At 66.7% G+C, this 226784-nt stretch carries 209 protein-coding genes, 1 tRNA gene and 3 pseudogenes (2 of these 213 running past the window's edge); 113 read left to right on the forward strand and 100 right to left on the reverse strand.

Annotated features, from left to right (window positions below):
* From AC6I6S_RS05210 to AC6I6S_RS05225, 4 genes are all read left to right on the forward strand, one after another.
* Positions 1–908, forward strand: the 3' portion of a protein-coding gene (locus AC6I6S_RS05210; RefSeq protein ID WP_497948673.1) for a pyridoxal-phosphate-dependent aminotransferase family protein. The gene continues 163 nt to the left of window position 1, outside the view; 908 of the gene's 1071 nt are visible here — the last part of the coding sequence; its start codon lies beyond the left edge, outside the window; it ends in the stop codon at positions 906–908.
* Between the two features lie 104 nt (positions 909–1012).
* The gene (locus tag AC6I6S_RS05215) at positions 1013–1300 is read left to right on the forward strand and encodes a hypothetical protein (RefSeq protein ID WP_497948674.1); all 288 of its coding nucleotides are present in this window, start codon (positions 1013–1015) and stop codon (positions 1298–1300) included.
* Between the two features lie 55 nt (positions 1301–1355).
* The gene (locus AC6I6S_RS05220) at positions 1356–2567 is read left to right on the forward strand and encodes a serine hydrolase domain-containing protein (protein WP_497948675.1); all 1212 of its coding nucleotides are present in this window, start codon (positions 1356–1358) and stop codon (positions 2565–2567) included.
* Between the two features lie 107 nt (positions 2568–2674).
* Positions 2675–3868 (forward strand): redox-regulated ATPase YchF, encoded by a 1194-nt coding sequence (locus AC6I6S_RS05225; protein ID WP_497948676.1) that lies wholly within the window; start codon positions 2675–2677, stop codon positions 3866–3868.
* On the opposite strand, the gene AC6I6S_RS05230 is transcribed toward AC6I6S_RS05225, so the two are convergent.
* Entirely contained in the window at positions 3869–5269 is a 1401-nt protein-coding gene (locus AC6I6S_RS05230) for a metallophosphoesterase (RefSeq protein WP_497948677.1), read from the reverse strand.
* An 83-nt stretch (positions 5270–5352) separates the two neighbouring features.
* On the reverse strand, positions 5353–5967 hold the full coding sequence (locus AC6I6S_RS05235) for a TMEM175 family protein (RefSeq protein ID WP_497948678.1): 615 nt from the start codon (positions 5965–5967) through the stop codon (positions 5353–5355).
* A 167-nt stretch (positions 5968–6134) separates the two neighbouring features.
* On the opposite strand from AC6I6S_RS05235, the gene AC6I6S_RS05240 reads away from it, so the two are divergent.
* The 3 genes from AC6I6S_RS05240 to AC6I6S_RS05250 all read left to right on the forward strand — a co-directional run bounded on the left by AC6I6S_RS05240 (position 6135) and on the right by AC6I6S_RS05250 (position 9045).
* Positions 6135–6938, forward strand: coding sequence for a DUF4097 family beta strand repeat-containing protein (locus AC6I6S_RS05240; protein WP_497948679.1), 804 nt, complete (start codon positions 6135–6137; stop codon positions 6936–6938).
* 107 nt (positions 6939–7045) lie between these two features.
* Positions 7046–8668, forward strand: coding sequence for a spermidine synthase (locus tag AC6I6S_RS05245; RefSeq protein ID WP_497948680.1), 1623 nt, complete (start codon positions 7046–7048; stop codon positions 8666–8668).
* A gap of 158 nt (positions 8669–8826) precedes the next feature.
* Positions 8827–9045 (forward strand): hypothetical protein, encoded by a 219-nt coding sequence (locus AC6I6S_RS05250; protein WP_497948681.1) that lies wholly within the window; start codon positions 8827–8829, stop codon positions 9043–9045.
* Positions 9046–9133: 88 nt separating this feature from the next.
* On the opposite strand, the gene AC6I6S_RS05255 is transcribed toward AC6I6S_RS05250, so the two are convergent.
* Positions 9134–9760 (reverse strand): VOC family protein, encoded by a 627-nt coding sequence (locus tag AC6I6S_RS05255; RefSeq protein ID WP_497948682.1) that lies wholly within the window; start codon positions 9758–9760, stop codon positions 9134–9136.
* 203 nt (positions 9761–9963) lie between these two features.
* Here AC6I6S_RS05255 and AC6I6S_RS05260 point away from each other — a divergent pair, with 203 nt between their 5' ends.
* From AC6I6S_RS05260 to AC6I6S_RS05290, 7 genes are all read left to right on the forward strand, one after another.
* On the forward strand, positions 9964–10449 hold the full coding sequence (locus AC6I6S_RS05260) for a hypothetical protein (protein ID WP_497948683.1): 486 nt from the start codon (positions 9964–9966) through the stop codon (positions 10447–10449).
* A gap of 60 nt (positions 10450–10509) precedes the next feature.
* Positions 10510–10794, forward strand: coding sequence for a translation initiation factor eIF-1A (gene eif1A / locus AC6I6S_RS05265; RefSeq protein WP_497948684.1), 285 nt, complete (start codon positions 10510–10512; stop codon positions 10792–10794).
* 181 nt (positions 10795–10975) lie between these two features.
* Positions 10976–12178 carry a M24 family metallopeptidase gene (locus tag AC6I6S_RS05270; RefSeq protein ID WP_497948685.1) on the forward strand — a complete coding sequence of 401 codons (1203 nt, stop codon included), beginning with the start codon at positions 10976–10978 and terminating at the stop codon, positions 12176–12178.
* Between the two features lie 250 nt (positions 12179–12428).
* Positions 12429–13535, forward strand: coding sequence for a branched-chain amino acid ABC transporter permease (locus AC6I6S_RS05275; protein ID WP_497948686.1), 1107 nt, complete (start codon positions 12429–12431; stop codon positions 13533–13535).
* Positions 13532–14914 carry a branched-chain amino acid ABC transporter permease gene (locus AC6I6S_RS05280; RefSeq protein ID WP_497948687.1) on the forward strand — a complete coding sequence of 461 codons (1383 nt, stop codon included), beginning with the start codon at positions 13532–13534 and terminating at the stop codon, positions 14912–14914. Before AC6I6S_RS05275 ends, AC6I6S_RS05280 begins: the two co-directional genes overlap by 4 nt.
* Positions 14907–15713 carry an ABC transporter ATP-binding protein gene (locus tag AC6I6S_RS05285; RefSeq protein ID WP_497948688.1) on the forward strand — a complete coding sequence of 269 codons (807 nt, stop codon included), beginning with the start codon at positions 14907–14909 and terminating at the stop codon, positions 15711–15713. The genes AC6I6S_RS05280 and AC6I6S_RS05285 overlap by 8 nt, the downstream gene beginning before the upstream one ends.
* Positions 15713–16411, forward strand: coding sequence for an ABC transporter ATP-binding protein (locus AC6I6S_RS05290; protein ID WP_497948689.1), 699 nt, complete (start codon positions 15713–15715; stop codon positions 16409–16411). The genes AC6I6S_RS05285 and AC6I6S_RS05290 overlap by 1 nt, the downstream gene beginning before the upstream one ends.
* 55 nt (positions 16412–16466) lie before the next feature.
* Here the strand turns inward: AC6I6S_RS05290 and AC6I6S_RS05295 are convergent, their stop codons facing one another.
* Together AC6I6S_RS05295 and AC6I6S_RS05300 are read right to left on the reverse strand one after the other, a co-directional pair.
* Positions 16467–17693 carry an ABC transporter substrate-binding protein gene (locus tag AC6I6S_RS05295; RefSeq protein WP_497948690.1) on the reverse strand — a complete coding sequence of 409 codons (1227 nt, stop codon included), beginning with the start codon at positions 17691–17693 and terminating at the stop codon, positions 16467–16469.
* A gap of 340 nt (positions 17694–18033) precedes the next feature.
* Positions 18034–18576 (reverse strand): annotated as a pseudogene (locus tag AC6I6S_RS05300) (DUF7974 family protein).
* 118 nt (positions 18577–18694) lie between these two features.
* On the opposite strand from AC6I6S_RS05300, the gene AC6I6S_RS05305 reads away from it, so the two are divergent.
* The gene (locus tag AC6I6S_RS05305) at positions 18695–19174 is read left to right on the forward strand and encodes a DUF8054 domain-containing protein (protein WP_497948691.1); all 480 of its coding nucleotides are present in this window, start codon (positions 18695–18697) and stop codon (positions 19172–19174) included.
* 308 nt (positions 19175–19482) lie between these two features.
* On the opposite strand, the gene AC6I6S_RS05310 is transcribed toward AC6I6S_RS05305, so the two are convergent.
* Entirely contained in the window at positions 19483–20562 is a 1080-nt protein-coding gene (locus AC6I6S_RS05310) for a Vms1/Ankzf1 family peptidyl-tRNA hydrolase (RefSeq protein ID WP_497948692.1), read from the reverse strand.
* Positions 20563–20697: 135 nt separating this feature from the next.
* On the opposite strand from AC6I6S_RS05310, the gene AC6I6S_RS05315 reads away from it, so the two are divergent.
* The 3 genes from AC6I6S_RS05315 to AC6I6S_RS05325 are packed head-to-tail and all read left to right on the forward strand — an operon-like array spanning position 20698 to position 22639.
* The gene (locus AC6I6S_RS05315; protein ID WP_497948693.1) at positions 20698–21375 is read left to right on the forward strand and encodes a glycosyltransferase; all 678 of its coding nucleotides are present in this window, start codon (positions 20698–20700) and stop codon (positions 21373–21375) included.
* 48 nt (positions 21376–21423) lie between these two features.
* Positions 21424–22203, forward strand: a complete 780-nt coding sequence (locus AC6I6S_RS05320) for an aldo/keto reductase (protein WP_497948694.1) — start codon at positions 21424–21426, stop codon at positions 22201–22203.
* 43 nt (positions 22204–22246) lie between these two features.
* The gene (locus AC6I6S_RS05325; protein ID WP_497948695.1) at positions 22247–22639 is read left to right on the forward strand and encodes a pyridoxamine 5'-phosphate oxidase family protein; all 393 of its coding nucleotides are present in this window, start codon (positions 22247–22249) and stop codon (positions 22637–22639) included.
* A gap of 25 nt (positions 22640–22664) precedes the next feature.
* Here AC6I6S_RS05325 and AC6I6S_RS05330 read toward each other — a convergent pair whose 3' ends face one another.
* From AC6I6S_RS05330 to AC6I6S_RS05340, 3 genes are all read right to left on the reverse strand, one after another.
* Entirely contained in the window at positions 22665–23711 is a 1047-nt protein-coding gene (locus tag AC6I6S_RS05330; protein ID WP_497948696.1) for a deoxyhypusine synthase, read from the reverse strand.
* Positions 23712–23859: 148 nt separating this feature from the next.
* Positions 23860–25029: a hypothetical protein gene (locus AC6I6S_RS05335; protein ID WP_497948697.1), complete on the reverse strand. Its 1170-nt coding sequence runs from the start codon at positions 25027–25029 to the stop codon at positions 23860–23862.
* A gap of 279 nt (positions 25030–25308) precedes the next feature.
* Positions 25309–26076: a Nif3-like dinuclear metal center hexameric protein gene (locus tag AC6I6S_RS05340; protein ID WP_497948698.1), complete on the reverse strand. Its 768-nt coding sequence runs from the start codon at positions 26074–26076 to the stop codon at positions 25309–25311.
* A 121-nt stretch (positions 26077–26197) separates the two neighbouring features.
* On the opposite strand from AC6I6S_RS05340, the gene thiE reads away from it, so the two are divergent.
* On the forward strand, positions 26198–26833 hold the full coding sequence (gene thiE / locus AC6I6S_RS05345) for a thiamine phosphate synthase (RefSeq protein WP_497948699.1): 636 nt from the start codon (positions 26198–26200) through the stop codon (positions 26831–26833).
* A 10-nt stretch (positions 26834–26843) separates the two neighbouring features.
* On the opposite strand, the gene speB is transcribed toward thiE, so the two are convergent.
* Together speB and AC6I6S_RS05355 are read right to left on the reverse strand one after the other, a co-directional pair.
* The gene (gene speB / locus AC6I6S_RS05350; RefSeq protein ID WP_497948700.1) at positions 26844–27659 is read right to left on the reverse strand and encodes an agmatinase; all 816 of its coding nucleotides are present in this window, start codon (positions 27657–27659) and stop codon (positions 26844–26846) included.
* Positions 27659–28033 carry a translation initiation factor IF-5A gene (locus AC6I6S_RS05355; protein WP_497948701.1) on the reverse strand — a complete coding sequence of 125 codons (375 nt, stop codon included), beginning with the start codon at positions 28031–28033 and terminating at the stop codon, positions 27659–27661. Before AC6I6S_RS05355 ends, speB begins: the two co-directional genes overlap by 1 nt.
* A 164-nt stretch (positions 28034–28197) precedes the next feature.
* On the opposite strand from AC6I6S_RS05355, the gene AC6I6S_RS05360 reads away from it, so the two are divergent.
* The gene (locus AC6I6S_RS05360; RefSeq protein ID WP_497948702.1) at positions 28198–28779 is read left to right on the forward strand and encodes a hypothetical protein; all 582 of its coding nucleotides are present in this window, start codon (positions 28198–28200) and stop codon (positions 28777–28779) included.
* A gap of 78 nt (positions 28780–28857) precedes the next feature.
* Here AC6I6S_RS05360 and AC6I6S_RS05365 read toward each other — a convergent pair whose 3' ends face one another.
* The 7 genes from AC6I6S_RS05365 to AC6I6S_RS05395 form a co-directional block, all read right to left on the reverse strand.
* On the reverse strand, positions 28858–29916 hold the full coding sequence (locus AC6I6S_RS05365) for an FxLYD domain-containing protein (protein WP_497948703.1): 1059 nt from the start codon (positions 29914–29916) through the stop codon (positions 28858–28860).
* A 101-nt stretch (positions 29917–30017) separates the two neighbouring features.
* Positions 30018–31091 (reverse strand): aminotransferase class I/II-fold pyridoxal phosphate-dependent enzyme, encoded by a 1074-nt coding sequence (locus tag AC6I6S_RS05370; RefSeq protein ID WP_497948704.1) that lies wholly within the window; start codon positions 31089–31091, stop codon positions 30018–30020.
* 90 nt (positions 31092–31181) lie between these two features.
* Positions 31182–32243 carry an enolase-like domain-containing protein gene (locus AC6I6S_RS05375; RefSeq protein ID WP_497948705.1) on the reverse strand — a complete coding sequence of 354 codons (1062 nt, stop codon included), beginning with the start codon at positions 32241–32243 and terminating at the stop codon, positions 31182–31184.
* 47 nt (positions 32244–32290) lie between these two features.
* A complete protein-coding gene (locus tag AC6I6S_RS05380; protein ID WP_497948706.1) occupies positions 32291–32854 on the reverse strand; it encodes a type 1 glutamine amidotransferase domain-containing protein in 564 nt (187 codons plus the stop codon).
* A 94-nt stretch (positions 32855–32948) separates the two neighbouring features.
* Entirely contained in the window at positions 32949–34616 is a 1668-nt protein-coding gene (locus AC6I6S_RS05385) for an ABC1 kinase family protein (RefSeq protein ID WP_497948707.1), read from the reverse strand.
* Positions 34617–34692: 76 nt separating this feature from the next.
* On the reverse strand, positions 34693–35166 hold the full coding sequence (locus AC6I6S_RS05390) for an Hsp20/alpha crystallin family protein (RefSeq protein ID WP_497948708.1): 474 nt from the start codon (positions 35164–35166) through the stop codon (positions 34693–34695).
* Between the two features lie 60 nt (positions 35167–35226).
* Positions 35227–36048, reverse strand: coding sequence for a GIDE domain-containing protein (locus AC6I6S_RS05395; protein WP_497948709.1), 822 nt, complete (start codon positions 36046–36048; stop codon positions 35227–35229).
* Positions 36049–36162: 114 nt separating this feature from the next.
* Here AC6I6S_RS05395 and AC6I6S_RS05400 point away from each other — a divergent pair, with 114 nt between their 5' ends.
* The 3 genes from AC6I6S_RS05400 to AC6I6S_RS05410 all read left to right on the forward strand — a co-directional run bounded on the left by AC6I6S_RS05400 (position 36163) and on the right by AC6I6S_RS05410 (position 40056).
* Positions 36163–37422: a molybdopterin molybdotransferase MoeA gene (locus AC6I6S_RS05400; protein ID WP_497948710.1), complete on the forward strand. Its 1260-nt coding sequence runs from the start codon at positions 36163–36165 to the stop codon at positions 37420–37422.
* A 48-nt stretch (positions 37423–37470) separates the two neighbouring features.
* Positions 37471–39357, forward strand: a complete 1887-nt coding sequence (locus AC6I6S_RS05405; RefSeq protein WP_497948711.1) for a molybdopterin biosynthesis protein — start codon at positions 37471–37473, stop codon at positions 39355–39357.
* Positions 39358–39420: 63 nt separating this feature from the next.
* Positions 39421–40056, forward strand: a complete 636-nt coding sequence (locus AC6I6S_RS05410) for a helix-turn-helix domain-containing protein (RefSeq protein WP_497948712.1) — start codon at positions 39421–39423, stop codon at positions 40054–40056.
* Here the strand turns inward: AC6I6S_RS05410 and AC6I6S_RS05415 are convergent.
* The 6 genes from AC6I6S_RS05415 to ahbB all read right to left on the reverse strand — a co-directional run bounded on the left by AC6I6S_RS05415 (position 40053) and on the right by ahbB (position 45282).
* Positions 40053–40715, reverse strand: a complete 663-nt coding sequence (locus tag AC6I6S_RS05415; RefSeq protein ID WP_497948713.1) for an HAD family hydrolase — start codon at positions 40713–40715, stop codon at positions 40053–40055. The genes AC6I6S_RS05410 and AC6I6S_RS05415 overlap by 4 nt on opposite strands.
* Positions 40716–41102: 387 nt before the next feature.
* Complete coding sequence (gene lwrS, locus AC6I6S_RS05420) at positions 41103–41489, reverse strand: LWR-salt protein (RefSeq protein WP_497948714.1); 387 nt, start codon at positions 41487–41489, stop codon at positions 41103–41105.
* A gap of 1 nt (position 41490) precedes the next feature.
* The gene (locus AC6I6S_RS05425; protein WP_497948715.1) at positions 41491–41772 is read right to left on the reverse strand and encodes a 4a-hydroxytetrahydrobiopterin dehydratase; all 282 of its coding nucleotides are present in this window, start codon (positions 41770–41772) and stop codon (positions 41491–41493) included.
* A 457-nt stretch (positions 41773–42229) separates the two neighbouring features.
* Positions 42230–43534 (reverse strand): glutamyl-tRNA reductase, encoded by a 1305-nt coding sequence (gene hemA / locus AC6I6S_RS05430; RefSeq protein WP_497948716.1) that lies wholly within the window; start codon positions 43532–43534, stop codon positions 42230–42232.
* Entirely contained in the window at positions 43534–44196 is a 663-nt protein-coding gene (locus AC6I6S_RS05435; protein ID WP_497948717.1) for a precorrin-2 dehydrogenase/sirohydrochlorin ferrochelatase family protein, read from the reverse strand. Before AC6I6S_RS05435 ends, hemA begins: the two co-directional genes overlap by 1 nt.
* 24 nt (positions 44197–44220) lie before the next feature.
* Positions 44221–45282, reverse strand: a complete 1062-nt coding sequence (gene ahbB / locus AC6I6S_RS05440; protein ID WP_497948718.1) for a siroheme decarboxylase subunit beta — start codon at positions 45280–45282, stop codon at positions 44221–44223.
* Positions 45283–45436: 154 nt separating this feature from the next.
* Between ahbB and AC6I6S_RS05445 the strand changes: the two genes are divergently transcribed.
* Together AC6I6S_RS05445 and AC6I6S_RS05450 are read left to right on the forward strand one after the other, a co-directional pair.
* Positions 45437–46111, forward strand: a complete 675-nt coding sequence (locus AC6I6S_RS05445) for a hypothetical protein (protein WP_497948719.1) — start codon at positions 45437–45439, stop codon at positions 46109–46111.
* The gene (locus tag AC6I6S_RS05450) at positions 46101–46415 is read left to right on the forward strand and encodes a DUF7347 domain-containing protein (protein ID WP_497948720.1); all 315 of its coding nucleotides are present in this window, start codon (positions 46101–46103) and stop codon (positions 46413–46415) included. Before AC6I6S_RS05445 ends, AC6I6S_RS05450 begins: the two co-directional genes overlap by 11 nt.
* Positions 46416–46425: 10 nt before the next feature.
* On the opposite strand, the gene AC6I6S_RS05455 is transcribed toward AC6I6S_RS05450, so the two are convergent.
* Positions 46426–46827 carry a DUF5778 family protein gene (locus tag AC6I6S_RS05455; RefSeq protein WP_497948721.1) on the reverse strand — a complete coding sequence of 134 codons (402 nt, stop codon included), beginning with the start codon at positions 46825–46827 and terminating at the stop codon, positions 46426–46428.
* A 113-nt stretch (positions 46828–46940) separates the two neighbouring features.
* Between AC6I6S_RS05455 and uppS the strand changes: the two genes are divergently transcribed.
* Entirely contained in the window at positions 46941–47864 is a 924-nt protein-coding gene (gene uppS / locus AC6I6S_RS05460) for a polyprenyl diphosphate synthase (protein WP_497948722.1), read from the forward strand.
* Between the two features lie 31 nt (positions 47865–47895).
* Here uppS and AC6I6S_RS05465 read toward each other — a convergent pair whose 3' ends face one another.
* Complete coding sequence (locus AC6I6S_RS05465; protein ID WP_497949301.1) at positions 47896–48501, reverse strand: undecaprenyl diphosphate synthase family protein; 606 nt, start codon at positions 48499–48501, stop codon at positions 47896–47898.
* A gap of 161 nt (positions 48502–48662) precedes the next feature.
* On the opposite strand from AC6I6S_RS05465, the gene AC6I6S_RS05470 reads away from it, so the two are divergent.
* Positions 48663–49982 (forward strand): DUF92 domain-containing protein, encoded by a 1320-nt coding sequence (locus AC6I6S_RS05470; protein WP_497948723.1) that lies wholly within the window; start codon positions 48663–48665, stop codon positions 49980–49982.
* Here AC6I6S_RS05470 and dnaG read toward each other — a convergent pair.
* On the reverse strand, positions 49979–51277 hold the full coding sequence (gene dnaG, locus AC6I6S_RS05475; protein WP_497948724.1) for a DNA primase DnaG: 1299 nt from the start codon (positions 51275–51277) through the stop codon (positions 49979–49981). The genes AC6I6S_RS05470 and dnaG overlap by 4 nt on opposite strands.
* Positions 51278–51455: 178 nt before the next feature.
* The gene (locus AC6I6S_RS05480) at positions 51456–52385 is read right to left on the reverse strand and encodes an ArsR/SmtB family transcription factor (RefSeq protein WP_497948725.1); all 930 of its coding nucleotides are present in this window, start codon (positions 52383–52385) and stop codon (positions 51456–51458) included.
* Between the two features lie 177 nt (positions 52386–52562).
* Here AC6I6S_RS05480 and AC6I6S_RS05485 point away from each other — a divergent pair, with 177 nt between their 5' ends.
* The 5 genes from AC6I6S_RS05485 to AC6I6S_RS05505 all read left to right on the forward strand — a co-directional run bounded on the left by AC6I6S_RS05485 (position 52563) and on the right by AC6I6S_RS05505 (position 58085).
* Entirely contained in the window at positions 52563–52808 is a 246-nt protein-coding gene (locus AC6I6S_RS05485) for a DUF3311 domain-containing protein (RefSeq protein WP_497948726.1), read from the forward strand.
* Positions 52805–54277, forward strand: a complete 1473-nt coding sequence (locus AC6I6S_RS05490) for a sodium:solute symporter family protein (protein WP_497948727.1) — start codon at positions 52805–52807, stop codon at positions 54275–54277. Before AC6I6S_RS05485 ends, AC6I6S_RS05490 begins: the two co-directional genes overlap by 4 nt.
* 130 nt (positions 54278–54407) lie before the next feature.
* The gene (locus AC6I6S_RS05495) at positions 54408–56321 is read left to right on the forward strand and encodes an ABC transporter ATP-binding protein (RefSeq protein ID WP_497948728.1); all 1914 of its coding nucleotides are present in this window, start codon (positions 54408–54410) and stop codon (positions 56319–56321) included.
* Positions 56322–56448: 127 nt separating this feature from the next.
* On the forward strand, positions 56449–57102 hold the full coding sequence (locus tag AC6I6S_RS05500; protein ID WP_497948729.1) for a DUF6517 family protein: 654 nt from the start codon (positions 56449–56451) through the stop codon (positions 57100–57102).
* 56 nt (positions 57103–57158) lie between these two features.
* A complete protein-coding gene (locus tag AC6I6S_RS05505) occupies positions 57159–58085 on the forward strand; it encodes an HFX_2341 family transcriptional regulator (protein WP_497948730.1) in 927 nt (308 codons plus the stop codon).
* Positions 58086–58103: 18 nt separating this feature from the next.
* Here the strand turns inward: AC6I6S_RS05505 and AC6I6S_RS05510 are convergent, their stop codons facing one another.
* Together AC6I6S_RS05510 and AC6I6S_RS05515 are read right to left on the reverse strand one after the other, a co-directional pair.
* A complete protein-coding gene (locus AC6I6S_RS05510; RefSeq protein ID WP_497948731.1) occupies positions 58104–59792 on the reverse strand; it encodes an acetate--CoA ligase in 1689 nt (562 codons plus the stop codon).
* A gap of 47 nt (positions 59793–59839) precedes the next feature.
* Positions 59840–62431 carry an efflux RND transporter permease subunit gene (locus AC6I6S_RS05515; RefSeq protein WP_497948732.1) on the reverse strand — a complete coding sequence of 864 codons (2592 nt, stop codon included), beginning with the start codon at positions 62429–62431 and terminating at the stop codon, positions 59840–59842.
* A 129-nt stretch (positions 62432–62560) separates the two neighbouring features.
* On the opposite strand from AC6I6S_RS05515, the gene AC6I6S_RS05520 reads away from it, so the two are divergent.
* The gene (locus AC6I6S_RS05520; protein WP_497948733.1) at positions 62561–63202 is read left to right on the forward strand and encodes a DUF8102 family protein; all 642 of its coding nucleotides are present in this window, start codon (positions 62561–62563) and stop codon (positions 63200–63202) included.
* A 190-nt stretch (positions 63203–63392) separates the two neighbouring features.
* Positions 63393–66115: pseudogene (locus tag AC6I6S_RS05525) on the forward strand (valine--tRNA ligase).
* Positions 66116–66180: 65 nt separating this feature from the next.
* On the opposite strand, the gene AC6I6S_RS05530 reads toward AC6I6S_RS05525, so the two are convergent.
* From AC6I6S_RS05530 to AC6I6S_RS05550, 5 genes are all read right to left on the reverse strand, one after another.
* Positions 66181–67185 carry a hypothetical protein gene (locus AC6I6S_RS05530; RefSeq protein WP_497948734.1) on the reverse strand — a complete coding sequence of 335 codons (1005 nt, stop codon included), beginning with the start codon at positions 67183–67185 and terminating at the stop codon, positions 66181–66183.
* Positions 67186–67286: 101 nt separating this feature from the next.
* Entirely contained in the window at positions 67287–68069 is a 783-nt protein-coding gene (locus AC6I6S_RS05535; RefSeq protein ID WP_497948735.1) for an ABC transporter permease subunit, read from the reverse strand.
* The gene (locus AC6I6S_RS05540; protein WP_497948736.1) at positions 68066–68200 is read right to left on the reverse strand and encodes a hypothetical protein; all 135 of its coding nucleotides are present in this window, start codon (positions 68198–68200) and stop codon (positions 68066–68068) included. Before AC6I6S_RS05540 ends, AC6I6S_RS05535 begins: the two co-directional genes overlap by 4 nt.
* 1 nt (position 68201) lies before the next feature.
* Positions 68202–68984 carry an ABC transporter permease gene (locus AC6I6S_RS05545; protein ID WP_497948737.1) on the reverse strand — a complete coding sequence of 261 codons (783 nt, stop codon included), beginning with the start codon at positions 68982–68984 and terminating at the stop codon, positions 68202–68204.
* Positions 68981–69922, reverse strand: coding sequence for an ABC transporter ATP-binding protein (locus tag AC6I6S_RS05550; RefSeq protein ID WP_497948738.1), 942 nt, complete (start codon positions 69920–69922; stop codon positions 68981–68983). The genes AC6I6S_RS05545 and AC6I6S_RS05550 overlap by 4 nt, the downstream gene beginning before the upstream one ends.
* A 386-nt stretch (positions 69923–70308) precedes the next feature.
* On the opposite strand from AC6I6S_RS05550, the gene AC6I6S_RS05555 reads away from it, so the two are divergent.
* Together AC6I6S_RS05555 and AC6I6S_RS05560 are read left to right on the forward strand one after the other, a co-directional pair.
* Entirely contained in the window at positions 70309–70869 is a 561-nt protein-coding gene (locus tag AC6I6S_RS05555; protein WP_497948739.1) for a hypothetical protein, read from the forward strand.
* An 84-nt stretch (positions 70870–70953) separates the two neighbouring features.
* Positions 70954–71973 carry an immunoglobulin-like domain-containing protein gene (locus AC6I6S_RS05560; protein WP_497948740.1) on the forward strand — a complete coding sequence of 340 codons (1020 nt, stop codon included), beginning with the start codon at positions 70954–70956 and terminating at the stop codon, positions 71971–71973.
* Between the two features lie 3 nt (positions 71974–71976).
* Here AC6I6S_RS05560 and AC6I6S_RS05565 read toward each other — a convergent pair whose 3' ends face one another.
* Positions 71977–72678, reverse strand: coding sequence for a DUF1405 domain-containing protein (locus AC6I6S_RS05565; protein WP_497948741.1), 702 nt, complete (start codon positions 72676–72678; stop codon positions 71977–71979).
* Positions 72679–72989: 311 nt separating this feature from the next.
* Between AC6I6S_RS05565 and pdxS the strand changes: the two genes are divergently transcribed.
* On the forward strand, positions 72990–73898 hold the full coding sequence (gene pdxS / locus AC6I6S_RS05570; protein ID WP_497948742.1) for a pyridoxal 5'-phosphate synthase lyase subunit PdxS: 909 nt from the start codon (positions 72990–72992) through the stop codon (positions 73896–73898).
* 226 nt (positions 73899–74124) lie between these two features.
* On the opposite strand, the gene AC6I6S_RS05575 is transcribed toward pdxS, so the two are convergent.
* The 6 genes from AC6I6S_RS05575 to AC6I6S_RS05600 all read right to left on the reverse strand — a co-directional run bounded on the left by AC6I6S_RS05575 (position 74125) and on the right by AC6I6S_RS05600 (position 79313).
* Positions 74125–74466: a hypothetical protein gene (locus tag AC6I6S_RS05575; RefSeq protein ID WP_497948743.1), complete on the reverse strand. Its 342-nt coding sequence runs from the start codon at positions 74464–74466 to the stop codon at positions 74125–74127.
* Between the two features lie 18 nt (positions 74467–74484).
* On the reverse strand, positions 74485–75366 hold the full coding sequence (locus AC6I6S_RS05580; protein WP_497948744.1) for a homoserine kinase: 882 nt from the start codon (positions 75364–75366) through the stop codon (positions 74485–74487).
* Positions 75367–75462: 96 nt separating this feature from the next.
* Positions 75463–75810 (reverse strand): hypothetical protein, encoded by a 348-nt coding sequence (locus tag AC6I6S_RS05585; RefSeq protein WP_497948745.1) that lies wholly within the window; start codon positions 75808–75810, stop codon positions 75463–75465.
* Between the two features lie 56 nt (positions 75811–75866).
* Positions 75867–77156: a polysaccharide deacetylase family protein gene (locus AC6I6S_RS05590; protein WP_497948746.1), complete on the reverse strand. Its 1290-nt coding sequence runs from the start codon at positions 77154–77156 to the stop codon at positions 75867–75869.
* A 96-nt stretch (positions 77157–77252) separates the two neighbouring features.
* Entirely contained in the window at positions 77253–78545 is a 1293-nt protein-coding gene (locus tag AC6I6S_RS05595; protein WP_497948747.1) for an MFS transporter, read from the reverse strand.
* Between the two features lie 174 nt (positions 78546–78719).
* The gene (locus tag AC6I6S_RS05600) at positions 78720–79313 is read right to left on the reverse strand and encodes a DUF6149 family protein (protein WP_497948748.1); all 594 of its coding nucleotides are present in this window, start codon (positions 79311–79313) and stop codon (positions 78720–78722) included.
* 116 nt (positions 79314–79429) lie between these two features.
* Here AC6I6S_RS05600 and AC6I6S_RS05605 point away from each other — a divergent pair, with 116 nt between their 5' ends.
* The 9 genes from AC6I6S_RS05605 to AC6I6S_RS05645 all read left to right on the forward strand — a co-directional run bounded on the left by AC6I6S_RS05605 (position 79430) and on the right by AC6I6S_RS05645 (position 89831).
* Positions 79430–80668, forward strand: coding sequence for an NAD(P)/FAD-dependent oxidoreductase (locus AC6I6S_RS05605; protein ID WP_497948749.1), 1239 nt, complete (start codon positions 79430–79432; stop codon positions 80666–80668).
* A gap of 126 nt (positions 80669–80794) precedes the next feature.
* Positions 80795–81016, forward strand: coding sequence for a DUF7979 domain-containing protein (locus tag AC6I6S_RS05610; RefSeq protein WP_497948750.1), 222 nt, complete (start codon positions 80795–80797; stop codon positions 81014–81016).
* Between the two features lie 84 nt (positions 81017–81100).
* Entirely contained in the window at positions 81101–81511 is a 411-nt protein-coding gene (locus AC6I6S_RS05615; RefSeq protein ID WP_497948751.1) for a DUF7124 domain-containing protein, read from the forward strand.
* A 56-nt stretch (positions 81512–81567) separates the two neighbouring features.
* A complete protein-coding gene (locus AC6I6S_RS05620) occupies positions 81568–82467 on the forward strand; it encodes an ArsR/SmtB family transcription factor (RefSeq protein WP_497948752.1) in 900 nt (299 codons plus the stop codon).
* A gap of 166 nt (positions 82468–82633) precedes the next feature.
* On the forward strand, positions 82634–83551 hold the full coding sequence (locus AC6I6S_RS05625) for an ABC transporter ATP-binding protein (protein ID WP_497948753.1): 918 nt from the start codon (positions 82634–82636) through the stop codon (positions 83549–83551).
* On the forward strand, positions 83548–84420 hold the full coding sequence (locus AC6I6S_RS05630; protein WP_497948754.1) for an ABC transporter permease: 873 nt from the start codon (positions 83548–83550) through the stop codon (positions 84418–84420). The genes AC6I6S_RS05625 and AC6I6S_RS05630 overlap by 4 nt, the downstream gene beginning before the upstream one ends.
* 44 nt (positions 84421–84464) lie before the next feature.
* Positions 84465–84998, forward strand: coding sequence for a DUF5815 family protein (locus AC6I6S_RS05635; RefSeq protein WP_497948755.1), 534 nt, complete (start codon positions 84465–84467; stop codon positions 84996–84998).
* A gap of 148 nt (positions 84999–85146) precedes the next feature.
* Positions 85147–88335 (forward strand): carbamoyl-phosphate synthase large subunit, encoded by a 3189-nt coding sequence (gene carB, locus AC6I6S_RS05640; RefSeq protein WP_497948756.1) that lies wholly within the window; start codon positions 85147–85149, stop codon positions 88333–88335.
* Between the two features lie 104 nt (positions 88336–88439).
* Positions 88440–89831, forward strand: coding sequence for a M28 family peptidase (locus tag AC6I6S_RS05645; protein ID WP_497948757.1), 1392 nt, complete (start codon positions 88440–88442; stop codon positions 89829–89831).
* A gap of 111 nt (positions 89832–89942) precedes the next feature.
* Here the strand turns inward: AC6I6S_RS05645 and AC6I6S_RS05650 are convergent, their stop codons facing one another.
* Positions 89943–90203, reverse strand: a complete 261-nt coding sequence (locus AC6I6S_RS05650; RefSeq protein ID WP_497948758.1) for a hypothetical protein — start codon at positions 90201–90203, stop codon at positions 89943–89945.
* A gap of 216 nt (positions 90204–90419) precedes the next feature.
* Here AC6I6S_RS05650 and folP point away from each other — a divergent pair, with 216 nt between their 5' ends.
* Complete coding sequence (gene folP / locus AC6I6S_RS05655) at positions 90420–92858, forward strand: dihydropteroate synthase (protein ID WP_497948759.1); 2439 nt, start codon at positions 90420–90422, stop codon at positions 92856–92858.
* Positions 92859–92943: 85 nt separating this feature from the next.
* Complete coding sequence (locus AC6I6S_RS05660) at positions 92944–93111, forward strand: hypothetical protein (RefSeq protein WP_497948760.1); 168 nt, start codon at positions 92944–92946, stop codon at positions 93109–93111.
* Between the two features lie 13 nt (positions 93112–93124).
* Here AC6I6S_RS05660 and AC6I6S_RS05665 read toward each other — a convergent pair whose 3' ends face one another.
* Positions 93125–94186, reverse strand: a complete 1062-nt coding sequence (locus AC6I6S_RS05665; protein ID WP_497948761.1) for a glycosyltransferase — start codon at positions 94184–94186, stop codon at positions 93125–93127.
* 280 nt (positions 94187–94466) lie between these two features.
* Positions 94467–95495, reverse strand: coding sequence for a hypothetical protein (locus tag AC6I6S_RS05670; protein WP_497948762.1), 1029 nt, complete (start codon positions 95493–95495; stop codon positions 94467–94469).
* Positions 95496–95832: 337 nt separating this feature from the next.
* On the opposite strand from AC6I6S_RS05670, the gene AC6I6S_RS05675 reads away from it, so the two are divergent.
* From AC6I6S_RS05675 to AC6I6S_RS05695, 5 genes are all read left to right on the forward strand, one after another.
* Complete coding sequence (locus tag AC6I6S_RS05675; protein WP_497948763.1) at positions 95833–97668, forward strand: S9 family peptidase; 1836 nt, start codon at positions 95833–95835, stop codon at positions 97666–97668.
* A 77-nt stretch (positions 97669–97745) separates the two neighbouring features.
* Positions 97746–98762: a lysylphosphatidylglycerol synthase transmembrane domain-containing protein gene (locus AC6I6S_RS05680; RefSeq protein ID WP_497948764.1), complete on the forward strand. Its 1017-nt coding sequence runs from the start codon at positions 97746–97748 to the stop codon at positions 98760–98762.
* A 53-nt stretch (positions 98763–98815) separates the two neighbouring features.
* Positions 98816–99763, forward strand: a complete 948-nt coding sequence (locus AC6I6S_RS05685) for an ABC transporter ATP-binding protein (RefSeq protein WP_497948765.1) — start codon at positions 98816–98818, stop codon at positions 99761–99763.
* Positions 99760–100299 (forward strand): ABC transporter permease, encoded by a 540-nt coding sequence (locus AC6I6S_RS05690; protein WP_497948766.1) that lies wholly within the window; start codon positions 99760–99762, stop codon positions 100297–100299. Before AC6I6S_RS05685 ends, AC6I6S_RS05690 begins: the two co-directional genes overlap by 4 nt.
* Before the next feature lie 11 nt (positions 100300–100310).
* On the forward strand, positions 100311–100571 hold the full coding sequence (locus AC6I6S_RS05695) for a hypothetical protein (RefSeq protein WP_497948767.1): 261 nt from the start codon (positions 100311–100313) through the stop codon (positions 100569–100571).
* Positions 100572–100577: 6 nt separating this feature from the next.
* Here AC6I6S_RS05695 and AC6I6S_RS05700 read toward each other — a convergent pair whose 3' ends face one another.
* Positions 100578–101639 carry an NAD(P)-dependent glycerol-1-phosphate dehydrogenase gene (locus tag AC6I6S_RS05700; RefSeq protein WP_497948768.1) on the reverse strand — a complete coding sequence of 354 codons (1062 nt, stop codon included), beginning with the start codon at positions 101637–101639 and terminating at the stop codon, positions 100578–100580.
* Between the two features lie 102 nt (positions 101640–101741).
* Positions 101742–102635, reverse strand: coding sequence for a universal stress protein (locus AC6I6S_RS05705; RefSeq protein WP_497948769.1), 894 nt, complete (start codon positions 102633–102635; stop codon positions 101742–101744).
* Positions 102636–102785: 150 nt separating this feature from the next.
* Between AC6I6S_RS05705 and AC6I6S_RS05710 the strand changes: the two genes are divergently transcribed.
* The 3 genes from AC6I6S_RS05710 to AC6I6S_RS05720 all read left to right on the forward strand — a co-directional run bounded on the left by AC6I6S_RS05710 (position 102786) and on the right by AC6I6S_RS05720 (position 107198).
* Positions 102786–104837, forward strand: coding sequence for a hydantoinase/oxoprolinase family protein (locus AC6I6S_RS05710; protein WP_497948770.1), 2052 nt, complete (start codon positions 102786–102788; stop codon positions 104835–104837).
* Positions 104834–106618 carry a hydantoinase B/oxoprolinase family protein gene (locus AC6I6S_RS05715; RefSeq protein WP_497948771.1) on the forward strand — a complete coding sequence of 595 codons (1785 nt, stop codon included), beginning with the start codon at positions 104834–104836 and terminating at the stop codon, positions 106616–106618. Before AC6I6S_RS05710 ends, AC6I6S_RS05715 begins: the two co-directional genes overlap by 4 nt.
* Before the next feature lie 160 nt (positions 106619–106778).
* Complete coding sequence (locus tag AC6I6S_RS05720) at positions 106779–107198, forward strand: hypothetical protein (protein ID WP_497948772.1); 420 nt, start codon at positions 106779–106781, stop codon at positions 107196–107198.
* 82 nt (positions 107199–107280) lie between these two features.
* On the opposite strand, the gene AC6I6S_RS05725 is transcribed toward AC6I6S_RS05720, so the two are convergent.
* Positions 107281–108273, reverse strand: coding sequence for an NAD-dependent epimerase/dehydratase family protein (locus tag AC6I6S_RS05725; RefSeq protein ID WP_497948773.1), 993 nt, complete (start codon positions 108271–108273; stop codon positions 107281–107283).
* Positions 108274–108311: 38 nt separating this feature from the next.
* On the opposite strand from AC6I6S_RS05725, the gene AC6I6S_RS05730 reads away from it, so the two are divergent.
* Both AC6I6S_RS05730 and AC6I6S_RS05735 read left to right on the forward strand, forming a co-directional pair.
* Positions 108312–108614 carry a hypothetical protein gene (locus tag AC6I6S_RS05730; protein WP_497948774.1) on the forward strand — a complete coding sequence of 101 codons (303 nt, stop codon included), beginning with the start codon at positions 108312–108314 and terminating at the stop codon, positions 108612–108614.
* A 48-nt stretch (positions 108615–108662) separates the two neighbouring features.
* Positions 108663–109073, forward strand: a complete 411-nt coding sequence (locus AC6I6S_RS05735) for a GIY-YIG nuclease family protein (protein ID WP_497948775.1) — start codon at positions 108663–108665, stop codon at positions 109071–109073.
* A gap of 6 nt (positions 109074–109079) precedes the next feature.
* On the opposite strand, the gene AC6I6S_RS05740 is transcribed toward AC6I6S_RS05735, so the two are convergent.
* Positions 109080–109259: a hypothetical protein gene (locus tag AC6I6S_RS05740; RefSeq protein ID WP_497948776.1), complete on the reverse strand. Its 180-nt coding sequence runs from the start codon at positions 109257–109259 to the stop codon at positions 109080–109082.
* Positions 109260–109614: 355 nt separating this feature from the next.
* Between AC6I6S_RS05740 and AC6I6S_RS05745 the strand changes: the two genes are divergently transcribed.
* Positions 109615–110073, forward strand: a complete 459-nt coding sequence (locus tag AC6I6S_RS05745) for a hypothetical protein (RefSeq protein ID WP_497948777.1) — start codon at positions 109615–109617, stop codon at positions 110071–110073.
* A 28-nt stretch (positions 110074–110101) separates the two neighbouring features.
* On the opposite strand, the gene gltB is transcribed toward AC6I6S_RS05745, so the two are convergent.
* The 11 genes from gltB to AC6I6S_RS05800 all read right to left on the reverse strand — a co-directional run bounded on the left by gltB (position 110102) and on the right by AC6I6S_RS05800 (position 127369).
* Positions 110102–114670, reverse strand: a complete 4569-nt coding sequence (gltB, locus tag AC6I6S_RS05750; protein WP_497948778.1) for a glutamate synthase large subunit — start codon at positions 114668–114670, stop codon at positions 110102–110104.
* Between the two features lie 355 nt (positions 114671–115025).
* Positions 115026–116510 carry a proline--tRNA ligase gene (gene proS / locus AC6I6S_RS05755; RefSeq protein ID WP_497948779.1) on the reverse strand — a complete coding sequence of 495 codons (1485 nt, stop codon included), beginning with the start codon at positions 116508–116510 and terminating at the stop codon, positions 115026–115028.
* 255 nt (positions 116511–116765) lie between these two features.
* Complete coding sequence (locus AC6I6S_RS05760) at positions 116766–117332, reverse strand: polymer-forming cytoskeletal protein (RefSeq protein WP_497948780.1); 567 nt, start codon at positions 117330–117332, stop codon at positions 116766–116768.
* 51 nt (positions 117333–117383) lie between these two features.
* Complete coding sequence (locus tag AC6I6S_RS05765) at positions 117384–117878, reverse strand: 8-oxo-dGTP diphosphatase (RefSeq protein ID WP_497948781.1); 495 nt, start codon at positions 117876–117878, stop codon at positions 117384–117386.
* A 192-nt stretch (positions 117879–118070) separates the two neighbouring features.
* On the reverse strand, positions 118071–121736 hold the full coding sequence (locus AC6I6S_RS05770; RefSeq protein WP_497948782.1) for a UvrD-helicase domain-containing protein: 3666 nt from the start codon (positions 121734–121736) through the stop codon (positions 118071–118073).
* Complete coding sequence (locus AC6I6S_RS05775) at positions 121729–122745, reverse strand: PD-(D/E)XK nuclease family protein (protein ID WP_497948783.1); 1017 nt, start codon at positions 122743–122745, stop codon at positions 121729–121731. The genes AC6I6S_RS05770 and AC6I6S_RS05775 overlap by 8 nt, the downstream gene beginning before the upstream one ends.
* Positions 122738–124885: a PD-(D/E)XK nuclease family protein gene (locus tag AC6I6S_RS05780; RefSeq protein WP_497949302.1), complete on the reverse strand. Its 2148-nt coding sequence runs from the start codon at positions 124883–124885 to the stop codon at positions 122738–122740. Before AC6I6S_RS05780 ends, AC6I6S_RS05775 begins: the two co-directional genes overlap by 8 nt.
* 439 nt (positions 124886–125324) lie before the next feature.
* Positions 125325–125615: a twin-arginine translocation signal domain-containing protein gene (locus AC6I6S_RS05785; protein WP_497948784.1), complete on the reverse strand. Its 291-nt coding sequence runs from the start codon at positions 125613–125615 to the stop codon at positions 125325–125327.
* Between the two features lie 253 nt (positions 125616–125868).
* Positions 125869–126348: a hypothetical protein gene (locus AC6I6S_RS05790; protein WP_497948785.1), complete on the reverse strand. Its 480-nt coding sequence runs from the start codon at positions 126346–126348 to the stop codon at positions 125869–125871.
* 125 nt (positions 126349–126473) lie between these two features.
* Positions 126474–126794, reverse strand: coding sequence for a hypothetical protein (locus AC6I6S_RS05795; RefSeq protein WP_497948786.1), 321 nt, complete (start codon positions 126792–126794; stop codon positions 126474–126476).
* A gap of 2 nt (positions 126795–126796) precedes the next feature.
* Positions 126797–127369: a calcium-binding protein gene (locus tag AC6I6S_RS05800; RefSeq protein WP_497948787.1), complete on the reverse strand. Its 573-nt coding sequence runs from the start codon at positions 127367–127369 to the stop codon at positions 126797–126799.
* Between the two features lie 768 nt (positions 127370–128137).
* Between AC6I6S_RS05800 and AC6I6S_RS05805 the strand changes: the two genes are divergently transcribed.
* Positions 128138–129955 carry a hypothetical protein gene (locus AC6I6S_RS05805; RefSeq protein WP_497948788.1) on the forward strand — a complete coding sequence of 606 codons (1818 nt, stop codon included), beginning with the start codon at positions 128138–128140 and terminating at the stop codon, positions 129953–129955.
* Between the two features lie 744 nt (positions 129956–130699).
* On the opposite strand, the gene AC6I6S_RS05810 is transcribed toward AC6I6S_RS05805, so the two are convergent.
* From AC6I6S_RS05810 to AC6I6S_RS05855, 10 genes are all read right to left on the reverse strand, one after another.
* Positions 130700–130771, reverse strand: a tRNA-Ala gene (locus AC6I6S_RS05810).
* Positions 130772–130858: 87 nt separating this feature from the next.
* Positions 130859–131497 carry a rhomboid family intramembrane serine protease gene (locus AC6I6S_RS05815; protein WP_497948789.1) on the reverse strand — a complete coding sequence of 213 codons (639 nt, stop codon included), beginning with the start codon at positions 131495–131497 and terminating at the stop codon, positions 130859–130861.
* A gap of 85 nt (positions 131498–131582) precedes the next feature.
* Positions 131583–131891 (reverse strand): 30S ribosomal protein S10, encoded by a 309-nt coding sequence (gene rpsJ, locus AC6I6S_RS05820; RefSeq protein ID WP_497948790.1) that lies wholly within the window; start codon positions 131889–131891, stop codon positions 131583–131585.
* A complete protein-coding gene (tuf, locus tag AC6I6S_RS05825) occupies positions 131892–133160 on the reverse strand; it encodes a translation elongation factor EF-1 subunit alpha (protein WP_497948791.1) in 1269 nt (422 codons plus the stop codon).
* Positions 133161–133316: 156 nt separating this feature from the next.
* Positions 133317–134267: a homoserine dehydrogenase gene (locus AC6I6S_RS05830; protein WP_497948792.1), complete on the reverse strand. Its 951-nt coding sequence runs from the start codon at positions 134265–134267 to the stop codon at positions 133317–133319.
* Positions 134267–134857 carry an amino acid-binding protein gene (locus AC6I6S_RS05835; protein ID WP_497948793.1) on the reverse strand — a complete coding sequence of 197 codons (591 nt, stop codon included), beginning with the start codon at positions 134855–134857 and terminating at the stop codon, positions 134267–134269. The genes AC6I6S_RS05830 and AC6I6S_RS05835 overlap by 1 nt, the downstream gene beginning before the upstream one ends.
* 121 nt (positions 134858–134978) lie before the next feature.
* Positions 134979–135344 carry a NifU family protein gene (locus AC6I6S_RS05840; protein ID WP_497948794.1) on the reverse strand — a complete coding sequence of 122 codons (366 nt, stop codon included), beginning with the start codon at positions 135342–135344 and terminating at the stop codon, positions 134979–134981.
* A 73-nt stretch (positions 135345–135417) separates the two neighbouring features.
* A complete protein-coding gene (locus AC6I6S_RS05845) occupies positions 135418–136935 on the reverse strand; it encodes an LVIVD repeat-containing protein (protein ID WP_497948795.1) in 1518 nt (505 codons plus the stop codon).
* Positions 136936–136988: 53 nt separating this feature from the next.
* A complete protein-coding gene (locus AC6I6S_RS05850; RefSeq protein ID WP_497948796.1) occupies positions 136989–137966 on the reverse strand; it encodes an ROK family protein in 978 nt (325 codons plus the stop codon).
* A gap of 163 nt (positions 137967–138129) precedes the next feature.
* The gene (locus AC6I6S_RS05855; RefSeq protein WP_497948797.1) at positions 138130–138585 is read right to left on the reverse strand and encodes a universal stress protein; all 456 of its coding nucleotides are present in this window, start codon (positions 138583–138585) and stop codon (positions 138130–138132) included.
* 149 nt (positions 138586–138734) lie between these two features.
* On the opposite strand from AC6I6S_RS05855, the gene AC6I6S_RS05860 reads away from it, so the two are divergent.
* Together AC6I6S_RS05860 and AC6I6S_RS05865 are read left to right on the forward strand one after the other, a co-directional pair.
* Positions 138735–139475: an SDR family NAD(P)-dependent oxidoreductase gene (locus AC6I6S_RS05860; RefSeq protein WP_497948798.1), complete on the forward strand. Its 741-nt coding sequence runs from the start codon at positions 138735–138737 to the stop codon at positions 139473–139475.
* A 135-nt stretch (positions 139476–139610) separates the two neighbouring features.
* Complete coding sequence (locus AC6I6S_RS05865) at positions 139611–140051, forward strand: pyridoxamine 5'-phosphate oxidase family protein (RefSeq protein ID WP_497948799.1); 441 nt, start codon at positions 139611–139613, stop codon at positions 140049–140051.
* A gap of 49 nt (positions 140052–140100) precedes the next feature.
* On the opposite strand, the gene AC6I6S_RS05870 is transcribed toward AC6I6S_RS05865, so the two are convergent.
* A complete protein-coding gene (locus tag AC6I6S_RS05870; RefSeq protein WP_497948800.1) occupies positions 140101–140979 on the reverse strand; it encodes a universal stress protein in 879 nt (292 codons plus the stop codon).
* Between the two features lie 152 nt (positions 140980–141131).
* On the opposite strand from AC6I6S_RS05870, the gene AC6I6S_RS05875 reads away from it, so the two are divergent.
* The 6 genes from AC6I6S_RS05875 to yqeC all read left to right on the forward strand — a co-directional run bounded on the left by AC6I6S_RS05875 (position 141132) and on the right by yqeC (position 145971).
* Positions 141132–141554 carry a CBS domain-containing protein gene (locus tag AC6I6S_RS05875; protein WP_497949303.1) on the forward strand — a complete coding sequence of 141 codons (423 nt, stop codon included), beginning with the start codon at positions 141132–141134 and terminating at the stop codon, positions 141552–141554.
* A 72-nt stretch (positions 141555–141626) separates the two neighbouring features.
* Positions 141627–142052, forward strand: coding sequence for a universal stress protein (locus tag AC6I6S_RS05880; RefSeq protein WP_497948801.1), 426 nt, complete (start codon positions 141627–141629; stop codon positions 142050–142052).
* Positions 142053–142164: 112 nt separating this feature from the next.
* A complete protein-coding gene (locus tag AC6I6S_RS05885; protein ID WP_497948802.1) occupies positions 142165–143532 on the forward strand; it encodes a sulfatase family protein in 1368 nt (455 codons plus the stop codon).
* A gap of 85 nt (positions 143533–143617) precedes the next feature.
* Positions 143618–144283, forward strand: a complete 666-nt coding sequence (locus AC6I6S_RS05890) for a helix-turn-helix domain-containing protein (protein ID WP_497948803.1) — start codon at positions 143618–143620, stop codon at positions 144281–144283.
* Positions 144284–144508: 225 nt separating this feature from the next.
* On the forward strand, positions 144509–145198 hold the full coding sequence (locus AC6I6S_RS05895) for a DUF4336 domain-containing protein (RefSeq protein ID WP_497948804.1): 690 nt from the start codon (positions 144509–144511) through the stop codon (positions 145196–145198).
* Positions 145195–145971, forward strand: coding sequence for a selenium cofactor biosynthesis protein YqeC (yqeC, locus tag AC6I6S_RS05900; RefSeq protein WP_497948805.1), 777 nt, complete (start codon positions 145195–145197; stop codon positions 145969–145971). Before AC6I6S_RS05895 ends, yqeC begins: the two co-directional genes overlap by 4 nt.
* A 35-nt stretch (positions 145972–146006) precedes the next feature.
* Here the strand turns inward: yqeC and AC6I6S_RS05905 are convergent, their stop codons facing one another.
* A complete protein-coding gene (locus AC6I6S_RS05905) occupies positions 146007–146456 on the reverse strand; it encodes a universal stress protein (RefSeq protein WP_497948806.1) in 450 nt (149 codons plus the stop codon).
* Positions 146457–146605: 149 nt separating this feature from the next.
* Between AC6I6S_RS05905 and AC6I6S_RS05910 the strand changes: the two genes are divergently transcribed.
* From AC6I6S_RS05910 to uvrA, 3 genes are all read left to right on the forward strand, one after another.
* Positions 146606–147061, forward strand: a complete 456-nt coding sequence (locus AC6I6S_RS05910; RefSeq protein WP_497948807.1) for a universal stress protein — start codon at positions 146606–146608, stop codon at positions 147059–147061.
* Between the two features lie 61 nt (positions 147062–147122).
* On the forward strand, positions 147123–147362 hold the full coding sequence (locus tag AC6I6S_RS05915) for a DUF8593 domain-containing protein (RefSeq protein ID WP_497948808.1): 240 nt from the start codon (positions 147123–147125) through the stop codon (positions 147360–147362).
* A gap of 243 nt (positions 147363–147605) precedes the next feature.
* Positions 147606–150566, forward strand: coding sequence for an excinuclease ABC subunit UvrA (gene uvrA, locus AC6I6S_RS05920; RefSeq protein ID WP_497948809.1), 2961 nt, complete (start codon positions 147606–147608; stop codon positions 150564–150566).
* Between the two features lie 30 nt (positions 150567–150596).
* Here uvrA and AC6I6S_RS05925 read toward each other — a convergent pair whose 3' ends face one another.
* Complete coding sequence (locus AC6I6S_RS05925) at positions 150597–151832, reverse strand: digeranylgeranylglycerophospholipid reductase (RefSeq protein ID WP_497948810.1); 1236 nt, start codon at positions 151830–151832, stop codon at positions 150597–150599.
* A gap of 164 nt (positions 151833–151996) precedes the next feature.
* Between AC6I6S_RS05925 and AC6I6S_RS05930 the strand changes: the two genes are divergently transcribed.
* The 8 genes from AC6I6S_RS05930 to AC6I6S_RS05965 all read left to right on the forward strand — a co-directional run bounded on the left by AC6I6S_RS05930 (position 151997) and on the right by AC6I6S_RS05965 (position 158410).
* Positions 151997–152200 carry a hypothetical protein gene (locus AC6I6S_RS05930; protein ID WP_497948811.1) on the forward strand — a complete coding sequence of 68 codons (204 nt, stop codon included), beginning with the start codon at positions 151997–151999 and terminating at the stop codon, positions 152198–152200.
* A 241-nt stretch (positions 152201–152441) separates the two neighbouring features.
* Positions 152442–153455: a WD40/YVTN/BNR-like repeat-containing protein gene (locus AC6I6S_RS05935; protein WP_497948812.1), complete on the forward strand. Its 1014-nt coding sequence runs from the start codon at positions 152442–152444 to the stop codon at positions 153453–153455.
* A 121-nt stretch (positions 153456–153576) separates the two neighbouring features.
* Positions 153577–153888: a 30S ribosomal protein S24e gene (locus tag AC6I6S_RS05940; RefSeq protein WP_497948813.1), complete on the forward strand. Its 312-nt coding sequence runs from the start codon at positions 153577–153579 to the stop codon at positions 153886–153888.
* 1 nt (position 153889) lies between these two features.
* The gene (locus AC6I6S_RS05945) at positions 153890–154024 is read left to right on the forward strand and encodes a 30S ribosomal protein S27ae (RefSeq protein WP_497948814.1); all 135 of its coding nucleotides are present in this window, start codon (positions 153890–153892) and stop codon (positions 154022–154024) included.
* A gap of 144 nt (positions 154025–154168) precedes the next feature.
* Entirely contained in the window at positions 154169–155845 is a 1677-nt protein-coding gene (locus tag AC6I6S_RS05950) for a bifunctional N(6)-L-threonylcarbamoyladenine synthase/serine/threonine protein kinase (RefSeq protein ID WP_497948815.1), read from the forward strand.
* A 63-nt stretch (positions 155846–155908) separates the two neighbouring features.
* On the forward strand, positions 155909–156526 hold the full coding sequence (gene pcp / locus AC6I6S_RS05955; protein ID WP_497948816.1) for a pyroglutamyl-peptidase I: 618 nt from the start codon (positions 155909–155911) through the stop codon (positions 156524–156526).
* Positions 156527–156874: 348 nt separating this feature from the next.
* The gene (gene thrC / locus AC6I6S_RS05960; protein ID WP_497948817.1) at positions 156875–158050 is read left to right on the forward strand and encodes a threonine synthase; all 1176 of its coding nucleotides are present in this window, start codon (positions 156875–156877) and stop codon (positions 158048–158050) included.
* Positions 158051–158122: 72 nt separating this feature from the next.
* A complete protein-coding gene (locus AC6I6S_RS05965) occupies positions 158123–158410 on the forward strand; it encodes a DUF5808 domain-containing protein (RefSeq protein ID WP_497948818.1) in 288 nt (95 codons plus the stop codon).
* Between the two features lie 30 nt (positions 158411–158440).
* Here the strand turns inward: AC6I6S_RS05965 and AC6I6S_RS05970 are convergent, their stop codons facing one another.
* Positions 158441–159529, reverse strand: coding sequence for a Gfo/Idh/MocA family protein (locus AC6I6S_RS05970; RefSeq protein ID WP_497948819.1), 1089 nt, complete (start codon positions 159527–159529; stop codon positions 158441–158443).
* A gap of 118 nt (positions 159530–159647) precedes the next feature.
* On the opposite strand from AC6I6S_RS05970, the gene AC6I6S_RS05975 reads away from it, so the two are divergent.
* Both AC6I6S_RS05975 and AC6I6S_RS05980 read left to right on the forward strand, forming a co-directional pair.
* Positions 159648–160196: an XTP/dITP diphosphatase gene (locus tag AC6I6S_RS05975; protein WP_497948820.1), complete on the forward strand. Its 549-nt coding sequence runs from the start codon at positions 159648–159650 to the stop codon at positions 160194–160196.
* Positions 160197–160263: 67 nt separating this feature from the next.
* Positions 160264–161061 carry an SDR family NAD(P)-dependent oxidoreductase gene (locus tag AC6I6S_RS05980; protein ID WP_497948821.1) on the forward strand — a complete coding sequence of 266 codons (798 nt, stop codon included), beginning with the start codon at positions 160264–160266 and terminating at the stop codon, positions 161059–161061.
* A 19-nt stretch (positions 161062–161080) separates the two neighbouring features.
* On the opposite strand, the gene AC6I6S_RS05985 is transcribed toward AC6I6S_RS05980, so the two are convergent.
* The 5 genes from AC6I6S_RS05985 to AC6I6S_RS06005 form a co-directional block, all read right to left on the reverse strand.
* The gene (locus AC6I6S_RS05985) at positions 161081–161566 is read right to left on the reverse strand and encodes a DUF7384 family protein (protein WP_497948822.1); all 486 of its coding nucleotides are present in this window, start codon (positions 161564–161566) and stop codon (positions 161081–161083) included.
* Positions 161559–161681 carry a hypothetical protein gene (locus AC6I6S_RS05990; protein ID WP_497948823.1) on the reverse strand — a complete coding sequence of 41 codons (123 nt, stop codon included), beginning with the start codon at positions 161679–161681 and terminating at the stop codon, positions 161559–161561. Before AC6I6S_RS05990 ends, AC6I6S_RS05985 begins: the two co-directional genes overlap by 8 nt.
* 57 nt (positions 161682–161738) lie before the next feature.
* On the reverse strand, positions 161739–162620 hold the full coding sequence (locus tag AC6I6S_RS05995; RefSeq protein ID WP_497948824.1) for an N-acetylmuramoyl-L-alanine amidase: 882 nt from the start codon (positions 162618–162620) through the stop codon (positions 161739–161741).
* Between the two features lie 151 nt (positions 162621–162771).
* Entirely contained in the window at positions 162772–163872 is a 1101-nt protein-coding gene (locus tag AC6I6S_RS06000; RefSeq protein ID WP_497948825.1) for a putative sulfate/molybdate transporter, read from the reverse strand.
* A gap of 95 nt (positions 163873–163967) precedes the next feature.
* The gene (locus AC6I6S_RS06005) at positions 163968–164837 is read right to left on the reverse strand and encodes a dihydrodipicolinate synthase family protein (protein ID WP_497948826.1); all 870 of its coding nucleotides are present in this window, start codon (positions 164835–164837) and stop codon (positions 163968–163970) included.
* 105 nt (positions 164838–164942) lie between these two features.
* Between AC6I6S_RS06005 and AC6I6S_RS06010 the strand changes: the two genes are divergently transcribed.
* The 5 genes and pseudogenes from AC6I6S_RS06010 (at position 164943) to AC6I6S_RS06030 (ending at position 169168) form a co-directional block, all read left to right on the forward strand.
* Complete coding sequence (locus AC6I6S_RS06010) at positions 164943–165953, forward strand: AIR synthase family protein (protein ID WP_497948827.1); 1011 nt, start codon at positions 164943–164945, stop codon at positions 165951–165953.
* Positions 165954–166048: 95 nt separating this feature from the next.
* Entirely contained in the window at positions 166049–166642 is a 594-nt protein-coding gene (locus AC6I6S_RS06015) for a GNAT family N-acetyltransferase (protein WP_497948828.1), read from the forward strand.
* Between the two features lie 72 nt (positions 166643–166714).
* Complete coding sequence (locus AC6I6S_RS06020) at positions 166715–167872, forward strand: AI-2E family transporter (RefSeq protein ID WP_497948829.1); 1158 nt, start codon at positions 166715–166717, stop codon at positions 167870–167872.
* Between the two features lie 68 nt (positions 167873–167940).
* Positions 167941–168741 (forward strand): annotated as a pseudogene (gene thiD, locus AC6I6S_RS06025) (bifunctional hydroxymethylpyrimidine kinase/phosphomethylpyrimidine kinase); the annotation flags it as partial.
* Between the two features lie 103 nt (positions 168742–168844).
* On the forward strand, positions 168845–169168 hold the full coding sequence (locus AC6I6S_RS06030; RefSeq protein ID WP_497948830.1) for a tRNA-binding protein: 324 nt from the start codon (positions 168845–168847) through the stop codon (positions 169166–169168).
* Between the two features lie 133 nt (positions 169169–169301).
* Here the strand turns inward: AC6I6S_RS06030 and AC6I6S_RS06035 are convergent, their stop codons facing one another.
* A complete protein-coding gene (locus AC6I6S_RS06035; protein WP_497948831.1) occupies positions 169302–171014 on the reverse strand; it encodes a hypothetical protein in 1713 nt (570 codons plus the stop codon).
* 399 nt (positions 171015–171413) lie between these two features.
* On the opposite strand from AC6I6S_RS06035, the gene mutS reads away from it, so the two are divergent.
* The gene (gene mutS, locus AC6I6S_RS06040) at positions 171414–174083 is read left to right on the forward strand and encodes a DNA mismatch repair protein MutS (protein WP_497948832.1); all 2670 of its coding nucleotides are present in this window, start codon (positions 171414–171416) and stop codon (positions 174081–174083) included.
* A 2-nt stretch (positions 174084–174085) separates the two neighbouring features.
* On the opposite strand, the gene AC6I6S_RS06045 is transcribed toward mutS, so the two are convergent.
* The gene (locus AC6I6S_RS06045; protein WP_497948833.1) at positions 174086–174847 is read right to left on the reverse strand and encodes a hypothetical protein; all 762 of its coding nucleotides are present in this window, start codon (positions 174845–174847) and stop codon (positions 174086–174088) included.
* A 358-nt stretch (positions 174848–175205) separates the two neighbouring features.
* Between AC6I6S_RS06045 and mutL the strand changes: the two genes are divergently transcribed.
* The 3 genes from mutL (at position 175206) to AC6I6S_RS06060 (ending at position 180554) form a co-directional block, all read left to right on the forward strand.
* The gene (gene mutL, locus AC6I6S_RS06050; protein ID WP_497948834.1) at positions 175206–177401 is read left to right on the forward strand and encodes a DNA mismatch repair endonuclease MutL; all 2196 of its coding nucleotides are present in this window, start codon (positions 175206–175208) and stop codon (positions 177399–177401) included.
* A gap of 168 nt (positions 177402–177569) precedes the next feature.
* Positions 177570–179552 carry a bifunctional metallophosphatase/5'-nucleotidase gene (locus AC6I6S_RS06055; protein WP_497948835.1) on the forward strand — a complete coding sequence of 661 codons (1983 nt, stop codon included), beginning with the start codon at positions 177570–177572 and terminating at the stop codon, positions 179550–179552.
* A gap of 225 nt (positions 179553–179777) precedes the next feature.
* Entirely contained in the window at positions 179778–180554 is a 777-nt protein-coding gene (locus tag AC6I6S_RS06060) for a cohesin domain-containing protein (protein WP_497948836.1), read from the forward strand.
* Positions 180555–180584: 30 nt separating this feature from the next.
* Here AC6I6S_RS06060 and AC6I6S_RS06065 read toward each other — a convergent pair whose 3' ends face one another.
* On the reverse strand, positions 180585–181853 hold the full coding sequence (locus AC6I6S_RS06065; RefSeq protein ID WP_497949304.1) for an MFS transporter: 1269 nt from the start codon (positions 181851–181853) through the stop codon (positions 180585–180587).
* A gap of 127 nt (positions 181854–181980) precedes the next feature.
* Between AC6I6S_RS06065 and rtcA the strand changes: the two genes are divergently transcribed.
* The 3 genes from rtcA to AC6I6S_RS06080 all read left to right on the forward strand — a co-directional run bounded on the left by rtcA (position 181981) and on the right by AC6I6S_RS06080 (position 185283).
* Positions 181981–183012, forward strand: coding sequence for an RNA 3'-terminal phosphate cyclase (gene rtcA / locus AC6I6S_RS06070; RefSeq protein ID WP_497948837.1), 1032 nt, complete (start codon positions 181981–181983; stop codon positions 183010–183012).
* A gap of 82 nt (positions 183013–183094) precedes the next feature.
* Entirely contained in the window at positions 183095–184048 is a 954-nt protein-coding gene (gene kdgK1, locus AC6I6S_RS06075) for a bifunctional 2-dehydro-3-deoxygluconokinase/2-dehydro-3-deoxygalactonokinase (protein ID WP_497948838.1), read from the forward strand.
* 89 nt (positions 184049–184137) lie between these two features.
* Positions 184138–185283: a hypothetical protein gene (locus AC6I6S_RS06080; protein WP_497948839.1), complete on the forward strand. Its 1146-nt coding sequence runs from the start codon at positions 184138–184140 to the stop codon at positions 185281–185283.
* 47 nt (positions 185284–185330) lie between these two features.
* Here AC6I6S_RS06080 and AC6I6S_RS06085 read toward each other — a convergent pair whose 3' ends face one another.
* Positions 185331–187331 (reverse strand): S9 family peptidase, encoded by a 2001-nt coding sequence (locus AC6I6S_RS06085; protein ID WP_497948840.1) that lies wholly within the window; start codon positions 187329–187331, stop codon positions 185331–185333.
* A 196-nt stretch (positions 187332–187527) separates the two neighbouring features.
* Here AC6I6S_RS06085 and AC6I6S_RS06090 point away from each other — a divergent pair, with 196 nt between their 5' ends.
* From AC6I6S_RS06090 to AC6I6S_RS06105, 4 genes are all read left to right on the forward strand, one after another.
* On the forward strand, positions 187528–188427 hold the full coding sequence (locus AC6I6S_RS06090; RefSeq protein WP_497948841.1) for a polysaccharide deacetylase family protein: 900 nt from the start codon (positions 187528–187530) through the stop codon (positions 188425–188427).
* Between the two features lie 109 nt (positions 188428–188536).
* On the forward strand, positions 188537–190129 hold the full coding sequence (locus AC6I6S_RS06095) for an N-acyl-D-amino-acid deacylase family protein (RefSeq protein ID WP_497948842.1): 1593 nt from the start codon (positions 188537–188539) through the stop codon (positions 190127–190129).
* Positions 190130–190228: 99 nt separating this feature from the next.
* Entirely contained in the window at positions 190229–191680 is a 1452-nt protein-coding gene (locus AC6I6S_RS06100; RefSeq protein ID WP_497948843.1) for a dihydrolipoyl dehydrogenase family protein, read from the forward strand.
* 63 nt (positions 191681–191743) lie between these two features.
* Entirely contained in the window at positions 191744–192250 is a 507-nt protein-coding gene (locus AC6I6S_RS06105) for an Hsp20/alpha crystallin family protein (protein WP_497948844.1), read from the forward strand.
* Positions 192251–192384: 134 nt separating this feature from the next.
* Here the strand turns inward: AC6I6S_RS06105 and AC6I6S_RS06110 are convergent, their stop codons facing one another.
* Both AC6I6S_RS06110 and AC6I6S_RS06115 read right to left on the reverse strand, forming a co-directional pair.
* The gene (locus tag AC6I6S_RS06110; RefSeq protein ID WP_497948845.1) at positions 192385–192933 is read right to left on the reverse strand and encodes a GNAT family N-acetyltransferase; all 549 of its coding nucleotides are present in this window, start codon (positions 192931–192933) and stop codon (positions 192385–192387) included.
* 82 nt (positions 192934–193015) lie between these two features.
* Positions 193016–194095: a M42 family metallopeptidase gene (locus tag AC6I6S_RS06115; protein WP_497948846.1), complete on the reverse strand. Its 1080-nt coding sequence runs from the start codon at positions 194093–194095 to the stop codon at positions 193016–193018.
* A gap of 95 nt (positions 194096–194190) precedes the next feature.
* Here AC6I6S_RS06115 and AC6I6S_RS06120 point away from each other — a divergent pair, with 95 nt between their 5' ends.
* From AC6I6S_RS06120 to AC6I6S_RS06155, 8 genes are all read left to right on the forward strand, one after another.
* Positions 194191–194700 carry a DUF7974 family protein gene (locus AC6I6S_RS06120; protein WP_497948847.1) on the forward strand — a complete coding sequence of 170 codons (510 nt, stop codon included), beginning with the start codon at positions 194191–194193 and terminating at the stop codon, positions 194698–194700.
* A gap of 65 nt (positions 194701–194765) precedes the next feature.
* Complete coding sequence (locus AC6I6S_RS06125; protein WP_497948848.1) at positions 194766–196478, forward strand: ABC transporter substrate-binding protein; 1713 nt, start codon at positions 194766–194768, stop codon at positions 196476–196478.
* Between the two features lie 72 nt (positions 196479–196550).
* Positions 196551–197501 carry an ABC transporter permease gene (locus tag AC6I6S_RS06130; RefSeq protein WP_497948849.1) on the forward strand — a complete coding sequence of 317 codons (951 nt, stop codon included), beginning with the start codon at positions 196551–196553 and terminating at the stop codon, positions 197499–197501.
* 78 nt (positions 197502–197579) lie between these two features.
* Positions 197580–198638 carry an ABC transporter permease gene (locus tag AC6I6S_RS06135; RefSeq protein WP_497948850.1) on the forward strand — a complete coding sequence of 353 codons (1059 nt, stop codon included), beginning with the start codon at positions 197580–197582 and terminating at the stop codon, positions 198636–198638.
* Positions 198635–199660 (forward strand): ABC transporter ATP-binding protein, encoded by a 1026-nt coding sequence (locus AC6I6S_RS06140; RefSeq protein WP_497948851.1) that lies wholly within the window; start codon positions 198635–198637, stop codon positions 199658–199660. Before AC6I6S_RS06135 ends, AC6I6S_RS06140 begins: the two co-directional genes overlap by 4 nt.
* A 40-nt stretch (positions 199661–199700) precedes the next feature.
* A complete protein-coding gene (locus tag AC6I6S_RS06145; RefSeq protein ID WP_497948852.1) occupies positions 199701–201002 on the forward strand; it encodes an ABC transporter ATP-binding protein in 1302 nt (433 codons plus the stop codon).
* Positions 200992–202341 (forward strand): D-alanyl-D-alanine carboxypeptidase/D-alanyl-D-alanine endopeptidase, encoded by a 1350-nt coding sequence (gene dacB, locus AC6I6S_RS06150; RefSeq protein ID WP_497948853.1) that lies wholly within the window; start codon positions 200992–200994, stop codon positions 202339–202341. The genes AC6I6S_RS06145 and dacB overlap by 11 nt, the downstream gene beginning before the upstream one ends.
* A gap of 118 nt (positions 202342–202459) precedes the next feature.
* Positions 202460–202633, forward strand: a complete 174-nt coding sequence (locus AC6I6S_RS06155; RefSeq protein WP_497948854.1) for a hypothetical protein — start codon at positions 202460–202462, stop codon at positions 202631–202633.
* Between the two features lie 14 nt (positions 202634–202647).
* Here the strand turns inward: AC6I6S_RS06155 and AC6I6S_RS06160 are convergent, their stop codons facing one another.
* A complete protein-coding gene (locus AC6I6S_RS06160) occupies positions 202648–203349 on the reverse strand; it encodes a helix-turn-helix domain-containing protein (protein WP_497948855.1) in 702 nt (233 codons plus the stop codon).
* A gap of 403 nt (positions 203350–203752) precedes the next feature.
* On the opposite strand from AC6I6S_RS06160, the gene lysA reads away from it, so the two are divergent.
* Both lysA and AC6I6S_RS06170 read left to right on the forward strand, forming a co-directional pair.
* On the forward strand, positions 203753–205072 hold the full coding sequence (lysA, locus tag AC6I6S_RS06165; RefSeq protein WP_497948856.1) for a diaminopimelate decarboxylase: 1320 nt from the start codon (positions 203753–203755) through the stop codon (positions 205070–205072).
* Complete coding sequence (locus AC6I6S_RS06170) at positions 205072–206100, forward strand: C40 family peptidase (RefSeq protein ID WP_497948857.1); 1029 nt, start codon at positions 205072–205074, stop codon at positions 206098–206100. Before lysA ends, AC6I6S_RS06170 begins: the two co-directional genes overlap by 1 nt.
* Positions 206101–206131: 31 nt before the next feature.
* Here the strand turns inward: AC6I6S_RS06170 and AC6I6S_RS06175 are convergent, their stop codons facing one another.
* Positions 206132–208267 carry a DUF6259 domain-containing protein gene (locus tag AC6I6S_RS06175; protein WP_497948858.1) on the reverse strand — a complete coding sequence of 712 codons (2136 nt, stop codon included), beginning with the start codon at positions 208265–208267 and terminating at the stop codon, positions 206132–206134.
* Between the two features lie 170 nt (positions 208268–208437).
* Here AC6I6S_RS06175 and AC6I6S_RS06180 point away from each other — a divergent pair, with 170 nt between their 5' ends.
* The 3 genes from AC6I6S_RS06180 (at position 208438) to AC6I6S_RS06190 (ending at position 211336) form a co-directional block, all read left to right on the forward strand.
* Positions 208438–209523 carry a dipeptide epimerase gene (locus tag AC6I6S_RS06180; protein WP_497948859.1) on the forward strand — a complete coding sequence of 362 codons (1086 nt, stop codon included), beginning with the start codon at positions 208438–208440 and terminating at the stop codon, positions 209521–209523.
* Positions 209520–210608: a serine hydrolase domain-containing protein gene (locus AC6I6S_RS06185; protein ID WP_497948860.1), complete on the forward strand. Its 1089-nt coding sequence runs from the start codon at positions 209520–209522 to the stop codon at positions 210606–210608. Before AC6I6S_RS06180 ends, AC6I6S_RS06185 begins: the two co-directional genes overlap by 4 nt.
* A 212-nt stretch (positions 210609–210820) precedes the next feature.
* The gene (locus tag AC6I6S_RS06190) at positions 210821–211336 is read left to right on the forward strand and encodes a GNAT family N-acetyltransferase (protein ID WP_497948861.1); all 516 of its coding nucleotides are present in this window, start codon (positions 210821–210823) and stop codon (positions 211334–211336) included.
* A 27-nt stretch (positions 211337–211363) separates the two neighbouring features.
* Here the strand turns inward: AC6I6S_RS06190 and AC6I6S_RS06195 are convergent, their stop codons facing one another.
* From AC6I6S_RS06195 to AC6I6S_RS06205, 3 genes are all read right to left on the reverse strand, one after another.
* Complete coding sequence (locus AC6I6S_RS06195) at positions 211364–211510, reverse strand: hypothetical protein (protein WP_497948862.1); 147 nt, start codon at positions 211508–211510, stop codon at positions 211364–211366.
* 124 nt (positions 211511–211634) lie between these two features.
* Positions 211635–212948, reverse strand: coding sequence for an RNB domain-containing ribonuclease (locus tag AC6I6S_RS06200; protein ID WP_497948863.1), 1314 nt, complete (start codon positions 212946–212948; stop codon positions 211635–211637).
* 65 nt (positions 212949–213013) lie between these two features.
* On the reverse strand, positions 213014–213304 hold the full coding sequence (locus tag AC6I6S_RS06205; RefSeq protein WP_497948864.1) for a DUF7562 family protein: 291 nt from the start codon (positions 213302–213304) through the stop codon (positions 213014–213016).
* Between the two features lie 96 nt (positions 213305–213400).
* On the opposite strand from AC6I6S_RS06205, the gene AC6I6S_RS06210 reads away from it, so the two are divergent.
* The gene (locus tag AC6I6S_RS06210) at positions 213401–213880 is read left to right on the forward strand and encodes an RNA-binding protein (protein WP_497948865.1); all 480 of its coding nucleotides are present in this window, start codon (positions 213401–213403) and stop codon (positions 213878–213880) included.
* Positions 213881–213940: 60 nt separating this feature from the next.
* On the opposite strand, the gene AC6I6S_RS06215 is transcribed toward AC6I6S_RS06210, so the two are convergent.
* The 3 genes from AC6I6S_RS06215 to AC6I6S_RS06225 all read right to left on the reverse strand — a co-directional run bounded on the left by AC6I6S_RS06215 (position 213941) and on the right by AC6I6S_RS06225 (position 216523).
* On the reverse strand, positions 213941–214105 hold the full coding sequence (locus AC6I6S_RS06215) for a hypothetical protein (protein ID WP_497948866.1): 165 nt from the start codon (positions 214103–214105) through the stop codon (positions 213941–213943).
* Positions 214106–214202: 97 nt separating this feature from the next.
* Entirely contained in the window at positions 214203–214913 is a 711-nt protein-coding gene (locus AC6I6S_RS06220) for a DUF1028 domain-containing protein (RefSeq protein WP_497948867.1), read from the reverse strand.
* A gap of 134 nt (positions 214914–215047) precedes the next feature.
* Positions 215048–216523, reverse strand: a complete 1476-nt coding sequence (locus tag AC6I6S_RS06225; protein WP_497948868.1) for a S8 family peptidase — start codon at positions 216521–216523, stop codon at positions 215048–215050.
* 261 nt (positions 216524–216784) lie between these two features.
* Between AC6I6S_RS06225 and AC6I6S_RS06230 the strand changes: the two genes are divergently transcribed.
* On the forward strand, positions 216785–217141 hold the full coding sequence (locus tag AC6I6S_RS06230) for a cell division protein SepF (RefSeq protein ID WP_497948869.1): 357 nt from the start codon (positions 216785–216787) through the stop codon (positions 217139–217141).
* Positions 217142–217341: 200 nt separating this feature from the next.
* On the opposite strand, the gene AC6I6S_RS06235 is transcribed toward AC6I6S_RS06230, so the two are convergent.
* On the reverse strand, positions 217342–219528 hold the full coding sequence (locus AC6I6S_RS06235; protein ID WP_497948870.1) for an elongation factor EF-2: 2187 nt from the start codon (positions 219526–219528) through the stop codon (positions 217342–217344).
* Between the two features lie 274 nt (positions 219529–219802).
* Between AC6I6S_RS06235 and AC6I6S_RS06240 the strand changes: the two genes are divergently transcribed.
* Positions 219803–220558, forward strand: a complete 756-nt coding sequence (locus AC6I6S_RS06240) for a DUF5781 family protein (protein ID WP_497948871.1) — start codon at positions 219803–219805, stop codon at positions 220556–220558.
* Between the two features lie 93 nt (positions 220559–220651).
* Here the strand turns inward: AC6I6S_RS06240 and AC6I6S_RS06245 are convergent, their stop codons facing one another.
* The 6 genes from AC6I6S_RS06245 to rpoB form a co-directional block, all read right to left on the reverse strand.
* Positions 220652–221260 carry a 30S ribosomal protein S7 gene (locus AC6I6S_RS06245; RefSeq protein ID WP_497948872.1) on the reverse strand — a complete coding sequence of 203 codons (609 nt, stop codon included), beginning with the start codon at positions 221258–221260 and terminating at the stop codon, positions 220652–220654.
* Between the two features lie 2 nt (positions 221261–221262).
* Positions 221263–221691, reverse strand: coding sequence for a 30S ribosomal protein S12 (locus AC6I6S_RS06250; RefSeq protein ID WP_497948873.1), 429 nt, complete (start codon positions 221689–221691; stop codon positions 221263–221265).
* 214 nt (positions 221692–221905) lie between these two features.
* Positions 221906–222325 carry a NusA-like transcription termination signal-binding factor gene (locus tag AC6I6S_RS06255; RefSeq protein WP_497948874.1) on the reverse strand — a complete coding sequence of 140 codons (420 nt, stop codon included), beginning with the start codon at positions 222323–222325 and terminating at the stop codon, positions 221906–221908.
* Positions 222326–223513, reverse strand: coding sequence for a DNA-directed RNA polymerase subunit A'' (rpoA2, locus tag AC6I6S_RS06260; protein WP_497948875.1), 1188 nt, complete (start codon positions 223511–223513; stop codon positions 222326–222328).
* The gene (locus AC6I6S_RS06265) at positions 223506–226469 is read right to left on the reverse strand and encodes a DNA-directed RNA polymerase subunit A' (protein WP_497948876.1); all 2964 of its coding nucleotides are present in this window, start codon (positions 226467–226469) and stop codon (positions 223506–223508) included. The genes rpoA2 and AC6I6S_RS06265 overlap by 8 nt, the downstream gene beginning before the upstream one ends.
* Positions 226470–226784 carry the final stretch of a DNA-directed RNA polymerase subunit B gene (gene rpoB, locus AC6I6S_RS06270; RefSeq protein WP_497948877.1) on the reverse strand. 1515 nt of this gene lie beyond the right edge of the window, so 315 of the gene's 1830 nt are visible here — the last part of the coding sequence; its start codon lies off the right edge, out of view — the gene reads right to left on this strand; it ends in the stop codon at positions 226470–226472.

Here is a 226784-nt window from a genome sequence, read left to right on the forward strand (position 1 = left end):
ACGTCGTGATCCTCGGCGGCGAGGGGATCCTGGGGCTCGAGGCGGCGGCCGCCTCGCTGCTCGAGGCGGGGGATCGCGCGCTCTGTATCTCCAATGGCCTCTACGGCGACGGCTTCGCCGACTTCGTCGAACTGTACGGCGGCGAGGCGGTCACCGTCGGCGGCGAGTGGGACGAGTCGCTGGATCTCGAGGCGATCGAGGCCGAACTCGAGGAGGGGGAGTTCGATATCGCCACGATGGTTCACTGCGAGACGCCCACGGGAGTGCTGAACGACCTCGAGCCTGTCCTCGAGTTGCTGGCAGCGCACGACGTTGTGAGCGTGGTCGACGCGGTCTCCTCGCTCGGCGGGGCGTCGGTCCCAACCGATACGATCGACGTTTGTCTCGGCGCGACCCAGAAGTGTTTCAGCGCGCCGCCGGGGTTGAGCGTGCTCTCGGTGAGCGATCGGGCCTGGGAGCGGATCGAGGCGACCGAGACGCGGTCGTTCTACGCGGACCTCGAGCCCTGGCGGGGTGCAGTCGAAGAGCGATGGTTCCCCTACACTCACTCCGTCGCGAACCTGTACGGTCTCGACGCCGCCGTCGACCTGCTGTGCGAGGAGGGTCTCGAGACCGTCTTCGAGCGCCACGAGCGGGCGGCGGGTCGGTGCCGGGAGCGCGCCGCCGAATTAGGGCTCGAGGTCTACCCGAGCGAGGAGTCGCTGTGTTCGCCGACGGTGACCGCTCTCGCGGTCGATGGCCGGGCGGTCGAACTCCAGGAGGCGGTGCTCGAGGAACACGACATCGTGCTCGCGACGGGGCTCGGCGACCTCGAGGACGAGATCCTCCGGATCGGTCATATGGGCCACAACGCCCGTCTCGAGCGCGTCGAGGAGACGATGGACGCCCTGGAGTCGGTTCTCGAGTGAGGGCACCCGGAGGCCGAATCTGGGACCGGTCGCTGGGGGACTTGAAACCTGGCTCCTGCAGGGAGGAGCGTTTCCCGGCGTGGCGTGGTAGCACCGATAGAACCATGTCGAAACCAGAGGAGGAGCCGACCGAAAAACCCACCACCAGTCGGGAAGAAGCTGCTCAGGAAGGCGGATGGATGCTTCGAAACTGGGTCGGCGTCGCCGTTGTGTCAGTGCTCGTTATGGTACTCCTCGCCCTCGGGCTCATGCAGTGGACGGGGCTCGTAGACCTGCTAGCACCGTTTGCCGACACCGAGGCGGGGCAATGGGGTGTTTTCGCCGTCCTCGCCGTGATCGTCCTCGCACTCGCTGCGTGGGGCTGGCGTGCGGTGCTCGCCGCCGATCGGTAGGGCGGTGGCCGGTCGTCGAATCGCTTTTCGAACGCCCCTTTCTGACCCAGTACGCATGATACCACCGGACCGCATCGATCGACGGGACCTGCTCCGAGCGGTCGGTGCGGCCGGCGTCGCTGTGGTCGCTGGCTGTGCGGACGACGACGCGGACTCCAGATCCGAGCGGTCGAACGCGACGCCGGCAGAGGAGACGACCACACCGCCGTCCGGCGGCAGCGACTCCTGGCAGTGGCCGGTTACGGGCGATCCGGTTCCAGCGGTTCGGCCGCTCGAGAAGGCGACCCTCGAGTACATGCGCGACCGGGACATCACGGCCGGTGCGCTCGCTGTCTCCCGATACGGGTCGGTCGTCTACGAGCGCGGGTTCGGCTGGAGCGACCGCGAGCGGTCGGAACCGGTGTCGCCCGACGCGCTCTTTCGGATCGGGAGCGTGAGCAAGCCGGTTACCGATGCTGCGATCCGGCGACTCGTCCACACCGGTCGGCTCGCCACTCGCGATCACATCTACTCTCACCTCGAGATCGAACCCCCGTCGGGAACGCCCGCGGACGCGCGGTTTCACGAGATAACGGTCGGCCACCTGCTCGCCCACCAGGGTGGCTGGAACCGGCGTGAGGTCACCGATCCGCTGTTCGATCCGCTCGGCGTCGCCGAGGAGCTTGGCCTGTCGGAGCCGCCGGGGCGAGCGGATATCGTCCGATACGTCCTCGAGCAGCCGCTGCAGTTCGATCCCGGAACGAGTGCGGTGTACTCGAACGTCGGCTACAGCCTGCTCGCGTCGATCATCGAGGGCGTTACCGGCCAGGACTATCACGAGTACCTCGAGACGGAGATCCTCGAGCCAGCGGGCGCCGTCGATATCCATCCCGGACGGAGTGCACTCGACAACCGCCACTCCCGGGAGGTCGCGTACGACGACAGCGAGCAGTGTCCGAACGGGCTGGCACTCGACCCCGACGAACGCGTTCCCTGTGCTGACGGCGGGATCGTCCTCGAGGCGCTCGAGGGGGCGTGCGGCCACGTCGCCTCGGCCGGCTCGCTGCTCGCGTTCATGGACGACTACTGGCTGAACGGCGACCCGCGAGAGTCGACGGATCGGGAGTGGGTGTACTTCGGATCGCTCCCGGGATCGTTCGCGATGATCACTCAGCGAACCGACGGCGTCGACGTCGCCGCCCTGTTCAACCGGCGGACGGGCGACGCCGAGACTATCCATCCGATGCTCTCGCGGGCGATCGACGAGGTCGACGACTGGCCCTACTGAGCGCCCTGGAGGCGTCGAGTGTATGCGATCGACGAGTGGTACGTCATCGCGTGTCGCAACGCCCGAAGAGGGAAACCCGTTTAGGCGCCGGCCGACCACCACTGTCAATGAGTTACCGGATCGGACTGGTGGGGAAACCATCGGTCGGCAAATCGAGTTTCTTCAACGCGGCCACCATGAACGACGTCCCCGAGGGCGCCTACCCGTTTACGACCATCGACCCCAGCGTCGGCGAGGCCTACGTCCGCGTCGACTGTGCCGCCCCCGAGTTCGACGAGGAGTGTACCCCGAACGTCGGCTACTGCGACTGCGGAACGCGGTTCGTCCCGACGAAACTCGTCGACGTCGCCGGCCTGATTCCGGGCGCCCACGAGGGGAACGGCCTGGGCAACCAGTTCCTCACCGACCTGAACGAAACCGACGTCCTCGTCCACGTCGTCGACTTCTCCGGCGAGACGGACCTCGAGGGCGAACCCACCGAGGGCCACGATCCCCGCGACGACATCGCGTTCTTAGAGGAGGAACTCGACCAGTGGTACCTCGGCATCCTGGAGAAGGGGATCGAGCGCTACTCCTCGGGCTACGTCACCGAAGAGGACGCCATCGAGGAGGACCTCGCCGAGCAGATGAGCGCCTTCAAGACGAACGAGGACGAGCTCAAACTGTTGATCCGCCGGGTCGGGATCGGCTTCGATCCCCTGGAGTGGGAGCCGGAGGATCGACTCGAGTTAGCCCGCGAGATCCGCAAGGCGACGAAGCCGATGGTGATCGCGGCGAACAAGATGGACACCCCCGAGGCGCAGGCGAACTACGACGAGATCACGAGCGATCCCGACTACGAGCACCTGACGATCGTCCCCTGCAGCGCCCACGCCGAGAAGGCGCTGAAGTCCGCGGACAAGGCCGGCGTCGTCGACTACCGCCCGGGGGACGACGACTTCGAAATCGTAGGCGACGTCTCGCCCGAACAGGAGGAGGGCCTAGAACAGATCCGCGGCTTCCTCGAGAGCTACGGCGCGACGGGTGTCCAGGCGGCCCTCGAGACGGCGCTGTTCGACGTGCTCGGTGTCGTGCCGGTGTTCCCCGGCGGCGCGAACGGGCTGGGGAACGAGCGCGGGGAGGTGCTGCCGGACTGCTACCTGATTCCGCCCGAATCGACGGCTGAGGACTTCGCCTACAGCCTCCACTCCGACATCGGCGACGGCTTCCTGCACGCGATCGACTGCCGGTCGAACCGCCAGCTCGGGAAGGCCTACAAGGTCGAGCCCCGGGACGTGATCGAGGTCATCACGACGAACTGATCAGTCGTCGTCCGCGTCGGGCTCGCTCGGTGGGTGCGACTCGCGAACCGGGGCGGAGTCGGCTGGCTGCTCGTCTGTCGAGTCCGAAGCGGCGGGGGTTGGAAGCTCGAGTTCCCCGCTGGGATCGATCACCGTGCGCTCGGGAATCGCCGGCGGCGCCGGCGGCCGGTGTGCGACGAGCCACTGGAACCAGGTGAGATCCCGCGGCTGGTCCGTCTCGATCTCCTCGTACTCGACGACGATCCGATCGCCCTCGGCGAAGATCCGAAAGTAGTTGAGCCGGAACGACGGGTAGTAGATCCCCGGCAGTCGGGGGAGGCGCGCCTCGACGTGCTGGAGTTTTTTCAGCCAGGTACCGGTGTTGACGACCGCGCGGTCCCCCCACCGCGTGAGCGACGCCCGGTGGGTGTGACCGTAGACGAACACCGCGACGCCGGGGTTGGACTCGAACGTCTCCCTGGCCGCGTTCAGAAACGGTTGGTCGCCCTGGCCCACGCGAACCCCCGAAAGCATGACGCCGAATCGCTCGAGGGTGCGCCTGAAATCGCGCCTGAACAGCCAGAACGGAACCGCGAGCAGGAGCAACACGAACATGGCGACGAGATTGATCGCAATGAGCAGTTCGAGGACATACTCGCCGACCCCGAGCGAGCGCACCAGCGGATTGGCGGTGAAATAGCGCGGCGGAAGGAGGCCGATCGCCTCGAGAACGGACCCGAACAGGTAGAGCAGCGTGATGTTGAAAAACAGCAGGAGGGGGACGACGACCGCCCGCAGGAACGGACTCATCTCGCGGTAGAAGTAGTTCGAGAGCAACCATCGGGGAATTTCCTCCATCGGCGCGACCGACTGGATGTCCCGGAGCCAGTCGCCTCTGGCCCGCCCGGAGTAGCGCCCCGCGGCGGCGACGATCCGCTGGACGACGAAGTACCCCACGGGGAGGGCGTCGGGATTCCCCCAGTCGGGCATCCGGTTGTTCGCGTCGTGTTGCTGGCCGTGTTCGATCCAGACCGTGCCGTCGGCCACCTCGCGGGTGATGACGATCTCGGGCTCTAAGGTGATATTGTACGCCGCGAGCCGATCCACGTAGGAGGGGTAACACGCGAGATCGTAGTCGTGATTGCCCGGAATGAGGGTGATGTCGATCTCCTCGCCGGTCGCCCGGAGCTGTTCGAACACCCGCGGGTGATCCTCGATCACCCGCTCGAGTTTGTCCGTGCCGGATGCCTCGGCGTACTCCCAGAGGCCGAAGGCGTCGCCGTTAACGATCAACTCGACGTCGCCGCCGCGTTCCGGGAGTTCCTCGAGAAAGGCGAGAAGTTCGGTTTCGAAGTCGAGAGCCGTGAGCTGCTCGTCGCCGCCGATGTGGAGGTCGCTGATGAACACGTACTCGGTTGCCATTCGGGTGAAGTCTGACGTTCTACCAGCCCTGTTGGGATAGTGGTTTCCCCGCCTTTTCCGCCCGATACACGGTTCGGTCGGTATCAGTCGGTTTCGCCGTAGCGGCGCTCGTAGTATCTGGCCCACGCCATCTGCAGGGGAACGATCAGCAACGGGACGTAGAACGCGAGCGAGAGCTCGATCGCCGCGACGCCGATCGAGAGGGCGAAAACCGCTGGCGAGATGAGGCCGCGAATCGTGATCAGCCGGGCGGCCCGGTCGTCGATCGCATCGATGACGTGACCCGCTCGAGCGGCGTACGTCCAGACGGCGGTCATGAGACCGCCGACCAGCATGAAGTTGACCGCGTACAGCGTCCAGGCGAACGCCGTTCCGTAGAGGCCGAGCAGCTCCGTCGGGTACGGGAGAAAGGAGATAGAGAGCAGGAACAGGAGGTTCAGCCAGAGCAGTACCCGGTCATGGCCGGCGAGCAGACGGAAGATGTTGTGGTGGACGACCCAGTAGAGGCCGACGACGAAGAAGCTCAGGAGGTAGCTGATCAGTAGCGTCTCCTGGTCGGCCAGCGCCGCCGGCAGATCGTCGGCGGGGACATCCGGCACGTCGAACTGGAGGACCAGCAGCGTGAGCACGATCGCGAACAGGCCGTCGCTCAACGCCTCCAGCCGCTCCGTCCCCTCACCACCGACCGTCCTGATCATACGGATCGATCGACCGCCACCGTCGAATACCCTGCTTCCATTCGCTGAGCATGAGAGCGGCCACCCACGGCGAGGCTCGCCGACTCAGATCGGCGGAGTTAATTCACATTTGCTGACAGAAGATCGTTTCTGCGGACGCTTATGCGGCCCGCCGTCGACGGTCGAGCATGGGAAAACTCGGCTCACTCATCTCGACGGTCGTCGACGAAACAATCACGGCGACGACTACGAACGGACACGGCGAGGGCGTCTCAGCGACCGACACGCTGCGATATCCCGAGCCGTCAGCCCTCGAGGTCCACACCCGAAACGGCCGCGCCGAGGTTCGCGGCGAGGACCGCGACGACGTGGCAGTGACGATCACGAAGCGCGCCAAAACCGAGGACGCCCTCGAGGCCGTCGACGTCCGAGCGATCGGCGGCGAGGCAGACGGCCGACCGCTCCGGCTCGAGGCGGTGCTCCCGGACCCGGTCGACGGGGCGGCGGTCGAGTTCGACGTCAGGGTGCCCACGCGGCTTCCGGTCGACCGGATCGAGACGCTAAACGGCCGGATCGAGGTGCGTGACGTCGGCGGCGAGCCACGTCTCCGGACGAAAAACGGGCGCGTCGAGGCGCGGAACGTCGCCGGTTACGTGGATCTGCGGAGCACCAACGGGCGGCTGACCGCACGGGACGTCGCGGGGATCGACGGCGCGAAAACCGTCAACGGTAGGATCGACCTCGAGATCGACGCGATCCGCGACGAGACCATCATCACCACGACCAACGGCAGCATCGACCTGCTCGCGGGGCCGGAACTCGACGCGGCGGTCTCCCTCGAGACGACCGTCGGGCGGATCGAGGCGTCGGCGTTCGGCGAGTCGGCCTCGAGAATCGGCGGATCGACGGTAGCCGGGACGCTCGGCGAGGGCAGCCATCGGCTCGCGGTGTCGTCCGTGGCCGGCTCGCTCGAGTTCGATCTGCGGGCGTGATTCGGACTGCTTCGCCGTCCGACGGGCGGCCCTCGCTCGCGACCGCGACGCGGGCGGCCGGCGCCATTGCGGAAGGTACTCACCGACGGAACGAGTGACCTCCTCCAATGGACGTTGGTCTCCGATCGTACCGCTTTTCGAAGGTCGAACTCGCGGTGTTCGTCTCCGGGATCGTGAGCATGGGCCTCGAGATCCTCGCGGTCCGCGTCGTCGCCCCGCAGTTCGGCAGCCACATCTACACGATCGGCGGCATCCTGACGGTGTTTCTCGCGGCGCTGAGCCTGGGCTACTGGCGGGGCGGCAAGCGGGCAGCGAGCCACGCCTCGACCGACCGCCTGCTCTGGCTGTTCCTGCTGACGGCCGTCTACGTCGCCGTCCTCATCTTCGCGCGGGATCTGCTGCTCGTCGCGACGGCGACGATCCCGCTTCCGGCGCGGTACGCCTCGCTGCCGGCGGTGATCCTGCTGTTCGGTCCGCCGACGTACTTCCTCGGCTTCGTCAGCCCGTACGCCGCCCAGCTCTCGCGGAAGACGGGCGTCGGCGAGGCCTCCGGTCACGTCTACGCGCTCGGGACGATCGGCAGCATCGTGGGCTCCGCGGCCACGACGTTCGTCTTCATCCCGACGATGAGCGTCGACGGCGTGAGCCTGCTGTTCGGGCTGTTGCTGGTCGGCACCGCGCTCGCGATGGCGCTTCCCTCGCTGCCGCGTGCGCCTACCGCCTCGATCGTGGTCGTCACCCTGTTGCTGTTCGCCGCCGTCGGCAGCGGGTCGATGGGGTACAGCGTCCACGGCGAGGTCGTCCACCAGAGCCAGACCCCCTACCAAGAGCTCGAGGTGATCGACCGCGGCTCCGAGAGGACGATGTTCTTAGACGGCACCCGCCACAGCGCGACGGATCTCGAGGATCCCGACCGACACGTCTTCGCCTACACCGCGTACTTCCACCTGCCCTACCTCACCGTGGACGACCCCGACGAGATAGACCGGGCGCTGTTCGTCGGTGGCGGCGGCTACACCGGCCCGCAGAGCTTCGTCGAGCGCGACGAGAGCGTCGCGGTCGACGTCGTCGAGATCGATCCAGAGGTGACCGACGCCGCGAAGGCGTACTTCGGCTTAGAGGAGGGGCCGCGTCTGGAGGCCCACACCGGCGACGGTCGGCAGTTCCTCGAGGAAACCGACGAGACGTACGACGTGATCGTCCTCGACGCCTACAAGCAGGACAACGTGCCGTTTCACCTGACCACGAGGGAGTTCATGGAACTCGCCGAGGAGCGCCTGAGCGACGACGGCGTGCTCGTCGCGAACGTCATCTCCGCGCCAAGCGGCCCGGCCTCGGAGTTCTACCGCGCGGAGTACAAGACGATGGAGGCGGTGTTCCCGCAGGTGTACAGCTTCCGCACCAGCGACACCGGCGCGGTCCAGAACATCCAGCTCGTCGCGACGAAGGACGACGAGCGAGTGAGCCAGGAGACGCTCCTCGAGCGAAACGCCGAGCGAGACGTCGGCATCGATCTCGAGACGGCGGTCGGCTACTACGAGGGCGACGTCGACACGTCGGGTGCGCCGGTGCTCGAGGACGACAACGCGCCCGTCGACAGCCTGCTCGATCCGATGGTGGGCCAGCGGTACGTGATCGAGGAGACGGAGGCGGAGAACGAGAGCGAACTCGACCGAACCGAGCCCCGATTGACCGATCCGATCGGTCAATCGTCCGCCCGAGCCGGATAGCGGCTACATTTCGCTGGCGCGATCGGAACCCCATTGCGGGTGCGACAGGATTCGCAAAACGGCAGAAAAATCGACGACGGTAGCGAATAGTAAACAAAAGAGACAGTATTCCTGGCGTCCGAACGCAGGTTCACAACCGAACGCGTCCGACAGAGATTATGCCCGAAGACTCACCGCAGGAGGAACGCGATTCGGTGGCGGTCAAGATCGAGGAGCTAGAGGCCGAACTGGAGAGCCAGTCGATGGAGATCAGTCGTCTCTGGTCGGTGTTACTGGGTGGACTTCTGACACTCGTATTGCTCGTCCTCTCTCCGGAGATCGGACTGCTCGTCGGATTTTTCGTATTCATCGGCGTCGTTTTGCAGTGGTCGTCTTGACGCCCCCATGACCTCGCGGTTCCGAGCCCTCGTTCCGGTCGAGAGCCGTCCGTACGAACCCGTTATGCTGCACTGCTCGAGTCCCAACCTACACGCCCGCGCCAGTCGGCGCGTCCGGCAGGTCGAACTTCTCGGCGTCGATGTCCATCTCCTCGAGGGCCGCCGCTAAATGCCGTTCCTCGGCGAAATCCACGCCGTCTTCCTCGCGGAGGCGCTGGGCGGTCGCGAGTACCTCGCCGCGCCGGTCGTCCGGGATGGCGAACTTGTCCGCCGAGAGCTCGATGACGAGGCCGTTGTGATCGCGGGTGTACAGCGAGTGGAAGATGCCCCGGTCGAACTCGTTGTAGCCGCGGCCGGCGTCCTCGAGGGCCGCTTTCACGTCGGCGAAGCGTTCGGGTTCGATCCGGAAGGAGAGGTGGTGAACCGAGCCGATCTGGTTCTGCAGCGGCCGCGGGTTCGACGGCCGGTCGTCGTTCACGAAGAAGGTGAGGATGCGGCCGTCGCCGGTGTCGAAGAAGAGGTGCGTCGACTCCGGATCGTCGAGGTTCGGCTGCTTGAGCACGAGCGGCATGCCGAGCAGGTCCCGGTAGAAGGCGACGGTGTCCTCGGTGTTGCTGCCGATGAGCGTGATGTGGTCGGTGCCGGCCATGTGAATCGGGCTGTCGGGGCGGTCGGCGGTGATCTCGAGTTCGTCGGCGGTCGAATCGTCGGCCATGGCGGCGACTACACTCCGGCGGCGTAAACGTCTATCTCAGCGGCGTGGCCCGGCCGGGTCGAGTCCCCTCGGCACCGACCGACTGGTTGTGCTGAAAGTCATGTTATCTTACTTATAAGATGGTCGAAATTGTATATAAAGCGTGGATCTGGACAGGCCAAGCATTATGTGGTGACTGTGGCCAGCGGCGGACGACAGTCTCTATGGAACTCGAGCAACGGACATCGTCTCACTCGAACTGGTCAGGAACCGTCCCGGGCGGCGTCGACGCGAAGGTTCTCGGCGTCGTCGTCGTCGCCGGGGCGCTCGCCGCATCGCTGAACCTCCCCTACGGCGGCCCGCTCGCGGCGCTCACCGCCTTCGCCGTTCTCGTCTGTGGTGGGGTCGCGGTCCACCTCCTCGGCGAGCGTCGCCTGCGTCGCGTGACCGATCGGCTCGTCGGCCAGTGGATCGACGCGGGCGCCCGCATCGAGGACGTCACCCGCGAGTCGGGACTTCGAACCGAGTGGACGATCCACACCGCGGCCGGGACGGTCACCGTCGGCGGCTTCGCGATGGCGCCGATCTCGCGGCTGGCGATCACTCACGAAGGGATCGGCGAGGCGATGGCCGTCTCGGACGCCGAGGAGCACGTCGAACAGCTCGCGAACGAGTGGCATCGGGAACTGTTCGACGGTCGAACGCGATAGGGTGTGGTACGCTACCGCGCTTCACCAATAACTTAACCGTCGCTATCCCGTAGCGAACGTGTGAGTGAAGAATCCCAACGCCGGAATCTTCGGATGCCCTCGAGCGACGAGCTCTTCGCGGTCGTAACCGAACACAACGGCGGCAACCACGTCAGAGTCCGCTGTGAGGACGGAAAGAACCGAATGGGCCGAATCCCCGGCCGAATGAAGTACAGAACCTGGATCAACGAGGACGACGTCGTCCTCGTCGAACCCTGGGACTGGCAGGACGAGAAGGCCAACATCGAGTGGCGCTACACCGAGCAGGACGCCGCACAGCTCCGACGCGAAGGCCACATCGACTGAGCGGATTCTTCGGACGTGATCGGCGGGCGTCGCCCGCAGTGCGACGATCCGAGCCGGAACATCCCTACACGACCAGAGGCGTCGCGGCGCGCACATAGCCGAGACGCCCGCGCGATCGATCGAAGCGGAACGCGTTACCGCTACTGTACCCTTGATTCTTCTGGACCGGCCCACTGCAGGCATGACCGAAGAACAGCCATCGACGCGGCTGCGACGGGAGGGGGATGCGGCGTTCGAGCGACTGGCCGATGCGCTCGAGGCGACCGGAACTGACGCGTTCGTTCACGTCGGCGATCGATTCGACGACGACCAGCGGTATCTGACCCGGTTTGCCGGCCCCGACCGGAACTACGCGTTCGTCTACGCCGACGGCCGGGCGACCCTCTGTGCGCCGGGACTGTTCGCCGAACAGGCGGAGCGGGAGTTTCCCGGCGAGGTCGTCCCCGCCGGCGAATCCGCGGCGACGAGCGCTCCCGACCGCGCACTCGAGGTGCTCGAGGACCGGGTATCGCTCGTCGACGCACAGATTCTCGCCCTGCCGTCGATTCCCGCTGCGGCGTTTCGAACCCTTGCGGACGCCGTCGACGAGGCCCGTCTCGAGGACGTCGACCTCGGACGAGCCCGGAAGACCACAGCCGAGCGAGAACGTCACGCGTTCGTCCAGCGCGCGGCCCAGCGGGGGATGGCCAGGGCGGAAACCGTCCTCGCGGAGGCGACGGTCGACTCGAGCGGCGGGGGCGACCTCCGCTGGCGGGGCGAGGCGCTGACGACCGAGCGGCTGCGACGCGAGGTGAACGCGGCGCTCTCGAGTGCGGGCGTTTCGGACGTCGGAAACACGGTGATCGGTGCCGGACCGACCTGCGCCGACCTCCACTTCACCGGTCGAGACGACATCGAAGCGGGCGAGACGGTGCTGCTCGACCTCTCCCCGCGCGGGCCGGAGGGCTACTACGCCGACCTCACGCGAACGTTCGTCGTCGGCGAGTCCGGCGAGTGGGCGTCCCGCGCCTACGAGGCGGTCGCGGCCGCCCAGGACGCCGCCCTCGAAGTACTTCGCGGCGGCGCCGGCACCCGGGCGTCCCGCGTCCACGAGGCGGCGACCGAAACGCTCGCCGAGTACGGGTTCGACTCCGGAAACGTCGACGTCGGCATGTACCACGGCACCGGTCACGGCGTCGGCGTCAGCCTCCACGAGGCGCCGTCGCTCTCGAGCCCGGAGCCGCTCGAGACCGGCCACGTGGTCACCGTCGAACCGGGAGCGTACGATCCCGACATCGGCGGCGTGCGACTCGAGGACCTGGTGGTCGTCACCGACGACGGCTACGAGAATCTGACGGATTATCCGCGAGAGATTCGGCCTGTGGCGGCTCGAGACGACCGATAGATCCTCAGGACGGCTGCGAACGCGCGGGACCTCGCTGCGACCGGCACTCGCGGCGGCCGGAGTATAGTAGCCACTGAAAGTCAATGCACACCTAATCGCACAGCTCTCGTGCGATCAGTGTGTGAATCGTTTCAGTTGTTACTATAGCTATCAGCACCGACGAACTCCGACCGAGACGCACTGTCAGGGAGAGCTGTCACTCAGTAAGTGCTAGGCGAGTTATATTTTACCTCGGATGCTAGCCATGGCCATGGGGACTGTAGACGGTCGCGGTCGGCTTTCGACGCTAACTATAGAACAGTGGTTCGGGGTGGCGCTTCTGGCAGTGCTCGGTCTACTACTGATCGATCTCGTTCGGCGGCTGGTGTTCGGCGAGCTTCGGTTTAGTACGTTCTCGACGTTTCTCTGGCGGGGGCTGGTCGACGGCCTCATTATCGCGCTGGCGGCCGTCGGGCTGTCGATGACGTACGCCATCCTCAAGTTCGCGAATTTCTCACATGGCGATCTCGTCACCACCGGCGCGTTCACGGGCTGGACGGCCGCCTACGTCGTCGGCGGACTCGGGGTGGCAGAGCTGGGGTCGACGATCCTCCTGAACGCGGATCGTGGAACCTCCGCCCGCGAACTCGATATGCACCTGCTCGGGGCCCCGCTCGCGATCGTCATCGGGCTGGTTGTCGCAGCCGTCGGGACGATTCTCATCGCGCTCGCGATCGATCGGCTCGTCTACCGGCGCATGCGAAACGCCGGCGGAATCCCGCTGTTGATCGCGAGCGTCGGCATCGCGCTGACGCTCCGGTACGTCATCGTGTTCTTCTACGGGGAGCACACCCGGGGCGTGACCAGGAGCGCACCGATGCTCGAGCACGACCTCGTCTTCTGGACCGACTCGCTGAACGTCCACCAGTCGACGCTCGTCGTGGTCGGACTGAGCCTGGTGGTCCTCCTGCACCTCCTGTTGCAGTACACCACGCTCGGGAAGGCCATGCGGGCGATGGCCGACAACCGCGATCTCGCGTTGATAACCGGGATCCCCACCGAGCGCGTGATCCTGCTCACCTGGATCATCGGCGCGGGGCTGACCGGAATGGCGGGCTACCTGATCGTCCTGGAGCAGGAAACGCTCAGCTTCAACACCGGCTGGTTCCTGCTGCTCCTGATCTTCTCGGCGGTGATCCTCGGCGGCATCGGCTCGATCTACGGGGCGATCGCCGGCGGGCTGATCATCGGGGTGGCGACGAACGTCTCGCTGGTCTGGATCCCGGGCGATCTGACCGAGGTCGCCGCGTTCACGCTCATGATACTGATCCTGATTCTCAGACCCTCGGGGATCTTCGGGGGGGTGGAAACGGCATGAGCCACGACTCGACTCCCCCGCCGGACGAGACCGAGCCGGTCGAGCCCGAGACCGCGAACGGAACCGACCCAGACGGTCGTCCCCGGTGGCTCGAGGATATCCTCATCATCGTCAAGGCGACGGTCGTCGTCTACGGACTGTTCATCGTCTTCGGGCTCGCGGCGGGACTGAACTTCAACGGGATCGTCAGCACGCTCCAGTCGGTGACGCTGCTGGCGGCGTCGTTCGCGCTGGTCGTCCTGGCGCTTAACCTCCACTGGGGGTACACCGGACTGTTCAACATCGGGGTCGCCGGCTTCATGGCCGTCGGCGCCTACACGATGGCGCTGGTGACCGCCGCGCCGGACGCGACGTTCCCCGGCCTCGGACTGCCGCTGTGGGTCGGTGTGCTTGCGGGTCTGGTCGCTGCCGCGATCGTCGGCTTCGTCGTCGCGCTGCCGGCACTGCGCCTCCGGGCGGACTACTTCGCCATCGTCACCCTCGCCGCCGCCGAGGTGATCCGGCTGGTGTACAACTCGAGTGCGCTCCGGGAGTTCACCATCCTCGGCGTCGAGTTCGGCACCGGCGGCGGGCAAGGAATGTCCTTCCCGAACCTGCGGAACACGGTTTCGCGGGGGATCATGTACGTCGACGGTGATCCGGCGGGAGAGCCCACCCTTATCGGGCAGGCGTTTCTGACCGTCGGGGAGACGCTCGAACTGAGCGCGTCGGTCGTCGAGGGCTGGGTGTACACGGCCGTCCTGGTGGTGCTCGTCGCGTTCGTGTTCGTCGTCCTCACGCGGATCGGTAACTCGCCGTTCGGCCGGGTGTTGAAGGCGATCAGGGAGGACGAACTCGCGGCACAGTCGCTGGGCAAGAACACCGATCGCGTGAAGATCAAGGCGTTCATGCTCGGCTGTGCGTTCATGGGGCTCGCCGGCATGGTCTGGCAGGGTCGTCGGGGCTACATCGATCCGAATCTGTTCCTGCCGATCATCACGTTCTACATCTTCATCGCCCTGATCATCGGCGGTTCGGGTTCGAACACCGGGAGCGTCGTCGGCGCGCTGCTGTTCGCGGGGCTGCTGTTCGAGGGACCGCCGTTCGTCCAGCGCATCGTCGACGCCACCTTCGACCTGCCACAGCCCCCGACAGTGTACGACGGAGTCGTCGCCCTCGGCGACCTCGACCCGATGCCGCTGTTCGGATACGCCGTCGGAGAGCTGCCGAACCTCCGGTTCGTCCTCTTCGGGGTGGTGCTGGTCGTCCTGATGATCTACCGACCGGACGGGATGCTCGGTCACCGCAACGAGCCGGCGTCGCCGATCGATCTGACGAAAGAGCGCCCGCCGAGCGCGCGCGAGTCGGCGGTGGCCGACGGGGGTGACGCCGATGAGTGAAGCCGAACTCACCGAGGCCGAGCGCGAAGAGACGGCCATGCTCCGCGTCTCGAACCTCGAGAAGCGCTTCGGCGGTATCGTCGCCGTCGACGGGGCCAGCTTCGAGATCGAACGAGGAACGATCACGGGACTCATCGGCCCGAACGGGGCCGGCAAGTCGACGACGTTCAACCTGATCACCGGCGTCTACAAACCCGATGCCGGGAGCGTGTACTTCCAGGGCGAGGAGATCACCGGGCTGCGTCCCCACCAACTCGTCGACCGGGGGCTCGTCCGCACCTTCCAGATCAGCCGGGAGCTCAGCGGGATGACCGTCCTCGAGAACATGCTGCTTGCGTTCGGCGACCAGCGCGGCGAGGCGCTCTGGCGCACCGTCACCCCCGGCGTTCGCCGGTCGATCCTCGACCAGGAGCGAGAACTCCTCGAGCGGGTCTGGGAGGCCCTCGAACTGTTCGAGATCGATCACCTGGCCCACGAGGACGCGGCGAACCTCTCGGGCGGCCAGCGCAAACTGCTCGAACTCGCCCGGGCGCTGCTTACCGAACCCGAGATGCTCCTGCTCGACGAGCCGATGGCCGGCGTCAACCCGACCCTCGAAAAGAAGCTTCTCGATCGCATCCACGAACTGCGAGAGCGGGGGTACACCTTCCTCCTCGTCGAGCACGACATGGACGTCATCATGAACAACTGCGAGACGGTGATCGTGATGCACCAGGGCAAGGTGCTCTCGCGCGGGCCGCCCGAGGTGATCCGGGAGGACGAGCGCGTCATCGACGCCTATCTCGGAGGTGGGGTCTGATGCTCGTCGTCGACGATCTCGACGCCGGCTACGGGGACCTCCAGATCCTCACGGGGATCGACCTCGCGGTCGCGGACGGGGAGTACGTCGTGATCGTCGGTCCGAACGGCGCGGGGAAATCCACCGTGATGAAGTCGATTTTCGGACTCACCACTCACTTCGGCGGCCGGATCGAGTTCCAGGGCGAGCGGATCGACGGCCGGCCGCCCGAGGAGATCATCACCTACGGCATCGGCTACGTGCCACAGACGGACAACGTGTTTTCGTCGCTCACCGTCCTCGAGAACCTCGAGATGGGGGCGTACATCCTGGACGAGGTGCCCCAGGACGCGATGGAGCGGGTGTTCGACCGGTTCCCGGTTCTCGAGGAGCGCCGGAGTCAGAAGGTCGGCTCCATGAGCGGTGGCCAACAGCAGATGGTCGCGATGGGACGGGCGCTGATGCTCGACCCCGATTTGCTGATGCTCGACGAGCCGTCGGCCGGGCTGGCCCCCGACCTCGTCGAGGATATGTTCGACCGGGTCGACGCGATCAACGACGCCGGAACGGCGGTGTTGATCGTCGAACAGAACGCGACGGAGGCGCTTCGCCGGTGCGACCGCGGCTACGTCCTCGTCCAGGGCGAGAACCGCTACGAGGACACCGGGGAGGCGCTGCTCGGCGACGAACAGGTCCGACAGGACTTCCTGGGCGGGTAGATCGGTCGAAAAAAACGAACCCCGGGTGACCGGCCGCGGTTCCCGCACCCTCGAGTTACTCCTGTTCGAACTCGATCTGATCGACGACTTCGAACTCGAAGTCGCCGAACTCGAAGATGTCGTAGGTGACCGCCTGCATGTCACCGTTGTCGTCGAACTCGACGGTGCTCGAGGCACCCTGGTAGGTGATCTCCTCGCCGGCGGCGGCGAGTTCGACCGCCTCGGTGAAGTTCGAGGGGCCGACCGTCTCGCCGTTGGGGTTCGCGACCGCGCGCATCTCGTCGCGGATGGCCGGTCCCTCGTTCGCGCCCGCCCGGGCGTTCGCCAGGATCATGACGGCGCTGGCGTCGTAGGCGTGGCTGTTGAAGACGCCCGGACTCCGGCCGAACTCGTCGTTATACAGCTCGTTGAACGTATCGACGTCCGGCCCGTCTGCCGCTGGAGCGGTTCCCAGCACGTTGTCCATCGGATTGTCGACGGACACCGGGAGATCCTCGTCGATCAGCCCGTCGGTGACGATGATCGGCAGGTCCGGATCGAACTCCGCGTAGAAGTCCCGGAAGATCTGGACGCCGCTGACCGGGAACGCGATCAGGAGCAGGAACTCGGGGTCGTCCGCGAGCACGCTCTGGAGTACCGACGTGTACGACGGCTGCTCCGGCTCGAACGCCTCGACGCCCGTGATCGTCCCGCCGAGTTCCTCGAAGGAGTTCTCGAACACGGCCGAGAGCGCCTGCCCGTAGGCGTCGTTCAGCGCCATGGAGGCGCCGTTCTCCCAGCCCCGTTCCTCGAAGGCGAGCTCCGCGATAACCTCGCCCTGCAACGCATCGCTCGGCGCGGTCCGGAAGACGAAATCGTCGTCCTGGATGTCCGTGATGTCCGGACTCGTGCTCGCGGGCGAACACTGGACGACCTGGTTCGGGACCGAAACCTCCTGGGCGACCGGAATCGTCACGTCGGAGGCTGCCGCGCCGGTAAACATCGGATAGCCGGCGTCGACGATCGACTGTGCGGCGCTGATCCCCGCCTCCGAAAGGGTTTGCGTGTCCTCTCGCTGTATCTGTATGTCGAACGCGCTACCTTCGGCTGCAAGCTGTCTGGCCGGGAGTTCGGCCCCGTCGGCGATCGGACCGCCGAGCTCGCCCAGGTCGCCCGACTCCGGCTGGAGGATCCCCAGCAGGATCTCTCGTCCTTCCTGTCCCGCGCCGAGCCCGCTCGTGAGAGAGAGCGCTCCCGCGCCACCGATTCCCGCCAGTACGCTCCGTCTACTGATGTGTGACATCGACGGTCGTACGACCTCATACACAAAAGAGCTTACATGCTGTAACGTTCACAGCGCCACGTTGGCCGATTCGTCGCTGATGGAAATGTGATATTACTACCAGGCAGAGACTCGCAGTGAGTAGATGCGGAACCGGCACCGACCGCGACAGTCGCCGAGTTCTGATCGACCCCTGGGCTGGCGATGGCGGCATTGTGGTTCACCGGTACGACGGGATCGCGAGACGCGCAATCCCGCATTACGGTACCGACATCTGAGGAGTTTCGGATATCGCCTTCACGTCCGTCACGGGTCGGAAAGGAGACCGCGCGTTGCACCGAGTACGGCCGTCTCGAGCCGGTCAGTCCGCGGAGGGAACGACGCGAACGGTCGTCTCGGTCGCCAGCCCGCGCTCGGCCGCGTCCGCGACGTTCAGTTCGACGCCCAGCGTGTACTCGCCGGGAGCGGCCGGCTCCCACTCAGCGTCGGAGACGCGAATCATGCCGTTCCATCGCCGCGTGAACCGTTTTCGCTCGCCGCGGCCGAACTCGAGACGCCCCGGTTCGTCGGGCGGATCGCGAAGGGGAACCCGCGACGCCTCCGTCAGTCCGCCGACCGACCACGTCCACGTCACCGGTGATCGGGTCGGGATCGACACCGGGAGCGGCAACGCGTTTCGTATCGTGACCCGAAACGGGACGGGCGTACCGGCGACGAAATCGGACTGCGGGGTCGACACGGGGACCGAGATCGCCCGGTCCCGGAGTCAGCCGGTGAGCAGGAGTCGACTGAGCGTCGCCGTGGGGATCGAGCGGAACGTCTGGGGCGTTTCCTCCCGCGTCCCCGGGGTGAACGGATCGTCGTCGTCCCGGTGCAGCGAACCGGACTCGTAGATCCGGCGCATTGGATACAGCAGTCGTCGGACCGACTAAAGCGTTCGGTCGAGATTCGCCGCGAAACGAGCTGTTAACCACTATCTCGGCTGATGAGTGGGGAAACGCTGATTCGTGCGTTCCGCGTACGTGGAACGACAAATATCCGACATCTCGGTCAGAGATCGCATCCGGTACCGGCGCCAGAACGCCGTCGATCCCGAGACGTTTCTCCGCGAGGTCGGGGCGATACGCCCCTCGGAGGGAACCGAGCAGCTCCGGTTAACCGACGAGTTCGCGTCCCGAACTGCCAGTCGCCTCGAGACGGTCCGCGAGGAGGGCGTCGACACCGCGACGATCGCGAGGATCTTCGGAGCCGACGACGCCGACGTTTCGGTGGCCGATCGGCCGTACGTTGCCTACGAGATCGATCTCCTCGTCTTCGTCGGCGTCTTCCTGTGCGCTGGCGCCGACAGGGCCGGCCGCGCTGACGATACTGGTCGCCGCAAGCCCCTGGAGGAGCCGTCGGCGATCGATATTCACTGGGTCGTCCGCCTGATCTGTTGTGCTCATATCTCTTCCGCACTGGGGTGCTCCGCGAACGCCATGATGTGGCATGGGGAGCCATGACAAAAGGATTTACTTAGCGACAGTAGTAGATCAAACATCTCTCAAACTATGCTGTAAAAATCAGGAAGGGAATGGTATTCGCTCTATAAACATACACGTTCGAAGGAGAGGAGTTCGTGTCGTTTCGGGCGGAACACAACGTGGTGGCTCGAGCAGCGATAGGTCGCGGTGTGGCCTCGGCACTCATAGGGCTCGTCACGACCGGGTGCCGAGTCCGGTTCGGAGCGAGTGAATCGTCATCGGCCGCTCGAGGCTACATCCTCGAGCCCAAAATCGGTTTCTGACCGCCTTCGCACTCGAGACGGGCGTTACTCGATCGAAAACCGAAGCACTGCGCCGATCCCGTCGAACGTCTCGGCGAACCGCTCACCCTCCGGGAAGTCGTCGGGGACGATCACACACTCACCGCCCTGGTCGGTCGCCCGGTCGCCGAACTCCTGAAGCGTCACTCCCGATACGGCCGTCGAGAGCGCCAGCGTGTCGACGGCGTCGTACTCGAGGGCGTCGTCGACCGCCTCCCGATCGTAGGTGACCGGCGGCTCGCCGTCGCCGAGTCCCTCGAAGAAGGTGTCGAGGAACTCGCGAGCGTCCGCCCGTTCGCGTTCCTCGAGGGTCGCCTCGCCCTTTGTCGCGAGCTGGCGTACACCCTGTTCGGTGGCGTACTCGACGGTGAACGTCTCCTCGAGCAGGCGCTCCTCGAGGCGGTGGTCCAGCTCAGCTTCCTCGCGGAACGCCTCGACGGTGCCGGTCGTGCCGCCGAGGAGAACGGCGTCGATTTCGTCCTCGAGTAACTCTCGGGCGGCCCGCTCGGCAACGGTGTCGAAGAACTCGCGTTTCTGTCGCTCGCGGTCGCGCTCGAAGCGGTCGGCCGACTGGCCGCCGGCGCTCGACTTCCCGGGGACGTCGCTGTCGAACGTCTGGAGGACTTCGACGCCCTCGCCGTCGAGCCGGCCCAGCGCGGCGCCGCCGCGTTCGACGACCAGCAGGCCGTGGGTCGACGGCGGGTCGGTCACGGACTCGAGGGGCTCGAGGTCGAACTCGTTTGCGTGTTCGTAGACCGCGGTCTCGACCGGGATCGGCAGGTCGTCGAAGACGGCGGTGACGAGGTCGCCGTCGACGACCCCCGCGTAGGCGGCGAGACCGTTCGCGGGGAGTTCGTCGTACCCTTTCAGCCGCTTCCGGAGCTCGTCGAGCGCCTCGATGAGGCGACGGGGGGCCGCCTGCTCGTCGAGCGCGGTCGCCTCGGCGTAGTCGGTCTCGATCGGCCGGCGAACCTCGCCGATGGGCTCTTCGGGGGGCGCGGTGACCGTGATGAGGACGTCGCGATCCGCGGACGCTGAGGCGAGCCTGTCGAGTCGGGCGTGGAGTTCGTACTCGGAGCGCGTCATAGAAATCGGATTCTTCCGACGATAGACGGAGCAGCGTTTTGAGGCGTCTGCCGGCGCGGGCAAGCCCGCTCACTGTCGGCAACGGAGTCAGTCGGAGTGACAGTTAAGCCCGGGGGGCGAGACGGACACCATACGATGTCATCGACTGGTGGCGACGGGCCGGACGTGAGTTTCGTCGTGCCGGCGGCCGACGAGGCCGACTACCTCCGGGGTACCCTCGCGAGCATCGCGGCTCTCGACACGGCTTACGAGTACGAGGTGATCGTCGTCGACGGCGACTCGAGCGACGCCACGCCCGAGATCGCCCGCGAGTACGGGGCGGCGGTGTACCACCAGCGCGAGGGCGGGATCGGCGCCGGCCGACATCTCGGCGCCCGTCACGCGCGGGGCGAGTGGCTCGCCTTCATCGATGCCGACACGGTCCTCCGGGCGGAGTACCTGACGGCCATACTCGGCTACGTCGAGTCGGCGGGGGTAGCGGCCGCGTCCTCACGCTGTCGGCTGACCGGTCCCCTGCGGGCGAAGGTGATGGAGGGGACGATCAATCACGTCTTTCCGCGCCTCGAGCGCCCGATTCTGCCGGGCTTTAACTGCTTCGTCCACCGGAACGCCTACGAGAGCGTTGGCGGCTTTCCGGACGTGCCCAACGAGGACACCGCGTTCAGTCGCGAACTCGCCCGCCACGTGCCGACGGGCTACTGCCCCGCCGTCCTCGTCGAGAACTCCGGACGGCGGATCGCCACCAGCGGCCTGACCGGCACCGCCTGGCACTACCTCACCCTCGACGCAGGACGGCTCCGGGCGGGCTACTGAGTCGCCGCCACCCCCGCTTCTTTGCCGTTCCGTCGCGTACCGCGAGGCGTGCACCCGCTCGAGTCACCCACAATCGGACTCGGTACGATGGGGATCGACGACCCCGACGTCATCGCGACCGCCCTCGATATCGGCTACCGCCACCTCGACACCGCCCAGATCTACGGGAACGAGGCCGTCGTCGGTGACGGGCTCGAGCGCGCCGACGTCCCACGCGAAGAGATCGTCGTCGCGACGAAGGTGTGGGCCGACAGCCTCGCCCCCGCCGACGTCCGTCGGACGACCGAAGAGAGCCTCGAGCGGCTGGGCCTCGAGTCAGTCGATCTGTTGTACGTTCACCGGCCGATCGAGACCTACGAGCCCGCCCAGACGCTGCCCGCGTTCGACGACCTCGTTGCGGAGGGGCTCACCGACCACGTCGGCCTGAGCAATTTTACGCCCGCGGAACTCGAGACCGCCCGCGAGATCCTCGAGTCCCCGATCGCGGCCCACCAGGTCGAGTACCATCCGCTGTTCCAGCCCGACGACCTGCTCGCAGACGCCCGCGAACACGGCTACCCGCTGGTCGCCTACTCGCCGCTTTCCGGCGGCCGCGCCGGGCAGATCGACGAACTCGTCGACATCGCGGACAACCACGAGACGACCCCCGAGGCGGTGAGCCTCGCCTGGCTCTGTGCGAAAGAGGGCGTGGTGCCGATCCCGAAGGCGAGCAGCCGGGAGCACCTCGAGGCGAACCTCGCGGCTATCGATCTGGCAGACGACCTCGAGTCGACGGAAATCGAGCGGATCGACGGCATCGAACGCACCGAGGAGCTGTTCCCCGAGTAGCCGCCGGGCCAACGGTTTTGGCCGTCGTCGGCCTACGATTCGTATGAGCCAGGTGCCGCCGGAAGCCGAGCGACTGCTCGAGAGCGAACCCCTGATGGCCCACCTCGCGACCTGCGTCGACGGCCGCCCGCACGCCGCTCCCGTCTGGTACCGCTACGAGGACGGCGTCGTCGAACTCTCGACGGGCGGCCGAAAGCTCGAGAACGTCCGCGAGAATCCCCGCGTGGCGCTCTCGATCCAGAAAGACGAGAGCGGCGACGCCCGCTGGATGGTGTCGCTGCTCGGCACCGCGACGGTCATCGGAGACGACGAGGAGGCGAGGACGGCGATCGCCCGGATCAACGAGAAGTACGGCGCGAGCGCGGACGCCTACGCCGAGAACGTGCTGGTCCGCGTTGACGTGGGGTCGGTGACCTACCGGACCTATCCGGAGTGAGCGGACCGGTATCGACTCGAGGCGATCACTCCCCGAGGCGCTCCCGCGCCGCCGCGACGACGAGGGGAAGGGTGATCGTCGCGTCCGCGTAGACGGAGACGTTTTCGGCGTCTTTCTCGAGTTTGCCCCACGAGCGGGCCTCGTCCAAGGTTGCGCCCGAGAGGCCGCCGGTCTGGGGCGGGTCCATCGTCAACTGGACGGCGTAGTCGTAGGCACCGGGTGTGACGAGCATCGTCTGGAGCGTGAAGTTCTTCGGCACCCCACCGCCGACGACGAACGCGCCCGATTTCTCGGCCTCGAACGCGAGATCCGTCAGCGGCGTCATGTCCGCGAGCGCGTCGAGCGAGAACGGGCCCGTCTGGGAGTACATCCAGGCCTGCAGGCCCAGCACCGAGTCCTGGATCGCCGGACAGTAGATCGGCACGTCGTTCTCGTAAGCCGCCGCCGCGATTCCGGCGTCCTCCTCGACCTCGTCGCGGTCGTTCACCTCGGCATTAGCTTGCCCGAGTTCGCGGGTGAGTCGTTCGATAGAGACCGGTCCGTTTTCTTCGGCTTCGGACTCGAGCACCGGAAACACCTCCTCGCGCAAGTGAGACTCGAACTCCGCGAAGTGCTCCTGTGGGAGGTAGACGTTGTAGATCCGGTCGACCCCCTCGTCGCGGAGGCTCTCGTCGTGTTCGCGTTCGGTCTTCCCTTCGGAGTGCGCACAGCCATGGTGATGTTTGCCGCCGATGGCTTCGATTGAATCGTGGGTGAGGTTCGCCCCCGTTGTGATGAGCGCGTCGATGTGACCGTCGCGAATTAGGTCCGAAACGATCCGGCGCATTCCGGTGGGCACCATCGCCCCCGCGAGGCCGAAGAAGACGGTGACGTCGTCGGCGAACATCGCCTCGGTGACGTCGACCGCCTCGTGGATGGAGGCTGCGCCGACGCCGGCCTTCCCGTACTCCTCGGCGAGTTCGCCGACGGTCATCCCCGCGCGGGCTTCGGCGTGGCCCACCGGGTCGTGGGAAAACGTCTCCCGCTCGGGTTCGTGGTGGTGATCGTGATCGTTCTCGGAGTCGTCGGTCATGCCCTCGAGTGGGAACGCCGGGCGTTTGAACGCCGCGGTTCGAAGCCGTCAGCGCCGGTCGCCGGCGTCGCCACTCGTCGGTTGAGTACTGAAAAACTGGGACGTAGTGCAGTCGGAATTCGATCGATCGGAAGCGAGCCGAAAGCGGTTAGCAGTCCGCTTCGTCCTCACCCTCGTCGTCGCCGAGGTCGAGGTCGACCTGCGTGTTGCTGGCCGTCGTCTCGAGTTCGTCGTCGCCGTTGAACATCTGCAGGGTCACTTCGCCGTCTTCGGCGTCGACGGTGAAGTAGGTCGTGGAGTTACCCTCGATGGTGATCTCCTTGGTGGCGTCGTCGCCGTAGGGGCTGACCTCGACGGTCATCTCCTGGGCGTTGTGGTTGTCGATGCGGAACTGCGCGAGGTCGACGTCCTCGTCGACGCCGGTTGCGACGAGGTCCAGGTGAGCGTAGTCGCGCTCGGTGTTGCTCGCCTTCTGGTCGATCTGCTCGCCGTCGTACTCGAGGAGGGCCGTCGCGCTGCCGTTGTCGGCCTCGAGGGTGACGGAGGCGCTACTCTCTGCGTCGACGGTGACGTCTTCCGCGACGTCGGTGCCGTAGACGGAGACGGTCGTGGTCGCCTCGCCGTCGTTCATGTTGTCCACGCGGAAGGTGGCCTCGTCGGCGTCGGAGTCGGTGTCGATCGCGACGAGTCGGAGGTCGTCGACCGCGCGGTCGTCGACGGTGTTGCTGTGTTTGACGTCGATCTGTTCGCCCTGGAAGTGGATCGCGGTCGTGATGTCGGCGCCGTCAGCCGTGAACGTTGCCGTGCCGTTGGCGGGCGCGACGACGTCTTCGACGGTCGTCACGCCGTAGATCTCGAAGTCGAGGTAGACGTCCTGGTCGTTCGCGTTACGGATCTCGAAGTGCGACCAGTCCTCGACGGAGTTCGAGTGCATCGGGACGAGCGTGATCTCGTCAGTGTCGATCTGGTCCGCGCGGTCGTCCGCCGTGTGACTGGCCTTGACCTCGAGCTGCTCGCCCTCGTAGAAGAGCTGAACGGTCGCCTCGCCGTCCTCGGCGTCGACGGTGAAGTACGTGCTATCGTTTGCGGCCGCGGTGACGGTGCCGTTGTTCCCGTCGTCACCGTAAACGTTCCACGCCACCTCGACGTCTGCCTCGTTGGCGTTGTCGATGCGGAACGTCGCCTCGTCCGCGTTCGAGTTGACGTCGATCGCAACGAGACTGATCTTGTCGGCGTCGATGTCGACGTCGTCCTCGCAGTGGCAGTCCGCGCCCGCGGCGCCGACCGCAACGACGGAGAGGACCATCAGTACGGCCATGAAAGCGGTCGTGAATCGATTCGTGCTGAGTCGTGTTGGGTTCGTCATTTGAGTTTCTCTATCTCCCCTCCACCGGAGACGTCCCCCACCGGTACCGGAGAGCTACTCGAGTCTATCAGGATATCCATAATGACTACTCTCCTGATAAGTTGGCCGTGGTAATCCTTACGGAATGGACAATTTGAACATTATGTCTCGAGAAATAGTCGGTTGGTGTGTGCCAAAACCGCCGCACGAACGCCTCACACTGCCGATCCTCACTTCCCTCACGAGAAGGCGCTACAACCCCGTCGGCACGTCGTGGTAGGTCGTCTCGAGGCCCCACCCCTCGACCAGGTCCGCGAGCGCGCGGACGCCGAACGTCTCCGTCGCGTAGTGACCGGCCAGCACGACGTGAATCCCCGCCTCCTTCGCCTCGTGGTAGACCTGCTGTTTCCCCTCGCCGGTGACCAGCGCGTCCGCGCCGACCGCCTCGGCCTCCCCGAGCCAGTCGGTGCCGCTGCCGGTGACGACAGCGATCTCCTCGATTTCTTCGGGTCCGAACTCGAGGGTTCGCACCGGCCGTCCACCGGTATCGAGTTCGCCCTCGAGTCGCTCGCGAAGCGAGTCGACCGTGTACGACGCCGCGGCAGTCCCCCGCTGCCCGATGTGCGCCGGGCCGAGTTCGCCGAACGGGCTCCGGTCCTCGAGCCCCAGCAGGTCGGCGACCCCGGCCGCGTTGCCGAGTTCCTGGTGGCCGTCGAGCGGGAGGTGCGAGACGTACAGCGCGAGGTCGTTCGCGAAGAGGGGCTCGAGGCGGTCGTAGGTTCGCCCAGTCACGCGGTCGAATCCGCCCCAGGAAATCCCGTGGTGAGTGACGAGGACGTTCGCATTGGCGTCAGCCGCTGCCCGAACGGTCTGTTCGACGCCGTCGACCGCAAACGCGACGCGCTCAACCGACCCCTCGTCGGGGCCGACCTGCAGTCCGTTCGCGCTCGCGTCGAGGTCGGCGTAGGCGTCGGTCTCGAGTCTCTCGTCGAGTCGGTCGACGAACTCCGTGAGTTGCATACGCGGCGGTTCGGCGGCCGCGTTCTTGTATCCGGCTGGTTCGAGTCCATCCGGAGGCGACTGCGTTCTGACCCCCTGGATGAATCGACGACGCTTAGTGAACCACCGAGTGATATCCGCTATGAATCAGCCGGACTGGCGAACCTATCTCGTCACCCAGGCGTCGCTCTCTGCAGGCCGCGAGACCACCGAGATCGTTCGCGCGGCGGTCGCCGGCGGCGTCGACGCGGTTCAGCTCCGCGAAAAGGAGACGAGCGCCCGTTCCCGGTACGAACTCGGCCGCGAGTTGCGGGAACTTACTGTCGACACGGGTGTCGACCTCATCGTCAACGACCGCGTGGATCTCGCTCGAGCGATCGACGCCGACGGCGTCCACCTGGGACAGTCGGATCTCCCGGTCGCCGTCGCGAGAGAGTTACTCGAGTCCGAGACGATCGTCGGCTGTTCGGCCTCGACGGTCGCCGAGGCGCGACGGGCGGACGCCGACGGCGCGGACTACCTCGGCGTGGGCGCGGTGTACGGCACGTCCTCGAAGACGGTAGCGGAGCGAAAGGACGGGATCGGCACGGAGCGCATCGCCGCAATCGCGGACGTCGTCTCGATTCCCGTGATAGGAATCGGCGGGATCACCGTCGAGAACGCCGGTCCGGTGGTCGAGGCGGGTGCCCAGGGCGTGGCGGTCATCAGCGAGATCACCGCCGCCGAGGACCCGAAAGCGGCGACTGCGGCGCTCCGAGACGCGGTTTCCGACCGGTGAAAAGGCGGGATTACGCCGACCCGTCGGCGCTCGAGTAGACGAACTCTCGCACCAGTTTCCCGGCGAGGGCGGCCGCCTGGCCGTCGTCGCGGTCGTTCACCTCGACCACGTCGAAGCCGGTCGCGTGCGGGGCGACCTCGCGAACAACGTCGCGCATCTCGCGGGGCTCGAGGCCGAACGGTTCCATCGTTCCCGTACCTGGAGCGTAGGCGGGGTCCGCACCGTCGATATCGACGCTCAGGTAGACCTCGCGGTCCTCGAGTCGGTCACCGAACGCGAAGTCGGCGACGTCCTCGGGGGCGACGACGGTCACGTCGTTTTCGGCCGCTCGCTCCCACTCCTCCTCGCTGCCGGTGCGTGCGCCCAGGATGATCGCCTCCTCGACGTCGCCCTCGAGGATACGGCGGGTGACGCAAGCGTGGCTGAGCGGGTTGCCGTCGTACGCCTCGCGCAGGTCGAGGTGGGCGTCGAGACAGACGAACACGTCGGGATCAACGGCCCGAGTCCCGGCGGCCGAGATCGTGTGTTCGCCCCCGAGCGTGAGCGGGATCGCGTCCTCCCAGACGACGTCGCGGAGGGTCCCCTCGAAGTACTCGAGGTAGGCGGAAACGTCGTCCCAGGCCCGGACGTCGCCGTCGTCGCGGACGCCGAGGTCGGTGAAGAACTGGTCCGTTCGGTGGTCGTAGTCGTCGTAGGTTTCCGCAAAAGTCCGGATGCGCCGGGGGCCGAATCGAGTGCCCGGCTGAAAGGTCGTCGAGGCGTCCAGGGGCGCACCGACGACCACGAAGTTCGCGTCTCCGCCTTCGGCGGTCGCCCCGGGGAACATCAGACGATCTTTCGCTGATCTTCCATCTCGAGGTACTCGATGTTGTCGTCGGGGGAGGCGTCGACGTCCTCCGGCATCCGCATCGTGATGGTCTCGTAGGTTTCGAGGTCCATCACCTGCATGTCGTTGCCGTCGACCGAGACGACCTGGCCCTGTTTGCGCTCGATGATCGGGACCCAGATCTTCGCGTCGACAGGCTGGGAGAGCGAGCGTTTCTTGCCGTCGAAGACGCCGCTGGCCTCGACGCGGGCCTTGGCGCTGCCGTGTTTGCCGGGTTTGGCCGTCGAGTAGGAGTTGATCTTGCACGCGGCGTCGTCGATAATGACGTAGCTTCCTTCCTGGAGGTCGCGAACTTCTTGCTGCTGTTTCGCCATACCTCGGGATACTCAATCGAGCGCCATAAACCGTTTGAAACCGCTCGACCTCGGGTTCCGGGGAGAGCCCGCTCGAGAGACGGGTTCACGGCATCTGGACGATCCGGGAACCCGACTCGATACTCGACCGACAGTATATGTCGTCGTCGGCCGACTACCGTACCATGGAGCGAGCCGCGATCCTCGCGGGGGTTCTCGGTGTCGTCCTCGTAGGTGCACTCGTGCTCGGCTGGTATCGCCGCGGGCGGTCCCGTCCAGCAACCGCCGGCGAGCGGACCGCCGACCTCGAGCGACGGGCGAGCGCGCGGCTCGCGGCGACACTCCCGCCGGGCGTCGAAACACATCTCGAGCAGCCGCCCGTCCTCGAGGAGGTCGCCATCGTCACCGATACGGAGGAACGGGCGTCGTCCGTTCCGGTCGTCCGGGTCGACCTGGGAACCAGTGAGGCACCCGGGATGGCGATGATATTCGAATTCGTCGCCTCAATTCTCGAGGCGATCGCTCCGGTGTTCGCGGACGAACGCGTCCACCACTACGAGGTTCGGTTTCGGTTCGGCCCCGACGGACTCCTCGTCACCAGGTCGTGCCGTCGCGTCGCGGTCACCCCCTCGCTGGTCGAGCGACTCGAGAATCCCGACTATCGGGCGTTCGATCTCCGCCGGGACGTCGAGCGGCGAGACGACGGGGACGAGAGCCCGCCCGTGCTGTGGGGCGAGTGCGTCGCTCACGAGCGGGCGACGACCTGACGGCGCGACGCGAACTGGCCGAATCGGAACCGTGTGATGCGGTCGCCCCGCCCACCCGTCCGCGTCGATGCCGGACGATCAGGCGAACAGTCCGCTCAGTGCACCCAGAAACGAGGAGCCGGTGGACCTCTCGTCGACCCCCGCCAGCCGGCGGTGGCCCACGTACGAGAAGACGCCGACCTCGTAGTTGTTCGCATCGATCTCCTCGAACGCCGAATGGTAGTCGTACATCGCAACGAACTCGAACTCCTGCTCGCTTTCCCCGGCCACCTCGAACGGTGCGGAGTAGCGTTCGTGGACACGCGTTCCCTCCGTGTCGTACAGGACCACTTCGACCACGGCTTCCTCGGAGGGAACCTTCCCGCTGTTGGCGATCGTTCCGCGGAGCACGTACGCCTCGTCGCCGTCGACGTTCTCCCGTGAGAGGTCGGTCTCGAGCAGTTCCAGTTCGGCCTCGGCGGGAACGAGCCCTATCGTAACCGACTCCTCGCCCTCGAGGGCGACCGTGACGACCGAATCCTGATACACCTCCGAGGTGGCCGTCACCTGATACTCGCCGGCCGGCAGATCGTAGGTTACCTCCCCATCGGAGCCGGTTTCGCGCGTGTCACCGGCGATATCGACAGTCGCCTCGAGCGGCACCTCCGCGGTGGAGTCGACGACAGTGACGGTGAGCGTGTGCGTCTCCTCGTCTCCGTCGTCTTCGTCGCTATCGTCGTCTCCGTTCCCTTCGTCGTCGTCCGGTTGCTCCCCGTCGTCATCGTCGTCGGTATCCTCGTCATCGTCGTCCAGTGGTTCTCCGTCGTCACCGTCGCTGGTATCGTCGTCGCTGTCGTCCGTGTCGTTCTCCTCGCCAGCGTCGTCCGACTGCCCCCCGTCGTTGCCGTCAGATTCCTCGTCGCCAGCGTCATCGGTCTCGTTCGTCGTCTCGTCGTCTCCGGTATCGTCGTCCACCGGGTCGTCTGCACCGTCGTCCGCGACACCGACGTCGTCGACCGCATCCGAGGAGTTCTCGTCGTCCGCACTTCCGTCGTCAGATGTGTCACCCGTCCCAGAGGTCGGACCACCCTCGAGACAGCCAGCCAGACCGAGCGCAATACCGCTTCCCGCGACAGACAGAACACGCCTTCGTTCCATATACCCAGCATACGAACCACCTGCTTATGGTAATTATTGGTACTTTAACATACTGTAAAAAACTACTGTGTTTCGGTCTGTCCTTTTTACGCCACCAGTCGTTACCCGAGCAGACGCCCGACACGTTCGAGGCCCTCCTCGAGTTCCTCGGTGGGGAGGCCGAACCCGATGCGGAAGTAGTCGGGGTAGCCAAAGAGGTCCCCGGGCGCGAGAACGACGCTCTCTTCCTCGACGACGGTCCGACAGAATTCGGTGGCGTTCTCGAACCCCTCCGGAACCGTCACGAATCCGTTGACGCCGACCGGATCGTGCCACTCGAGGCCGTGGTCGTCGAGAAACGCCCGCACTCGATTGCTGTGGTCGGCTGCAAGCACGCGGTTTTCCTCGAGGATCGGCTCCTCCTGGTCACCCAGCGCCTGCTTGGCGACGTGCTGGCCCATCAGCGACGGCGAGATCGTCGTGTAGTCCTTCCAGTTCCAGGCGGCGTCGACCACCTCTCGATCGCCGACGAGCCAGCCGAAGCGCAGGCCGGCGAGTCCGTAGGCTTTCGTCAGACTGGTCGTCGAGAGCCCGCGGGGGCCGAGGCTCGCCACCGGCGGTAAAGGTTCGTCGGCTAGCAGGCGGTACACCTCGTCACAGAGCAGATAGGTGTCGCTGTCGGCCGCGAGGTCGTACAGCGCCTCGACGGTCTCCTGGGGGTGGTACCGCCCCGTCGGGTTGTTCGGGTTGTTGAGCACGATGACGTCGGTTTCCGGTCGGATCGCGTCGGCAACGGCGTCGGTGTCGAGTTCCCAGGTGGGCGGCTCGAGCGACACCCGCGTCACCTCGCCGAACGCTTCCGGTACCGAGTGCAGCGCCTGATAGGTGGGAGTGATCACGACCGCGTGGCCGCCGCCCGTTCCGTTCCCGCCGAGCAGCGAGAGAAACGCCAGGAAGTTCGCCTCCTGGGTGCCACAGGTGAAGAGGACCTCGTCGGCGTCCCGGTCGTAGCGCTCGCCCACCGCAGCTCGAAAGTCGGGGTCGCCGTTGGTCGGAATCACGTAGCCGAAGTCGCCGGGATCAGTGTCGAACCGACTCGCCGGCAGACTCCTGATGCCGCTCTCCGCGAGCATGATATCCGCCTCGTGTTCGTACTCCGCGAACCAGCGCTCGAGGCCGAAGGGTTCGATCTGCATACGCTCAGTAGGCGGCCAGACAAGGAAATACCCGCCGACACCGGCAGTCGAGCGCCAGCGGGGACTCGCGACGACAGCTGCTGGCGTGGGTTACCACCGAAATCCGACCGGCTCAGCCGGCGGCCCGAGCGGGCTCGCCGGTAGTCCCTCCCCCACGTCGGGATCGTTGTACCGCCGCGGGGCGACGTCGTTCGGCCCCGACGGATAGAACAGCGACGCCAGCGCCTGGAGCTGTCCCCGGCCGACGCCGAGTTCGAACTGGCCGCCGCCGTATAACCGGATGTCTCGTTGCTGGCAGTACTCGATCGTCTCGAGGACGGACTCGAGCGAACCGAACCGGGAGGGCTTGATGTTGAGCCAGCGGGGCTCCCACGGCAGGTCCTCGACGTCCGCGAGGCCGTGGATCGGGGCGTCCCACGACACACGCGACCGCGCGTCCGGATCGTCGAACACCGGCTCCGTCTCGTCCTCGAGCGCCGGATCCTCCAAAACGGCGTCGGGGAGCCGCGCGACGAGCAGCCGGTAGAGGTCGGGGTCGGCCTCCACGTCGACTTCGGTGCCGTGGTACTGGCCCTTCAGATCGAGGATACGAACCGCGTCAGTTTCGGCGAGTTCGTCGACCAGGTCGCGGTCCCAGTCGGGAGTCGGATCGAGTTTGAACTCGAGGTCGGGCACCTGTTCCCGCAGCGCCTCGAGTCGATCGGTCGTCGGCGGCTCGCCCAGGCGGGTGCTAGCGACGAATCGGACGGGTTCGTAGTCGGTCTCGAGGGCGCTCGCCAGATCCGTCCCCGCCTGCCGGAGCGCCAGGTCGAGGGCGGCGCTCTCTACCCCCCAGCGCCGGTAGTTCCGGAACACCTCGCGGTCGGGTGCGCCGCCCGGAAAACAGTCGAGCGAGCCGACGTGTTCGGAGAAGGAAGCGAGCGTGTACTCCCCCGTGAGATCCGGCAGTCCCGTCTCGGCCAGCGCGTCGTGATCCTCGGTGTCGTAGGTGACGTCCTCGCCGATTCCGGTGACCGTCCCACTGTCCTCTCCGGCGGGGCCGGAAAGCGAAATCTCGGTCGTCGCGCGGGTGAACCCGCTCGAGGTCTCGCGCTCGAGGCAGTCGGTCGAAACGGCGTCGATCGTGACGGGCAACTCCAGAAGCCGGTCCATACGTCCCACTCGCGGGCGACCCGAAAAAGCGTTCGTCTCCGTGAGCCCTACCGCGCGGTCGTCGAAAACTCCTCGAGCAGCGCCTCACAGAACGCGGAGAGGTCGTCCGGGGTACGGCTGGTGATGATCTCGCCGTCGACGATCACCTCGTCGTCGTGCCAGTCGCCGCCGGCGTTCTCGATGTCGGTCCGCAAACTCGGATACGAGGTCAGGCGGCGGCCGGCGATCACGTCCGCCTCGACGAGCAGCCACGGCCCATGACAGATCGCGCCGGCCGGCATCCCGTCGACGACGTGTTCGCGCAGGAGTTCGACCGCGTCCTCGTCGGTCCGGAGCGTGTCCGCGCCGACCGTGCCGCCCGGAATCACCAGCGCGTCGTACTCGCCGGCCGAAACCTCCGAGAAGGTTTTCTCGATCTCGTACCCGTCGCTCCACTCGAGATCGTTGTTGACAGTCCGTGCCTCGCCCGTCTCGCTGCCGAGCACCTCGACGGTGGCGCCGGCGTCGGTCAGGGCGTCCCGCGGTTCGGTGAACTCGACCTCTTCGGTGCCCTCCGGGGCGAGAAAGAGGCCGACCGTTACGCCCTCGAGATCGGTGTCGAGCTGTGACATCGAACGGAGCCACCACGGACGCGCGCAGAAAAGTTCCACTTGCCTGTGCACACCGGAGCCACAGCGCCTCGAGAGCGCGCTGCGTCGACCGGGGTCACTTCTGCTCGCGTCGCTGCCGGAGGTTCTGTCTGGTGAACTGGGGCTTCGTTCGGATCGAGCGGGGCTTGCGGAACGACCGGTAGAGTTGGACGGTGACCACCGCCGAGAACACCGCGGCGACGACCGACGCCTCGGGTGCCTGGAGCGCGTACAGCACGCCCATCGAGAACAACGACATCGTCAGCAACATCCCGTACACCAGCCGTTTGGCGAGTTTGGCGAACACGTCTTCGGAGTCCTCGACGCCGATGCGGACGAACATGTCGTCGCGGTCGAGTCGATCCAGCGAGCGCTCGGCCTTCGCGGGAAGCCGAACCGCCGACTCCGCGGAGTGGCGGACCTGCTGGCCGGTCTCCTCTATGTAGCGCTGGATCGACTCCTCGCGGTAGCCCTGCTCGGTGAGGTAGTCCGTCGCGGTCGCGATGAAGTCGAAGTCGGGATCGAGGGTGACACAGACCCCCTCGACGACGGTCGCGACCCGCAGGACGAGCGCGAGGTTCGCGGGCAGTCGGAACGGGAACTCGTAGATCGAGTCCTCGATCTGACCGACGATCTGCTGGACCCGGTACTGTTCGATATCCTCGCCGCGGGCGTCCTGGATCGCGAGTTCCATCACGTCGGACATCACCGCCCGGTCGGCCTCGGGGCTCAGGGTGCCGATCTCGATCAGGGCGTCGAGGATCGCGTCGATATCCTGGTTCGCGACCGCCACGTAGAACTCGACGATCTTGTCCTGGACGAACGAATCGACCCGCCCGGACATCCCGAAGTCGTAGAAGATGATCGTCCCGTCGTCGGCCACCGCCAGGTTTCCGGGGTGGGGATCGGCGTGGAAGACGCCGTCATCAATGATCATCTGGAGGTACGACCGCTGGAGGTTCTCGGCGACTCGCTCGCGGTCGATATCCTTCCGGTCGAGTTCGTCGACCTGGTTGATCTTCGTCCCGCCGAGGTACTCCATCGTGAGCACTCGCTCGCTCGAGTGGGTGTCGATCACCGCCGGAATCGCAAAGCGGTCGTCGCCCGCGAAGTTCGCCCGGATCTCCGTGAGCATCGTCGCCTCGCGCTCGTAATCCATTTCCTCGCGGATCGTCTTCGCGAACTCGTCGGCGAGGTTCTCGAGCGAAAACGACCGGGATTCGTCGACGAACCACATCAGGATCGGCATCGACCACCGGATCACCCGGAGATCGGCCTCGACGAGCGTCTCGATGCCCGGCCGGCGGATCTTGACGGCGACCTCGGTGGTGCTGCCGTTGGCCAGCGGATCCCCCGCTTCGGACGCTGTCGGGGCCGTCTCCGCCGCCCCAGCGGCGACCGTCGCCCGGTAGACCTGGCCCAGGCTCGCGCCGCTGATCGCCGTCTCGTCGAACCGCTCGAAGCGCTCCTCGAGCGGGCCCAGCTCTTCCTCGAGAACCTCCCTCGCGTCCGCCCAGTCCGCAGGCGGCACCTCGTCCTGAAGCGCCGAGAGCACCTCGACGTACTGCGGGGGGAGGATGTCCGGCCGCGTCGAGAGCAGTTGGCCGAGTTTGATGAACGTCGGCCCGAGCGTCAGCAGCGACTCGAGTAACACCTCCGCGCGGTGGCGGTGAGTTTCGGGGTCGACGCGACGGGACCGGCCGAACAGCAGGAACCGCCGCCGGTCACGCGCGTACGCCCACAACAGCGGCAGGAACTGCCACGCGACGACGAGAAACCGCCGGTACGCGCGGAGAAGTGCCAGACGTAGTCACCCCGAGTTAGGCGGCCTCGTCGGTGTCTTCTGTGCGCCCCTCGTTCGCTCGCTCGGGGCTCGTGTCCTCTGCCACGGGGGAGACGTCCTCGGGGTCGATCGCGCTCCCCCGGTCGCCGTCGGTTTCCTCGTCGACGATCTCGATCGGCGTCTCCTCGGCCGCCGTCCGCTTCGGAAGCCGGAGTTCGAGGACACCCCGGTCGACCGACGCCTCGGCGTCTGATTCGGTTGCGTCCGACGGCAGCGGAAGCTCCGCGTCGAGAAACAGCGAGCGGTTCTCCTCGAGATAGCGGTACTCGCGGGAGAGGTCCTTCTCCCGTCGCGCCTCGATGGAGATCTGGCCGCCCTCGACGGTGACGTCGAGCGTCTCCGCGGAAACGCCCGGTACGTCGAGAACGAGGAGATACGCCTCGTCGCTCTCGAGGTAATCGAAGAACACGGAGTCGGAAAGGTCCCGCAACGCGTGACGGAGCGCAGACATAGGTATACGTTCGAACGCCGATACGAAAAAGGCCGCGGTAGCGGTCGGTCGCTCCTCGAGTCAGACCACCACCAGCGCGGCGAGCGCTGCGAACACCGCCCCGCCAATGATCGCGCCGATACCGAGCGCCGCGGCCCGCAGACCGAGGCCGCGTTCGTCCCGATCAGAGATCACGAACGGGTAGCCGAAGAGACGGTGGCGAAGCCGAACCAGCCGATCCGGCGCGAACGCCGCCTCGCCGACGCCGACGGTGGCGTTCACCTGCCCCGTCTCCGTCGAGACGGTCGTGTCGTGTCGGGCCGTGCCGAGCACGTGGACCGGCTCTTCGACGTCGAGCCGTCGCTCGAGAAACCGTCGATCCTTCCCGGTGCGAAGCTCGAACAGCCGGAGGTCGATCGAGGAGTCCTGACAGTCGACGTCCTCGTTGTGGTCGATAAAGCGCCGGATCGTCGCCGGCGGCGTCGTTCCGCCGTTGACTTTGATTCGATCCTCCGAGGTGAGTCGAAAGTCAGCCCCCGGGGGTTCGACCAGCACGCTTCCGCTGTCGTCTGCGAGCCGGAACGGAGCGGACTGTTCGCCCGACGCAATGGTCGTCCAGGAGGTGCCGTGTTTGGAGTTTCGCTCCTCCTCGACGGCGTACTCGTAGGCGACACACGGCGTCTCGGTGAACGGCGACCGGAGCACGCCGCCGGCCGGGGAGACGGTGCCGCGAAGTTCGATCGAGCCGCCGTTTGGCGCGTCGAGGACGGCGTCGGGTCGCGACCGGAGGACGTGGTTCGCCAGTTGGAGTTCGCGAACCCCGTAGGCGAACGCGAGCAGACAGACCAGCGTGGCGAGAACAAGCCCGCCGAGGACGAACGGGTTCGGAAAGGCGAGGGCCATACGGGCGGTTGCTCGCTCGAGAGATATATACGCACCGACAGCTTCGGCCGGGAGACGAACAAGCGACCGGCACGGACCCGACCGCTTTTAGGCGCCGCCGACCGGATTCGATGTATGGACGGAGCCGATCGGGACCGCAAGCACGCCGGGTTCAAAGCTCGAACGCGGGTCGACGACGCACGCGAAACGCTCCGCGAGGCGGTCGCCGCCCTCGAGTCGGACCGACCGACGAAACGAGTTCCCGTCGCCGAGGCCGACGGGCGGGTGCTCGCCGAGGACGTGACCGCGACGCGGAACGTCCCCCACTACGAGCGCGCGGCGATGGACGGCTACGCCGTTCGGGCACGGGACACGTTCGGCGCGACCGGACGCTCGCCGGCCGTGTTGCGAGAAGCCGACGGCGAGGAGGTGGTCCCCGAAACCGCAGTGCGGGTCCACACCGGGAGCGATCTTCCACCGGGTGCCGACGCCGTCGTCATGATCGAACACGTCGAGACGTTCGGGGGCGACCTCGAGGTCGAAGACGCTGTCGCCGAAGGGGAGAACGTCGCACCGGTGGGCGAGGACGTCGAGGCCGGCCAGGAACTGTACGAAGCGGGCCACCGCCTGCGCCCCTCCGATCTCGGCCTGTTGCGGTCGGTCGGCCTCGAGGACGTCGCCGTCGCCGCCCGCCCCGACGTCGCCGTGATCCCCACCGGCGAGGAGCTGGTTCACGCCGAGCCCGAGCCGGGCCAGGTGATCGAAACCAACGGCCTCACCGTCTCGCGGCTGGTCGAGCGATGGGGCGCCGACGCGGTTCACCGAGAGATCGTTACCGACGACCCCGACGCGCTCCGGACGGCCCTCGAGCGCGACCTCGAAAAGGACGTGATCGTGACGACCGGCGGCTCCTCGGTCGGCCAGCGGGACCTTCTGCCGGAGGTGATCGACGACCTCGGAGACGTGCTCGTCCACGGCGTCGCGCTCAAACCCGGCCACCCCGTCGCGCTCGGGATCGTCGAGGATACGCCGGTGATCGCCCTGCCGGGCTACCCCGTCGCCTGCATCATCAACGCGGTGCAGTTCCTCCGGCCCGTCCTCGCGTGGCTCCAGGGGACCGAGCCGACCGACCACCCCGCAGTCGACGCCCGCCTCGAGCGCAAAATCCCGAGCGAGCCCGGCACCCGGACGTTCGCGCGGGTGCGCCTCGAGGAACGCGAGGGCGGCCTCGAAGACGGCGAGCCCGCCTACCGGGCGACTCCGACCCGGGCCAGCGGGTCGGGCGTGCTCTCGAGCGTCGCCCTCGCCGACGGCTGGGTCGTCGTCGACGAGCCCCGCGAGGGGATGCCGGCGGGAGAGACGGTTGCAGTGGAAGACTGGGAATCCTGGCCGTAAGTCGAGCGGATCGGTGGACGTTTTGCGATCCCTATCCGAAGGAACCGTATGGACCGCAAGGAGTTTCGCGACCTCGCCACCCCCGAGGAGGCACGGGAGGCGATCCGGTCGCTGTCGCTCGAGGGCGGTATCGACCGCGTCTCGCTTTCGGAGGCCCGCGGCAGGGTACTCGTTACGCGAATCGACGCCGAGCGCGACGTTCCCGGCTTCGACCGGGCCAGCCTCGACGGCTACGCGCTGCGGGCGCGGGACACGTTCGGCGCCGACGAGGCGGATCCCGCGACCCTCGAGTTGACCGGAGAGGTGCACGCGGGCGAAGAGCCCGCAGTCGAGGTCGGCGAGGGCGAGGCCGTCGAGATCTCGACCGGCGCGGTGATGCCGCCGGGCGCGGACGCGATGGTTCCCGTCGAACGAACCGACGCGAGCGGGGACGAGGTGTTGATCAGAACCGCCGTCGCCCCCGGCGACAACGTCATGTTCGCCGGTGCGGACGTGGCCGCGGGCGAGCGCGCCCTCGGCCCCGGTACCCGTATCACTCCCCGCGAGATCGGCCTGCTTTCGGCGCTCGGAGTCGAGGAGGTACCCGTTCGAGCGCGCCCTCGAGTCGGCATCGTCTCGACGGGCGACGAACTGGTTCGACCCGGAAACGAAATCGACGACGCCCGCGGCGAAATCTACGACGTCAACAGCTATACGATCGCAGCGGGCGTCGAGGACGCCGGCGGCGAAGCGGTGCTCTACCCCCACGCCGGCGACGACCAGGCCGAGATGGAACGCGTGCTCAGGGAGGCCGCCGACGAGTGCGACCTCGTGCTCTCCTCGGGGTCGACCAGCGCCAGCGCCGTCGACGTCATCTACCGGGTGATCGAGGAGCGCGGCGAACTGCTGCTCCACGGAGTGAGCGTCAAACCCGGCAAGCCGATGCTCGTGGGCCGGCTCGAGGGGGGCGACTCGAGTTCCCCGAACTCGGCGTACGTTGGCCTCCCCGGCTACCCCGTCTCGGCGATGATGGTGTTTCGAACCTTCGTCGCGCCGGCGATCCGAGAGGCCGCCGGGGTTCCGGAACCCGCGTCGGCGACCGTCGAGGGCGCGATGGCGGTCCAGAGCCGCTCCGAGCAGGGCCGCCTCCGACTCATGCCGGTCGGGATCACGATCGATGGCGCGGGCAAGACGCTCGTCTACCCAGTCGACAAGGGCAGTGGCGCGACGACCAGCCTCGCCCGCGCCGACGGCGTCGTCGAGGTTCACCCCGACACAGACTACCTCGAGGCCGGCGAGTCGGTGACGGTGACGCTGTTCTCCCCGGATGTCCGGCCGCCGACGCTTCTCGGCGTCGGCGAGGACGATCCGACCCTCTCGCGGCTGCTCGATCGCCTCGAGCACCCGCGCTACCTTTCGGTCGGCTCCCGGCCCGCGCTCCGACGACTTCGCGAGGGCGTTCCCGACGTGGCCGTCGTCGCAGGGCCACTGGAGGCGGAGGTGGAGGCGACGACTCTGGGCGAGTGGTCCCGGGAGTGGGGGCTGGTCGTTCCCGCCGGCAACCCGGCCGAAATCGAGGGACTCGAGGACCTGGTCGATCGCGAGCTTCGGTTCTGCAACCGGACGACCGACTCGGGACTGCGCTCGAGTCTCGGCGGCGTCGTCGCCGATCTCGCCGACAGCCGGGGGGTCGACCGCCACGAGATCGTCGAGTCGATCGACGGCTTCGGACTGGCGCGGCGCGCCCACGAGAGTCCCGCCCGTGCGGTAATCGACGGCACCGTCGACGCGGGGCTCGGGCTGCGCGCGACGGCCGACGCGCTCGATCTCGGCTTCGTCCCGCTGGGAACCGAATCGGTGCGCGTGCTCGCGAACACCGACCGGAGCGGAAAGGAGAGCGTCCGCGAACTGGCGGCGGCACTCGAGGAGGTTCCGTCGCTCTCAGATGACGTATAGCCGTCGGAGACAGTCCGAAACCCCGAAGTAGCGATTTTACGTCTCCGCGGTGTACGTCCGGTAATGTCGACATTGGCCGAGTTCCGGCTTCCGGCGGCGGACACTGTTCTGGCACGTACGTTCGAGCGCCTCCCGGAAGCGGCGTTCGAACTCGAGTCGTCCGTCTCGAAAACGCTTCCCTGTCTGTGGGTTTCGGGCGTCGACGCCGACGCGGCCGAAACCGCCTTCGACGCCGATCCGTCGGTGGACGGCTACGAGTTACTGGTCGACGCCGACGACCGGCTCCTGTACGACCTCGAGTTCGTCGACTGCGAGTCACTCTCCGAGGAACTGCTCGCCGACGGCGGAGCATTGCTCGACGTACACGGCGCGGAGAACCACTGGCAGATCAGGATGCGGTTTCGAAACCGCGACCAGCTCTGTCGGACCCACGACCGCCTCGTCGATCGGGGGATTAACGCGGACCTGCGGCGGGTCACCGACGTGACGGCCACCACAACTACGAACTCCCGGCTCACGCCCGAACAGCAGGAGGCGCTCGCAGCCGCGCTCGAGCAGGGGTACTTCGAAATTCCGAGACGGATCTCGATGGAGGAGTTGGCGCACGACCTGGGGATCTCCCACCAGGCGCTCTCAGAGCGGCTGCGACGTGCCTACGAGACCCTCGTCGACGCGGAACTACAGCCTGCAGACGGTTAGTGGGCGTCGACAGGCGGTGACGACTCGAGGGCGGCGAGTTCGTCGAACGACGTGATACGGTAGTCACCGAGCACGCAGCGGCCGCGGCGTTCGGGGCCGACCCGTTCGATGTGGATGGCGTCGAGGCCGGCGTTCCAGGCCGCACCCACGTCGTTCGAGCCGTCGCCGGCGAGGACGCCCCGGTGACCGTTTCCGGCGACCCCGAGTCCAGACATCACCTGCTCGACGGGCGTCGGGTCGGGTTTCCAGCCGGTTTCGTCGGTACAACAGAGAATCACGTCGAACCAGTCGCGGATGTCGACGGTGTCGAGCACCGGATCGGCGAGGAACTGCTGGCAGTGGGTGACGAGGCCCACGGGAGCGTCGAGGTCGGCGACGAAGGCGGCGTCCTCGTGCAGGTACGTCTGCTCGGCGCGAACGAGCGGCTCCTCCTCGGCGTGAAACGCATCCCAGAACGGCTCCGGCTCGAGGCCCCACTCGCGGAGCTGGTGGTTTCGGGAGCCGGTGAGTCCGTTCCAGAGAACGTCCGCCTGCTGGTCGGTAAAGCGGTAGCCGAGCCGGTCGCCCACCCGGTCGAACACCTCGCGGGTGTACGACCACTCGACGTCGACCAGCGTCCCGTCGAGGTCGAACAGCCAGAAATCGTACTCGGAGACCATTGGGGACCCTCGAGTAGGACGTTCTCGAGTAAGTGTCTGTCGACTACAGAACGGTACGCTCGGGCGGGAGCCGTCGACGTCGAATCGGGATCAGTAGCGCACCAGATCAAAAGTCGGGTGTGAGGAGACTGTCACGCGCCGTACTCGCTACCGCGCTCAGGTGGTGTGGGGGAGGGCGGTAGCGTTCCGGCGGCTACGAGTGACCTCCGATACGTATTGAACCGTGCAGACCCTTCCGGCCGAATTACACAGAATTTACCAGAATTAAACAGAATGTATTCAAATAAATACTGAATCGGGGTAGTGTTCGTCGTAGTCGCTCGACACAGCTACCCGGTTTTCGGACGACCGAAGCGTCGGCTACCGCCTCGGGATCGGTCGGACGGATCACGCTTCGTCGAGATCGACCTCGAGTCTCGAGGCGAGGTACTTCGAGAGCACCTGTGAGACGTTGTCGGCCTTGAACGCGCCCAGATCGGCCGCGATCTCGGTTTTCAGCGCCTCGAGGTACTCCTCGTCCGTGTGAAGTCCGCGGAACTCGACGGTTTCGACCGCGAACCCGGGGCCGAGTTTCTCCGAGATGAGCCGTCGAACGTGGGCCTCGTCACCGATCTCGCCCCGCCAGAGGGCGTCCCGGAAGAAGCGCCACCCCTCCGAGCCGGGCTCGGCCGCCTCGAGCAGACAGCGTCGCTCGACGGTGGAGGGCTCGAGGGAGACGCCGGGCTCGCGGGCCTCGAGGCCGAGTTCGACCCAGAAAGCGTATCGAGCGCGCACGTCAGGCGTTCTGCTCGGCCTCGATCAGTTCGGCCATCTCGATATCCTTGTCCGTGATCCCGCCCTCTTCGTGGCTGGTGAGCCGGATCTCGACTTCCTCGTAGCGGATGACGATCTCGGGATGGTGGTACTGCGCCTCGGCGATCTCGCCGACCATCTGGGCGAAGTTCACGCCGTGGAGGTAGTCGTCGAACTCGTAGACTCGGACGATCTCCTCCCCGTCTCGGTCCCACTCCTCGGGCAATTGTGTCTCGATCTCGTCGTTGGAAAGTAGATCCGCCATGTGGCCTCGAACGCAAGCCAGTGAAATAACGATTGTGTCCGACGGAGTCGTCGCCGGTCCCCCGAACGCCGAACCGGCCGGAATCGGGATCGAACCGGAGCGGCCGCATCCACGACGCCACTACTTTCACTTTCACTCCGAGGACGGCTCGCCCCTTTATGCGTGCGACGAGAAGGGGGAGAATGCGGCCCCAGGGTTGCGACGCGCACCCGTTCGAGTACCGACGGTATCTGCTGGCTGTCGCCTCGAATTCCCTGTCACCACCGTTTCGATGCCACGCGAGGCGTCGAAACTATAGTAGCCACTGAAAGTCAGTGCGCACCTGATCGCACGACGGCTGTGCGATCAGGTGTGAATCGTTTCAGTTGTTATACTATACCACCACCATCGGGGTGCCGTCTCGACGCGTTGCTGTTCTACTCGAGAGTGCAACCGACCGACACTGACTCGAGAACCGTTAATCGTCGTCGGTGGCGCTGATCGGAACGTCGTCGACGCCCGTCTCCGAGAGCGAGACCAGCGACTCCGGTCCGAACTCGGGATCGAACAGCTGTAACGCCGTGTTGATCGTCTCCCAGTCGTCCTCGGCGGCGGCCTCGCGCAGGCTCTTGGTCGGCGGCGCGAGCAGCTGTCCCACGAGGGCGTCGGCCATCGACCGGACGATCTCTCGCTGTTCAGCCGAGAACTCGGCGCCCTCGAGACGGGAGAAGGCGGTTTCGAGTTCGCGGCCCTTCACCCGCTCTGCGGACTCGTACATCGCCGCGATCACCTCGTCGGCGCGGGCGCGTTTGTACTGGTCGCGGAGCAGGTCGAACTCGCGGTCGACCATCGCCTCGACCTCTCGGGCGGCGTCGGCGCGCTGCTCGCGGGTTTCGGCGGTGATCGTCTCGAGGTCGTCGAGATCGTAAACGGTGACGTCGGACAGTGAGGCGGCCGTCGGACAGACGTCCCGTGGCTGGCCGAGGTCGACGACGACCTGTTCGCGCTCGCCGAGGTGGGAGGCGTCGACGACCGGTTCGTCGCTGCCGGTGGCCGCGACCACGACGTCCGCACGGGGGGTAACGGTCCGCAGCCCACCGAGGGGGACTGCGTCGCCGTCGACTGCGAACTCGGAGACGAGGTGGTCGGCGTGGGGGATCGTTCGGTTAGCGACGACCAGTTCGGTGACGCCGGCGTCGACGAGGCTGCGAGCCGCGAGCCGCCCCATCTCGCCGGCGCCGACGACGAGTGCGGTGGCACCCTCGAGATCGATCTCCCGCTCGACCATCCTGGTCGCCGCGGAGCCGAGCGAGACGACGCCGTCGTTGATCCCCGTTTCGGTGCGGGCGCGTTCGCCCACGTGGATCGCCTTGGTGACGGCGGCCTCGAGCAGGTGGCCGATGGCGCCGACGCCGCGGGCGTCTTCGTAGGCGGTGCGGACCTGGCCGATGATCTGGTCCTCGCCGAGAACGACCGATTCGAGGCCGGTCGCCACGCGAAGCAGGTGCTTGAGGCTCTCATCGTGGCCCGTCTCGACGAGTGCGTCGTCGTCGACGCCGGCGAAGAACTCCTCGAGTATCGCCCGGCCGACGGCCGGGTCTGCGGTGACGACGTACGCTTCGACGCGGTTGCACGTCGAGAGGACGAACGCCTCCTCGACGGGTCCCCGTCCCAGCAGCGCCGACACGCCGGTGCGCTGGCTGTCGGGGCTCGCAGCGGCGAGATCGTCGACGCCGCCGCTCTCGTGGGTCACTCGTGCGCCGGTGACGATGCCGGCGTGCATCACGACATACCACCGCCGGTCGAGCCTTCTTCGGCGAGCACGTCCTCGATCACTTGTCGGGCATTGGCCGTACCCGTACGTAAACCTGTCCAAATGTCGGGGGCGTTGACCACCTCGGTGACGATCTCGCGGCGACGCGCCGGCGGCACCGCCTGCGATTTGAGTTCGGCCCGCAGCGCCGCCAGCAGGCCGGCCATCTCGCCGGCCCCCTCGAGGTCGGTCTCGAGTTCCTGGCGGAGATGCTTGCTGAGAACGGGCGCCTGCCCGCCGGTCGAAACCGAGACGACGACGGGCTCCTCGCGAACCGTCGCCGGGACGACGACGCTCCCCGGCTCGCGGTCGCCGGCCCGATCCGCCCGGTTGACCAGCACGCTGCGGTCGCGCGCCGCGGTGACGACCGCGTCGTTGACCGCCTCGTCGTCCGTCGCTGCGACGACCAGCGTGGGGGCGAGGCGCTCGAGCCACTCGCCGACTGCGACGGGGTCGGCCTCGAGGGCGGCCCTGACGAGGTCGGCGTCGCCGAACTCGTCGTCCGCGAACTCGGGACTCACGACGACGACCTCGGCCTCTCGGGCGAACCGCCGAGCCTTCCGAGCGCCGACGGGGCCGCCGCCGACGACGAGCACCGTCGCGTTCGTGAAGTCGTGAAGCAGGGGTATCATGGAGGTGAGGGATGTGGGATCGCGTCAGCGCGCTTCGGTGTTGGCGTCGGCGCGTTCGGCCAGTCGGATTCCGGTCTTCTTCAGGATCTGGCTCGAGAACAGCGTGTCCCAGTCGTCGTCGCCGACGTCCCAGTGTTCGGCCATCGTCTCGCGGACCTGCTCGACCCGGCGGTCGCTCTCGGCCTCGCTGCGGCCGTGGGTCATCGCGAAGACGTTGTACGGCCAGACCCCCTCGTGGCGTGGCCGCTCGTAGCAGTGGGTGACGAACGGGAGCGAGGCGACCTCCGGGCCGACCTCGCTCACGAGGTCGTCGGGGACGTTCCAGACCGTCATTCCGTTCTCGGTGTAGCCCAGCGCGTAGTGGTTGGGGATCACGCCCACCCGGCGGATCTTCCCCTCGAGATCGAACCGCTCGATCGTCTCGAGCACCCACTCGCGGTCCTGGCCGATCGCGTCAGCGATGTCCGCGTACGGCGTCGCCGTGAGCGGAAAGCCGTCCTGGATCTCGAGCACCAGATCCCGTTCGGCGGGAGTGAGCGTCGACTCACCGTCGGGGGAAACGTCGGGCCCGAGATGGGAAAGGTCGAGACCGCCCTCGAGCGGGCCGTCGACGTAGAACTTGGCCTCGACGCGGAACTCCCGCCGTTTGGGCAGGTTGTACGTCTCCTGGCCGGTTTCGGCTTCGATCTCGGCGAGCACCTCCTCGACCCGCTCGTCGTCTGCAACGCTCACGACGAACCAGACGTTCAGGTAGGGGTGTTCGCGCTCGTAGTTGTGGGCCACCTCGCGGTGGGCGTTAACCGCCTCGACGACCGCCTCGAACCGGTCTTCGGGGGCGTGCATCGCGACGAGCGTCGCCGCGCCGCCGATCTCCTGGGCGTTGACCAGCGCGCCGAAGCGGGAGAGGACGCCCCGCTCGTCCAGGTCGCGGATCGTCTCGAGCAGTTCCTCGCTCCCGATCTCGACACCCGCATCGCGCATAGCCGCGGCGGCTGGCTCGAACGGCTCGTCGACGACGGGGAATCCACCCTGAAAGGCGTTGACGACGGCTCGCTCACGTTCGGTGAGCGCGGCGTCAGTGTGCATACTCGAGGCTCGGGACCGACGCGACATAAGGGACGCGGGACGGCGTCCCGGCGCCGCCGCACCGGCCGCCGGGGCCGACCGGGCCGGTCGAATGTGAGTTCAATGTGAGTTTTGGACAAAAATTATAAGTACTAGTTTAGCTAGGTACTCACATATGGCTCGAGAGATCCGGATCTCCATCGACGACGACGAGGTGTTCGAGCGGATGAAAGCCCGCAAGCGCGAACTCGACCTGTCCTGGGAGGAAGTGCTCCACCGCGGGCTTCGCCGCGAGGGCGACGGGAGAGGGGGAGGCTACGACGAGCAGCCCCGCCGCGGACGGACACCACCGGACCCGATCAACTCCCCCGGTGCGTTCGCGGAGGACCTGAAACGGCAGATCCAGGGTCAGGTCCGCGATTCGCTGCACGCCTCCCTCGAGCCGACCTGGGAGGAACCCTACAGCCCGGACCCGCTCGGCCGCGACGTTGACACGCTCGAGAGCGCCGAGGACGCCGTGCTGGTCTTCGACTTTCTGGGCGACGACGCAGCCGAGACGGCCACACAGATCCCGCTCCGCGTCACCCTCGAGGCCGGCGCGGACGGGCTCGCGGCCGAGGTGATCGCCGTCCGCCAGGGGAAAGGCGTCGCCGCGATGAACACGTTCGATCCGGCCGCCCGCCGACGGATCGTCGAGGGACTGGCGACCGGCGAGGTCTCGACCCTCGAGTTCGACGCCGGCGCCGAAACCTACCCGGTCGTCCCGACGCTCGCCTGGAGTCGCGACGGCGACGGGCGGCCGACGGTCGTCGACGTGACGATCGACGAGGTCCGGTTCGATGCCGACTGAACCCGCGGCCGCGGCGGCGCTGTTCGACCTGCTGAGCGACGAGACGCGCCTGCGGATCCTTCGGGAGCTCTACCGCCAGGACCAGGAGCGTGCAGACGAGCCGGGACTATCGTTCTCCGCGCTCGGCGCTCGCGTCGGCGTCGACGACACCGGCCGGTTCAACTACCACCTCGGCCGCCTGCGGGGATCGCTCGTCGAAAAACGGGAGAGCCGCTACGTACTGACCCCGCTGGGCGCTCGTCTCGGCGCGTTCGTCCTCGAGTCGGACGCCGCGAGCGAGCGGCTCGAGCCAACCTCGTCGTGACCGCGCGGACTCAGCCTTCGACGCCCGTCACGTCGAAGCCGAGGTCGCGGATCTCCTCGAGGATCGCCTCGTGATCGGCGTTCGCCTCGTAGTAGATCACGATGTCGAAGCTCCCCTCTCGGAGCAGTTGCTGGCACTCCCAGACGAACTCCTCGTCCTCGAGCGTGAGTCCCTGGTGCTGATTCGAGGAGAAGTCGGTGTCGTCGTTGCCGGAGTAGACGTAGCAGTCCTGCGGGTCGTGACCCGCGTGCTCGGCGATGATGTCGCCGACGTCGATCGTCGCCTGCATCATCCGGACGTCCTCGTTGCCCCCGTACTCGGTGTGGACGACCGCCCCGTTGAGTTCGATCTCGCCCGGCTCGAGCAGCGCCTTCGTCCGCCGGTAGAGGTCGTCGTCGATCGTGTCTGCCATCGCTCGAACCGAGGCCGCCCGGACGGATAGCCGTCACGATTCGTTGGCTCTCTCGATTCTCTGACAGTCCGAACACACAAGACACATAGTGTTCGGTACAGTCTGCTGTGATGATGACCGGGTGGTTCCGCCGGCGCGTCGGAGACGCTTACGAGCAGTTGCTCTCCCGAGAGGTCGCCGGTGCACCGACCCACGTCGCCGTGATCCAGGACGGAAACAGGCGCTACGCCCGGAAGAACGGTGCCGAGGCCACCGATGGCCACCACGCCGGCGCCGAGACGACCGAGCAGGTCCTCGAGTGGTGCCAGGAGATCGGCGTCGAGGAGCTCACCCTCTATGCGTTCTCGACGGAGAACTTCAACCGCCCGCCCGAGGAGCGCGAGGCGCTGTTCGACCTGCTCTGTCGAAAGCTTCGGGAGTTCGCCGACGCCGAAAAGGTTCACGACAACGAGGTCTGTATTCGGGTGATCGGCGACATCGACCGGCTCCCGGAGCGAGTCCAGGACGTCATCGAGTACGCCGAGGACCGCACCCGCGACTACGATCGGTTCGTTCTCAACGTCGCCCTCGCCTACGGCGGCCGGTCGGAATTGCTCTGTGCCGCCCGCAGCGTTGCTCGCGACGTCGAGGCGGGCGAACTCGAACCCGAGGAGGTCGACGTCGAAACCGTCGAAGAGCGGCTGTACGACCAGCCGGTGCGGGACGTCGACCTGATCATCCGGACCGGGGGCGACGAGCGGACCTCGAACTTCCTGCCCTGGCACGCAAACGGCAACGAGGCCGCCGTCTTCTTCTGTACGCCCTACTGGCCGGAGTTCTCGAAGGCCGACTTCCTGCGGGGAATCCGGACCTACGAGTCACGGGAGGCGTCGTGGCGCCGGACCCGGGCCCGCCGGGCGATCGCGCTGCTTGGTGCCGTACGCGACCGCGAACTCACCGAGGCGCGGGCCATCGTCGACCGGTTCCGCGACTCGCTGCCGACCGGCGAGCGCCCGGACGACGACGAACTCGAGTCAGGAAGTCAGGCGGCTGACTGACCGAGAACGGTCAGATTGTGGCGGCCGGTCCTCACTCGCCGAAACGCCGCGATCGGTTACAGAACTCGAGGACCGCCCGGAGAAAGTCCCGTTCGCGGAAGTCCCGCCAGTTGACGTCGGTGAAGTAGAGTTCCGAGTACACCGACTGCCAGATCATGAAATCCGAGAGCCGCTCGGCGCCGGTCTTGATCACCAGATCCGGTTCGGCGGGAAAGACGAGGTGGCGCTCGACGCGGTCGTCGTCGATCTCGGACGGCGCGAGTTCGCCGGCCTCGACGCGCTCTGCGAGGGTTCGGATGGCGCTGGTGAACTCGTGTTTCCCGCCGAGGCCGATACCGATCTGGATCGGCCCCTCAGCCTGCGTCACGTCCTCCGGACTGCGGACGACCACCGCACGGGGTGCGTCGAGCTCCTCGAGCTCTCGTCGCAGGGTCGGCACTGCCGCCGTGTCCAGTACGCTGACGTAGACGGTGACCCGAGAGGCGTGCTCGAACGCCCAGTCGAAAAAGTCGGTGAGCGTCTCGTATGCACCCTGCTCCAGGAGGTCGCGCTCGGTGATGACGAGTGCGACGTGATCCGGCGGCGTCCCGTCGTGGCGGCGAATTCGGAGGGCGAGATAGCGTTCGTACAGACCCACGGAGGAGAGTTCCGGAGCCGGCGTCATACCCGTTACGAGTTTCGGTGGCGGTCCCGTCGTGACTGTCCTCGCCCCGGAAGCGAGCCGTCGAACCGCCAGTCGGCGGCAGGGATGCGGGTTCAAGAACGTTAAAGTGATCACCACAGAAAGGAGACGATATCGTGACCACACCCGTTCGGCGAGCAGGTGCGTTTGCCGCGCTCTGTCTCCTCTCGCTCGCCGTTCCGCTGATCGGCCCGGTCGCAGCGGTGCCGATCGCCGCCGTCCTGCTGGCGGGAGCGTTCGTCATCACCGACGGCCCGGTGTTCGATCTCTTCGCCTACCCCGGCGACTACAAGGATCAGCGCCTCTACGGGCTGTTGACGTTCGTCCTGGCCGGGATCGCGCTCGGACTCGTCGCCGTCAACTCCACGATGTCGCTCTCGCTGTTCGTCGGCGCCGTCTTGCTGGTCGGCTACGGCAACCTCACCGAGCAACTCGCTCGCGCCCGGGTCGACGGACCAGCCATCCAGGCGGCGGCGTTCGCCACCGGCGGTGCGCTCGCCGCCGTCGCCGGACAGCTACTCGCGGACGCGATCGCGGGGACTACCACTGCGTTTCCGGCGGTCGTCTTCCTCGCCGTGAGCGGCGCCCTGCTGGCCGCGCTGTTGCGGGATATGCTGATCAGCTACGACGACCCGATCATCATGCTGTTCGTCGGGCTCCTGTTGTGGCTGCTCGCCGAACTCGAGCCGGCGCTCACCGTCTCCGGAATCGCCGTCGCACTCGCGATCACGCTCGCGATCGGCTACGCCTCCTACGCGCTGGCGGCCGCCTCCGTCGCCGGGATGCTCACCGGCGTCTTGCTCGCCCTGCTGACGATCGTTCTCGGCGGCTACAGCTGGTTCGTCGTCCTGATCGCCTTCTTCGCCATCGGCAGCCTCTCGACGAAGTTCCGCTACGACGAGAAGGCCGAGCGCGGAATCGCCGAGGACAACGACGGCGCCCGCGGAACCGGCAACGTCCTCGGCAACGCCGCCGTCGCGCTCATCGCCGTCCTCGGCTACGCCGCCAGCTCGAGCCAGCTGCTCGCCGTCGATCCGGACCTCTTTCTGTTCGCTTTCGCGGGCTCGCTCGCGACCGCACTCTCGGATACCCTCTCGAGCGAGATCGGCGGCGTCTTCGATCAGCCGCGGCTCATCACGACCTTCGAGCCCGTCGAACCCGGCACCGACGGCGGCGTCACCTGGCAGGGCGAGGTCGCCGGCGCCGCCGGCGCGCTCGTCGTCGCCGCCCTCTCGGTCGCCCTCTTCGATTCAGTGGGGATCGGCGGCGGTGCGGTGATCGTCACCGCCGGCATCGTCGGTATGACCGTCGACAGTCTGCTGGGCGCGACGCTCGAGGGATCGATGCTCGGCAATCAGGGAGTGAACTTCCTCGCGACGCTGTCGGGGGCGATCTTCGGCGCCCTCGTCGTGCTCTCGATGGCGGTACTGGGCTAACGGGGGGCGCTCTCTGCGATGTCGTCGATCCCGTACACGCGCACCCCGGTCGGTCGCTTGGTGAACTGGCCGAGCGACCGCGCGACGATCCGCTCGACGCCCCGATCGGCCGCCAGATCCAGCAGGCGCTGGCTCAGAATGCCGTCGAGGAGCACCGTCGTCGGGGCGGGCTCGAGTGCCTCGAGCGTATCGTAGGCCGCGCCGACGCTCTCCTCGGCCAGAACCTCCCCCTCCGCGAGAAATCGAACGCGGTCGGTTCCCGCGCGGATAACGTCGTTCGCGTGATCGTACACCGTCACCGGCTCGGTGTCGTCCTCGTCTGCGGGGTCGTCGGGAGTGACCGCCGGCGTCTCGGTTGCCGCCGGTGACGGCTCGGGGCTGGCGGATTCCGTCCCGGTAGCGGCGTTCGGGGGCGTCGCGTCGGCGCCCGAAGCGTCCGTCGTCACCGTACTCCCGTCGGTGATCGCGACGGCGTCGCGCGGCGTTCCCGATCCGGAAACCGTCTCGTAGGGCGTCTTGTTGCGAAGCGCGGCGAACACCTGGTGGTGATCGAGATCCTCCACCGACGAGCCGCCGGGCGCGAACGCGACGTAGTCGATGTCGCCGACCTGGGAGAGCTCCTCTAAGATGAGGTCACCGCCACGGTCGCCGTCGAGAAACGCCGTCACGGTTCGGTGGTTCGTGAGTTCGGCGACGGCGTCGGGCACGTTCGTCCCCTCGACGGCGATAGCGTTCTTGATGCCGTACTTGAGCAGTGTGAGCACGTCCGAACGCCCCTCGACGACGATGATGGCGTCGCTATCGGTGACCCGGGGTCCCGCGGGGAGCCCCTCGTACTCGGTGATATCCTCGACGCGGACGTGTTCGCGGACCTCCGCTAAGATCTCCTCGGAGGACATCACGCTGTCGTCGAACCCCGTTCGAAGGAGTTCCTTCGCCCGGTCGACGACCTCCTTGCGCTTTGCGGCGCGGACGTCCTCGATCTCGGTCACCTCGAGGTCCGCCCGGCAGGGGCCGACGCGGGTGATGGTCTCGAGGGAGGCGGCGAGCGTGGCGGTTTCGACCTTGTCGAGGCTGGTCGCGATGGTCAGGTGGCCGCTGGAGCTCCCGTTCGTGCTCGTGATTTCGACGTCGATGCGGCCGACCTTCTGTGACTGACGGAGATCGCGAAGATCGAGGTCGTCACCGAGGAGTCCCTCGGTTTGCCCGAAGATCGCGCCGACGACGTCGCTACGCTCGACCACCCCGTTGGCCGTAACGGTCGCGTGAATGAGATATTTCGATGTGTCTTCCATGGGAGATCCGTCCCGGGAGGGGACGAGATGGATGGTACCTGTATACCGTATCGTTGGCCCGTGGAGGGCAAATATCTGTTGACACGCGCGAGGATTCGGGACGGACGTATCAGTAACCCAGATAGCCGGTCGCTCGCCCGACTCGATTCGTGTCACCTGCTCGGAGATCGGGATGCCGTCAGTAGCTGGTTGCCCAGTACCAGTAGACGGTGACGGCGACGAGGACGACCAATCCGCCGAGGAAGAAGAGCGCTCCTGGAGGGATCGTCGCGAAGATCGCCTCCGTCACCTCCGGACCACCGTCGGTGGTCGCCTCGGGCGTCGCGGTATCGTTGACGGTCGTGGGCTCATCCATGTGGTACTCCGAGTCAGACGGCGCCGCGGCGTCCGTTCCGTCCGCGTCTTCGACGTCGTCTGCTTCCCCGGCGTCGTCCGCGGCCATATCCCCTTCCGTGGAATCTTCCTCCGCAGTCTCGTCCTGCGTGGTAAAGCCGGCGTCCTCATCGGCCGCATCGCCGTCTGCCTCGTCCTGTGTCTCCGCCGGCTCCGCCGCGGCGTCCTCGTCGTCCCGGTCGGCGGTGTCGACGCCCGTCGTCTCGTTCGTGGCGGCGGCACCGTTTGCCTCGTCGCCCGGCGCCCTCTCGGTTTCAACCGACTCGCCCGCCGGCGCGAAGAACTGCTCGAGACCGTACTGGACGAGCAGACTGCCGCCGGCGAGCGCGCCGAGGCCGCCGATAAACCGGGAGAGTGCGGTTTTGAGCTGGGCCGCCTTCGACTCGTCGCTGGTGACGATCAGCGGGCCGTCGGCGGTGGCGTAGACGCTCATCTCGTTGCCCCGCGAGGAGTACCAGGTGTCGACGACCTCGACCAGACCGGCGTCCTCGAGTTTCTCTAAGTGATAGCGGACGTTCTGGATGGAGGAGTCGATCGAGTCGGCGATGTCGCTGGGGGTACCGGGTTCGTCGTCGAGCGTCGCGTAGATCCGGCGGGCCGTCGTCGAGGAGAGCGCGCCGAACACGGCGTCGGCGTCCTCGTCTGCGAGATCGACGACCCGCGGCTGTCCCTCCTGGGCAGGCGTCTCCGATCGGAGGGGAAACAGACGGGCCATGAGAGTCTCGGTTCACGTTTCTCAGACGACACATATACTCCTTTCCCAACGTGAAAGAGCGATTTTAGCTTGGAAAATCAGCCGAGGGCTCGCAGCTACCGAGAGTGATGACTAAATGTCTTCGATACTGGCGTTCGAATAGAAACAATTACCCATATCGGTCAACGAAGACCGCGTATGCGTCGAATCGAACTCGCCGGGTGGAGTTCCGTTGCGGTCGTGTTGATCGCGCTGTCGATCCCGTGGTTCCTCTGGGGTAACGAGACCGTTTTCGCGGGGCTCCCGCTCTGGCTCTGGTGGCACATCGGCTGGATGTGTCTCGCCTCGGTGGTGTTCTGGCTGTTCGCCGACAGGGCCTGGGGGCTAGGTATCGAGCCGAAACCAACTCCGACGGTAGCCGATCACGGGGGCGATGACTCGTGAGCCTCGAGCTCCAGCTCGGCATCATCGTCGGCTACCTCCTGCTCGCGCTGGCGATCGGGCTGGTCGCCTACCGGGTCACCGAGCGCACCGCCGAGGACTTCTACCTCGCGAGCCGGACCGTCGGAACCGTCGTTCTGCTGTTCACCACCTTCGCAACCCTGCTCTCGGCGTTCACGTTCTTCGCCGGTCCGAACGTCGCCTACCGAAACGGACCCGAGTACGTCCTCGTGATGGGGCTGATGGACGGCATCATCTTCGCGATCCTCTGGTACGTGATCGGCTACAAGCAGTGGCTGCTCGGTCAGCGGTACGACTACGTTACCCTCGGCGAGATGCTCGGCGACCGCTTCGGGTCCCGCCGACTGCGGGGGCTCGTCGCCGGTGTCAGCCTGCTGTGGCTGTTTCCGTACGTGATGCTCCAGCAGGTCGGCGCGGGGACCGCCCTCGAGGCGCTCACCGACGGCGCCGTCTCCTACGGGCTCGGGGCGGGGCTGATCACACTGTTCATGATCCTCTACGTCGTCGTCGCGGGTTTTCGGGGGATCGCCTGGACCGACACCCTCCAGGGGGCCTTTATGCTCGCAACGACGTGGGTCGCCGCCCTCTGGGTGCTCGTCGCCGCCGGCGGGATCGGAGAGGTGACCGCCGCGCTCCAGAGCTCGCCCGCGGGCGACGAGTTCCTCGCCCTCGGCAGCGGGTTCTATACCCCGCAGTGGATGCTCTCGACGGCGATCGTGATCGGCTTCGGCGTCGCCATGTTCCCGCAGGTGAACCAGCGCTTCTTCGTCGCGGGCTCGAAGACGGTGCTCAAGCGATCGTTCGCCCTCTGGCCCGTGCTCTGCGTCGCGCTGTTCCTCCCGGCGTTCATGCTCGGCGTCTGGGCGCGGGGGCTGGGCCTCGAGATGGGAGAGACCGGCAACATCCTGCCCGTCGTTCTCGGCGAGTACACGCCGCTCTGGTTCGCCGCCCTCGTCATCGCCGGCGCGATGGCCGCGATGATGTCCTCCTCGGACTCCATGCTGCTCTCGGGATCGTCGTACTTCACGCGGGACCTGTACCGGCCGTTCGTCGACCGCGACCTCTCGGCTCGCCGTGAAGATCTGCTCGCCCGCGTCGGCGTCGTAGTCTTCGCCGTCGCTACGTTCGTCGCGAGCCTCTACAACCCCGCGACGCTGTTCGAAATCGGTGAGGCCGCGTTTTCGGGATTCGCCCAGCTCGCCCTCCCCGTGATGGTCGCGCTCTACTGGCGGCGGACCACCCGTGCGGGGATCACCGCCGGGATCGTCGGCAGCCAAGTGTTCTACCTCTCGAGTCTGTTCACCCCCGTTCCGGGAACCTACGCCGGCTGGTCGGCGGGCCTCATCGGCATGCTCCTGGGGCTCGCCCTCACTGTCGGCGCCTCCTGGTTGACGACTCCCGCAGCCGACGAGCGGCGCGCGATCTACTTCGACGGACTGCGCGCCGACTGAAGGCCGGCGGCGCTCGCATCGACTGGCAGCATCCACCCCTCCCCGCATCAAGGTTTTGGACGGCGAACCAGCTACCGCCGGGGTGGATTTTTTCAGGCAGCCGACGGTAACTGGTCCGAGTCGACTAGCAATGGCGAGCTCCGAGACGACCGGCGGCTTCGAGGACGTCCGCGACGAGGCCGACGGCCACCCGATGATGAACCTGTTCGCGTACGCCCGCCCCTACTGGAAGCGCCTCTCCGTCGGCGTCGTCGCGGCCGTAATCAACCGGGCCGCTAAACTGCTGCCGGCGCTCGTGATCGCCGCCGTCCTCGACCGCGTGATCCAGGCGCCGGGCGACCCCCAGGAGCTCGCGCAGTTCGGCCTCGTCACGAGTCAGGTGATTCCAGCCGACGCGACCGGTCAGCGACTGAGCCTGCTGTACACCCTCGCGCTGGTCGCCGTCGGCGCGTACGTCACGCAGGCGATCTTTCACTTCCTCTCGCGGTACTGCTTCCAGACGACCGCTCAGAAGATCCAACACGACCTGCGCCACGACACCTACGACCACATGCAACGGCTCTCGCTCGGCTTCTTCAACGACCACGAAACCGGCGGGATGATGTCGATCCTGAACAACGACGTCAACCGGCTCGAGGAGTTCTTCAACACGGAGATCCGCCAAATCGTCCGCGCGGTCGTCATCTTCACGCTCGTCGGCGGCTACATGCTGCTCAAGGCGCCGATGCTCGCGCCGTTCGTCCTCGTCCCGGTGCTCATCATCGCCCTCTCGACGGGGAAGTTCATCACCTGGATCGAGCCGAAGTACAAGCGCATCCGCGAACTGGTCGCCTCGCTCAACACCCGGCTGTCGAACAATCTGGGCGGGCCGACCATCGTCAAATCCTTCGACCGCTACGACGTCGAACTGGACCGCGTCGACGGCCACAGCACGGAGTACCGGGACGAGAAGATCGACGCAATCCGCATCCGGAAGGCCTTCTTCGCCTCGCTGCGGCTGCTCGTCGGCGCGATGTTCGTCTCGATCCTCGTCTTCGGCGGCCAACAGGTCGTCGCAGGCACGCTCACCGCCGGCACGCTCGTCGTCTTCTTCATGTATCTCCGCTACATCGACGGTCCGATGACTCGCATCGGCAAGACCGCCAACAAGTACCAGAAGACGAAGTCGAGCGCCGAGCGGGTGTTCGGCGTTCTGGGACACGAACCCACGATCACGTCCCCCGAAGACGCGGTCGTCCCCGACGACGACCTCGCCGGCGAGGTCGAGTTCGAGGACGTCACGTTCAGCTACTCCGAGGACGGGGAACGCATCCTCGAGGGCGTCTCGCTCGACGTCCCCGCCGGCACTACCGTCGGACTCGCGGGCACCAGCGGCTCCGGTAAGTCGACGCTGCTCAAACTCGTTTCGCGGTTCTACGACGTGAACGGCGGCCGGGTCACCGTCGACGGTGTCGACGTCCGCGAGTACGACGTTCAGGCGCTGCGCGAGGAGGTCGGCATCGTCGAGCAGGACCCGTACATGTTCTCGGGGACGATCCGCGAGAACGTCGCCTACGGCGACCGGGAGCTGTTCGATCGGCTGCGGGCGGGCGAGACCACTCGCGAGGACGAGCGGCGAATCGAGGAGGCGACCCGCGCTGCCGGCGCCCACGAGTTCATCGAAGACCTCCCCGACGGCTACGCCACGGCGGTGGGCGAGCGCGGCGTGAAGCTCTCGGGCGGCCAGCGACAGCGGATCTCGATCGCCAGGACGATCCTGAACGATCCCGCCGTCGTGATCCTGGACGAAGCGACCAGCGACGTCGACACCGAGACCGAGCGGCTGATCCAGCGCAATCTGGATCGACTGATCGCCGACCGAACCGCCTTCGTCATCGCTCATCGGCTGTCGACCATCCGGAACGCCGATCGGATCGTCGTCATGGAGGACGGCGAAATCATCGAGCGCGGCACCCACGACGACCTCGTCGGCGACCGCGGCACCTACGCCGAGCTGTGGAACACCCAGGCGGACGTTGCCACCGGCGCGACGAGCATGGACTGATACGGACTGCTGTAACTGTTTACTGGTGCAGTCACAGACGGGTCGTGGGTGCACCGGTAATGACTTACAGAAGACCGTATGGGCGGAACCGTCACGCCGAAAAGTCCCCTCGACGTACTTCGAACCGATGACGACGGAGTTGCCGCCCCCGTTCGACGACGACTGGCGCGTCGTCGGCACCCGAACCGACAGCAGCCGGATCGCCCTCGCCTCGGTAACCGCGGAGACGACTCTCTACGAGCACGTTCCAAGCGCCGACGACCTCGAGGCGGTTCAGCCCGGAGAGATCGACGTACCGCTTCGATCCCTCTTTGCAATCGAGCTCACGTTCTCGCCGTCGCTCTCTGCGGTCGGAATCACCCCCTCATCGGGGATCGACCTGGCTGCCCCGAAGGCGAAGTCACAGTTCGTCGACACCCTCGAGGAGGAAGGGCTCGCGGTCGGCGACCAGAAACGGGTCGGAAAACTCAGCCGCGAGGACGGAACCGAGGGGCGGTGGTACGTCCTCGAAACGGCGTACCCCGTTGCGTCGGAGTGCGGTGAGGACGAAGCTGACGATCCACCGACCGTGGCCGCCGAAACCCACGTCGCGGTGTGGCCCACCGCGGAGAGCTTCGCAGTCGCCGGCGGGGTGGTGCCACTCGAGGGAGTTGCCGGGCTCGAGACCGACATCGAGCGAGATCAACAGCGGCTGCTGGACGTCGTTCGAAGGCTCGAAATCGGCGGGAACGACGGCGACGAGGCAACCGCCGATGAGGCCGCCGACGAAGACGGCGACTGAGACCACGATCGGTTCGTGTCGAACGACCTTTAGCCCTGACCTGAGAACGCAGAGACATGCAAACGCACATCGTCCCGGTCGGCTTCGACTACGACCGGCTGATCGCCCCCCTCGTGCGCGATCAGTGCGACGTCGACCGCGTCATTCTGCTGGAGGGCGCGGTCGGCAGCGAGGCCAACGTCGAGTACTCTCGGCACCTCTCGCGCAAACTCGAGCAGGACTTCGAGAACCTGCTGGGAGCGGCGACCGAGCGGTTCGTTCTCGAGGACGTCTACGACTACGACGAGGCGTTCGAACAGGCCTACGAGCTGATCAACGACGAACTCGACCGCGGGAACGAGGTGTGGGTAAACGTCGCCGCGATGCCCAGAACCGTGAGCTTCGCCTTTGCCACCGCTGCCCACTCCCTGATGGTCGAACGACAGGAGGACCGCGAGCAGATCCACACCTACTACACGGCGCCCGAGAAGTACCTCGAGACCGAACTCGCCGAGGAGCTTCGGGAGGGCGCGACGCTGCTCGAGGAACTGCTCGCGGACGGTGCGGGAATCGACGGGGACGGCGATCAGCGCGAACGGGTGCGCGACCGCCTCGAGAGCGCTCGCGACCTGCTCGCGGAGTTCGACGAGCGCGGGACAACCATCGGTGCGAAGGAGATCGACGGCGGCCACATCGTCGAACTCCCCGTCGCATCGTTCTCGAACGTAAAGCCGTTCGAGGAGCTGATCCTGTACAAACTCGGCGAGGACGGCGAGTTCGACTCCGTCTCCGAACTCGCGGAAGCCCTCTCGCGGGAGCTCAACGAGGAGTACACCGACAGCTTCCGCTCGAAGGTCATCTACAACGTCGACCGGCTGGGGCCGGGCGGCAAGGGCTACATCGAGCGCGAGGAACACGGGAAGTCCTACCGGACGCGCCTCTCGCGGATCGGGGAGCTGTGGGTTCGCGCTCACTCGGATACGGTTCCGGATCCGCGAGCGTAGCTCGCCCGCGGCGACGGCTCAGTCGGCGAGTTCGCCGCGCTTGAGCTGTCCCGTCGCCGTCCGCGGGAGCACCTCGCGGAACTCGATCGCCGCCGGCACGGCGAGCGTCGGGAGCGTCGCTTCAGCGTGCTCTCGAATGGACGCCGCGAGTTCGTCCTCGGTCTCCGCCCCGTCGGCGCGGACGACGACGGCCTTGACGGCCTGCTCGAGGTCGACGTCGCGGTCGTCCTCGACCGGATTGCCGTCGGCGTCGACCGTCGTGGGCACGGCCGCGGCCTCGGCGACTCCCTCGTGCTCGCGCAGGGCACGTTCGACGTCGACCGGACCGATCCGGGAGCCGCCGCTGATGATGACGTCGTCGGCCCGCCCCTCGTACCAGAGGTAGCCGTCCGCGTCCTCCTTGCCGAGATCACCCGTCAGGTACCAGTCGCCGACGAACGCCTCGTCGGTGCGCTCGGGATCCTCCCAGTAGCCGAGGAAGAAGGAGGGAAACTCCCCGCCGACGGCGATCTGTCCCAGCTCGTCGGCTTCGAGACGGTCGCCGGAGTCAGGGTCAACGACTGCCACCTCGACGCCTGGGAGCGGTTTTCCCATACTACCTGGCCGGGTCTCGATCGACGGGTAGGTGTTGACGATCATGTTGCCCGTCTCGGCCTGGCCGTAGCTGTCGTGAATCGGCGTCCCGAGGACTTCCTCCCCCCATTCGATGAGGTCGGCGTCGAGCGGTTCGCCGGTGCTGATCGCCCGATGGAGGTCGAGGTCGGCGTCGGCGAGGTCGGCCTCGTGGTCCTGCAGACCCCGGTAGATGGCGGGAACGCTCGAGAGCACCGTCACCGGGAACTCCTCGAGCAGCGAGATCCACGTCTCGGGATCGAAGTCGCCGTCGTACGCGAGGAGGCTGTGGCCCCAGAACCAGGTGCCAAGAGCGTTGACGGGGGCGGTGAGCCACCCCCGGTCGCCGGTCGCCCAGTAGAGGTCCGTCTCGTGCTGGAGGAGGTCGGCACCGTACAGCTGTGCCGCGGCGGTGCCGACGACCCATCGGTGGCCGTGGACGATTCCCTTCGCCGACCCCGTCGCTCCGCTCGTGTAGTAGAGCAGGGCCGGGTCCGACCCACCGGTCCGGGCGACGTCGTACGCGAGTGGTGCGTTCTCGAGGGCCTCGTAGTAGCTCACGTCGCCCTGGCGGATGCCGATGCCGTCGTCGCTGACGACGATCACGTGTTCGACGGCGACATCGTCGTCTTCGAGCGCTCTCGCGACCGTCTCCCGGTTCTCGGGTGTCGTCACGACGACCCGCGCCCCGCTGTCCGCGAGCCGATAGGCGACCCGGTCGGGGCCGTACTGGGGGTCGATACCGCCGAACACGCCCCCGGTTTTCAGCGTGCCGAGCATCGCGACGTACTGTTCGGGGATCCGGGGCATGTAGCCGAAGACGCGGTCGCCCCGCTCGATCCCGAGATCCTCGAGGACGTTCGCGAACGCGTTCGACCACTGGGAGAGCTCCCAGAAGGTGATCCGCTCGCGGGTACCGTCGGCCCCCACGAAGTAGAGCGCGACGGTCCCCCGGTCGGTCCGGTAGCGGTCGCAGACCTCGTGGGCGACGTTGATCTCGTCGGGCGCGTCCCAGTCGGCGTCCGCGTAGATGCTGTCCCACTCGAATACCTCCGAGAGCCCCTCGTAGTTGGCCAGGTTCGGTGCCGTATCCATGTCGGGGTTGCCCACGCCAACGGGCATAACTCATTGGCCGTCCCTGATCACGCCAGCCGTGCGATCGCACGCTCTCTGAGCACGAGCAGACACGGGAGCACAGTCAGACAGGCGACGAATGCGAAGATAATGCTCAGACCCGTCACGAGTCCGAAGCGCTGGAGCGGCGGCGCGAGCGCGAGCGCGAGGACACCGAAGCCGGCCGCCGTCGTCGCCGCGCTTCCCAGCAGGGCGCCGCCGGTGCCCGTAACGGTAGCGGTGAGCGCGGCCTCAAGCGACTCACGTTCTTCCCTTTCAGCCACGAACCGTTCCCCGACGTGGATGCTGTAGTCGACGCCGAGACCGATCGCGAGGCTCGTGATGACGGCCGTCTCGCTGTTGAACGGCAGATCGAGCAGCGCCATCGTTCCGAGCAGCCAGGCGAGCGCCGCCACCACCGGGGCGAGCGTGATCGCACCCAGCGTGAGCGCCCGGTGGCGCACCCAGTAGAGGACCGTGAGGAACGCGAGGATCACCGCCAACGTGACCGCGAACGCCTGGACAAGCGTCTCGAGTAAGGCGTCCTGGATCACCGCCGTCGTCACCGGCCCGCCCGCGGCGGTCGCCGTCACCGGCGCGTCGCTTTCGATGAGACTCGCCACGTCGCGGGTGTCGTCGGCGATATCCTGGGCGGCCGCATCGCCGCGAACGGAGAGCAACAGACGCGCGGACTCGTACTCGCCCTCGTCGCTTCGGTGGAGCACTGCCGCCGCGGCCTCCTCGTCGGCCTCGTACAGCACGTCGTAGAAGCCGGCGAGGTCCTCGTCGGGGAGGCCGTCGCCGGTCGTGTCGCGCTCCTCGAGTGCAGTTGCGACCGTCTCGTTCTCGCCCGCCAGTTCGCGAAGGACGCTCACCGGGCTCTCGACCGCCGCCGTGCCGTCGGAGCGAACCGCGATCGTGGTGTTCCCCTCGAGCGATCCCGTCGCGTTTTCGACGGCGACGAGCGTCGCAGGGTCGGTGACGTCCTCCTGTAACAGGATCTGGGACTGACTGCCCTCCCCGCGCTCGCGGAAGTTATCGCCGAGGTAGGTAGCGTCGTCGCTGATGGTGTAGGTATCGGGTGCGAACGGGCCGGGAAGCGACTTGGCCCACTCGGGAGCGTCCTCCGGCAGGAAGTCCGCCTGGTTGAACTCCGTGTCGATCCCGGTCGCGCCGTAGGCGCCGCCGACGGCGAGCAGGAGCGCGACGAGGACGACGGCGAGGGGTGCCTTCCGCGCGACGACGACGCCCCGCGAGAGGACGCGGTTCGCGACGCCGCCGCCAGCGCCGAACGGCTGTTTTCGCCGGTCGTGGCCGAACCGGGACTCGAGTACGCGATCCACTTCGACCTTCAGCGCGGGGACGAGCGCGCCGAAGACGACGAACGTAGCGAGAATTCCCCCCGCGCTGAGCAGAGCGAAGTCCTGGATCGCCGGCAGCGGGCTGACGTAGTTCGAGAGGAACCCGACCCCCGTCGAGAAGGTGGCGGCGGCGAGCGCGAGGACGACCCCCGCGAGCCCCAACGCCATTCCCCGTCCGGCGTCGAGATAGCCACCGTCCTCGACCGGCCCGTCGGTCGCCGATCCCTCGGGGGGCTCCTCCTCGAGCAGCCCGTTTCTCGCCTCCCGATACCGCATCACGACGTGCAGGGAGTAGTCGATCGAGAGCCCGATCAGGAGGAACGGAACCGCGATCAGGAGCTGACTCGAGGGCACCTCGAGCCAACCCTGGATGCCGGCGAGCCACGCCATCACGAGCGCGATGCCGAACAGCCCGATCAGTACGTCGACGACGTCCCGATAGGTGATCGCGAGCACGCCCAGCACGAGGACGAGCGCGACGGGCGTGATGATCGCGAAGCTGTCGCCGACGGCGCTCGAACTCGCCGCGTCGGTGATCCCCTGGCCGAAGACGAACGCGTCGTCGAAGCGGTCCTCGACCAGTTGGTCGATCGCGACCTGGGCGTCGTAGGCCGCCTGCGGGTCCTCGTCCTCGCCGCTGTCATCGGTCTGGAAGAGGAACGTGATCCGCGAGTCGGCGGTCGTCTCGCCCGGTTCGTAGTCGGCGGGGAGGAACTCGTAGGGGTCCTCTCCCTGCATGTCGGAATCGGGATCGAGCACTTCCGCCAGGAGCTCTTCGACCTCCTCGTCCGAGCGGTCCTCGAGCGCCTCGACCTGCTCGTCGATCGTCGGCTGGCTGGTGTCGGGCGGCCCGTTCGCCGCCGCCGCGCGATCCTCGAACACCGCCCCCGTCGCGACGACGTTCTCGAGGCCGACGAACCCCTCGTCGCTCAGGGTCGCGTTCAGCGTCTCGTTGTCCCGCACCTCCTGTTGTAACTCGAGGCTCTCGAGCAGCGATTCTCTCGTGAGCACGTCGCCGCCTTCGTCTCTGACGACGATCTGGGTGACCACCCGGTCGTCCGTGTCGTAGGTCTCTTCGATCTCCTCGAGCGCGCGGGTCTCCTCGGAGTCGACGTCGAACTGGCCGATCCCGCCGTCCTCGGTTTCGCCGACGGCCGCACCGGCGGCGACGACGGCGGTGAGTACGAGCAGACAGACGACCACGAGTTTGCTGTGTCCGACGATCGTTTCCGCGTAGCGGTCGGCGAGTCGTCCCCTCACCGGTCAGCCCCCATCCGTCGCGAGAACGCTACAGAATCCCGTCGCTCGAGTCGTCTCATGTGCCCACTCGAACCCGAGCGTTGATACCAGTTCGGATAGAATCAAACGACGTATAATTCAAAACCGATTATGAACACAGACACAGATCGCGACCGCGGGATACTCAGTCCGGCCGACCGGGCGTACCTGTTCGGCGAGCGGGAAATGAGCCACGACCAGTCAAAGCGAAACGCAGAGGCGCGCATCCGCGGCCGGGTGCGCCACGCCGTCCTCGACTTCGACGTGCTGTTGCACACGCTCTCGGCGAAGGACCGTCGGCAGGTGTTCGACGACGTGGCGACCGACGACGCCTTCCTCGACGGGCTTCGGGCGATGGTCGCCTTTGCCTACGTCGGCACCAAAGAGCAGGGACTGGAGTTCGAGGACGTGCTCGTTCCCGCGGTTCGTAGCTCCGAGGAGGCGTACGCGGCGAAGCAACACGATGCGACCGCCGCCGTCGACGTCACCTTCGAGGTCGAAACGACGGTGGAAGCGACCCTCGAGGGGATCGCCGGACGTCTCGAGGCCGGCGAACCGGTCACCCCGCGGGAGCTATTTTCGCTGATCATGCAGGGGGATCACGACCCCGGAACACACGACGAGATCACGCTCGTCGGGGTCGACGACGAGAGCGTCGACGACCTGTTTCTCGAGCGACTGGCGACGTACCTCGAGGGTGAACTCCACCACGCGACGGAGTCGCGGGCGGTGATCAGACAGGACACCCCGTAGCGAGTGGACGCGAAACAGCTAACATGGTCGCCCGGAAACAGGTGGGTATGGACGAGTCCGTCACGACCCTCATCGGTCGCGCCGACGGCCCTCAAGCCGCCGTTTTCGTAGGGGCCGCCTAGGCCCACCTCCTCACAGCGATTCGACGGATGTATTGTAGCCGACCAGCATTCAGCGAACAACGACCAGTATGGCAGATCGACACCCACATTCGAGACGACGAACGCGCCCCCAGCGGGCGGTGACAGCATGAGTATGGACAGCCCCGAACAGAAGGAGGGTCTCGAGGGCGGCTACGACCCCGCCGAGATCGAACCGAAGTGGCAACAGCGCTGGGTCGACGCCGAAACCTACGCCTACGAGGGCGACCCCGACGCCGACCCGAACACGACGTACGCCATCGACACCCCGCCGCCGACCGTGTCCGGGAGTCTGCACATGGGCCACCTCTACGGCCACACCCTGCAGGACTTCGCGGCCCGCTTCCAGCGGATGGCCGACGGCGACGTCCTCTTTCCGTTCGGCTACGACGACAACGGGATCGCCTCCGAACGGCTGACCGAGGAGGACCTCGACATCCGTCACCAGGACTACGAGCGTCGGGAGTTCCAGCAGCTCTGTCGGGAGGTCTGTGCGGAGTACGAGGCGGAGTTCACCGAGAAGATGCAGTCCCTCGGCTGCTCGATCGACTGGGGCCACACCTACAAGACGATCGAGCCCCGCGTCCAGCGCATCTCGCAGCTTTCCTTCCTCGATCTCTACGAGAAGGGACGGGAGTACAGAAAGAAGGCACCCGCGATCTGGTGTCCCGAGTGTGAGACGGCGATCTCACAGGTCGAAACCGAGGACGACGAGCGGAATTCGCACTTCAACGACATCGCGTTCGAGCTAGCAACCGACGGAACGGACCGCGAGGAGTTCGTCATCTCCACGACCCGGCCCGAACTCATCCCCGCCTGCGTCTCCGTCTTCGTCCACCCCGACGACGAGGAGAACCAGGACCTCGTGGACGAGACCGCCAGAATCCCGATCTTCGGCCACGAGGTGCCGATCATCGCCGACGACCGCGTCGATATGGAGAAGGGGTCGGGGATCGTGATGTGCTGTACCTTCGGCGACCAGAACGACATCGAGTGGTACCAGGCTCACGACCTCCCGCTGCGGGTCGCCATCGACGAAACCGCGACGATGACCGACCTCGCGGGCGACTACGAGGGACTCTCGACGGAAGAGGCCCGCGAAGCCATCGTTGACGACCTCGAGGAGGCCGGCTACCTCCGGGATCGGCGCGAGATCGTCCACGACGTCGGCGTCCACGAGCGCTGTGACACCCCCGTCGAGTACCGGGTGTCGAAGCAGTGGTACGTCGAGATTCTGGATCACAAGGAGGAGTACCTCGAGGCCGGCGCCGAGATGGAGTGGTACCCCGAAAAGATGTTTACCAGGTACCGCCACTGGATCGAGGGCCTCGAGTGGGACTGGCTGATCTCCCGCCAGCGCGATTCGGGCATCCCGTTCCCGGTCTGGTACTGCGCCGACTGCGACCACCCGGTGATGGCCGAGCGAGCGGACCTCCCGGTCGATCCGCTCTCCGACGAGCCGCCGGTCGACGCCTGTCCCGAGTGCGGTAGTGAGTCGTTCGAACCCGAGGAGGACGTCTTCGACACCTGGGCGACTTCCTCGCTCACCCCGCTGATCAATGCGGGCTGGGACTGGGACGAAGAGAGCGAGGAGTTCACGATGTCGAACCCCGAACTCTACCCGTTCGACCTGCGTCCACAGGGCCACGACATCATCTCGTTCTGGCTGTTCCACACCATCGTCAAGTGCTACGAGCACACCGGCGAGGTCCCCTTCGACGCGACGCTGATCAACGGCCACGTGCTCGACGAGAACCGCGAGAAGATGTCCAAGTCCCGCGGCAACGTCGTCGAACCCGCCGCGGTGCTCGCGGAGTACCCCGTCGACGCGGTGCGCTTCTGGGCGGCCAGCGCCGCCGTCGGCGACGACTTCCCGTACCAGGACCAGGACATCGTCGCGGGCGAAAAGCTTCTCCGGAAGCTCTGGAACGCCTCGAAGCTCGTCGACACGCTCGCGCCCGCAAACCCGGACGAGCCAGCCGAACTCGAGGCCATCGACCGCTGGCTGCTCGCCGAACTCGACGCTACCGTCGAGGAGCTGACGGACCACCTCGAGAGCTACGAGTTCGCGAAGGCCCGCAACCGCCTCAGAACGTTCTTCTGGAACACGTTCTGTGACGACTACCTCGAGATCGCCAAAGGACGCGATGACAATCCGTCGACGCAGTACGCGCTGCGAACCGCTCACAGAACGTTCCTCGAGCTGTGGGCGCCGTATCTCCCACACGCCACGGAGGAGATCTGGCAGTCGGTGTACGCAGCGGGCACCGACGCCGCGAGCGACGATTTCGAAAGCGTCCACACCCGCGACTGGCCTACGCCACGCGGGTACGACGCCGATCTCGAGGCCGGCGAAACGGCGATGGAGGTCATCTCCGCGCTCCGCCGGTACAAGTCCGAGCGCCAGTTGCCCCTGAACGAGGAACTCGAGTCCGTCTCCGTCTTCGGGCCGATCGAGGGCTTCGAGGACGCGATCCAGAACGTGATGCACGTTCAGAATCTCGAGACGCTCGCAGAGCCCCCGGAGATCACCACCGAGGTGGCCTCGATCGACCTCGACTACTCGACGCTCGGACCCCGCTACGGCGCGAAGGTCGGCGAGATCGACTCGGGGATCGAGGCGGGTGACTACGAGATCGACGACGATGCAGGCGTGCTCCGAGTCGCCGACGAGGAACTCGAGGACGATCTGTTCGAGGTCGAACTCGAGCGGACCTACTCGGGCGCCGGCGAGATGCTCGAGACCGAGTCGGCGGTCGTCATCGTCGAGTAGCGCCGTCGCGTCGACCCCTGCTGCGGGGATAGCGACTCCCGGCTAACGCGACTGCTGTCCACCGGTTAGTTTTCCGTCAGCTCTCGTTCCCGCCAGGTAGCCGTTGCGGTAACGCGGTTCCCGTCGACGTCGACCGACTGCTCCTCCCCGGAGGCGCCGAGTAGCGCCTCGAGGGCGGTCTCGTCGGGCTCTTCGACGACCGCTGCGAAGTCGCCGGTGGACGTCTCCGCGTCTTCGACGGTGAACGAGGAGACGATGCTCTCGGCGTCCTCGAGTTCCGCGAACGCGAAGTCGACGAGTCCACCGTTCTCGTCCCCAGTTTCGGGGCCGTACTGGCCCACGGCGACGTCGCCAGCGCCCGCGGTCGCGAGGGTCCACTCGAGCGCCTCGGAGTCGTCCGTCGCCCGGTCGACGTCGCCCGCCGCGGCGCCGATGATCGTCTCGAGTCGCGCCACCGGGTCGTCGGCCGCCTCGCCGTCGACGACCACGAGCGCGTCGCCGTCGACGGCGATCGCCGTTTCGTCGTCGCCATCGACCGGCGTGTAGACCTCGTAGCCGCCGATCTCGGTCGTCCGCTCCGCCTGGACGATGAACTCGGCTTCCGGTTCGGCCGTGAGCCGGGCGTCGATCTCCGCGGGGTCGATGCTCCCGGTCACGACGAACGCTTCGGGAGTCTGCAGCAGGTCCGCGACGGTCGACTCGAACGTCTCGTCGTCGTCGAGAAGCCGTCCGAGTCTGAACCGGGCGAGATCCAGACCGACGAAGAAGTACGTCGAAAGCGCCCCCTCCGAAACCGGCGCGACCATCGGGTCGGCTTCGTACTCCGCCGGAACCTCGTCGTCCGGCGCTGCCTCCTCGAGTTCGTCCTGGACGTACTCGTCGATGGTCGCCCAGTCGATGTAGGCGAACTCGAGGCTCCCGTCGTCGAACGTGAGCCACCGACTGTACGCCGGGAGTTCGTCGTCGGCTTCCTCCTGTGCGGTGACCGCGCCGGGGCCTACGGACCCGACGGTGGCGACCGTCGCCGTCGTCCCAGCGAGTTTCAGCACCTCCCTTCGACTCGACGTCATGACGGGGTAGCACGCGGTCGATTTCGATATAGCACGGGCCTTCGTTCGTCGTGGTTTGACTGTCCGCTCGAAACGACGGTTGGCGGGGGCAGATGATACGATCAGATGTCTCTACGCGAGAAAACGAAGACGGCGACGCCCAGGAGGACGAAAAACGCGGCGAGGAGGACCCCCGCGTCGAGAAACGCGTACTCCTCGTGAACGAGGATCGCCGTCTGGTCGTAGTATCGACTCGGCGTGAACTGGCCGATCCACTCGAAATCTGGGTCGACCCTCGAGACGCCGTCGACGAGCCACAGGAGAAACACCAGGCTCAGGGAAATCGCCCTGGCGGTTCGTACGTGGTCGACGAGCACCGACAGCACGAGACCGATTCCGGCACAGACCAGCAGGTAAGGGATCGAGAGCAGATGGACCATCGCGAGCGCGACCGGGTCGAACGACTCGCCGATGGCGAGCGCGCCGACGTAGACGATGATCGGAACCGCGACGTTCAGGGCGACCAGGGGGACCCACAGCGCGGCGATCTTCTGGAGGACGACCGACTCGCGCGAGACCGGATTCGACAGCGTGAGGTCCATCTTCCGGTCCTGAACGTCGCTCGCGATCAGACCGGCAGCGACGTACGCAAAGTAGATGGCGACGAGCAGCGCCCAGAAGAAGGAGTAGATCTCGGCGGCGATGAAGCCCTCGATCGTGTGCAATTCTTCGATCCGGAACATGTCGAACATGTACCCCGGAAACGCCTCCTCGAGCACGTCCATCTCCGCCTGAACGCCGGGGAACATCGAGAAGTAAAGCGCCGACAGCAGGGCGAAGACGACGATCAGGAGAACCGAGCCCCGGACGCGCTTTCTGGACTCGATCCGGAGAACGGCCGTCACGGGGTCACCTCCCGTGGATCGCTCGCGGGGTCGTGGCCCCTGCGGTCGGTCCCGCGTTCGATTTTCCAGCGGGCAATTCCGCGTTCGACGCGGCCGATTGTCGTCTCGAGCCTACCGCCTACGGACGCCATCTCAGATATCCCTCCGTGTGAAAAGCAAGATGGCGACGCCCAGGAGGACGAAAAACGCGACGAGGAGGAGTCCGGCGTCGAGGAACGCGTACTCCTCGTGGACGAGGATCGCCGTCGGATCGTAGTACCGACTCGGCGTGAACTCGCCGACCCACTCGAAGTCGGGGTTCATGTGGGAGAGTCCGTCGACCAACCAGAGAACGAACACCAGCCCCAGCGCGGTCGCCTGGGCGCTTTCGACCCGTTCGACGACGACCGAGAGGACGATGCCGATGCCGGCACAGACGAGCAGATAGGGGACGCCGAGCAGGAGCACCATCACGAGCGAGACGGGGTCGAGCGACTCCCCAAGGAGCGCCCCGCCGACGAGCAGGACGGCCAGGAACGCCACGTTCAACGCGACCAGGGGGACCCACAGGGCGGCGACCTTCTGGAGGACGACCGACTCGCGGGAGACCGGGTTCGAGAGCGTGAGATCCATCCGGCGCGTGCGGATGTCCCGCGAGATCATGCCCGCGCTGACGTACGCGAAGTAAATGCCGCCGATGAGGATCCAAATGAACGGGAAAATGTAGCCGCCGACGAACCCCTCGATCGTGTGGAGTTCTTCGATCCCCAGCAGTTCGAGGATGTACTCCGGGTAGACGTCCTCGATCAGCGCGGCTTCCTCCTGGATGCTCGGAAACACGACGAGAAAGAACGCGGCGAGAAGGACGAGCAGTCCGGTCAGGGTGAGCGTCCCGCGGAACAGCTTTCTGGACTCGTTGCGGAGGATAGCCGTCATCCCGGTTCCCCGCGAGCGTCGTCACCGTAGTAGTGTTTGAAGATGTCCTCGAGCCGTGGATCCCCGATGTCGACGTCCTCGACGTCGAACCCGACGAGATGCTCGAGCAGCGCGGCGGGTTCGCCGGTGTAGGTGAAGCGAACCGTGCTGTCGACGGTTTCGACGTCGATCATCGCCGGCGTGACGAACCGCTCCTCGTCGACCGACTCCGCCAGTTGCACCCGAACGTGCTTTCCGCCCCGCTCGAGCAGGTCATCGATCTCTTCGAGGGCGGCCAGTTTTCCGTCCCGGATGATACCGACGCGATCGCACACCCGTTGTACTTCGCTCAAGACGTGCGACGAGAAGAAGATCGTCTTCCCGGCGTCGCGTTCCGCCTCGAGAAACGCGTGCATCCGGTCCTGTTTGAGCGGGTCGAGTCCGGCCGTCGGCTCGTCCAGAATGACGAGGTCCGGATCGTGCATGAACGCCTGGACGATCCCGAGCATCCGCCGGTTTCCGGCCGAGTACGTCTCGACCGGCTTCTCGAGCGGCGGACGAAACAGCGCCAGTAGCTCCTCGCGCCGCTCGTCGCCCCGCATCCGGGCGAAGTAATCGAGAACCTGTCGGCCGGTGAGCCGCTCCTCGAAGCCGAGCGTGTCCGGCAGATAGCCGAGGTCGGCTTTTACCTCGGTGAGCGCTCGCCGGTCGCGGATGTCCGCTCCGAGAACGCTTGCGGTCCCCGCGGTCGGTTTGATGAGTCCGAGCAGGAGGCGAATCGTCGTCGTCTTGCCCGCCCCGTTCGGTCCGAGGTAGCCGAATATCTCGCCGGCCCTGACGTCGAAACTGACGCCGTCGTTCGCGGCGACGTCGCCGTACCGTTTGGTCAGGCCCTCTAAGCTGATCGTCGCCGCCCCGTGATCCGGTTCGGTTTCGACGTCGTCGATCTGGGTACGCATGAGTCACCACCTGTTTCGAGAACGGAGCCGACCCCGACCGCCACACCCTACTCGAGCACCGCCGACGGTCATAAATGGCGTTACCACCGGTACAAACTGTTTCGGGCGGCAGACTGTGTGAACGGGTGAACACGTTCGCGGCCACAGCCGCAGGGTTCGTCGCGGCCGGCGACACCCCGCACAGCATCGGTGTTGCCGAGCGCCCGGTTCGCTCGAGGAGCCTCCCCCCGGGCGGTCGGCTGCGAACAGGTGTCGACCGCTCCTGCCGGTACGCGGTCGGGTGTGAGCCCGTTCGGACGTCCGCGATGCTCGAGTGCCGGCGAGAGGGTTCAACCGACGTTTTACCTACCCGGCCATATATGTCGGATCGGCGAATAGTGCTGGCTATGGACCGCCCCCGCTCGCGTCGCGCCCTCCTCGCCGCGGTCGGAACCGGAGCCGTCGGAAGCTACGGTTTCCTCACCGCGACAGCGGGTCCCGATCGCTCCGAGCAGCCATCCGTCGGCTGTCCCGACTACGGCGACCGCGTCGTCGACCACCGGTGTAACGACCACCAGCGATTCGGCGTGGCCCTCGAGCCCTCGGCGACGACCCTCTCCGCCCCGGGAGCGATCACGTTCACGCTGCGAAACCGCTCGCACCGGTCGTTCAAGACGAATTATTACGGCTGGCGACTGCACCGCGCCGTCGACGGCGGCTGGGAGCACGTCGCGCCGGAGGTGGTGCCACAGCCGCTACACGGTCTCCGTCCCACCGGCACGACGGAGTGGACCCTCTCGGTTCGGCCCGGGGCGGACGACGAGTGGCTCGAGGCCGACGGCTACACCGACATACGGTTCGCCGACCTCGAGGCCGGCACCTACGCGTTCGGCGTCGACGGCTGGTCGAGCGACGAGGACCGCGAGTCGAGGACGGCGCTGATCGAGACGATCGCGCTCGAGCGGTGAGCCGACGGTCGCGTCACTGTCGAGGGTAAAATCGAATTTTTACCTTGGGAATGATACACTTGTCCGGTGACCGATGTCCCCGGTATGGACGCCCCCACGCGACGACAGCTGCTCGCGGCCGCGAGCGCCGCCGCCGTCGCCGGCTGTCTCGGCGAGGTCAATGGGACGACCGATCCGTCGAACGGGACCGATTCCGGTGATGATAACGACGACGACAACGACGACTTGCGATCGGACGAACCGTGGTGTGCGGCGCCATACAACGCGTGTCCCGAGTACGGCGACCGCATCGAGCGCGTCGTCTGCTACGACGGCATCCACGCCGTCGGAAGCGACACGTTCCTCGAGCCCGACGCCGACGCCGTCGCCGAGGGCGAGTCGATTTCGTTCACGCTCGAGAACGGGAGCGGGGAGACGCTCGAGACCAACTTCTACAACTGGCGGGTCGACAAGTACGTCGAGGGCGAGTGGCATCACGTCGCGCCGATGGGGCACAACCAGCCGCTGATGACCCTCGAGCCCGGCGAGAGCCACACCTGGACGGTAACCGTCGGCAACGACGGTCTCGAGAGCGGCGACCCCGCGTACGCCGGTGGCGGGACCGAGGATCTCACGCTCACCGCCGTTGGTGCGGGCCGGTACGCCTTTCGCGCCCGCGGCTGGCTCGAGAGCGAGAGCCACGAGGACGCCACCGCGTTTTCGGCGACGTTCGAACTCGAGGGCGAACCGCTCGAACTCGCACCCTCCGCGGCCGTCGAAGACGCCTCGTGGGACGACGACACCCTCGTCGCGGAGTCGAGTCGCGGCGATTCGGACGACGAGTACTCGCGACTGGGTGCGTTCGAACTCGAGCGGGTGGACGACCTCGAAGCGGCCGACGACGGCGGCGACACGTCTGAGGACGGCCCCCGTCCCGTGATCACCGAACAGCTGTTCCGACAGCCCCAGCTTCGAGATGCCATCGCGCTGGCGCTCGCACACGACGCCGACAGGGTGCAACTCGAGGAGTACGACTCCACCCGACCGATCTTCGGAAGTCGGTCGGACGGCGTCTACGAGCACCGGGGGGAGTACTACCGGGTGTCGACGCGGGAACTCGAGTAGCGCTCAGGCGCGCGCTCCGTTCGGAGACTCGAACTCGAGTTTCTTCACCCGGATCGCGAGCGCCAGGAACAGCGCGAGCAGGACGAAGGAGGTCTCGCCGGCGGCGACCAGTCCGAGGGCGTCGGCACCGAGGAACATCTCGGTGTCTCGAGCCACCGGGATTATCGTGTGATGTGGCTCGCCGACGACCGGCACGAAGTAGTCGACGACGAGGTTCGACCAGTACCAGAGGAGAGCGACGGCGACGGCGGATACTGAAAAGTCGGTGATCCGGTGGAGCACCAGCGCCTGGACGACCATTCCCAGGTGGCTCCAGAAGAGGAACTGGTACATCAGCGGGTGGGTCTGGGCGGCATAGGTGTCGTAGAAGACGAGCAGCGTGTACGGCGTCCACAGGCCGAGTATAATGTTGCCGAAGAAGGCGAGCGCGGTGAGCCAGGGGAGTTCGTGGCCGAGTTTCCAGGTCGCGACGGCGAGGGCGATAAAGAGCGTCGCGAGCGGGCTGTCGGGCACCCACGGCCACATCACCATCGCGGTGTCGGCGAACTGGTGGCGGTAGTACCAGAAGCCGAAGGCGGTGCCGGCGAGGTTGATCGCCACGATGAGCCAGGCGTAGCGCAGCCCCAGATCCTCGAGTCGCCTCGGGACGGGTGTGAGCAGACGTGAGAGTGGGTTGCTATCGGACAACCGACGCCGCGCGGTCATTATCTCACCGCGACGGATGGGGGCAAGAAAACGCTAGCGATTGCGCGTCGCCTCACCGTCTGCGAGGTCGCGTACGAAAGGACGACGAAATGGGTAGCACCCCACGGCCAGCAACCACCACCTACCGTTCGGGAGGACGACGAAATGGGTAGCACCCCACGGCCAGCAACCACCACCTACCGTTCGGGAGGACCCCGGATTGGTTAATTCTCATGAATTACCATAACACTGGTGGTGACACGAACGTTATCGGGGGGACGACACGGAACCACAAGGACACGTGTAAGTGGGATCGATCCTAACCCACTCCTATGGCTGAAGAGACCGATCTCGAGGAACTGCGGCGCGGAACTGACCTCGTCAAGCGCGGCTTCGCACAGATGCAGAAGGGCGGCGTCATCATGGACGTCGTCAACCCCGAACAGGCCCGAATCGCCGAGGACGCCGGCGCAGTCGCGGTGATGTCCCTCGAAGCCGTCCCGGCGGACATCCGCAAACGGGGCGGCGTCGCCCGAATGGCCGACCCCGCAGACGTCGAAGAGATCGTCAACGCCGTCTCGATTCCCGTGATGGGCAAGTCCCGGATCGGTCACACGAAGGAAGCGCAGATTCTCGAGTCCGTCGGCGTCGACATGATCGACGAGAGTGAGGTGCTCACCCCCGCCGACGACGCCTACCACATCGACAAGCGCGACTTTACGGCACCCTTTGTCTGCGGCGCGCGCAATCTCGGCGAGGCGCTGCGCCGGATCGAGGAGGGTGCGGCGATGATCCGCACCAAGGGCGAAGCCGGCACCGGCGACGTGAACCAGGCCGTTCACCACCAGCGGACGATCAAGGGCGCGATCCGCAGGCTCGAGGGGATGAGCCACGAGGAACGGGAGGCCTACGCCCGCGAGATCGAGGCGCCCGCCGAGCTGGTCCACGAGACCGCCGAGATGGGCCGACTCCCGGTCGTGAACTTCGCCGCGGGCGGCATCGCGACCCCCGCCGACGCCGCTTTGATGATGCACCACGAGTGCGACGGCATCTTCGTCGGCAGCGGCATCTTCGGCGCGGAGAACCCGCCGGAGATGGCCGATGCGATCGTCCGGGCGACGAACAACTGGGACGACCCCGACACGCTCGCCGAGATTTCGAAGAACCTCGGAAAGAGCATGAAGGGCGACGCGAACGTCGATCTCCCCGAGGAGGAGAAACTGCAGGGCCGGGGCGTCTGAACGGCTCGAGCGCCGAGTTCTCCCCCTTCGTTTTCGTGCAGTTGTCGGTGTGAACGAGTGGCAACGACCCGCCGAACCGTGAGAGTCTTAGGCGGTCGGAAACTACTACTCGAGTATGAGTAAACGATCGAGCGTACGACTGTTCGCACGAGACGCAAAGAAGTGGGCGACGAAGAAGATTTCCGGCAACCCGAAGCGGTAACGTCCGCAGTCCGTTTTCCGGGCTTCAGCGGCCCGACGAGAGTACGCCAGCGACGACCAGCGCGAGTACGACGAGATACGTCGCCAGCGACCCGATTCCCGCAGAGAGGAGCCTCGAGGGCGCTCCCCACACACCAACCGCGACGAGACAGACGGCGAGGGTAAACGTCCCTGCCTGAACCGACGGCCGGTCCCAGTAGCGGTAGACGGTCTCGCTGTGGCGAAACGCGGCTATCTCGAACGCAATCGTCCCGAGCGCGCCCAGCAGGAACCAGGCGACCGAGAACGGCGCGCTGACCGTGAAGAGCGCGCCGGCGAACAGCCCGAGCGCGAGCACCGCCAGCAGCCCGTCCGTGAGCCGACTCATCGCTCGATCATCCATTTCTCACTCGCGGTACAGCGTCGCGCCCTCGCCGACTCGAGTCTGGTAGGCGCGGCTGTCGATCCCGGTCGCCTCGAAGGCGCCGATCATGGCGCTCGCGACCGCGCGGCGACTCGAGGGCCGACAGACTGCAAGTAGCGTCGGCCCCGCGCCGCTGACGGTGACGCCGGCCGCGCCGGCCTCGAGAGCCGCAGACCGCACCCCCTCGTAGCCGTCGATGAGCGCGGCCCGCTCGGGGGTGACGATGCCGTCGCCCATGCCGCGGCCGACGAGTTCGGGATCGCCGCGAGCCATTCCGACGGCGAGGGTCGCGGCGTTGCCGACCGTCTCGACGATGTCGGTCATCGCGGCCGACTCGGGGACGACACCGCGGGCATCGCGCGTCGAAACTGTGATCTCTGGGAGGCAGGCCACGAGCGAGACATCGGTGTCGACCTGCGTGATCCCGTCCGCCGTAACGATCGTAAAGCCGCCGAGCAGGGAGGGCGCGACGTTGTCGGCGTGTGCGGCTCCGGAGACGAGCGCCTCACCCTCGGCGGCGATCGGCACGAGTTCCTCGCGGCTGTAGCCGCGGTCGTAGAGGTCGTTGAGCGCGACGGCGGCGGCCGCGGCGCTCGCTGCGGAGGAGCCAAGCCCCGAGGAGGGGCGGACGCCCTTGTCGATCCGGATATGGGCGGGCGCCTCGAGCGCCTCGGCGACCGCGCCGACGGTGTTCTTTTCGGGGTCCTCCGGTATGTACTGGCTTCCGGTTCCCGTGACCGAGATGGTCGTCTCGTCGGCGCGTTCGACGCTGACGACGTCCGCGGGCGACTCGAGGGCGATCCCGAACACGTCGAAGCCGCTCCCCAGGTTCGCGCTGGTCGCCGGCGCCCGCACGGTAGGCATACCGTTTCGTATCCGCAGGGCGGAGAAAAAGGTAGCGGACGGGGAGGCGTTCCTCCCGTGCGGTCGGTCGATCGGTTGTGCGTCGGCCGCGATCGGCTACTCGCCGTCCGACTGGTGTTTCTCGCCGTACTCCGACAGCGACTCCCAGCCGAGGGTGTCGCCGAGGTCCTCGAGCACCTCCCCGAGCGTCTCGCCCGGCTCGAGTTCGCGCTCGGTGTCCGGTTTCGGACGGATCTCGCGGTTCTCCTCGTCCGGCTGCCCCTCGAAGACGGCGTCTCCGCTGTGGAAGATCGGCACGCCGCCGGTGGTCGTCCCGATGTAGGACGCGTCGGCGTGCTCCTCGTCGCCGCTGATCGGCCAGTCGTCGTAGACGGGTCCGGTTCCGGTCGATCTGGGATCGATCGTCGTGCTTCGAGTGTCCTCCGGCGGAGTATCTTTCGGCATGGTGGCACCGTAACACGTTCTGATTGATAGGTGCTCTGCCAGCCGCTGCGACTTCGCTAGACGGAGAGCCGGTCTTCGATATCCCGCGGCAGGATCACGTCGACCTCGCCGGCGGACTCGAGTTCGTGGAGATACTCGATCGTCGCCTCGAAATCGGCGAGGTCGTCCTCGTCGTCGAGCGCGTGGTAAAACACCGAGGAGATGCCGTTCATCGAGGCCGCCCAGTCGAAGGCCTCCCTCGCCCGCTCGAAGTCGGGGTCGCCGATCCGCGAGCAGAGCTGTTCGTTCACCGCGTATCCCTGTGCGGGCGGGCCGCCAGCGAAGCCGAGTTCGTGGTACTCCTCGATGAGTTCGAGCGTCGTCGTATCGTACTCGCCGAACGGGTAGGCGAAGTACCGCGCGCCGTGGTCGAAGCCGTGGTCGACGAGCCAGTCTCTGGCGTCGCGGATCTCGGCCTCCTGTTCGGCCGCGTCGAGTTCGGAGAGTGCGGGGTGGTTCTCGGTGTGACTCGAGATCGTCCAGCCGGCCTCCGCCAACTCGTCGATCTGTTCGAGATCGAGTACCGGCCGGCCGCCGACGCTGCGCTGCCCGACGCGGCCGGGGTTGACGAAGGTGACCGCGGGGTAGCCGTAGCGCTCGAGGATCGGGAACGCCTCGGTGTAGTCGGTCTCGTAGCCGTCGTCGAACTGGATCATCACCTTCCCCCGCTCGGGGCGGGGCGTCAGGTGGAGTTCGTCACACCAGAACCGGCGGGTCGACTCGCCGCTCCAGGCCGTGATCCGGAGTTCGGTGACCGCGGAGAGGTCGGGGTCGCCGACGACGTTCGAGACGCCGAAGTTGAGCCGCATGAACGGCAGCCCGCCCTTGGCGGCGCGGCGGTAGTCCAGCCGGTCGCCGTCCGCGTCGAACAGCTGAATGGTCGGCGACACCAGTTCTCGTGAGGTGAGTGACAGGCCCGGAACGACGTTCGAGAAGTCTCGCGGCTCGTCGAACGCGCGGGCGATCGCGACCGCCCCGTCGTCAGCACCCGCCTCGAGGCGCGCGCTCTGCGTTCCGGTGTCGAATCTGTCCGCGTCTGCCGTTAGCTCTCCCGCGGCCGCCGTCCACTGGGAGAGATCCTCGAAGTCGTCGAGTATCTCGAGAGACGCGGCCGTGCGTCCGTCGTCCGGGTCGTCGCTCGAGGAGTCGTCCGCGTCCGGCGGATCGTCGTCCGGATTCGTGGAATCGTCGTTCGCAGCCGGTTCGGAGGGGCCTGTCGAGTCGTCGGTTCGCTCGAGTGCTCCCGTTTCGGTACAGCCGGCCAGCCCCAGCGCCAGGGCCGTGGAGAGGTATGCGCGGCGTTTCATTCGTCTCGAGGACAGTCCGGATTCGGGGATTGTTATGCACTCGTTGCAGTGATCGGAGCTGTCAGTAGTGGCTCTCTGAACGTCCTCGAGTCGGCGTTAATCGTCGGCATCGGCGCCGGTTCCGGTCGGCTCGTCCGCGGTAAACCGGTCGATACCGACGAGGAGAACGACCGACAGCAACGAGCCGATCAGGGCGAAGGAGGCCGTCATCACGAAGAACGCGGTGGTGCCGTCGAACACGCCGAGAACGTAGCCGCCGATCGCGATGCTGGCCGCGCCGAGGCCGAACTCGCCGAGGTAGGTGTAGCCGTAGGAGAGCCCACGCGTATCGGCTGGCGTGTAGACGGCGACCGCGTCCTGGTAGAAGGGCTGGATCGCGAAGAGGAAGAAACCGAAGACGCCACAGAGGGTCACGATCGCCCAGAGCCCCATCTCCGTGACCGGAACGAAGGCGAGGGCGCAGGCTGCGAGGATCGCGAAGAGGGCGATCAGGCCCTTCGCGGGGGGCAGTCGGTCCGTGAGTTTGCCGCCGGCGTACTGGCCGGCCATCCCCACCACGAGGAGGCCGACGTAGATGTAGAACTCGGCCTGGATGTCGTACTGCTCGAGCGCGGGCGCGATCACGAGGCCGTCGATCGCGGGAAGTTCCTCGAGAATGTTGGGGAGGAACGTAAGCATCCCCCGGTAGAACAGCCCCTCGAAAGTGACGATGACGAAGACGAGCGCGAACGCGCTGGCGAACAGGGTGCGGGAATTCGAGACGAGATCCGAGAGCGAAAGCGCCTCGTTGGGGCCGGCGTCGACGTCGTCGGCGACGGCTGCCGTCGAGTCGAAGTTCGCCTGCAGGCCGTAGATCGCCGCGAGGAAGCCGGGGATCGCGAGCAGGGCAGCAACGTACTGCCACTCGAGGAAGATCAACAGCGTGGCGGCGACGAACGGCCCGAGGGCGATGCCGACGTTGCCCGCAATTCCGTGCCAGGCGAAGACGGTGCCGCGTTCCTCGACGCCCGTGGAGATGAGCGCGAGTCCCGCAGGGTGGTAGATACTGGCGGCGACCCCCCAGAGGACGAGACCGACCGCGATCGCGTAGATCGACTCGAGGTAGGCCGACGCCGCGAGGACGACGAACGCCCCGCTCATCCCGGCGAGACACAGCAGGATGAGCCGCTTCGGGCCGTACTTGTCGGCGAGAATCCCGCCGGGAAGCGCGCCCGCACCGAACGGTGCGTACCCCAGGGCGACGATCAGCCCGATGAGGAAGACGCTCACGTCGAACTCCGCGAGCCAGACCACGAGAAAGATGGGAATCGAGGTTTCGAACCAGTGAACCAGGGAGTGGCCGGCCATCGTGAAGCCGGCGATCGATCTGTCGTTATCGTTCAGTGCCATGCTCGAGTGCTCTTGCTCGAACACCGACCGCGGTCGTATTTAGCGGCTTGGAATGCGGCTACGTTATGATGATAGTCGAGAGAGAGATCGTCTCGGGAGGGTCACTTATCAGCCAAACCCTGACGCATTACCGGGGAGATCGGTACCGAACGCAAGCGGACCGACCGCGGGGTTTCACTCGCCCTCGAGGTCCTCGCTAACCCCGACCGCCTGCGAGACGTCGACGTCCTCGGGCTCCTCCTGGCCACCAACGACCAGTTCGCCGTCGTCGTTCTCGACGTAGACGTCGTCCGCGAACCCGCCCTCGGCGTGGGGGTGTTCGGGATCTTCGAGGCGCTCCGGCGTCGAGGGGGCCTCGGGAACGCCGCCCTCGGGTTCGAACTCGCCGAGCGGGTCGGCGATGGTGATCCCCCAGGTGCCGAAGAAGTCGGCGTAGCGCTCGTAGTGGTCCTCGAGTTCGTCGGCGGGAAACTCCATCATCTCGGTCCAGCCGTGGTTGTAGAAGTCGAAGTTGGCCTGGATGTGGGTGATCTCGCGGGCCTCGGCCTCGGAGTAGCCCGCGCGCAGGGCCTCGAGGTACGTGTCCATCGTCGCCTCGAAGAAGCCGTCGAGGTGGTCTTTGCGCTCTGCGGCGTGGGCGGGGTCTGCCTTCTTGGTGAAGATTTTCGTGTGCAGCCGAACCAGTCCGGAGACGGCGACCGAGCGGACGACGGGGGTCTCGAGTGCCTTCCGGGAGGCGAAGTGACGGGCGTTCTGGCGGATCTTCATAGGTGCATATGCGAACGCGAACCTAAAGAGCGATTCGGAGGGAGAAACCCATATGGACTCCCGGAGAATGGACGAGATAGCAACCCACTTTAACCCCCGTTACGAACGTTCCCGTCATGACTGAGTACGTCATCATCGGTGACGGGATCTCTGGCAGTTCGGCTGCCGAGACCCTCCGGGAGGAAGACCCGGACGCGGAGATTACCGTCATCACCGATGAGGGGGAGCCGCTGTACAATCGTATCCTGATCAAAGAACACGCGAAGGGGAAACTCCCCGAAGCGCCGATCTCGATCCACGACGAGGAGTGGTACGACGAGCGCGACATCGACCTCTCGCTCAACACCCACGTTACGACGGTCGACACCGACGCGAAAACGGTCCGCATCCATGAGGGCGACGATATCTCCTACGACAAGCTTCTGATCGCGACCGGCGGCACACCGACCCAGCTTCCGGTTCCCGGCAGTGATGCCGACGGCATCCGCCACTTCTGGACGTTCCAGGACGCTCGTAAGATCCGCGAAGCGTCCGAGAACGCCGACAACGCCGTGATCGTCGGTGCCGGTCTGCTCGGCATCGACTTCGCCGCGGTCTGTGGCTCCCAGGAGGTCGAGGGCAAGTACCTCATGCGCGGCGACCGCTGGTGGCGCTACGCGCTCTCCGGAGAGGGTGCAGAGATCATGCACGAGGGAATGCGCTCGAAGGGCGTCGAACCCGTCTTCGACAGCGGCGTCGACCACTTCGAAACCGACGACGACGGCCACGTCACCGCCGCCGTCGACCCAAACGGCGAGCGCTACCCCTGTGACTTCGCGGGCGTCGCCATCGGACTCACTTTCAACACCGAGTTCCTCCACGACGTCGACCTCGAGATGGACAGCGGGATCCTCGTCGACGAGTACATGCAGACGAACCTCGAGGACGTCTACGCGGCGGGCGACCTCACTCGATTCTACGACGTGCTGCTGGGCGAGCAGGCCCAGAACGGCTCCTGGGGCTCCGCGAAGGAGCAGGGCCGCATCGCGGGCGTCAACATGGCCGCAGACGGCGAAGAAGAGGAGTTCGAGTGGGTCTCCTCGTACTCGATCACGCACTTCGACTTCCCCTTCCTCTCGTTCGGTCATCCCACCCTCGGCGACGACCACGCAGAGCGCAAGTACTCGGACACCGAGTGGCGTCGCATCGCCTTCAAGGACGGCAAGGTCGTCGGCGGCGTCCTCATCGGCGATCTCGCTCCCCAGAGCAAACTCAAGCAGCTCATGCGCGAACAGCGGGTCGTCGCCGACCAGAAGGAGGTCCTCCTGGCGGAGAACGTCAATCTCGACGATCTCGCACCGACACAGGAACAGTAGCTGCTAGACGAATCTCGCCGGTCTCCGGTCGTACCCCCAGCCGGCTTCCGTGCGAAAATACGTGATTCTGATTTCTTCCCCGAACCAAATAGTTAAGTCTGGGAACGGTGTCTGCTATCGGTAACCATGACAGCGAGTGACGCAGCTGGCGCTGCGCTGACGCTGCGGCAGGTCGAAACGGTCCCCGCCGACACGCGCGTTCGACACGTCGACGAACTCGAGGAGGACACACTGGTTCGGTTTACCGAACTGCTCGAGGCCGGTCGATCACCCGTGATCGAAGACGGCGAGTTCACGCTCGACGACGTGATCGTCTATACGGACTACTATCACGTGACTGCCACCTGACGGCCCCAGCGTACTCGCAGACGCTCACGGAACGCCGTCCACGCTATCGAAGCCGTTTTCTCCCGTGCGCGTTACCGCTCACACATGAACGGCGATAGCGACATGACCCTCGCGTTCGAACTCGAGGCGCTGAAAGCGCTGTCGACGCCGGAGGCCGTCTTCGACGACGCCCGTAGCTGGAGTACGTACGTCGGCGTCGTCTCCGAAGAGCCCACCTACGTCGTGACGAACTTCACGCGCAAGAACCGCATTCGTCAGGACTTCTTTTCGGGACCCCGCGGGAAAGCGGAGAGTCTCGAGAGCGTCAAGGGGCAGTTCGACACGGAGCGGCACGTCTTCATCGGCGTCTCCGCCGACGACGAAACGCTGGCCGACGAGGTCGGCTGGGAGTATCTCGCCGTCGAGGACGCCGCCGAAGCCGCCGAGTGGTCGCTCGCGACGGATGAGGACCCGACCGACGACGAGGCGGAGCCGGTCCGGGACGACTGGCCCTAACACCCCGGGTCGGATCCGCACCGTGTCCGGACCGGAACCACGAGGAGGAGTTACCGATGAATCCAGCAGACGAACCGCGTATCGACGGTGAAACCGTCGATGCGATCGCCGCCCTCGGCAACCGAACGCGCCTCGAGATCCTGCTCGCGCTGGCAGACGCGGAACGGGAGCACCAGGAGCAGTGGTTGCGACTTACCTTTACGGAACTCTACGACGCCGTCGACGTCGGGAGTTCCTCTCAGTTCTCCTACCACCTCGACAAGCTCACCGGACAGTTCGTCGCCGAAACCCCGGAGGGCTATCGACTGACCTACGGGGGCGACACGATTGTCCGCACGATCCTCTCCGGGCTGTACGAGAGTACACAAACCTTCGACGAGGTCGCCGTAGACGGCGTCTGCGTGTTCTGTGCGGATCGCTCGCTCGTCGCGAGCGTCGACGAAGAGCAGTTCGTCGTCCGCTGTGGCTCATGTGGATCGTCCCTGCTGAGGGACCTGCTACCCCGAAGCCAGACGCGACACCGCTCGGTGAGAGAGATAGTCGACAGCGTCGGCACTCGGATCTGGGGAACGGCAGCGCTGGTCCGGGGCTCAGTTTGCCCGCAGTGCTACGGACAGGTCGGCGCCGCCGTGGAGACGCACCACCACGAGGGGCGGCCATTCTACACGCTCGAGTACACCTGCCCCGAGTGTTGGCTCGTGATTCACGTCCCCCTCGAGGTACTGATCGCGTTCCACCCCGCGGCCGTCGGCTTCTTCTGGGACCACGGAATCGCGCTGTCGGAACTCCCGCTCTGGGAGTTCTTCGAGTTCCTCGTCACCGGGGCCGTGACCCTCGACGTCGTCACCGTCGACCCCTTCGAGGTGACCGCTGAAATCACGCTCGGCGACGAGACGCTTCGACTCGAGGTCGACGACTCGCTGCGGGTGACCCCCCTGTCGGCCAGCGACCACTGACCACCTCGAACGCACCGTGTGCCGTCCGAACTCAAACATTTTTGAGTAGCTCTGCTGTCAATATGTAATTCATACAACAATACTTATCCCGGCTGGCGCGCATGAACCGGTATGCGTTTCGTTACACCGAGACTGCGGGAGATGACGGCACTCTGGGGGGTCGTGTATGGCAGCTATTGAACTCGAGGGGTTGACTAAGCGGTTCGGCGACGTCGTCGCCGTCGACGGACTCGACCTCACGGTCGAGGAGGGCGAGATATTCGGCTTCCTCGGACCGAACGGGGCGGGCAAGTCGACGACGATCGACATCCTGCTCGACTTCATCCGGCCGACCGGCGGTACGGCGACCGTGCTGGGTCACGACGCCCAGGCGGACGGCCTGGCCGTCCGCAGTCGAACCGGGGTTCTCCCGGACGGCTATCACGTCTACGATCGCCTGACGGGTCGTCAACACGTCGAGTTTGCCGTCGAGATGAAAGGCGTCGACGAGGACCCGGTGGCGCTGCTCGAGCGCGTTCGGATCGCCGACGCGGCCGACCGCAAGGCGGGCGGCTACTCGAAGGGGATGCGCCAGCGGCTAGTGCTAGCGATGGCGCTGGTCGGCGACCCCGACCTGCTCGTCCTCGACGAGCCCTCGACGGGACTGGACCCTAACGGCGCCCGCGAGATGCGCGAGATCATCCGCGAGGAGAACGACCGCGGGACGACGGTGTTCTTCTCGAGTCACGTCATGGAGCAAGTCGAGGCCGTCTGTGACCGCGTAGCGATCATCAACCGCGGGAAGCTCGTCGCCGTCGACACGATCGACGGCCTCCGGGACTCGACGGAAACCGGCGAGACGCTGTACGTCTACGTCACGGAACTCGACGAGGGCGTTCTCGAGCGCGTACGGGAACTCGACGGCGTCGGTAGCGCGTCGATCGACGACGGCCGCCTGCGGGTGTCGGTCGGTTCCGTCTCGAAGTTCGCCGTCCTGCACGCGATTGACGAAATCGCGCCGATCCAGGACTTCTCGGTGGTCGAGTCCTCGCTCGAGGACCTGTTCGTTCGCTACACCAACGACGTCCAGGAGGTCGAGGCATGACCTGGCTCACCGTCGCCAGGAAGGACTTTCGGGACGCCGTCCAGTCACGGGCGCTGTGGGCGCTCGTGGCCGTCTTCGTCGTGCTCTCGATCGTCTCCACCTACGCCTACGTCGAGGTGCCTGAGATGTTCGGCTCGCCAGCGGGCGCGACTTTCGGCGGGCTACTCTTCTTCACGGTCGGGCTCGTCGGGCTGTTCGTTCCGCTGGCGGCGATCGTCGTCTGCTACAAATCCCTCGCCGGTGAGCGCGAGCTCGGGAGTATCAAGCTGTTGCTCTCCCTGCCGACCACCCGCGGCCAGGTGTTCGCCGGGAAGGTCCTTGGCAGGGCTGCCGTCCTCGCGTTCGGCCTCGGTGTCGGCCTCGTCGTCGGCCTCGGCTTCGGCGCCGCGCTGCTCGGCGAGATTGACGCCCTCGCGGTACTGGTGTTCGTGCTCGTCACGCTGGCGTTCGCGGCCGTCTACGCGACGATCGTCGTCGGCATCTCGGCGACGACGGGGTCGACCTCGCGGGCGACGACGCTGGCGCTCGGTTTCTTCGTCGTCTTCGAACTCCTCTGGGACGTCGTTCCGATGGGGGTTCTCTACGTCGTCGAGGGGTTTTCGTTCCCGTCGACGATCCCCGACTGGGTGTTCACCGTCACCCAGCTCTCGCCCTCGTCGGCGTACTTCTCGACGATTGTCGCGCTGTTGCCCGACCTCGCGGCCACCGTCGGTGCCGATCCGGGACAGGCGGGAGCCGGCGTCGAGGTGAACGCGACGGAGGCCGAACCGCTCTACGCGAGCCCCGAGATCGGGATCGTGGTTCTGGTCCTGTGGCTGCTCGTTCCCCTCGCCGTCGGCTACCTGCGGTTCACCGCGTCCGATCTCTGAGTCGAGTCGCCGCCCTTATGGCCGGCCCGACCCAAGCGCGCTCAATGGCCGAGCCCCGCGTTCCGGGTGGCGACGACACCACCCTCGAACTCCCCTGTGGGACCCGCGTCGACCCCAGAGACATCGACCTCGGGATGCGCGAGTACAGCTGTTCCTGCGGAGACACCCACGCCGTTGTGATGGACCTCCACCCGCCCTCGCGGTTCGTCCCCGAGTCGCTCGTCGACGTGCTCCGCGAGACCGTCGAAACCGACGACGACTTCGATGAGTTCGGCACGCCCCACCTGATGGGGATCGTTCTCGAGGAGTTCCCCGAGCAGGTCGCGGTGTACGACGCCGCAGAGGACGGCAACGTCGGCTACACGCTGCTGTGGATGACCGACTTCGACTCGAGGCGGCTCCACGAGATCGTCGTCGAACTCATCGTCGAGCTGATGGAACACGCGGTGAGCCACGCCGACGACGACGCGACGATGACCGAGTTCGAAGAGCAGATGCTCGAGTTCGACGTGAGCGAGTTCGTCGAGGAGTACCGACGGATGCGCGACTTCGAGAGCGAACACGACCGGGCGGTGTGACCGACTCGTTTTGCCGTACCTCGCAGGGGGCGACAGCCGGTAGAGAGCGCTCGGCATCACTGAAGTTCGAATTTCGAAACGTCGCTTCGGGAATCGTAATAGTTCGTGGGGCTTATTACGATGTACGAACTTCGGACGTACAGGACCAATGAGTACGGACCACCACGCCGGCTCCGAGACGGGGGCCGAAGCCGGGGACGGACGCACGATACTGCTGATCGGCAGCGGACCGATTCAGATCGGTCAGGCCGCGGAGTTCGACTACTCCGGGGCACAGGCCTGCCGGGCGCTCGCAGAGGAGGGCGCTCGAGTCGTGCTCGTCAACTCGAATCCCGCGACGATCATGACCGACCCGGAGATGGCAGACCGGGTCTACATCGAACCGATCACGACCGAAGCCATCGCCGAGATCATCCGGAAGGAGCGCCCGGACGGCGTCATCGCCGGTCTCGGGGGTCAGACCGGGCTGAACGTCACCGCCGAACTCGCCGAAGAGGGGGTTCTCGAAGAGTACGACGTCGACATCATGGGAACCCCGCTGGAAACCATCTACGCGACGGAGGACCGGGACCTCTTCCGCCAGCGCATGGAGAAGATCGGCCAGCCGGTGCCCCGGTCGACGACCATCTCGCTCGAGGACGGCGAGTCGGTCTCCGAACTCACCGAAGTCGACCTCGTGGCGCGCGTCGAGAAGGCGGCCGCGGAAGTGGGCGGCCTGCCGGTCATCGCCCGGACAACCTACACCCTCGGGGGATCGGGGTCGGGCGTCGTCGAGGAGATGGACGAACTCATCGAGCGCGTCCGCAAGGGGCTGCGGCTCTCGCGGAACAACGAGGTGCTCGTCACCGAGTCGATCGCCGGCTGGGTCGAACTCGAGTACGAGGTGATGCGCGACGCCGACGACTCGTGTATCATCATCTGCAACATGGAGAACATCGACCCGATGGGAATCCACACCGGGGAGTCGACGGTCGTCACTCCCTCGCAGGTCATCCCCGACGACGGCCATCAGGAGATGCGCACCGCGGCGCTCGACGTCATCCGCGAACTCGGCATTCAGGGCGGCTGTAACATCCAGTTCGCCTGGCGAGACGACGGCACCCCCGGCGGCGAGTACCGCGTGGTGGAGGTCAACCCGCGCGTCTCGCGTTCCTCCGCGCTGGCTTCGAAGGCGACCGGCTACCCCATCGCGCGCGTTACCGCGAAGGTCGCCCTCGGCAAGCGCCTCCACGAGATCGAGAACGAAATTACGGGTGAGACGACGGCGGCGTTCGAGCCCGCAATCGACTACGTCGTCACGAAGGTACCGCGCTGGCCCAAGGACAAGTTCGACGACGTCGAGTTCGAACTCGGCACCGCGATGAAGTCCACAGGCGAGGCGATGGCGATCGGCCGCACCTTCGAGGAGAGCCTGCTGAAGGCGCTTCGCTCCTCGGAGTACGAGCCGAGCGTCGACTGGGCCGACGTGAGCGACGACGAACTCGAGGCCGAGTACCTCGAGAAACCCACGCCGGACCGCCCGTACGCCATCTTCGAGGCGTTCGAGCGCGGCTACACCGTCGACGACGTGATCGATCTCACGGGGATCGAGGAGTGGTACGTCGAGCGCTTCGAGAACGTCGCGGACGCCTCCGTCGCGGCTGCTGACGGCGACTTTGCAGAAGCGGCGGAGCTCGGATTTACGAACCAGCAGGTCGCGGCGATGGCGGGCGCAGAGGGTGAGGGAACGCCCGTCGAAGCGGTCGAGTCCGCCGCCCCGGAGCGTTCGTTCAAGCAGGTCGACACCTGCGCGGGCGAGTTCGCGGCGTCGACGCCGTACTACTACTCCGCGCGGGACGCCCTCGAGTCCGGATCCTCGCCGATCGCCCACGACGAGGTGCAGGTCGACCGCGACGTCGAGAGCGTCGTGGTCGTCGGCGGCGGCCCGATTCGGATCGGCCAGGGCGTCGAGTTCGACTACTGTGCGGTCCACGCGGTGCGCGCGCTCCGCGAGATGGGGATCGACGCCCACGTGGTGAACAACAACCCCGAGACGGTGTCGACGGACTACGACACCTCCGATGGATTGTTCTTCGAGCCGATCACCGCCGAGGAGGTCGCCGACATCGTCGAGACGACCGGCGCCGACGGCGTGATGGTTCAGTTCGGCGGACAAACGTCCGTGGACATCGGCGAACCGCTCGAGGCCGAACTCAGTCGTCGAAATCTCGACTGCGCGGTGATGGGCACCAGCGTCGAGGCGATGGACCTGGCAGAGGATCGCGACCGGTTCAACAACCTGATGAGCGACCTGGGGATCGCCCAGCCCGACGGCGGGGCGGCCTACAGCCGCGAGGAGGCCCTCGAGTTGGCCCACGAGATCGGCTACCCCGTGCTCGTCCGCCCCTCCTACGTGCTGGGCGGGCGCGCGATGGAGGTCGTCTACGACGACAGCGAACTCGAGCGCTACATCGAGGAGGCGGTGCGCGTGAGCCCCGACAAACCGATCCTCGTCGATGAGTTCCTCGACGGTGCGGTCGAACTGGACGTCGACGCGGTATCGGACGGCGAGGACGTCCTCATCGGCGGGATCATGGAGCACGTCGAGAGCGCGGGGGTTCACTCCGGCGACTCGGCGTGTGCGATCCCGCCGCGCTCGCTCGACGAGGAGACGCTGGGCCGGGTGCGCGAGGTCACGGAGGACATCGCACGGGCGCTCGAGACCGTCGGCCTGCTCAACGTCCAGCTTGCAGTGAAAGACGGTGACGTCTACGTGCTCGAGGCAAACCCCCGCTCCTCGCGTACGGTGCCGTTCGTCTCGAAGGCCACGGGCGTTCCGATCGCCAAACTCGCCGCGACGGTGATGGCCGGCGAGTCGCTGGCGGACCTCGATATCGAAGAGCAGATCCCCGAGCACACCTCGATCAAGGAGGTCGTGCTGCCGTTCGATCGCCTCCCCGGAAGCGACCCGCGCCTCGGTCCCGAAATGAAATCGACCGGCGAGGTGATGGGCACCGCGAGTTCCTTCGGCACGGCCTACTGGAAGGCCCAGCAGGCGGCGTCCAACGCCGCGGGCGAGGGAACCGCGGTGGTCGACCTCGAGGTCGACGGCTTCGCGGAGTTCTTCGACCTCGCCGAGTTCGAGGACGTGCCCCAGGCGATCCGCGAGGGGAAGGTCGACTTCGTCGTCAGCCGCGACCGGGACGCGCTGGAGACGGCCGTCGAGGAGGATATCCCCTACCTCTCGACGGAAGCGAGCGCAGAGGCGTACCTCGAGGGGCTCGAAGCAGCAGGGGGAGACCTCGAGATCGCGGCGGTGACGGATCGGCCGACCCGCACGGCGCGGTGGGGCGGCTGAGAGGAATCGAATAGGGCTCACGTTTTTGCGGCCATCGACCGAGAGCCGGCGAGGCGTTCCGGGTATCCGAATAGTCAACACGTGGCGCTCGAATTGCGAGAGCCATGACCCGACTTCCGAACGACGTCGTCGGCGAGGCCTACCGCAGCGACGTCGGCTGGCGACTGCTCGAGGATCTCGTCGACCTGAACAACCGCATGCCCGGCCAGGAGGGCGAACGCCGCGGCGCCGAGTACGTCCGCGAGCGTTTCGAAGAGAGCGGCCTGGCGGACGTCACCGACACCGAGTTCCCGATTCCGGGGTGGTGGCGCGGCGAGTGCTCACTCGAGTTGCACGCCCGCGATCCCTCACAGCGCTTCGAGCGCTCCCACGAACTCGTCGAACTGCCCGGCACGCCCGCGGGCGAAGTGACGGGTGAGATCGTCGACGTCGGCTACGGTGTCCCGGAGGACTTCGAGGGCCTCGACCTCACCGGCAAGATCGCGATGGCCTACAGCCTCACGCCCGAGGACTACGGCCGCTGGGTCCACCGGGGCGAGAAGTACGGCTACGCCGCCGAGTCTGGCGCCGAGGCGTTCCTCTTTCGGAACCACGTCGAGGGGTGTCTGCCGCCGACGGGCGACGTCGGGAAAATCGACCGCGAGGCGGAAATTCCCGCCGTCGGCGTCAGCAAGGAGGTCGGCGACCGCCTGCTTCGCTACTGCGAGCGCGGGGACGTCGAAGCGACGCTCTCCGTCGTCTGCCGCACCGAACCCGCCACCTCGCGAAACGTCGAGGGCGTCGTTGGCCCCGACACTGACGAGGAGGTGCTGTTTACCGCTCACGTCGACGGCCACGACGTCGGCACCGCCGCGAACGACAACGGTGCCGGCACCGCCATTGCGGTCGAGGCCGCTCGTATCCTGAAGGCGATCGAGGACGATCTCGAGACCCGGGTGCGGTTCGTCGTCTTCGGTGCCGAGGAGACGGGCCTCTACGGCTCGTACTACTGGTCGCACACCCACGACCTCGAGCGAGTGAAGTGCGTGGTGAACGTCGACGGCGTGGGCTACTCCCGGGACCTGAAAGTCTACCACCACGGCTTCCAGGAGATCGGCGACGCGTTCGCCGAGGTCGCCGACGAATACAACCTCGAGATCCCCGTCTCGGAGACGATTCGCCCCCACAGCGACCACTGGCCGTTCGCCCAGCGCGGCGTTCCGGCCGCCCAGGGCGTCTCAGTCCGCGACGACGACGGACGCGGCTGGGGGCACACCCACGGCGACACCCTCGACAAACTCGACCCCCGGGACCTGCGCGAACTCGCGATCTCCTGTGCGGCGGGGCTAGCCCGTCTCGCCGAAGCCGGTCGAACGGTCGACCCCGTCGACGAGTCGGAGATCCGCGAGGCGACCGAGGCAGGCGGCTTCGACGTCGGGATGAAAGCGGTCGACAACTGGCCGTGGGGCGACGAGCGGCCGTGGCCGTGGCGCGACGAACTCGAGGTCGAGCGGTAGCCGCCTCTTGCGGTCGTCGCTGGCGGGCGCACGCACTGCAAAAAATCGTCGTCTCGAGTGCGGCGCCGAGAGACGCCGACAGAACCCTTCCCAGGCTCTCGAGTCGTTCCGCTAGCTGCAGTAGTTGACGGGATCGACCGCTTCGCCGTCGATTTCGACGGCTGTCTCGCCGTCGAACACCGTGATGTCGGTCACCCGACCGGAGAACTCGACGCGGAGATCCGTGCCGTTGATCGTTCCTTCGATCGTCGTGCCGGACGTCGTCAGCGTCTCCGCAGCCGGATCGTCGGAAACGACACCCAATGCACCGTCGACCGTGATTTCGAAACTCGAGAGTTGTCCGCGGCTACCGATTGCCAGTTCGTGTGCCATACAGTGACTACGATTCGACCAGGGGTGCATAAATGTTTCCTAGTTGTCACCAGTTGGAAATCACGAAAGTTACGACATCGGGTATTGCAACCCACAAAAACCGTCTTCTGCAAAATCCTACTCACGTATAAAATCGGAATCTGACAGTAGAATTATGACGGGCCGCATCCGGGGCGCCTCCGACACCCTAAAGCGGTCGGACTCAGTGGTTCGGATATGGAGTATCACGAGGCGGCCGACACCCTCTTCGGCCTCCGCCGGTTCCGGCCGAAACCGGGCACCGAGTCGACCGCGGAGTTCCTCGACCACCTGGGGAACCCACACGAGGACCTCGACGTCGTGCAGATCGCTGGCTCGAACGGCAAGGGGAGTACGGCGCGGATGCTCGAGTCCACCCTGCGAGAGGCCGGCCTCTCCGTCGGCCTCTACACCTCGCCGCATCTCGAGGACGTCCGCGAGCGGATCCGAGTCGACGGCCGCAAGATCCCGCGGTCGGCGCTTGCGGCGTTCGTCGACCGCTCACACGAGTACGTGACCGAGCGGGCTGCCGACGGCGAGTCTCCCACGTTCTTCGAGGCGATGACCACCCTCGCCCTGTGGCAGTTCGACCGGGAGAACGTCGACGTCGCCGTCCTCGAGGTCGGCATCGGCGGTAAGTTCGACGCGACGAGCGTCGTCGATCCGATCGCGAGCGCCGTCACGAGCGTCACCTTAGAACACACGGGGATCATCGGCGACACCGTCGAGGAGATCGCCCGCGACAAGGCCCACGTCGCCCCCACCGACGCGCCGCTCGTGACGGGGGTATCCGGACCCGCGCTCGAGGCCGCCCGCGAGGTCGCCGGCGAGGTCGTCACCGTCGGCTCGAGTACGGACGCGGACGTCACGGTCGCCTACGAGGGCCGGACGAATCACACCGAGGCCGCCGTTTCCGTTCACGGCGGCAACTGGGACCTCGAGGCACGGATCCCCCTGCTCGGAGAGCACCAGGCCGAGAACGCGGGGATCGCCGCGACCCTCGCCCGCCAGGTTACGGACGTCTCGGGCACCGACCTCGAGCGAGGGCTCCGAAACGCCCACTGGCCGGGTCGCTTCGAGGTGATGGAGACCGAACCGCTGGTCGTCCTCGACGGCGCGCACAACCCCGGCGCCTGCGAACGGCTCTCCGAGACGCTCGCGTCCTTTTCGTACTCGGATCTCACGCTCGTCGTCGGCGCCATGCACGACAAGGACCACCGCGAGATGGCCGCCGCGCTGCCGACGCCCGATGCGGTCGTCGCCTGCGAACCCGACCTCGAGCGCAGCGAGGAGCCGGCGGTGCTGGCACAGGTGTTCGAGCGGGCCGGCGCCGACAACGTCCGGACGGAGTCAGCGGTACAAGACGCGTTGGCGAGCGCCCTCGAAAACGCCGGTCCCGACGACTGCGTGCTCGTCACCGGCTCGCTGTTCGCCGTCGCCGAGGCCCGCAGCCGATGGACCCGAACGTCGATCCCGAGGGAGGTCAGGGATCTCGAGGACGCGGCGGCGGCGCTCGCGGACATCGGTGTCGAACCCGAGGCGGTGCCCCGAACCGGACGTGAGGCCGTCCACCGCGTGATCCAGACGAGCCTCCAGCGCCGGCAGGCGATCCGCCTCGAGCGGGAGCTGGTGGGAGTCGGCGGCGACTGCGTGCGATCGGGACTCGACCGCGACGACGAGCGCGTCGACGCCATCATGATGGGAACAGTGGCACAGTTCGAGGCGCTCGTCGGTCGACTCGAGCGCGCTCCGAACGGACTCGCCGACGTCGCCGACGAGCTACGGGAGACGCTCGGCCTCGAGCCGACGCCCGCCGCGGCGACCTACCCGTGGGAGGACGGGACTGCCGTCATGGGCATTCTGAACGTCACCCCTGACAGCTTCCACGACGGCGGACAGTACGCTGCCACAGACGATGCCCTCGAGCGCGCCAAATCGATGCTCGCGGCCGGCGTCGACATCGTCGACGTCGGCGGGGAGTCGACCAGACCGGGCGCCGACCCGGTTCCCGTCGAGGCGGAGATCGAACGCGTCGTGCCGGTCATCGACGGGCTCGCCGACCGCGACGTACTCGTCTCCGTCGACACCCGGAAGGCCGCCGTCGCCGAGGCGGCGCTCGAGGCCGGCGCGGACATCGTCAACGACGTCTCCGGACTCGAGGATCCCGAGATGCGGTTCGTCGTCGCCGCCTCCGACGCCCCGCTGATCCTGATGCACAGTATCGACGCACCCGTCGTTCCGGGAAAGGAAATCGAGTACGACGACGTGGTCACTGACGTCATCGACGAACTCACGGAGCGGGTGCTGCTGGCCGAAAAGGCGGGAATCGACCGCAACCGGATCGTCGTCGATCCCGGTCTCGGATTCGGAAAGAGGCCTCGAGAGAGCTTCGAACTGCTCGACCGACTCGGCGAACTGCGTGCACTCGGCTGCCCGATACTCGTCGGCCACTCCCAGAAGTCGATGTTCGACCGCGTCGGCGCCGATCCGGGCGACCGGCTCGCGCCGACGGTGGCCGCCTCGGCGCTGGCAGCCGATCGCGGCGCGGACATCGTTCGAGTTCACGACGTTCCCGAAAACGTGGCGGCCGTCCGAACGGCACTCGCGACGCGGCGGCCGGAACGGTTCGAAAAGTAGCGCGCTCTCCGATAGCGGTTCTTTCCAGCAGTTCGGAGCCACAACTAGAGGATACTATGATTAGGCAAAGCGGTGATGTGCTATCATGGAACACGTATCGGAGCTCGGGCTAGGGGTCGCGATCGGTGTCGGCCTCGGAATCGTGTTCGGCGCCGCCACGGGTACTCTCGGGGCCGGAATCGCGATGGGTGTCGGAATCGGCGGCGCGCTCGGCGTAGCGCTGAGTGAGTACTCTGCAGAGCGGGCCGCGTGACCGGTCGGGTCGCCTACAGCAGCCCGTACTCGGCGCGGAGCCCCCTGTACGTCTCGAGGTATCGCTCGCTCACCGACCGCCGATCGAACGGCTCGAAGTCGGGGTCGTAGTCGCGCCCCTCCAGCCCGCCGGCCTCGACGATCGCGTTCGTTAGCTCCGCCTCGCTGGTGGTTCGAAAGCCGCGCTCGCGTCCCTCGACGAGTTCGTGGGCGCTCGAGTCGGCGTGGTACTCGACGATTCCGACACAGCCACAGGCCAGCGCCCGTAACAACTCGTTGGGAAACACACACCGGGTCGCCGTCTGGGCGAAAACGTGTGCACCCCGATAGCTGGCGATCCGCTCCTCGAGGGTAGCCTCGCCGGTAAAGGTGATCCGGTCGTCGATCCGGAGATCACGCGCCAGCCCCTCGTAGGTGTCCCGCTCGGGACCGTCACCGATGATCCGCGCGCTCCAGTCGCGTCGGCGGAGTTCGGCCAGTGCGAGCAGCAGGCTCTCGAGGTTCGCCTCTTCGTCGAGGCGTCTGGCGTAGACGACCTCGGTAGCCTCCCCGGGATCGATCCCCCGAATCCGCTCGAGGTCGATCGGGGTCGGAACGACGGCGACCTGCTCCTCGCTCGCTCCCCGTTCGCGGACCCAGGTGGCGACGAGCCTCGAGGGAGTAACGATCCGCTCGGGGCGACCGGCCGCGAGTCGGTGCCAGCGGTCGTCCGGAATCCCGCTGTCGCCGTACCACTCGACGACCAGCGGAACGCGGGCGAACGTTGCACCCGCACGAGCGGCGACCACCTGCGCCGGCGGCTCGGCGCGTGCGTGGACCACGTCCGGACCGACCGACCGAACCGCGATCGGAAGCCGCCACAGAAACGCCCGGCGAGCCTCGGGGCTCGCCGAGAGGCCGTGGTAGACGATGCCGTCGCGCTCGAACGTTCGGTGGTCGCCGGACCAGAACCGCGCACAGAAAAGGTGAATCTCGTGGCCACGGTCCCGGAGGATCTCGAGGACCGTCTGGAATCGCTCGTTCGTCTCCGTCCGTCGGTGGTGGACCGTATCGAGAGAGACGAACGCGAGGCGCATCTAGTCCGTCACTCTTAGTGGAAGTACAAAAATTCTATCTGTTTCCATCGGTGATGCGGCCGCCTCGAGAAGTCGGAACTGCGACGACAGGAGGCGCTATCGTCTGCTCGCTCGAGTCGGCGAGCAATGGGATTTTTCGGGGGGATAGGTCGACTGACTTTCCCTGTCCGTTCGCTCAAAAACGCGCACCTGATTGGGATCAGAGAATTGGTCCAGATCGCTCGAACGGAGCAGTATGTGCCCCGTCAGCGCCCCAGATCGATCATCGCGGCGGAGCCGCTCACACGGTCGCCATCTTGATCTTCATCTCGTCTTTCTTCTCCTCGAGTTTGTCTTTCAGCCCGGTCGTTTTCTCCTCCTTCTCGTCTTTGTCAGGCCTCTCTTTGGGCTCTTCTTTCTCGATTGGTTTTTCCTTTGGCTCCTTCTCGACCGGCTCTTCCTTCTCAACCGGCTCCTCTCTCGGCTCTTCTTTCTCGACCGGTTCCTCCTTTGGCTCCTTCTCCACCGGTTCTTTCTCGACTTTCTCAACTCGTTCTTCTTTCTCGACTGGTTCCTTTTTGTCGACTGGCTCCTCTCTCGGTTCTTCTTTCTCGACTGGCTCCGCTGCGGGTTTCTCGGTCGGTTCTTCTTTCTCAACCCGCTCTTCCTTCTCGACTTTCTCAACCCGCTCTTCCTTCTCGACCGGTTCCTCCATTGGCTCCTTCTCCACCGGCTCTTCCTTCTCGACTGGTTCCGCTGCGGGTTTCTCGGTCGATGCTTCCGCTGGCTTGTCGACCACGAACTCGAGTGCGACGGGACGGTCCTCGTGTTCGGCCGTAAGGTGGTACGCTCCGTCCGCCAGTTCGGAGAACGCGAACTCGTCGTTCGCCTCGACGACTTCGGTGACGTTCACTGGCTCCTCGGCGTCGTCGCGTTCCTCGTCGTCGCAGTCGATCTCGATCTCGAGTTCGTACACCACATCCTCGTCCACGAGTTCGTCCTCCTCGACGTCATCCGCCATTTCGTCGTCGACGCTCTCGTTGAGCGTTACGTTTACGGCGACGTCGTTCGGATTCGTGACCGTGATCTCACCGCCGTCGTCAGCACAGTCGTACGTGACCTGCAGTGCCTCGAGGTCGGTCTCCTCGGTGGTCGCCAGTCCGAATGCACCCACGCTGACCGTCATCCCCACGACGACGAGTATCGTGAGGAGAACGGTCAACCACGGCTTCCCTCGTTTTGAGTCCGCTACCCGCTCCCCGGGTCGTGATTTGTCTCTCATGTCTACCGCCAATGAGAGCCAACGTGCAGCCCAGCCTTTGTTATGCACAACGGACAGCGACCGCCCACAGCGCCGTTAGAAGGGATCTGATCGGAGAAAAAACGGTTGAATAAAACGATGAGAAATATAACCTCTTGCGGCCGATGAATTCCGCCTTGCATCGGCCGGTGATCGTTGCACCGGTACCCGGTGGTATACATTCGGTCACCCTCGAAACCAGCGACAAAACCACTCTACAGGGAGATTCACGGACGAACAGATCAGGCGAAACGAACGCGACATCGAATGTTACCGCGTCGGAGCGACGGCAGTAGGGAGTTACGTGCCCCCTCGAGAAACAGCCTCGAACGAAACTATTACTGTTTCGAATCGATATAGGCGAGCCATGGCAACGTACGACATCGAACGCTATCTCAACATCAGAAGCGCTAATGGAGCCTCGTTCGGCCCCGACGGCGACCGACTCTCGTTTCTGATGAACACGACCGGTGTTTCACAGATCTGGACGCTCGAGAAGCCACGGGGGTGGCCCGAACAGCGAACCTTCTACGAGGAACGCGTCACGTTCGCCTCGTGGTCGCCCGAACGGTCGGAACTCGCCTTCGGCATGGACGAAGGCGGTAACGAACGCGCCCAACTGTTCCGCCTCGACGCCGGTACCGGAACGATCGAGAACCTCACGTCGATGCCCGACGCCAAACACCGCTGGGGCGGCTGGAGTCACGACGGCGAACAGTTCGCGTTCACCTCGAACCGTCGCGACGAGGCCGTCTTCGACGTCTACGTCCAGGGTCGCGAGGAGACGGGGTCGGAGGCCGAACTCGTCCACGAGGGCGACGGCTGGCTCACCGTCGCCGGGTTCAGCCCCGACGATTCGACGCTCCTCGTCGCGAAGGCGTACTCCAACGCCGATCAGGACCTGTATAGCCTCGACCTCGAGAGCGGCGAGTTCCGCCACCTCACCCCCCACGAAGGTGACGTCCGTCACCGAAGCCCCGTCTGGGCACCCGACGGCGAGGGGATGTATCTGGTCACCGACCGCGAGAGCGACACCCTCGAACTCGTCTATCTCGATCTGGACAGCCTCGAGTTCGAGTCCGTCACCGACGGGGACGGCTGGAACATCGGCGGCATCGCGCTCGACGAGGACAGTCGTCGCTTCGTCTACTCGCGAAACGTCGAGGGATACACGGACCTGACCGTCGGCGAGTTCGATAGAGACGATCCGACCTCCTTCGAGACGTTTCCCGAACCTGATCTCCCCGGCGGAGCCGGCGATTCGGCGTCGGGCACCGTCGCGGGCGGCGTGAGTTTCGACCCGGACGGCGAACGCTTCGCGTGTACGATCACCGGCGATCGAACGAACACGAACGTCGTCGTCGCCGAAATCGAAACCGGCGAGACGACCCGCTGGACGAACGCCCCGACCGCCGGGATTCCCCCGGAGACGTTCCAGGAATCGAAACTCGTCCACGTCGAGAGCTTCGATGGACTCTCAGTCCCCGGCTTTTTCACCCTCCCCGAGGAGTACGAGGCCGGCGAGACGCCGGTCGTGGTCGACATCCACGGCGGTCCCGAGAGCCAGCGTCGCCCTTCGTTTTCCTCGGTCAAGCAGTACCTCGTCAACCGCGGCTACGCCTACTTCGAGCCGAACGTCCGGGGTTCCTCGGGCTACGGCGCCGAGTACAAGAGCCTGGACGACGTCGAAAAGCGGATGGACTCCGTCGCGGATATCGCCGCCTGCGTCGACTGGCTCGAGGATCACGAGGCCGTCGACCCCGACCGAATCGCCTGCATGGGCGGCTCCTACGGCGGCTTTATGGTGCTCGCCTCGCTCACCGAGTATCCGGACCTCTGGGCGGCGGGCGTCGACGTCGTCGGCATCGCCAACTTCGTTACCTTCCTCGAGAACACCGGCGACTGGCGCCGAAAGCTCCGCGAGGCCGAGTACGGGAGCCTCGCCGAGGACCGGGAGTTCCTGGAAGAGATTTCGCCGATCAACAACATCGAGAGCCTCGAGGCTCCGCTGTTCGTCCTCCACGGCGAGAACGATCCGCGGGTTCCCGTCGGCGAGGCCGAACAGATCGTCGAGAAGGCCCGCGAGCAGGGCGTCCCCGTCCGCAAGCTGATCTTCGACGACGAGGGTCACGGCTTCTCGAAGCTCGAGAACCGCATCGAGGCCTACTCGGCGGTCGCGGAATTCTTAGACGAGCACGTCTGAGCCTCGGCGGCGGCGGGCCCCGCGGCATCAGTCTCCGTTTCTGTGGTGTTCAAGAGGGGTGAGCGCGTGGAGCGTGTATGCAGTACCGACGAGCAGCGCTCGGCCTCACCCTCGCGCTCGCGGTCGTCGGCCTGCTCGTTTACGGCGTCGGCTGGGAACAGGTCCTCGAGCACGTCCGCCGCGCGAACACCGGCTGGCTCGCGGTCGCGCTCGTCGCCGGCCTCGGCATTCTCGCTCTGCGTGGGTTGCTCGTCGAGCGGTTGCTCGTCCCGATAGACGGCAGCGCCCGCGGCGTCGCCCTCGTCGCCGCGTTTCTCTCCGGGTACTTCGCCCGCAGCGCGCTCCCGTGGGGGCGCTCGACGGGGACGCCGATCACGGCCTACCTGCTCGCGGCCAACTCAGACTCGGAGTTCGAGGACAACCTGGCCGTCGTCGCCACCGCGGAGGTGTTCGGCTTTCTGGCGAGCGTCGTCGTCGCGCTGGTCGGACTGGCGGCCTACACCGCGATCGGGGAAACCCCGGCAGATCTCCTCTCGAGTCTCGCGCTCGCGGGCGGCGCAGGACTCCTCGTCGCCGGAACGGTCGCCGCAGTCGCCTACCAGGGGTGGGCCCGGACGGCCCTGTTCGGCCTCGCGGGGCGATGGGAACGAGTCGCCGCCAGGGTTCCACGACTACCCGGCGACCATGGGGGTGCGACCGCTCGCGTTTCCGGGTTCTTCGACACCCTCGAGACCGTGAAAGCGGCCCGTGAGACGCTCGTCCTCGCCTTCGGGATCGCGCTCACGAGCTGGCTGGTCAATGCCCTCCCGCTGTACTTCAGCCTGCTCGCACTCGGTGTCGATGCGCCGCTCGTGCTGGCACTCGCCTGTGCGCCGCTGGCCTCGTTCGGTGGCATCCTCCCGCTCCCCGGCGGTACCGGCGGAATCGAAGTCGTCCTGGCGGGATTGCTGGTCGCGATGGCGGGGCTCACGGCGGATGTCGCGACCGCGACCGCACTGCTCTACCGCCTCACGACCTACTGGCCCCACCTCGTTCTGGGCGGGACGGGTGCGGTCTACCTCTCGATGGCCGGCCAGCGAACCGTCACCGTCTGAGCCGGGGGTACTCATCAGCCAGAAATAAATATCAGCGGTTTAAACAGACTCCCGTGACAGCCATCCAGACGACCGCCCTGACGAAACGCTTCGGCGAGGATGTCCTCGCCGTCGACGACCTCGACATCCGGATCGAGGACGGCGAGGTGTTCGGGTTCCTGGGTCCGAACGGCGCCGGCAAGTCGACGACGATCAACATGCTCCTCGACTTCGCTCGCCCCTCCAGCGGCAGCGCAACGGTTCTGGGCTACGACGCGCAGGCCGAAACCGACGCGATCCGCGAGCGCATCGGCGTCCTCCCCGAGGGCGCGAGTGTCTACGACCGCCTCAGCGGGCGCGAACACCTCGAGTGGGTCATCGAAACCAAGGGCAGCGACGACGATCCCGCCGAACTCCTCGAGCGCGTCGGACTCGCTCCCGAGGAGGCCGACCGCCCCGCAGGCGGCTACTCGAAGGGGATGACCCAGCGACTCGGTTTCGGGATGGCGCTCGTGGGGAACCCCGATCTGCTCGTGCTCGACGAACCCTCCTCCGGGCTCGATCCGACGGGAATGCAGGAGATGCGCGAGGTCATCGCCACGGAGGCAGAGCGGGGGACGACCGTCTTCTTCTCGAGTCACACCCTGGGGGAGGTCGAGGCCGTCTGCGACCGCATCGGGATCATGAACGGCGGCCGCCTCGTGGCGACGGGGGCCATCGACGAACTCAGAGAGGGGCTCGATCTCGGCGCAACAATCAGCCTCGAGGTCGACGCGGTGCCGGAACGCCTCGAACTCGAGTCCCTCGCGGGGGTCCGGGCCGTCGCGGTCGACGGAACCCGCATCACCGTCACCTGCGCCGATCCGACCGTGAAGATCGAGGTGGCCGAGCGCGTGGCGCGTGCGGCTCGCGTCGTCGACATCGTCTCCGAGGACGCCTCGCTCGAGCAGCTGTTCAACAGCTACACGGGTGAGAGACGAACGGCCGCCGAGGAGCCGCCCGCCGTGGAGGTGGGGCCGTGAGCACCATCGCGGTCGCGCGAAAGGACTTCCTCGACGCCAGACGCGCGAAGATGGTCTGGTTCGTTGGCGGAATCTACGCGCTGTTCATGGCCCTGCTGTTCTACTTCGGGCAGACGAACATCTCGACCCCGCGCGTCGAGGACCAGCTCGGCGCGATGATGGGAATCGGTGCGCTGATCATCCCCCTCATCGCGCTCGTCGCGGCCTACCTGGCGATCGCCGGCGAACGCGAGTCCGGCAGCATCAAGTATCTGCTGTCGATCCCGAACAACCGCCGTGACGTCGTCCTCGGCAAGTTTCTGAGCCGCGCGGCGATCGTCACGGCGGCGATCCTCCTGGCGTTCGTCCTCGGCGTCGCGATGGCGCTGGCGTGGTACCCCTCCCTCGAGGCCGAACTGTTCGCCAGGGTCGCCGCGCTGACGGTGCTCTACGCGCTGACGTACGTCGCCGTGGCGATCGGCATCTCCGCCGCGACGGGATCGCGGTCGCGCGCGATGGCCGGGCGATCGGTTTTTTCTTCGCTACGAACGTCCTGACGCTGCTGCCGGTGTTCGGGAACGCGATCAGCTACGTCCTGACCGACCTCCTCGGCCTCGAAGTTACCCGCGAGGGCATCGCCTTCGTCCAGGCGGTGCTGAGTCCGACGATCGCCTACACCTATTCGATGTCACTCGCCTTCCCCAATGTCGGAATGCCGGGGGACACCTGGTATCTCGAGGGCGAGGTCATGCTGGTGATCATGGCCGCGTGGCTCGTCCTCCCCCTCCTGGCCGGCCTCTGGCGGTTCCAGCGGGTCGATCTCGGCTGACGCCGGTCAGTCGATGACGCCCGTTCGCGTCGCAACCTCTCGAGCCGCCCGTTCGTCCATCCCGTCGCCGAGGATCGTATATCGGTCGCGAATCGCGTGACAGGTCGAAAGTGCCTCGATCACGGTGTCGTCGTCGATGCCGAGTTCGTCCGCCGTCGTCGGCGCGTCGATGCTCTCGAGGGCGGCGCGGATGTCCTGCCAGATTCCGCGGTCGCCGCCGTGAAGGTAGGCGGTCATAATCGAGCCGACGCCGACCTGATGGCCGTGGAGGGCCGCGCCGGGCGCCAGACGGTCTAACTGGTGCGAGAAGAGGTGTTCGGCGCCGCTGGCCGGCCGCGAGGAGCTGGCGATCGACATCGCGACGCCCGAGGAGACGAGCGCCTTGGTGACGATCCAGGCGGACTCCTCGACGCCGGGGCGGATCAGGTCGGCGTTGTCGACGAGGATTTCGGCGGTCATCTCCGAGAGCGCCGCGGCGTACTCGGAGTACTCGACGTTTTTGAGCCGGTGGGCGAGCCGCCAGTCCATCACCGCGGTGTAGTTGCTGATGATGTCGGCACAGCCCGCCGTGGTCAGCTCCCAGGGTGCGTTCGCGAGGATTTCGGTGTCGGCGATCACCGCAAGCGGCGGTTCCGCGGCGACGCTGTGGCGGGTATCCCCCTCCGGTACCGAGCCGCGGTTGCTGACGATCCCGTCGTGACTCGCCGCCGTCGGCACGGAGAGAAAGCCGATCCCGAGGTGGTCGCTCGCCATCTTCGCGATGTCGATCGCCTTCCCGCCGCCGACCCCGACGAGGTAGGAGACGTTCGCGGCCTCCGCCTCGTCGATCACCTCCTCGACGGCGTCGAAACTCGCCGTCTCGACGGTGACGGTGACGGGGTCGATCCCCCGCGCTTCCAGGTCGGCGGCGATCGGTTCGGCGGCGAGTTCCTTCGGCGTCGGACTCGTGACGAACAGCGGCCGTCCCTCGAGGTGCAGGTCGTCGATGGCGTCGACGGCCTGCGAGAGAACGCCGTGTCCGACGAGGACGTTCCGCGGCAGGCGGATCCACGTCGTCTTCTCGAACATGTCTCCACGGAGGCAGACGAGGCATAAAGACGTTCCCTCCGCGCCGGTGGGCACCGGGGCGGCTGCTGGCGAAACGCACGGCCGCGTCGGCGGCCGCCGAGGTCACGGCTCGACGAGTCGCTGGCGCAGCCGATCCAGCATCGATCCGCCGACGGCGTCCCCGGCGCGGGCGAGGATTACCGTTCCGTCGGTCCGGTGGACGACGTCTCGAGCGATTGAGCCGACCAGCCGGCGGTGGAGCGCCCCCTGGCGCGTCGCCCCCAGAACCACGATATCGTGGTCATCCGTGGCGTCGACGATCGTTTCGCGGATCGCGCCCTCCCGAAACTCCGTTTCGATCGGGATGTCCGGACCGGGGAGCTCCTCGAGGGCCCTCCGAGCCTCCTCGAGGAACTCATGGGCGGCAGCCTCGTCGACGTCGGTGGCGACGACCGAGAGCGGGTTGACGCGCGCTTCGTTTCGCGCCGCGATCGCCTTCGCAACGGTCGCAGCCGGTCTGACGTGCGGTCCCCCCGCGACCGGCAGCAGGATCGAATCGACGCCGTTTGCCTCCTGGCCGATTCGCTCGACGTAGAGATCACACGGCGCACGCTCGATGAGGCGGTCGACCGTCGTTCCGAGGACGGCGTCGGTCCGTCCGCGCCGTCGCTCCCAGCCGACGACGAGCGCACTCGCGTCGGCGGCCGCGACCGCGCTCAGCACACCGTCGGCGACCGTTCGGCCGACGACGATGTCGCGTTCGATCCGAACGTCCTCGGGCGCGACTGCCGCCGCCGACTCGAGTATCCGTTCGCTGTCGCCCGAGAACTGCTCGACGATCGTCTCGTCAGCGTACACCGAAAACGGCGATTCGTGCGATTTGACGACGACGGTGACGACCCTGACGATGCCGTCGCCGATACGGGCGAGGTCGCCTGCCGTTCGAACCAGTTGTTCGACGTGGGCGGGACTCGCGACGGCGACCAGTACCGGTCGTCCGTCGGTTGGCTGCGTCATACCCTCCGTTGGAGGGGAGAGGACGAATATCCATGGGTGTATTTCACACACATGTCGCCGGCTCTCCGGTGGTAGCCGTCGAAACGAAACGGTCCGACCGGCGTCACCGCCAACCGGAGCTTTTAGACCGTCGCCACCTACCGAACGGCCATGAACGAGACACCCCCCAGTAGTCGGATCGGGGTCGACGTCGGCGGGACGTTCACCGACGTCGTCACCCTTCGGGACGGCACCCTCGAGGTCGTCAAGACACCGTCGACCCCCGACGCCCCCGACGAAGGCGTCGTCGACGGTCTCGAGAAGAGCCGCGACCGGAGCGCCCTCGCCTTCGAGGCCGTCGACTTTTTCGCCCACGGGACGACCGTCGCGACCAACGCCGTCTTAGAGCGCGAGTGGGCAGACACCGCGCTGGTGACCACCGAGGGATTCGGGGACGCCCTCGAGATCGGCCGCCAGGCCCGCCCCGACATCTACGACTTCGATGCGGCGAAGCCGACGCCGATCGTCGAGCGCGACCGCCGGTACGAGGTGACTGAGCGACTCGACGAGCGCGGCGCCGCGCGGACGCCCCTGGACGAGGAAAGCGTCAGGACGGTCGCCGACGAGATCGCCGCCGCGGACGTCGACAGCGTCGCCATCTCCCTCCTGTTTTCCTTCGAGAACGACCACCACGAACGCCGCGTCGAAGAACTCCTCCGAGCGGCCGGCATCGATGTCTCCTACTCCCGCTCGAGCGCAGTGCTCCCCGAGATCCGCGAGTACGAGCGAACGCTGGCGACGGCGCTCAACGCGGCGCTCAAGCCGGTGATGGACGCCTACATCGGCCGCCTCGAGACGAGCGTCGAGGCCCTCGGCGTGCCGGCGGCGATGCAGATCATGCAGTCGAACGGGGGGATCATCGACGCCGGACGGGCTCGAGAGCGCCCGATCAACACCCTGCTCTCGGGACCGGCGGCGGGCGTCCAGGGTGCGGCCCACGTCGCCGGACTCGCCGGCGCCGAGGACGTGCTCACGATGGACATGGGCGGCACCTCCTGTGACGTTTCGCTCGTCAGGGGCGGCGAACCGGTCGTCTCGACGGACGTCGAGGTCGGCGACTACCCCGTCGGGGTCCCGATGATCGCCGTCCACACCATCGGCGCCGGCGGGGGATCGATCGCCTGGATCGACGCGGGCGGCGCGCTCCGCGTCGGCCCCCGCTCGGCGGGTGCGGTTCCCGGCCCCGTCTGCTACGGCCGCGGCGGCGAGAAGCCAACCGTAACCGACGCACAGCTCCTGCTGGGGCGACTCGACCCCGACGCCTTCCTCGCGGCGGAACTCGAGGCCGACGTCGACGCCGTCGAGCGCGCCGTCCGCGAGCGGATCGCCGATCCCCTGGGGATGAGCACGGAGGAGGCCGCCCAGGGAATCCTCGACGTTGCGAACGCGAACATGGAGCGGGCGCTCCGGGTCGTCAGCGTCGAGCGGGGCCACGACCCCCGCGAGTTCGGGCTGGTCGCCTTCGGCGGCGCCGGCCCGCTGCACGCGCCCGCCCTCGCCGACTCTCTCGACGTTCCTCGCGTGCTCGTCCCGGCGAGCGCGGGCGTGCTGTCGGCGCTCGGCTTGCTCATCACCGACCTGGTCCACGACTTCAGCACCTCGATGGTGCGCCGCCGGGAGGAGATTTCGCTCGAGGAGCTTGCGGACGCCTTCGAGCGTTTCGAGCGGGAAGGACGAGACCGACTCGAGCACGCGGAAATCGAGATCGAACGCGCGATCGATCTGCGCTACGTCGGCCAGTCGTTCGAACTCACGATCGACCTTCCCGACGCGGAACTCGACGAAGAAACGCTCGAGAGTGCTGCCGCCCGGTTTCACGCCGAACACGAGCGCCGGTACGGCCACGCCTCGCCCGAGGAACCCCTCGAACTGGTCACCGTCCGCCTGCGTGCACGCGGGCTGGTCGAAACGCCGGATCTCGCCGCTGCCGCCGTGAGAACGGATGAGCCGGACGACGCGATCAGTGGCGAACGCACGGTCGTCTACGGCGGCACCCCCCACGCAACGCGGATCTACGACCGGGAGCAACTCCCCATCGATGCCGAACTCAAGGGGCCGGCGATCGTCGAGGGCGCAGAAAGCACCGTCGTCATCCGCCCCGAGCAGACGGCGAGCGTCGACGAGTACGGCACGATCGCCATCGACACGGAGGTGGCGCGGTGAGCGACTCCGACGGCCGAAACGCCGGCAGCGCTGATGCCGGGGGCGTCGATCCGGTCACCCTCGAGGTGATCCGCAACGCGTGTGCGGCGATCGCAGAGGAGATGAACGCGAACCTCATTCGGACCGGGTACTCGCCGAACATCAAGGAGCGTCGGGACTGCTCCTGTGCCGTCTTCGACGCCGACGGCGACATGATCAGTCAGGCCGAGAACATGCCGGTCCACCTCGGGGCGATGCCGTTTTCGGTGGCGGCGGCGCTCGAGCGTTACCCACCGGAAGCCCTCTCGCCCGGCGACGCCGTGCTGGTCAACGACCCGTTCCGCGGCGGGGCGCACCTGCCGGACCTGACGCTCGTGACGCCCGTCTACTACGAACGCGAGGCGCAACGCGCCTCGAAAAATTCGAGCGGTGATGAACCGCGAGACAGCGAACTGATCGCCATCGCGGCCAACCGCGCCCACCACGCCGACGTCGGCGGCTCGCGGGCCGGCAGCGTCGCGGCTGACTCGACGGAGATCTACCAGGAAGGAATCCGCATCCCGCCGGTGAAGCTGTTCGAAGGCGGCGAGGTCGACGCGGACGTGATGGACCTCGTCCTCGCGAACGTCCGCACGCCCGACGAGCGCCGCGGCGACCTGCGCGCCCAGCAGGCGGCCAACGAGACCGCCCGCGAGCGCCTGGGAGACCTCGCCGAGACGTACGGTCTCGAGACGCTCACCGACGCCGTGGGGGAGATCCAGGACTACTCCGAGCGACGGATGCGCGCGGCGATTTCCGAGCTTCCCGACGGGACCTACGAGTTTTCCGATACCCTCGACGACGACGGGCAGGGAGCCCGCGACATCGAGATTCGGGCGGCGGTGGCGATCGACGGCGAGGAGATCACCGTCGACTTCGGCGGCACCGCAGACCAGGTCGCGGGGGCGGTCAACGCCGTCTTCGCCGTCACCGCGTCGGCGACCTACTACGCGGTGCGCTGTCTCACCGATCCGGACATCCCGCCGAACGAGGGCTGTTACCGCCCGATCGAGATCGACGCCCCCGAGGGTACCGTGGTCAACGCCAGCCCGCCCGCCGCCGTCGTCGGCGGCAACCTCGAGGTCTCCCAGCGGGTGACCGACGTCGTCCTCGGCGCGCTCGCCGAAGTCGTCCCCGAGCGGGCGATCGGGGCCTGCCAGGGGACGATGAACAACGTCACCTTCGGCGGCATCGATCCCCGAGACGACACGCCGTATGCCTTCTACGAGACCCAGGGCGGCGGCTTCGGCGGACGGGCGGGCGGCGACGGGATGGACGGCGTCCACGTCCACATGAGCAACACGATGAACACGCCGGCGGAGGTGCTCGAGACGGCCTACCCGCTCTCGGTCGAGCGCTACGAGTACCGCCCCGACACCGGCGGCGCGGGCGAGTTCCGCGGCGGTCTCGGCCTCCGGCGGGACATCCGCGTGCGCGACCACGAGGCGGCCTTTAGCCTGCTCGCCGATCGCCGGAAACGCGGCCCCTACGGGATCGAGGGCGGTTCCGACGGGGCGCCCGGTGACGACAAACTGCTCCGAAACGGCGAGGAGGAGTCGATCGACGCGAAGACGGCCCGGACCCTCGAACCCGATGACGTCGTGAGCATCCGGACGCCGGGCGGTGGCGGCTACGGCGATCCCGCGGCGCGCGACCGCACGGCGATCGAACGGGATCTGGAGTTGGGGAAGCTGTCGCTCGAGGCGGCCAGAGAGGCGTACGGCTACGAGCCGGACGGCGACGAGTCTGCTACGGACGGATGAAGGCGAACTGGCGGCCGGCTTCGGGTCCCGACGCGGGCGGCCGCGCGACCGCTCGGCCCGCCGCCGGGGTTGACGTTACTGCATACCGGGGGTGGCCGCCTCATCCCTGATAAATTTCGAGAGCTACATGATTTTGTCAATCGAACACCCAATTCTGGGTATGGGTCACGATAACGATATTCTCCGAACGGAGTACACGCACCTGGAGAAGACCGTCTATCCGGAGCCCGCGGAGTGGTCGTCGGTCGATTTCGCGGCAGGCCGAAACCGGATCGTCATCATGGGATACGTGACGAACGGGGATCGAAGACACTCGCTGTCGGTCGGTGAACTCGACCTCGAGCCGTCTGAGTCGAGCTACGAACTCGACGTGGAGATGCGAATTACGAAACGGGACAGCGATACCGTCTTAGCGGTGTATACGCCCGGTTTTCATTATCGATTGTCCATCGAATTCAGCGAGGAAATCCCGAGAGAGTATTCGATCAGCCACGTCGACGAGTACGGCGAAACGCAGTACGAAGTCTACGAGGTGTCGCTCTCCCCGCAGGATCGGTATTTCGAAGACTCGTCGGCGTAACGTCGAGCAGCCTGGAGCGTTTCCAACACCCGACTGGCTTTTCACAATTCTGGGGAAAATAACCGGGCTGCGTGGCATCCAGTCAGAGCGTGTCCAGAATCCCGAGCACGCGCTCCTCCGCCTCCCGGCCGGGGTCGTGTTCGCTCCCGTCGCGGTCGCTTTCTCTGTGTTCCGCGACGGTCCGTTCCATCGCCTCCTCAAGTGGCGTCGACTCCCACCCCAGATCCGCAAGTTTCGCAGTCGAAAGGACGTGCGGGTAGTCGCGGTAGAGGACGTAGTCCTCCGCGGAGAGATCGACGGCCTCGAGTTCCCGCGGGCCGGCGTGGACCACGTCGACGGTCGTTCCGGCGACGTCGGCGATCAGGTTCACCATCTCCTCGAGCGTCACGAGGCGGCGGTCGCCGACGTTGTACACCTCGCCCGCCGCGCCTTCCTCGGCGACGATCCGGAGCGCGCTCGCGACGTCCTCGACGTAGGCGCGGTGCCAGACGTTGGTGCCGTCGCCGGGAACGATCACGCGGTCGTACTCGAGGACGCGGTCGATCCAGAAGTCAAGCCGCTCGGTGTAGTCGTGGGGGCCATACACGATGCAAGGGCGGACAGAGCAGGCGTTGACCCCGCTCTCGGCCGCCGCGAAGACGGCGCGGTCGCCCTCGGCCTTGCGGTTGCCGTAGGTGTCGCTCGAGTCGTCCGTCGCCTGCTCGGCGCTGCAGGGGCGCATCGGCGTCTCCCCTTCCCGTTTGGGGATCTCCTCGCGGCCGTAGGCGTCGCCGCTCGAGATGTAGACGTACCCCTCACAATCGGCGAAGATTTCCGTCGCGGCGCGGACGTCCCGCGGGTAGTACGCCACGCAGTCGATGACGATATCGGGGTCGGTCTCGCTCGCGGCGGCCTCCAGGGCGGAGTCGTTCGTCCGGTCGCCTTCGATATGGGCGACCCGCTCGTCGTCGGAAAACGGGTTCTCGTGGTTCCCGCGGTTGAATATCGTGACGTCGTAGTCGTGGGCCAGCAGCTCCGAAACGGTGTGTCGGCCGATGAATCGGGTGCCGCCGATCACCAGGGCGGTGTCGCTCATCGCTCGAGAGTGGGTCCGCGGGGGTGAAAAAGCCCCGAGTGACGGCGATCCGCGACGGCCACGGCGCACAACAGCTAACTATCGTCGATCGAAAGCTGTCGACGATGACCGACAACGACCTCTCTGGGGCTCTCGGGGCCGGTGCGGCCGCACTCGCGGCGGTCGTGGTGTTCGTGCAGGGGTACGCGGTCGCCGCCGTCGCCTGCCTCGTGCTGATGGTCTTCTCGCTGCTGAAAACCCTCTCGCCGACGGGCAGGGAGTGGATCGACCGACACGGCGCCGTCGCGACGGCGGTCCGGGTGGGAGTCGGCGCCGTCGCCCTGCTCGATATTCTCGCCTGAGCCGACTCGAATCCGGTAGGTTTCTTCCCGGGGCATCGTACCCCCACTATGGCCTGCGGCACGTACGTCCTCTGTCTCGATGTTCCTCGTCCGCTCTCCCTCGAGATCGGCGCACTCGGGGAGTTCTCTCTCGAGGGAACCTACGTCTACGTCGGTAGCGCGCTCGGGCCCGGCGGCTTCGCCCGCGTCGAGCGCCACCGCGAACTCGCAGGCGGGGACCGAGACGTCCGCCACTGGCACGTCGACTACCTGCTCGGTCACTCCGAGACGGCTCTCGAGGCGGTCGTCCTGTTCCCCGGTGCCGACTGCGAGTGCCCCCTCGCAACCGACCTCCCCGGCGATCCCGTCCCGGGGGTCGGCGCCTCCGACTGCGACTGTGAGGCGCACCTGCTCGCCGTTTCCGACCCCAACTCGCTCAGGCGGGCGATCGAGACGGCTGGCGGCGTCTTCGAGCGCTGACGGCGCTCAATCTGCGTGGTCGCTGGACTCGGCTCTCACCTCGGAGGTCCGTGTGGGCGCGGTCGACGCGACTCGTGCGGTGCCGCTCGTCTCGTCGAACATCAGGTGCGTATGCGGGGGGGAGGCGATCTCGACGTTCGCGTCCTCGAGCGTTCCCCAGACCGCTTCGTGAATAGCAGAGCACATCACTCGCGGCAGGTAGGGGCGTTCGACTCAGAGTTGAGATCCAGCAGGAAGCCGTGGTCGGCGACGACTCGATGAACGCCCTGGGTTGTGCGGGATACTTCGCCCGCCCCATGGTTCGAACCGTACTAGGCGACGAGGAGGACGACGACCGCCGCCAGCCAGTTCGGAAGCGATTCCAAAACGGCGCGGGGAGCCGTTACGGCCGAAAGGGGATCGAAGACGTGCACAGGTAGCGATCACCGACGGGACCAGAGTTCGTTGCCGGCGACCCGGTACCCGAGCCGGGATCTGCCATCGGCCGAGTCGGCTCGAGAACGGAAACTCCTTCTACTGTGATACGAGAGGGGCGGGCAACGTGGACTCCGTCCCGACTCGATTCGAACGACTTGCGGCGGTCGGCGCGATCCTCGCCGGCCTGTTGGCAGTGCCGGCAGCTGCGCTCGGCTCCGGGGTCGCCGTCGTCGTGCTGCTGTTCGTCGCGTTCACCTGTGGAACGATCGCGAACGCCCGCGTCGGGTACCGGGAGCTGCTGGCGTTCGGGGTTCGCGAGGTCCCCGAGAATGATCCCGGCGCCGAGCGGTACCGCGAGCGGCGGCAGCGAACGGGCGAACGGGTCGAGGAACTCGTCTCGATCGAATACGATCCGCGGTTCGACCGCCTGCTGGCGGTTGGACTAGCACTTCTCGGTATCGGGTCGCTGGCGGCCGTCGCGACCGGAGTCACGGAGGATTTACGAGCACTGCTGGTCGCCCTGATCGGTCTCAACTGCGCGTTGATCGTCTACGGAGCGTCGTACGTGAACGGCGACGACTGAGAGCGAAGAGCGAGGTGCGGATCGCGGGTCAGTCGTCGCTTGCGGCGAAACCTGGTGACTCGGCTTCGACCTCGGTTTCGGGCGTTCCCGGTAGCTCGCTGCGGACGTCGTTCCCGCCGTCCTCGGAAATCGCGCGGTGATAGGCCTCCGGCATCAGCTTCACGAACGACTCGAGAGCACCCTCCCAGTTCTCGAGCAGGTTCGCACCGCGCTCGGAGCCGGTGTAAGCGACGTGGTTCTCGACGAGGCGACGAAGCATCTCGACATCGCGTTCTTCGAGTTCGTCGTGCAGCGTGACCATGCCGGTGTTTACGCGGTCGGCGAATTCGGCGTCGGGGTCGAAGACGTAGGCGACACCGCCGGACATCCCCGCGGCGAAGTTTTTGCCCGTCTCGCCGAGGACGGCGACGACGCCGCCGGTCATGTACTCACAGCCGTGATCGCCGACGCCCTCGACGACGGCTTTCGCACCGGAGTTGCGGACGGCGAAGCGCTCGCCGGCGACGCCGTTGACGTAGCACTCGCCGCCGGTGGCGCCGTAGAGGGCGACGTTTCCGATTGCAACGCTCTCGGTGGGCTCGTAGGCGGCCGTCTCAGGCGTTCGGACGGTGATCTTCCCGCCCGAGAGCCCCTTGCCGAGGTGGTCGTTCGCGGCTCCCTCCAGGTGCAAGGTGAGGCCGCTCGCGAGGAACGCGCCGAAGCTCTGGCCGGCGGTTCCCTCGAGGTCGATCGTGAGCGTATCGTCGGGTAACCCGGGCTCGCCGTAGCGGCTCGTCACCCGGTTCGAGAGCATGGTGCCGACCGCGCGGTCGACGTTCGAGACGGTCGTCGAGAGCGTCTTCGGGGACCGGTTCTCGATCGCGGCGGCGGCTGCTCGAAGCAGTTTCTTGTCGAGGTGATCCTCGAGGCCGTGCGCTTGCTCCCGACTCTTCGTCCTCGCGTCACCCACGGGCTCTGCGAGCACTCCCGAGAGGTCGACGCTCCGAGCTTTCGGGTGATCGACGTCATCACGCTGGGAGAGAACGTCGACCCGCCCGACGAGGTCCTCGACGGTTTCGAAGCCGAGTTCGGCCATGAGTTCGCGTAGCTCCTGGGCGATGAACGTCATGTAGTTGATCACGTGCTCGGGCTCGCCGGGGAACCGTTTGCGCAGGTCCTCGCGCTGGGTTGCAACGCCGACGGGACAGGTGTTCTTGTGACACTGGCGGGCCATCACGCAGCCGCTCGTGACCAGCGAGGCGGTGCCAAAGACGTACTCCTCGGCACCCAGCGCGGCGGCGACAGCGACGTCGCGCCCAGTCTTCAGGCCGCCGTCGGCGGAGACGCGGATGCGGTCCCGAAGTCCCGTCTCACAGAGCAGCTGGTTCGCCTCCGCCAGGCCGAGTTCCCACGGGAGGCCGGCGTTCTTGATCGAGGTGCGGGGCGAGGCGCCGGTACCACCGGAGTGGCCCGAGATATGGACTACGTCGGCGTTGGCCTTCGCGACGCCGGCCGCGATGGTACCGATGCCGGCTTCGCTGACCAGCTTGACGTTGATGTCGGCGTCCTCGTTGGCCGCCTTCAGGTCAAAGATCAGCTGCTTGAGATCCTCGATCGAGTAGATGTCGTGTAGCGGCGGTGGCGAGATTAGCCCGACCCCTGGAGTGGACTTGCGGACGCGAGCGATCATCTCGTTTACTTTCTCGCCCGGCAGATGGCCGCCCTCGCCGGGCTTTGACCCCTGGGCCATCTTGATCTGCAGTTCGTCCGCACTCGAGAGGTAGGTGCTCGTGACGCCGAATCTCCCGGAGGCGACCTGTTTGACGGTGCACTCGCGCTCGGTGTCGAACCGCTCCGGCGGCTCGCCGCCCTCGCCGGAGTTGGACTTGCCGCCGATGCGGTTCATTGCGATGGAGTTGTTCTCGTGGGCCTCCGGCGACAGCGAGCCGAGACTCATCGCCGCGGTCGAAAAGCGCGTTACGATCTCTTCGACCGGTTCGACGTCCTCGAGCGGGATCGGCTCCCGGTCGAAATCGAACTCGAGGAGCCCCCGAAGGGTCCGCAGCTCCCGGCTCTGGTCGTTGATCAACTCGGCGAACTCCCCGTAGCGCTCGTAATCGCCCGACCGCACCGCCTGCTGAAGGGTGCCGACCGTCTGCGGGTTCCACTGGTGGGAGAGCCCCCCGGAACGGTGTTCGAACTCGCCCTGGCGCTCGAGGCTCGCTTCCCCCCCGCCGAACGCCGCCGCGTGGCGCTCGCGCAGATCCGCCTCGATCTCGGCGAGCCCGATCCCCCCCGTGCGGTTCTCGGTGCCCTCGAAGTACTCGGCGACGAGGCCGGAGTCGAGGCCGACCGCCTCGAAGATCTGGGCTCCCTGGTAGCTCTCGACCGTCGAGATCCCCATCTTGGCCATGATCTTCAGCAGACCGTCCTCGAGAGCGCCGACGTAGGCGTCGATCGCCGTCTCGGCCTCGACGCCGTCGGGACCGGCGGTGAGATCCGCGATGGTTTCGTAGGCGAGGTAGGGATCGACTGCGTCGGCGCCGTAACCGACCAGCGTCGCCACGTGGTGGACGGTGCGCGGATCCGCCGACTCGAGGACGAGCCCCGCGTGGTTGCGAAGCCCGTTGCGGACGAGGTGGTGGTGGACCGCCCCCGTCGCGAGCAGGCTCGGAATCGCCAGGCGCCCGCCGTCGACGCCGCGGTCGGAGAGGATCACGACGTCGTGGCCGCCCTCGATGGCGGCGACGGTGTCCTCGCGGACCCGGTCGATGGCGGCCTGGAGCGCCACACCGGACTCCCCGGTACGTTCCTCGCGGTCGGTCTCGTAGGTGATGTCGACCGTGGTCGCGGTGATCCCGTTGGCCTCGCAGTCGCGGATTCCGGCGAGTTCCGCGTCGGTGAGGATCGGCGAGTCACAGACCAGTTGGCGGGCGTGGGCCGGCGATTCCGCGAGCAGGTTTCGCTGGTGACCCAGCCGAGACTCGAGGCTCGTCACCAACTCCTCGCGGATGTAATCCAGCGGCGGGTTGGTTACCTGGGCGAACAGCTGCTTGAAGTAGGAGAACAGCGGGCGGTTGTACTCGGCGAGCACGGACAGCGGCGTGTCGTCGCCCATCGACCCGACGGGGTCTTTCCCTTTCCTGATCATCGGCTCGAGGAGGTTCTCGAGTTCGTCGTGAGTGTAGCCGAAGGCGGCCTGTCTGGTTCGCAGGTCGGTCGCCTCTCCGTGTGTGGCGGCGGGAACCGTTGCAGTCGGGGGCGTGACGTCCGCGAGTCGGACCTGCTCCGTGGCGACCCACTCGCCGTAGCGGTCGTCGACGAGGTCGTCGAACACCTCGTCGTCGGGCACCACCCGACCCTCCGCGGGGTCCGCCAGAAACAGCTCTCCCGGCCTGAGCCGGCCGCGCTCGGCGATTTTCTCGGGTGGCGTCTCGAGCGCCCCGGCCTCGCTGGCCAGCACGAGTCGGTCGTCGGTCGTCACGTCGTAGCGACAGGGGCGCAGGCCGTTGCGATCGAGTACGGCGCCGACGCGTTCGCCGTCGGTGGCCGCAACGAGCGCGGGGCCGTCCCAGGGTTCGATCAACGACGCGTGGAAGTCGTAGAACTCCCGGCGCGGCCGGGGCATCGATTCGTCGGTTCGCCAGGCCTCGGGAACGAGCATCCGAAGGGCGTGTGCGAGGTCGCGGCCGTCCTGGACGAGCAGGTCGAGCGCGTCGTCGACGCTCGCGGTGTCGGACTGGTCCGGGTCGTCGATCACCGGTTTGATCGCCTCGAGATCGTCGATCGTCTCGCTCTCGAGGTCCGTCTCCCGGGCGCGCATCCAGTTGACGTTCCCCCGGATGGTGTTGAACTCGCCGTTGTGGATCACCTTCTGGTGAGGGTGGGCGAGGTGCCACGCACCGAGCGTGTTCGTCGAGAATCGCTCGTGGACCATGACGAACGTCGATTCGATCCGATCGTCGGTCAGATCGGGGTAGTACGTCGGAAGCTGTTCGCCCTTGAGCAGTCCCTTGTAGACGATCGTCCGCGAGTCGAGCGAACAGACGTAAAACCGCTCGGTGTCGAGGTCGGCGTCCTCGACCGCCGTCTCGAGCGCGCGACGGGCGACGTACAGCCGTCGGTCGAATCGCTCCCGCGAGACGTCGTCGGCCGGGGTGACGACACACTGCCGAACGTCCGGTTCGGACTCGAGCGCGGTCGCCCCCAGACCGTCGTTGTTCGTCGGTACGGATCGCCAGGTGCGAACCTCCAGATCGTACTCGGCCAGAACGCTCTCGACGACGTCGACGAGCGTCTCGCGCGTCTCGTCGTCCTGCGGGAAAAACAGCGAACCGACGGCGTACAGATCGGGTAGTGACACCTCGAGAACGTCGCGGAAGAACGCATCCGGCGTCTGTAACATAATTCCCGCACCGTCACCGGTGTTTTCCTCGGCGCCGGTCGTCCCGCGATGTTCGAGGTTCTCGAGTAGTTCGAGACCGTCGGCGACGACGTCGTGGCCGCCGTTCCCGTCGAGGTCCATGACGACCCCGACGCCGCAGTTCGATCGAGCGTCGGTGGGGGCGGCGAGCCCTCGCCGGCGCTCGGGAGTGGGCCCCCTGTGTGGCTGTGACATGCCTCGACGTGGGTCCATCTGAGATAAGAGGTTACCCCATAATGACTAAATGTATTATAAGCACATATAATGACATTGCAGGTGTAGAAACGGCGCGTTCACTGTCGAACGTCGGTGCCAGAAGTGTCAGAGGCACGTAGTGCTCGCCGGCGAGACGAACACCACACTGTATACACGGGCGTCCATCGGTAAGCACTGATGGGCTATTCAATTAGGTATGCGATCGAGACACACACGATTTCGAAGCCGACGAACGACGACAGTTTCGCGTGAGTACGCGGCGGTTCGGGCCCCGAGAACGGCGATTTACCAGTCGTGATCGACGAAGCGGGGACGGTGCGACCGCACGGAGCGATCAGTACGACTTCGCGAAGTACGCGATCTGGTCGGCCGCCTCGCCACAGACCGAACAGTCGGCGTCCTCGTCGGGCCGTTCCGGTTTCCCCGCGGTCCGTCCGCCCTGCTCCTCGAGGGGTTGCATGACGATCTCGGCGGCGACTTTCTCCTTGATCGCCTCCTCGCAGGCCTGGTCGCCACACCACGGCACCCGCACGTAGCCGCCGTGTTTGCCGATGGTACCCATGATCTCCTCGGGGCTGTCGGCGGTGCGGACGTTCTCCTCGAGGCGTTCCTCGGCGGTGTCGTACAGTTTGTCGAAGATCGCCTCGAGGTGGTCGTCGACGGTGTCGACGATACCCGACCGCTCCTCGAAGGACTTCTCGTTGTCCGGGCGGTGGACCAGCGTGACCTCCTCGTCGTCGACCTCGTTGGGGCCGATCTCGAGGCGCAGCGGGATGCCGTTGAGTTCGTGTTCGTTGAACTTGAAGCCGGGATTGCGCTCGTCACGGTCGTCCAGGTCGACGCGGACGCCCGCCTCCTCGAGCTCCGCGGCGATCTCCGCCGAGTACTGGAGCACCTTCTCTTTGGTGTCGGCCTGCCAGATGGGGACGATGACGACCTGGGTAGGTGCGACGGTGGGCGGCAGGACGAGTCCCTGATCGTCGGAGTGGGTCATGATGAGCGCGCCGAGCGCCCGCCAGGAGAGCCCCCAGGAGGTCGTGTATGCGGTCTGCTCCTCTTCGTCCTCGTCGGCGAAGGTGATGTCGAACGCCGTCGCGAACGACTGACCGAGGTGGTGGCTCGTGCCCCCCTGGACGGACTTGCCGTCGGGCATCAGCGCCTCGACGGTGGTCGTCGTGTCCGCACCGGGGAACTTGTCGTGGTCGGGTTTCTTCCCGCGCAGCACCGGGATCGCGAGCACCTCCTCGTAGACGCGCTCGTACTGGCTCAGTCGGGTCCAGACCTCCTCCCACGCCCCCTCGTCGCTCGCGTGGGCGGTGTGACCCTCCTGCCAGAGGAACTCCTTCGTGCGGAAGAACGGCTTCGTCTCGGTGGCCTCCCAGCGCACGACCGAACACCACTGGTTGGTTCGCAGCGGCAGGTCGCGGTGGCTCCGCGTCCACTCGGCCATAAAGGGCGCGATGATCGACTCGCTGGTCGGCCGCACGGCGAGTCGCTCCTCGAGTTCCTCGTGGCCGCCGTGGGTCACCCAGGCGACCTCGGGGTCGAACCCCTCGACGATGTCCTTCTCGCGCTCGAGGTAGGACTCGGGGATGAACATGGGGAAGTAGACGTTGTCGACGCCGGTCTCCTTGAACCAGCCGTCGAGGGCGTCCTGGATGCGCTCCCAGAGCGCGTACCCCCGGGGTTTCGTGACGATAAAGCCGCCCATGGGCGCGTAGTCGGCCAGTCCTGCCTTCTGTACGACCTCGGCGTACCACTCGCCGGGTTTGTGCGATTTGGACTCGGTGATCCCGAGCTCCTGACTCTCCTCGCTCATACATCGATATGCAGCCAGCGCGCTCTTAAACGATGCGAAGGTGCGACGACGACCCGCACGGGGCTCGACCCACCGGCAAGACGGCTCAGCGTACCCGTGCCGTCGGCCATAGTAGGCCACTGAAAGTCAATGCATACCTGACTGCACGACGACTGTGCGATCAGTGTGTAAATCGTTTCAGTTGTTACGATACCTGCTCGCGAACGCGGACACGAACCGGTGCCGAAAAAAGTGGGCGGGCGCTGAACCGGGGAGTTACTCGTCGTCTTCGCCGTCGTCTTCGTCCTCGGCATCGGCGTCGGTCTCTTCGACCTCGCCGTCGATCTCCGTCTCCTCGCCTTCGGTGACCGTCGCGCCGGTGACGTCGCCACCGATCGAGTTGTTCTCGCCGAGATCGACGTCACCCTCGGCCTCGATATCGCCGTCGACGGTGACGTCACTCTGGGTCGTGACGCGGTCGCCGGCGGTCACGTCTCCGGTGACGGTGGCGCCGATTCCGAGCGAGACGAACCCGCTGGCGTCGATGCTACCGTCGACTTCGACGCCGTCTGCAACCTCGACGTCGCCGTCGAAGTCGATGTCTTCGTCGGTATCCTCGTCGATGAAGGTCGCCTCGAGATCCTCGTCTTCGGTGTCGTCAGTGTCGTTATCGGCGGTATCGTCGGTGTCGTTACCAGCGTCGTCGGTGTCGTTGTCACCGTTGTCGTCGGTACCACCGTCGTCGTCATCGCCGTTGTCGCCGGTACAGCCGGCGACGGCGGCGACCGACACTCCCGCGACCGTTCCGAGAAACGTACGTCTTCGTGTAGTATGATCCGACATGATTCTAGATAACCCTCACACGAGGGGGGATAAGGAGCTTGTGATACCGACCTATTGGCTCGCCTGGCTCGAATCGAGCGCCACTCCCCATTCGAGGTCGTAGTCGACGAACTCCGCCTCGTCGAGGGGGCGACCACCCTCGAACCGGAACTCGCCGCGAACCGTCCGGCCCTCGAGCACGCCCGGCAACCAGAGCGAGTCGTCGTCCCACATTCGGTCGTAGGGAACGTCCTCGAACGCGACCCACTCCGGTCTGGCCTCCGGCGACGCGGTCGGTTCGCCCTCGAACGACGCGGTCCGGTAGACGTGGCAGAACGTGTGGCCCTCCCCATCGAGGGTGAACGTCAGTTCGCCGGCCTTCTCGAGGTCCCGAACCTCGATACCCACCTCCTCGCGGACCTCTCGAATCGCACATTCCCGCGGGGTTTCGTCACCCTCGAGTTTTCCGCCGGGGCCGTTGTACCACCCCTCGCCGAGCCCGCGGCGCTTCTCGATCAACAGGACTTCCTCCTCACGAACGACGAAGCACAGCGTTGCCTCCTGCATACACGGGGGTTCGGATGCCTGCGAATATAGTAGGCGTTGAAAGTCAGTGCACGCCCGGTCACGATCATCGGCGGCCAGCCTCGTCGCGGCGGCCGAGGCTGGCCGCTCAGGTCTGACCGGGTGGAAACCGTCTCAACGCAACTATAAAACCCGAGGGGCCGGCGGCTGCCGTCACGCTGCCCACTCTCGCGGTCACTCCGTATTCACGACGTCCTCGATATCGAACTCGTCCGGCCCGCAGCCGAGCGAGCGATGCGGGCAGAACCGGCAGTGATCTCCTGGCGTCGTCTCGGCGAACGAGGGGTCGTCGACCGCCTCGAGCGTCGTCCGAACTGAGTCCCACGACGGTAGCTCCGCGGGTGAGTACAGCGACGTCTCCGGGCCGGCCGAACCCACGTAGACGTATCCGACCGCCTCGACGGGCGCGTCGAACTGGCGTTCGCAGGCGCGGGCGTACAGCCGCAGTTGTGTCGCCTCCTCCAGGTCGATCCGCTCGGTCGTCGTCTTGTAATCGAGGACGACGAGGTCGCCGTCGGGCGTCCGCCGAATCGAATCGACCGAGCCGACGACGGTGCCGTCGACGCCGGGAACGTCCTCGAGGGCGAACGGGAACTCCGCGGCGAGTGACTCCCACGCAGCGACTGGCTCGTCGATACCAGTCGCACGCGCCTCGAAATACCGGTCGATACACGCCGCGACCGACTCGTGGTGCGCGAGCAGTCCGCGGGCAGTGAGCTGGCGGCGGGCGGCCTGGTGCCAGGCCGCCGGCGTCTGATACCCGCGGTAGAACGCCTCTTCGGCGACGTCGTGGAAGACGGTGCCGACGATCCGTGCCCCGCCCCCGCTCTCGCTGCCACCGGCCGGATCGTCGATCGCGCGAACGACGTGGTCGAGATAGTGTTTGCGGGTACACGTCTCGTGGGTCCGCATCGCGGAGTAGCTGTGCCGGAGCGCAACCGGGAGCTCCGTGGCGCTCGAGAGCGCGCCGACCGGGAAGCGAGTCGTTTCGGCGGTCAGTGCACTGGCGTGTCGAGTGGCTGGGATCTCCAGACCCTCGCCGCTCGCCTCGAGAGCGTCGGCAGCGTCGGCCGCGGGAAGCAGCTTTTCCCGGCGGAGCAATCGGCCGAGTCGATGGACCGCCTCGATCGCCTCGCGGGTTTCGAGTGGCTCGAGCGGGCGGTCGTCGTTCGCGTAGTAGGTGATCGTGCCGGGTGTGGTGTCGGCCGCCACCGCGATCTCGTCGGTGAGATCGGCGACTGTCTCGGGGTAGGTCTCCCGGACCCGTTCGACGCTCTCCGTAAGCGCGTCCCAGAGGTCCATGCGCTCGCCGGCGACCGACCAGTCGATCGCCTCGGCGAGACAGTTCTGCGCCGTCGAGGCCGCGAGTTCGGTCTCGCCGCCGTCGTAGTCGTAGCTCGAGCCGAACAGGAACAGGTGGTTCTCGGCTCGCGTGAGCGCGACGTGGAGCACGCGCCACTCCTCGCCGACGGTTTCGGTGGCCAGGTCCGCCAGCAGTGGCGAGTCCACATCCTCGTCGAGGGTTGCCGACAGCAGGCGGTAGCGTGCGCGTTCGGCGTAATCGCGCTCGACACACCACTCCTCGTCGGAGAGATACGGGGCGAGCACCGTATCGAACTGCAGCCCCTTCGCCTGGTGGACCGTCATGACGTCCACCCGATCGGCGGAGCTCGATCCTCGTCCGATCCCCGACTCACTCCCTCGGAGCGTGCGCTCGAGAGCGTCGACGAATCCCTCGGTGACCGCCCCCAGCACGGTCCCGTCGTCGTAGGCGTCGACGAAGCGATCGATCCTGTCGAGTTCGGCCCGCTCCTCGCCGGTGAGAAACCACTCGAGGCGGGTCAGTTCGCGGAGTCGGCGGATGAACGCGCCGCGCGGGAGCACGTCCCGCAACCGCCTGAGTTCCTGGAGGTGCTCGCGTGCCTGTACGAGTCGGTCGGGAGCGGTGGCCGTCGCCGGGTCGATCACCGCGAGTGCGTCCGCGAGGGAGCCGTCGTGGGCGTGTAACCGCTCGAGGTCGGCATCGGGAAGCCGGTAGCGGTACAGCAGTACGCGCCGGAGATGGGCGTCGGCGGGCGGATCGACCAGGACGCGGAGATACGAGACGAGCGTCTGGATCCCCGGCGAGATCTCACCCCGCGGGGAGCCCGAGATCTCGTGGGGGATCTGGAGCGCACGGAGTTCGTCCGCGACCGCCCGGGCGTGGCGGTTGGTGCGGACGATGACCGCGATGTCGCTCAGCTCCCGGCGCGGAACGTTCTCGAACTCGCCGTTGAGAAGCCTCGAGACGGTCGTCGCGACCTGTTCTGCCGTCGATCGGGACAGCTCGTCGCTCTCGATCGTCAGCAGCCGGTGTGGCGGGCGTCGCTCGTCGTACTCGCCGGACGTCCGGCCGTGCTCTCGAAGCGTCTTCGAGGAGTGTGAGCCGTACGTACAGTGGTTCGTCACGTCGAGGATCTCCTGGCGCGAACGGAAGTTGAGCCCGAGTTCGACCGCCTCGTGGTCGTCGTAGACGCGAGCGAGCCTGTCGAGCCCCTCCCGGTCGGTGCCCCGCCAGCCGTAGATCGCCTGATCCTTGTCGCCGATCGCGAGCAGTTCCGGTCGGTCCTCGCCGGCCGTGAGTTCGGTGATGAGAGAGAACTGCGTCTCGTCCGTGTCCTGGAACTCGTCGCAGTAGACCTGGGACCACCGACTCGCGATCTCGTCTGCGACACCCATATCGGAGCCGCCGACCGGTTCGGTGCCGTCTCCGTCGGCAGCGAGCAGGTCGGTCGCCGCGCGCACGAGTTCGTCGAAGTCGAGCGTTCCCTCGGCCTCGAGGTGTGCCCGGTAGTCGGCATAGACGTCGGTGTAGTGGCGGGCCTGCCGGAGGAACCTGACGTAGTGGCGCAGCCGACCGATCGGCGTCTGTTCGATCCGGCTCGTGGCATCCCGCCAGATCTCGTTGCCGAACAGCGCCCGCGGAAGCTGTTTCGTCGTCGGCTCATCGAGCGAGAGCGCCTCGATCGTGTTCGTTACGCACTCCTGAAGCACGCGGAGGTACGTTTCGACGTCCTGCACGACCGCGTCCTCCCGGACGGCGGCGGGCGCTTCGGCGATCTTCTCGCGGCAGTAGGTAAGCAGTTTGCCGTAGTCGATCAGCGATTCGCGGGCGGCCTCGAGGTGTTCCTCCCGGTTAAAGTACCGCAATGCCTCGTTGTCGAAGGAGAGTTCGCGCTCGGCCTCGCCCTCGAGCCAGAGGACGAACTCGTCGAGGAACTCGAGGGTCCGAACGTCCGGGAGTCCGGCCGCGAGCGTCTCGGGATCGATATTCTCCCGGCTCATCCCCGCGACGAACCGATCGATCGCGTCGCCGAGTTCCGCCACTCCCTCGCCGTGGGTCATCTCGTCGGCGAACTCGTACTCACGATCGGCGAGCAGGCGGCCGATGAGCCGACGCCGTCCCCCCTCGGTGAGGACGTCGAGTTCGGGCGACAGGCCGAGATAGTAGGCGTACTCCCGGACCAGCCCGTAGCAAAACGAGTGGTAGGTGTAGACGTCGATCTCGGCCGCGACCTGTGGATCGAGACGGTCTGCGACGGCCTCGCGGATGCTCGCGGCCGCCTCGTTGGCGAACGTCAGCACGAGCACGTTCTCGGGATCGACTTCGCCGCGTTCGATGGCGTGTTCGATCCGCATGAGCATCGTCGTCGTCTTCCCCGTCCCCGCACCCGCGTCGACGGACGTACAGGCCGCCCGCCCCTCGATGACCGCCCGCTGGTTCCCCTCCGGCTCGAGTCGGTCGTCCGCTCGCGGCGCGTCGGCGCCCGTCGAGTCGAACAGCGGCGGCCCCTCAGCCATCGAACCGCACCTCCTGGGCGATGTACGCCTCACAGCAGACGGTGTACGCACAGTCCGGACAGGCGTGTTCGCGTATCTGCTCCCAGCGGGGGGTCGGGTCGGACGCGTCGCCGACGATCGCATCGACCGTGTCGACGAGGCGCGACTCGACGGTCCGGTTCCGGTGCTGGTGGGTCATCCCGAACGTGTGGTGGTCGAGGAAGGCGTCGGTGAGATCGCACGCCTCGAGGCTCGTCTCGACGGTGTCGCGCAGCCAGTTGACGTCGACGCGCGATCGGTCCGCCACCGGAACCCGGACGTACCGACACGTCCGGTACGCCGTCAACCCGAGCCGGTCCCGAAGGTCGCGCAGCCCCTCGAGGACGACGGACGTCTCGAAGAGCGCGCCGACCAGTTCCGGCTCGAACGCCTCGGTGTCCGGATCGAAATGGGCCTCGAACCGGTCGGCGACGTCGCCCTCCCAGCTGTCGCGGTATCGAAGCAATCCGAGCGACCGGAGGCTCGGAACGAGTCGGACGCCGACGAGCGACGAGCCGTCGCCGTACACGTTGTCGACACGGGCGGTGACCGGGACGTGGCGGTCGCGGTCGGGGAGCGAGATCGACGCCGAGAGGGGGAGGTCCGGCCCGAGGAACTCCCCGTCGGGTGCCGCCCGCTGCAGTTCGCGGACCCCCGTCGCGTGAGCCTCGCCGACGGCCTCGACGTACGCCCGCCCCGTCGCCTCGAGCACCCGTCGCTCGTGGCGGTGCTGTGCCCGCGAGTGGAGTCGTTCGTCGTGGTCGGCCCACAGATCGCCAAGAGAATCGAGTATCGCGGCCTCGAGCGCCTCGGGATCGGTTACACCGCTTCGAAGTCCCGCACAGAGCGCCTGCCGGAGCACCGCGAGTCGAGCCGTCGCTGGCGAGTCGTCGGTGTCGCCCTCGAGGCCGTCGACGTGGGCGAACTCGTACCGGCGCGGACAGTGCAGGTAGCTGCGGATCCCCTCGATCGAGAGCGAGGGCTCACTCACGTCGGCTCACCTCGCCCGCGGCGAACTCGAACTGTGACCTGACCGCTTCCGTGAGATCCTCGTCGACGCCGTCTTCGGCCAGCACGCAGGCGATTTCCTCGAACAGCGCTTCCGTCTCGGCCAGATCCGCCTCCCCGCCGGTGCTCGCCTCCCGGAGGACTCGCTCGAGTTCGCCCCGTGGCTCCGCGAGCACCGCCTCCAGGGCGTTCGACTCGCCGTAGATCGCCGTTTCGTCGTGCGCATCGACGTCCTCGAGCATCACGTCGGGTCGCGACTCGAGCGCCCGGAGATACCGAGACTCCTCGTGGGTGCGACGCAGTCCGCCGGAGCCCCGTTCGTACGAACAGTAGTAGACGACGGTGCGCGCCGCACGCGCGCCGATCGCGAGCCGGCGGCGAGAGCGTTGGGCGTGGTACTGCTCGAAGGGGTCGCCGATCTCTTCGGGATCTGAGACGGGTGCGAAGGTGTCGGCTACCTCGCTCGGCGTGGGGTCGGTAACGGCCGGATAGGCCGGCATCGACTTCAACCACGCCGTCGGAAACAGTTGAGTGAGGTGTTGTGCGCCCGGATAGGTGCCGTCGGTCAGGTCGAGCAGGAACACCGCCTCCCGCGAATCGTACTTCAGGTCGGCGACCGGGCAGACGGTGATCCCGCCCGCCGGGGCGTCCGCTTCGACCGCGTGAACGTAGGGCGCGTCGTACTCGATGGTGTTCCGGAGCATCCGTGCCAGCCCCTCCCAGTCGGGAGCGACGAGGTCCGTCCGCTCGACGAATCGGGCGATCTCGAGAATCCGGCGGACACTCTCGAACTGTTCGCGGGCGTCGACCCAGGCCGCCTCGGCTGCGATCCGCCCCTTCAGATCCGTACGGACGATCCAGCGCTCGAGCGATCGCGAGACGCTCGCATCCACGCAGTCCTCCCGCAGGGCGGGCGTGTAGTTCTCGACGCGGGCCTCGAGCCGTCGCCGAGCGAGTTCTCCCTCTCGCCCGCCGTCTCCCCGGTCACAGTTGCGGACGACGAAGGCATAGAGTTCGTTCACCGCCGGATCCTCCGCGAGGGAAGCGGTGCCGACCGTCGCCGTCGGGAGCCCCGCCTCCCGCAACCGCGTGCGAACCTCGGGAACGCGTTCGAGACGCGGGACCGCGACCGCGATGTCGTCGTACCCCCAGTCGGCGTGTTCGTCCTGCAGCGCCTGGATCTCGGTCGCCACCCGCCGGCTCTGTTCGCGAGCCGTTCGGGCGCGGAGCCGGCAGGCTCGCCGTCCTTGTTCTCCCCCCTCGAGCGGTGGGGCCGAGCCGGCGGCGAGAAACCGGGTATCCGGCTGCGCCGCCGGTCCGTCGGTGACGGGATCGTCGATCAATTCGAGCGTGAGGTCGCCTGCGAGCGTTTCGATCCGGCCGACTTCGACGCGCGTCCGCTCGACGCTCGCGTGGCGCTCCCCGAGACAGACCAGGTCAGCCCCACGGGTGAGCGCCGCGAGGTAGCGTCGGTCGAGTTCGCGAAACTCCTCGAACTCGAGGGCGAGGACGGCATCGAACGACGAACACACCCGGTTCCGCAGTCCGTCCGCGTCGGCCTCGAGCAGGTCGATCGCCCGCGGGATCACGTCGGCCCGTTCGACGAACCCGCGATCGGCGAGTTCGGCGTGAAACCGGTCGTTGATCGCGTAGAGGTAGTCGAGACAGGGGTGCGGGTCCACGAGGTCGTCGCGGCGGCGCCGCTGGCGAGTCGCCTCGAGCAGCAGCTGTCCCACGTCGCGGGCGAACGACTCGTGGCGCCTGGCTCGCTCGAGGTACGGCGGCAGGTCCCGCGTCGCGCCGTCGATCACCAGCGAGATCAGTTCGATCCGCTCTTCGTACTCGAGGCGCTCGAGCGTCGAGTCGTGCTCCTCGAGCACCTTCGAGGCGTGTTCGGGGAGCGACTCGAGGCGGGGCGTTGCCACCGCGTCCCGCGTGGGGGCGTCCGCGAGCGCGGCCCGGACGGCCTCGAGTCCCGCCGGGTGGCGCTTTACGACGAGGACGTTTCTGGCCCCGTGCTCGTCAGCCAGTCCGGCGTACTCCGCGGCGACGTGACTGAGGAGGGCCGGACGGAGGTCGGACCGGAGTTTGAGGGTTCCCTCGAGCGGCGGCGACTCGGACATCAGGTCTGTCACGGAGTAGTGACCGTCTCGTATTTAAATATGTGGGCGCGAACGACCGGCGGGACGTCGCGTGACGATCGGTAACCACGGCGGTCAATGGAGCGAGAGCGAGATGGGCGGAGTCCAGAGGGCAGGGTTCGCTGCCCGGTCGGAGAACAGACCCGCACGCACGGATGTGGGGGCGACGGCTCGCGGAGGCCGTGCGGTGACGGCTATCTCCACCCGGCCACTCGCTTCGCTCGGCGAGAAGAGGATTTCGGCGCTCGAATGCGGGCAACAAACCGGCGGTCGGCCCCGACACGCGTCCGGTGAAGGAGACCGAAACGACGGTCGACTCGAACGGGACTCCGTGGGTTGGTACCCCGACGTCCGTCATCGAGGTCGCTCACTGTCGAGACGTCAACGGTAGGTGATCTGTAGTCAGTTCGGTCGGCTGTAGTTACGAACCGCCGTCGTCCGTGTCGTTATCCTCGGTCTCGTTGTCCTCGGTCTCGTTGTCCTCGGTCTCGTTGTCCTCGGTCTCGTTATCCTCGGTCTCGTTATCGGCCGGTTCGTCCTCGGTCTCGTTATCGGCCGGTTCGTCCTCGGGATCGGCTGGTTCGTCCTCCGGGTCCGCCGGCTCGTCCTCCGGCTCCTCGTCATCGGCGCAGCCGGCGAGCAGGGCCGCAACGGTAAGCGCTCCAGCACCTTTTACGGCCGTTCGTCGGGTAATACGGGTTCTTTTTCCCATACGGCCGTTTCCACCACCAACTACCGTCAAACCCTCGTGACTGTGGCGTGACAGTCACGGATTAGTACGAGTATACCATCCGGTTAACGTGCTATCATACTCGGCGCTACCGGTGGGAAACACGTTGTTTCACCACGGAAATCGGGAGCGTGACGGCTGGGAACGCAGTGGCCCCACCCGATAGCCGGTGTAGCCGGCCTGTGAGAACGGGAACGCCGCTCCTGGGACGAAAAACTCACCGCAGAGAGAGAGGTCAGGTGTCGTATCGGACGAGAGACTCGAACAGGTTCAACTCTGTGTCGAACACCTGCGTCTCAGTGGTAAACGTGTAGCTGGTATCGGGGTCGAGTGACTCCTCGGTGAACACGTTCGTCGTCGTATCGACCTGTCGCTCCCCGGTCGTCGAACGAACGACGTACCCCGTGTACTGGTCCGGTTGCGTGAGAACCGGGGTGAACTCTCCATCGGGGAGCCGCAACAGTTCGACCGTGATGGGTGCGGGAAGCCGACTGACGACTTCGACCGTCATTCCCGGCCGGTAGTCCGCCATCGAGACCAGCACCGGTTCGTACGCAGTCTCGTCTTCGTCGGCGATCGCTCGCGTCACGGAGCCGGAGGAGAGTTCGATACAGCCGGAGGTCCCGATGACGATCGTTCCCGCCGTGATCGTCCGCCCCCTGGTTCCCGATTCCGTCGACTCCTCGGATTCGTGTTCGTGGCTGTCAGCTGTCATGGAAGTCATGACCGCTACTCCGTCGAAGCCGATAACGCTTCGCCGGTCAACCGGTGATTGGGGACTGCGACACGATCAAACCGGAAAAAACACGATCAAACCGGAAAAAGGTATACAGTGCGCTGTTACTCGATGTCCACACTGAGGAGGTTCAGCTGTGAACTGAACATCGTCGCATCCTCGCCGAAGCTCCCGGTGTCGTCGCTGCTCAGGGAGACGTCCTGCGAGAAGAGGAACGTGGTAACGCCAGCGTTCTCGCCGTCCGTGTCGTAGCGGATGACGTGGCCGTTGTAGTCGTCGGGCTGAGAGATCTCCGGGACGGTCTCGTCGTCGAGCTGGAGTACGTTGACCGTCGTGCTCGCCTCGAGCTGGGCGACGACCTCGAAGTTCTGGCCCGGGTGGAAGTCATACGAGAACACAAGTCCCTGACCGTCGTCTTGAACCATTTTTAGTCACCTCCGTTACTTTCGTTATCTGCCGGCTCCTCTTCCGGTTCTTCCTCCGGTTCTTCTTCCGGTTCTTCTTCGGGCTCCTCTTCTTCGGGCTCCTCTTCCGGCTCTTCGTCATCGTCCGTGTCGTCGGCGGCTTCGCCGTCGAGTGACGTACTGAGGAGGTTCAGCTGCGAACTGAACATCGAGGCGTCCTCGCCGAGGTTGCCGGTGTCGCCGCTGCTCATGGAGACGTCCTGCGAGAAGAGGAACGTGGTAACGCCCGCTCCTTCCCCACCCATATCGTAGCGGATGACGTGTCCGTTGTAGTTGTCTGGCTGGGAGATCTCCGGAACGGTCTCGTCGTCGACCTGCAGGACGTTGACCGTCGTGCTCGCCTCGAGCGGAGCAACGACCTCGAAGTCCTGTCCCGGGTGGAAGTCGTAGGAGAACACCAGCGCCTGCCCTTCTTGCTGTGCGCCAACGGTACTGGTACCTGTCGCGGTAGCACCGAGTGCGACGGCAGTTGCCGCGAGCGCTCCTTTCTTCATAAACGTCCGTCTCGAATCGCCTGTAGTTTCCTGATCGCTCATTGTCTCACGCCCCTCTTGGGGCGCAGTATACTTGCGCAGAAGATCGAATAAACGCGGCCGACCGTTTCGTCTGGTATTAATTAATTAAATATGCCGATCAAATTCAGCGAATGATACGTTTTGAACGCCGTTCTCCGCACTCGATCACGGAAACTAAAGCGACAGCCGCGTTGCCATCTTTCTCGGATGAAACGCCGCCCCCGGGCGACCGCCCCGGTCGAGTTTCGAGACCGTGGGATATCCATCGGTACAAACCGAAATTGAATCGGTTTCAGCAGGGAGTAATCGCCAGTCGCGGCGGACGCGAAAAAGTGAACGCGACCGACCCGCACTGTCGGTAGTAGACAGTGGTCGGAGCAAACGCAGTGTTGACCGGCAGAGATCGACTGTAACGGTCGCGGTGTCGTGAACGAACGGAGATCCCATCCCGTCCACTCACGAGAGAGACCAACCCCGTTCGCCGGCCACTCGAGAAGGGTTTCATAACAGAGACCTTCCCGGGAAACGGTGTGGTAATACACGCTGTCCCCCCGTGTCAATTGCGACGACGACAGTCACGGATGGCGAGAGCATGCTCTCGCCCGCGGCGATTGACCGTCGGCGACGAGCACGAAGGGAGACCGATCCGATCGGATCGCAAACTCGGGGGTTTCCTCCGTACCCGCTCGTCGCTGTGGAGAGTCGAGAAGAGAGAAACGCCGCGAAATCGAGCCATACGGTGCAACAGTAGCTGATCTTATTGGTCCTCTCGCGCGACGGAGACAACTCATGAGATCGAGAGACGACCGCACGGGTGAACCGCTGTGTGGGCTGCGGCGTCGACGGTTCCTGCAGGCGTTCGTAGCGACCGGCGTCAGCGTAGGCGCGAGTACTCGTTCGCTGGCCCGACAGGACGACACCGAGGACGACCCCACACTTCCCAGCAGTCGACCCGCCTCGGTCAGGGATTTCCCGCCGGGAAACTACGAACACCTGTACGCCGACCAGCGCCGCCGGTCTCTGGAACTCCTCCTGAGCGACCCCGAGGTACACGATATCGTCGAGGACATGATCGTGAGTTACGAGGCGTACGAACCCCACACCAACGATCTCGACGCGGTGAGCGTCCAGGGCAGCCCCGACGTCGAGGTAGACGGCGGCCTCGAGGAGGGACGGTTCGACGTGACGTTCGAGGACATGGAGGTCGCACACGGCCTCGTCGACCGAGAGGCGAACGAACTCATCGCGCTGACGCTCACCCGCCCCGCCAACGTCTCCTGGACGGTAACCGAAGGGGAGGAGTACGACGAAGCGCGACTACGGCGGGTACTCGAGGATAGCCAGGTCCAGGAGTATCTCGACGATAAGGACTGGTTCCCCGCGACGGTCGATCCCGAACTGATCACGTCCGCCAGGGGCGTCGGGCACGGCGACGTGGTGCCCGTCGTGCTATCCGTCGTCGAGCGCGACGCGCTGGCCGGGATCGTTGCGTATCTGCAGGTCGAGGAGGACGAAGTGATCGACGTCAGCTACGTCGAGCGATTCGTGACGGCCCCGCTGCACGAGCGGGCCGAGGTCGTCGAACCCGCAGACGACACCGTCTTCGAGGACGTCCCGGGCGTTCCCCGCGAACAGCGCCCGCGGGACACGGCCGAGGGTGGAACGTATCTGAGCGAAACGCCGCCGGAAACGATCGAAGCCGCAGACTGGACGGTCGAGTGGGACGAGCCGGACCACCACGGCGTCGAGATCACCGCCGCCTACCAGGGGGAGACGGTGTTCGAAAACATCCAGTCACCGATCACGTTCGTCGGCTACGGGCTTGATGACCGGGGCGACGACTCCACGCTCGAGTGGTTCTTCCCGGACGCCGATCCCGTCTTCGGGGGCGAGTTGCTTCGGTGGGACGTCCACAGCGCGACGTTCGGCGGTCCCGAGCCGCTCGAGGCGCTCGAGTACCCCGAACTCGACGGGCTGCCGGAGGGGGTCGCGCTCACGAGCCAGTATCGGACCGGCAGCGTCGACCCCGAATCCCGGGATCACTACGTCGGACAGCGGTTCGGACAGACCAACCACGAGATCACCTACGAGTTCTGGGCGGACGGGGTGGTGGTTCCGGTCTGGAAACGACACGGTCCCGGATTCGAAACTGAGTACGATGACTCCGTCGAGCGCGCCATCGCGTCGTTCGCCATGGAGATCACGCCTGGTGGCGAAACCGCCGCGACGGTCGAACTCTCCGAGGGGGACGAGTGGGTCGTCCAAGAGGAGGAGTTCTACCAGGTGGGCGAGCCGGGAACCGCCGTCCGATTTACCGGCGAGGACGGTGCGGAAGTCGTCGAAATTCCCCTCGAGGAGGGGATGGAAGCCGTCGTCGCCAGCCGTGGCCCGCGGGAGATTCCAGTCCAGCGCCGTCTCGAGGAACCGGGGATCGAAACCGGATTCTACCACCCCGCACAGTACGTCGGCGGCGAATCGATCCAGAACGACCGGACCGTTTGCTGGCTGTTGCTCGAGGCGCCCACCGACCCGCTCACGGATCCCGCCGGGAGCGGATCCACCGTCGCTCACGCGGAGATACGGGTTCTCGATGAGTCGGATGCGTGAGATTTCTCGACGCAGCGGGAAGGTTCCCGAAAGTTGGCGTGTTCACTAACGGCTATTTCCACCGGAACACTCGAGTTTAATACAAATTACGCTGAGTATTTGGATGGCGTCAGTCCGTGTGCGCTGTTCCCCCCTATCGCACACAGTTCACGGCGCTATCAGCATTCGGGCACTCCCCGCCCCCCACCCCCTGTTCGTTTTCGCGAACCGAACGTCGATTCCTGCGAGCGACGCTGCCATCCTCGAGAAATGTTCGCGGTCCGGGTCGTCGGCTTGCGTTGACGGGTGAGCGATGGGCGTCCAGTTCGGGGCGTTGTACAGCCGACGCGCGCGGTTGCGATCCGTCATGAGGCTCGAAAGCAACCCCCTTGCTTCGGGTAGAGTTCTCAGTTTCTGCAAAACCCGTTCGGAATCGAAGTAGCGGGTAATCGGTCCGCCTTACCCCGTCAGCAGACTTAACCCCCATCTGATACTTACCGCCCATCGCATGTGAGTTGCGCAAGAATAGTGGACTCAACGGGAGACGGAGTCTCCCGAGCCTTCACTCGCAGCGCTCGCAAAGACGCTGGGATTTGAACCCAAAACCAGACGGTCGCCTCGCTTCGTTCACGGCTTCGCCGTTCACACTCGCGGTTCTCACTGCGTTCCGAACCGCGCACCGCTCGGCGCTGCGACTGCTAGGACTTCAAATCCAGCATTGACGATAATCTGCGTCGCGAACAACTCGTGAGCGACGCAGAGTTATGGACTCGCTGGGATTTGAACCCAGGGCCTCTTCCTTGCGAAGGAAGCGATCTACCACTGATCTACGAGCCCTCGAGATTTCTTATCCCTGGTTTCTACTTGTAGCTTGTGTTTCGCGGGAAGCCTGTGGCACCGTCGCACCCCAAAGTGCGTCGCGTGCTATCGCATCGGCTCGCGCTCGGTCCGGCGACGGCCTCGAGGCTCGAGGATTCCCGTTCGGCCGGCGAGCAGGCCGACGAGGAAGCCGGCGAAGTGGGCGATCAGCGCCACACCGGGCGCACCGGTTGCGATAGTGACCACCGCGGCCAGGAGCAGGAAGACGAGCAGCGTCACCCACCAGGGGACCTCGATCCGGGCGGCGATCCCATCCGAGAGGCGGTTGCCGGCGATCAGGTACCCCATCAGTGCGAAGACGGCGCCGCTGGCGCCGAGTACGCCGGAAGTCTGGCCGCCGCCGGAGAGGGTAATCAGGAACTCCGTGACGAGGACGTGCGTGACGCCCGCGAACGCGCCGGTGAGAATAAAGAACGTGTGAAACCGGAGCCTGGTCGTCGCTCGCGCGATCGGCCAGCCGAAGATTATCAGTCCAATGCTGTTCGAGATCAGGTGACCGAGGCCGGCGTGGGCGTAGACGCTCGTGATGATCGTCCACGGGTTGTGCTCGAGCGGCGGCGCGAGCACGAACAGCCCGCCCATCAACGCCGCGGCGCCGATGAGGTACGCGACCCCCTGCAGGACGAAGACGAGGACGAAGAGGCCGAGCGTCTCCAGAATGGGATTTCCCCCGGAGTCTGACATGACCGGGGGTACGACGGGGGACTACAAAAGCGCTGTCCGGCGCGGCCGCTACCGGAGACGAAAACAGGTGAGAAATCGGTCGAGATCAGTCCTCGAGGACGATCTCGATCGAGACGTCGTTTGGCACCTGGATGCGCATGAGCTGGCGGAGTGCGCGTTCGTCGGCGTCCAGATCGATCAGGCGCTTGTGGACGCGCATCTCCCAGTGCTCCCACGTGGCGGTGCCCTCGCCGTCGGGGGACTTCCGCGTCGGGATCTCGAGCGTCTTCGTCGGCAGCGGGATCGGGCCGCTGAGGTTGACGCCGGTGTTGTTCGCAATCTCGCGGACGTCGTCGCAGATGTTGTCGAGGTCGTCTGGACTCGTGCCCGCGAGTCGAACGCGTGCCTGCTGCATTTATTTCTCGTCGACGCTCAGGACCTTGCCGGCCGCGATGGTCTGACCCATGTCGCGGATGGCGAAGCTCCCGAGTTCGGGGATCTCGCTGGATGGCTCGATGCTGAGCGGCTTCTGTGGACGGATGGTGACGACAGCGGCGTCACCGGCCTGGATGAAGTCGGGATTCTCCTCTGCGACCTCACCGCTGGATGGGTCCATCTTCTTGTCGATGGACTCGATCGTACACGCGACCTGTGCCGTGTGGGCGTGGAAGACCGGCGTGTAGCCGGCGGTGACGACCGAGGGGTGCTGCATGACGACGATCTGGGCCTGGAACGTCTCGGCGACGCTCGGCGGGTCGTCGGCGGGGCCACAGACGTCACCGCGGCGGATGTCGTCCTTGCCGATGCCGCGGACGTTGAATCCGACGTTGTCACCGGGGCCCGCGGAGGGAACCTCCTCGTGGTGCATCTCGATCGTCTTCACTTCGCCGCCCACGTCGCTGGGCTGGAAGGAGACGTTGTCGCCGATGTTCATCGTTCCGGTCTCGAGGCGTCCGACGGGGACGGTCCCGATACCGGAGATGGTGTACACGTCCTGGATCGGCAGGCGAAGCGGCGCGTCCGTCGGCGGCTCCGTCTCCGGCAGGTCGTTCAGGGCCTCGAGCAGGGTACGGCCGTCGTACCACGAGGTGTTGTCGGAGTGCTCGGCGATGTTGTCGCCCTCGAACGCCGAGATCGGGATGAACGAGGCGTCGTCAACCTGGAACTGGACCTGGTTGAGCAGCTGGTTGACCTCGTCGACGACGTCGTTGAACGCGTCCTCCTTGTAGTCGACGACGTCCATCTTGTTGACGCCGATGAGCATCTCGTTGATACCCAGCGTGCGGGCCAGGAAGACGTGCTCCTGGGTCTGGGGCGCGACACCGTCGTCGGCGGCGACGACGAGCACGGCGTTGTCGGCCTGGCTCGCGCCGGTGATCATGTTCTTGACGAAGTCGCGGTGACCAGGACAGTCGACGATGGTGAAGTAGTACTTGTCCGTGTCGAACTCCTGGTGGGCGATGTCGATGGTGACACCACGCTCTCGCTCCTCTGCGAGGTTGTCCATCACGTAGGCGAACTCGAAGCCGCCCTTGCCCTTCTCTTCTGCTTCTTCGCGGTGCTGTTCGATGACGTGCTCGGGGACGCTCCCTGTCTCGAAGAGGAGTCGGCCCACGAGCGTGCTTTTCCCGTGGTCAACGTGACCGATGATGGCCAGGTTCTGGTGGGGTTTGTCTTCGCTCATTGTTGTAGCTCACGCGCAGAGGCGCTTATATCGGTCTCTTTTGCCCGTTGCGGTTAAAACCATTTCGAAACCGTGCTCGGCCGACCCCGCCGCCTTCTTGCGGTTTGTGTCTGTGTCGCACGGTCGAGAGCGCGGGCGAGCAACCGGCCCACCCATCTACCGCGGTGGCAATCGCCCCACGTCGGAGAGCACCGCCGTCGCCGTCTCCGGCCCGCCCGCGCCGCGCCCGCTCGAGTGCAGCGACCCCGCGTGGCGCGTCTCGATCTGGACGATGTTTCGGGTGCCCGAGACCGCCATTGCACCGTTCTCAGGAACCAGACGAGGGCCGACTCGGACGCCGTCGCGGGTCGCCTCGCCGACCAGCCGAATCGTTCGGCCGTCCTCGGCGGCGACCTCGAGCGCGCTCGGCGGAATGTCCTCGATCCCGTCGACCTCGGCGTCGGTCAGCGAGAAGCCGCCGTCGGCGAGGACGTTGGCGAGGATCACGCACTTGAGCGCGGCGTCGGTGCCGTCGACGTCGAACGTCGGGTCCGCCTCGGCGACGCCCAGGTCCTGGGCCTCCCCCAGGACGTGGTCGTAGCCGAGCCCTTCGGCCGCCATCCGCGTCAGGATGAAGTTCGCCGTCCCGTTGAGGACCCCGCGAACTGCCGTCACGGCCTCGGGGGTACAGTCCTCGATCGTCGACAGCACCGGAATCGCACCCGCGACGGTTGCCTCGAACCGGACCGAGCCCGCGCTGTCGGCCTCGAGGCCCCGCAGCTCCTCGTAGCGTTCGGCCACGGGACCCTTGTTCGCGAGCACGACGTGGCGGTCGGCCTCGAGCGCCCGTCGGACGTGTGAGAAGCCGGGTTCGGCGTCACCGAGGGTCGTCGGCGTCGCCTCGACGAGGGCGTCGTAGTCGGTTTCGAAGACGGCTTCGGGGGCGGCCGAGCCGACGGAGTCACCGCCGGCTTTGCGCTCGAGGGCGCTCTCGATGTCGATACCGACGCCGTCGGCGACGACGGCGGTTCGCGAGTCGGCGAGCGCGACGACCTCGTGACCGTACTCGCCTGCGAGTTCCGCGACGGCACCCCCGACGGCGCCGGAGCCGATGATCGCCAGTCGCATCAGGCATCACCTCCCGGAAGCGGTTCGACCACACGGAGGTCCTTCTCGGCGGCGATCTCTCGGATCGTCGTGAACACCGCCTCGGCTCGTCCCGAGTCGACCGCGAGGCGGATTCGCGCGCTCGAGACGGCGTCCATCCCGTCGGGTGCGGCGAGCGAGAGGTCGATCACTGCGGCGCTCGCCTCGCCGTCGATCGCCGAGAGCGTATCGGAGAGATCAGTCTCGACGAGGTCGCCGACGAGCACGAGGCTGTGTTCCTCGCCGTAGCGTTCCGCACCCGCCTGGATGACGTTGATGCCGGCCTCGCGGAGCCCCTCGACCACGTCGTCGAATCGCTCGGGCGGACACTCGAGGTCGACTTCCACCGGAATGTGCCCGCGCGGGGTAATGTTACCGCGCTCGTGGTGGATGCTCAGGAGGTTCCCGCCGTTGTCGGCGATGGGCGACAGCGCCCGGAGCAACTCGCCGGGTTCGTCGACGAGCTCGAGGCGGACGGTGTGAGCCTGGACGCCGCCGTCGGCCTCGAGGTCTGCGTCCGGGTCGGAATCCGTCGGTGGTGTGGGCTCCGCGTGTCCGTCGCGATCAGTCATCGACACCACCTCCGACCGGCGAAACACCAGACGTCGTCATGTACTACGACTGTGCAACGGGCGCGTAAAAGCGTATAGGCGTTCCCAAAACTGACCAGCTCTGTGGAGGGGGGGCCACCCCTCAGAAGTGATCCTCGCCGGGGTTCGACGATCCCCAGTCGCCGCGGCCGCCCTCGGTCCGGTCGATCCCCATGATCGATTCGGCCTGCTCCGGCCCGCCGAGGCTGTCACGGGGGTCGGGGACGCGAACCGTGACCTCGTCGACCTCGGGCCACTGGATCAGCGCCGCCTCGATGTTGCCGGTGGTGACGTCGCTTATCGAACAGCCGCTGCAGCCACCGCCGAGTTCGATCACGACCTCGCCCGTCTCGGGGTCAGCCTCGCGAACCGCGCTCGTCCCGCCGTGCATCTGAATGATGGGCATCTCGCGTGCGAGCCAGCGCTCGACGCGGTCTTTGAGGGGGTCGTCGGCGTCGGGGTCGGTCATTATCGGGTGTAGGGCCTCGAGCGGGGAATAGTGTTTGGTTCGCAGCGAGTTTACAGGGCCTCGAACCCCGCGGCTACCGGTCGTCCCGACGGCGCAGGTACTCGAGTCCGAGCGCGCCGCCGGCGAGCCCCGCGAGTCCAGCACCCCCCGTGAACCCGGGGAGTGAATCGACGTCGCCGTCCGGACTCGTGTCGGTGGCGTTCGTCGACCCGTCGCCGGCGGATTCGCCGTCGTCAGTCGCCCCGTTATCGCCCGTCTCGGCATCATCCGCCCGACCGGTTGGCGGTTCGGTCAGCGACGGCGGCTCCGGCTGTTCGCCCGCCGCAATCGGGAACGTGTAGAGTGCGCCCTCCGTCGAGGCGTTCGGAACGAGGGCGGTGCTGCTCGCGACGAATACGTCCTCGGTCGCGACCCGAGCGGTCCAGAACGCGGCCGTCTCGGGGTCGCGCCACTGGGCGAGTTCCTCGGGGTTTTCGGGGTCGGAGACGTCGTGGATCTTCACCCCGCCCTGGTACCACGAGGAGAACAGGAAGCCGTCCCGGAGTTCGAAGTTGTGGGCCGTGGTCCACTGGCCGCCGTAGTAGGAGGCGTCGTACCCCTCCGGGGCGTCGATCGTCGCCCGGAACGCGGGCTCGTCGGGATCGCTCACGTCGTAGAGGTCGATCCCGCCGGCACCCGCCGGATCGCCCGCCTCGGTCGCCCAGCTCTCCCGACCGATTCCCAGTAAGGTACCTGTGTCGTCGACCGCCGAGTAGTGGTCGTTCCCCGGCAACGTGAGCCGTGCCGCCTCGATCTCCGACTCCGTGAGGTCGCGCTGTTCTGCGGGATCCACCTCGCTGACGTGCGAGCGGTACGCGGGCTCCGCCGGATCGCTCACGTCGAGCAGGACGGTGCCCGCGTTCCAGTAGGCGAGATACGCGAGTTCGTCGTGGACGTAGATGTCGTGGAGGTAGTACAGCATCCAGAAGGCGTCCTCCCACTCCGGTTCGGTCGCCGTGATCGACCAGCGGCCGACCTCCTCCGGTTCGTCGTCGGCCACGTCGAAGATCACGAGCGGGTTCGTCTCGCCGTCGTTGGCGACGAGGTAGAGCCGGTCGTCGCCGAGGTAGCAGTTGTGAATGTGGTAGTCGGTCTCGACCGGCTCGCCCGCGGCGACCGGCTCGGCGGGGTCGCTCACGTCGTACAGCACGAACCCGTGGAACTCGTCGTCTGCCACCCGATTCGCCGGGCCGACGACCGCCAGCCGGTCGCCGTCGACTTTCACGTCCAGAATCTCGGTGAGCGGGCCGCCGTCTTCCTCCTCGAGCAGCCGCCGTCGCTCCGCGAGCAGAGTTGGGTCTGCGGGATCGCTGACGTCGACGGTCGCGAAGCCGTCCGTCGCGGCCAGATACGCCGTCTCACCGCCGTCGCCGACGACGGCCTCGGCGGCGCCGTGGACGTCGACGCGACCCAGCGGCTCGTAGGCGTCGGTTTCCCCGAGTGCCACCCCGTTCGTTCCGGCCTGGACCACCCCGCCATAGCCCGCCGTCGACGCGACTCCCGCTCCGAGGGTCGCACAGGCTCCGGCCCGAAGGAACGTTCTGCGACGCATACGATGACGTCGGCTCGAGCGATGAAATAGTGTGGGATTGGCGAGCGAGAGGATCAGTGTCGGAGCCGTCGCCGGTCGCCGGTCCCCTCCGTCAGCGCGCTCGCGAGCGCGCCCTCGACGACGACGTCGTCGCCGAGACCGGTCACGGTAATCTCGGGAACGTTCGTCATCACCATCTCGGTGACTCGCTCGCGGAGGGGGTCGACGACCAGCTCCTCGTTGTGCAGAGCGACCGCGCCGCCAAAGGAGACGACGATGGGGGCAAAGGAGTGGACGACGTTCGTCACGCCGATGGCGTTCCAGTGGGCGAGTTGCTCGATTACGTGGTCGGCGAGTTCGTCCTCGCCGGCGAACTCGAAGACGGTCTTCGCCGTGAACTCGGGGTCTTCGAGCGGCAGTGCGGTGTCGATCGAGGGGTCGTCGTCGGCCAGCGAGCGGGCGTACTCGGGGATGCTGTTGCCCGAGCAGTAGGCCTCCCAGTGGCCGTCGTGGCCACAGCCACAGGTCATCATCCCCTGGGGGTCGACGACGCAGTGGCCGACCTCGCCGGCGTTGCCGTCCCAGCCGTCGAGAATGTCGCCGTCACAGCAGACCCCCGCACCGATCCCCGAGGAGATGGTGACGTACACCATGTCGTCGGGGTTGCGATCGGAGTGAAACCGCTCGCCGATGACCCCCGCGTTCGTGTCGTTGTGGAGGTAGACGTCGTCCGTGACGGCGAGTTTTTCGATCGGTCCCGTCAGCGGAATCCGGTCGATCGTGTCCGGCAGGTTCGCCGGGTCGATCACCGCCCCCTCTGCGAGGTCGAACGGACCGATCGAGCCGATTCCGACGGCCGCGAGACGCTCCGGGTCGATCCCGGCGTCGACACAGGCCTCCCGCAGAGTCCCCAGTACCCGTTCCGTGACGTCGATTCCCGTCGGGCCGCGTGGCGTTCCGTTCCGGCTGACACCGATAATCGCACCATCGCCCTCGGAGACGACGGCACGAACGTTGGTCGCGCCGAGATCGACGCCCGCATAGTAGGCCATTCCTGTTGTAGGGAACAACGCCCACCCCACTTAACTACACACATCTTTACTCGGGACCACGTAACAGTTCAGAATCGTAGAACGCTGCAGGTACCAGCGGCGTGCGTTCGATTCGCCACGACGCGCTCGCTGGCGGGGCGCTCAAAGCCGCGAGGGACGGCGTCTAGTCGCTGCCCCGAACGAACGTGACCGGGCAGGGTGCCGACAGCAGGACCTCCTGGGCCGTCGACCCGAACACTGCCTTCCCCGTCGGCGAGCGTCTGCGCCCCCCGACGACGACGCGGTCGGCGTCGACGCTCTCCGCGAGATCGACGATCGTCGGACCGTGGTCCCCGACCGCGCCGCGAACCTCGTAGTCGACGCCGTCCGCCTCGAGCGTCGACCGGAGATCCCGGATCGTCGCGTGCCGAGACGCCACCTCGTCGGGGTCGGCCGCCTCGAGTTCGGTGTCGAAGGAAAGGCGCTCGAGCACCTCGTCGTACTCCGACTGGGTGAAGACGTGGCCCAGAACGACGGTCGAGCCCGCCGGTTCCGCCACCTCGACGACTGCCGCTGCCAGTTCGTCCGTTCGGTCGGCATCGCCGGGGCCGACCGCGAGCAGGATCGTTTCCAGCGTCATACCCGATATACACGCACGCACTCACTTAACTATTAACAGTTTACTCGGGTTCGAGTTTCTTTTTCACAGTCGTCGAGAGTCAGTCGTCGGGGCGGCAGGCGGCCGGCGTAGCCAACAGAGCTAACTCAGCGGGTGCGGGAACCGCTCGTATGCAGACACCGGATCTCTCGGGACGGACGGTGCTCGTCACCGGCAGCGCAGCGGGTGTCGGTCGGGAACTGTTGCTGGCGACGGCCGACTGCGGGGCGAAGACCGCCGTCCACTACCACACGAGCGCGGACGCGGCCCGCGAGGTCGCGGCCGCCGCCACCGACGGCGGTGCCGAGGCGACGATGACCGTTCAGGGTGACGTTACCGACCCCGACTCGGTCGACGGCCTCTTTTCCGCGGTCGAGTCCGAACTCGGAAGCGTGGACGTGCTGGTGAACAACGTCGGCGACTTCGCGCCCGCCCACTGGACGGAAATCGAGTTCGACACCTGGAACCGGGTGCTCGAGACGAACGTAAACGGCACCTACCTCTGTTCGAAACGCGCGTTGCCCACCATGCGCGAAAACGGGTACGGCCGGATCGTCAACGTCGGCTACGCCTCGAGCGAGAAGGGACTGGTCAGCCCGAAGAACTTCCCGTACTTCGTCGCCAAGGCCGGCGTGTTGATGTTCACCCGGATGCTCGCCGCCGACACGAGCGACGACGGGATCACGGTCAACGCCGTCTCGCCGTACGTCGTCGAGAACTCCGAGGAGTTCCCCGAGGAGCTACCGCGGGACCGCCCGGCGAGTTTCGAGGACGTCGTCGCCCCGGTGTTGTTCTTCCTGGACCCCGACAGTGGGTACGTGAGCGGGGAGAACATCGAGGTCGACGGCGGCTGGCTGCCGGAGGCGGTGTGAGCGGGTCGCCAGTCAGTCGTCCCGCGTCGCACCGTTCGCCGATCGGACGCGCGCACCGTTCGCGGACAAGGCGGAAGGCAGTCGAATCGCGCGCGCTCGTACGGGTTCATGCTTCTTGCCGCCGTACCGTCCGCGATGGACACCATCGAGTACACCTACACGTTCGGGATGGACGAGGCGACGATCGCCGACTACCTCGAGGCCGGCGACGTCGGCGTCCTCGCGCTCGCGAACGAGGGAGCGGCCTACGCGATCCCCGTCGCCTACGATTACGATGACGGGTTGTTCGTCCGGCTCACTCGTGACGCCTCGAGCAGGAAGATGAAATTCCTCGAGGCGACGACCGAGGCGTGTTTCCTGCTGTATGGCGTCGACTCGGCGACGGACTCCTGGAGCATCGTTGCAACGGGGCCGCTTCGGAAACTCACCGGTTCCGAGCGGGCAGCGTTCGACGAGGCGGCGATCAACGAGCGCTTTCACCGGCTCCGGGTCTTCGACGAGGACGTCGAGGCGGTCGACGTCGAGATCTACGAACTCGTCATCGAGACGGTTACGGGCCGGAAGACCGGGAGTTGACCGGGGCCGTCCGCGCATCGGCGGCCCCGACGCCGGAACGACCGGCGACCTACCGCCGGGAGAGCAGGCGGCGGAGCTTCGACGGTGCCGGTTCGTACCGTTTCGCGAGGAACACCGTTCCCGCGGCGTGTCGTCCGACCCCCTGCGAAACCGATCCGAGAAGGCGGCGCTCGAGGAGCCCACCCCGCGAAACGCCGAGGAACGTCGCGTCGTAATCGGCCGTTCGGTCCGTGATCGTGCCCGCGACGTTCTCGGCGGTGACGAGTTCTACCGTGGTCGTCACGTCCTCGAGCGAGGCGCGCAGTTCACCGAGCAGGACGGTCGCCTCGGACTCGCTGTACTCGGGGCCCGACTCGTCGACGACGTGCAGGAGGTGGACCGTGGCGTCGTGTCTGCGGGCGATCGAACCGGCCGCCTCGAGCGCACACTCGTCGTGTGGACCGCCCGCGACCGGAACCAGCAGCGAGTCGAGATCGGCCGGCGACGGCGTCTTGATCCGCTTGACGAGGACGTCGCACTCGGCGTCGCGGAGGACCCTGTCGAGGTGATCGCCGAGTACGACGTGCGGTCGGGGCGGCCGACCCCGCCACCCCATCAAGATCGTGTCGACGTCGTACTCGGCGGCCGCGCCGACGATCCCCCGCGCGACACCGCGTGCCATCCTGATGCGGCTGTCGACGGGAATTCCAGCCTCCTCGGCAACCGCCGTGGCCGACTCGAGCAACTCCTCGTGTTCGTCCTCGAGGAGGTAGCGTCGGCCGTCCGCGAGCGACAGCTGCGGCGGAACGTCGAGTACGTAGACGAGGAGGAGCCCGGCCGACCGATCCGCCGCGAGATCGATCGCCGTGTCCAGCTGGCGGTCCGCCGTTTCGGGGTTTGCGAGCGGGACGAGCACGGTCCTGTCTGCGTTCGACGTATCGTCTCCCATACCAGTCTTTTCGTCTACACCTCCCGCGGCAATAGTCGTTCGTTTCGATTCCGGGGACGGTCACGGAAAACGTGAGAAATCCTCTCACTCGAGCGGAGAGTCGCCCGGACGGTAAACGGCTACTATGCATCTCGGCGTGGGGATGAACGATGATGCCAGTCGAAAACCTCGCACGGAGTGACGTCACCACTGTGTCGACGGACGCATCGATCCAGGAACTCGCGACGACCATGCGGGACGACAGCGTCGGTAGCGTCGTCGTCGTAGACGGTGACGAGCCGGTCGGAATCGTCACCGATCGAGACCTCGCGATGAAGATCCTCGCAGAAGGTGCCGATCCGTCTGGACTCACAGCAGCCGACGTGATGACCGAGGAACTCCACACGATCGATCACGATGCCGGGTTCTACGAGGCGACCGAGCGAATGAACAGCCACGGTGTCCGCCGACTTCCCGTCACCGGCACTGACGGCGAGCTCGCCGGAATCATCACGGCCGACGACCTGACCGAACTGCTCGCCGACGAACACCAGGAGCTCGCGGGAGTTATCCGAGCACAGCGAGCCCCATACTGACCGCAGACCGGACGAGTGGGAGGGCGAATCGGGCGATAGGGGATTATAGTCGCTGTCGTCGAAACGACGCGTATGGGAACTCGAATTCTCGTTCCGTACGACGGTTCCGAGCCGGCGGCCGACGCGCTGACGTACGCGATCGAAACGTTCGCCGATCCGGAGCTAACCGCGGCCTACGTTATCCCCGTCCCGGAGGGGTACTGGGCGGCGTTTAGCGAGCCGGAGGAGGCGGTCCCGAACTACGACCGGGCTCGAGCACACGCCGACGAAACCCTCGAGGAGGCGGTCGAGATCGGCGCCGACCGGGGCGTGAGCGTGACAACCGAGGTGTTGACGGGGAAGCCACACCAGGAGATCGTCGAAACCGCAGCCGAAGAGGGATTCGAGACGATCGTCATCGGGAGCCACGGCCGGAGCGGACTCTCGCGGGCGCTGCTGGGCAGCGTCGCCGAAGCGGTGGTCAAACGATCGACGGTACCGGTCGTCGTCGTTCGGTGATCCGCCGCCGGGACCGGTCGGTTCCGATGCGAGCCCGACGCCGTGTCGGATCGGTACTCGACCGACCAAGCCGGGTAAACAGTTATCCGACAGGTTGTGGTAGCCGGTGTCTATGGCGGACTCTCGACAGGACGAGCCACACGTCCTCCTGATTCACTGTCACGATCTCGGACAGTATCTGGGCTGTTACGGCGTCGATATCGAGACGCCAGCGATCGACGCCCTCGCCGACGACGGCGCGCTGTTCGAGAACCACTACGTGACCGCGCCCCAGTGCTCGCCCAGTCGCGGCAGTCTCATGACGGGCCGGTATCCGCACGTCAACGGCCTGATGGGGCTCGCCCACGGCGACTGGGAACTCCACGAGGACGAGAAAATCATGCCCCAACTCCTCGGCAACGACGGTTACGAAACGCACCTGTTCGGCCTCCAGCACATCTCCCAGGACACGGATCGCCTCGAGTACGACTTCGTCCACTCCGAGGGAAATCTCTACCCCGGCGTCTCCCCCGCCGTCCACCAGGCCAACCGGGCGCGTAACGTCGCCGAGGTCGTCTCGACGTTTCTCGAGAGAGGATCGTTCGACGCACCCTTTTTCGCGAGCGTCGGCTTCTTCGAACTCCACCGGGTCGAGGAGGAGAACGGCCGGTTCGGCTTCGACGCCGACCACTACGACGACGACGATCCGGACGAGATTCGACCGCTACCGTACCTGCCCGATCGGCGGGGAATCCGCCACGACCTGGCGGAGATGCGCGGGATGGTGACCGCCGTCGACGACGCGATGGCGTCGATCCTCGAGACCCTCGCGGAGACCGGCCTCGACGAGGAGACCCTCGTGATCTTCACGACCGAACACGGAATCGCCTTCCCTCGCGCGAAAGGGAGCTGTTACGACGCCGGCATCGAAGGCGCGCTCCTGATGTCCGGGCCGGAAATCCCGGCAGGTGTGCGCTACGACGAACTCATCACCAACGTCGACGTGTTGCCGACGCTGCTCGAGTACGCCGGCCTCGAGGTGCCGGACAACCTCAACGGGCGCAGTTTCGCGTCGTTGTTAGCCGGCGCGGACGACGGGGAGAACACCTACGAGGAACACGAGCACCTGTTCGCCGAGATGACCTGGCACGACATGTACAACCCCGTCCGAGCGATCCGCACGGAGCGGTACAAGTACATCCGAAACTTCTGGCACCTCCCCGAGGTGTACCTCACGAAGGACATCTTCGCGAGCGAGTCCGGGCGGGAGGTCCGGGAGTCCTACGGGACGCCGCCGCGAGCCTACGAGGAGCTGTACGACCTCCACGAGGACCCACAGGAGGCGGAAAACGTCGCGTTCGAGCCACGATACAAGGAGATCCGGGTCGACCTCTCGGAGCGGCTCCACGAGTGGATGACCGACACCGACGACCCGCTGCTCGACGGGCCGGTGCCGCCGGGTGACGACGAGGAAATCAGAACGTGGCCCCACGAGCGGTAATGACCCGCCAGCGGCTGCCCGAGAATTCCTTCGACAGGCGACCTCGAGACGGCAGGGTATTATACGCGACTTTCCTCTCGAAGGCATGAGTGGGACTGTCGCCGAGGTCAGGATACCGATCGACGAGTTCGCGTTAGCGGAGACCATGGCTGCGTACGACGATCTGCGGTTCGAAATCGAGCGGATCATCGCCCACGAACCCGACCGCGTAATGCCGTACGTCTGGATCAGCGGCGACGACTTCGATGGGCTGGACGGCCGTCTCGAGGCCGACGAGAGCGTCGACCGCTTCGAGTTGATGGCCGACGTTGACGGCGAACGACTCTACCAGATGGGGTGGGTCGGCCAGATCAGAACGCTCGTCCAGATCCTCGTCGAGGAGGAAGGGACGATTCTCTCGGCGCAGGGGAACACCGAGGGGTGGACGCTGCGGATCCTCTTTCCCGAACGGGCGTCGCTCTCGCGAACGTACGAGTTCTGCCAGTCGAACGACCTCTCGCTCGAGATCCGGAGTATCTACGATATCGACAGCGGGCGACAGGGACGGTTCGGGCTCACCGACGGCCAGCAGGACGTCCTACAGGCCGCGTACGAGCACGGCTACTACCGGATTCCGCGGGAGATAACGGCGGAGGAACTCGCCGCGGAGTTCGGAATCAGCCACCAGGCGCTTTCCGAACGCCTGCGCCGTGCCCACGAGTCCCTCGTCGAGAGCACGATCGTCGTCGGCGACCCCGACGACGGGGAGTGAGCCGCGTCGGATCCGGCTTTCCGTCCGGTCTCCTCACGTATCCGACTCGAGCTGGCCGACCGCCGGTGTCGATTCTGTCGGCCGTACCGACGCCTCGGGAGGGACACTCATAACTCGAGCCCTCGTTGCAACCGACATGACTTGCACCGACCGGCGCTTGCACGGACCGGACTGTGACGGCGCGGACGCCGGGAGCGGCGACCCGCGAACGTCGGGTGAACGGCGATGACGTCGGTTCTCGAGCCCCGCGGCGACCAACTGTACACCCACGAGGAACCGCTTCGCTTCTACGGGTTCGAGATCGGCCGGATCATGACGGTCATCCGGCTCTCGAGCGGCGGGCTGTTCGTCCAGTCGCCCGCCGAACTGACGCCGGCGCTCGAAGCAGATCTCAGGGAGCTTGGCGGGGTGCGGTTCGTCGCCCCGGCGAGCAAGCTTCACGGCCACCTGTACATGGAACAGTACCGCGAGGCGTTTCCCGATGCCGACCTGCTCGCCGCTCCGGGGCTCGACGGCCGGCGGAACGACCTCCGGTTCGACAGCCTGCTCGGCGACGCGCCGGACCCCCGGTGGGCGCCCGACCTCGATCAGGTCGCCGTCCTCGGCAACCGGCTGCTGACCGAGATCGCCTTCTTCCACCGGCGGAGTCGAACCCTGGTCCTCGGCGACGTGGGCTACCACATCGGCTCGAACAGCCCGCTGAAAACACGACTCATGGCCCGCGTTCTGGGAATGTACGGGCGGGTCGGGCCGCCGAGGGACTACCGGTTGACGGTAACCAACGAGGCGAGCTTCCGCCGGTCGATTCAGGAGATCCTCGGCTGGGAGTTCGACCGCGTGATCCCCGGGCACGGCGAGATCGTCGAAACGGGCGGCAAACGCGCGGTGCTCGAGGGGTTCGACTGGCTGCTATGACCGCACGGAATCTCGTCGACGCCCTCGGAATCGACCGCGACCGCGGCGTGACCTGCGTCGTCGGCGCCGGGGGCAAGAAGTCGACGCTGTACGCCCTCGCCGATCGCCTCGAGCGGGCGATCGTTACCGCGACGGTTCGCATTCCGCCGTTCGAGGAACACGTCGCCACCCTCGAGGTGACCGCCGATCCGGTCGCCACCGCCTGCGAAACGATGGCCGCGACCGGCGACGCGGACCCGACAGCGGACGGGAGGTGGCCGCTGGGGCTGGTCGCCGCCCGGGAGCGCACCGATCGGTACCGGGGGTACGAGCCGGCCGTTATCGACGATCTCGCCGCGGCGGTCGACGTCCCGATCCTGGTCAAGGCCGACGGAGCCCGCACCCGGTGGCTCAAGGCGCCGAACGACCGGGAGCCACAGCTTCCCGCCGCGGCGGACACCGTGATCCCGATCGCGAGCGCCCGCGTCGTCGGCGAGACCCTGGACGACACGCTCGTCCACCGGCCCGAGCGCGTCGCGGCGGTGACCGGCCTCGAGGTCGGAGACGAAATCACCGCCGAGGCCGTCGCGACCGTGCTGACGAGCGACCGGGGTGGCTGGAAGGGCGTTCCCGACGAGGCAGCGGTCGTCCCGCTGCTCAACATGGTCGACACGCCCGACCTCGAGCAAACGGCCCGCGAGATCGCCGCGGAGATCCGTCGACGCCGCGAGGGAACCCGCGTCGTGCTCACGCGACTGCTCGAGGAGCGGCCGGTGGTCGACGTCCTCGAGTGAGGGCGGCCGACGGAGCGCAGGCTGTGGACACCCGCCTAGCGGATCAGCGTCACCCGCATCGGGGCGCGAAACGCGACCGCCTCGGTGACACTCCCGACGAGGGGATGAGCGCCGGTTTCGCGACCATGGCTCCCGAGGATGATCCGGTCGACGTCGTTGTGGGTTGCGTACTCGATGATCTCCCGGTCGGCGCGACCGATCGCGCGCTCGGTCACGATCGAGCCGTCGTGATCGACGGCCGTCGCCGTGAGTTCGTCGAACAGGTCGGCCACCAGTTCGTTGGCCCGGTCGTACCACGCCTCGGAGCCGTGACGCGGTTCGACCGTGTGGTCGTACTCCGCGCCGGAGACGCTGTAGCCCGGTTCGCTGGGGTCGATCACGTGGAGCGCAACGATCTCGCTGTCGGGGTGTTCCTCGAGCGCCGTCTCGAGTGCCCGGCGCGACAGCGGCGAGCCGTCGACCGGAACGAGGATTCGGTCGGTCATGCAGGGGTCGTACGACGAACACGGTCAAAAAGGGCGAGCGCCATCGGCCGCGATCGAATTCGCTCCGCGGGGCTCCGGCCGGGTTCGTCGGACCCCAGACCACGCTTAAGCGGGTTCGAGTGGTACCACCACGTAGCTGACCACACACGATGGACGAACCGATCCTTGCCGCCGTCGACGACAGTGATTCGGCGAGTGCGGTCCTCGAGCGGGCGATTTCGCTCGCAGCTGCGACCGACAGTCCGCTGCACGTACTCACGGTCGTCGAGCCGCGGGGCAACCGGCTGGCGTTTGGTATCGAGGAGGTGGACGACCTCAACACCGCGGCGTCCGCCCTGGCAGAGCACGTCGCCGACGCCTACGCGAGTTATCCCGTCGAGCTTCAGGCCGAGGTTCGTCGCGGGCGGCCCCACGACGAGATTCTCGCCTACGCCGGCGAGATCGACGCCTCGCTGCTCGTCGTCGGCCGCCGGGGGACGACCGGGCTCCAGCGGGCGCTTCTCGGCAGCACGGCCGATCGGCTCGTCCGACTCTCTCCGATTCCGATCGTTCTCGTTCCGAACACCGACGCCGACGACAGCGCCGAGAGCGACCACCACTCCTGACGTTCTTGGTCGACAGAACGGCACACGAATTTATACGCTGGTTCGTGGTAGCCCCGCCTGCATGGTAACTACGCTCACCGACGACGAGGTTGGCAAGAAAGTGGTCGACGCGGAAGGAAAGGAACTCGGCATCATCGCGAAGATCGACGGCAGCACCGCCTACGTCGATCCGAACCCGAGCGTCGCAGAGCACATCATGGCGAAAGTCGGCTGGGAGGGTGAAGACGAGGAGGACTACGTCGTCACCACAGACATGATCAACCGCGTCGACGACGAGGTCGTCCTGCAGGGCGACCTCTGAGACTGATCGGGTTCTCGAGACGCGTTTTTCCGACGGGTTCGGCGCGCCCGGGTGAGCGAAACCGGTAGCGTCGGTCATCCCGAACTGCACTCACAGCGCAGTCACGCTCTCCAGAACGCCGAGAAGCGGTGTGAGTGATCACGCCGGAAGCACTCTCGAGCGATCCGCCGCCCGTTTCACTTTCACTCCGGAGGGTTCCGCAACCGACAACCCTTCATTTGTTCGGCGGTTGACTCGGGCTAGATGAGCAAGGAGTACATCGAGGTGCGGGGTGCAGAGGAGCACAACCTGAAAGACCTCGACGTCTCGATCCCGCGCGAGTCGTTCACCGTCGTCACCGGCCTCTCGGGGTCGGGGAAGTCCTCGCTCGCGTTCGAGACGGTGTACGCGGAGGGGCAGCGACGCTACATCGAGAGCCTCTCGGCGTACGCCCGGAACTTCCTGGGCCAAATGGACAAACCCCAGGTCGAGACGGTCGAAGGCCTCTCCCCCGCGATCTCAATCGATCAGAAGAACGCCGCCAACAACCCTCGTTCGACGGTGGGGACGGTCACCGAACTCCACGACTACCTCCGCCTGCTGTACGCCCGCGTCGGAACGCCACACTGTCCCGACTGCGGCCGCGAGGTCGGCGAGCAGTCGGCCCAGAACATGGTCGAGCGTATCCTCGAGTTACCCGAGGGAACCAGAGCCAAACTCGCCGCGCCGGTCGTCCGCGACCAGAAGGGCGCCTTCGAGGACCTGTTCGACGAACTGGTGTCCGAGGGCTACTCGCGGGTGGAAGTCGACGGCGAGGAGCACGACCTCACCATGGATCGGCCCGACCTCGACGAGAACTACGACCACACGATCGACGTGGTCGTCGACCGCGTGAAGGTCTCCACCGAAGCCCGCCCGCGGATCATCGATAGCGTCGAGACGGCGCTCGAGGAGGCCGAAGGCGTCCTGAAGGTGATCCTCCCAGACGCGCCCGAGGAGGTCGCCGCCGACCTGGGCGAGGAGTCCCGCCGGACGGGTGCGCTGGGGGACGAGACCGAGGCCGACGACCGGTTCGTCGTCGAGTTCTCGAAGGACCTCGCCTGCACGCACTGCGGCATCGACGTCCCCGAGATCGAGACGCGCTCCTTTTCGTTCAACTCGCCCCACGGCGCCTGCCCCGAGTGCGAGGGCCTCGGCGAGACGAAGGAGGTCGACGAGGGTCTCGTGGTCCAGGACCCCTCGAAGCCGCTGAAGCACGTCTTCGAGCCCTGGAGCTACAACCGCTCGTACTACCAGACCCGGCTGGACGCCGTCGCCGACCACTTCGACGTCTCGCTGTCGACCCCGCTCGAGGATGTCGACGACGACATTCGGGAGGCGTTCCTCTACGGGACGAGCGATCAGGTGCTGTTCAAGCGCCGAACGAAAAACGGCACCCGGCGGAAGCGCAAACGCTTCGAAGGTATCATTCCGAACCTAGAGCGCCGGTACCTCGAGACCGACTCCGATTCGACTCGCGAGCACATCGAGGACTACATGTCCGTCACGGAGTGCCCGGCCTGCGACGGCACCCGACTGCGGCCCGCCAGCCGCGCGGTGCTGGTCGACGGCACCGCCATAACGGAGATCAACGCCGCGAGCATCGGCGACGCCCTCGCGCACTTCGAGTCGATGGAAGCGGATCTCACCGAGCGCGAGAAGGTGATCGCCGAGGAGATCCTGAAGGAGATCCGCGCCCGTCTCGGATTCATGTGCGAGGTGGGTCTCGAGTACCTCACCCTCGATCGGGAGGCCTCGACGCTGTCGGGTGGAGAGAGCCAGCGCATCCGCCTCGCCACGCAGATCGGCTCCGGGCTCGTCGGGGTGCTGTACGTCCTCGACGAGCCCTCGATCGGGCTCCACCAGCGGGACAACGACCGGCTGCTGGACACCTTAGAAGAGCTACGCGACCTCGGCAACACCCTGCTCGTCGTCGAGCACGACGAGGAGACGATGCGCCGGGCGGACAACGTCATCGACATGGGCCCCGGTCCCGGCAAGCGCGGCGGCGAGGTCGTCGTCAACGGCCCCGTCGAGGAGCTGAAGGCCTGCGAGGAGTCGCTCACCGGCGACTACCTCTCGGGACGGAAGCAGATTCCGGTGCCCGAGGAGCGCCGCAACCCCGACGGCGCGCTGACGATCCTCGGCGCTCGCCAGCACAACCTCGACGACCTCGACGTCGACATCCCGCTGGGCAACTTCACGGCGATTACGGGCGTCTCCGGCTCCGGAAAGTCCACCCTGATGCACGACGTCCTCTACAAGGGGCTTGCCCGCGAGATGAACGACAACACGAGCGTCATTCCGGGCGACCACGACAGCCTCGAGGGGCTCGAGGAGATCGAAACGGTGCGACTGATCGACCAGAGCCCGATCGGGCGTACCCCCCGGTCGAACCCGGCGACGTACACCAACGTCTTCGACTACGTCCGCGAGCTGTTCGCGGAGACGAAACTCGCCAAGCAGCGCGGCTACGAGGTGGGACGGTTCTCCTTCAACGTCAAGGGCGGGCGCTGCGAGGAGTGTGGCGGCCAGGGTACCGTAAAGATCGAGATGAACTTCCTCTCGGACGTCTACGTCCCCTGCGAGGAGTGCGAGGGAGCTCGCTACAACGACGCGACCCTCGACGTGACCTACAAGGGAGCGACCATCGCGGACGTCCTCGAGATGGAAGTCGAGGAGGCCTACGAGTTCTTCGAGTCGAACTCGCAGATCCGCCGACGGCTCCAGCTGCTGAAGGACGTCGGCCTCGGCTACATGACGCTGGGCCAGCCCTCGACCACGCTCTCGGGCGGGGAGGCCCAGCGGATCAAACTCGCCGAGGAGTTAGGGAAGAAAGACACCGGCGAGACGCTGTACCTGCTCGACGAACCCACCACGGGGCTCCACCACGAGGACGAGCGCAAGCTGATCGACGTCCTCCACCGACTCACCGACAACGGCAACACCGTCGTCGTCATCGAACACGAACTCGACCTCGTGAAAAACGCCGACCACGTCATCGACCTCGGCCCCGAGGGCGGCGAACACGGCGGGCAACTCGTCGCGACGGGGACGCCCGAGGACGTGGCACGGCTCGAGGACTCCCACACCGGTCGCTACCTGCGGGATCTGTTGCCGAGCGTGGATCTCGAGGGGCCGCGCGGCGAACGCGTCGAACCCGTAACGGCACCGACCGACGACTGAGCGGGCGACCCCCCGTGGGCCAGGTGAGAATCAGTTCCGGAGTCGCTGTTTTGCGAACTTCGCGAGCAGTGGGATATCGTTCACGTGAAGCAGCTTTCTGATCGCTCGCTTGTGGCCCCGGTTGGCCTTACTCAGCGTGTCCGGTTCGAGCTGTTTGAGGTCCTCGAGTAAGGTGTCGTAGCGGTCGTTCGGCGCGAGGTACATCAGCTGAGTGATGAACAGCCGCGCGTCCATCCGCGGGGCGACGTCGCGGTGCCAGAGCGTGTCGTACAGCGAGATGTTCTCGGCGCTGGTGTCCGGCGTCTCGGGTGTGAGACAGTGATCGACGGCGATCGCGGCCGCGCGGGCGGACTTCATCCCCTTGTTGATCCCCTCCCCCCACAGCGGGTCGATCGTCGGCACGGTGTCGCCGATCGCCATGAAGTTGTCCGTGCTCAACTGCCCGGGCGGCTGGATGTGTGCCGAGCCGCGGTGTTGCTTGCCCTCGAGTCGTTCGGCGCCCTCGAAGCGCGGGTCGGTGTCCATCCAGTGCTGGAGGTAGCCGTCGACGGTCCGGTCGGTGCCGTACTGCTGGTAGCTCTCGTTCTGGATGTAACAGACGCCGACCTTCGCGGTGTCATCGCCGGTGTGGAAGATCCAGGAGTAGCCGCCGGGAGCGAACTCGTGATCCAGGCGCAACATCATGGCGTCGTGCAGGTCCGCGTACCGCGGCGCGCCCCCGTCGAGTTCGACGCCCTCGAGTTCGTACTCGAGGCCGATCGCCTGGTTCTTTCGCTCCAGGGTGCTCACGCCGAGGCCCTTCGCCAGCGGCGCCGCCGGCCCGGTGGCGTCGATGATGACGTCGCCGTACACCTTTTCGGAGCCGCTGTACTGGACGCCGACGATCTCGCTCCCCTCGGTGATCGGTTTCGAGACGCGGGCGTCGAACCAGAACTCCGCACCCCGGTCCTCGGCGTCCTCGACGAGAAATCGCTTGAAATCCGCAAACTCGAGGACGGCACCGGCCTGTTCCTGAACGAAGTGGTCGTTCGGCGATTCGATGACGACGGTGTCGGTGAACTGCATGACGACGTCGTCCGGAATGCCGAACGAGGACATCATCGACGGAAACGTCCCGCCGGTCGATTTGTTGCTCTGACGCGGGAACTCGTCTTCCGGTTCCGTCTCGAGAACAACCACGTCGTACCCCCTCGCAGCCAGATCGCGTGCACACTGTGCGCCGGCGGGGCCGGCACCAGCGATGACCACGTCAAAGCTGTCGCGCATAACCTGTGATACGACCTGCCCTATATGAAGGTTGTTGACTTTCTGGCGAAAAACAGTGACAGCGACACCCACGGGGGGCGCTACCGTTCAGAGGCGATATCCGATGGAGCCAGTGTGGACGGAAAGCGATTTGATCGCTCGCACCTGATTTCGCGACGATTCGAATGCCTGCGAGCGCAGACGAGCAGTGCCAGATGAAGGGCTGTCGCCGCGAGGCGACGGAGACGATGTCGTTCCGGCGCCACGAGGATATCGACGTCTGTCGCGTTCACTACCGCCGGAACCGGTATCTCAGATACGTCGTCCTGTTCGCGGTGCCACTGGCGCTCGCGCTGGCGGGGGTCGCCCTCTACTGGTTCGTTCTCTGAGCGACAGGCGACCGGCGAAACAGGTACCGGTCAGTCCGCTGTACGATCGCCCGAGAACGGGTGAACGCCACGAGACGTTCAGGCACGGTCTGGCCGCCGGTGGGCTCGCGATGACGGCAGGAACCGGCCCGTTCGTCCTCGAGTGCTGGTCGGCGGCCGGTACATGGATCGAGCGCTGTTCGCGGCCGACTGATCGTCCGCCAGGACAACACTTCTCACGGTCGACGACGTATGACGAGCTATGACGACGATCTACGCTGCGATGCGCAATCGACTGCTCGTGTGTGCGGAGGGCGAGGACGACAACGGCTGGACGACGGAGACGCGACTCGAGGGCCGCGACCTCGAGTGCGTCGTCGCCTCCCCCAAGAACCCCGAACGGGTGTTCGTCGGCACCTTCGAGGACGGCCTCTTTCGGTCGACCGACGGCGGCGACTCCTTCGAGGGCCTCGAGACCGACTTCGAGAGCGAGGCGGTGATGTCGCTCGCGATCAGTCCCCACGACTCCGACGTGATCTACGCGGGCACCGAGCCGAGCCGGATCTACCGCTCTCCCGACGGCGGCGATTCCTGGGAGCGCCTCGAGGGACTCACCGAGCTCCCCTCCGAGTCGGAGTGGTACTTCCCGCCGCGGCCGCACACCCACCACGTGCGCTGGCTCGCGGTCGACCCGTTCGACCCCGACCGCCTCTATGTGGGCATCGAGGCCGGCGCGTTCGTCCTGAGCGCCGACGGCGGCGAGACGTGGCAGGAGCGCCCGCCGGGCTCTCGGCGGGACAACCACAGCCTGGCGACCCACCCCGACCGCGAGGGGCGGGTCTACTCGGCGGCCGGCGACGGCTACGCGATTTCGGACGACGGCGCCGAGAGCTGGGACAATCCACAGGCCGGCCTCGAGCACACCTACTGCTGGTCGGTCGTCCCCGACTCCGACGATCCCGAGTGGGTGCTCGTCTCGAGCGCCAGCGGGGCCTCGAAGGCCCACACCGCCGAGCGGGCGGAATCGTATGTCTACCGGAAAGCGGGGGACGAGCCCTGGGAGCGCCTGGACGACCGCGGGCTCCCGATGGGCGAGAACGTGGTTCGCGCGGTGTTTGCGACGACCGGCGACGCGGGGGTCGTTTACGGCGTGAACAACCGAGGGCTGTTCCGCACCGAGGATTTCGGCGACTCGTGGACGCGACTGGACGTGGAGTGGGGCGAGGGGCTCGAGACCCAGACCCCACGCGGACTGGCGGTGCTCGAGCACACGTAGAGGGGGAGCAACGACGCCGGCTGGCCCTGCGGTGGGCCTCGAGCGCCCGTCTCCGCCGCGGTAACGGGTTCGAAATCCTTTTAGGCGCTACACGGGGATAGTAGAGTAACTGAGTGATATCATGGACGTCGACATCATCTCCGAGGAGGAGAACCCCATGTTGCACCGCACGGACGTTACGTTCGAACTGGTCCACGAGGACGCCACGCCCTCCCGCCTGCAGGTCCGTGACAGCCTCGCCGCGAAGCTGAACAAGGACGCCGACGAGGTCGTCATCCGCAAACTCGACACCAAGTTCGGGATGCGCAAGACCGTCGGCTACGCGAAGGTCTACGAGACGGCCGACCACGCCCGCGACGTCGAGCAGGAGCACATGCTCGAGCGCAACAAGATCGGTGTCGACGAGGCGGAGCCGGAAGCGGAGGAGGCCTGAGATGGCACACTACGAGATCTACAACGACGACGGCGAGGCAGAACGCGAGAACTGCCCGCGCTGTGGCGACGTATTCCTCGCGGACCACGGTGACCGACAGCACTGTGGGAAGTGCGGGTACACCGAGTGGGAGTGACGAGACGCCGAACGCAGTGAGGGGTCTCGAGAAGGCAAGCGGGGAACGAAGTGACCCGCGAGCAGCGGACAACGTTTTGCCGCCGTATCGGACTCGAGAGGCGGTTCCACATCCGACAGACACGATGAGCACCAGGAGGCTACCGTGACCGAAATTCGTATCCTCGGCATCGAGGGCACCGCCTGGGCGGCCAGCGCCGCGGTGTACGATTCCGAAACGGAAGACGTGTTCATCGAGAGCGACGCCTACCAGCCCGAAAGCGGCGGCATCCACCCTCGAGAGGCCGCCGAACACATGCACGAGGCGATCCCTCGAGTCGTCGAGACGGCGCTCGAGCACGCTCGCGAGACGCACGACGGGCCGGCAATCGAGTCGCCAGTGGACGCTGTCGCCTTTTCCAGAGGACCCGGACTCGGCCCGTGTCTTCGGATCGTCGGTACCGCGGCTCGGGCGCTGGCGCAGACGCTCGAGGTACCCCTCGTCGGCGTCAACCACATGGTCGCCCACCTCGAGATCGGTCGCCACAGCTCCGGCTTTTCGTCGCCGGTCTGTCTGAACGCGAGCGGGGCGAACGCCCACCTGCTCGGGTACAGAAACGGCCGCTATCGGATCTTAGGGGAGACGATGGACACCGGCGTCGGCAACGCCATCGACAAGTTCACCCGCCACGTCGGCTGGAGCCATCCGGGCGGGCCGAAGGTCGAGGAGGCCGCGGCCGAAGGCGAGTACGTCGATCTCCCCTACGTCGTCAAGGGGATGGACTTCTCGTTTTCGGGGATCATGAGCGCCGCCAAGGCGGCGTACGACGACGGGACCCCCGTCGAAGACGTCTGTTACTCCCTGCAGGAGAACGTCTTCGGGATGCTCACCGAAGTTTCGGAACGCGCCCTCTCGCTGACCGGCAGCGACGAACTCGTCCTCGGCGGCGGCGTCGGACAGAACGCCCGCCTCCGGGAGATGCTCTCCGAGATGTGCGACCAGCGCGGGGCGTCGTTTCACGCGCCCGAGCCCCGATTCCTCCGGGACAACGCAGGGATGATCGCCGTCCTCGGTGCAAAAATGTACGAGGCGGGCGACACCCTGGCCATCGAGGAGTCGCGGGTGGACCCGAACTTCCGGCCCGACCAGGTGCCGGTGACCTGGCGCGACGGCGAGGACGTCTCGATGCGCCGTGCGGGCGACGAAGACGAGGTTCGCGGCGCGGAGGCGACGGTGAGCCTCGAGCCCGCGGCCGGCCGCGTCGTCAAACGTCGCGTTCCAAAATCCTACCGCCACCCCGAACTCGACGCCAGACTCAGACGCGAACGGACGACCCTCGAGGCACGCCTGACGAGTCTGGCCCGCCGCGAAGGGGTGCCGGCGCCGCTCGTTTACGATATCGACACGCGCGAGTCGACCCTCGAGTTCGAGTACGTCGGGGCGACCGACCTGCAGGCCGGGCTCACCGCCGACCGGGTTCGCGACGTGGGTCGCCACCTCGCGTGCCTTCACCGGGCGGGGTTCGTTCACGGCGATCCGACCACCAGAAACGTCCGCGTCGGGCGGCGCGACGCGCCGACGAACGATCGAACGGCCGGCGGTGTGGAGGGAAGTTCGGATCGCACCTCCCTCATCGACTTCGGCCTCGGCTACCACACCGACCACGTCGAGGACTACGCGATGGACCTCCACGTCTTCGATCAGAGCCTCGTCGGCACCGCCGACGACCCCGAGCCGCTTCGAGAGGCCGTTCTCGAGGGGTACCGCGAAGTCGGCGACGAGGCGGTCCTCGAGCGGCTGCGCGACGTCGAGGGGCGGGGCCGGTACGGCGGCGGCGAGTGAGTCGCAAATCGACGAATGCCGTCGAATCGGGGCGTTTACGTGAGCCTGAACGAACCTCGAGCCATGCAGCCCATCCTACTCACCGGCTATGAGCCGTTCGGCGAGTTCGAAACCAACCCCGCCCGTCGGCTGGCGACCCGCCTCGACGGCGAGGAGATTTCCGGGACGCCGATCGTCGGCCGCGAGCTCCCCGTCGCCTTCGATCGAGCCCTGCCAACGCTTCGCGAGTACATCGACGATCACGACCCGCAACTCGTCGTCTCGCTCGGCCTTGCCGGCGGCCGGAACGCGCTCTCGCTCGAGCGGATCGGGATCAACCTCCGAGACACGGGCGAGGTTCCGGACAACGACGACCGGGAGGTGGTCGACGAACCGGTCGCTCCCGAGGGGCCGGACGCCTACTTCACGAATCTGCCGGTGCGCGAGATGCAGTCCGCGATGCGTACAGCGGGGGTCCCCACGACGCTGTCGACCGCCGCGGGAACCCACCTCTGTAACGATATTCTGTACGCGACCCGCCATCTCGACGAAACCGAGGGCTACGAGTTTCGATCGGGATTCGTCCACGTTCCGTTCAGCCACGAGGGGGCCGCGGCCCGCGGAAACGGGGAGCCGAGTCTGAGCCTCGAGACGATGGCCCGCGGGCTGCGGGTAGGCTTCGAGGCGGCGCTCGAAGGATAAGCAGCGGATCGACCGCTGCGCCCGCTCGAGTTTCGTCCGGTACTGTCGGTGAACTCGGAGCGTCATCACTGAGTAAGCGCTCCGCTACGTGTACTTCGTCGTCAGCAAAACCTGGATGAGAGCACACCACTGTAGACAGGCAACGACAGGGGTGCGTGTGAGACTGTTCGGTGACTTCCCCCGTCAAGAGATGGTACGGTCTGCCACACAATAAAAGAATTTCAGCATTAGATAGTCTATGATAGCGCCCAATTGTGCGCCAGTGCGGAACGCGTCGAGCCGTGCGGTGTCTCGGAAGCGACACGGCGTGTGTGTGTTATTTGACCCTGGCGGCGCTCCCCTCGAGTGATGCAATCACGCCGCTGTTACGCCTGTGAGCGCGAGTACGACGAGCCCCAGGCCCGTTGTGAGTGTGGCGAACCGCTCTGGCTGCCCCCGCGGACGATCACGGACTGGCCGACGGCGGCCCCGGTCGAACCCGGCGGAATCTGGCGGTACGAGCCGCTCCTGCCCGTTCCCGGGCCACCGACCGGTGCTGATCTGACCCCCGGGGAAACCCCGTTGTTCAGGCGGACGAGACTCGACGAGCACGCGGGTGCTCGCCTCTGGCTCAAGGACGAGGGTCGGAACCCGACGGGGTCGTTCAAGGATCGCGGGAGCGCCGTCGGCGTCGCCGCGGTCCTCGAGGCCGGGGCCGACCGCGTCGGCACCGTCTCCCACGGCAACATGGCGCTGTCCACCGCCGCCCACGCCGCTGCGGCGGGCCTCGAGTGCGTCGTCCTCGTCCCCGACGACATCGCCGACTCACGGCTGCGGGCGATCGGCCGGTTCGACCCGCAGATCGTGCGGGTGCAGGGTGACTACGGACGCCTCTACCACGACGCGCTCGCGCTGGGTGCTGAACACGGGATCAGGTTCCTCAACTCCGATGTCCCGCTGCGAGTAGCCGGCCAGAAGACGCTGGCGTACGAACTGATCGATAGCGAACCCGCTCTCGACGCGGTCGTGCTCCCGGTCAGCAGCGGCGGCAACGCGAGCGCGGTGTGGAAGGGGTTGCTCGAGGCTCGCTCGAGCGGCCGGATCGACACGCTTCCCCGGCTCTACCTCACCCAGGCTGCGGCCTGCGATCCGATCGCGGCGGCGTTTCGACGGGGAGCGGAGCGGGTCGAACCCGCGACGGACGTCGCGGAGACGGTCGCCTACTCGATCGCCAACGCCGATCCGCCGAGCGGCACGCGGGCGCTCACGGCCGCCAGAGACACCGGCGGTGCGGTCGTCTCCGTTTCCGAGGAGGCGATACTCGAGGCACAGGGCCGGCTCGCCCGGACCGCGGGCGTGCGGGCCGAGCCCGCCTCTGCGACGACGCTCGCCGGCGTTCGACGGCTGACCGACGCAGGGGAAATCGAGTCGGGCGAGCGGGTCGCGTGCGTGCTCACCGGACGCGGCTACGGTGGCGGTGGCGACGTACCGACAACAGACCGTGTCGACCGGGGGGAACTCGAGTCCGTCCTGGCCGTCGACTGACGCGGTTTCGAGGAGCCACACTGAGAGCGCGAGCACACAATACTCTTATCAGGGGACGTTGTAGGCCCGCCCATGGCAGACAAGCCGAGTTCCGGTGAGATCTTCGGAGTACCGTACAATTTCGAGCGACCGAGCATGGGGCGAATGCTCTCGTCGTACTGGAAACCCGGCGAAGGGATGCTGGTCGAGAAGCCGTTCGGCGTCGGCTACACGCTGAACATGGCGAACTGGCGCTCGTGGGTCGTCGTCCTGGTCGCCGGCGTCCTGCTCTGGCAGCAAGAACAGAGCAAGAACGCCGCCGCGGCCGCCGAGGAGGAGGCCGACGAACCGGTCGAGGTCATCGTCGACGAAGACGAGTAAGCAGTCGACGCGGTTCGGTTTCTGCGGGCGTTAGCGGCTCTCCGAGAGCGAGATGCAGCGACCGCTCTTCCCGGAGCGGTAGATGGCGTCGATCACCCGCTGGACGGTGAGCGCGTGCTCCGCGGTGTTCAGTTCGGCTGGTTCGCCGCGGCGGACCGCGTCGGCGAACCGTTCGTCGCTCCCGAGCCAGCCGGTGTGATCGAGCGATCCCTCGGTGATCGTCGAGTCGACCAGGTGGTCGGTTCCCTGCTTGCCCGCGCCGTACAGCGTTAGCTCCTCGCCGCCCATGTCCAGGCTCGCGCCGGCCTCGGTGCCGCGGGCGACGAACTCGCTCGTGTCGGCCTGGTTGGCCGCCCAGGTGACCTCGAGGCTGATCGTCCGATCGTCCGCACACCGGATCATCGCGGTCGCCGAGTCCTCGACGTCGAAGACGGCCTCCTCGGTCTCGTCGTACCAGTCGCCCGGATCGACGTAGTCCTCGCGGTGGCCGAACTCGGTGCGGGTGACCGCGAAGACGTCCTCGACGGGCGGGAACTCGAGCAGGTAGAGCGCGAGGTCGATCGCGTGGACGCCGACGTCGATGACCGCGCCGCCGCCGGCCAGTTCCTTGCTGGTAAACCACGAGCCGACGCCGGGGATTCCACGGCGGCGGACGTAGTTCGCGTCGACGTGGGTAATCTCGCCGAAGTGGCCCTCCGCCTGGTAGTCTTTGAACACCGCGACGGGCGTCGTCACGCGGTTGTGGAAGTTGACCATGCAGAAGCCGTCGGCGTCGCGGGCCGCCGCGGCGATCCGTTCGGCGCTCTCGAGGTCGTTCGCCAGCGGTTTCTCACAGAACACGTCGTAGCCGGCCTCGAGCGCCCTCACGACGGCCTCCTCGTGGAAGGCGTTCGGCGTCGAGACCGCCACGGCGTCGAGTTCTTCCTCGCGGTACATCGCCTCGGCATCGGCGTAGGTGGCCGCCCCGTAGGCGGCCGCGAACGACTCGCGGGCCTCCTCGTTGACGTCGGTTCCGGCGACGACCTCGTGGCCGAGTTCCTCGAAGTTCGTCGCGTGTGTCTGGCCCATAAATCCGAGGCCGACGACGCCGAGTCGAACCGGGTCGGGGAGAGTACTCATACGCGAGTACCCACTGTCGGCCACCAAAGGTGTGATCATTGCGGCGAGTGCGCCCCCGTCGACCGCGACCGACGCGGAAACCGACGGGGATTAACCCCTCGAGACGACCACCTCGAGTATGGCCATCCAGTTCGTGACGGGCAACGAGGGGAAAGTGACGGAGGCGCGGAGCTACCTCGAGGGGCTCGAGGCCGTCGAGCAGGTCGACTTCGACTACACCGAGATCCAGTCGGACGATCTCGCCGAGATCGCCGCCTCCGGCGCGCGCGAGGCGTTCGCGGAACTCGGCGGTGCGGGCGTGCTGGTCGACGACACCGGGCTGTTCGTCGAGGCGCTGGGCGGCTTCCCCGGCCCCTACTCCGCCTACGTCGAGCACACCGTCGGGGTCGAGCGGCTGTGGCGGCTGGCGGAGGAAGAAGAGAACCACCGAGCGCAGTTTCGCACCGTCGTCGCCTACTGCGACGACGAGGGCGTCGAAACGTTCACCGGCGCCGTCGGCGGCACGCTCGTGGCCCCCCGCGGCGAGGGCGGTTTCGGCTACGATCCGATCTTCGAGTACAACGGGCGGACGCTCGCGGAGATGGGGACGGAAGAGAAGAACGCCATCTCCCACCGCGGTCGGGCGCTCGCGACGTTCGCGGAGTGGTACGCGACTCGAGACGATTGATACGGTACCCCTCACGACACCACCCGTTTCAGGGTCACTTTTGACCGGGACGGACGTACCGTCGTCCGTGACCGAAGATTCGAGCCCGCGGGCGCTGATCACCGGCGGCAGTCGCGGTATCGGCCGCGCGCTCGCAGCGGAGTTCGCCGCCGACGGCTACGACCTGGTGCTCGTTGCGAGAGACGAGGCGAGACTCGAGACCGCCGCCCGAGAACTCGAGCGCGAGCACGGGGTGGCCGTCGCGACGATTTCGGCCGACCTGACCGACCCCGACGGACTCGAGCGGGTGTCCGAGCGAGCGACAGAAGAGGGGCGGATCGACGTGCTGGTGAACAACGCCGCCATCGCGGTCTACGGCCCCGTCGCCGAGACGGATCTCGAGGCCGAGCGCGCCCAGATCCGGCTGAACGTGGCCGCGCCGGTCGAGTTGACGAAGCGGTTTCTCCCGGCGATGCTCGAGCGGGGGTCGGGGAACATCGTCACCGTGGCCTCGACGGCCGGGATGCGACCGGGGCCGTTTCTGTCGGGCTATCACGCGAGCAAGGCGTACCTCATCTCCTATTCGGAGGGGCTCAGTGAGGAACTTCGGGGAACCAGCGTCGAGGCGACCGTCGTCTGTCCGGGGCCCGTCCTCACGGGGATTCACGAGCGTAGCGGGCGCGGGTCGCGGTGGCTCGAGCGCCGATTCATGCGCTCGCCGGAGGCGGTCGCGGCCGACAGCTACGAGGGGATTCGAGCGGGGAAGACCGTCGTCGTCCCCGGCCTTCGGTTTCGGCTGCTCCCGTGGGTGAGCCGGTTGCTGCCGCGGCCGCTCTCAAGGCGGCTGGCCCGGCTGATTATCGACCGGGGCGAGCCGCTCCAGTGAGAGCGGGGGTGGCGGCGAGCTACGCCCGCGGATCGACGTCCGGGCCGGGATACGCGCCGCCCTCGACGGCCTCGTAGAGACTCTCGGGGTCGAACAGCGCGGCGAACGCGCCCGGCGGGCGGACGCTCACGGAGACGCGGGGCTGGAGCGTCAGTCCGGCCTTCGCCGACGTGAGCCGGTCGTCGAACGAGAGCAGGTGGGCTGCGTTCCCCCGATACGCGGAGGCGAGCGCCGGGTGGTCGTCCTCGGGGTGAGAGACGAGGGTGCAGTCGGCCTCGAGGCGCACCCGGTGGTCGGCGGCGAGGTCGGGGTCGGCGAGCGAGGCGACGAGCGCTTCGACATCGGCGAGCAGCGGTTCGCTCGCGACGAGGGCGACCCACGAGTGGCTCCGGACGTGATCGAGGGCCTCGCGGGCGTCGCCGTCGGCGAGCAGATCCGCTGCGAGCACGTCCGCGTCGGCCACCACGCGAGCGGGGTTGGGGTTCCCGGTCGGTCGCTCAGGCATCGTCCTCCCCGGTCGCCCGTCGGCGGGTGAGTTCCTCGCGGACCGACTCGAGAGAGACGTCGTACTCGTCGGCTCGATCGAATAGTTCACGCCAGGTGGTGCTCGAAGCGGTCATCGACCGTGTTTCGTCGCCCAGCGAAAAAACGTGTGTGAACGAGAGTGGACGCAACGCTCAGGCGTGGGTCATGTGATCCTCGACGCACCAGACCCAGTCGCCGTAGCTCGGGTAGTGGACGCCCCACCAGGTGTAGCCGTCGCTCGTCTCGGGACCGTTCATGATCTCGCCCTGGGTGCCCTCGGGGTAGGTGTCGACGACGTCGTAGTGAAGCCCCGGCCCCTCCCGTCCGTTGAGGTTCGCCGTCGTCACGATCTGGTCGCCATCCTGGAACTTGTCGCCGCCGCCACCGTCGCCGTTCCGGACGTAGTGCATGAACGTGTCCGGGTCCCAGTCCGGGCCGGGACAAGACTTCGTCGACGTGTGATCACAGCTGGTGCTGCTGGTCGGCGCGTGGCGGTGACCGATGATCCCGCCGCTCTGGTGACACCGTGCCTCGTCGTAGGTGTAGTACTCGAGCGGGATGTTGTACTGGTCTGCGACCTCGCGGACGATCGCCGCCGACGCCTGGTAACACTCCTCGGTGAAGTACCGGCCGTAGTCCTCGTGCCACTCGTGTTCGATCCCGATCGAGGGGCTGTTCGTCCCCGAGGCGTGCCAGGCGACGTCCTCGTGGTGGACCATCTGGGTGACGTGTCCCGGAGCGTAGTTCGTGTGATCGTAGTTGCTCACGACGTAGTGCGCCGAGACGTTCGACCCGGAGTTCTGGAACCAGCTGATCGCCCCCGAGTAGCTGCCGACGGTACAGTGAACGACGATCCAGTTGATGTCGTTCGTCCCCCGAGAGGATGCGCTGTAATTGCTTGAGTCCGCCGCGACGAACCGGTCCGCCGCGTTCGTCTGTGTATGGTGTGCTCGAGCCGTGTCGATACCGCTCGCGTACAGCCCACCCGCGCCAGCGGTTGCGCCGGTTGCCTGCAGGAAGCGTCGTCGTTCCATGGTGCGCTACAGAGTGACAACCGAAGTTGAATGAGCGTACCCCATGACTGTCAAACGTACTTATATCCTAGGGAGATTACTTTTGGAAATTTGATAGGGGCCGTCGTTCGAGTCCGTGAGCGGGTCCGGTTATCGCTAACTGACACAGCGCTCACGCGCCTCGAGCACTGCGACGCAGTGCCAGGTGGACGGCGATCCCGACGAGAAACGCGATTCCGAGGTTCGTGAGCAGGGTCAACAGACCGATGCCGATCGAGAGCGGAAGATTCGACGATTTGTGGACGCTCTTTCCGAGCGCGACGGCGATGATCGCGAGCAACACGCCGAGCATCGCGAGCGGAAACGCGCCCAGCAGCGCCGTCGTCGCGACGAACGCGGCTCCCAGATAGAAGACGCCCAGGATCACGTTCGCGCCGCCGGTTCGGGCGCCGAACTCGTGCTTACCCGCGACGCCGTCGCAACCGTGGCACATCGGAATCCCGCCGGCAGGAACCGCGAGGAGGTTCGTCGCCCCCATGCTCGTCGAAAGTTCGTCGGGCGAGACCTCCTCGTCGAACAGATCCGAGAACAAAAGCGAGGTCGCGAGCGCCGCGTTGCCGATCGTCATCGCGAGCTGGGCGAACACGCCGTCGGCCGTCCGACCCAGCGCCGCGTCGGCGAACGGCGCCACCGGCGGCGGGCCGGGCCACTGCGGCGACGGGAACCCCGCCGTTGTCACCGCAATGACGACGCCGACGGCCAGCACGGCGAGGGCGCTCGAGGCCTTGTAGCCGGCCAGGATCACCGCCAGAGCGATCGCCAGGGAGAGACCTGCCAGGAGGAGGTCCGCGAGCGCCAGTCCGAGACCCGTCTCGAGGAGGAGCAGCCCGACGGCGAACTGAACCCCGCGGATGACCGGCTCGCCGATCCAGCGTTCGACTCTCGCGAGCGTTCCCGTCAGACCGATCGCCAGGAGGACGACGCCGAGCACGAGTCCGGCGAGCGCCAGCTCCGCGTACGACAGCACGCCGGCGATGCCGAGGGCTGCGAGCGCCTTCATCGGCTCGACGGAGACCGGGAGCCCGTACCGGATTCCCCAGACGATCTGGAAGACGCCGAAGGCAAGCAGGACGTGCGGAAGCGAGATCTCGGTCAGCAGCGCGAGGGCCACGACCAGCGGGAGCACCGTAATCGAATCTCCTATCGCCCCCGTCAGTTCGCCCCTGGCGAACTCGAGGCCGCGACCGTCGGGCCAATCGGCGGAAAACGCCATCTGACGGCCCTATGCCCCAGTGAACCTTGAGCGTATCCAGTAACTGTCGGCGGCCACGTCCGAGGGCATTCGTACCCAAATTCGGTTACTCCCACTCAGGCGTCGAGTGCGGCCTCGAGCACCGCCCCGACCTCGTCCTCGACGTCGGCGTCGACCGGTGTAAGCGGGCGCCGCGGCCGCCCGGCCGGCTGGCCGCGTTGCTGCAGCGCGGCTTTTACCGCCGGAATCCCGTACCGGCTGGTGATCGTGTGATTGAGTTCGACCAGCGCCGTGTTCAGCGAGCGGGCGGCGTCGTCCTCGCCCTCGCTGTTGTACTGGTAGACGCGAGCGCACTGTTCGGGGACGGCGTTCGCGAGTGCGAGTATGCCGCCCTCGGCGCCGACGTCGAGCGCCGACGCGTAGACGCTTCCGCTGCCGACCAGCACGTCGAACGACTCGTCGGCGGTAAAGCGGATCATCCGCTGGAGTTCCGTGATGTTCCCGCTCGAGTCCTTGACGCCGACGATATTCTCGTGGTCGGCCAGCGACTCGACGGTGCGTGCCGAGAGCGCGTGGTCCGTAAACGGGGGGACGCTGTAGAGGTAGACCGGGAGCGGCGACGCTTCGGCCACGTCGCGGTAGTATCGCGCGAGTTCGCCGTCATCGGAGTTGTAGTACGAGGGGGTGAGTACGAGGGCGGCGTCGGCGCCGGCTGCCGCGGCGCGTTCGGTCGCCTCGAGCGTCGGCCCGTATCCCTCGAGTCCGGTGCCCGCGAGCACCGGGAGGTCGGTCGCGTCGCAGACCGTCTCGACGACTCGTGCGCGCTCGTCGGCCGTCAGTAGCGGTGCCTCGCCGGTCGACCCGCAGGGAACCAGAAAGTCGACGCCTGCTCGCTCGACCCAGCCGACGAGGGCGGCGAGTGCCTCGTGATCGACCGCGCCAGTCTCGTCGAACGGCGTTACGATCGGGACGCCAGTGCCGTGCATGACCGCCGGTACGAACAGGAGGGATAAAGCCTCGAGGGTCGCGGTACCGTTTGGCACGGAGTGGCGATCAGTACGGCTAAGAGCCCGTCGCGACTCGGTGTAGGCGTGAGCGACCTCGGCAAGATCGATCGGACGTTCTTCGACGAGCGGATCGCCTCGAGTCTGGGTGCCGACCGCGACGACGTTACCCTCGGCCCGCGTCACGGCGTCGACTTCGGCGTCCTCGAGGTCGGCGGGGAAGCGGTCGTGACCGCGACCGATCCCCTCTCGATCCTTCCCGGCCTGGGCCTCGAGCGCGCCGCCCGCTTCGCACTCGACGTGCTGCTCGCGGACGTCGCGGTCAGCGGGGTTCCGCCCTCGCATCTCTCGATCTGTTTCACCCTCCCCCCGAAGATGACCGACGACGAGTTCGCGACCGTCTGGGAGACGATCCACCGGGAGTGTACCGATCTCGGCGTCGGCGTCGTCACGGGCCACACGGCTCGCTACTCGGACTGCTCGTACCCCTGGGTCGGCGCGGGGACGGCCCTCGGCGTCGGCGACCCCGAAACGATCGTCCGCCCCGACGGCGCCCGCGTCGGCGACCGGCTGGTCGTGGCGACCGGCCCCGGCGCCGAAGCCGTCGGCCTCCTGAGCACGCTGTTCGGGGACCAGCTCGAGCTTCCCGACGAAACCGTCGAAACCGCCCGGGAGCGCCTCGAGGACGTCCACTGCGTCCGCGACGCGCTGACCGCGGCCGCGGCGGGACCCGTCACCGCGATGCACGACGTCACCGAGGGCGGACTCGCGGGTGCGCTGAACGAGATGGCCGCCGGCGCCGACGCGCGTTTTTCCCTCGAGCGCGAGCGGGTTCCGGTGCGTCCCGGGGTCGAGGCCGTCTGTGACGCCCTCGAGATCGATCCCTGGTCGATCACGAGCTGTGGCTCGCTGGTACTCGCCTGCGATCCCGAGGGCGTCGACGACGTACTCGCGGCGCTCGAGTCCCGCGGCACCGTCGCCGCTGACGCGGGGCGGGTAGAGGCGGGCGAGGGCGTGTTCGTCGACGGCGAGCGTCTCGAACATCCGGAGGTCGACCCCTCCTGGGCGGCGTACGCCAGGCTCGCTGAGGACGCCTGAGCGCCCGGAGCGCGGCTCCCTCCCCGCGGAGAGCAGTGTGCCATCGGTCGACACACCTCCCGAAGCGGTTTTGCGGTGCGAGGCGTCCTCGAGTCATGTTCCCGGAGGCACTCGAGTCCGACCGGCTGCGCTTCGAACGGCTATCACGCGAGCACGTCGATGTGCGCGCGCTGTACGACGCTCTGGGCGCGAATCCCGACGCCCAGGAGATCTACGAGTACGTTGATTCCGACCCCCACCGGACGGTCAAGGAGACGTTTGACCGGGTGCGAAGCGCGGAAGAGCGGTTCGACGACGGCGAGGCCGCGAAGTACGTGGTGCGTCCGAAGCCGACCGAGGACGGCGGCGGCCAGATCGCGGGCATCGCGGGCCTGTATCCGAAGTGGGATCGCCGGTTCGCGACCCTCGGAATCGTCCTCGACACGCGGTTCTGGGGCCGGGGGTACTCTGGCGAGCGGGCAGCGCTGTTTCTCGAGGTCGCCTTCGAACGGCTCGACCTCGAGCTCGTGGCCGTAACGTACATCGACGGAAACGAGCGGTCGAAACGTGCGATCGAGAAGTACGTCGAGCGGTTCGGCGGCCAGTACGACGGACTACTCCGGAACTGGCTAGCCGTCGAAGGCGAGGTCTTCGACTGTCACCGGTACACGATCAGCGAGGCGCAGTACGAGCGGTCCGTGCGGAGGTAACCGGCGCGGATCCGGCGTCGGGCGCGATAATCGACGCTCAACCATTATGGTCGCGTTCGTGGTCCGTCACCTATGCCGGGCGGTTCGCTCGAGACCCTTCCCGACCGATCACGGCTCGCGTGGTGGCTGCTGGCGGTCGTCGTCGCCGCCATCCTCGCGGTCGTACTTACGCGGTTCATCGGTATCGTCTCCTTCGGTCTCTTTCTCTACTACGTCGCGCGGCCGGTAACCCGACGCCTCGAGCCGGTCGTCGGAACCGCCGGGCGTGCGGCCGCGCTCACGATCGTCGCGCTGCTCCTCCCGCTGGTCGTCGTCCTCGCCGCGGTCGTCGCGGTCGCGGTCGGCCAGTTACTCCGCCTAACCGACGCCGACGTCGACCGTGCGCTCGAGGTCGTCGGCGCGACGGTGCGGGTAGAGGAGATGCCGGAGTCGCCCATCGAACTCCTCGAGGTAGTGGCCACCCGGCTGCAACTCGAAGAGGCGACGACTCTCCTCGGCGTTAGCGGCGACGTTCTCGCCCAACTGGCCGGCGTCGTGGTGACGCTCACCCTGCTGTTCGCGTTCGTCTACGTGCTGTTGTGCGACGACCGGCGGATCACGCGCTGGCTCCGCGGGTTCTCTTTCGAGGCGGAGTCACCCGGCGAACGGTATCTCCGGGCGGTCGACCGCGAACTGAGCCGAGTGTACGTCGGGCAGTTGCTCACCGTGTTCGTCGTCGTCGTTCTCTCGTGGTTGCTGTACGCCGGCGTGGACCTGCTCGCGCCCGCCGCGATCGCGGTGCCGTTTCCCGTGCTGCTCGCACTTCTTACCGGCATCGCCTCGTTCATTCCCGTCATCGGCCGCTCACTGGTCTACGTCCCGCTGGTCGCCTACCTCGTGATCCGCGCTCTCCAGGTCGGCTCCGAACTGCTCTGGGTTCCCCTCGCGATCGCCGTCGGCGGCTGGCTCGTCCTCGATTCGCTCATCCGGTACGGAGTCCGTCCCTCCCTCTCGAGCCACGGCACGCCCTCGAGCGTGATGCTCGTCGCGTATCTGGTCGGCGGGGTGCTGTTCGGCTGGTACGGCGTCTTCCTCGCCCCCGTCGTCGTCGTCGTCTGTCGGCGATTCCTGGCCGACGTGTTCCCGCAACTCGTCCGAGGTGAACCAATCCGATCGGCGGCGGCCCCAGAAACGCCGGCATCGGGCGAGGCCCGGAACGGTGATTCGGCCTCGAGCGGGGAGGCCAACTGACCGGCTGGCCGACCGAGTCCGTTTCGCCGATCACCACTGATTTATACAACCAACGAATACGCACACGTATGCGATCGGCCGCACCCGAAACCCCGCCCGTTGCGCTGACGATCGCGGGCAGCGACTCCGGCGGCGGCGCCGGCATCCAGGCGGATCTCGCGACGATGGTCGCACACGACGTCTACGGGACGAGCGTCGTGACGGCGGTGACGGCCCAGCACAGCCGCGGGGTCACCCGATCGTTCGCCCTCCCCGCCAGCGAGGTCGATGCACAGCTGTCGGCGGTCACCGACGATTTCGCCGTCGGTGCCGCCAAGACGGGGATGCTCGCGACGGCCGAAATCGTGGAAACGGTCGCCGAGCGGGCCGCCGACTTCGCGTTCCCGTTGGTCGTCGATCCTGTGATGATCGCCACCGCCGGCGATCGGCTGCTCGAGCCCGCGGCGGAGGCCGCCTACCAAGACCTCGTCGCGGAGGCGGCGCTCGTGACCCCGAACATCGACGAGGCGGCCGTCCTGACGGACATCACCGTCGAAGACGAGACGAGCGTCCGTACGGCCGGCGAGGCGCTGGTAGAGATGGGGGCCGACGCGGCGCTGATCACCGGCGGCCACCTCCCCGGCGAGGCGGTCCGGGACGTGCTCGTGACTGCCGATGGAGCGCAGACGTTCACACATCCCCGGATCGAGGGCGCGGCGACCCACGGCTCCGGCTGTACGCTCTCGGCGGCGATCACCGCCCGGCTGGCCGCCGGAGAGGAACTCGAGGCCGCCGTCCCGGCGGCGACGGATACCCTGGCTCGAGCGGTCCGTCACTACTACGACGTGGGTCAGGGCGCGGGCGCGGTCAATCACGCCGTCGATCGTCGAACCGAGACCCCCGGCTCGCGCTCACCCGAGACCGGCGGGAACGAGCGTCCCGAATAGGTGCCTCGGCACGGAGGTTTTTGCACCAGCGGCGTGTCGGAAGCGTATGGTCGAATCCCCGTTCGACGCGGAGATCCGCGTCGGTGAGGTGCTCAGTGCGGAAGCGTTTCCGGAGACGAACAAGCCGAAGATGGTGAAACTCCGGGTCGATCTGGGCGAGGAGACGGTGCAGTCGGCCGCCCAGCTCGGCTACCATCACGATCCGGAGGAGCTTCCGGGTCGGCAGGTGCTGTGCGCGACCGGGCTCGGCACGGTCCGAATTGCGGGGTTCAAATCCGAGGCGCTGACGGTCGGCGTCCCCGACGAGGACGGCCATCCGGTGCTCGTGACGCCGGCGGAGGACGTTCCGCTGGGCGGTCCGCTGTACTGAGCGTCGACTCTACAAGCACGGACTCGAGACGCCAGCGGCTCTCGGATGTTCGGTTATCGAAAAATACGCGTAAGCCCCACGTCGTCGATCCTGTCTTAGTTCCGTGGTCCCCACCACGGTGCCCCATAGCCGATTAGTCGTCGATGTTTTGGGTCGTAACGTTGTCGCCGCGGTTGTCGAGGCCGCGCCGCAGCGAGTGACCGTCCTGGTCGATCGTGATGTTACGGAAGGTCACGTTGTCGCGGAAGTTGAAGATCGCCGGGCGGTTCCCGTTGATCCCCATCGTTCCAGTGATCGTCACGTCCTCGACGGTCGCCGGGTCCGCATCGGAACCGACGTCGTCGAACAGCAGGGTCGAGCCGCCGGGTGCGTTGTGGTCGAGCGTCGAGTTCTCGATAGTGAACTGGCCCGGGTTGACCGAGGCACTGGGATGTCCGCGAACGCGGATCCCGTTGATCGATCGGTCGACGTCGATGTGGAGCGAGAGGTTGCGGAACGTCACGTCGGTGACGTCGCGGCGCAACACGATTGCCTCCGCCGCGCGGCCGTCGGTCATGTTGATGTCGACGTTCTCGATAAGGGTGTTCTGGGAACCGTTCTCGAGGCGGATCGCGCGCTGGCGGACCTCGTGGCCGTCCGAGGTCATGTTTGCATCGGTGACCAACGTCGCGCCGTCGACGTAGTTGTTCTGCCCGCCGAGTCGAAGCTGTGCGACGTTGTTGTTCACGTAGCGGCCACCGATGACGCGAACCGCTCCGGGTCCGGTCGACGAGTACAACCCGTTGTTCGGGTATCCCACGAGCAGGCAGTCCTTGTAGGTGAGCGTGCCGTAGTGGTAATCGTTCGACAGGAAGCCGATCGGGCCGACACTCTGGATCGAGCCCGTGTTGACGTCCGACGTGAACTCACCGCCGTCGGGGACCCGGAGGCCCTCGACGAGGCCGGTTCCGTCCGGGTTCGTGATCGCCAGTCGTACCGGACCGAGGGCGCCCGAATCGTGACGGCCGTGGACGTTGATGTTCCGGACGACGAGACCGTCGTAAACGTCGGCCTCGATTACGCGCAGGCCCGTCTGCGGGGACCGCCAGTCGATATCGAATCCTTCGAACCGGAGGTTCCGGCCCGGTCGCCCCCAGTCTTCCGGCTTTCCGAAGCGGAACAGCCGGTGAAGGTGTCCGCTCCCGTGGAAGCCGTGGTAGTCCGGGTGGACGAACTCGACGGTGTTTTCGGTCTTGTGTTCGGCGGGTTCCTCGTCCTCGGAGTTATCCGAGTTTCCGTTGCCCGGGTTGTCGTTACTCGAGTTACCGTTGTCCGAGTTGTCGTTGGAGTCGTCGGCCTCGTCTCCCGTTTCGCGAGCGTCGGGATCGATGCGACAGAAGTCCGGGACGTCGTCGGCCTCCTCGACTTCAGGTTCGTCGTCGGACTTCTCCTCGGCTTCTTCGCTGGCCGACTCCTCGGTATCGTCCGACTCCTCGTCATCGTCCGAATCGTCGACGTCGGCGGTCCCCTCAGGCGTTACTTCCGCCTGCTCGCCGACGAAGCCGAGATTGTTGAAGCCGGTTACTTCGAACTCACGGTCGATGTAGTACCTCCCCGCTGGGAAGTAAAACAGCGTGTCGTCGCCGTGCTCGGCGTAGATTCGCTCGAGCACCGGAACGATCGACTCGCTGGCGTCGTTGGCCGCTCCGTAGTCTTCGACGACGTTGACGACGCTGCCATACTCGTCGGCGTACGGAATCGAGGAGTTGCCGCCGTCAGAACTCGCCGCTGCCCCTGATGATGCGTATGCGAGTCCAACGCCCGTCGCCGCGATCCCCTTGAGACACGTGCGTCGGGATGGCCCCATCCGTGACGTCTGTTCGTCTGTACGACTGTCTGCAGGTTGATGTCCTCCACTCATTATTTGAGGTGTGTCACGGACCTCCGAGTCGGCGGAACCCGTCCGTGACGTGTTACGTTCGCTCCGCCGATGGGGTCGTCACACGCTTGCCAGTTAAACATTTATCCAGAAATACACAAATTATACTGTAACATCCAACTAAAAAATCCGATTATATCAGAATGAACTGTTGTTAAGTATGATAATAATGGGCATGGTAAAAACTAACACCCCTCTCTCGAGCCAACCGTTTCGGGCGGTCACGTATCAATCTTGCTGATCACCGCGAGAAGATGAGAGTCAGCATTGCTGATTCGTCTCCGCACAACCCGCAGGATTTTACCGGTGGACGCGTACTGGCCGACTATGACAGAGGCGACGGGCATCGTGGGGGAGTTCCTCTCGCTGAAGGAGGAGACGGACGCGGAGTTGCTGGCGATGCAGTGCGGCGACTTCTACGAGTTCTTCGCCGAGGATGCGGAGACCGTCGGCGAGGAACTCGATCTGAAGGTCTCCCAGAAATCCTCACACGGTTCGTCGTATCCGATGGCCGGCGTCCCGCTCTCGGAGCTCACGCCGTATCTCAAGGCGCTCGTCGAACGCGGCTACCGGGTCGCCGTCGCCGACCAGTACGAAACCGACGGCGGCCACGCCCGCGAGATCGTCCGGGTCGTCACACCCGGGACCCTGCTCGAGACCAGCGACGCCGACGCCCAGTATCTCACGACGGTGGTCGCCGCCGGAAGCGGCTACGGCCTCGCCTTCGCCGACGTGACCACCGGTCGGTTTCTCGTGGCCGAGGCCGACGATCCCGAGGAGGTGCTGACGGAGCTGTACCGCTTCTCGCCCGCGGAGGTGCTTCCCGGTCCCGAGGTGCGAAACGACGACGACCTCCTGGGGCGAATCCGCGAACGAACGGCCGCAGCCCTGACGCTGTACGACGCCGAGGCGTTCGCGCCCAAACGGGCCGCCCACGCCGTCCGCGAGCAGTTCGGAAGAGAACCCCTCGAGCGCCTCGACATCGGCGAGGCGGCCGTCGCAGCCGCCGGCGGGGCGCTCACCTACGTCGAAGAAACCGGCACCGGCGTGCTGGCGTCGATGACGCGATTGCAGACCCACCGCGGCGACGACCACGTCACACTCGACGCAACCACCCAGCGCAACCTGGAACTCACCGAGACGATGCACGGCGACCGCGAGGGGTCGCTGTTCGCGACGATCGACCACACCGGAACCAGCGCGGGCGGACGGCTGCTGAAGGAGTGGCTCGGGCGGCCGAGACGCGATCTCGAAGGTATCACGGAACGCCAGGCGAGCGTCGCCGCCCTCGCCTCCGCGGCGCTGGCCCGCGACGAACTCCGCGAGGTGCTCGGCGAGGTCTCCGACCTCGAGCGGCTGGCCTCGCGGGCGACCCACGGCAGCGCCGACGCTCGCGACCTGCTCGCCGTCGTGGATACCCTCGCCACCCTGCCGCGGGTCGCCGATCTCGTCGCATCGAACCCCGAACTAGCCGACTCGCCGCTCGCATCGATCGTCGACCGACCGGATCGCGAGGCCGCAGCCGACCTGCGCGAGACGCTCTCGAGCGCCCTCGCCGCGGATCCGCCGTCGACGGTGACCCAGGGCGGGCTGCTCACGCGGGGCTACGACGCGGAACTCGACGAGGTGATCGACCGTCACGAGGAGCTTCGGGAGTGGTTCGACACCCTCGCCGACCGGGAGAAACGCCAATACGGGCTCGCACACGTCTCCGTCGACCGGAACAAGACCGACGGCTACTACATCCAGGTGGGGAAATCAGCGGCGGGCGGCGTCCCCGACCACTACACCGAGATCAAGACGCTCAAGAACTCCAAACGGTTCACGACCGAGGAGTTAGCCGAGAAGGAACGCGAAGTGTTGCGTCTCGAGGAACGACGCGGCGAACTCGAGTACGAACTGTTCGAGGAACTCCGTGACGAAGTCACCGCGCGGGCGGAACTGCTCCAGGACGTCGGCCGGACGCTCGCAACCGTCGACGCGCTCTCGAGCCTGGCGACCCACGCCGCCGCGAACGGCTGGGTGCGCCCAACGGTGCGCCGGGAGGGCGGTCTCGAGATCGACCAGGGTCGCCACCCGGTCGTCGAGGGAACGACCGAGTTCGTCCCCAACGACGTTCGGATGACCAACGATCGTGGGTTTCTCGTCGTCACCGGCCCCAACATGTCGGGGAAGTCGACGTACATGCGCCAGGCCGCCTGTATCGTCCTGCTGGCCCAGATCGGTAGTTTCGTTCCCGCGCGCGAGGCGACGGTGGGGATCGTCGACGGGATCTTCACGCGCGTCGGTGCCCTCGACGAACTCGCCCAGGGCCGATCGACGTTCATGGTCGAGATGAACGAGCTCTCGAATATCCTCCACAGTGCAACAGAGGACTCCCTCGTCATTCTGGACGAGGTCGGCCGGGGAACGGCGACCTACGACGGCATCTCGATCGCCTGGGCGGCCACGGAGTACCTGCACAACGAGGTCCGGGCGAAGACGCTCTTTGCGACCCACTACCACGAACTCACGGGGCTGGCCGAACACCTCCCGCGGGTGGCGAACGTCCACGTCGCCGTCGACGAACGCGACGGCGACGTCACCTTCCTCAGGACCGTGCGGGACGGGCCGACGAACCGCTCCTACGGCATCCACGTGGCCGAACTCGCGGGGGTTCCCGATCCAGTCCTCGAGCGATCACGGGACGTCCTCGAACGCCTGCGCGAGGAGAAGGCGATCGAGGCGAAGGGCGGCGGGTCGACGGAGCCGGTCCAGACGGTGTTCGACGTCTCGAGCGGCGGCTTTCGGGGGCCGGCCAATGCGGACGGTGGTGAGCCGAGCGCGGCGAGGCGATCCTCGTCGGAGGGGGCCTTCGACGGGAGTGAGCCGAGCGAGGCAATCGACCCGGAGACGAAGCGGGTGCTCGAGGAACTCGAGGGCGTGGAGGTCAACGAGACGCCGCCCGTCGAACTGATCTCGAAGGTCCAGGAGTGGCAGCGCCGCCTCGAGGACTAGCGCTACAGGACGAGTAGTACCGCCGCGTAGCCGGCTGCACCCGCCGCGAACGCCCAGAAGCGGCTCTGTTCGGTCCTCGGGAGTTCGTCCTTGATCGCGTTGAACACGACCCCGCCGGTCAGCAGGCCGAGGAGAACCGTGAACGTCCCCTGGCTGAGCGTGTAGACGGCGCCGATCCCCGCGCCGGCGAGGACGGCGGCGGCGAGCAGCCAGCGGCCGATGCGCCGATAGCTCTCGCGGTGGTGATCCTCGAGCGCCGCGTCGTTGCCGAGCAGGTGCAACCCCATCGCGACGGCGAACAGTGCGGTGCTGTCGGTGCCCGTCTCCCCCTGAACGAGTACGTAACCGATGAAGGCGTTGTAGACGACGAAGCTGCCGACGTGGAGCCAGAACACCGGCTCGTCGGTAAAGGGCGGGAGTTCGTGCTCGAACTCGTGGGCCTTCGAGAGCGTCGCCAGCCGCTCGAGGCCGTAGAACAGCGCCAGCCCGACGAACGCGAGCGCGTAGATGTGGTGGGCGGCGAGGGTACCGACGAGGACGTCGATCCCCTCGAGGGTCCCCCGCCGCTCGTCGAGTTCGGGAAACAGGTGGAGGAAGGCGTAGACGATCGAGACGCCCCCGGCCGTCGAGAGCAGACTGTGCCGCGAGAGCCCGCTCGAGATCGGCACCTCGTCGGGCAGCAGGTGAACGGCCGCGACCGCGAGCACGAGCGCCGCCGCGAGGAGCGAGTCGGCGAGCGCGGACGCGCCGGGCGCGGGATGCATAGGGAGTCGTTCGCGGGCCAGCGTGCTCTCTCTTTCCCCGGCGCTGGCGATTCGGCCCGCCCGACGATCTGTGCGATCCGGGTGTCGACGACGATATAGTATTTTCCAGTCGCAATTACCTATAAGCTACATCCCTGTGAAGAGGTGAACCGCAGTTGCGAGGCGACGAAGACGCGTGTTCGGGACACTGGTGGTGTGTCGGCATGGATCTTCGAGAGGGACGGGCACCTCTCCGGCCGCATGGACGGGGTCCAGAGAGCTTTTTTGCCCGTGAGACCCAGACAACGGGTATGCCCGGATCTCACGCCGGTTTCGACCGCAGGAACGGCGAGCAACCGCAACAAGGGGTGCGTTCGTGATGGACGGGACGGCGATCCGCCGGCTGGACGAGGACACCGTCGCCCGGATCGCCGCCGGCGAGGTCGTCGAGCGACCGGCAAGCGCCGTCAAGGAACTGGTCGAGAACAGCCTCGACGCCGACGCCAGCCGACTCGACGTGGCCGTCGAGGAGGGCGGAACGGAGCTGATCCGCGTGGCAGACGACGGCCGGGGGATGACCGAGACCGACGTCCGAGCGGCGGTCCGACAGCACACCACGAGCAAACTCGAGGGACTCTCGGACCTCGAGTCCGGCGTCGCCACCCTCGGCTTCCGGGGCGAGGCGCTGCACACCATCGGATCGGTGTCGCGCCTGGAGATCCGGACCCGACCGCGTGCGGACGGAGGAGAGAACGGGGCCGAGGCAGCCGCGCGAGCGACGGCCGCGAGCGGCACGAAACTCGTTTACGAGGCGGGCACCGTCGAGACCGTCGAACCCGCGGGCTGTCCCGAGGGAACCGTCGTCTGCGTCACCGACCTCTTCGCCAACACGCCCGCCCGCCGGAAGTTCCTGAAGACGACGGCGACGGAGTTCGCCCACGTCAACCGGGTCGTCACCCGCTACGCGCTGGCGAACCCCGAGGTCGCCGTCTCGCTCTCCCACGACGGCCGTGAGGTGTTCGCGACGACCGGCCAGGGCGACCTGCAGGCCGCGGTGCTCTCGGTGTACGGCCGCGAGGTCGCGAAAGCGATGCACCCCGTCGAGGTCGACGGCGACGAACTCCCCGTGGGGCCGCTCGAGTCGGTCTCCGGGCTGGTCTCACACCCCGAGACGAACCGCTCGAGCCGGGAGTATCTCGCCACCTACGTCAACGGCCGCGCGGTCACGAGCGACGCCATCCGCGAGGGGATCATGGGCGCCTACGGCACTCAACTCGGCGGCGACCGCTACCCGTTCGTCGCGCTCTTTCTCGAGGTGCCCGGCGGCGCCGTCGACGTTAACGTCCATCCCCGGAAACGAGAGGTTCGCTTCGACGACGACGACGCGGTCCGCCGCCAGGTCGACGCCGCCGTCGAGTCGGCGCTGCTCGAGGCCGGTCTGTTGCGCTCGAGCGCCCCCCGCGGGCGGTCCGCGCCCGCCGAGACGCAGGTCGAACCGAGCCGATGGGCAGCGGCCACGGACTCCAATGACGGCCAGACGAGTGCGGCTGGCTCGGGTCGGGCCGACGCCGAACCTGCGGGCGAGGGCTCGAGCGCGGGGGGCGAGCGCCGCGCATCGAGCGGGTCCGAGCCGGCCGAGGGCGGATCGGCGCGCGAGCGAACCGCACCGCCGACGGGGGAGCGCCCCGATCGGTCAGCGTCGAACGATCCGGGCCCGGAAGCCTCCGAAACGCCCTCGAGCGCCGGCGCCTCGAGTGGCCCCGACTCGTCGCCGGGCGGGGCGGTCCGAGATGAGTTCGAACCCGTTCCGAGCCGGCCGAACTCGGGTGCGACCGACGGGACCTCGAAACCGGCCGGCGGATCCGCCGACCACGACGACACGCGAGTCGGCGATGAGCGGTCGTTCGACCGACTGACCGACCAGCGAACCCTCGAGGGGACGTCGGCGGCCGCCGAGAGCGAGTTCGACTCGCTGCCGTCGCTCTCGGTGCTCGGCCAGTTCCGGGACACCTACCTGGTCTGTGAGAGCCCCGACGGACTGCTCCTGATCGACCAGCACGCCGCCGACGAGCGGGTGAACTACGAGCGCCTGCGCGAGGCGTTCGCCGACGACTCGACGACCCAGGCGCTGGCCTCGCCGGTCGAACTCGAGCTAACGGCCGCCGAAGCGGAGGCCTTCGGGCACTACAAGAAGGCGCTCGCGCGACTCGGCTTCACCGCCGAGAAGGTGGACGATCGGACCGTCGCGGTGACGACCGTTCCCGCAGTTCTCGAGAAGACCCTCGAGCCAGACCGCCTGCGGGACGTCCTCTCGGCGTTCGTCGAGGGCGACCGCGAGGCGGGATCGGAGACGATCGACGCGCTGGCCGACGAGTTCCTCGGCGACCTGGCCTGTCACCCCTCGATCACGGGGAACACCTCGCTGACGGAAGGCTCGGTCGTCGACCTGCTCGCGGCGCTCGACGACTGCGAGAACCCCTACGCCTGTCCCCACGGCCGCCCGGTGATCGTCTCGATCGACGACGCCGAGATCGAGGAGCGGTTCGAGCGGGATTACCCCGGCCACGGTGGGTAACCGCCGACGAGGCCGAGACTATGTCGGAAAGTAATCACTGATTCAGTAATTCCATTATCGTGTGGTTTTGGAGAGAGAGGAGGCGCTCTTCAGAGTTCTCTATAGTCGTAGTAAGCGATCAGTTCGGAAATTGGAAAGTTATTTCCGCTCACTCTCGCAGATCAAGGTATGCCACAACAGGGCAGTGAGGAGAGCGCGGAGGCCACCGACACGTGGACGCAGCCGACGATCGATCGGCGCCGGTTCCTCGGCGCGACCGCGGGCGCGTCGCTCGCCGCGCTCGTCCCGGGGAGTGCGAGCGTCACCGCGGGCGAAGAAACCGTAACGCTCGTCCACGACACCCACTTTCACGGCCGATTCGAGGACGCCGGCGAGGACGAACTGAACATCGCCCGATACTACACTATCGTCCAGGAGATCCTGTCGGCGAACGAGAACTCGATGTTCGTCGGCAACGGCGACGATATCGCGCCGTCGATGCTCGGCCTCGAGTACGAGGGCGAACACATGATCGAGGCGCTCAACTACATGGAGATCGACGTCGACGGCGTCGGCAACCACGAGTACGACTTCGGCGCCGACGTTGCGCTCGAGCGCTTCGAGGAGAGCGAGTTCCCGTGGGTCGTCGCCAACCTCCTCGACGACCAGGGCGAGGCGGTTCCAGGCACCGAGCGCTGGATCACCCTCGAGGAGGGCGACCTGACGATCGGCGTCTTCGGTCTCGTCTCCGAGAACTTCCACTCGCTGACGGACTATCCCGAGGAGTGGGAGGTCCTCGGCTACGTCGAGGGGTCCCAGGAGGCCGTCGACGCACTGCGCGAGGAGGGTGCGGACGTCGTCGTCTGCGCCTCCCACGTCTCGAGTCCGACCCACTACCTGATCGCCGAGGAGGTCGACGGCCTCGACGCCATCGTCGGCTCGCACTCCGGCGTCGTCTTCGACGAACCCGACATCGTCGACGGGACGGTCATCAGCGAGTTCGGCGACGAGTTCGACCACGTCGGCGCGATCACCCTCGACGCCGACGGCGAGCTCGTCGACTGGCAGCGGACCGACCTGCTGGCCGAGGGCTGGGACCCGGCCCCGGAGGTCGACGAGTACGAGGAGATCACCGCCCTCGAGGCGGCCGACGTCGAGGAAGACGAGTTCCTCGCCGATCTGACCGAGGAGTGGACCGCCGACCTCGAGGAGACGCTCGGCCAGCCCCACTTCGTGAGCGAGACCGAGCTCAACGGCACCTTCGACAACTACGCGATCGAGACCGGCTTCGGGAACCTCATCACCGACGCGATGCGAGCCGTCGGCGAGCTGGGCGACATCGACGTCGACGTCGCCGTCCAGAACGGCGGTGGCATCCGCGGCGACGTCTACGGCCCAGGTGAGATCACCGGCACCGCCGTGATGGAGACCCTGCCGTTCCCCAACGAGATCGTCGTCGTCGAGGTGACCGGCGACCAGCTCGTCGCCTATCTCGAGCGCGAGGTGCGCCCGCACCCCGACGAGACCTTCGGTACCCAGCCCGCGATCCAGGTCTCCGGCGTCTCCTACGAGTGGTGGGGGCACGGCGACGAGACGTGGATCGACAACGTGTTCGTCGACGGCGAGCCCGTCGAGAGCGACGAGACGTACTACCTCGCGAACAACGACTACGTCGTCGGCAACGACGAGGTGCTGAGCGAGGCAGAGATCGTCATCGACTCCGGTCAGTTCCAGGGGCCGTTCGTCCTCGACACCCTCGAGGAGTGGGGAACCGTCGCCCCCGAGCGCGAGAACCGGATGATCCGCGTCGACGAGGACGTCGGCGAGGCTCGCGTCTCCCACGAGGGCAGCGAAATCACCATCTGTCTGCCCGTTCCAGAGGGCGCCGAGGAGATCCGCACCGACACGTTCCGCGCGGTGATCCGGACCGGCGACGACCTCGCCGCCGAGTCGGTCGAGGTCGACGGCGGCACGATCTACGCGACGTTCGGAACCGACGCGCTCGCCCAGCTAGTCGCGGGCGTCGAGGAGCCGGTCCTTCGAGTGTTCGGCGGCTACGACCCCGACCAGGACCACTGGGAGTACGACTTCGACGTGCCGACCTCCGACGGCTACGACCACTTCAAGCTCAAGGCGAGCGTCGACGCGAGCAGCGTTCCCGGCGGACGGTAAGCGCCGTTCGACGGACCCTCGGACGAACGAAACGGGACGAACGAACCACCTCCCGGCCGGCCACGTCGCGTGCTCGAGAGCAAGCGGTAAGGCCGTGCCCGTGCAACGACGACTATCCCAGATGAACGAGGACGATCAGCGCCCGCGAGCGCCGCTCGAGGCGGCTACCGATGGGGCCGCTCCGGCCGGGCTCGAGCCGCCACCGGCCGTCGCGGAGGAGCCACGATGAGCGGAACCGACCGCCAGAGGGCGACGACCGCCGCCGTCCTCGGACTCGTCGCCCTGCTCGCGATCGCCGCCGTCGGCACCGTCGGGGCAGGCGATCAGGTCGCCGTCATCTCGCCGGCGGAGTCGACCGTCGAGGCCGCGCCGGGCGAGACGGTCGAGGTCGACGTCGTGATGCGCAGCCAGGGCGGCCACGGCGGCGAGGGCGTCGGCGCCGTCGCGCTCGTCGCCGAGTACGACCCCGACCACCTCGAGATCACCGACCTCGAGGCAGGCCCGTGGCTCGAGGGCGACGGGGGCGACGTTCAGGTCGAAGAGTCGCTGGACCACGAGGACGGCACCGCGACCCTCGACCAGACCCGAACCTCCGGCGGCGCGACGGGGAACGACGTCGTCGCGACGCTCACCGTCACCGTCGCCGAGGACGCGTCGGTCTCGGAGGCGACGATTTCGTTCGGCGAGAGCAGCGTCGAACTCGAGCGAGGGTGGCCCGTCCCGGTCCACGACGGCGACGTCACCGTCGAAATCGGCGAAGGCAAGTCCGGCGACCAGCAGTCGGGCGATCAGTCGGCGGACGACCAGCCGGCGGACGATCGGATGGGTGGGGAAGAAGCGACGGATCCCGACTCGAGCGACGAGACGCAAAGCGACGGCGAGAGCGGGACCGAGTCCGACGGCGTTTCCGACGCGCTTCCGGGCTTCGCCGCCAGCAGCACCGCGCTCGCGGTGGCCCTCGTGCTGATCGTGCTCGCAGCGACCCGTCGGCGGTCGGGGTGAGCCTCGAGCGATCGTTTTCACACCGGTGGCTCACGTCCGCCGGTGGAGCCAGAGCGTACAGCAAAGCGCCACGAGCGCGGCGGCCGTCGCGATACCGAACGCTACGCGGTAGCCCGTCGCGGTGTAGACGCGAACGCCGCCGACGATCTCGCCGGTCCAGTAGGCGTCGAGCGCCCAGCCCATCAGGGTGGGGAGTACCGCTGCGCCGACGAACGCCGCGCCGTTTATCGTTCCCGTCGAGACGCCGCTGGCGCTGGCGGGGTGGCGGTCCTTGATAACGGCGTAGCTGAGGACGAACGCCCCCAGTAAGACGCCGGTCAGGAAGTAGACGACGGCGACCACCCACAGCGGCGGCGCGCCGAGGAGGGCGATCGCTCCGAGCGCGAGCACGTAGCAGACGCCGCCGCCGACCATGAGTTCGGTTCGGGACTCGAGGCGATCGGAGAGCCAGCCGATCCCGGGCGGGCCGACGATCAGCCCGATGCCGCCGAGAAGCGTGAACAGCGAGGCGGTGGTCACGTCGACGTCGTAGGTCTGGCGGACGTAGGGAACGCCCCACAGCCCGAACAGCGTGAGATTCACGCCGCTCGTACAGAACAGCAGAACGCTGACCACCCAGGTCCACCGGTCCCGGAAGACGTCGCTGGCTGCGGCTCGCAGTTCGTCCCCGGTGAGCGTCGGCTGGCCGGGAACGCCCTCGATCGGCTCGAACCCGGCCCGTTCGGGCGTGTCCCGAACGAAGAGGTAGACCGCGACGGCGAACACGAGCCCCAGGACACCCAGCCAGCCGATCGTCGCCCGCCAACCGGCGGCGTCGGCGGCGATCGCGAGCGGCGTCGTTGCGAACACGCCGCCGACGCCCGAGACGGCGAAGGAGAGGCCGCTCATCGTCGCGAACTCGTCTCCGCGGTACCAGTTCGCACAGAACCGCAGAATGCAGACGAAAATCACGCTCCCGCCGAGGCCGACCAGGCCCCGGGCGACGAGCGCCACCAGGTAGGTGTCCGCAACGGCGAACCAGATACCGCCGAGACTCATCGTGAGCGCACCGGCCGCGGCCGTCCGTCGCGGACCGACCCGATCGGCGAGCACGCCCGTTGGTATCTGCATGAGCGCGTACACCCAGAAGAAGGTCGCGTGGAGCGTTCCCAACTGTGCGCCGGTCGTTCCGAACGCCGCCATCAGGTCCTCGGCGAGCACCGCCGTCGAGAGCCGGTAGACGTTCACCAACAAGAAGACCGCGCCGAGGGTCCCCCACAGCAGCCATCGGCGTCGAAGGGGGTTCGCGAGGAGGCGCATTCGTCTGCCCCACTCTCGAGTCCGAACCACCGAAAGCGTTCCCGAACCGGCCAGACGAGCCTCGAGACGTGAGCCGGGCGGCCCTGCGACGCGAACCGTTTTCCCGTCTCCGGGCACAGGAACGACCATGCGCGAACTCGACGGCAGCGATGCGGGCGGTCAGTACCTCCGGAGCGCGCTCGCGCTGGCGGCGCTCCGTGACGAGCCCGTTCGCATCGAGAACGTCCGCGGCGACCGGCCGACACCCGGGCTAGGCCACCAGCACCTCGCGACCCTCGAGACGATGGCCGAGATCTGTGACGCCGAGAGTTCGGGAGCCGAACTCGGCGCGGAGACGGTCGAGTTCGACCCCTCCGACGAGATCGCGGGCGGCAGCTACGCGGCCGACATCGGCACCGCCGGAAGCGTCACGCTGCTGTTCGACGCGCTGCTCCCCCTCGCAACCCGTCTCGAGGCCCCGCTGTCGGTGACGGCGACCGGTGGGACGGACGTGGCCTGGTCGCCGCCGCTCGACTACCTCCGGTACGTCTCCCTCCCGCTCCTTCGTCGGTACGGCCTGCGGGCGACCCTCGCGGTCGACCGACGCGGGTTCTACCCCGTCGGCGGCGGTCGAGCGACCCTGGAACTCGAGCCGTCGACGCTCGACCCGATCACCCTCGAGCGCCGGGGCGACCTCGCGGGGGTTCGGCTGTACTCGACCGAAGCCGCCGCCCTGACCGACGCCGACGTGGCCGAGCGACAGGCCGAGGGCGCCCTCGAGCGCCTTCGTGGCACGGGCCTCGAGACCAGAGAGCGCGTCGAAACGACCGCGGAGAGCGACTGTCCGGGGTCGGCGATCGTGCTCCGGCTCGAGCACGGAACTGGCGTCGCCGGCTTCTCCGCGCTCGGCGAGAAGGGGAAACTCGCCGAACGAGTGGGTGAAGAGGCCGCCGACGCGCTGCTGGAGTTTCTCGAGGGCGACGCCCCGGTCGACCGGCATGCGGCCGACCAGTTGCTCGTCCCCCTCGCGCTGGCCGGCGGGCGGGTTCGGATTCCGGCGGCGACCGACCACGTCGCGGCGAGTCTCGACCTGCTCGCGGCGTTCGGATTCGAGATCGGACTCGAGGATGGCGGAAGCGGAACCCCGGTGGTTGCGGCCGAGACGTCGAGAGTCGACTAACGCGACAACTTATACCACGTCCGTTCGTTTAGCGAGATATGATGGACGCAACTGCGGTCAGTGTGGGACGGAGGTGGCTCCCGTGAGCGACCTCGTCACCTTCGGCGAGACGATGCTCCGACTCTCCCCGCCGGGGAACGAACGCCTCGAGTCGACGCGCGAACTCGAGGTTCGCGCCGCGGGCGCCGAGAGCAACGTTGCCATCGCCGCCGAGCGCCTGGGAGCGGTGTCGACCTGGACCTCGAAGCTACCGAACTCGCCACTGGGGCGCCGCGTCGTCAGCGAACTCCGGGGCTACGGGATCGACACCGAAATCGTCTGGAGCGAGGAGGGGCGTCAGGGCACTTACTACCTGGAACACGGCGGCAAACCCCGGGGAACGAACGTCGTCTACGATCGAGAGAACGCCGCAATTACGACCGCCCGCGCCGAGGAGTTCGATCTCGACCTGATCCAGGACGCCCGCGTCTTCTTCACCTCCGGGATCACCCCCGCGCTGTCGCCGACGCTACGCGAGACGACCGCAAACATGCTCAAAGCCGCCAAACAGGGCGGGACGACCACGGCGTTCGACTTCAACTACCGCGCGAAGCTCTGGTCGCCCGAGGAGGCCCGCGAGACGCTTACCTCGCTGTTCCCGGGTATCGACGTGCTCGTCGTCGCCGCCCGCGACGCCCGGACCGTCCTCGGCTACGACGGCGACCCGCGCCAGCTCGCCCACACCCTCGGCTCGCAGTTCGACTTCACGACCGTCGTCGTCACCCGCGGGGATCAAGGGGCGCTCGCCTGGCACGACACCGTCGTCCACGACCACGACGCCTACGAGACCGAGACCGTCGATCCGATCGGCACCGGCGACGCATTCACCGGCGCATTCCTCGCCCGTCGACTGGCCGGCGAGGACGTCCCGCAGGCGCTCGAGTACGCCGCCGCGACGGCCGCGCTCAAGCGAACCATTCCGGGCGACGTCGCGCTCGTGACGAAAGAGGAGGTCGACGCCGTCGTTTCCGAGCGGACGGACGAAATTTCGCGGTAGCCCACGACGGTCGAGCGCGCCACAGTCTAGCATATTTTGACGGTTCTGTCAGAAGACGTTTTGTATGCCGTCCGAAACCGGCGGACGGAATGAAGCCAGTACCAGCGGTCGTCCTCGCGCTCCTCGTGACGACGGCGACGCTCGGCGTCGCGGTCGCCGGTGGGGTCGCGGGGTCGGCATCGCCCTCCCAGGAGGCCGACTCGGAAACGTACGCGGGAACGCACGTGGCCTTCGAGACGTCCGGTACCGCCCTGACGGACTACCGCGTCGGTGGCGATCAGTTGTTCGAGAGCGTCGCGGTCGACTCACAGCGCAACCACGAGAGCGAGACCGGCGTCGGTGCCGATATCGGTCTCTCGGCCGTGACCGACCTCTCGGGGCTCGGCCTCGAACTCGAGGCGCAGACCGAGACCCGCGCGGCGGTCCGGAGCGAGGGATCGGCCTCGCTGACCGCCCACGACAGCGAGCGCGGTATCCTCACCGTCGAGGCGGGCGAGGAGTCCCAGTACGTCGAACTCGCCCTCTCGAGTGACGCCACCGCCGCCACCGAGAGCGGCGACCGCGTCGTCCTCGAGACCGAAAACCGAAGCGGCGCGTTCGTCGTCGCCGGCGACGGCGAGGTAACCGTCAACGACGAGGGCGACGTCGTCGCCGACCTCGAGAGCGAGTCGACGCTCGTCTTCCGGTCCTACGCCGACGGCGAGCGAGACGAGGACGCCCAGGAGCAAGAGGAGATGATCGCCGAGGGAACGGCGACCGCCGAGGTGTACGTCGACGAGCGCGACGGCGAACGCGTCGCGGACGTCGCCTACTACGGCGGGGACGTCGCTGTCGACGTCGCGAGCGAGAACCACGAGCGCCTCGAGATGACGGCGGAGCGCGCCGAGAGTGAGGGGACGGTGCTCATCGCGAGCATCTCCGAGACCGCCCTCGAGACGGGAGACGACCTCGAGGTGGCCGTCGACGGCGAGGTCGCCGCCGAGGCGTCGTCGTACTCGGAACTCGCGGGTGGAATCGGCGGTGACGACTCACGGTACATGGTCGTCCAGGGGACCGACGCGGCGGTGGCTGCCGACGTACTCATCGCGGTGAACCACTTCTCCGAGCGAGAGATCGCCGTCCAGTCCGCCGCGGCAGACGGGGATGAGTCCGACGCCGACGAAACTTCCGGGTTCGGGATCGGTATCGCGCTGCTCGCCCTGCTCGTCGCGGCTGCGGCTCGCGCCCGACCGTAAGACCGCGGTTCGTTTCGATCGAAGCGGCGGCAACCGGTGAGCGACGGCTACCGGAGGTGCGTCTCGAACGCCGCCTCGAGCTTCTCGATCGTTCGCGCCCAGGTCGCCCGCCGGGAGAAGACGTGGGTCTCGTCGGGGTAGTACTCCGCCTCGAACTCGACGTCGGAGTCGATGAGGGTGTCGACGACGATGTCCTGCTGTTCGACGTTGACGTACCGATCGCCGGTGCCGTGGAAGCTGTACAGCGGCGTCTCGTAGCGGTCCATGTGGGTGACGGGGCTGGCGTCTGCCCAGCGTTCTTCGGCCTCGAGGGGGGTCCCGCCCATCCGAACGGCCGCCGCGGAGGCGATTTCGGGGAACTTCGTCTCGGTGGCCCACTCGTAGTAGTTTCGCCGGTCGGCCAGCCCGGCGAGGTTGACCGTCACGTCGAACGCCTTCGGGTGGATGCCGGGAAGCTGAAGCGCCGCGTACCCCCCGTAGGAGAGCCCCCAGAGGCCGACCGCGTCGCTCGTGTACTCGAGGTCGCGGAGAAAGTCGGCCCCGCGGGCGATGTCGTCCATCTCGGCGCGGCCGGTGACGCCGGCGAGCGCCGCCCGGAACTCCCGGCCGTAGCCGATGCCGCCGCGGTAGTTGACCAGCAGACCGACGTACCCCTTCGCGGCGAGGTACTGCTGGATCGCGTACTGGAGGCCGTACCCCCGGTCGGGGTGGAAGCCGTCGCGCATCTGGCGCATCGGGCCGCCGTGGACGTAGACCACGCCGGGAAGGTCGGTCGCGTCGTCGGGAACCGACTCGCCCTTCCGGGGATCGAGCAGGTAGCCCTCGATCGTCAGGCCGTCGCTCTCGTAGGCGATCCGCTCGGGTTCGATCGGCGGCGTCGACCACGACTCGACGCCGGAACGGGTGAGCCGGCGGTCGCGGTCGGTGTCGGGTTCGTCCCCTTCCACATCGAGAACTCGGAGCTCCGTCGAGCGCTCGGCGCTCGCGTGGCGGTAGGCCAGTCGGCTGCCGTCGGGCGACGGGCGCGGGTCGACGGCCGTCCCGTCGCGCTCGACCAGCGGGGAGACCTCGCCCTCGAGCGTCACGGTGTAGAGCTGTCGTTGTCCCGCATCGTGGCGGTTGGAAGCGAAGACGAGCGTGTCGTCGTCGAGCCACCGCGGCGCGGAGTCCGCGAGTCCCTTGTCCTCGAACTCCCCCTCGGTGAGCTGCGTTCGCTCCCCGGTTGCGACGTCGATCACGCAAATGTGCTCGTAGCCGTCGAGAGGGAGCGCCGCGGCCAGGCGGGAACCGTCGGGCGAGACGCGGGGCGAACCCCGCGAGAGGGTTCCTACCTCGTCGTCGGCCTCGCGGAAGAGGGCGGTTTCGCCGCCCTCGAGGTCGGTCGCGACGAACTCCCTGACGGTGCCGTACTCGCTGTTTCGTTCGAACAGGAGGCGGCCGTCCGCGAGCCAGACCGGCGAGTGCGACGAGGCGTTCGGTCGGGTTCGCCAGACGAGTTCCCCCGAGTCGGTATCGACCACCCCGACGCACTTCGCCTCTCGCTCGACGAACCGGTAGGCGAGCAGGCCGTCCTCGCGCCAGGCGAGCATCCGTGACTCGCCGAGGTACGGCCCGCGCTCGGGGACGTCGAAGCCGCGTTCGGTGCCGTCCTCGAGCGAGCGAATTCGGGGACGACCGTCGCGGTAGAACGCGATCCGGTCGCCGTCGAGTGACCACGTCAGCGCGGCGTCGCCGTCCGGGGTTCGCGCGAGTTCCGTAACCGTCTCCTCGCGAGGGGCGACGAGCGCCGTCGTCCCGCCGTCGGTCCCGCAGACGAGGACGGGGTCGGTCGGCGACCAGGCGAACTCGGTGACGTGTTCCGCATTTGGGCGAACCCGCAGGGGGCCGTCGTCTTCCGAGCGACCGCTGGCGGGTTCGTTGGTCGGCCGTGAGACGAGCAGCGCGTTCCCGTCGTCTTCGTAGATCGGCGCCGCGAGGAACGCCGAGTCGGGAGACCACTCGGGTGCGCCGGGCCACTCGAGGTCGAGCGCGTCGTCGGGTGTGAGCATGGGTCAGGATTACGGCCGCGGGACATGAACGGTTGGGCGACGGCAAGCGCCGCCCCGTCTCCCGCCGGACGGGGAACGGCTCCGGTCCCGCGAGTGGCGGGCGCACGACCGCCGCGAAACCGGTCGGAGATCCGTACGGTCACTGTGGGGCTAACACACCTCTTTGGGTCTGGTCGGTGGGAGACTCGAGTGCACTATGAGTACCGTTGATGTTGCGATCGGCGTCGACGCGGACTGCGTCGCCGGCTGGCTCGGCTCGTACGGCGGTGAGGACTCCCCGGCGGACCTCTCTCGAGGGCTGGCGGCCGGCAACGAGGGCATCCCGCGGATGCTCGCGCTCTTCGAGGAGATGGACGTCGAGACCTCCTGGTACGTGCCGGGACACACGATCGAGACGTTCCGCGACGAGATCGAGGCGGTCGCGGCCGCCGGCCACGAACTCGGCGTCCACGGCTACTCCCACGAGAACCCGACCGACCTCTCTCGAGAGCAGGAGGACGCGATCCTCGAGGCGTCGATCGACCTCATCGAAGACGTCACCGGCTCGCCGCCGACCGGCCACCGCGCAAGCTGGTGGGAGTTCAGCGACAACACGCCGGAGCTGGTCGAGAAACACGGCTTCGACTACGACAGCAGTCTGATGGAGCGCCAGTTCGAGCCGGGCTGGATGCGAAAGGGCGACAGCTGGGAGAAGATCGACTACGACAAGGACCCCGAAACCTGGATGGAACCCTATCAGTACGGCGAGGAGACCGACATCGTCGAGATTCCGATCAGCTGGTACCGCGACGACATCCCGCCGATGCTGTTCATCAAGCAGCCGATCTACCACGCGGGGTACAAGGACCCGGAGATGATGTACGAGCAGTACTACAAACGGCAGTTCGACTTCCTGTACAACCGGCGCGGCGCGGGCGTCTACACGTTCACGATCCACCCGGACATCCACGGACTCCCCCACATGATCCCGCTGTTCGAGGAGTTCATTCGGTACGTCAAGAGCCACGAGAACGCCCGGTTCGTCACCCTCGAGACCGTCGCCGAGCGATTCAGGGACGACCCGTCGGTGTACGAGAGCGAGGGCGACTACGTCTGATCGAAGCCGCTGGTTGGATGGCGAACACGCCGGGTCCGATCCGCTCGAATCGGCTCACCCTAGCTACCGAGGACCGGTATTTTAGTACTCACCCCGATTCATCGTAGTCATGCCAACCGCTGACATTGCGTTTCGAAACGGGCGACTCGTCGACGGGACGGGCGCGCCGTGGACCCGCGGCGAACTCGCGGTCGCCGAGGGACGAATAACGGAAATCGGCCCCGACGTCGGCGATGCGGCCGTTGAGATCGACCTCGAGGGCCGCGTCCTCTCGCCGGGCTTCATCGACATCCACACCCACTCCGACTTCACGCTGCCCGCCAACCGGGAGGCCCACAGCAAGGTGCGCCAGGGCGTGACCACGGAGATCGTCGGCAACTGCGGGACGAGCGCCGCGCCGACCTACGGCGAGTGCGCCGAATCTGTCGCCGAGAGCTTCGCCTATCGCGGCGTCGGCGACGTCGTCGACACCGAGGAGTGGGTAACGATGGCCGACTACCTCGAGTACCTCGAGGGCGAGGGCGTCTCGCTCAACGTCGGCTCGCTCGTCGGCCACGAGAACGCCCGCGAGGCGGTGATCGGCTACGAGGACCGCGAGCCCACCGAGGGCGAACTCGAGGAGATGAAGGAGATCATCGACGAGGCCCTCGCGGACGGCGCCGTAGGGCTCTCGACGGGGCTCATCTACACCCCCGGCGCCTTCGCAGCTACGGACGAGATCGTCGAGCTCGCCTCCGTGGTCGCCGAGCACGGGAAACTGTACGCCACCCACATGCGCAGCGAGGGCGACGAGCTGTTCGAGGGGCTCGAGGAGGCCATCGAGATCGGCCGGCGAGCCGGTGTTCCGGTGCAGGTGTCCCACCACAAGGCCGTCGGTCGGGACAACTGGGGGAAAGTCGAGTACACCCTCCGCCGGATGGAACTCGCTCGCGAGCGCGAGGGCGTCGACGTCCAGTGCGAACAGTACCCCTACGTCGCCTCCTCGACGAGTCTGAGCGCCCGGGTGCCGACGTGGGCGCGCGACGGCGGCACCGAGGCGCTGCTCGAGCGCCTGCAGGACCCCGAGACCCGCGAGCGAATCGGCCGCGAACTCGCCGAGAGCACCGACTCCTGGGACGACATCCTCGTGACGAACGTCCGAACCGACGACCTCGAGCACCTGCAAGGATCGACGATCGGCGAACTCGCCGCCCGTGAGGACGAGTCCCGGAGTCCGGAGGAGCTCACGATGGACGTCCTGATCGAGGACCGCTGTCGAACCAAGCACATCCACTTCTGTCTGAGCGAGGAGGACGTCGAGACCGTCATGGCCCACCCGCTGACGATGATCGGCAGCGACGGCAACTCGATGCGAAACGAGGGGCCGCTGGGCGAGGGCGTCCCGCACCCGCGCAGCTACGGGACCTTCCCGCGAGTGCTGGGCCACTACGTCCGCGAGGAGGGCGTGCTGGGGCTCGAGGAGGCCGTATTCAAGATGACCGGCCAGCCCGCGGCCCGCCTGGGGCTCTCCGGTCGCGGTCTGCTGACGGAGGGGACGGCCGCCGACCTCACCGTGTTCGACCCGGAGACGGTCGCCCAGGGGGGCACGTTCGTCGAACCCGATAGCTACGCCGAGGGGATCGACCACGTCCTCGTCAACGGCGAGTTCGTCGTGCGAAACGGCGAGCACACGGGGGAACGGCCGGGCGTTGCGATCCGTTGACGTCACTTCCGTGCGGGCGCTATCCCGCGCGAAACCCGACTAACGGCGGAAACGGCCGCCGCGACAACGCCTTTGGCTCCCCGTCTGGTTGGCACGGGTATGATTCACGTCGCAATCGTCGGCGCCTATGGCAGCGCGGGGGTCGCCGTCGCCGACGAACTGCTCGAGCGGGCCGGCGACGACCTCGAACTCACGCTGATCGACGACGGCGAGCCCGGCGGCGGACTCTGTATTCTCCGGGGCTGTATGCCCTCGAAGGACGTCCTCTCGGCGGCCGAGAGTCGCTACAAGGTGCGCCACGACGACCGCCTCGAGGGATCGATCCCCGACATGGACCTCGAGACCGTGATCGACCGGAAGAACGAGCACGTCTCGGGGTTCGCCGAGCACCGCCGGAGCCACGTCCACAGTCTCGACGAGCGCGAGAACGTCGAGTTCATCCACGAGACCGCCCGGTTCGTGGACGACCGGGTGCTCGCCGTCGGCGACCGGACGATCGAACCGGACTACGCCGTGATCGCCACGGGATCGACGGTGAACGTCCCCGACCTGCCGGGAATCGACGACGTGGAATTCGCGACCAGCGCAGACGTCCTCGACGCGACCGAGCTACCCGAATCGGGGATCGTGATGGGTTTTGGCTACATCGGCATGGAACTCGCTCCCTATCTGAGCGAGGCGGGGATGGATCTCACGGTGATCGAGCACGACGACCGCCCGCTGGAGGAGATGGAACCGGAGTACGGCGAGACGATCCTCGAACTCTACCGCGAGCAGTTCGGCCTCGAGATCCTGACGAACACCGACGAAAAGCGCGTCGAGCCGACCGCTGACGGCGGCGTCCGGGTGGTCGTCGAGCGGGAGGGCGAGGAGGAGATCCTCGAAGCGGACCAGCTCTTTTGTTTCACGGGCCGGCGACCCGCGGTCGACCGGCTGGGCTTCGAGGAGACGCGACTCGAGGCCAAAGCGGGGTGGGTCGGCTCGACGCTCCAGGCGGAAGCCGACGAGCGGGTGTTCGTCGTCGGCGACGCGAACGGCCGCGAGCCGATTCTCCACGTGGCGAAGGAGCAGGGGTTCGCGACGGGTGAAAACATCCTGCGCCACCACCGCGGGGAGGACCTCGAGCCCTACACCAACATCCCCCACCACGTCATCTTCTCGGGGCTCAGCGCCTACCCCTTCGCCAGGATCGGCCACACGCCGCAGACGGCGGCGGAAACAGAGATGGAGCCGATCGTGGTGACCCGGGAGGCGTCCTCCGACGGCGTCTTCAAGACGAAGAACCACCCGGAGGGGCGGTCGACCCTGATCGTCAACGCGGCCGACGGCACCGTGATCGGCTACCAGGCGCTACACTACCACGCCGACGTGATGGCGAAGACGATGCAGGTGATCATCGCGACGGGTCTGGACGTCCGCGAGGTCCCGAACCGGGCGTATCATCCGACGACGCCCGAAATCCTCGACGGCCTCCTGCGTGATGCCTGCGCCGAACTTGGCGACGAACAGCAGTGCGTCGGCGACACCGATTCCCGCGATTTAGCCCTGTAGCGCTGTGCTATCTCGTATCCAGGAAACTTTATTATTAATCGTGTCTTATAATACTCGATTACGATGAGATCGTTCGACGAGATGAACCGCATGTTTCGCGAGATGGACCGCACCTTCGACCAGCTGCGCCGCACGTGGTGGGACGAGTTTGAGACCCCTGCGGTCGAGGCGCCACCCCGGCCGACCTTCGAGGCACCGTCCCGACCGATGGTCGAGGATGGGGACTCGCCCCGGCTCGTCGGCACCCGCGGCGAGGCCGCGATGAGCCTCAAGCGAGAGGGTGAGGCGTACGTCTTCGTGATGGACCTGCCGGGCTTCGAGCGAGAGGAGATCGAGCTCACCTTCGAGGAGGGGGTGCTCTCGGTTCGTGCCCACAGTGGCCACGAGAGCGGCGACGAAGGCCGCCAACTCATGCGTGAACGCCGGGTAGCCCGGCAGGTGACGGTTCCCGCCGAAATCGTCGCCGATGAGATTTCGGCGAGCTACCGCAACGGCGTCCTCGAGGTTCACCTCCCGATGCTCGAGCCCGAGGCCGAGGAGGAGACGAGCCACCGGATCGACATCGAGTAGGCGGCAGTTTCGGCCACGGTGGGCTGCTCGGTATTTTTCGAGATGAAGTCGTCGCGGAGCCGACGCTGCCGCGGTATCGGTTATCAGCGGTAACGAACCACCGCGTTCGAGAGTCCTCCCCGCGCTTTAGAGCCCTACTCGAGCCACGCCTCCCGGAAGAGCACGTACTGGATCGTGTCGACGTACTCCCCGTTGACGAACCGGTCGCGATGGATTCGCCCTTCCTCCTCGAAGCCCAGCGACTCGAGCAGCCCCCGCGAGGCGTCGTTCCACTCGTACGCGACGGCCCCGACGGCGGGGTGGTCGTGGGTGCGAAAGACGTAGTCGACGAGCAGCGACACCGCCTCGCTCCCCAATCCCTCGCCGTGGACTTCGGGAACGAGCCAGTAGCCGAGATCGGGGCGGCGCCAGTCGGCGTCCGAGACGGAAACGACGCCGATGCGCTCGACGGCGCCATCGTCGGGTTTCCCGGGATCGGCGTCGTCGCCCTCGAGACAGACCAGCAGCGGCGGGTCCTCCGCCTCTTCGATCCGGTCCTCGAGTTGCGTTCGGCCCTCGATCGGATTCCCCATCGGGTATCGAATTTCTGGGTTCGTAAACCCGCGCTGGAAGAACGGAACGTCCTCGGTCTCGAGCGTGCGGAGGGAGACTCGGTCGCCGCGGGTGACGCGTGCGCCTGGCATATCGAGGCTTCTCGAGGGCGTCAGGATAGCTCTTCTGTCCGTCTGGGAGAGATAGACACACCCGCCGGCGCTCGCACAGACGCTACCGCTCGCGTCGTCCCCGCACGTCGGTCCGGCCGGGGAACGGCGACTCGAGCGCCGCCGCGAGGACCTCAACTGTTTCCTCGGCGTCGCTCATTTCGATCGTCTCGACGGGCGAGTGGGTGTACCGGCAGGGGACCGCGATCGCCCCCGCGTGGCGGGCGCCGCCCGCCCGCTGAAACTCCGTCGCGTCGGTGGTGCCGCCGATCATCACGTCGTGCTGGAGGTTCACGTCGGCGGTCTCGCCGGCATTTTGGAGCCACTCGAGGGTCTGGCGGTCGACCAGGACGCCGCCGAAGAGGTACTCGGAGGTGCCGTCGGCGAACTCGACGACCGGTCCGTCGCCCAGCGAGACGGTGCTCGAGCGCTCGCCGTCGACGGGGTAGTCGTCGGTGGGGAAGATCTCGAGGGCGACGGCGATGTCGGGGTCGACGTCGTGGACCGCGGCCCGCGCCCCGCGGAGGCCGACCTCCTCCTGGACGGTGGCGGCGTAGTGAACCGTGCGGTCGGTCTCGGTCTCGCGAGCGACCGCCAGCAGGATCGCCAGCGCGATCCGATCGTCCAACGCGCGGCCGGCGAGTCGCCCGCCGACGAGGTCGACGAGGTCGCGGTCCCAGGTGGCGTGGTCGCCCGCCTCGACGTTCGCGTCGGCGACTTCCGCCGGGTTACTGGCACCGATGTCGATGTGGGTCGTCTCCGGCAGAGTCTCCTTTTCGTCGTTCGACATGAAGTGGCGGGGCTTCGCGGCGATGACGCCCGGCACCTCGTCGGGACCCACGAGCACCCGCTGGCCGAGGAGGTAGCCCTTGTAATGGCCGCCGAGCATCGAATAGGAGAGCAGGCCGTCGTCGGTGATCCCGTCGACGAGCAGGGCCAGTTCGTCGGTGTGAGCGGCGAGCATGACGTCGTCTCGGTCCTCGTCGCCGTAGCTGGTCGCGATCACGTTCCCCAGGTCGTCCCAGCGGACCTCGTCGACGTGGGGCTCGATCAGTTCCTCGAAGACGGCCGCGACGGCGTGCTCGTCGCCCGGCGGGCCGCGGGCGGCGACGAGTCGGTCCAGGTCTGCGCGCTCGAGTGTCATGGCTCGGCGGTGGGACGACGGGCAGTTAGCTGTTCCGACCCCTCCGGCCGCGTCGAAAGGACCAAACCGGACTCGCCCCTCTGGTCGCCTAACGAATGACGCGAGACGACGGGCACCGACGGGCACCGGGCGAGGCGATCGAGCGCGGCTCGAGCGAGGGACGACGGGTTGGCCTCGTCGGGTCCCGGCTACCGACCGGCCTCTCGGCTCGACTGCTCTCGTGTTCTCTCGAGGCGCCCGACACGATCGTCGTCGGGGAGCCGACTCCCTTCTCCTTCCACGTGAAAAACCGGGCGCCGGTCGGACTCGCTCTCGAGTGTCCCTCGAGTCGGTCGTGGGGGTGGACGGTCGACGACGTTCCCGAAGCCGGCACGGGGCGGTTCGAACCGCCCGCGGCGACGGCGACGGTCGCGTTCGGTCCGCGAGAGCGGCGAACCTTCACCGGCCGGTGGGACGGGCGATTTCTCGAGACAGGCGAAAAACGCGACCGGTGGGTATCGGGGTCGGGGAGGTATACGCTCACGGCGTACGTCGCAGTCGACGGCTGGCAGCGGCGCGGAACGTTCGCGGACGCGGAACTCACGCTTCGGCCGGGCCGGGGCTAGTATGCTAGGAGGCGGGTATTTGCCCCACCTATGGGAGTACAACACATACCAGAGGAGTGTTCACCATGAGCAATACACACGACCGATCCGATCTCGACCGACGCCGGTTCGTCAAATCGATGGCGGCAGTTGGGGCTGCCGGGATGTTCGCAGGCTGTACGGGTGGCGACGACGAACCGCCGGTCGGTGACGATCAGGGCGACGACGACGGTGGCAACGGCACGAACGGGGGCGGCGAAGGTGGAACGGCGATCCTGGCCACGCCGAACGAAATCGAAACGCTCGACCCGCGAATGAACTCGCTCGCGTGGTTCAGCACCGCCGCCCACTACATGTTCGACTCGCTGCTCATGATGGAGCCCGACGGCGAGGGAACCGTCCCGCACCTCCTCGAGGACCACCTGGAGGAGGAAGACGAGGTCACCTACACGGGGACACTCGAGGAAGGGGTCATGTTCCACAACGGCGAGGAGATGACCGCCGAGGACGTGGCGTACACGTACAACTGGGTGCTCGATCCCGACAACGCCTCGCCGCGGGCGTCGTTCATCGACTTCATTGACGAGGTCGAGGCGACCGGCGACTACGAGATCACGCTCCACCTCGAGTATCCGTTCGCGCTGCTCGAGAACATCCTGGCGGGGATGTATGCGCCCGTCGTCCCGAGAGAGGCCGCCGAGGAGATGGGTCACGAGGAGTTCGAACAGGCACCGATCGGAACGGGGCCGTTCCAGTACGTCGACCACGAGTCCGCCTCGAGTCTCACGTTGGAGCGCTTCGACGACTACTTCCTCGGCGCGCCGCGCCTGGACGGCGTCGAGTACGACATCATTCCCGAGGACGAGGTCGCGTTTTACGAACTCGGGACCGGCGGCGTCCACCAGGCCTCCGTGCCGGAGCTCATGCTCGACGAAGCCGACCAGAACGAGGACGTCAACTACGAGATTTTCTCGGCGTTCAACTACCGAGGGTTCATCCTCAACTGCCTCGAGGAGCCGTTCGACGACCTGCAGGTCCGGGAAGCGATGCACTACCTCGTCGACTACGACGAACTGATGCTCGGGGCGGTCGATCAGTTCGGCGCCCGGAACGTCGGGTACATGCCCCAGGAGGTCACCGAGGTCTGGGACTTCCCGACCGACGAGTGGGAGGACGAGTACTACCCCGAGCAGGACCAGGACGAAGCGTTGAGTATGCTCGAGGACGCCGGAGTGGATCCCGACGCCCTCGACGTCGATATCCTGGCGATCTCCGGCGAGAACTGGGTCGGGATGTCTGTCGTGCTCCAGAACGAGTTCGAACAGATCGGCATCGACGCCTCCATCCGCGAGGTGGGCATCGGCGAGTGGCTCGACGCGCTCGACGAGGGTACCTTCGACATCTGTACGTACGGCTTCGGCGTCGGCGACGACCCCGACGGCATGTTCTACAACTTCTTCCGCGACCTCGAGAACGACGAGGGCGGCATGGCTGAGGGAACCCTTGGCAACGCCTCGGCGGGCTACGTCCACGAGGCCTACCGCGGCACCGACACCGAAGACGAACTCCAGCGCCTCGACGAACACATCCGGAACGGGCGATCGACGCTCGATCGGGACGAGCGCTACGATCACTACGTCGAAGCGGCGGAGATCGTCCACAGCAACTACGTCGGAATTCCGGTGTACGCGGGCGAGACCGCGACGGGGTGGCGAAGCGAACTCCAGGGCTACGAACCGACGGAGTTCGGCGATCAGGAGCTGTTCAACTACTGGCAGGAAGCGTGGATCGACGAGTAAGCCACCCGCTGACGTAGCCGGCTCGGATATACCTCATAACCCCCCTTTCGAAACCACAAACCGTACGCAACTATGGGAATGCTTCGCTACACGCTCCGGCGGCTCCTCCAGATGATTCCGGTGCTGTTCGGTGTCATGACGCTCACCTTCGTCATGATGCACGCCTTGCCGGGCGATCCGGTCCGGATCTATCTCGGACTCGAGCCGAGCCAGGAGATGGCAGACGACCTGATCGAACACTACGGGTTCGACCGACCGTGGTACGAACAGTACTTCGACTACCTCCTGCGGATCCTCCAGGGTGATCTCGGCTACTCGTTCACCTACCGACAGTCGGTGTCGGATCTGATGCTCGAGCGGCTGGGGCCGACGGCAGTCCTGATGACCCTGTCGTACCTCATCGCGCTACCGACGGCCATCGCCCTGGGTGTCTACGGCGCCGCTCGTCACAACCGCGCCGGTGATCACATCTCTCGCCTCGTCGGTCTCGCCGGCATCTCGACCCCGAACTTCTGGCTGGCGCTGATGCTGATCTACCTGATCGCCTACGAGTTCCAGCTGCTCCCGGTGTCGGGATACGTCTCGCCGCTCGAGGATCCGGTCGAGTCGGCGAAACTGCTACTCATGCCGGTGATCACGCTCGCGACGGCACAGACGGCGCTGCTCATGCGTATGACGCGCTCGAGTATGATCGAGGAGCTTCGCGCCGAGTACGTCGAGACCGCCCGTGCCTACGGGATCCCCGAGCGACGGGTGCTCTACAGGCACTCGTTCCGGAACGCGCTGTTGCCGCTGATCACCATCGTCGGCCTGCAGATCTCGTTCCTGCTCAGCGGGAGCGTCATCGTCGAGGAGATCTTCGCCATTCCGGGAATGGGACGGCTGTTCTTCGACTCGCTCGTTCAGCACGACTACTCGGTCGCGATCGGCGTTACGCTGTTCTTCTCGGTGCTGTTCCTGATCGGCGTGTTGCTGACCGACCTCGCGTACGCGTACATCGACCCACGGATCAAGTATGATTGAGACGACACTAGACCTCGCGCTCGACCCGCACGTCTCGCGCCCGCCCGAGCCGACGGCGACGCCGCCCGGAGGTGACCGATGAGTTCCGAACAGAGCCGCATCTCGGAGACGGACTTCGACAGTGGGAGCGGCCTCGTGGCGACGTTAAAGAAGCTCAAGTACAGTCCGACGTCGCTCGTCGGCGTCTTCCTGATCGGGATGCTCGTCGTCATGGCGGTGTTCAGCGCCATCGACAACTTCCTGCTCGATCGGGCGGTCATCACGTGGCTCCACGCGGACCCCCACGCGATGGATCAGAGTATGCGCTACTCCGGACCGTCGTGGGAACATCCGATGGGGACCGACCGCTACGGTCGCGACATCTTCGTGCGGATCATCTACGGGAGCCGAACGGCGCTCACCATCGGCATTCTGGCCGTCGGCATCAGCTTCGTCGGCGGAATCATCACCGGCGCCGTCTCCGCGTACTTCGGCGGCTACGTCGACGACACGCTGATGCGTCTGGTCGAGATTCTGTACGCCATCCCGGGGCTCGTTCTCGCGATGATCTTCATGGCCATCTTCGGTCCGAGCATCGAGAACCTGTTCATCGCCTACGGTATCGTCGGCATCCCGGCGTACGCCCGGGTGATGCGTTCGGAGGCGCTGTCGCTGCGCGACCGCCAGTACGTCGAAGCTGCAAAGCTCGCCGGCCTTCCCCGTCGAACGATCCTCTTTCGTGAGATCGTCCCCAACGGGCTCGCACCGGTCGTCGTGCAGGCGACGCTGTCGATGGGAAGCGTCATCATCGGCGCGGCGGCGCTCTCGTTTCTCGGCTTCGGCGTCCAGGAGCCGACGCCCGACTGGGGGCGCATGCTCAGTGACGGCCGAACCGCCATGGTCGTCGCCTGGTGGGTCGCGGTGTTCCCCGGCATCATGATCTTCATCACGGTGATGGGGTTCAACATGCTCGGCGACGGCCTTCGCGATATTATGGACCCAAAGATGACTGTCGAACCGACGCCGTACGACGACTGGAACTTAGAGGAATGGAAAGCCGATCAGCAGGCAGAGACGACCGGCTCCGATCTCGCGCCCGACTCCCCCGCCACGCGGGCGGACGGCGCCGGTCCGCCGCAGGGAGGTGATCGCTCGTGAGCCTCCTCGAGGTCGAGGATCTCCGAACGTACTTCTTCACCCCCGACGGAATCGTTCAGGCCGTCGACGGCGTTAGCTTCGAGGTCGGCGCCGGCGAGTCCCTGGGCGTCGTGGGCGAGAGCGGCGCCGGAAAGAGCGTCGCCGTCAAGAGTATCATGGGGCTCATCCGCGAGCCCGGCCGGGTCGTCGACGGTAGCATCCGGTTCGACGGCCGGGAGCTGACCGACCTCTCCGAGAGCGAACTCAGACGGGAGATCCGCGGCAACGAGATCTCGATCGTCTTCCAGGACGCGATGTCCGCGCTCAATCCCGTCTTCACGGTCGGCAGCCAGCTCGAGGAGGTGATCGTCGAGAACACCGACCGGACCAAGTCGGAAGCCCGCGAGCGGGCGGTCGAACTGCTCGACGACGTCGGCATCCCCGATCCCGACCAGCGCGTCGACGAGTACCCCCACCAGTACTCTGGCGGGATGCAACAGCGGGCGATGATCGCGATGGCGCTGGCCTGCGACCCGCGGCTCATCATCGCCGACGAACCCACCACGGCGCTCGACGTGACGATCCAGGCGGGGATCCTCGAACTGTTCGACGAGATCCAGGCGAAACACGACACGAGCATCGTCTACGTCACCCACGACCTGGGCGTCGTCCGCGAAGTCTGTGACCGGGTGGCGGTGATGTACCTCGGGAAGATCGTCGAGTCGGCCCCCTACGACGAACTGTACCGCAACCCGAAACACCCGTACACGCAGTCGCTGCTCAACTCCGTGGTTACCCCCGACGAGTCCTTGGACGAGATCAACCCGATCGGCGGCACGATGCCGTCGGCGGTGTCACCGCCATCGGGCTGTCGGTTCCGCACCCGGTGTCCGGTTGCCTACGAGGAGTGCTCGACGGTCACCCCGCATCGCTACGAGGTCGGCACCGACGGCGTCGACCACGACGCGGCGTGTCTGCTGTACGAGGAGGGGAATCCGCGGGAGGAGCCGCGACTGCACGAGACGGAGGTGTCGACGAAATGAACGGTGTCGACGAACCGGCGACCGCATCCACGGTGATCGCATGAGTACGAACCCACAGACCGACTCCGCCAGCGCGTCGATCGAGGACGCCGAGGAGCCGTTGCTCGAGGTATCGGGGCTGAAAAAACACTTTCCGGTCAACACGGGGCTGTTCGCCTCCGTTCGACTGGACCGGGAGTCCGACGGACTCCCCTTCCGGTACGACGACACCAGCGTCAAGGCCGTCGATGGCGTGGACTTTGCGCTGCACCCCGGCGAGACGCTCGGCGTCGTCGGCGAGTCGGGTTGCGGGAAGTCGACGCTCGCCAGAACGATCCTCGGCCTCGAGGAGCCGACCGCCGGTGAGATCCGCTTCGACGGGCGCAAGACGGCGGAGATTCCCGAGTCGGAGTTCCGAAAGCGGAGCCAGATGGTGTTTCAGGATCCCCACTCGAGTCTGAACGGCCGGCGCAAGGTCGGCCCGATCATCGAGGACCCCCTCGAGGGCGCGGGCTGGGAGAAAGAGCGCCGTCGCGAGCGCGCCCTGGAGTTGCTCGACCAGGTCGGCCTCAAGCGCGAGTACTACAACCGGTACCCCCACGAGTTCTCCGGCGGTCAGCGCCAGCGGGTGAACCTCGCGCGGGCGCTGTCGATCAACCCGGACCTCGTCGTCGCGGACGAGCCGGTGAGCGGCCTCGACGTGAGCGTCCAGGCCCAGATCCTGAACCTGATGGACGACCTTCAGGCGGAGTACGGTCTGACCTACCTGGTGATCAGCCACGACCTGAGCGTCGTCCGGTACATCGCCGACCGCGTGGCGGTGATGTACCTCGGCGACTTCGTCGAGGTCTCGCCGACCGAACAGCTGTTCGCCGAGCAGTACCACCCCTACGCGCGGGCGCTGCTGGGAGCGGTTCCCAACCCAGACCCGGACAAACCCGGCGTCCGGTCGGAGATATCGGGGGCCGTCCCGAGCGCGTCGAACCCGCCGCGGGGCTGTAAGTTCCACACCCGTTGTCCCGAGTTCATCCTCCCCGACGGCTTCAGCCGCGCGGCCTACGACGACTACGACGCCCTGATCGAGGACGTCCGCGACCGCGACCTCGACGGCGACTCCCCAAAGGCCGTCCTCGAGACCTACGTCGACGACCCCGACGGGATGCCCCGAGAAGCCGCGAACACCGTCCAGGCTGCCGCTGGCGAGGCACTCGACGGCGACTGGGAGGCCGCGGTCGGAACCCTCGAGAGCTACGAGTCCCCCTGCCAGGCGACCGTTCCCCCGCTGGAGTCGGTCGGACTCCCCGACCACACCGCGGCGTGTCACCTTCCGTTCGACGAGGGGGAAGACGACGATGCAGCCTGAAGCCGACGAGCGCGACGAGGTCGCCGAACGGGCCTTTCCGGACCTCGAGTCGACGAGCGCGAGCGTCTTCGCCCGCGACCTCCGAACCGACGAGGTGCTCGCGGCCTCGAGCCCCGGAGTTCCGCTGCTTCCCGCCTCGAACGCCAAACTCGTCACCGCTGCCCGCGGCTTCACGGAACTCGGCGCCGACTACCGCTTCGAGACGACCGTCCACGCGACCGGCGAGCGGCGGAACGGACACCTCCTCGGTGATCTCGTCGTCACCGGCCGCGGCGCTCCTGATCTCTCACAGGGAGACCTGATGACGCTCGCGACCGAGATCGCCGAGAGCGGCATCGAGACGGTCGCCGGCGAACTCGTCGTCGACGCCTCAGCGTTCGACCGCCAGGCGCTCGGGCCGGGCTGGACCTGGGACGACGGCCAGTTCGAGTACGGTGCCAAGAGCACGCCGCTCGCCCTGGAGCGCAACACCGTCGACATCACGCTCACCCACGGGAACGGTTCGGTGCAGGTCGACGCCTCGCCGACCTCCGAGATCGTGAGACTCGACGTCGACGTCGACGTCGCAGACGACGCCGAGGGAGAGCTCGAGGTGTACAAAAAGCGCGCCTCGGAGGTGATCCGCGTCGAGGGGCGCGTCCCACCGGGATCGACGGTCGTCGAGGCGAGTCCGGTCGACGATCCGATGTTTCACGCCGCGAGCGTCTTCCGCGATGCCCTCGAGAGCAAAGGGATCTCGATCGACGGCTGGCTCCGGATCGAGCACGAACCCATCGCGCCGGCGGACGAACCGATCGCTGCCGTCGATTCTGCCCCCCTCGCGGCCCTCGTCGATGGTATGCTGACCGACTCCGATAACTTCGCCGCCGAGCAGCTCGCCCGGACCATCGCATTCGAACTCGAGGGGCAGGGAAGCTGGAACGCCTGGGAGCGACACGTCACCGGCTTCCTCGAGGAGCGCGGTGCCGAGGCCGTCCGGCTCCGGGACGGCTCCGGACTCTCGCGGTACAACCTGCTGTCGGCCTCGAGTCTCGTCGCCGTCCTCGAGTGGTGTCTCGACCAGCCCTGGCACGAGCAGTTCGTCGGCGCACTCCCTCTCGGTGGTGAGGAGGGGACGGTCGAAAACCGCCTCGAGGCAGTTCCGGCGCCCGTTCGCGCGAAAACCGGAACCCTCACCGGCGCGCGGGCGCTTTCGGGATACCTGCTCGAGGGCGACGAGCCCGCCGTCGTCTTCTCCTGTCTGCGCTCGAATCTGACGGGACACGCCGAGGAAGCGGCCACCGATCGGATCGACGAGTTCGTCCGCGAACTCGCCGTCAAGGCCGGGCTCGAGGACTGATTCGAGCCTATCGCGAGCGGTGGTCCTCCGCGGCTTCCACCCGTCGAGAAGGTGCTCACCGAACGTCTGGCGGGCCAGAGGTCGGCACGTTTATTGTCAGTGTGGAATGGTCAGAGACGTGAACACAGATGCGATCCTCGTCGGCATTTTGGGTCTACAACTTACCGTCGCCGCGGGAATCACGGCAGTAATCCAGGAGTCGGCTCCGGCCGCGGAGGGCATGGCAGTGGTCGTCATGTACGCCGCTATCCTGGTCACGGCAGCCGGGGTCGTGGTCAATCGAACTACCTGACCGGTGGCAGCAGCTTACAGCGCGTTCGTCCGCCGCCGTTCTCGATCCCGCAGTTCCGTGAGCACGCGCTGGAGCACCGCCGCCTCCCCCTTTCGCAGGTGCTCGAGTGCCGTCGGCGCGGAGACGTCGTTCTTCTCGGCGAGTTCCGTCGCGGAGACGTCCCGCGGCCAGCCGTAGTACCCCTCCTCGAGCGCCGACAGCAGGTAGGTGAGCTGTCTCGAGGAGACGTCGCGCTGAATCTCGTCGACGAGATCGTGAGCGCCGGCTTGTTCGGGTTCATAGTCGATAACGCGACGAACGTCGACCTCCGCGACCTCCTCTAAGGCCGCAACCGACTGGCCGATCTCCGAGCCGTCGGCGAGCAGCGTCCAGTGCTCGCGGTCGTTTGCGATCCGGACCTCGCCGATCGGCGTCAGCGAGGAGTCGACCAGCGTGGTATAGATCGAGGCGCTGGCGCTGTAGCGGGTGTGAATTCGTAGGGAGTCACCCCGAGAGGTGAGGACGTCAGTCGAGCGAACCGCGCGGTAGGTTTCCGCTGCAGCTTCGATTTCGCCGATATCGGCCTCCCCCGTCGACGTCAACACGACCGTCGCCAGGATATCGGTCCCGTCCGAGCAGATATCGGTGACGACGAGTTCCGCACCCGGGAACTGTCGCGTCAGTGCTAGCATCCAACACCCTTCGTGCCAGAGCCGTAGACCGATTCGTTTTTTCATAACTCGTCAGTATGCAAGTTCATCACACACATTGGTTAAAAACGTATCGCACCCGACCCGTCTGTCCGGTCACCGGTCCAGGCAGCCGGTAGAGCCCCCGCCCAGCCCGGCACCGGCGTCCGTTCCTCGTGCGCCGTCGCAATCCTATCGGACGCCGCCGACAGCCGTTCGCGCTGATGAATGTCGCCGAACGAACACCCAGCCGAGCGGCGCGGTGGTGTTCAGGTAGTCGTCCTCGAGCGGTGGGCCTCCGGGATCGACCGGCTTCGTCCGCACTATCGTCCGGTGCAGCGCCGTCCCCTCGAGCACCGATCGCGCGCAGACGCGGCGTTCGAACCTCCACCAAGACGCCACCTCACATGCTAGGGACCGCTTTTTCACGTGGAGTGTTCGTGGGAAACGTATGCAACTCGAGGCACGGCGAGCGCGGCTTCTCGAACACGACTCCGCGCTCCGGTCCCCGTTCGGAACGCCGCTCTACGTCTTCTGGGAGGACGATATTAGAGAGAACTACCGACGGCTGCGCGGCGCGCTCGACGACCACTACCCCGACTCGACGATCCACTTCGCGGTGAAGGCGAACTACAACCCCGGCATCCTCTCGGTCCTCCGCGACGAGGGCTGTGAGGCCGAGGTGTACGCCGGCGGCGAGCTGACGGCGGCGCTCGAGGCCGGCTTCGACCCCGCCGACCTCCTGTTGACGGGGATGAACCGCCGACCCGCCGATGTCGAGCGGGCTCTCGACTGTGGCGTCGAGCAGTTTCTCGTGGACAACGCGACCGAACTCGAGCGGCTGATCGAAATTACGACCGCGGTCGACCCCGAGAGCCGCCCGCGGGTGCTGATCCGCGGCAACCCCGCGATGGAGGTACCGACGCACCCGGAGGTGGCGACGGCGACCCGCGAGACCAAGTTCGGCCTGGACATCGAGTCGGGTCGAGCGATGGCGGTCGCCGAGCGCGCCGCCGACTCGGACGCCGTCGACCTCGCGGGCGTCCAGCTTCACATCGGCAGTCAGATCCGCGGCGTCGAACCGTACGGCGTCGCCGCCCGGGCGATGTGCGGCTTCGCCGCCGAGATCCGCGACGAGCTGGGCGTCGAGATCGACGTTCTCGACCTCGGCGGCGGCTTTCCCGTCCCTTACGACGAGGACGTCCCCGCCGCCGAAGAGATCGTCGAGCGGATCGCCGACACCGTCGACGAGGCGACGGCCGGCGCCGATCTTCCTGCGCCGACGCTCTACCTCGAGCCGGGCCGACGCCTCGTCGGCAACGCCGGCACCCTGCTCGCGGCCGTCGGCGTCGTCAAGGAGACCCCCTACCGAACGTTCGCCGTCCTCGACGCGGGGACGAACGCCGTCTCCTCCTACTGGCCGTACCCGATCTACGCGCTCGCCGACGGCGACGCCACCGAGTCCTACCACGTCGCCGGCCCGCTCTGTTACTCCGGGGACGTGATCGCTGAGGACGTCGCCCTGCCGCCGCTCGAGCGCGGCGACGTGATCGCCGTCGATCGGATCGGCGCCTACTCGCTGGGCAGCGCCTCGCACACGAACGCCCAGCCGAAGCCGCCGGTCCTGCTGGCTCGCTCGAACGGCGACGTCGACGTGATCCGCGAACCCGAAAGCTACGACGACGTCATCTCCCACGCGAGGGTTCCGGACGACCTCGAGGCTGGCCCGGAGTCGATCTCGGCCCCGCCGGAAACTGAGGGTGGGAAATAATGACGCCCGCGGAACTCGCCCTCGAGCGCGCCGTCGCGGTCGCCGCGCCCGACGAGCGCGTCGCGGTTCTCGACCTCGCGGCGGCCGTCGAACCGGAGGGCGTCGTTCTCGAGGGGGTCGTCGAAACGGAATCCGTTCGGCGATCGATCCGTCGGGAACTCGACCGCACGCCCGGTATCACCGTGTCTCGAGACGAAACGACCGTGCTCGAGGGCGGCGACTCCCTGACGGTGAACCGCGACGCCGCCCCCGTCCAGGGTGCGCCGGACGACGACGCCGAACAGGTCACGCAGGCGCTGTACGGCGGCGCGGTCACGGGATACGACGAACGAAACGGCTGGCGGCGCGTTCGCGTTCCCGACGGCTACGTCGGCTGGGTCGAGAGCGACCATCTCGAGGCTCCGTCGACCGACCGGGACGACGCCTGGTCGGCCGACGCAGTGATCGCCGCGACTCCAGCGGAACCGCTCGGCGGTGATGGGGGCAAGAACCAGGGAGACGACCGTCTCCCCGAACGGCTTCAGGCCGGGACGGCTTGTCGACTCGAGGACGAAGCCGACGGGGTCGCGACGGTGTCGTTTCGAACCGGCGCGACCGCCCGCCTTTCTGCCGGTGCGGTCCGATCCCTCGTGGATGCGACCCCCGCTGAATCCGTCGGAACGGGTGAGGACATCGTCGACGTCGCGACGGGATTCCTCGAGACGCCCTACGAGTGGGGCGGAATGCGCGCCGACGGCATCGACTGCTCGGGGCTCGTCTGGGTGTCCTACGCCACGCTCGGCGTGATCCTGCCGCGGGACGCCGACCAGCAGGAGGAGATCGGCGCCGACGTCAACCGCGAGGAACTCGCCCCCGGCGACCTCCTCTTTTTCCCCGGCCACGTCGCGATCAGCCTCGGCGGGAGCGAGTACGTCCACGCCTACGGCGACGCCGACGGGGTGACGATCAACAGCCTCGACCCCGACGACGACCGCTACGTCGAGACGCTGGACGACTCCCTGCGGACGACGAAGCGACTGCTCGAGTAGCGTCCCGAAGGCGGATGACCGACCCGATTTTTCAGGCCGATCGAACGGAAAGAATCGCGGTCGAACACGCCTCGAGCGCGAGGTCGACCGCGACGGTGTCGCCGGAAGCTGCGAGTGACGCGTTCTCGGCACCAGCCGGGCACTCGAGTTCGAGCGCTCCGTCGGCAGAGTGCTCGAACTCGAGGGTACACTCGTGGTCGGTGGTCGTCCAGTTCGTGGCCGCGAGAAGGGTTTCGTCGTCGGAGACGCGCCAGTGGCCGGCCAACACCGCGTCGAGGTCGACGTCGTGGCGTCCGTGGCGGTACATCTCCCACTCGACGGCGTGCGTCGGCACGCCCGCCACTACGGGGTCGCGAAGGCGCTCCGCCAGCGTGATCGCGTGGGCGTGACCCTCGAGCGCGTCGACGGTACGACGGAGATACCGCCTGGCGGTCTCGTTTTCCTCCTCGAGAAGCGCCTCAGCGACGTAGTGGCTGAGCCAGCCGAGCTGGCCGCCGAAGGCGAAACACTGGGCGATCTTCGATCGAAACGCCGCGTCGGACTCGAGGTCGCACTCGAAGAACTGCCTGCCGAACGTGACGCAGTAGTCGCCGTACACCGCGGGAAACAGCGGGACGAGGTCGTCCCGCGCGGAGTTCCACATGAGGTAGCCCGCGAGGCGGTCCATGTACGGTTCGGCGTTGTTCTCGGTCGTGACGGCGAACTCGGAGCGTCCCGCCGCCGCAGCATCTCGAATCTCCCCGAGCAGGTCGCGGTAGCCGTCGACGCCGTAGCTGCCGCCGCCCGGCGGGTGGCCGTGGTCGGTCGCGATGCAGTCGGGCGGGGCGTAGGCGCCGAGCTGATCGAGGTAGATCGCACTGGCGTCCGTCTCCTCTCTAACCCGGGCGACGACGTCCCGGACCGTCTCGCGCCACTCGGAGACGGCCGGACACATCGCGACCATCCGCTGGCCGCCGTAGGTCTCGTAGGAGAGCGCGCGGTCGGCCGGCTCCAGCCGCGCGCTCGCGACCCGAGCGCCCGCCGATTCGAGCCCGCGGCGCTCCCAGGCGTCGCTGTTGGGGTCGGCGATCCGGGCGTTGATATACGGCATCACCCGAACGTTCTCGGCCTCGAGGGCGGCGACCGCCTCGAGCCACCCCTCCCGGGGCGGAAAGTAGTCGGGGTAGTCGACGTCGAAGGGGCCCCGATGCCAGGTGTACCAGTGAACGCCCGTCGGGACCGGAAACGCCTCCCGGAGCCGCTCGATGAGGTCGAGGTCGCCCTCGATATCGGTCTCTCGAGGCGCGAGCAGCCACCAGAGGCGGCGCTCGAGAAACCACTCCGGGACGTCCTCGCGGTCGCCGAGCGGTCCCGCCTGCGTCCACTCGGCCCCCTCGGTCGCCCACCGCCGGTAGCGTCGAGCGGCGTCGTACCAGTCGCCGGCGACCGTCGCGGTCACGACCGGATACGGGAGCGAAAACGCCGTCGTCACCTCGCCGACGCCCGCGGGCCGGTGACGGATCTCGAGGCCGAGCGCTCCGTCGTCGGAGTCGGTCGCGAACGACTTGGGCCGCCCCTGCGGATCGTGCGCCGCGACGTACGCACCCCCACCGTCTCCGAGAGCCGAGAGGAACTGCATGTTGTAGTGGGCGCCCGGATACTGCGCCTCGTAGGTCGCGACGTCGGGGTTCTCGAGCGGGTCCGGTACGCGCCGGCCCCAGCCGTCCGGGAGCAGTAGCTCCGCCGGCCGAAGGCCGCCGTCTCCCACGGCTACCTCGTCGACCGCCGGCAGCGAGAACGACTCGAGGCTCGCCGCGACCCCGTCGACCTCGAGTCGGACGGACCAGGAAACTGCGGCGGAACCGTCCTCGAGTCGCCCGCGGAGCGTCGTCGTGGCGGTCCCCGACTCGGTTTCGAACGCGAGCGGTTCCTCGCGCCACCGCAGAGTCAGTTCGGCACCGTCCTCCGTTGGCGTGCAGTCGGCGTCGAACGCCGCGTCGGCGCCGTCCAGTGTCGCGGCTACTCCGTCCGCGTCGCGGAACGCGGCCGCCCAGAACGCCCCGCCCTCGGAGCGAAACGCGACCGTTCGCTCGCCGTCGTCGAGGGTGAGTTCCGATCCCCCGGAGGCGACGGTACACTCCAGTCCCTCGACCGCGGCCGCTACCGACTCGCCAGTCTCCGACGACATTTCGAGAACGTACGGAACCGGGGAGTATCAGTCCCGGCGAAAGCGGCAACGTGCTGATCGAGTCGCCGAAAGTCGTCCATTGTTGGGGCGGGATTCATAAGCCGACCCCGAGAATCGCCCGCCATGCACACACGCGCACCGCGGGGCGAACGCCGACGGGGGCTACACCGATGATCGTGGACAGCGTCGACGTCTTCGAACTGGATCTCGCGCTGACCGACGCCTTCGAGATCTCGCTGGGAACCAAAGAGCGGGCCGCGAACGTTCTCGTCCGCCTCGAGACCGACTCCGGGACGGTCGGCTACGGCGAGGCCGCCCCCCTCGAGACGATCGCCGGCGAAACCCAGGCGAGCGCGGTCGCCGCCGCCCGGGCGGGTGCGGTGGTACTCGAGGGCGGCGATCTCCGGGACCGGCGCGGCCTCGTCTCCGAACTCCGGGCCGCCCTCCCCGGCTCCGTTTCGGCGATCCTCGCGCTCGAGGCCGCGCTCTACGACGCCTACTGCCGCGAGCGGGGGATCGCCCTGGCGGAGTGTTTCGGCGGGAAGCCGGCGCCAGTGCGGACCGACGTCACGATCTCGATCGTCGACGCCGAGACCGCAGCCGCGGAGGCCGAGGCGGCCCTCGAGGACGGCTTCGACGAACTCAAGATCAAGGTCGGCGGCGCCCTCGAGGACGACCTCGCACGCGTCGGGGCGGTCAGGGAGGTCGCTCCGGACGCCGCCGTCAAGGTCGACGCGAACCAGGGCTGGACGCCGAAGGAGGCGATCCGCTTCGCCGACCGGGCGCGAGCGCGGGACTTCGCCCTCGAACTGCTCGAACAGCCGGTTCGCCGCGACGACATCGCGGGCCTGAAGCGAGTCACCCACGCCGTGGACGTTCCCGTGGCGGCCGACGAGGCGGTGTTCACGCCCGCGGACGCCCAGCGGATCGCGAGCGAGCGGGCGGCGGACGTCATCAACATCAAGCTCGCCAAGTCGGGGCTCACCGACGGCGCGGCGATCGCCGAGATCGCCCGGAGCGCGAACCTCGAGTGCATGGTGGGCTGCATGCTCGAATCCGCCCTCGGCCTCCACGCGAGCGCCCACCTCGTCGCGGGGCTGGGCGGCTTCGGCTACGTCGACCTCGACGGCAACCTCTCGCACGCCGACCGACTCACGGACGTTCCCCGCGGTCCGGTGCTCGACATCGACGGTCCCGGCCACGGTATCGTCCCCGACGAGGACGTGCTCGCTGGCCTCGAGGGCACCGACCGATGAGCGAGCGAGCCGACGAGACGGACCCGCTCGAGGCGGGAGCGACGACCGCCGCACCCGAAATCCGAGCGCTGCTCGAGGAGGGTCTCGAACGGGAGCGCTACACCGCCGCGGTCGCGGTCGCCGGCGGCCTCGAGGAGGCCCCGGCTCTCGAGGCGGTAGGTCAGCTTTCGCCGACAGACGACCGTCCTGTGAGCGGCGAGACCCCCTTCGACGTCGCCTCGCTCACCAAACCGATCGTGACGACGACCGTCTTCTTCCGACTGCTCGAGCGCGGCGATCTCACCCTGACGGATACGATCGGCGATCACGTGCCGGCGCTCGAGCGCCGTCGGCGCGGGGAGATCCCCCTACACCGACTGTTGACTCACACCTCCGGCCTCCAGCCCTACGCGTTCTTCGAGGCGTGGTCGAGTCGTGAGGAGGTCCTCGAGGACCTGTACGCCCGCAGCCTGTTCGACCGGCGGATGGGCGACGGCTTCGTCTACAGCTGTCTGAACTACGTCCACCTCGCCGAGGTGCTCAGGCGGGTGACCGGGGACGACCTCGCGACCCTCGCCGAGGAGCACGTCCTCGAGCCCGCGGGGATGACTGGGGCGAGTCTCGGTCCCTACGATTCGCTCCCGACGACCGGGGTCGTCGCGACCTACGACCGCGAGTACGACGGTCGTGGCGAGATCACGAACGAGATCCACGACCCGATCGCGAACGCGATGGGCGGCGAGAGCGGCAACGCCGGGCTGTTCGCCTCGGGACTCGACGTCGCCCGGTTCGCTCGAGCGCTCCTCGCCGACGCGGAGGGTGCGAACCGGCTGCTGTCGGCGTCGACCGTCGGCTGCCTCCCGGTTCGGCGGAGCGGAACCGAAACCGCCGCCCAGGGCTACGGCTGGCGGGTCAGCACCGAGTTGATCCCGGCTCCACAGTGGTCCGGACGGTCGATCGGCCACACCGGCTTCACCGGGACGTCGCTGTGGCTCGACTTCGAGGCCGGACGGTTCGCCTGTCTACTCACGAACGCCGTCTACAACGAGGTCCAGCTCTACAGGTTCCGCCAGCGCTATCACGCGATCGCGGCGACGGGAGCGTGATCGATCCGAGAAGTCGAACCCGTTCGGGGCGAGCAGTACGACGACTCCGGCGGTGATCCCGGCGAGGTTCTTCGTCTCACGGCGAGAGAGACGGCTCGAGCGGAGCGGCTGGTAGTCCGTGACCTCCGTGACAACCAACCCCACGATATCGCCAGCATAGAGGGCTGATACGACGGAAACGCTTTTTGGGACCGTCGTGGAACTCGAGAGACGTGACGCGCACGCGAGAGATCCGCCGGGCGGAGCAGACGGATGCATCGGTCATCCACGATATCGCCCGAGAGAGCTGGCACGCCGCCTACGACGACCTTCTCGGGCGCGAGACCGTCGACGACGTCATCGACGACTGGTACGCGATCGACCGCTTGCAGAACGCGATCCGGGTGTCTACCCACCACGTCCTCGTCGCCGGCGGCGGCGAGGTCACCGGCTTCGTTCACGCCGGCCCCTGGGAGGGAGAGCCGGGGGTCGCTCACCTGGTTCGTCTCTACGTCCACCCCGCGTTCTGGGGTGACGGTATCGGGAGCGCGCTACTCGAGCGCGTCGACGACGCCCTCGTAACGGAGGGGTACGACAGCCTGCGACTCGAGGTGTTCACCGAGAACGACGTCGGCGTCGGCTTCTACGAGTCGCGGGGTTTCGAGTGGCTCGAGGAGATCGAAGAGGAGTTCCTGGGCGAGAGCTACGACGTCGCGATTTACGAGCGGAGCGTCGGCAAACGCGAGTAACAGTCGTCCGAAACTGGCCGACGCCGATCAGATTCGCAACAGGTGAAGAGCCTCTCGAACGTGGTATCGCACCTCCCGGTCCTCGCTGCGCGCGAGCGCCTCCTCGAGGTGGTAGTCGATGTGTCGCTGCGTCCGCGCGCTCTCGTTCGCCGACTCCGTAAATTCGGCACTCATTCCGACATCTGTTAGCAATGGCTATTCCCAATGGGTATAAGCCCTTTGTCGGAAACTCGAGGAGATTCGATTCCGGAACCGGCCCGCGAACGCGACCGATAGCGGACGAATCGTTCGGTCGCCGTTACAGCGTCTTCTCGGCTTCCTCCTCGGAAACGATCTCGATCCCGCGGTTGTTTACCGCCTGGGGGTCGAGGCCGACTTCCTGGAGGAACCCCTTGTACTCCCGTTCGCACTGTTCGGCCGCCTTCTGCTTGTCACTCGCGCGGTCACAGAGGGCGACGAGGTTCTCGGGAACGTCGTTCTGGTAGACGATCCAGTGGTTGATCAGGTCCGAGAGTCGTCGAATCGGGCTGGTGAAGTGGCCGTAGATCTCGAAGTTCAGCGCGTGGTGGCCGCCGAAGGGGTCGTTCATGTACTTCGCCCGCGGCATCACCTTCATCACCGCCCACTGGATCTTGTCGAGTTGGCGACCGGGAGCGTCCTCGAGCGTCGCGTTCACCGCCTTCCGGGGGTCGTCCCAGGTGTCGCCGGGGATCGAGACGCCGTCTAACTCCTGGATCTCCTGCAGGGCCTTCGACCACTCGTCGGGGCTGGGCTGTGGGTGGACCCGGTACATCGCCTCGACCCCGCGGGACCACATCAGTTCGTGCGTGACCGCCTTGTTCGCCTTCAGCATGCACTCCTCGATGATGGTGTGGGCGCGGTCCCGGCTCGGATTCAGTACCAGGGAGCCGTCCTCCTTTCGCTGCTCGTGCATCCGGTCTGCGACCTCGTGGACCAGCACGTTCTCCTCGTGCAGCGGTGCGTCGGGGTCCTCGAGTCGCTTCTCGGCCTGGGCGTAGGTGAGTCGCTCGTCGGACTCGATGACGGACTTGTAGATGTCGATGGACTCGTAGGAGAGTTCCTCCTTGTCGAGGTGCATCTCGACGGTATGGGCGAAGCGCTCCTCGTTGGGGACGAGCGAGCAGACCGACTCCGCGAGCACCGGCGGCAGCATGTGGATGGTGTAGCCGGGCAGGTAGACGGTGTTGCCCCGCTCGACGGCCTCGGCCCACATCGCCGACTCGGGGTGGACGTAGTGGGTCACGTCTGCGATATGCACCCAGAGAACGTACTCGTCGTCGCGCTCTTCGATCGAGAGCGCGTCGTCGAAGTCCTGGGCGTCGATCGGGTCGGTCGTCCACGTCGTCAGGTGGCGCAGATCCGTCCGCTCGTCGTCGTCGATTCCCTCGCTGATCTCCGACTGGATGTCTTCAGTGCGCGCTTCGGCCTCCTCGAGCACCTCGGGCGGAAACCCGTCGCGGATCTCGAGTTTCTCGAAGAGTTCCTCGCGTTTGTTCTCGAGGTGGCGTGCAAGCTCCTCGCTGATCTCGACCGGGCCCTGCCCCTCGGCCGTGCCGGCGGCCGCCTGGGCGTCGGCGGTGTCGTCGCTCATACCCCCGCCTACGAAGGTGAGCGTCAAAGACGTGTCGACCGCTCGAGTCGGGAACCGACCGTCGGTCAGGACTCCTCGAGCGGCCCGTACCGTTCCTCGACGACCGAGAGATACCACGAGAGGAACTCCGCCTGGCTGCGCTCGCCGGCACCGACCTCGACGAGCAGCGCCTCGAGGCCAGGCCGCGAGTGTCGACAGAGCTCGTTGTCGCAGGGCTTACAGAGGTGCTCGAACGTCTTTCCCTCCCGGTCCCACCGGTCGCCGTACTTGTCGTACTCTCGAGCCCGGTCGCGGGGGACCTCGCGGTCGCAGGCGATACAGGTCACCGACTGCTCGCGTCGACCGACGCGCCACATACTGCTGCTGTGGACGTGTTCCTACTTAGCGATTACCACGCGGTCCCGGAGTGAGAGAACGGGCGTTTTATACTCGGACCCGCCGTTGGATCGCGCATGCAGGTGAAATCCCGACACCACCTCCGAAGCGACGCCGTCTCGGAACTCGAGACGGCCCTCGCCGAGAAGCTGGGCGTCACGCTCTCCGGCGACACCTACGAGCGCGTCGAGTTCGAAGAGTCGGACGTCGAGGTCGTCCTCGTCGACGGCGAGCCCCACGTCACCTATTTCGACGGCGAGCCGTTCCTCACCGTTCGCGGCGCGAACGCCTACGAGCCCGACCGACGCGACGTCGTGGTCGACGCGGGCGCGGTCTCCTTCGTCAGCGACGGCGCGGACGTGATGCGACCGGGGATCACGAGAGCTGACGCCGAAATCTCACCCGACGATCTGGTCGTGATCGAGGAAGAATCCCACGGCAAAATCCTCGCCATCGGCCGCGCTCGCGTCCACGGCTCCGAGATGACCGGCGGCGAGGGGAAAGTCATCGACTCGCTTCACCACGTCGGCGACGAGCTGTTCGAGTTTACCGGATAGCCACCCCAAAGCCTTGCTCTACGCGAACTGACTGCGGAAAACGGATCGGTCTCGCGCGGGCTACTCGAGGTGAAACAGGCCGAGCGCCTCCCGGATGTGGTACGTCACGTCGTCGTCCTCGCTCTGCTCGAGTGCGTCAGTGAGGTGCTGGTCGATTCGCGCGTCGATCGGTTCCGCCGCGCTGTTCTCCTCGTCTCCGGTTTTCTGACACGTGCGCCCCACCATCGTCAGGGGTATTGACACGATTCACACATAGTCCCTTTTCTGGGTTCGTAGAGAGTACGAAGGAGTAGAACGTTCGGGCGATCCGACGGTGGCCGACTCAGTCCTCGGTCGCCTCGATCGAATCCTCCTCGTAGGCCTCTTCGTATCTGGCCATCGCATCTTCGTAGCCCTGTTCGGCGAGCGAATACGTCTCACGGAGGTCCGCGATTGGCGTCTCGGTCGCGTCGACGCGCAGGTCGTTGGAAAACGGCGCCAACTCCCGCTCCTCGGTCGTCCGAACGAGCACCGCCGCGCTCTGGATCGGCAACTCCTCGCGTTTGTCCCCGCCCTCCGCGTGGCCCGCCTCGAGGGCGTCGATCAATCGCTCGGCCAGCGGTGCGTCGGGGTCGCTCCCCTCGTAGCGCTCGGCGGTCGCCTCGATCACCGCTTCGCCGGTGAGGAGGTTGCCCGCGACGGTGTAGCCCTCGCCCTCGCGGTGGCCGTACCACTCCTTGCACTCCTCGCCGGAGAAGGCGAACGTCCCCTCGCGGTCGACCCCGTGAAGCTGGCGCTGGGGTGCGCCGTCGTCGGCCGCCAGCAGCGCCTCGAGGGCGTCCTCGACCGCGAGACCGTCGTCGATGTACTCGATGCCGCGCCGGCCGAGGTCGACGTTGACCAGGCTCTGGGTAGCCACCGCGCCGTTCTCGCTGGCGAACGGACACAGCGTTCCGACGCCCGGCAGCCGGGTCGTGACCGCGACGCCGAATCGGTCGTGAGCCTCGCCGTCCTCGCCCTCGTATGTCTCGTGGACGCAGATGCTGAACGTCATAGCCGGAGACACGAACGCGGTGCGCAAAAAAGGGCCGCTGGCGGCAGACGCCTCATACGGACTGCTGTAACTGTTTACCGGTGCAACCGCGACCCGTCTGCAGTTGCACTGGTATTGGCTTACAGCAGACCGTCTCAGTAGTCCACCGTCTCTGTCGCCTCGTTGCCTGCCTCGTCTGTGACCGTCAAGCGGACGCTGTCGGGGCTGTCCCGGGTACGGAGGTCGTGTGTCCCCGAGGCGCTCGAGCCACTAACCGACGAGCTTTCGGAATCGAGGACGCTCGAGCCGGCGAGCAGTTCGCTGGTCACGGAGTCGAGTGCGCCGTCGTCGTCGGAGACCGCCCAGTCGACGTCGGCGTTCGACCAGGGACCGTTTCCAGAGGAGTCGACCGAGAACGTATCGATCGTCGGCTCGGACTCGACCGGATCGTCGTCGCCGTTGTCGTCGTCGCCGTTGTCGTCGTCGCCGTCGTCGCCGTCATCCTCGATGTCGAGTGCAGCCGCGACGTTGAGTCGGCCGGCACCCTGTTCGGTGTCCTCGAGACCGATGTCGTCGGCGGCCGCTTTCAGGTCGTCGCGAACGTTCGACGGGTTCGTTCCCGCCGAGATGAGGGTTGCAGCGGCACCGGCGACGTGGGGACACGCCATCGAAGTTCCGGAGAACTCGGCGTAATCGTCGCGCGGAATCGTCGAGAGCGTGTCGACGCCGGGTGCGGCCAGTTCGACCTCGGGACCCGTCGAGGAGAAGTCCGCGAGGTCGTCGTTTTCGTCGGTCGCGCTCACGGCGATGACCTCGTCGTAGGCCGCGGGGTACCCCACACAGTCAGAACACGGGCCGGAGTTGCCGGCCGCAGCGACGATGACGACGCCCTGATTCGACGCGTACTCGACCGCATCCTCGACGGCCGAAGAGCCGCTGTCCGCACCGAGACTCATGCTCTGGACGTCGTGGCCCTGGTCGGCCGACCAGACGATTCCCTCTGCGATGTCGTCGAACGTGCCGCCACCGTCACACTGGAGTACTTTTACGGCGTGGAGCGTGACGTCCGGCGCGACGCCGAGCACCCCGACCCCGTTGTCCGCCGCGCCGACGGTTCCGGCGCAGTGGGTGCCGTGGTCGTTGTCGTCGTCCCACTCCTCGAGACACTCCTCGATGTCGTTACCGCCGCCGAACGGGCCGCCGCCACAGCCGGTCGTACAGGCGGCATCGTCGGTCGCGTACCCCTCGCCGAGGTTCTCTGCGAGGGTCTCGTGGCCGGCGTCGATTCCCGTGTCCAGGACGGCGACGCTGACCCCGTCGCCCGTCTCACCGTCATCGATAGCGAGGTCGGCGTTTACCGTCTCGATACCGTACGGCGTCGTCTGGCTGAGTGCGTGCATCCGACCGTTCGGTTCGACGTAGCGAACGTTCGGATTGTTCTGAAGGCCCCGGACCGCCTCCGCCGAGAACTGCCCGGAGACGGCCTTCCCGATGCCGCCGAAGTCGAGTTCCTTTCGAACGGCGTCGGCCGCCTGACGAGCGGTCTCGAGTCCGCTGTCCGGTTCGACCCCAACTATATAGCTGCCGGCGTCGGCACCGGCCACCTGTCCTGCAAGCGCCGATGTCGCCACACCGGCTCCAACTCCTTTCAGAAGCGTCCGTCGTGAGACGTTGTCATTCGTCATGATACGTTAAACCACGGCTACACTCATGCGAAGGCGATATATAATAAATCGGGATATTCTCGTTAGGAAGATACCAATAGAAAACACATATGGCTGTTCTAATGTATGATGGCCTACGGTGATTAGCCGAGTGTCACCATCGATGGTGGGCCCCCATCGCGCCGTCTGACGCAAGAACTATACCGGCGGCGACGGTGGCTTTCCCCTATGGGATTGATGAACAAGATCATCGGTGGCGGCGGGTCACGGAGCACGGAGGAGTACGTCGAACTCGACCTGGACGACGTCGCCCAATCGACCGGGGAGGCCGGCATGAACGTCCATACCGCCCAGATAGACGGACAAGCCGCCGCGATCGACATCAAAGACGCCGTCTACGATGGCGATATCGTCATCGCGGACATCACCCGTCTGCGCACGAAAGACAGCACGACCGAACACATCGTCGACGAACTCCGCCAGGTCGCAAAGGAAGTCGACGGCGACATCGTCCTCAAGGGTGACGACCAGATCATCATCACCCCGACCGGCGTCGGCATCAGTCGGGAGAAACTCGGCAGATAACAGCCGACAAACGCGTAGACCCGTCTGACGACATCACTTCCGCTTCTCGAGGTTCCGTCGATCGCACCGTAAGAAGTTCTGACAGGAGCCACTTCGCGATGCAAATGCCGCCCCACCGAGCGGGGCCGCTCCCGAAACCGAGCCAGCGTCCAACAGCGCCGTCGCTAAACGACGAGAAAACGGAAAGAGGGAGTGAGTCGTTAGATGTAGTTGATCGACGGCGGCAGTTCGAGCTTCATTCCCTTGCGCTCGCGGATGTTCATGATCTCCTCGGTCTGCAGCGAGTCGGACATGACCTCGAAGCCGGCGTTCTCCGTGTTCCAGGAGGCACGGCCCTCGGTGGCGGAGCGGATGTCGCTCGCGAAGCCGATCATCTCCTCGACGGGTGCGATACCCTCGACGACCATGAGGTCACCCTCCTGGTACATGTCGTCGACGCGGCCACGGCGACCCTGAATCTCGCCGGAGGCGGCGCCCATGTGGTCGTTGGGCACGTCGATACGACAGTCCTGCATCGGCTCGAGCAGCTTGATGTGGCCGTCGATCAGCGACTTGTGGACGGCCTCCCGCGTCGCGGGGATCACCTGCGCCGGACCACGGTGGATGGTGTCCTCGTGGAGCTTGGCGTCGTGCAGGCGGATGAGCGTTCCCTGGACCGGCTCGTTGGCGAGCGGGCCGTTGTCGAGGGCCTCCTCGAGCCCCTCGATGAACAGCTCCATCGTCTCGTTCAGGTGCTGGATACCCTTCGTCTCGTCGAGCAGGATGTTGGTGCCGTGGATATGCTCGACGACCTGGGAGTCATCCTTGTCCATGCCGGCGTCCTGCAGGGCCTCGCGGCGCTCCTGCTCGGGCATGTCCATCGTCGCCTCGCCCAGCTTGAGCGTCTCGACGATCTCCTCGGAGAGCGGCTCCGCGGAGATGTAGAAGCGGTTGTGGCGGTTGGGCGAGATACCCTCGACCGTGTCGCTTGCGCGCTGGACCGCCTCGCGGTAGACGACGATCGGCTCACCGGTGTTGACCGGGATCTTCTGGTTCTTCTCGATACGCTGGGTGATGACTTCGAGGTGAAGCTCACCCTGCCCCGAAATGAGGTGCTCGCCGGTGTCCTCGTTGATCGTGATCTGGATCGTCGGGTCCTCCTTGGAGACCTGGCGCAGCGTCTCGATGAGCTTCGGCAGGTCGTCCATCGTCTGGGCCTCGACGCTCTTGGTGATCACGGGCTCGGAGATGTGTTCGATCGACTCGAACGGCGTCATCTCGATGCTCGAAACGGTCGAGCCGGCGATGGCGTCGCGAAGACCGGTGACCGCGGCGATGTTCCCGGCGGGAACGTTCTCGACTTCCTCGCGCTCGCCGCCCATGTAGATGCCGACGGACTGAACGCGGTTCTTCCCGGCGGTGCCGGAGACGTACAGCTCCTGGCCCTTCTCGAGGGTGCCCGAGAAGACGCGGCCGGAGGCGATCTCGCCGGCGTGTGGGTCCATCCCGATGTCGGTGACCATGAAGACGACCTCGCCGGATTCGTCGACCAGACGCATCGTCTCGGCGAGTTCGGACTCGTCGTCGCCGCGCCAGATGCGCGGGATACGACGGGGCTGGGCGTTGAGCGGGTTCGGGAAGTGCTCACAGACCATGTCGAGAACGACGTCCGACAGGGGCGTGCGCTCGTGGAGCTCCTGGCGCTTGTCGTTCTGCTCGAGTTCGATGATGTCGCCGAAGTCCATCCCGGTGCGCTGCATCGAGGGCATCGAGACACCCCACTTGTACAGCGCCGACCCGAAGCCGACGGTGCCGTCCTCGACGGAGACCGTCCAGTCGTCGACGTCGTCCATATCCTGGGTCATCCCCTCGATGAGTTCGTTGACGTCGCCGATGACCTTCAGGAGACGCTCCTGCATCTCCTGTGGCCCTTCCTGCAGTTCACTGATGAGGCGGTCGACCTTGTTGATGAACAGCGCGGGCTTGACACCCTCGCGGAGCGCCTGCCGGAGGACCGTCTCGGTCTGGGGCATCGCTCCCTCGACGGCGTCGACGACGACGAGCGCACCGTCGACGGCACGCATCGCACGGGTGACGTCGCCACCGAAGTCGACGTGGCCCGGCGTGTCGATGAGGTTGATGAGGTGGTTCGTGTCCTCGTACTCGTGGGTCATCGAGACGTTCGCCGCGTCGATGGTGATCCCACGTTCCTGCTCGTCTTCCTCGGTGTCCATCGCGAGCTGTTCGCCGGCAGTCTCGTCGGAGATCATGCCCGCACCAGCGAGGAGGTTGTCAGAAAGTGTCGTTTTGCCGTGATCGACGTGAGCGGCGATGGCGATGTTCCGGATGTTCTCCGGTTCGTCCATCAGCCGTTCACACTCTTGGACGATTTTCTTGCGTCGGCCCATATACCCCCTACTATCGGTAGCGGGGTCAAAAGGGTAGTGTTTCGCATCCGGCGACGTCATTTCGCCGGGTGCGAAGCTCGTCGCGCCTGAAAGGTGCGACGGTGTTTCGCCGCGGCCGGAAACCCGGCGAACACCGCGTCTGACCGGTGAAAGTCAATTTTACGTGAGTGAATGCCACGCACCGCAGCCACCGGTGATAGCCCAAACAACTCACCGCACCCCAGCACAGACGGGCGCAAGAGCCATACCGCCGCAAACCCTGATACGGGTACACATGGATCTCCGCGTACAGGGACCGGGCCCGACCGCGCCCTTTCTCGGGGCCCGGGACCTCTTCGAAACCGAACACGACCTCTCGCTGCCCGTCCACGTCCGCCTCAGGACCGATCCGGACGAACGAACCTGGGCCGCCCACTACGACGACCGCCACGTCCTGAACATCTCGAGGCAAGCCGCCTCGAGCGCCCTCGCCCGCGAACTCGCCCTCCACGAGTTCGCCCATATGGCCCGCCACGAGGAGAGCCACCCCTCACACACCCAGTCGACCGAGGAGGTGCTCTACCTTGCGCTGGCCGGAAAGACCGTCGAACGCCGCAAACTCGCCCACTGCTACCAGATCGCAAATCACATGAAGGACATATACGCCGACGACATCACCCTCGCGGTGGGTCCCGGCGAGAAGCTGCTGTCGTTCCTCGAGTCCTCGCTCGCGACCGCGCTCGCAGATCGGCCGGGAACGCCGCCCGGTCCGGATTTCACTCGCATCTCGCCGAGTGCGGATCCCGAAATCACGGCCGTCAACGCCGCCTTCGCGCTCGCACTCGCCGAACGCCACGACTTACTCGAGGCCGACCACCGGCTGTACGACCTCGCCCACGCCGCCAGCGAGGACGCCCCCGGCGTCGACTTCGAGGGCTTTCGCGAGCGGTTCCGAGAGCTCTCCCGGGAGCCCGACTCGAGTTCCTACCGGCAGGTGCTCGTAGATGCGACGCGAGCGTACGTCGGCTCGGGGCAGCAGGCAGCCGACTGACGGTTCGTCCAGCGGCCGTCCGATCGGTGCCGCCAGCGAGTGAGCGCCATCGCTCGAGGAACGAAACAGGGGAGCGAAAAAACGGAAATCCCGTTAGCGGGCGGCGGCCGCGACGCGCTCTTTCTCCTCTTTCTGGCTGATCGCGTAGGTGCTGACGTCGTAGTTGGCCGCGCCGGTGAGCTGGTTGGCGATGGCCTCGGGGACGGAGGTCGGCGTCTTGAACGATGCGCTCTGGACGCCGTCGGCGATGAACTTCAGCGCCTGGTCGACCCGGCGCTGCGGGGCGACGTCGACCGCTTTAGGGACCGAGATTCCGCCGTACTTCAGGCGGACGGTCTCCTCGCGGGGCGCGGCGTTCTCGACGGCCGTGACGAGCACCTGAGCCGGGTTCTCCTCGGTGCGCTCGTGGATGAGGTCGAACGCCTCGCGGACGTGTTTCAGGTTCTGCTGTTTCTTGCCCGTGTTCTCCTCGGTCTGCATCAGCCGGTTGATGAAGCGCTCGACGACCGAAACTTCGGACTTCTGGAACTGCTTGCCCGCGTGGCGACCCGCGGTGTGGGCGACGGGGGTCACGGCGAGATACCGCTCCGTCGAGGGGTCGTTGTACGCGATCTCGGAGACGTCCCACTTGCCGAACAGCTTCGCGGTGAGCTCACCGCCACCGGCGGGGGCGTCGGGTTCGGGTTGATCTTCTGCAGCCATGGTTATCGCACCGGTTTCTCTGCGTTACCGCGAACGAGTTCGAGCAGCGCGACGCCGTTAACCTTGTCCACTTTGTAGTTGACGCCGGAGATGTCACCCATCGCACGACCCTTCGCCCCACCGATACCCGCGATGGTGACTTCGTCGTGCTCGTCGATAAAGGAGATCGCACCGTCACCGGGACAGAACGCGGTGACCTGCTTTCCGTTCTTGATGAGCTGAACCCGGACGCACTTTCGGATCGCCGAGTTAGGCTGCTTTGCCTCGATGCCTACCTTCTCCAGAACGATACCTCGAGCCTGCGGGGCGCCCTCGAGCGGGTCGGACTTCTCGCGAAGGCCCCGTGCACGGCGCGCGTAGTCGGAGTCGGACCACCGCCGCTGCTGGCGGTCCTTCTTGAGCTTGCGCGCGGCGTATTTGCCGTTTGCCATGCACGTCGCTATCCGACGAAGGCACTTAAGCGCCCCGTTTCGATTTCCGTATTACGCCTCGAGAGCGGGTTATCGACCTCGCTCGAGGAATCTGAGGCCGTCTCGCTGATCGACGTTACGCCTCGAGCGACGACGAGCGGGTCTCGGCCGCCCTGAGAGACGAGGACAGGAGGGCACTCGCTCGAGCCGAGTCGGTCGGGAACGGGAACATCGTTCAGAGCAACTGCACGTCGTCGATCTCGAAGTGACGCCGCGCGAGCGTCCGGGCGGCGTCGATCGTCCGGCCACCGGTGCCGATGGCTACACCGCGGTCCTCCTCGGCGATCTCGACGTAGGCGACGGTGTCCTCGTTCTCGCTGATCGTGACGTTGTACACCGCCGCTGGCGCGAACGCGTTCGCGACGAAGTCCGCGGGGGTCTCGGCGTGTTCGATCAGTCGCACCGGCTTGCCGACGCGCTCCTCGAATCGCTCGACGTGCTGGCCTCGCGGTCCGATCGCCTCCCCCATCTCCCCTCGAGCGACGACGACGAGGAGGCGATCCCCGTCGATCACGCAGTCCCGGCCGGTCGCCCCCGTGATCTCCTCGAGAGTCGCGAGGTACTGGCGGGCGTCGTCCGAGAGGGTAACGACCATCTAGTCGGCCTTCGGGCTGGTCGAGCCCATCCGGAGGTCGACGTCGCCGGTGCCGAGTTTGATCGGCTTGCCGACGATGACGTTCTCGGTGACGCCGTTGAGTTCGTCGATCTCGCCGTGGATCGCGGCGTTGAGCAGGTGATTGACCGTCACCTCGAACGCCGCGCGGGCGAGGACGGAGTCCTTCGATCCCGAGATGCCGTGGCGACCGATCGACTCGATGGTCCCCTCGTTGGTCATCATGTCCGAGACCAGCATCAGGTGACGAACGTTGACGTTCTCCAGCCCCTGCTCTTTCAGGGTGTTGTTCGTCTCCTCGATGATCGCCTCGCGGGCGGCTTCGATACCGAGGTTGCGGTGAATCTCGTGGATGTTGTTACACGTCGTTCGGGAGGCGTCGACGCCCTCGATCGAGAGCACGTCACCGAACGCCGATCCCTCGGTGTAGAGGACGAACTGCTCGTCGCCGTCCTCCATCTCTTCTCGGCGGATGACGACCCGGGAGATGTCCTCGATACCCTTGAACGTGATGTCACGAAGCTCTTCGACCAGCTGGAGCAGGTCCCGATAGGAGGGCTCCTCGGGTCCGAACTCGACGGCCGTTCCGTTCTGGACGGTGTCCACGCCCAGCGAGTCCTCGATGATCTCGGCGACCTCCTCGGGCGTGATCATCCGCTCCTCCAGGGTGTCGCGGTTGAGCGAGATCTGTACCCGCATATCCGCAACGTTCGTCGACACGTCACCGAGTGCGAGGATCTTGGTCGCCTCGATCTTCCAGACGACCTCGTGAGCCATCTCGCGCTCGGTGGCGTACTCGTCCTCGAGGTACACCGTCATCATCGGCGTGTCCGGCGTCTTTCGGGCGTCGACCAGTTCGATGAGTCGCGGCAGCCCCTGGGTGACGTCGATCTCCGCGACCCCCGCGTAGTGGAACGTGTTCATCGTCAGCTGCGTTCCGGGTTCGCCGATCGACTGGGCCGAGACGGTGCCGACGGGGTCGAGCGGGTCGACGCGCGTCTCGAGGTAGCGGTTCTCGACCGCCTGTGCGATCTCGTTGGCCTGCTCCGTGGTGATCCCCGCGCGGGACTCGACGGTTTCGTAGACGCGGTCTTTGAGCCGTCGCGGGAGATCGGTGTCCTCGACCAGCGCGATCACGTCGTCGTCGACGTCGAAGGTGACCTCAGTCATCGGAGCTCACCTCCGTCCCCGAAGGGGCCCGCCGACTGTCGGCGTGCTCCGAGAGGTTCGTTGGCCGCCGCTTGGTGCCGAGGAACTCGGCGCGTTCGTCCTCGGAGGCGAACTCCGAGTCGAGGACGCGGTCGGCGATTCGATCGACGTCGATGTCGTGTTCCTCGTCGTAGCCGACCTGGACCGGCGAGGTGCCGTCCTCGCCGAACTCGAACTGGACGATCGTGTCGCTCGTGTCCCGAACGGTGCCGTCGTACTGGGCCTCGAGCTCCGACAGCGCGTTGATCAGCCGACGCTGGAGGTAGCCGGACTTGGAGGTCCGGACTGCGGTGTCGACCAGCCCCTCGCGGCCACCCATCGCGTGGAAGAAGAACTCCCGCGGGGTGAGGCCGGCCGTGTAGGAGTTCTCGACGAAACCGTGTGCCTCCGCCGAGAGGTCGTTCGGCTTGTAGTGGCTGAGGGTGCGGTCCTCGTAGCCGCGGTTGATCCGCTCGCCCCGAACCGCCTGCTGGCCGACGCAGCCGGCCATCTGGGTCAGGTTGAGCATCGAACCACGCGCCCCGGAGTTCGCCATGACGACCGCCGGGTTATCCTCGGTGAAGTGCTCCTCGGCGATGTTCCCGGCGTTGTCACGCGCACGCGAGAGCGTCTGCATGATCTTCATCTCGAGGGTCTCGTCGACCGTTCGGCCGGGCAGACTCTCGAGCTCGCCGCGCTCGTAGGCCTCGATCAGTTCCTCGACCCGGTCGTTGGCGTCGGTGATCGTCTCGTCGATCCGAGACTGGGCCTCCTCAGGGATCGTCTCGTCGTCGATCCCGATCGAGAACCCGAAGTGCATGATCGCCCGCATCGCGAGCGTCGACACCTCGTTGATGAAGATCCGGGCGCGGGTGTTGCCGTACATCTTCGTGATCGTGTCGACGATTTCGCCGCCGAACTCGCCGACCTCGTCCTCAGCGATGGTGCCCTCGATGAGCTGGCCGTCCTCAACGATCACGTCCTCGCCGACGGTGCCGGTGAACTCGAGGTTCAGGTCGTCGGGCAGGAGTTCGGAAAAGACGTCCCGGCCGGTCCAGAACGGCTCGTCCTCGTCGTCAATCCCGCTCGGCTCGGGCAGTTCGTCGATTCGGGTCGCCCGAAGCAGATCGAGCGCCTGCGTCTCGTTGAACCGCGGGTTGTCGTGAGTGAGCAGGTAGGTCCCGCTGATGTGGTCCTGGATGGCGCCGATGATGTTCCCACCGAAGCGCGGACTCAGGATCTGCTCCTGGACGCGCATCAGCACGCGGGCCTCCGCGCGGGCCTCCTCGTTCTGCAGCGCGTGCATGTTCATCTCGTCGCCGTCGAAGTCGGCGTTGTACGGCGGACAGACGACGGTGTTGAGTCGGAACGTCTTGTACGGCATGACCACGACCTCGTGAGCCATGATCGACATCCGGTGAAGCGACGGCTGGCGGTTGAAGATGACGATGTCGCCGTCGATGAGGTGACGGTTGACCTCCCAACCGGGGCCGACCGTCTGAATCTCCGACTCCTCGGCGTCCTCACCGACTCCCGCGAGCGCCTCGCAGTTCTTCTCGGTCACCTTCAGGCGGCGACCGTCGGGTCGGCGGACGTAGTTCGCGCCGGGGTGGCCGTTCGGACCGTTCGCGACGTAGCGTTTGGCCTCCTCGACGTTTCGCTCGGTGACGAGCATCGTCTGGGTCATCTCCTTCGCCACGCGGTCCGGAACGCCGACCTCGTTCAGCGAGAGGGTGGGGTCCGGGGAGATGACGGTTCGGGCCGAGAAGTTCACGCGCTTCCCGGACAGCGAGCCGCGGAATCGGCCCTCCTTGCCCTTGAGTCGCTGGGAGAGGGTCTTGAGGGGGCGGCCCGAGCGGTGCCGGGCCGGTGGCGTCCCGGAAATCTCGTTGTCCATGAACGTCGTCACGTGGTACTGCAGCAGCTCCCAGAGGTCCTCGATGATCAGCTGTGGCGCACCCGCCTCGCGGTTCTCCATGAACCGCTGGTTGATCCGGATGATGTCCACGAGCTTGTGCGTGAGGTCGTCCTCGGAGCGCTGGCCGTTGTCGAGCGTGATCGACGGCCGTGCGGTAACCGGCGGCACCGGAAGCACGGTGAGAATCATCCACTCGGGACGCGAGCGCTCGGCGTTGATGCCGAGCACCTCGATGTCCTCGTCCGGAATCGCCTCGAACCAGTCCCGGATGTCGCTCGGCATCAGTTTGTTCGTGTCCTCGACGGTGAGGTCGATGTCCAGGGCCTTCTCGATCGCCTTTCGTTGACTCTCGCGCGGCCGGAACGACCCCGAGAGGATCTCGTTGATCCGGCTGAGGTCGATCTCGGTCTTCGCGGCGAGTTCGTCGGGCGTCGTCCGCTCGACGCCGGCCTCCTCGTCTCCCTGCATCGCACCCGCGATCCGCTGGGAGTACTCGCTCGAGAGCACCTGCTGGACCTCGTAGTACGTGGTGGGTTTCTCGTGTTCGATGTCGTACTGGATCTCACCGCAGTGGGGACAGCGATCCTTCTTTCGGGCCTGGCGGATTGCGGCCTTCGTCACGTTGTTCAGGTCGTGACCCAGCTTGCGGTGGTTGTCGATCTGGCCGCGGAACTCCTCTTTCTCGTCTTCCGTGAGCAACAACCGCGAGCACTCCCGGCAGGTTCCCCGGAGCAGGCGCCGGATGAGCTTCGTGAACCCGACGTGGATCACCGGCGCGGCGAGTTCGATGTGGCCGAAGTGGCCGTTACACGACCCCGAGTGTTTGCCGCAGGTCTTGCACTCGAGTCCGGGGTCGATCACGCCGAGACGGGGGTCCATCAGCCCCATGTCGATGGGGAAGCCGTCGTCGTCGTAGGTGTCGGCGGTGATGATCTTCGTCGCGCTCATCTCTCGGTACTCCTCGGGCTCCATCAGCCCGAAGTTGATCGATCCGATGTCTTTTGGTGTCGATTGAATCATTTAGACGGCGTCCTCCAGTTCCAGTCGCGGTGCGATGCCGAGCGCTTTCATCTCGTCGAGTAAGAGCTTGAACGCGTAGCTCATCTCGATCTCGTGGATGTCCGTCTCCTCCTCGCAGTTCGGACAGTACACTCGGCGCTGTTCGACGTTCTCGACCGCACTCATCCCGCAGTTGCCACAGACGTGGATGAACTCGCGGTCGGACTCGTCGAGCAGCCGTTCTTTGAGCGTCATGGCCGCGCCGTGACCGATGAATACGTCGCGCTCCATCTCCCCGATACGCAGTCCACCCTCCCGGGCGCGACCCTCCGTGGG

Source organism: Natrononativus sp. DTA114 (assembly GCF_059736515.1).

Excerpts from the sequence above, each read along its gene's own strand:
- AC6I6S_RS05215 (WP_497948674.1), top strand. The coding sequence starts at position 1,013 with ATGTCGAAACCAGAGGAGGAGCCGACCGAAAAACCCACCACCAGTCGG.
- AC6I6S_RS05220 (WP_497948675.1), top strand. The coding sequence starts at position 1,356 with ATGATACCACCGGACCGCATCGATCGACGGGACCTGCTCCGAGCGGTC.
- AC6I6S_RS05225 (WP_497948676.1), top strand. The coding sequence starts at position 2,675 with ATGAGTTACCGGATCGGACTGGTGGGGAAACCATCGGTCGGCAAATCG.
- AC6I6S_RS05230 (WP_497948677.1), bottom strand. The coding sequence starts at position 5,269 with ATGGCAACCGAGTACGTGTTCATCAGCGACCTCCACATCGGCGGCGAC.
- AC6I6S_RS05235 (WP_497948678.1), bottom strand. The coding sequence starts at position 5,967 with ATGATCAGGACGGTCGGTGGTGAGGGGACGGAGCGGCTGGAGGCGTTG.
- AC6I6S_RS05240 (WP_497948679.1), top strand. The coding sequence starts at position 6,135 with ATGGGAAAACTCGGCTCACTCATCTCGACGGTCGTCGACGAAACAATC.
- AC6I6S_RS05245 (WP_497948680.1), top strand. The coding sequence starts at position 7,046 with ATGGACGTTGGTCTCCGATCGTACCGCTTTTCGAAGGTCGAACTCGCG.
- AC6I6S_RS05250 (WP_497948681.1), top strand. The coding sequence starts at position 8,827 with ATGCCCGAAGACTCACCGCAGGAGGAACGCGATTCGGTGGCGGTCAAG.
- AC6I6S_RS05255 (WP_497948682.1), bottom strand. The coding sequence starts at position 9,760 with ATGGCCGACGATTCGACCGCCGACGAACTCGAGATCACCGCCGACCGC.
- AC6I6S_RS05260 (WP_497948683.1), top strand. The coding sequence starts at position 9,964 with ATGGAACTCGAGCAACGGACATCGTCTCACTCGAACTGGTCAGGAACC.
- AC6I6S_RS05270 (WP_497948685.1), top strand. The coding sequence starts at position 10,976 with ATGACCGAAGAACAGCCATCGACGCGGCTGCGACGGGAGGGGGATGCG.
- AC6I6S_RS05275 (WP_497948686.1), top strand. The coding sequence starts at position 12,429 with ATGGGGACTGTAGACGGTCGCGGTCGGCTTTCGACGCTAACTATAGAA.
- AC6I6S_RS05280 (WP_497948687.1), top strand. The coding sequence starts at position 13,532 with ATGAGCCACGACTCGACTCCCCCGCCGGACGAGACCGAGCCGGTCGAG.
- AC6I6S_RS05285 (WP_497948688.1), top strand. The coding sequence starts at position 14,907 with ATGAGTGAAGCCGAACTCACCGAGGCCGAGCGCGAAGAGACGGCCATG.
- AC6I6S_RS05290 (WP_497948689.1), top strand. The coding sequence starts at position 15,713 with ATGCTCGTCGTCGACGATCTCGACGCCGGCTACGGGGACCTCCAGATC.
- AC6I6S_RS05295 (WP_497948690.1), bottom strand. The coding sequence starts at position 17,693 with ATGTCACACATCAGTAGACGGAGCGTACTGGCGGGAATCGGTGGCGCG.
- AC6I6S_RS05310 (WP_497948692.1), bottom strand. The coding sequence starts at position 20,562 with ATGACGCGCTCCGAGTACGAACTCCACGCCCGACTCGACAGGCTCGCC.
- AC6I6S_RS05315 (WP_497948693.1), top strand. The coding sequence starts at position 20,698 with ATGTCATCGACTGGTGGCGACGGGCCGGACGTGAGTTTCGTCGTGCCG.
- AC6I6S_RS05325 (WP_497948695.1), top strand. The coding sequence starts at position 22,247 with ATGAGCCAGGTGCCGCCGGAAGCCGAGCGACTGCTCGAGAGCGAACCC.
- AC6I6S_RS05330 (WP_497948696.1), bottom strand. The coding sequence starts at position 23,711 with ATGACCGACGACTCCGAGAACGATCACGATCACCACCACGAACCCGAG.
- AC6I6S_RS05335 (WP_497948697.1), bottom strand. The coding sequence starts at position 25,029 with ATGGCCGTACTGATGGTCCTCTCCGTCGTTGCGGTCGGCGCCGCGGGC.
- AC6I6S_RS05340 (WP_497948698.1), bottom strand. The coding sequence starts at position 26,076 with ATGCAACTCACGGAGTTCGTCGACCGACTCGACGAGAGACTCGAGACC.
- thiE (WP_497948699.1), top strand. The coding sequence starts at position 26,198 with ATGAATCAGCCGGACTGGCGAACCTATCTCGTCACCCAGGCGTCGCTC.
- speB (WP_497948700.1), bottom strand. The coding sequence starts at position 27,659 with ATGTTCCCCGGGGCGACCGCCGAAGGCGGAGACGCGAACTTCGTGGTC.
- AC6I6S_RS05355 (WP_497948701.1), bottom strand. The coding sequence starts at position 28,033 with ATGGCGAAACAGCAGCAAGAAGTTCGCGACCTCCAGGAAGGAAGCTAC.
- AC6I6S_RS05360 (WP_497948702.1), top strand. The coding sequence starts at position 28,198 with ATGGAGCGAGCCGCGATCCTCGCGGGGGTTCTCGGTGTCGTCCTCGTA.
- AC6I6S_RS05365 (WP_497948703.1), bottom strand. The coding sequence starts at position 29,916 with ATGGAACGAAGGCGTGTTCTGTCTGTCGCGGGAAGCGGTATTGCGCTC.
- AC6I6S_RS05370 (WP_497948704.1), bottom strand. The coding sequence starts at position 31,091 with ATGCAGATCGAACCCTTCGGCCTCGAGCGCTGGTTCGCGGAGTACGAA.
- AC6I6S_RS05375 (WP_497948705.1), bottom strand. The coding sequence starts at position 32,243 with ATGGACCGGCTTCTGGAGTTGCCCGTCACGATCGACGCCGTTTCGACC.
- AC6I6S_RS05380 (WP_497948706.1), bottom strand. The coding sequence starts at position 32,854 with ATGTCACAGCTCGACACCGATCTCGAGGGCGTAACGGTCGGCCTCTTT.
- AC6I6S_RS05390 (WP_497948708.1), bottom strand. The coding sequence starts at position 35,166 with ATGTCTGCGCTCCGTCACGCGTTGCGGGACCTTTCCGACTCCGTGTTC.
- AC6I6S_RS05395 (WP_497948709.1), bottom strand. The coding sequence starts at position 36,048 with ATGGCCCTCGCCTTTCCGAACCCGTTCGTCCTCGGCGGGCTTGTTCTC.
- AC6I6S_RS05400 (WP_497948710.1), top strand. The coding sequence starts at position 36,163 with ATGGACGGAGCCGATCGGGACCGCAAGCACGCCGGGTTCAAAGCTCGA.
- AC6I6S_RS05405 (WP_497948711.1), top strand. The coding sequence starts at position 37,471 with ATGGACCGCAAGGAGTTTCGCGACCTCGCCACCCCCGAGGAGGCACGG.
- AC6I6S_RS05410 (WP_497948712.1), top strand. The coding sequence starts at position 39,421 with ATGTCGACATTGGCCGAGTTCCGGCTTCCGGCGGCGGACACTGTTCTG.
- AC6I6S_RS05415 (WP_497948713.1), bottom strand. The coding sequence starts at position 40,715 with ATGGTCTCCGAGTACGATTTCTGGCTGTTCGACCTCGACGGGACGCTG.
- AC6I6S_RS05425 (WP_497948715.1), bottom strand. The coding sequence starts at position 41,772 with ATGGCGGATCTACTTTCCAACGACGAGATCGAGACACAATTGCCCGAG.
- hemA (WP_497948716.1), bottom strand. The coding sequence starts at position 43,534 with ATGCACGCCGGCATCGTCACCGGCGCACGAGTGACCCACGAGAGCGGC.
- AC6I6S_RS05435 (WP_497948717.1), bottom strand. The coding sequence starts at position 44,196 with ATGATACCCCTGCTTCACGACTTCACGAACGCGACGGTGCTCGTCGTC.
- ahbB (WP_497948718.1), bottom strand. The coding sequence starts at position 45,282 with ATGCACACTGACGCCGCGCTCACCGAACGTGAGCGAGCCGTCGTCAAC.
- AC6I6S_RS05445 (WP_497948719.1), top strand. The coding sequence starts at position 45,437 with ATGGCTCGAGAGATCCGGATCTCCATCGACGACGACGAGGTGTTCGAG.
- AC6I6S_RS05450 (WP_497948720.1), top strand. The coding sequence starts at position 46,101 with ATGCCGACTGAACCCGCGGCCGCGGCGGCGCTGTTCGACCTGCTGAGC.
- AC6I6S_RS05455 (WP_497948721.1), bottom strand. The coding sequence starts at position 46,827 with ATGGCAGACACGATCGACGACGACCTCTACCGGCGGACGAAGGCGCTG.
- uppS (WP_497948722.1), top strand. The coding sequence starts at position 46,941 with ATGACCGGGTGGTTCCGCCGGCGCGTCGGAGACGCTTACGAGCAGTTG.
- dnaG (WP_497948724.1), bottom strand. The coding sequence starts at position 51,277 with ATGGAAGACACATCGAAATATCTCATTCACGCGACCGTTACGGCCAAC.
- AC6I6S_RS05480 (WP_497948725.1), bottom strand. The coding sequence starts at position 52,385 with ATGGCCCGTCTGTTTCCCCTCCGATCGGAGACGCCTGCCCAGGAGGGA.
- AC6I6S_RS05485 (WP_497948726.1), top strand. The coding sequence starts at position 52,563 with ATGCGTCGAATCGAACTCGCCGGGTGGAGTTCCGTTGCGGTCGTGTTG.
- AC6I6S_RS05495 (WP_497948728.1), top strand. The coding sequence starts at position 54,408 with ATGGCGAGCTCCGAGACGACCGGCGGCTTCGAGGACGTCCGCGACGAG.
- AC6I6S_RS05500 (WP_497948729.1), top strand. The coding sequence starts at position 56,449 with ATGACGACGGAGTTGCCGCCCCCGTTCGACGACGACTGGCGCGTCGTC.
- AC6I6S_RS05505 (WP_497948730.1), top strand. The coding sequence starts at position 57,159 with ATGCAAACGCACATCGTCCCGGTCGGCTTCGACTACGACCGGCTGATC.
- AC6I6S_RS05510 (WP_497948731.1), bottom strand. The coding sequence starts at position 59,792 with ATGGATACGGCACCGAACCTGGCCAACTACGAGGGGCTCTCGGAGGTA.
- AC6I6S_RS05520 (WP_497948733.1), top strand. The coding sequence starts at position 62,561 with ATGAACACAGACACAGATCGCGACCGCGGGATACTCAGTCCGGCCGAC.
- AC6I6S_RS05530 (WP_497948734.1), bottom strand. The coding sequence starts at position 67,185 with ATGACGTCGAGTCGAAGGGAGGTGCTGAAACTCGCTGGGACGACGGCG.
- AC6I6S_RS05540 (WP_497948736.1), bottom strand. The coding sequence starts at position 68,200 with ATGGCGTCCGTAGGCGGTAGGCTCGAGACGACAATCGGCCGCGTCGAA.
- AC6I6S_RS05545 (WP_497948737.1), bottom strand. The coding sequence starts at position 68,984 with ATGACGGCTATCCTCCGCAACGAGTCCAGAAAGCTGTTCCGCGGGACG.
- AC6I6S_RS05550 (WP_497948738.1), bottom strand. The coding sequence starts at position 69,922 with ATGCGTACCCAGATCGACGACGTCGAAACCGAACCGGATCACGGGGCG.
- AC6I6S_RS05555 (WP_497948739.1), top strand. The coding sequence starts at position 70,309 with ATGGACCGCCCCCGCTCGCGTCGCGCCCTCCTCGCCGCGGTCGGAACC.
- AC6I6S_RS05560 (WP_497948740.1), top strand. The coding sequence starts at position 70,954 with ATGGACGCCCCCACGCGACGACAGCTGCTCGCGGCCGCGAGCGCCGCC.
- AC6I6S_RS05565 (WP_497948741.1), bottom strand. The coding sequence starts at position 72,678 with ATGACCGCGCGGCGTCGGTTGTCCGATAGCAACCCACTCTCACGTCTG.
- pdxS (WP_497948742.1), top strand. The coding sequence starts at position 72,990 with ATGGCTGAAGAGACCGATCTCGAGGAACTGCGGCGCGGAACTGACCTC.
- AC6I6S_RS05575 (WP_497948743.1), bottom strand. The coding sequence starts at position 74,466 with ATGAGTCGGCTCACGGACGGGCTGCTGGCGGTGCTCGCGCTCGGGCTG.
- AC6I6S_RS05580 (WP_497948744.1), bottom strand. The coding sequence starts at position 75,366 with ATGCCTACCGTGCGGGCGCCGGCGACCAGCGCGAACCTGGGGAGCGGC.
- AC6I6S_RS05585 (WP_497948745.1), bottom strand. The coding sequence starts at position 75,810 with ATGCCGAAAGATACTCCGCCGGAGGACACTCGAAGCACGACGATCGAT.
- AC6I6S_RS05590 (WP_497948746.1), bottom strand. The coding sequence starts at position 77,156 with ATGAAACGCCGCGCATACCTCTCCACGGCCCTGGCGCTGGGGCTGGCC.
- AC6I6S_RS05595 (WP_497948747.1), bottom strand. The coding sequence starts at position 78,545 with ATGGCACTGAACGATAACGACAGATCGATCGCCGGCTTCACGATGGCC.
- AC6I6S_RS05600 (WP_497948748.1), bottom strand. The coding sequence starts at position 79,313 with ATGAAGATCCGCCAGAACGCCCGTCACTTCGCCTCCCGGAAGGCACTC.
- AC6I6S_RS05605 (WP_497948749.1), top strand. The coding sequence starts at position 79,430 with ATGACTGAGTACGTCATCATCGGTGACGGGATCTCTGGCAGTTCGGCT.
- AC6I6S_RS05610 (WP_497948750.1), top strand. The coding sequence starts at position 80,795 with ATGACAGCGAGTGACGCAGCTGGCGCTGCGCTGACGCTGCGGCAGGTC.
- AC6I6S_RS05615 (WP_497948751.1), top strand. The coding sequence starts at position 81,101 with ATGAACGGCGATAGCGACATGACCCTCGCGTTCGAACTCGAGGCGCTG.
- AC6I6S_RS05620 (WP_497948752.1), top strand. The coding sequence starts at position 81,568 with ATGAATCCAGCAGACGAACCGCGTATCGACGGTGAAACCGTCGATGCG.
- AC6I6S_RS05625 (WP_497948753.1), top strand. The coding sequence starts at position 82,634 with ATGGCAGCTATTGAACTCGAGGGGTTGACTAAGCGGTTCGGCGACGTC.
- AC6I6S_RS05630 (WP_497948754.1), top strand. The coding sequence starts at position 83,548 with ATGACCTGGCTCACCGTCGCCAGGAAGGACTTTCGGGACGCCGTCCAG.
- AC6I6S_RS05635 (WP_497948755.1), top strand. The coding sequence starts at position 84,465 with ATGGCCGAGCCCCGCGTTCCGGGTGGCGACGACACCACCCTCGAACTC.
- carB (WP_497948756.1), top strand. The coding sequence starts at position 85,147 with ATGAGTACGGACCACCACGCCGGCTCCGAGACGGGGGCCGAAGCCGGG.
- AC6I6S_RS05645 (WP_497948757.1), top strand. The coding sequence starts at position 88,440 with ATGACCCGACTTCCGAACGACGTCGTCGGCGAGGCCTACCGCAGCGAC.
- AC6I6S_RS05650 (WP_497948758.1), bottom strand. The coding sequence starts at position 90,203 with ATGGCACACGAACTGGCAATCGGTAGCCGCGGACAACTCTCGAGTTTC.
- folP (WP_497948759.1), top strand. The coding sequence starts at position 90,420 with ATGGAGTATCACGAGGCGGCCGACACCCTCTTCGGCCTCCGCCGGTTC.
- AC6I6S_RS05660 (WP_497948760.1), top strand. The coding sequence starts at position 92,944 with ATGGAACACGTATCGGAGCTCGGGCTAGGGGTCGCGATCGGTGTCGGC.
- AC6I6S_RS05665 (WP_497948761.1), bottom strand. The coding sequence starts at position 94,186 with ATGCGCCTCGCGTTCGTCTCTCTCGATACGGTCCACCACCGACGGACG.
- AC6I6S_RS05675 (WP_497948763.1), top strand. The coding sequence starts at position 95,833 with ATGGCAACGTACGACATCGAACGCTATCTCAACATCAGAAGCGCTAAT.
- AC6I6S_RS05680 (WP_497948764.1), top strand. The coding sequence starts at position 97,746 with ATGCAGTACCGACGAGCAGCGCTCGGCCTCACCCTCGCGCTCGCGGTC.
- AC6I6S_RS05700 (WP_497948768.1), bottom strand. The coding sequence starts at position 101,639 with ATGTTCGAGAAGACGACGTGGATCCGCCTGCCGCGGAACGTCCTCGTC.
- AC6I6S_RS05705 (WP_497948769.1), bottom strand. The coding sequence starts at position 102,635 with ATGACGCAGCCAACCGACGGACGACCGGTACTGGTCGCCGTCGCGAGT.
- AC6I6S_RS05710 (WP_497948770.1), top strand. The coding sequence starts at position 102,786 with ATGAACGAGACACCCCCCAGTAGTCGGATCGGGGTCGACGTCGGCGGG.
- AC6I6S_RS05720 (WP_497948772.1), top strand. The coding sequence starts at position 106,779 with ATGGGTCACGATAACGATATTCTCCGAACGGAGTACACGCACCTGGAG.
- AC6I6S_RS05725 (WP_497948773.1), bottom strand. The coding sequence starts at position 108,273 with ATGAGCGACACCGCCCTGGTGATCGGCGGCACCCGATTCATCGGCCGA.
- AC6I6S_RS05735 (WP_497948775.1), top strand. The coding sequence starts at position 108,663 with ATGGCCTGCGGCACGTACGTCCTCTGTCTCGATGTTCCTCGTCCGCTC.
- AC6I6S_RS05740 (WP_497948776.1), bottom strand. The coding sequence starts at position 109,259 with ATGTGCTCTGCTATTCACGAAGCGGTCTGGGGAACGCTCGAGGACGCG.
- gltB (WP_497948778.1), bottom strand. The coding sequence starts at position 114,670 with ATGTCACAGCCACACAGGGGGCCCACTCCCGAGCGCCGGCGAGGGCTC.
- proS (WP_497948779.1), bottom strand. The coding sequence starts at position 116,510 with ATGAGCGAGGAGAGTCAGGAGCTCGGGATCACCGAGTCCAAATCGCAC.
- AC6I6S_RS05760 (WP_497948780.1), bottom strand. The coding sequence starts at position 117,332 with ATGTCGGATCATACTACACGAAGACGTACGTTTCTCGGAACGGTCGCG.
- AC6I6S_RS05765 (WP_497948781.1), bottom strand. The coding sequence starts at position 117,878 with ATGCAGGAGGCAACGCTGTGCTTCGTCGTTCGTGAGGAGGAAGTCCTG.
- AC6I6S_RS05770 (WP_497948782.1), bottom strand. The coding sequence starts at position 121,736 with ATGGCTGAGGGGCCGCCGCTGTTCGACTCGACGGGCGCCGACGCGCCG.
- AC6I6S_RS05780 (WP_497949302.1), bottom strand. The coding sequence starts at position 124,885 with ATGTCCGAGTCGCCGCCGCTCGAGGGAACCCTCAAACTCCGGTCCGAC.
- AC6I6S_RS05785 (WP_497948784.1), bottom strand. The coding sequence starts at position 125,615 with ATGGGAAAAAGAACCCGTATTACCCGACGAACGGCCGTAAAAGGTGCT.
- AC6I6S_RS05790 (WP_497948785.1), bottom strand. The coding sequence starts at position 126,348 with ATGACAGCTGACAGCCACGAACACGAATCCGAGGAGTCGACGGAATCG.
- AC6I6S_RS05795 (WP_497948786.1), bottom strand. The coding sequence starts at position 126,794 with ATGGTTCAAGACGACGGTCAGGGACTTGTGTTCTCGTATGACTTCCAC.
- AC6I6S_RS05800 (WP_497948787.1), bottom strand. The coding sequence starts at position 127,369 with ATGAGCGATCAGGAAACTACAGGCGATTCGAGACGGACGTTTATGAAG.
- AC6I6S_RS05805 (WP_497948788.1), top strand. The coding sequence starts at position 128,138 with ATGAGATCGAGAGACGACCGCACGGGTGAACCGCTGTGTGGGCTGCGG.
- AC6I6S_RS05815 (WP_497948789.1), bottom strand. The coding sequence starts at position 131,497 with ATGTCAGACTCCGGGGGAAATCCCATTCTGGAGACGCTCGGCCTCTTC.
- rpsJ (WP_497948790.1), bottom strand. The coding sequence starts at position 131,891 with ATGCAGCAGGCACGCGTTCGACTCGCGGGCACGAGTCCAGACGACCTC.
- tuf (WP_497948791.1), bottom strand. The coding sequence starts at position 133,160 with ATGAGCGAAGACAAACCCCACCAGAACCTGGCCATCATCGGTCACGTT.
- AC6I6S_RS05830 (WP_497948792.1), bottom strand. The coding sequence starts at position 134,267 with ATGCGACTGGCGATCATCGGCTCCGGCGCCGTCGGGGGTGCCGTCGCG.
- AC6I6S_RS05835 (WP_497948793.1), bottom strand. The coding sequence starts at position 134,857 with ATGACTGATCGCGACGGACACGCGGAGCCCACACCACCGACGGATTCC.
- AC6I6S_RS05840 (WP_497948794.1), bottom strand. The coding sequence starts at position 135,344 with ATGACCGACCCCGACGCCGACGACCCCCTCAAAGACCGCGTCGAGCGC.
- AC6I6S_RS05845 (WP_497948795.1), bottom strand. The coding sequence starts at position 136,935 with ATGCGTCGCAGAACGTTCCTTCGGGCCGGAGCCTGTGCGACCCTCGGA.
- AC6I6S_RS05850 (WP_497948796.1), bottom strand. The coding sequence starts at position 137,966 with ATGGCCTACTATGCGGGCGTCGATCTCGGCGCGACCAACGTTCGTGCC.
- AC6I6S_RS05855 (WP_497948797.1), bottom strand. The coding sequence starts at position 138,585 with ATGACGCTGGAAACGATCCTGCTCGCGGTCGGCCCCGGCGATGCCGAC.
- AC6I6S_RS05860 (WP_497948798.1), top strand. The coding sequence starts at position 138,735 with ATGCAGACACCGGATCTCTCGGGACGGACGGTGCTCGTCACCGGCAGC.
- AC6I6S_RS05865 (WP_497948799.1), top strand. The coding sequence starts at position 139,611 with ATGGACACCATCGAGTACACCTACACGTTCGGGATGGACGAGGCGACG.
- AC6I6S_RS05870 (WP_497948800.1), bottom strand. The coding sequence starts at position 140,979 with ATGGGAGACGATACGTCGAACGCAGACAGGACCGTGCTCGTCCCGCTC.
- AC6I6S_RS05875 (WP_497949303.1), top strand. The coding sequence starts at position 141,132 with ATGCCAGTCGAAAACCTCGCACGGAGTGACGTCACCACTGTGTCGACG.
- AC6I6S_RS05880 (WP_497948801.1), top strand. The coding sequence starts at position 141,627 with ATGGGAACTCGAATTCTCGTTCCGTACGACGGTTCCGAGCCGGCGGCC.
- AC6I6S_RS05885 (WP_497948802.1), top strand. The coding sequence starts at position 142,165 with ATGGCGGACTCTCGACAGGACGAGCCACACGTCCTCCTGATTCACTGT.
- AC6I6S_RS05890 (WP_497948803.1), top strand. The coding sequence starts at position 143,618 with ATGAGTGGGACTGTCGCCGAGGTCAGGATACCGATCGACGAGTTCGCG.
- AC6I6S_RS05895 (WP_497948804.1), top strand. The coding sequence starts at position 144,509 with ATGACGTCGGTTCTCGAGCCCCGCGGCGACCAACTGTACACCCACGAG.
- yqeC (WP_497948805.1), top strand. The coding sequence starts at position 145,195 with ATGACCGCACGGAATCTCGTCGACGCCCTCGGAATCGACCGCGACCGC.
- AC6I6S_RS05905 (WP_497948806.1), bottom strand. The coding sequence starts at position 146,456 with ATGACCGACCGAATCCTCGTTCCGGTCGACGGCTCGCCGCTGTCGCGC.
- AC6I6S_RS05910 (WP_497948807.1), top strand. The coding sequence starts at position 146,606 with ATGGACGAACCGATCCTTGCCGCCGTCGACGACAGTGATTCGGCGAGT.
- AC6I6S_RS05915 (WP_497948808.1), top strand. The coding sequence starts at position 147,123 with ATGGTAACTACGCTCACCGACGACGAGGTTGGCAAGAAAGTGGTCGAC.
- uvrA (WP_497948809.1), top strand. The coding sequence starts at position 147,606 with ATGAGCAAGGAGTACATCGAGGTGCGGGGTGCAGAGGAGCACAACCTG.
- AC6I6S_RS05925 (WP_497948810.1), bottom strand. The coding sequence starts at position 151,832 with ATGCGCGACAGCTTTGACGTGGTCATCGCTGGTGCCGGCCCCGCCGGC.
- AC6I6S_RS05930 (WP_497948811.1), top strand. The coding sequence starts at position 151,997 with ATGCCTGCGAGCGCAGACGAGCAGTGCCAGATGAAGGGCTGTCGCCGC.
- AC6I6S_RS05935 (WP_497948812.1), top strand. The coding sequence starts at position 152,442 with ATGACGACGATCTACGCTGCGATGCGCAATCGACTGCTCGTGTGTGCG.
- AC6I6S_RS05940 (WP_497948813.1), top strand. The coding sequence starts at position 153,577 with ATGGACGTCGACATCATCTCCGAGGAGGAGAACCCCATGTTGCACCGC.
- AC6I6S_RS05945 (WP_497948814.1), top strand. The coding sequence starts at position 153,890 with ATGGCACACTACGAGATCTACAACGACGACGGCGAGGCAGAACGCGAG.
- pcp (WP_497948816.1), top strand. The coding sequence starts at position 155,909 with ATGCAGCCCATCCTACTCACCGGCTATGAGCCGTTCGGCGAGTTCGAA.
- thrC (WP_497948817.1), top strand. The coding sequence starts at position 156,875 with ATGCAATCACGCCGCTGTTACGCCTGTGAGCGCGAGTACGACGAGCCC.
- AC6I6S_RS05965 (WP_497948818.1), top strand. The coding sequence starts at position 158,123 with ATGGCAGACAAGCCGAGTTCCGGTGAGATCTTCGGAGTACCGTACAAT.
- AC6I6S_RS05970 (WP_497948819.1), bottom strand. The coding sequence starts at position 159,529 with ATGAGTACTCTCCCCGACCCGGTTCGACTCGGCGTCGTCGGCCTCGGA.
- AC6I6S_RS05975 (WP_497948820.1), top strand. The coding sequence starts at position 159,648 with ATGGCCATCCAGTTCGTGACGGGCAACGAGGGGAAAGTGACGGAGGCG.
- AC6I6S_RS05985 (WP_497948822.1), bottom strand. The coding sequence starts at position 161,566 with ATGCCTGAGCGACCGACCGGGAACCCCAACCCCGCTCGCGTGGTGGCC.
- AC6I6S_RS05990 (WP_497948823.1), bottom strand. The coding sequence starts at position 161,681 with ATGACCGCTTCGAGCACCACCTGGCGTGAACTATTCGATCGAGCCGAC.
- AC6I6S_RS05995 (WP_497948824.1), bottom strand. The coding sequence starts at position 162,620 with ATGGAACGACGACGCTTCCTGCAGGCAACCGGCGCAACCGCTGGCGCG.
- AC6I6S_RS06000 (WP_497948825.1), bottom strand. The coding sequence starts at position 163,872 with ATGGCGTTTTCCGCCGATTGGCCCGACGGTCGCGGCCTCGAGTTCGCC.
- AC6I6S_RS06005 (WP_497948826.1), bottom strand. The coding sequence starts at position 164,837 with ATGCACGGCACTGGCGTCCCGATCGTAACGCCGTTCGACGAGACTGGC.
- AC6I6S_RS06015 (WP_497948828.1), top strand. The coding sequence starts at position 166,049 with ATGTTCCCGGAGGCACTCGAGTCCGACCGGCTGCGCTTCGAACGGCTA.
- AC6I6S_RS06020 (WP_497948829.1), top strand. The coding sequence starts at position 166,715 with ATGCCGGGCGGTTCGCTCGAGACCCTTCCCGACCGATCACGGCTCGCG.
- AC6I6S_RS06030 (WP_497948830.1), top strand. The coding sequence starts at position 168,845 with ATGGTCGAATCCCCGTTCGACGCGGAGATCCGCGTCGGTGAGGTGCTC.
- AC6I6S_RS06035 (WP_497948831.1), bottom strand. The coding sequence starts at position 171,014 with ATGGGGCCATCCCGACGCACGTGTCTCAAGGGGATCGCGGCGACGGGC.
- mutS (WP_497948832.1), top strand. The coding sequence starts at position 171,414 with ATGACAGAGGCGACGGGCATCGTGGGGGAGTTCCTCTCGCTGAAGGAG.
- AC6I6S_RS06045 (WP_497948833.1), bottom strand. The coding sequence starts at position 174,847 with ATGCATCCCGCGCCCGGCGCGTCCGCGCTCGCCGACTCGCTCCTCGCG.
- mutL (WP_497948834.1), top strand. The coding sequence starts at position 175,206 with ATGGACGGGACGGCGATCCGCCGGCTGGACGAGGACACCGTCGCCCGG.
- AC6I6S_RS06055 (WP_497948835.1), top strand. The coding sequence starts at position 177,570 with ATGCCACAACAGGGCAGTGAGGAGAGCGCGGAGGCCACCGACACGTGG.
- AC6I6S_RS06060 (WP_497948836.1), top strand. The coding sequence starts at position 179,778 with ATGAGCGGAACCGACCGCCAGAGGGCGACGACCGCCGCCGTCCTCGGA.
- AC6I6S_RS06065 (WP_497949304.1), bottom strand. The coding sequence starts at position 181,853 with ATGCGCCTCCTCGCGAACCCCCTTCGACGCCGATGGCTGCTGTGGGGG.
- rtcA (WP_497948837.1), top strand. The coding sequence starts at position 181,981 with ATGCGCGAACTCGACGGCAGCGATGCGGGCGGTCAGTACCTCCGGAGC.
- AC6I6S_RS06080 (WP_497948839.1), top strand. The coding sequence starts at position 184,138 with ATGAAGCCAGTACCAGCGGTCGTCCTCGCGCTCCTCGTGACGACGGCG.
- AC6I6S_RS06085 (WP_497948840.1), bottom strand. The coding sequence starts at position 187,331 with ATGCTCACACCCGACGACGCGCTCGACCTCGAGTGGCCCGGCGCACCC.
- AC6I6S_RS06090 (WP_497948841.1), top strand. The coding sequence starts at position 187,528 with ATGAGTACCGTTGATGTTGCGATCGGCGTCGACGCGGACTGCGTCGCC.
- AC6I6S_RS06095 (WP_497948842.1), top strand. The coding sequence starts at position 188,537 with ATGCCAACCGCTGACATTGCGTTTCGAAACGGGCGACTCGTCGACGGG.
- AC6I6S_RS06100 (WP_497948843.1), top strand. The coding sequence starts at position 190,229 with ATGATTCACGTCGCAATCGTCGGCGCCTATGGCAGCGCGGGGGTCGCC.
- AC6I6S_RS06105 (WP_497948844.1), top strand. The coding sequence starts at position 191,744 with ATGAGATCGTTCGACGAGATGAACCGCATGTTTCGCGAGATGGACCGC.
- AC6I6S_RS06110 (WP_497948845.1), bottom strand. The coding sequence starts at position 192,933 with ATGCCAGGCGCACGCGTCACCCGCGGCGACCGAGTCTCCCTCCGCACG.
- AC6I6S_RS06115 (WP_497948846.1), bottom strand. The coding sequence starts at position 194,095 with ATGACACTCGAGCGCGCAGACCTGGACCGACTCGTCGCCGCCCGCGGC.
- AC6I6S_RS06120 (WP_497948847.1), top strand. The coding sequence starts at position 194,191 with ATGACGCGAGACGACGGGCACCGACGGGCACCGGGCGAGGCGATCGAG.
- AC6I6S_RS06125 (WP_497948848.1), top strand. The coding sequence starts at position 194,766 with ATGAGCAATACACACGACCGATCCGATCTCGACCGACGCCGGTTCGTC.
- AC6I6S_RS06130 (WP_497948849.1), top strand. The coding sequence starts at position 196,551 with ATGGGAATGCTTCGCTACACGCTCCGGCGGCTCCTCCAGATGATTCCG.
- AC6I6S_RS06135 (WP_497948850.1), top strand. The coding sequence starts at position 197,580 with ATGAGTTCCGAACAGAGCCGCATCTCGGAGACGGACTTCGACAGTGGG.
- AC6I6S_RS06145 (WP_497948852.1), top strand. The coding sequence starts at position 199,701 with ATGAGTACGAACCCACAGACCGACTCCGCCAGCGCGTCGATCGAGGAC.
- dacB (WP_497948853.1), top strand. The coding sequence starts at position 200,992 with ATGCAGCCTGAAGCCGACGAGCGCGACGAGGTCGCCGAACGGGCCTTT.
- AC6I6S_RS06160 (WP_497948855.1), bottom strand. The coding sequence starts at position 203,349 with ATGAAAAAACGAATCGGTCTACGGCTCTGGCACGAAGGGTGTTGGATG.
- lysA (WP_497948856.1), top strand. The coding sequence starts at position 203,753 with ATGCAACTCGAGGCACGGCGAGCGCGGCTTCTCGAACACGACTCCGCG.
- AC6I6S_RS06170 (WP_497948857.1), top strand. The coding sequence starts at position 205,072 with ATGACGCCCGCGGAACTCGCCCTCGAGCGCGCCGTCGCGGTCGCCGCG.
- AC6I6S_RS06175 (WP_497948858.1), bottom strand. The coding sequence starts at position 208,267 with ATGTCGTCGGAGACTGGCGAGTCGGTAGCGGCCGCGGTCGAGGGACTG.
- AC6I6S_RS06180 (WP_497948859.1), top strand. The coding sequence starts at position 208,438 with ATGATCGTGGACAGCGTCGACGTCTTCGAACTGGATCTCGCGCTGACC.
- AC6I6S_RS06185 (WP_497948860.1), top strand. The coding sequence starts at position 209,520 with ATGAGCGAGCGAGCCGACGAGACGGACCCGCTCGAGGCGGGAGCGACG.
- AC6I6S_RS06195 (WP_497948862.1), bottom strand. The coding sequence starts at position 211,510 with ATGAGTGCCGAATTTACGGAGTCGGCGAACGAGAGCGCGCGGACGCAG.
- AC6I6S_RS06200 (WP_497948863.1), bottom strand. The coding sequence starts at position 212,948 with ATGAGCGACGACACCGCCGACGCCCAGGCGGCCGCCGGCACGGCCGAG.
- AC6I6S_RS06205 (WP_497948864.1), bottom strand. The coding sequence starts at position 213,304 with ATGTGGCGCGTCGGTCGACGCGAGCAGTCGGTGACCTGTATCGCCTGC.
- AC6I6S_RS06210 (WP_497948865.1), top strand. The coding sequence starts at position 213,401 with ATGCAGGTGAAATCCCGACACCACCTCCGAAGCGACGCCGTCTCGGAA.
- AC6I6S_RS06215 (WP_497948866.1), bottom strand. The coding sequence starts at position 214,105 with ATGGTGGGGCGCACGTGTCAGAAAACCGGAGACGAGGAGAACAGCGCG.
- AC6I6S_RS06220 (WP_497948867.1), bottom strand. The coding sequence starts at position 214,913 with ATGACGTTCAGCATCTGCGTCCACGAGACATACGAGGGCGAGGACGGC.
- AC6I6S_RS06230 (WP_497948869.1), top strand. The coding sequence starts at position 216,785 with ATGGGATTGATGAACAAGATCATCGGTGGCGGCGGGTCACGGAGCACG.
- AC6I6S_RS06235 (WP_497948870.1), bottom strand. The coding sequence starts at position 219,528 with ATGGGCCGACGCAAGAAAATCGTCCAAGAGTGTGAACGGCTGATGGAC.
- AC6I6S_RS06240 (WP_497948871.1), top strand. The coding sequence starts at position 219,803 with ATGGATCTCCGCGTACAGGGACCGGGCCCGACCGCGCCCTTTCTCGGG.
- AC6I6S_RS06245 (WP_497948872.1), bottom strand. The coding sequence starts at position 221,260 with ATGGCTGCAGAAGATCAACCCGAACCCGACGCCCCCGCCGGTGGCGGT.
- AC6I6S_RS06250 (WP_497948873.1), bottom strand. The coding sequence starts at position 221,691 with ATGGCAAACGGCAAATACGCCGCGCGCAAGCTCAAGAAGGACCGCCAG.
- AC6I6S_RS06255 (WP_497948874.1), bottom strand. The coding sequence starts at position 222,325 with ATGGTCGTTACCCTCTCGGACGACGCCCGCCAGTACCTCGCGACTCTC.
- rpoA2 (WP_497948875.1), bottom strand. The coding sequence starts at position 223,513 with ATGACTGAGGTCACCTTCGACGTCGACGACGACGTGATCGCGCTGGTC.
- AC6I6S_RS06265 (WP_497948876.1), bottom strand. The coding sequence starts at position 226,469 with ATGATTCAATCGACACCAAAAGACATCGGATCGATCAACTTCGGGCTG.